General features: G+C 67.9%; 163 protein-coding genes, 8 tRNA genes and 1 pseudogene. 81 read left to right on the forward strand and 91 right to left on the reverse strand.

What is annotated here, in order from left to right:
- Nucleotides 1-128: pseudogene (locus P2T65_RS15120) on the forward strand (IS5/IS1182 family transposase); the annotation flags it as partial.
- A gap of 61 nt (nucleotides 129-189) precedes the next feature.
- Here P2T65_RS15120 and P2T65_RS15125 read toward each other — a convergent pair.
- A tRNA-Pro gene (locus P2T65_RS15125) sits at nucleotides 190-267 on the reverse strand.
- A 255-nt stretch (nucleotides 268-522) separates the two neighbouring features.
- Between P2T65_RS15125 and P2T65_RS15130 the strand changes: the two genes are divergently transcribed.
- Nucleotides 523-1,047, forward strand: coding sequence for an RcnB family protein (locus P2T65_RS15130; protein ID WP_276200098.1), 525 nt, complete (start codon nucleotides 523-525; stop codon nucleotides 1,045-1,047).
- An 80-nt stretch (nucleotides 1,048-1,127) separates the two neighbouring features.
- Here the strand turns inward: P2T65_RS15130 and P2T65_RS15135 are convergent, their stop codons facing one another.
- On the reverse strand, nucleotides 1,128-1,727 hold the full coding sequence (locus tag P2T65_RS15135; protein WP_276200099.1) for a BA14K family protein: 600 nt from the start codon (nucleotides 1,725-1,727) through the stop codon (nucleotides 1,128-1,130).
- Between the two features lie 315 nt (nucleotides 1,728-2,042).
- On the opposite strand from P2T65_RS15135, the gene P2T65_RS15140 reads away from it, so the two are divergent.
- Nucleotides 2,043-3,485, forward strand: coding sequence for a phospholipase D-like domain-containing protein (locus tag P2T65_RS15140; RefSeq protein ID WP_276200100.1), 1,443 nt, complete (start codon nucleotides 2,043-2,045; stop codon nucleotides 3,483-3,485).
- Between the two features lie 403 nt (nucleotides 3,486-3,888).
- Here P2T65_RS15140 and P2T65_RS15145 read toward each other — a convergent pair whose 3' ends face one another.
- The 4 genes from P2T65_RS15145 to P2T65_RS15160 form a co-directional block, all read right to left on the reverse strand.
- A complete protein-coding gene (locus P2T65_RS15145) occupies nucleotides 3,889-5,133 on the reverse strand; it encodes an O-antigen ligase family protein (protein WP_276200101.1) in 1,245 nt (414 codons plus the stop codon).
- On the reverse strand, nucleotides 5,130-6,677 hold the full coding sequence (locus tag P2T65_RS15150; protein ID WP_276200102.1) for an undecaprenyl-phosphate glucose phosphotransferase: 1,548 nt from the start codon (nucleotides 6,675-6,677) through the stop codon (nucleotides 5,130-5,132). The genes P2T65_RS15145 and P2T65_RS15150 overlap by 4 nt, the downstream gene beginning before the upstream one ends.
- 119 nt (nucleotides 6,678-6,796) lie before the next feature.
- Entirely contained in the window at nucleotides 6,797-7,924 is a 1,128-nt protein-coding gene (locus tag P2T65_RS15155) for a glycosyltransferase family 4 protein (RefSeq protein WP_276200103.1), read from the reverse strand.
- Nucleotides 7,925-7,950: 26 nt separating this feature from the next.
- On the reverse strand, nucleotides 7,951-8,514 hold the full coding sequence (locus P2T65_RS15160) for a polysaccharide biosynthesis/export family protein (protein WP_055461075.1): 564 nt from the start codon (nucleotides 8,512-8,514) through the stop codon (nucleotides 7,951-7,953).
- 170 nt (nucleotides 8,515-8,684) lie between these two features.
- Between P2T65_RS15160 and P2T65_RS15165 the strand changes: the two genes are divergently transcribed.
- The gene (locus tag P2T65_RS15165; protein ID WP_276200104.1) at nucleotides 8,685-10,847 is read left to right on the forward strand and encodes an exopolysaccharide transport family protein; all 2,163 of its coding nucleotides are present in this window, start codon (nucleotides 8,685-8,687) and stop codon (nucleotides 10,845-10,847) included.
- Between the two features lie 10 nt (nucleotides 10,848-10,857).
- Here the strand turns inward: P2T65_RS15165 and P2T65_RS15170 are convergent, their stop codons facing one another.
- On the reverse strand, nucleotides 10,858-12,045 hold the full coding sequence (locus tag P2T65_RS15170) for a GNAT family N-acetyltransferase (protein ID WP_276200105.1): 1,188 nt from the start codon (nucleotides 12,043-12,045) through the stop codon (nucleotides 10,858-10,860).
- A gap of 108 nt (nucleotides 12,046-12,153) precedes the next feature.
- Here P2T65_RS15170 and P2T65_RS15175 point away from each other — a divergent pair, with 108 nt between their 5' ends.
- Entirely contained in the window at nucleotides 12,154-13,209 is a 1,056-nt protein-coding gene (locus P2T65_RS15175) for a polysaccharide deacetylase family protein (RefSeq protein ID WP_276200106.1), read from the forward strand.
- 21 nt (nucleotides 13,210-13,230) lie between these two features.
- Here P2T65_RS15175 and P2T65_RS15180 read toward each other — a convergent pair whose 3' ends face one another.
- Complete coding sequence (locus tag P2T65_RS15180) at nucleotides 13,231-13,446, reverse strand: DUF2842 domain-containing protein (protein ID WP_071923691.1); 216 nt, start codon at nucleotides 13,444-13,446, stop codon at nucleotides 13,231-13,233.
- A gap of 133 nt (nucleotides 13,447-13,579) precedes the next feature.
- Here P2T65_RS15180 and P2T65_RS15185 point away from each other — a divergent pair, with 133 nt between their 5' ends.
- Nucleotides 13,580-14,674, forward strand: a complete 1,095-nt coding sequence (locus P2T65_RS15185; protein WP_276200107.1) for a COX15/CtaA family protein — start codon at nucleotides 13,580-13,582, stop codon at nucleotides 14,672-14,674.
- Nucleotides 14,675-14,903: 229 nt separating this feature from the next.
- Nucleotides 14,904-15,113, forward strand: coding sequence for a hypothetical protein (locus P2T65_RS15190; protein ID WP_141659736.1), 210 nt, complete (start codon nucleotides 14,904-14,906; stop codon nucleotides 15,111-15,113).
- Between the two features lie 13 nt (nucleotides 15,114-15,126).
- On the opposite strand, the gene P2T65_RS15195 is transcribed toward P2T65_RS15190, so the two are convergent.
- The 6 genes from P2T65_RS15195 to P2T65_RS15220 all read right to left on the reverse strand — a co-directional run bounded on the left by P2T65_RS15195 (nucleotide 15,127) and on the right by P2T65_RS15220 (nucleotide 19,351).
- Complete coding sequence (locus tag P2T65_RS15195) at nucleotides 15,127-16,419, reverse strand: aminotransferase class I/II-fold pyridoxal phosphate-dependent enzyme (RefSeq protein ID WP_071923693.1); 1,293 nt, start codon at nucleotides 16,417-16,419, stop codon at nucleotides 15,127-15,129.
- 24 nt (nucleotides 16,420-16,443) lie between these two features.
- The gene (locus tag P2T65_RS15200) at nucleotides 16,444-17,724 is read right to left on the reverse strand and encodes an O-acetylhomoserine aminocarboxypropyltransferase (RefSeq protein WP_063186052.1); all 1,281 of its coding nucleotides are present in this window, start codon (nucleotides 17,722-17,724) and stop codon (nucleotides 16,444-16,446) included.
- Between the two features lie 109 nt (nucleotides 17,725-17,833).
- A complete protein-coding gene (locus tag P2T65_RS15205; protein ID WP_063186054.1) occupies nucleotides 17,834-18,334 on the reverse strand; it encodes a DUF1801 domain-containing protein in 501 nt (166 codons plus the stop codon).
- Between the two features lie 4 nt (nucleotides 18,335-18,338).
- Entirely contained in the window at nucleotides 18,339-18,569 is a 231-nt protein-coding gene (locus P2T65_RS15210) for a hypothetical protein (protein ID WP_063186055.1), read from the reverse strand.
- Nucleotides 18,570-18,617: 48 nt separating this feature from the next.
- Entirely contained in the window at nucleotides 18,618-19,028 is a 411-nt protein-coding gene (locus tag P2T65_RS15215) for an SRPBCC domain-containing protein (protein WP_276200108.1), read from the reverse strand.
- Entirely contained in the window at nucleotides 19,025-19,351 is a 327-nt protein-coding gene (locus P2T65_RS15220) for a metalloregulator ArsR/SmtB family transcription factor (RefSeq protein WP_276200109.1), read from the reverse strand. The genes P2T65_RS15215 and P2T65_RS15220 overlap by 4 nt, the downstream gene beginning before the upstream one ends.
- A gap of 56 nt (nucleotides 19,352-19,407) precedes the next feature.
- On the opposite strand from P2T65_RS15220, the gene P2T65_RS15225 reads away from it, so the two are divergent.
- Complete coding sequence (locus tag P2T65_RS15225; RefSeq protein ID WP_157672362.1) at nucleotides 19,408-19,575, forward strand: hypothetical protein; 168 nt, start codon at nucleotides 19,408-19,410, stop codon at nucleotides 19,573-19,575.
- Here P2T65_RS15225 and P2T65_RS15230 read toward each other — a convergent pair.
- Together P2T65_RS15230 and P2T65_RS15235 are read right to left on the reverse strand one after the other, a co-directional pair.
- On the reverse strand, nucleotides 19,569-20,150 hold the full coding sequence (locus P2T65_RS15230) for a CoA-binding protein (RefSeq protein ID WP_276200110.1): 582 nt from the start codon (nucleotides 20,148-20,150) through the stop codon (nucleotides 19,569-19,571). The two genes, P2T65_RS15225 and P2T65_RS15230, sit on opposite strands and share 7 nt — an antisense overlap.
- Entirely contained in the window at nucleotides 20,147-20,962 is an 816-nt protein-coding gene (locus P2T65_RS15235; RefSeq protein WP_276200111.1) for an enoyl-CoA hydratase, read from the reverse strand. The genes P2T65_RS15230 and P2T65_RS15235 overlap by 4 nt, the downstream gene beginning before the upstream one ends.
- On the opposite strand from P2T65_RS15235, the gene P2T65_RS15240 reads away from it, so the two are divergent.
- From P2T65_RS15240 to rpsI, 4 genes are all read left to right on the forward strand, one after another.
- Nucleotides 20,937-21,119, forward strand: a complete 183-nt coding sequence (locus P2T65_RS15240) for a hypothetical protein (RefSeq protein WP_276200112.1) — start codon at nucleotides 20,937-20,939, stop codon at nucleotides 21,117-21,119. The genes P2T65_RS15235 and P2T65_RS15240 overlap by 26 nt on opposite strands.
- The gene (locus P2T65_RS15245) at nucleotides 21,089-21,532 is read left to right on the forward strand and encodes a PaaI family thioesterase (RefSeq protein ID WP_063186061.1); all 444 of its coding nucleotides are present in this window, start codon (nucleotides 21,089-21,091) and stop codon (nucleotides 21,530-21,532) included. The genes P2T65_RS15240 and P2T65_RS15245 overlap by 31 nt, the downstream gene beginning before the upstream one ends.
- A gap of 206 nt (nucleotides 21,533-21,738) precedes the next feature.
- On the forward strand, nucleotides 21,739-22,203 hold the full coding sequence (gene rplM, locus P2T65_RS15250) for a 50S ribosomal protein L13 (RefSeq protein WP_276200113.1): 465 nt from the start codon (nucleotides 21,739-21,741) through the stop codon (nucleotides 22,201-22,203).
- Between the two features lie 2 nt (nucleotides 22,204-22,205).
- Entirely contained in the window at nucleotides 22,206-22,688 is a 483-nt protein-coding gene (gene rpsI / locus P2T65_RS15255; RefSeq protein WP_055461058.1) for a 30S ribosomal protein S9, read from the forward strand.
- Between the two features lie 86 nt (nucleotides 22,689-22,774).
- Here the strand turns inward: rpsI and P2T65_RS15260 are convergent, their stop codons facing one another.
- Together P2T65_RS15260 and P2T65_RS15265 are read right to left on the reverse strand one after the other, a co-directional pair.
- Nucleotides 22,775-23,068 (reverse strand): DUF6665 family protein, encoded by a 294-nt coding sequence (locus P2T65_RS15260; RefSeq protein WP_063186063.1) that lies wholly within the window; start codon nucleotides 23,066-23,068, stop codon nucleotides 22,775-22,777.
- A gap of 85 nt (nucleotides 23,069-23,153) precedes the next feature.
- Nucleotides 23,154-23,582, reverse strand: coding sequence for a rhodanese-like domain-containing protein (locus tag P2T65_RS15265; protein ID WP_055461056.1), 429 nt, complete (start codon nucleotides 23,580-23,582; stop codon nucleotides 23,154-23,156).
- 144 nt (nucleotides 23,583-23,726) lie between these two features.
- Between P2T65_RS15265 and P2T65_RS15270 the strand changes: the two genes are divergently transcribed.
- A complete protein-coding gene (locus tag P2T65_RS15270; protein WP_276200114.1) occupies nucleotides 23,727-24,425 on the forward strand; it encodes a DUF599 family protein in 699 nt (232 codons plus the stop codon).
- 31 nt (nucleotides 24,426-24,456) lie between these two features.
- Entirely contained in the window at nucleotides 24,457-24,732 is a 276-nt protein-coding gene (locus P2T65_RS15275; protein ID WP_276200115.1) for a DUF3253 domain-containing protein, read from the forward strand.
- A gap of 6 nt (nucleotides 24,733-24,738) precedes the next feature.
- Here P2T65_RS15275 and P2T65_RS15280 read toward each other — a convergent pair whose 3' ends face one another.
- The 5 genes from P2T65_RS15280 to P2T65_RS15300 form a co-directional block, all read right to left on the reverse strand.
- Complete coding sequence (locus P2T65_RS15280; RefSeq protein ID WP_276200116.1) at nucleotides 24,739-25,530, reverse strand: YdcF family protein; 792 nt, start codon at nucleotides 25,528-25,530, stop codon at nucleotides 24,739-24,741.
- 33 nt (nucleotides 25,531-25,563) lie between these two features.
- Nucleotides 25,564-26,082 (reverse strand): lysozyme inhibitor LprI family protein, encoded by a 519-nt coding sequence (locus P2T65_RS15285; RefSeq protein WP_276200117.1) that lies wholly within the window; start codon nucleotides 26,080-26,082, stop codon nucleotides 25,564-25,566.
- Between the two features lie 128 nt (nucleotides 26,083-26,210).
- On the reverse strand, nucleotides 26,211-27,047 hold the full coding sequence (locus P2T65_RS15290) for an aldo/keto reductase (RefSeq protein ID WP_071923700.1): 837 nt from the start codon (nucleotides 27,045-27,047) through the stop codon (nucleotides 26,211-26,213).
- 54 nt (nucleotides 27,048-27,101) lie between these two features.
- Complete coding sequence (locus P2T65_RS15295) at nucleotides 27,102-27,938, reverse strand: aspartyl/asparaginyl beta-hydroxylase domain-containing protein (RefSeq protein ID WP_082831534.1); 837 nt, start codon at nucleotides 27,936-27,938, stop codon at nucleotides 27,102-27,104.
- Nucleotides 27,939-28,430: 492 nt separating this feature from the next.
- Nucleotides 28,431-29,603 carry an isovaleryl-CoA dehydrogenase gene (locus P2T65_RS15300; RefSeq protein WP_055458453.1) on the reverse strand — a complete coding sequence of 391 codons (1,173 nt, stop codon included), beginning with the start codon at nucleotides 29,601-29,603 and terminating at the stop codon, nucleotides 28,431-28,433.
- 181 nt (nucleotides 29,604-29,784) lie between these two features.
- Here P2T65_RS15300 and P2T65_RS15305 point away from each other — a divergent pair, with 181 nt between their 5' ends.
- Nucleotides 29,785-31,161 carry an oligosaccharide flippase family protein gene (locus P2T65_RS15305; protein ID WP_276200118.1) on the forward strand — a complete coding sequence of 459 codons (1,377 nt, stop codon included), beginning with the start codon at nucleotides 29,785-29,787 and terminating at the stop codon, nucleotides 31,159-31,161.
- 47 nt (nucleotides 31,162-31,208) lie between these two features.
- Nucleotides 31,209-32,390: a GNAT family N-acetyltransferase gene (locus P2T65_RS15310; protein WP_276200119.1), complete on the forward strand. Its 1,182-nt coding sequence runs from the start codon at nucleotides 31,209-31,211 to the stop codon at nucleotides 32,388-32,390.
- A gap of 52 nt (nucleotides 32,391-32,442) precedes the next feature.
- Here P2T65_RS15310 and P2T65_RS15315 read toward each other — a convergent pair whose 3' ends face one another.
- From P2T65_RS15315 to lipB, 5 genes are all read right to left on the reverse strand, one after another.
- Nucleotides 32,443-33,213 (reverse strand): GH25 family lysozyme, encoded by a 771-nt coding sequence (locus P2T65_RS15315; RefSeq protein ID WP_055458450.1) that lies wholly within the window; start codon nucleotides 33,211-33,213, stop codon nucleotides 32,443-32,445.
- Nucleotides 33,214-33,261: 48 nt separating this feature from the next.
- Entirely contained in the window at nucleotides 33,262-34,665 is a 1,404-nt protein-coding gene (gene mgtE / locus P2T65_RS15320) for a magnesium transporter (protein WP_055458449.1), read from the reverse strand.
- Between the two features lie 132 nt (nucleotides 34,666-34,797).
- The gene (locus tag P2T65_RS15325; protein ID WP_157672318.1) at nucleotides 34,798-35,292 is read right to left on the reverse strand and encodes a CAP domain-containing protein; all 495 of its coding nucleotides are present in this window, start codon (nucleotides 35,290-35,292) and stop codon (nucleotides 34,798-34,800) included.
- 175 nt (nucleotides 35,293-35,467) lie between these two features.
- Entirely contained in the window at nucleotides 35,468-37,075 is a 1,608-nt protein-coding gene (locus tag P2T65_RS15330; RefSeq protein ID WP_055458447.1) for a carboxyl transferase domain-containing protein, read from the reverse strand.
- A gap of 139 nt (nucleotides 37,076-37,214) precedes the next feature.
- Nucleotides 37,215-37,892, reverse strand: coding sequence for a lipoyl(octanoyl) transferase LipB (gene lipB / locus P2T65_RS15335; RefSeq protein WP_096335188.1), 678 nt, complete (start codon nucleotides 37,890-37,892; stop codon nucleotides 37,215-37,217).
- Nucleotides 37,893-38,211: 319 nt separating this feature from the next.
- Here lipB and P2T65_RS15340 point away from each other — a divergent pair.
- The 6 genes from P2T65_RS15340 (at nucleotide 38,212) to ade (ending at nucleotide 43,449) form a co-directional block, all read left to right on the forward strand.
- Nucleotides 38,212-38,296 (forward strand) — tRNA-Leu (locus P2T65_RS15340).
- A gap of 232 nt (nucleotides 38,297-38,528) precedes the next feature.
- On the forward strand, nucleotides 38,529-39,287 hold the full coding sequence (locus P2T65_RS15345; RefSeq protein WP_276200120.1) for an SDR family oxidoreductase: 759 nt from the start codon (nucleotides 38,529-38,531) through the stop codon (nucleotides 39,285-39,287).
- 96 nt (nucleotides 39,288-39,383) lie between these two features.
- Complete coding sequence (locus P2T65_RS15350) at nucleotides 39,384-39,734, forward strand: RidA family protein (RefSeq protein WP_055458444.1); 351 nt, start codon at nucleotides 39,384-39,386, stop codon at nucleotides 39,732-39,734.
- A gap of 115 nt (nucleotides 39,735-39,849) precedes the next feature.
- Nucleotides 39,850-40,743 (forward strand): hypothetical protein, encoded by an 894-nt coding sequence (locus tag P2T65_RS15355; RefSeq protein ID WP_055458443.1) that lies wholly within the window; start codon nucleotides 39,850-39,852, stop codon nucleotides 40,741-40,743.
- Nucleotides 40,744-40,971: 228 nt separating this feature from the next.
- Nucleotides 40,972-41,598, forward strand: coding sequence for a PRC-barrel domain-containing protein (locus P2T65_RS15360; protein ID WP_063186135.1), 627 nt, complete (start codon nucleotides 40,972-40,974; stop codon nucleotides 41,596-41,598).
- 147 nt (nucleotides 41,599-41,745) lie between these two features.
- Entirely contained in the window at nucleotides 41,746-43,449 is a 1,704-nt protein-coding gene (gene ade / locus P2T65_RS15365; RefSeq protein ID WP_276200121.1) for an adenine deaminase, read from the forward strand.
- 53 nt (nucleotides 43,450-43,502) lie between these two features.
- Here the strand turns inward: ade and P2T65_RS15370 are convergent, their stop codons facing one another.
- The 8 genes from P2T65_RS15370 to P2T65_RS15405 all read right to left on the reverse strand — a co-directional run bounded on the left by P2T65_RS15370 (nucleotide 43,503) and on the right by P2T65_RS15405 (nucleotide 55,495).
- Nucleotides 43,503-44,681, reverse strand: a complete 1,179-nt coding sequence (locus P2T65_RS15370; RefSeq protein WP_096335190.1) for an ABC transporter permease subunit — start codon at nucleotides 44,679-44,681, stop codon at nucleotides 43,503-43,505.
- Nucleotide 44,682: 1 nt separating this feature from the next.
- Nucleotides 44,683-45,699, reverse strand: a complete 1,017-nt coding sequence (locus tag P2T65_RS15375; protein WP_055458441.1) for an ABC transporter permease — start codon at nucleotides 45,697-45,699, stop codon at nucleotides 44,683-44,685.
- A complete protein-coding gene (locus P2T65_RS15380; RefSeq protein WP_276200122.1) occupies nucleotides 45,696-47,504 on the reverse strand; it encodes an ABC transporter substrate-binding protein in 1,809 nt (602 codons plus the stop codon). The genes P2T65_RS15375 and P2T65_RS15380 overlap by 4 nt, the downstream gene beginning before the upstream one ends.
- Nucleotides 47,505-47,656: 152 nt before the next feature.
- Nucleotides 47,657-49,549: an ABC transporter ATP-binding protein gene (locus P2T65_RS15385; protein ID WP_276200123.1), complete on the reverse strand. Its 1,893-nt coding sequence runs from the start codon at nucleotides 49,547-49,549 to the stop codon at nucleotides 47,657-47,659.
- Between the two features lie 149 nt (nucleotides 49,550-49,698).
- Nucleotides 49,699-51,660, reverse strand: coding sequence for a glycosyltransferase (locus P2T65_RS15390; protein ID WP_276200124.1), 1,962 nt, complete (start codon nucleotides 51,658-51,660; stop codon nucleotides 49,699-49,701).
- Nucleotides 51,657-52,898, reverse strand: a complete 1,242-nt coding sequence (locus P2T65_RS15395) for a glycosyltransferase family 4 protein (protein WP_276200125.1) — start codon at nucleotides 52,896-52,898, stop codon at nucleotides 51,657-51,659. Before P2T65_RS15395 ends, P2T65_RS15390 begins: the two co-directional genes overlap by 4 nt.
- Nucleotides 52,895-54,205 (reverse strand): glycosyltransferase family 4 protein, encoded by a 1,311-nt coding sequence (locus P2T65_RS15400; protein WP_276200126.1) that lies wholly within the window; start codon nucleotides 54,203-54,205, stop codon nucleotides 52,895-52,897. Before P2T65_RS15400 ends, P2T65_RS15395 begins: the two co-directional genes overlap by 4 nt.
- 6 nt (nucleotides 54,206-54,211) lie before the next feature.
- Entirely contained in the window at nucleotides 54,212-55,495 is a 1,284-nt protein-coding gene (locus P2T65_RS15405) for a glycosyltransferase (protein ID WP_072249433.1), read from the reverse strand.
- Nucleotides 55,496-55,672: 177 nt separating this feature from the next.
- Between P2T65_RS15405 and P2T65_RS15410 the strand changes: the two genes are divergently transcribed.
- The 4 genes from P2T65_RS15410 to P2T65_RS15425 all read left to right on the forward strand — a co-directional run bounded on the left by P2T65_RS15410 (nucleotide 55,673) and on the right by P2T65_RS15425 (nucleotide 62,050).
- Nucleotides 55,673-58,396 (forward strand): ABC transporter ATP-binding protein/permease, encoded by a 2,724-nt coding sequence (locus tag P2T65_RS15410; RefSeq protein ID WP_055458436.1) that lies wholly within the window; start codon nucleotides 55,673-55,675, stop codon nucleotides 58,394-58,396.
- Entirely contained in the window at nucleotides 58,393-58,836 is a 444-nt protein-coding gene (locus tag P2T65_RS15415) for a Crp/Fnr family transcriptional regulator (RefSeq protein ID WP_019401287.1), read from the forward strand. The genes P2T65_RS15410 and P2T65_RS15415 overlap by 4 nt, the downstream gene beginning before the upstream one ends.
- A gap of 74 nt (nucleotides 58,837-58,910) precedes the next feature.
- Nucleotides 58,911-60,311, forward strand: coding sequence for an adenylate/guanylate cyclase domain-containing protein (locus P2T65_RS15420; protein WP_055458435.1), 1,401 nt, complete (start codon nucleotides 58,911-58,913; stop codon nucleotides 60,309-60,311).
- Entirely contained in the window at nucleotides 60,308-62,050 is a 1,743-nt protein-coding gene (locus P2T65_RS15425) for an adenylate/guanylate cyclase domain-containing protein (RefSeq protein ID WP_055458434.1), read from the forward strand. Before P2T65_RS15420 ends, P2T65_RS15425 begins: the two co-directional genes overlap by 4 nt.
- Here the strand turns inward: P2T65_RS15425 and P2T65_RS15430 are convergent.
- The 6 genes from P2T65_RS15430 to P2T65_RS15455 all read right to left on the reverse strand — a co-directional run bounded on the left by P2T65_RS15430 (nucleotide 62,040) and on the right by P2T65_RS15455 (nucleotide 68,374).
- Complete coding sequence (locus P2T65_RS15430; RefSeq protein ID WP_055458433.1) at nucleotides 62,040-62,792, reverse strand: FkbM family methyltransferase; 753 nt, start codon at nucleotides 62,790-62,792, stop codon at nucleotides 62,040-62,042. The genes P2T65_RS15425 and P2T65_RS15430 overlap by 11 nt on opposite strands.
- On the reverse strand, nucleotides 62,789-63,793 hold the full coding sequence (locus P2T65_RS15435; protein ID WP_096335330.1) for an oligopeptide/dipeptide ABC transporter ATP-binding protein: 1,005 nt from the start codon (nucleotides 63,791-63,793) through the stop codon (nucleotides 62,789-62,791). The genes P2T65_RS15430 and P2T65_RS15435 overlap by 4 nt, the downstream gene beginning before the upstream one ends.
- Complete coding sequence (locus P2T65_RS15440; protein ID WP_063186155.1) at nucleotides 63,790-64,773, reverse strand: ABC transporter ATP-binding protein; 984 nt, start codon at nucleotides 64,771-64,773, stop codon at nucleotides 63,790-63,792. The genes P2T65_RS15435 and P2T65_RS15440 overlap by 4 nt, the downstream gene beginning before the upstream one ends.
- Nucleotides 64,770-65,699, reverse strand: a complete 930-nt coding sequence (locus tag P2T65_RS15445; RefSeq protein WP_055458431.1) for an ABC transporter permease — start codon at nucleotides 65,697-65,699, stop codon at nucleotides 64,770-64,772. Before P2T65_RS15445 ends, P2T65_RS15440 begins: the two co-directional genes overlap by 4 nt.
- Complete coding sequence (locus tag P2T65_RS15450) at nucleotides 65,696-66,673, reverse strand: ABC transporter permease (protein ID WP_019401280.1); 978 nt, start codon at nucleotides 66,671-66,673, stop codon at nucleotides 65,696-65,698. The genes P2T65_RS15445 and P2T65_RS15450 overlap by 4 nt, the downstream gene beginning before the upstream one ends.
- Nucleotides 66,674-66,760: 87 nt before the next feature.
- On the reverse strand, nucleotides 66,761-68,374 hold the full coding sequence (locus tag P2T65_RS15455) for an ABC transporter substrate-binding protein (protein ID WP_082831542.1): 1,614 nt from the start codon (nucleotides 68,372-68,374) through the stop codon (nucleotides 66,761-66,763).
- A 155-nt stretch (nucleotides 68,375-68,529) separates the two neighbouring features.
- Here P2T65_RS15455 and P2T65_RS15460 point away from each other — a divergent pair, with 155 nt between their 5' ends.
- Together P2T65_RS15460 and argE are read left to right on the forward strand one after the other, a co-directional pair.
- Nucleotides 68,530-69,471 carry a LysR family transcriptional regulator gene (locus P2T65_RS15460; RefSeq protein WP_276200127.1) on the forward strand — a complete coding sequence of 314 codons (942 nt, stop codon included), beginning with the start codon at nucleotides 68,530-68,532 and terminating at the stop codon, nucleotides 69,469-69,471.
- A 20-nt stretch (nucleotides 69,472-69,491) separates the two neighbouring features.
- Complete coding sequence (gene argE, locus P2T65_RS15465) at nucleotides 69,492-70,661, forward strand: acetylornithine deacetylase (protein ID WP_071923708.1); 1,170 nt, start codon at nucleotides 69,492-69,494, stop codon at nucleotides 70,659-70,661.
- Nucleotides 70,662-70,831: 170 nt separating this feature from the next.
- On the opposite strand, the gene P2T65_RS15470 is transcribed toward argE, so the two are convergent.
- Both P2T65_RS15470 and P2T65_RS15475 read right to left on the reverse strand, forming a co-directional pair.
- A complete protein-coding gene (locus tag P2T65_RS15470; protein WP_276200128.1) occupies nucleotides 70,832-71,182 on the reverse strand; it encodes a GFA family protein in 351 nt (116 codons plus the stop codon).
- An 82-nt stretch (nucleotides 71,183-71,264) separates the two neighbouring features.
- The gene (locus P2T65_RS15475) at nucleotides 71,265-72,599 is read right to left on the reverse strand and encodes a UDP-glucose/GDP-mannose dehydrogenase family protein (protein ID WP_063186161.1); all 1,335 of its coding nucleotides are present in this window, start codon (nucleotides 72,597-72,599) and stop codon (nucleotides 71,265-71,267) included.
- 130 nt (nucleotides 72,600-72,729) lie between these two features.
- On the opposite strand from P2T65_RS15475, the gene P2T65_RS15480 reads away from it, so the two are divergent.
- Nucleotides 72,730-73,740, forward strand: a complete 1,011-nt coding sequence (locus tag P2T65_RS15480; RefSeq protein WP_071924448.1) for an asparaginase — start codon at nucleotides 72,730-72,732, stop codon at nucleotides 73,738-73,740.
- Between the two features lie 4 nt (nucleotides 73,741-73,744).
- Here P2T65_RS15480 and P2T65_RS15485 read toward each other — a convergent pair whose 3' ends face one another.
- Genes P2T65_RS15485 through meaB form a run of 3 tightly spaced genes read right to left on the reverse strand, consistent with a single transcriptional unit; the run spans nucleotide 73,745 to nucleotide 76,881 of the window.
- A complete protein-coding gene (locus tag P2T65_RS15485; RefSeq protein ID WP_276200129.1) occupies nucleotides 73,745-75,112 on the reverse strand; it encodes a TIGR03808 family TAT-translocated repetitive protein in 1,368 nt (455 codons plus the stop codon).
- A 60-nt stretch (nucleotides 75,113-75,172) separates the two neighbouring features.
- Nucleotides 75,173-75,877, reverse strand: a complete 705-nt coding sequence (locus P2T65_RS15490) for a peptidase C15 (RefSeq protein ID WP_276200130.1) — start codon at nucleotides 75,875-75,877, stop codon at nucleotides 75,173-75,175.
- A 14-nt stretch (nucleotides 75,878-75,891) separates the two neighbouring features.
- Nucleotides 75,892-76,881: a methylmalonyl Co-A mutase-associated GTPase MeaB gene (meaB, locus tag P2T65_RS15495; protein WP_055458424.1), complete on the reverse strand. Its 990-nt coding sequence runs from the start codon at nucleotides 76,879-76,881 to the stop codon at nucleotides 75,892-75,894.
- Nucleotides 76,882-77,059: 178 nt separating this feature from the next.
- Here meaB and P2T65_RS15500 point away from each other — a divergent pair, with 178 nt between their 5' ends.
- Nucleotides 77,060-78,097 carry an alpha/beta fold hydrolase gene (locus P2T65_RS15500; protein WP_276200131.1) on the forward strand — a complete coding sequence of 346 codons (1,038 nt, stop codon included), beginning with the start codon at nucleotides 77,060-77,062 and terminating at the stop codon, nucleotides 78,095-78,097.
- 12 nt (nucleotides 78,098-78,109) lie between these two features.
- On the opposite strand, the gene P2T65_RS15505 is transcribed toward P2T65_RS15500, so the two are convergent.
- Nucleotides 78,110-78,850 carry a DUF3750 domain-containing protein gene (locus P2T65_RS15505; protein ID WP_276200132.1) on the reverse strand — a complete coding sequence of 247 codons (741 nt, stop codon included), beginning with the start codon at nucleotides 78,848-78,850 and terminating at the stop codon, nucleotides 78,110-78,112.
- Between the two features lie 219 nt (nucleotides 78,851-79,069).
- Between P2T65_RS15505 and P2T65_RS15510 the strand changes: the two genes are divergently transcribed.
- From P2T65_RS15510 to P2T65_RS15525, 4 genes are all read left to right on the forward strand, one after another.
- Entirely contained in the window at nucleotides 79,070-79,891 is an 822-nt protein-coding gene (locus P2T65_RS15510) for a DUF374 domain-containing protein (RefSeq protein ID WP_276200133.1), read from the forward strand.
- A 67-nt stretch (nucleotides 79,892-79,958) separates the two neighbouring features.
- The gene (locus P2T65_RS15515) at nucleotides 79,959-80,471 is read left to right on the forward strand and encodes a DUF2975 domain-containing protein (protein ID WP_186437970.1); all 513 of its coding nucleotides are present in this window, start codon (nucleotides 79,959-79,961) and stop codon (nucleotides 80,469-80,471) included.
- Between the two features lie 8 nt (nucleotides 80,472-80,479).
- The gene (locus P2T65_RS15520) at nucleotides 80,480-80,713 is read left to right on the forward strand and encodes a helix-turn-helix transcriptional regulator (RefSeq protein WP_055458419.1); all 234 of its coding nucleotides are present in this window, start codon (nucleotides 80,480-80,482) and stop codon (nucleotides 80,711-80,713) included.
- A 96-nt stretch (nucleotides 80,714-80,809) separates the two neighbouring features.
- Nucleotides 80,810-81,349: a hypothetical protein gene (locus tag P2T65_RS15525; protein ID WP_071923714.1), complete on the forward strand. Its 540-nt coding sequence runs from the start codon at nucleotides 80,810-80,812 to the stop codon at nucleotides 81,347-81,349.
- Nucleotides 81,350-81,533: 184 nt separating this feature from the next.
- On the opposite strand, the gene scpA is transcribed toward P2T65_RS15525, so the two are convergent.
- The 6 genes from scpA to P2T65_RS15555 form a co-directional block, all read right to left on the reverse strand.
- Nucleotides 81,534-83,696: a methylmalonyl-CoA mutase gene (gene scpA, locus P2T65_RS15530; protein WP_055458417.1), complete on the reverse strand. Its 2,163-nt coding sequence runs from the start codon at nucleotides 83,694-83,696 to the stop codon at nucleotides 81,534-81,536.
- Nucleotides 83,693-85,603 carry a methylmalonyl-CoA mutase subunit beta gene (locus P2T65_RS15535; protein WP_082464718.1) on the reverse strand — a complete coding sequence of 637 codons (1,911 nt, stop codon included), beginning with the start codon at nucleotides 85,601-85,603 and terminating at the stop codon, nucleotides 83,693-83,695. The genes scpA and P2T65_RS15535 overlap by 4 nt, the downstream gene beginning before the upstream one ends.
- A 131-nt stretch (nucleotides 85,604-85,734) precedes the next feature.
- Nucleotides 85,735-86,256 (reverse strand): 2-amino-4-hydroxy-6-hydroxymethyldihydropteridine diphosphokinase, encoded by a 522-nt coding sequence (gene folK, locus P2T65_RS15540; RefSeq protein ID WP_055458416.1) that lies wholly within the window; start codon nucleotides 86,254-86,256, stop codon nucleotides 85,735-85,737.
- Nucleotides 86,249-86,617 (reverse strand): dihydroneopterin aldolase, encoded by a 369-nt coding sequence (gene folB / locus P2T65_RS15545; protein WP_055458415.1) that lies wholly within the window; start codon nucleotides 86,615-86,617, stop codon nucleotides 86,249-86,251. Before folB ends, folK begins: the two co-directional genes overlap by 8 nt.
- Nucleotides 86,614-87,450, reverse strand: coding sequence for a dihydropteroate synthase (gene folP, locus P2T65_RS15550; RefSeq protein WP_276200134.1), 837 nt, complete (start codon nucleotides 87,448-87,450; stop codon nucleotides 86,614-86,616). The genes folB and folP overlap by 4 nt, the downstream gene beginning before the upstream one ends.
- A 108-nt stretch (nucleotides 87,451-87,558) precedes the next feature.
- Nucleotides 87,559-87,942, reverse strand: a complete 384-nt coding sequence (locus tag P2T65_RS15555; RefSeq protein ID WP_055458510.1) for a DUF2267 domain-containing protein — start codon at nucleotides 87,940-87,942, stop codon at nucleotides 87,559-87,561.
- 215 nt (nucleotides 87,943-88,157) lie between these two features.
- On the opposite strand from P2T65_RS15555, the gene P2T65_RS15560 reads away from it, so the two are divergent.
- The gene (locus P2T65_RS15560; protein WP_055458413.1) at nucleotides 88,158-89,699 is read left to right on the forward strand and encodes a helicase HerA-like domain-containing protein; all 1,542 of its coding nucleotides are present in this window, start codon (nucleotides 88,158-88,160) and stop codon (nucleotides 89,697-89,699) included.
- A 61-nt stretch (nucleotides 89,700-89,760) separates the two neighbouring features.
- A complete protein-coding gene (locus tag P2T65_RS15565; RefSeq protein ID WP_276200135.1) occupies nucleotides 89,761-91,143 on the forward strand; it encodes a dipeptidase in 1,383 nt (460 codons plus the stop codon).
- Nucleotides 91,144-91,466: 323 nt separating this feature from the next.
- On the opposite strand, the gene P2T65_RS15570 is transcribed toward P2T65_RS15565, so the two are convergent.
- On the reverse strand, nucleotides 91,467-92,144 hold the full coding sequence (locus tag P2T65_RS15570) for a haloacid dehalogenase type II (RefSeq protein WP_276200136.1): 678 nt from the start codon (nucleotides 92,142-92,144) through the stop codon (nucleotides 91,467-91,469).
- A 180-nt stretch (nucleotides 92,145-92,324) separates the two neighbouring features.
- Between P2T65_RS15570 and P2T65_RS15575 the strand changes: the two genes are divergently transcribed.
- Nucleotides 92,325-93,212, forward strand: a complete 888-nt coding sequence (locus P2T65_RS15575; RefSeq protein ID WP_276200137.1) for a branched-chain amino acid aminotransferase — start codon at nucleotides 92,325-92,327, stop codon at nucleotides 93,210-93,212.
- Between the two features lie 68 nt (nucleotides 93,213-93,280).
- Nucleotides 93,281-94,012 (forward strand): DUF1194 domain-containing protein, encoded by a 732-nt coding sequence (locus P2T65_RS15580; RefSeq protein WP_055458508.1) that lies wholly within the window; start codon nucleotides 93,281-93,283, stop codon nucleotides 94,010-94,012.
- A gap of 4 nt (nucleotides 94,013-94,016) precedes the next feature.
- Here the strand turns inward: P2T65_RS15580 and murJ are convergent, their stop codons facing one another.
- Complete coding sequence (gene murJ, locus P2T65_RS15585; RefSeq protein ID WP_071923721.1) at nucleotides 94,017-95,543, reverse strand: murein biosynthesis integral membrane protein MurJ; 1,527 nt, start codon at nucleotides 95,541-95,543, stop codon at nucleotides 94,017-94,019.
- A gap of 256 nt (nucleotides 95,544-95,799) precedes the next feature.
- Nucleotides 95,800-96,318: a DUF3828 domain-containing protein gene (locus P2T65_RS15590; RefSeq protein ID WP_245316173.1), complete on the reverse strand. Its 519-nt coding sequence runs from the start codon at nucleotides 96,316-96,318 to the stop codon at nucleotides 95,800-95,802.
- 177 nt (nucleotides 96,319-96,495) lie between these two features.
- On the opposite strand from P2T65_RS15590, the gene P2T65_RS15595 reads away from it, so the two are divergent.
- A complete protein-coding gene (locus tag P2T65_RS15595) occupies nucleotides 96,496-96,837 on the forward strand; it encodes a hypothetical protein (protein ID WP_071923722.1) in 342 nt (113 codons plus the stop codon).
- Between the two features lie 61 nt (nucleotides 96,838-96,898).
- Here P2T65_RS15595 and P2T65_RS15600 read toward each other — a convergent pair whose 3' ends face one another.
- Nucleotides 96,899-97,498, reverse strand: coding sequence for a superoxide dismutase (locus tag P2T65_RS15600; RefSeq protein WP_055458507.1), 600 nt, complete (start codon nucleotides 97,496-97,498; stop codon nucleotides 96,899-96,901).
- 285 nt (nucleotides 97,499-97,783) lie between these two features.
- Here P2T65_RS15600 and P2T65_RS15605 point away from each other — a divergent pair, with 285 nt between their 5' ends.
- A complete protein-coding gene (locus tag P2T65_RS15605; RefSeq protein ID WP_276200138.1) occupies nucleotides 97,784-98,986 on the forward strand; it encodes a hypothetical protein in 1,203 nt (400 codons plus the stop codon).
- Nucleotides 98,987-99,012: 26 nt separating this feature from the next.
- Here the strand turns inward: P2T65_RS15605 and sseA are convergent, their stop codons facing one another.
- Both sseA and P2T65_RS15615 read right to left on the reverse strand, forming a co-directional pair.
- On the reverse strand, nucleotides 99,013-99,873 hold the full coding sequence (gene sseA / locus P2T65_RS15610; protein ID WP_276200139.1) for a 3-mercaptopyruvate sulfurtransferase: 861 nt from the start codon (nucleotides 99,871-99,873) through the stop codon (nucleotides 99,013-99,015).
- A gap of 28 nt (nucleotides 99,874-99,901) precedes the next feature.
- Nucleotides 99,902-100,618 carry an alanyl-tRNA editing protein gene (locus tag P2T65_RS15615; RefSeq protein WP_276200140.1) on the reverse strand — a complete coding sequence of 239 codons (717 nt, stop codon included), beginning with the start codon at nucleotides 100,616-100,618 and terminating at the stop codon, nucleotides 99,902-99,904.
- A gap of 326 nt (nucleotides 100,619-100,944) precedes the next feature.
- Between P2T65_RS15615 and P2T65_RS15620 the strand changes: the two genes are divergently transcribed.
- From P2T65_RS15620 to P2T65_RS15630, 3 genes are read left to right on the forward strand one after another with little or no spacing between them, the layout of a single operon-like run.
- Nucleotides 100,945-101,988 carry an HlyD family efflux transporter periplasmic adaptor subunit gene (locus tag P2T65_RS15620; protein WP_276200141.1) on the forward strand — a complete coding sequence of 348 codons (1,044 nt, stop codon included), beginning with the start codon at nucleotides 100,945-100,947 and terminating at the stop codon, nucleotides 101,986-101,988.
- 17 nt (nucleotides 101,989-102,005) lie between these two features.
- Entirely contained in the window at nucleotides 102,006-104,774 is a 2,769-nt protein-coding gene (gene rbbA / locus P2T65_RS15625) for a ribosome-associated ATPase/putative transporter RbbA (RefSeq protein WP_276200142.1), read from the forward strand.
- A gap of 1 nt (nucleotide 104,775) precedes the next feature.
- A complete protein-coding gene (locus P2T65_RS15630; protein WP_055458403.1) occupies nucleotides 104,776-105,945 on the forward strand; it encodes an ABC transporter permease in 1,170 nt (389 codons plus the stop codon).
- Between the two features lie 54 nt (nucleotides 105,946-105,999).
- On the opposite strand, the gene P2T65_RS15635 is transcribed toward P2T65_RS15630, so the two are convergent.
- Nucleotides 106,000-107,022, reverse strand: a complete 1,023-nt coding sequence (locus P2T65_RS15635) for a zinc-dependent alcohol dehydrogenase (RefSeq protein ID WP_055458402.1) — start codon at nucleotides 107,020-107,022, stop codon at nucleotides 106,000-106,002.
- A 253-nt stretch (nucleotides 107,023-107,275) separates the two neighbouring features.
- Between P2T65_RS15635 and P2T65_RS15640 the strand changes: the two genes are divergently transcribed.
- Genes P2T65_RS15640 through P2T65_RS15650 form a run of 3 tightly spaced genes read left to right on the forward strand, consistent with a single transcriptional unit; the run spans nucleotide 107,276 to nucleotide 111,677 of the window.
- Nucleotides 107,276-109,060 carry an alpha/beta fold hydrolase gene (locus tag P2T65_RS15640; RefSeq protein WP_276200143.1) on the forward strand — a complete coding sequence of 595 codons (1,785 nt, stop codon included), beginning with the start codon at nucleotides 107,276-107,278 and terminating at the stop codon, nucleotides 109,058-109,060.
- Between the two features lie 5 nt (nucleotides 109,061-109,065).
- A complete protein-coding gene (locus P2T65_RS15645) occupies nucleotides 109,066-110,466 on the forward strand; it encodes a bifunctional enoyl-CoA hydratase/phosphate acetyltransferase (RefSeq protein WP_063186203.1) in 1,401 nt (466 codons plus the stop codon).
- Nucleotides 110,463-111,677 (forward strand): acetate/propionate family kinase, encoded by a 1,215-nt coding sequence (locus tag P2T65_RS15650; protein WP_276200144.1) that lies wholly within the window; start codon nucleotides 110,463-110,465, stop codon nucleotides 111,675-111,677. The genes P2T65_RS15645 and P2T65_RS15650 overlap by 4 nt, the downstream gene beginning before the upstream one ends.
- Before the next feature lie 255 nt (nucleotides 111,678-111,932).
- Here P2T65_RS15650 and P2T65_RS15655 read toward each other — a convergent pair.
- Nucleotides 111,933-112,008, reverse strand: a tRNA-Asn gene (locus P2T65_RS15655).
- A gap of 141 nt (nucleotides 112,009-112,149) precedes the next feature.
- Here P2T65_RS15655 and P2T65_RS15660 point away from each other — a divergent pair.
- The 7 genes from P2T65_RS15660 to P2T65_RS15690 all read left to right on the forward strand — a co-directional run bounded on the left by P2T65_RS15660 (nucleotide 112,150) and on the right by P2T65_RS15690 (nucleotide 121,099).
- Nucleotides 112,150-112,223: transfer RNA gene (locus P2T65_RS15660), tRNA-Cys, on the forward strand.
- Between the two features lie 101 nt (nucleotides 112,224-112,324).
- Nucleotides 112,325-112,990 (forward strand): protein-L-isoaspartate O-methyltransferase, encoded by a 666-nt coding sequence (locus P2T65_RS15665; protein ID WP_276200145.1) that lies wholly within the window; start codon nucleotides 112,325-112,327, stop codon nucleotides 112,988-112,990.
- 101 nt (nucleotides 112,991-113,091) lie between these two features.
- Nucleotides 113,092-114,576 (forward strand): TolC family outer membrane protein, encoded by a 1,485-nt coding sequence (locus P2T65_RS15670; protein ID WP_245316175.1) that lies wholly within the window; start codon nucleotides 113,092-113,094, stop codon nucleotides 114,574-114,576.
- 142 nt (nucleotides 114,577-114,718) lie between these two features.
- Nucleotides 114,719-115,426 carry a DUF2497 domain-containing protein gene (locus P2T65_RS15675; RefSeq protein ID WP_276200146.1) on the forward strand — a complete coding sequence of 236 codons (708 nt, stop codon included), beginning with the start codon at nucleotides 114,719-114,721 and terminating at the stop codon, nucleotides 115,424-115,426.
- 128 nt (nucleotides 115,427-115,554) lie between these two features.
- On the forward strand, nucleotides 115,555-118,260 hold the full coding sequence (locus tag P2T65_RS15680; protein WP_276200168.1) for a valine--tRNA ligase: 2,706 nt from the start codon (nucleotides 115,555-115,557) through the stop codon (nucleotides 118,258-118,260).
- A gap of 291 nt (nucleotides 118,261-118,551) precedes the next feature.
- Nucleotides 118,552-120,282, forward strand: a complete 1,731-nt coding sequence (gene ilvD / locus P2T65_RS15685) for a dihydroxy-acid dehydratase (protein ID WP_055458395.1) — start codon at nucleotides 118,552-118,554, stop codon at nucleotides 120,280-120,282.
- Nucleotides 120,269-121,099 (forward strand): tetratricopeptide repeat protein, encoded by an 831-nt coding sequence (locus tag P2T65_RS15690; protein WP_063186214.1) that lies wholly within the window; start codon nucleotides 120,269-120,271, stop codon nucleotides 121,097-121,099. Before ilvD ends, P2T65_RS15690 begins: the two co-directional genes overlap by 14 nt.
- A gap of 14 nt (nucleotides 121,100-121,113) precedes the next feature.
- On the opposite strand, the gene P2T65_RS15695 is transcribed toward P2T65_RS15690, so the two are convergent.
- On the reverse strand, nucleotides 121,114-123,261 hold the full coding sequence (locus tag P2T65_RS15695) for an adenylate/guanylate cyclase domain-containing protein (protein WP_276200147.1): 2,148 nt from the start codon (nucleotides 123,259-123,261) through the stop codon (nucleotides 121,114-121,116).
- A gap of 122 nt (nucleotides 123,262-123,383) precedes the next feature.
- Between P2T65_RS15695 and P2T65_RS15700 the strand changes: the two genes are divergently transcribed.
- Entirely contained in the window at nucleotides 123,384-124,178 is a 795-nt protein-coding gene (locus P2T65_RS15700) for a FecR domain-containing protein (RefSeq protein ID WP_276200148.1), read from the forward strand.
- A 10-nt stretch (nucleotides 124,179-124,188) separates the two neighbouring features.
- On the opposite strand, the gene xth is transcribed toward P2T65_RS15700, so the two are convergent.
- On the reverse strand, nucleotides 124,189-124,971 hold the full coding sequence (gene xth / locus P2T65_RS15705) for an exodeoxyribonuclease III (protein ID WP_055458391.1): 783 nt from the start codon (nucleotides 124,969-124,971) through the stop codon (nucleotides 124,189-124,191).
- A gap of 97 nt (nucleotides 124,972-125,068) precedes the next feature.
- On the opposite strand from xth, the gene P2T65_RS15710 reads away from it, so the two are divergent.
- Nucleotides 125,069-125,746, forward strand: a complete 678-nt coding sequence (locus P2T65_RS15710; protein WP_276200149.1) for a hypothetical protein — start codon at nucleotides 125,069-125,071, stop codon at nucleotides 125,744-125,746.
- Nucleotides 125,747-126,111: 365 nt separating this feature from the next.
- Here P2T65_RS15710 and P2T65_RS15715 read toward each other — a convergent pair whose 3' ends face one another.
- Nucleotides 126,112-126,261, reverse strand: coding sequence for a hypothetical protein (locus P2T65_RS15715; protein ID WP_276200150.1), 150 nt, complete (start codon nucleotides 126,259-126,261; stop codon nucleotides 126,112-126,114).
- Between the two features lie 70 nt (nucleotides 126,262-126,331).
- Nucleotides 126,332-126,964, reverse strand: coding sequence for a MarC family protein (locus P2T65_RS15720; RefSeq protein WP_055458389.1), 633 nt, complete (start codon nucleotides 126,962-126,964; stop codon nucleotides 126,332-126,334).
- Between the two features lie 279 nt (nucleotides 126,965-127,243).
- Here P2T65_RS15720 and gyrA point away from each other — a divergent pair, with 279 nt between their 5' ends.
- Nucleotides 127,244-129,997, forward strand: coding sequence for a DNA gyrase subunit A (gene gyrA, locus P2T65_RS15725; RefSeq protein WP_055458388.1), 2,754 nt, complete (start codon nucleotides 127,244-127,246; stop codon nucleotides 129,995-129,997).
- A 105-nt stretch (nucleotides 129,998-130,102) separates the two neighbouring features.
- On the opposite strand, the gene P2T65_RS15730 is transcribed toward gyrA, so the two are convergent.
- Nucleotides 130,103-130,987: a hypothetical protein gene (locus tag P2T65_RS15730; RefSeq protein WP_276200151.1), complete on the reverse strand. Its 885-nt coding sequence runs from the start codon at nucleotides 130,985-130,987 to the stop codon at nucleotides 130,103-130,105.
- Between the two features lie 255 nt (nucleotides 130,988-131,242).
- A complete protein-coding gene (locus P2T65_RS15735; RefSeq protein ID WP_276200152.1) occupies nucleotides 131,243-132,124 on the reverse strand; it encodes a polyphosphate kinase 2 family protein in 882 nt (293 codons plus the stop codon).
- A gap of 81 nt (nucleotides 132,125-132,205) precedes the next feature.
- On the opposite strand from P2T65_RS15735, the gene coaD reads away from it, so the two are divergent.
- The 5 genes from coaD to tgt all read left to right on the forward strand — a co-directional run bounded on the left by coaD (nucleotide 132,206) and on the right by tgt (nucleotide 136,301).
- Nucleotides 132,206-132,709, forward strand: coding sequence for a pantetheine-phosphate adenylyltransferase (coaD, locus tag P2T65_RS15740; protein WP_063186222.1), 504 nt, complete (start codon nucleotides 132,206-132,208; stop codon nucleotides 132,707-132,709).
- 24 nt (nucleotides 132,710-132,733) lie between these two features.
- Entirely contained in the window at nucleotides 132,734-133,300 is a 567-nt protein-coding gene (locus tag P2T65_RS15745; protein WP_096335193.1) for a peptidylprolyl isomerase, read from the forward strand.
- A gap of 67 nt (nucleotides 133,301-133,367) precedes the next feature.
- The gene (locus P2T65_RS15750; protein WP_055458385.1) at nucleotides 133,368-133,838 is read left to right on the forward strand and encodes a peptidylprolyl isomerase; all 471 of its coding nucleotides are present in this window, start codon (nucleotides 133,368-133,370) and stop codon (nucleotides 133,836-133,838) included.
- Nucleotides 133,839-134,067: 229 nt separating this feature from the next.
- A complete protein-coding gene (queA, locus tag P2T65_RS15755) occupies nucleotides 134,068-135,165 on the forward strand; it encodes a tRNA preQ1(34) S-adenosylmethionine ribosyltransferase-isomerase QueA (protein WP_276200153.1) in 1,098 nt (365 codons plus the stop codon).
- A complete protein-coding gene (tgt, locus tag P2T65_RS15760; protein ID WP_055458383.1) occupies nucleotides 135,162-136,301 on the forward strand; it encodes a tRNA guanosine(34) transglycosylase Tgt in 1,140 nt (379 codons plus the stop codon). Before queA ends, tgt begins: the two co-directional genes overlap by 4 nt.
- Nucleotides 136,302-136,307: 6 nt before the next feature.
- Here the strand turns inward: tgt and P2T65_RS15765 are convergent, their stop codons facing one another.
- From P2T65_RS15765 to P2T65_RS15790, 6 genes are all read right to left on the reverse strand, one after another.
- Nucleotides 136,308-137,417, reverse strand: a complete 1,110-nt coding sequence (locus P2T65_RS15765) for a hypothetical protein (RefSeq protein WP_276200154.1) — start codon at nucleotides 137,415-137,417, stop codon at nucleotides 136,308-136,310.
- Between the two features lie 32 nt (nucleotides 137,418-137,449).
- Nucleotides 137,450-137,525 (reverse strand) — tRNA-Lys (locus P2T65_RS15770).
- Nucleotides 137,526-137,564: 39 nt separating this feature from the next.
- Nucleotides 137,565-138,947, reverse strand: a complete 1,383-nt coding sequence (accC, locus tag P2T65_RS15775; RefSeq protein ID WP_055458382.1) for an acetyl-CoA carboxylase biotin carboxylase subunit — start codon at nucleotides 138,945-138,947, stop codon at nucleotides 137,565-137,567.
- A 10-nt stretch (nucleotides 138,948-138,957) separates the two neighbouring features.
- The gene (gene accB / locus P2T65_RS15780) at nucleotides 138,958-139,443 is read right to left on the reverse strand and encodes an acetyl-CoA carboxylase biotin carboxyl carrier protein (RefSeq protein WP_055458381.1); all 486 of its coding nucleotides are present in this window, start codon (nucleotides 139,441-139,443) and stop codon (nucleotides 138,958-138,960) included.
- A gap of 19 nt (nucleotides 139,444-139,462) precedes the next feature.
- Nucleotides 139,463-139,921, reverse strand: a complete 459-nt coding sequence (aroQ, locus tag P2T65_RS15785; RefSeq protein ID WP_063186229.1) for a type II 3-dehydroquinate dehydratase — start codon at nucleotides 139,919-139,921, stop codon at nucleotides 139,463-139,465.
- 136 nt (nucleotides 139,922-140,057) lie between these two features.
- Nucleotides 140,058-140,837 (reverse strand): DsbA family protein, encoded by a 780-nt coding sequence (locus P2T65_RS15790; protein WP_055458379.1) that lies wholly within the window; start codon nucleotides 140,835-140,837, stop codon nucleotides 140,058-140,060.
- 241 nt (nucleotides 140,838-141,078) lie between these two features.
- On the opposite strand from P2T65_RS15790, the gene P2T65_RS15795 reads away from it, so the two are divergent.
- Nucleotides 141,079-142,239: an aminotransferase class I/II-fold pyridoxal phosphate-dependent enzyme gene (locus P2T65_RS15795; RefSeq protein ID WP_063186231.1), complete on the forward strand. Its 1,161-nt coding sequence runs from the start codon at nucleotides 141,079-141,081 to the stop codon at nucleotides 142,237-142,239.
- Between the two features lie 31 nt (nucleotides 142,240-142,270).
- Here P2T65_RS15795 and P2T65_RS15800 read toward each other — a convergent pair whose 3' ends face one another.
- From P2T65_RS15800 to P2T65_RS15835, 8 genes are all read right to left on the reverse strand, one after another.
- Nucleotides 142,271-142,930 carry a GntR family transcriptional regulator gene (locus P2T65_RS15800; RefSeq protein WP_063186233.1) on the reverse strand — a complete coding sequence of 220 codons (660 nt, stop codon included), beginning with the start codon at nucleotides 142,928-142,930 and terminating at the stop codon, nucleotides 142,271-142,273.
- Nucleotides 142,931-143,066: 136 nt separating this feature from the next.
- A complete protein-coding gene (locus tag P2T65_RS15805; protein WP_071923739.1) occupies nucleotides 143,067-143,813 on the reverse strand; it encodes an ATP-binding cassette domain-containing protein in 747 nt (248 codons plus the stop codon).
- A 61-nt stretch (nucleotides 143,814-143,874) separates the two neighbouring features.
- Nucleotides 143,875-144,819, reverse strand: coding sequence for a substrate-binding domain-containing protein (locus tag P2T65_RS15810; RefSeq protein ID WP_063186237.1), 945 nt, complete (start codon nucleotides 144,817-144,819; stop codon nucleotides 143,875-143,877).
- Between the two features lie 56 nt (nucleotides 144,820-144,875).
- Nucleotides 144,876-145,817, reverse strand: a complete 942-nt coding sequence (locus tag P2T65_RS15815) for an ABC transporter permease (RefSeq protein ID WP_276200156.1) — start codon at nucleotides 145,815-145,817, stop codon at nucleotides 144,876-144,878.
- Between the two features lie 198 nt (nucleotides 145,818-146,015).
- The gene (locus P2T65_RS15820; RefSeq protein ID WP_276200157.1) at nucleotides 146,016-147,506 is read right to left on the reverse strand and encodes an FGGY-family carbohydrate kinase; all 1,491 of its coding nucleotides are present in this window, start codon (nucleotides 147,504-147,506) and stop codon (nucleotides 146,016-146,018) included.
- 6 nt (nucleotides 147,507-147,512) lie between these two features.
- A complete protein-coding gene (locus tag P2T65_RS15825) occupies nucleotides 147,513-148,160 on the reverse strand; it encodes a DsbA family oxidoreductase (protein WP_276200158.1) in 648 nt (215 codons plus the stop codon).
- Between the two features lie 26 nt (nucleotides 148,161-148,186).
- The gene (locus P2T65_RS15830) at nucleotides 148,187-149,449 is read right to left on the reverse strand and encodes an AMP-binding protein (protein ID WP_276200159.1); all 1,263 of its coding nucleotides are present in this window, start codon (nucleotides 149,447-149,449) and stop codon (nucleotides 148,187-148,189) included.
- A gap of 13 nt (nucleotides 149,450-149,462) precedes the next feature.
- Nucleotides 149,463-149,657: a hypothetical protein gene (locus tag P2T65_RS15835; protein WP_141659657.1), complete on the reverse strand. Its 195-nt coding sequence runs from the start codon at nucleotides 149,655-149,657 to the stop codon at nucleotides 149,463-149,465.
- Between the two features lie 135 nt (nucleotides 149,658-149,792).
- On the opposite strand from P2T65_RS15835, the gene P2T65_RS15840 reads away from it, so the two are divergent.
- A complete protein-coding gene (locus P2T65_RS15840; protein ID WP_055458370.1) occupies nucleotides 149,793-150,527 on the forward strand; it encodes an invasion associated locus B family protein in 735 nt (244 codons plus the stop codon).
- Between the two features lie 94 nt (nucleotides 150,528-150,621).
- Here the strand turns inward: P2T65_RS15840 and hspQ are convergent, their stop codons facing one another.
- Entirely contained in the window at nucleotides 150,622-150,951 is a 330-nt protein-coding gene (gene hspQ, locus P2T65_RS15845; protein WP_055458369.1) for a heat shock protein HspQ, read from the reverse strand.
- A 95-nt stretch (nucleotides 150,952-151,046) separates the two neighbouring features.
- Complete coding sequence (locus P2T65_RS15850; protein ID WP_276200160.1) at nucleotides 151,047-152,090, reverse strand: CoA ester lyase; 1,044 nt, start codon at nucleotides 152,088-152,090, stop codon at nucleotides 151,047-151,049.
- Nucleotides 152,091-152,338: 248 nt separating this feature from the next.
- Here P2T65_RS15850 and P2T65_RS15855 point away from each other — a divergent pair, with 248 nt between their 5' ends.
- Together P2T65_RS15855 and P2T65_RS15860 are read left to right on the forward strand one after the other, a co-directional pair.
- Nucleotides 152,339-153,313, forward strand: coding sequence for an AEC family transporter (locus P2T65_RS15855; RefSeq protein WP_063186250.1), 975 nt, complete (start codon nucleotides 152,339-152,341; stop codon nucleotides 153,311-153,313).
- 10 nt (nucleotides 153,314-153,323) lie between these two features.
- Nucleotides 153,324-154,433: a CoA transferase gene (locus P2T65_RS15860; protein ID WP_276200161.1), complete on the forward strand. Its 1,110-nt coding sequence runs from the start codon at nucleotides 153,324-153,326 to the stop codon at nucleotides 154,431-154,433.
- On the opposite strand, the gene P2T65_RS15865 is transcribed toward P2T65_RS15860, so the two are convergent.
- Complete coding sequence (locus tag P2T65_RS15865) at nucleotides 154,425-155,660, reverse strand: UbiH/UbiF family hydroxylase (protein ID WP_276200162.1); 1,236 nt, start codon at nucleotides 155,658-155,660, stop codon at nucleotides 154,425-154,427. The two genes, P2T65_RS15860 and P2T65_RS15865, sit on opposite strands and share 9 nt — an antisense overlap.
- A 172-nt stretch (nucleotides 155,661-155,832) precedes the next feature.
- On the opposite strand from P2T65_RS15865, the gene P2T65_RS15870 reads away from it, so the two are divergent.
- Entirely contained in the window at nucleotides 155,833-156,573 is a 741-nt protein-coding gene (locus P2T65_RS15870; protein WP_276200163.1) for a TerC family protein, read from the forward strand.
- Here the strand turns inward: P2T65_RS15870 and P2T65_RS15875 are convergent, their stop codons facing one another.
- Nucleotides 156,574-158,304, reverse strand: a complete 1,731-nt coding sequence (locus tag P2T65_RS15875; RefSeq protein ID WP_276200164.1) for a SulP family inorganic anion transporter — start codon at nucleotides 158,302-158,304, stop codon at nucleotides 156,574-156,576.
- A 116-nt stretch (nucleotides 158,305-158,420) separates the two neighbouring features.
- On the opposite strand from P2T65_RS15875, the gene P2T65_RS15880 reads away from it, so the two are divergent.
- From P2T65_RS15880 to P2T65_RS15900, 5 genes are all read left to right on the forward strand, one after another.
- Entirely contained in the window at nucleotides 158,421-159,392 is a 972-nt protein-coding gene (locus P2T65_RS15880; protein ID WP_055458502.1) for a quinone oxidoreductase, read from the forward strand.
- Between the two features lie 125 nt (nucleotides 159,393-159,517).
- On the forward strand, nucleotides 159,518-161,026 hold the full coding sequence (locus tag P2T65_RS15885) for an ABC transporter ATP-binding protein (RefSeq protein WP_276200169.1): 1,509 nt from the start codon (nucleotides 159,518-159,520) through the stop codon (nucleotides 161,024-161,026).
- The gene (locus tag P2T65_RS15890; protein ID WP_055458363.1) at nucleotides 161,016-162,110 is read left to right on the forward strand and encodes an ABC transporter permease; all 1,095 of its coding nucleotides are present in this window, start codon (nucleotides 161,016-161,018) and stop codon (nucleotides 162,108-162,110) included. Before P2T65_RS15885 ends, P2T65_RS15890 begins: the two co-directional genes overlap by 11 nt.
- The gene (locus P2T65_RS15895; protein ID WP_055458362.1) at nucleotides 162,107-163,024 is read left to right on the forward strand and encodes an ABC transporter permease; all 918 of its coding nucleotides are present in this window, start codon (nucleotides 162,107-162,109) and stop codon (nucleotides 163,022-163,024) included. Before P2T65_RS15890 ends, P2T65_RS15895 begins: the two co-directional genes overlap by 4 nt.
- Before the next feature lie 105 nt (nucleotides 163,025-163,129).
- Nucleotides 163,130-164,200 carry a BMP family ABC transporter substrate-binding protein gene (locus P2T65_RS15900; protein WP_055458361.1) on the forward strand — a complete coding sequence of 357 codons (1,071 nt, stop codon included), beginning with the start codon at nucleotides 163,130-163,132 and terminating at the stop codon, nucleotides 164,198-164,200.
- 69 nt (nucleotides 164,201-164,269) lie between these two features.
- On the opposite strand, the gene P2T65_RS15905 is transcribed toward P2T65_RS15900, so the two are convergent.
- The 3 genes from P2T65_RS15905 to P2T65_RS15915 form a co-directional block, all read right to left on the reverse strand.
- Nucleotides 164,270-166,258: a PhoX family phosphatase gene (locus tag P2T65_RS15905; RefSeq protein WP_071923747.1), complete on the reverse strand. Its 1,989-nt coding sequence runs from the start codon at nucleotides 166,256-166,258 to the stop codon at nucleotides 164,270-164,272.
- 244 nt (nucleotides 166,259-166,502) lie between these two features.
- Complete coding sequence (gene glnA / locus P2T65_RS15910) at nucleotides 166,503-167,912, reverse strand: type I glutamate--ammonia ligase (RefSeq protein WP_055458360.1); 1,410 nt, start codon at nucleotides 167,910-167,912, stop codon at nucleotides 166,503-166,505.
- A gap of 58 nt (nucleotides 167,913-167,970) precedes the next feature.
- Nucleotides 167,971-168,309, reverse strand: coding sequence for a P-II family nitrogen regulator (locus P2T65_RS15915; protein ID WP_019403288.1), 339 nt, complete (start codon nucleotides 168,307-168,309; stop codon nucleotides 167,971-167,973).
- A 205-nt stretch (nucleotides 168,310-168,514) separates the two neighbouring features.
- Between P2T65_RS15915 and P2T65_RS15920 the strand changes: the two genes are divergently transcribed.
- Nucleotides 168,515-170,002: an NAD(P)H-hydrate dehydratase gene (locus P2T65_RS15920; RefSeq protein WP_276200165.1), complete on the forward strand. Its 1,488-nt coding sequence runs from the start codon at nucleotides 168,515-168,517 to the stop codon at nucleotides 170,000-170,002.
- A gap of 43 nt (nucleotides 170,003-170,045) precedes the next feature.
- On the opposite strand, the gene P2T65_RS15925 is transcribed toward P2T65_RS15920, so the two are convergent.
- Nucleotides 170,046-171,461, reverse strand: coding sequence for a multicopper oxidase family protein (locus P2T65_RS15925; protein ID WP_276200166.1), 1,416 nt, complete (start codon nucleotides 171,459-171,461; stop codon nucleotides 170,046-170,048).
- Nucleotides 171,462-171,673: 212 nt separating this feature from the next.
- On the opposite strand from P2T65_RS15925, the gene P2T65_RS15930 reads away from it, so the two are divergent.
- The 8 genes from P2T65_RS15930 (at nucleotide 171,674) to P2T65_RS15965 (ending at nucleotide 179,807) form a co-directional block, all read left to right on the forward strand.
- Nucleotides 171,674-171,759 (forward strand) — tRNA-Leu (locus P2T65_RS15930).
- 74 nt (nucleotides 171,760-171,833) lie between these two features.
- Nucleotides 171,834-173,237 (forward strand): trigger factor, encoded by a 1,404-nt coding sequence (gene tig / locus P2T65_RS15935; RefSeq protein ID WP_276200167.1) that lies wholly within the window; start codon nucleotides 171,834-171,836, stop codon nucleotides 173,235-173,237.
- 85 nt (nucleotides 173,238-173,322) lie between these two features.
- On the forward strand, nucleotides 173,323-173,946 hold the full coding sequence (locus P2T65_RS15940; RefSeq protein WP_019403284.1) for an ATP-dependent Clp protease proteolytic subunit: 624 nt from the start codon (nucleotides 173,323-173,325) through the stop codon (nucleotides 173,944-173,946).
- A gap of 236 nt (nucleotides 173,947-174,182) precedes the next feature.
- Entirely contained in the window at nucleotides 174,183-175,448 is a 1,266-nt protein-coding gene (clpX, locus tag P2T65_RS15945) for an ATP-dependent Clp protease ATP-binding subunit ClpX (RefSeq protein WP_055458356.1), read from the forward strand.
- A 248-nt stretch (nucleotides 175,449-175,696) separates the two neighbouring features.
- The gene (gene lon / locus P2T65_RS15950) at nucleotides 175,697-178,126 is read left to right on the forward strand and encodes an endopeptidase La (RefSeq protein ID WP_055458355.1); all 2,430 of its coding nucleotides are present in this window, start codon (nucleotides 175,697-175,699) and stop codon (nucleotides 178,124-178,126) included.
- 302 nt (nucleotides 178,127-178,428) lie between these two features.
- The gene (locus P2T65_RS15955) at nucleotides 178,429-178,707 is read left to right on the forward strand and encodes an HU family DNA-binding protein (protein ID WP_019403281.1); all 279 of its coding nucleotides are present in this window, start codon (nucleotides 178,429-178,431) and stop codon (nucleotides 178,705-178,707) included.
- Between the two features lie 108 nt (nucleotides 178,708-178,815).
- Nucleotides 178,816-178,891, forward strand: a tRNA-Val gene (locus tag P2T65_RS15960).
- Between the two features lie 839 nt (nucleotides 178,892-179,730).
- Nucleotides 179,731-179,807, forward strand: a tRNA-Asp gene (locus tag P2T65_RS15965).
- Between the two features lie 226 nt (nucleotides 179,808-180,033).
- Here P2T65_RS15965 and P2T65_RS15970 read toward each other — a convergent pair.
- On the reverse strand, nucleotides 180,034-180,276 hold the full coding sequence (locus P2T65_RS15970) for a hypothetical protein (RefSeq protein ID WP_063186269.1): 243 nt from the start codon (nucleotides 180,274-180,276) through the stop codon (nucleotides 180,034-180,036).
- Between the two features lie 296 nt (nucleotides 180,277-180,572).
- Here P2T65_RS15970 and P2T65_RS15975 point away from each other — a divergent pair.
- On the forward strand, nucleotides 180,573-180,828 hold a 256-nt coding region (locus tag P2T65_RS15975), incomplete at its 3' end, for a transposase (RefSeq protein WP_276198947.1).

Genomic DNA, 180,828 nt, shown 5'->3' on the forward strand with positions numbered 1-180,828 from the left:
TCTTCAACAAGATCAAACACTTCCGCCGTATCGCCACCCGCTTCGACAAGACGGCGGAAAACTTCCTCGCCGCCGTGAAGCTCGCGTCCATCCGCATCTGGCTACGCGGTTATGAGTCTACGGCCTAGCTGCTCTTCGCGCTTGATCTCTAGCGAAAGCCTGAAACCTAAAGAACAAAACGGGTTTGAATGGTCGGAGCGGCGGGATTTGAACCCACGACCCCTAGTCCCCCAGACTAGTGCGCTAACCGGGCTGCGCTACGCTCCGACACCCGAAGGGCGTTGTTTCTCTAGGTGTTTCGCCGCGGGAATGCAAGCCCGGAGTTCTGGCGGCGCGCGGCTCGAACGATGCATCGGGGACACAAAGCCCCGTAAAGTGCGGGCCTCATCCGCTTCGGTTACTGTGGATATCTTGGGGGATGCGAGCGCTCGTCCCCGACGGGCAACTCGTCCCCCGCCGGCACGCGGGAGGCCTCGGTGCCAGGTTGCCGACATGCGAGGGCAGCCCGTACGGCTACGGCGAATGGCAACCGGACAAATATTACCAAAAAGTAATTCCATCGTTCAGGAGCCATTCAGGGCAATCCTCATAAGACGGAGGGCAGAAGAGGAGATGTTCATGAAAAAGATGGCCCTGTTTGTTGCATCGATCGCCATAGTCGTTTCAGGCGCGGCCGTCGCCCAGCCCCATCCATTGCACCGCGGCCCCGATGCCCATATCGAACACCGGGACGTGCGGAGCCAACGCCCGGGCGCGCACAACAGGTATCGCGATGTCCGGACCGAGCATCGTGACGTGCGCATCGAGCACCACGACCGGCATCCGCGGCATGTCGAGCCGCAGCACCGCCGCGGCCGGCCGCATTGGGCGAAGGGGCAGCGCTTCGAGTGGAAGAAGTATCGCCACCGCGAAATTCACGCCCGCGACTACCGCCGTTATCGCCTTCAGGAGCCGCCGCGCGGCCATCGCTGGGTCGAGGTCGACGGTCGCTTCCTGATGGTCAATGTCGCAACCGGCATCATCGCGTCGATCTTCATGATGCACTGAAGCGGACGCGCAGAAGCCCTGCAGCGCATGCAGGAGCCGCGCATGGGCGGCTCTTCCTCAAGGGCTTTGTCCTCGGCCTGCTATCGGCAGACGTGTCGGCGCCCATCATAGCCAAGATAGGTGCCGGTGCGCGGGTTGAAGGACTTGTACTTGCGCGAGCAATAGGCCACCCACCCGGCATCGTAACGGCGCGGCGGCGCGGCGATGGCGCTGCTGGCAATCGCGCCGGCGGCGAGGCCGAAGATGCCCGCCGCAATCGCGGCGCCGGGATCGTAGCCGTAGCCGTAATACGGCCTGTAGTAGCCGCCGTAATAGTATGGCCGATAGTAGTCGCCATAATAAGGGCGGGCGTAGTAGGGGCGGGCGTAGTAGGGGCGGGCGTAGTAGGGGCGCGGATAATAGGGGCGGCCATAATAGCCGTATCGCCGCAGGCCGTAATAGCCGCCGTACACGGGCCGCACTGGAGCGACCGGCCGCACCCGGACAGGCCCGCCCCAACTGCGCGTCCACGTGCCCGGCCCCCCGACGTACCTGTGACCGGGACGACCCCACTGGGCACTGTCGATAAGCGTCGCGGAGGGCGCAGTATCCATGCGGACGATCTGCGCTCCCGCTGGCACCGCAGGGACCGCGAGCAGCGCTGCAACGGCCGTGACGGCGAGTGTCTTGCAGACGGGCATGGCGCGTTCCTCCTCGCGGCAACTGAGGCTTCCGACGCCGCGGACAAGCCGCAGGCGGGCGGACGACCCCGAGCGCCGATCATCTCGGCCGCGTGCGGACGGCGCTTTTTTCCATGATAGAACAAACTGTGGCGGCAGGGCGAGCGAGGGGATCACGTATACGCGACCCTCGCGCGCCCGGGGCGGGCGCGCGACCTGTTGCGTGAAGCACGCGGCTCCGGCATCGGGTCTCCGGCTCGCACGGGGGCAGCCTTTCACCGCGCCTGCAGGGTTCTGACCTTTCCGGCGCGAGGCGGAATCCTCTAGAAATGATTCATGCAGGCGTTTCTGACGGATTATTGGCCGCATCTCTTCTTCGTCCTGAGTACGATGGCCGGTCTGGCTGCGGCCGTGCACGCGGCGATGACGAAGGACGAGGTGCGGGCGGCCATCGGCTGGGCGGGCGTCGCGATGCTGTCCCCAGTCTTCGGCGCGGCGCTCTATCTCGTTGTCGGCATCAACCGCGTGCGCCGATCGTCCGTCATGCGCAAGCGGGCGCGCACGCGCCGGGGGCGGGCGGCCGAGAACGAGGACAGCGACAGCGCCGCGCTATCGCGCCTGCCGCTCGCGTCGCTGGCCCGGCTCGGCGACAATGTCTCCCAGTTCCCGCTGACGCTCGGCAACAAGGTCACGCCCCTTGTCGGCGGCGATGCCGCCTATCCGGCGATGATCGAGGCGATCAGGAGTGCCAGAAAGTCGATCGCGCTCGCGACCTATATCTTCGACCACGACGCGGCGGGGCTCGCCTTCGTCGAGGCGCTCGTGGCGGCGAAGGAGCGCGGCGTCGCAGTGCGCGTGCTGATCGATGCAGTGGGGGCACGTTATTCGAAGCCGCCGCTGCCGCTCCTCCTGCGCCAGAGCGGCGTCACCTCGGCGCTCTTCATGGGCAACATCATCGGCCTTAAGCTGCCCTATGCCAATCTGCGCAGCCACCGCAAGATCCTCGTCGTCGATGGCAAGGTCGGCTTCACCGGCGGCATGAATATCCGCGCCCATTTCCTCACCTCGGCCATGGGTGATCACACGGCGCGCGACACGCATTTCCGCTTCGAGGGGCCGGTGGTCGAGCAGTTGCTCACCGTCTTCGCCGAGGACTGGCATTTCGTAACGCGGGAACTCCTCGACGGGGCGGTGTGGTTCGGACGCGCGGCGCGGCCGGCCGTCGGCTCGGAGGTGGCGGCGCGGGCGATTCCGTCGGGGCCGGACCACACGCTCGAATCGAACCACGCCATGATCATGGGTGCACTTGCGGCCGCCGAGCGCCGGGTCATGATCGCGTCGCCCTATTTCCTGCCAGATCAGCAACTCGTCGGGGCCTTCGGCGTCGCAGCGCGCCGCGGCATCGAGGTCGACATCGTCATTCCCGACAGCAACAACCTGCGCCTCGTGGACTACGCCATGACGGCCCAGCTCGATCAGGTGCTGCGACGGGGCTGCCGCGTCTGGCGCGCGCGCGGCGTCTTCGACCATTCCAAGCTCATGACGGTCGATGGGGTCTGGAGCTACATCGGCTCATCCAACCTCGATCCGCGCAGCCTTCGGCTCAATTTCGAGCTCGACGTAGAGGTGCACTGTCCTGAGCTGGCCGGCTGGATCGAGGGCTACATCGGCGAGCGCATGGCCGATGCGGTCCCTGAAACCCTGCAGAGCCTCGCGGCTCGCCCGCTCGTCGAGCGGCTGCGCAACCGGGTGGTGTGGCTGGCCTCGCCTTACCTCTGACGGCACGCCGGCGCACATCGTCCCGGGTCGGACCGGCGCATGGTTCTTCTGCAGTCGGGCCCAAGCCGGCGGAAAGGGACGAGAAACCATGATGATGTCCGGAGGCGCCCGGAGCGCCCTGGAAGAGCTGCGAAACGGATGATGTCGCCTGTACGGATGTGGCCGTCCGGCATCGCCACGTGATGACCGAGGCCCTGCACCTTGCCGCCCAGCGGCCTTGCGAGGCGCGCCTGGTCGGTATCATCCAGGAGATCGACGAGGAAATCGGCTTTCCCACCGCCAAGGCCATCGCCTGCCCCCCTCGTGCGGGCGTTCCAGGGCAGGTGCGAGGGGGAACATCCGTTCAGGCGGATGTGAACGGGAAAACGGTCGCAATGCCGGGGCGTTAGCCGCAGAAGCGGAATCAGGATGCGAGCGCGCGGGGCCCTGTTTCCCGCCGTGGCGTTGCGGCCGCCATGCCCCAGACGAGCCCGAGAAGCAGATAAAAGTGGCGCCAGTGGTCGCTGTCGATCTGGATGCCCTGCAGCGCGGTGACGAAGAACACGCTCCAGATCGGCAGGAAATGGCGCTGCAAGGGCCCGCGCCGCAGCACCGTGCGCCAGCCGACGAAGAAGGTCGTCACGATCAGTACGAGATAGGCGATGCCGCCGAGCCAGCCATAGGAAGCGAAGGCGTTGAGGAACACGTTGTGCGGCGCGGCGCCATACATCTCGGAGGAAAAGCGCAGGGGGCCGAAGCCGTTCGGCAGGTCGAGCAAGAGCGGGAGGCTGCGGATCTGCCCGCCGAAGCGGCCGGTCGGGCCCATGTCGTAGGATTGCAGGCCCGCTCGCTGGGCGACGAGTTCCCCGATCTCGCCGCTGGAGAGGGCAGCGAGCAGCACGATGATCACGCCCGCCGAGAGCGCTGCGACCTGGCCGACGAGCCGCGAGCGCTGGCCGTTGCTGCGGCTCGTGAGATAGATGAGCAGAACGAGCAGGCCGACGCTGCCGACGGCGTTGATCCATGCACCGCGCGACAGCGTCAGCAGCAGCGCGAGCATCGGCACCGACAGCTTGGCGAGGCTCATGACGAGCCGGCCGCGGCCCGTCATGATGTCCTGCACCATGAAGGCGACGGCGAGCGTCAGATAGGGCCCGAGAACGTTGGGGTCCTTGAAGGTGCCGGAGGCGCGGCCGTAGAGGGAGAAGATCGAGCCGAGACCGGCGATGTCGAGATACCCGGCGATGCCGGCAATCGCCGCCACCCAGGCGGAAGCGACGAAGCCGCTGCGGATCGCCTTCAGCCGCTCCTCGCCGTCCTGCGAGAGGATCGTGGCGAAGAAGATCGCGGTCACCATCAGATAGATCGAGATGGCTACGAAGGTGACCGACTTGCGCTGGTCGAGATAGGGAATGAGCGAAAAGACGCCGCCGAGGTTGAAGGCGAGCAGCAGCAGGATGAGCGGCACGACGAGGCGCGGCAGCCGGATGCCGCCCGTGATCATGAAGCCGAAGAGGGCGACGAGGAACATCGCCTCATAGGGCGACGGCTCGATGATCGCGAGCGAGCCCGAGAAGGCGAGCAGCCCCAGGAGCGCATGTTGCAGCCGGCGCGTCGGGATGCGAAGGCCGCTCGCGACGGTGTCGGCGATGTCGCCTGCGGCCGTCAATAGGCGTTCTCCGACTTGAGAAGCGCCAGCGGCGTCTTCAGGAGGATCACGAGGTCGAAGAGCACCGACCAGTTCTCGATATAGAACAGGTCATGCTCGACACGGCGCTGGATCTTCTCCTCGGTATCGGTCTCGCCCCGCCAGCCGTTGATCTGCGCCCAGCCGGTGATGCCGGGCTTGACCTTGTGGCGGGCGAAGTAGCCGTCGACGACCTTGTCGTAGAGCCTGTTCTCGGCCTTGGCATGCAGCGCGTGCGGACGCGGCCCGACGAGGGATAAGTTGCCCTTGAGGACCACGTTGAAGAGCTGTGGCAGTTCGTCGAGCGAGGTCTTGCGGATGATGCGGCCGACGCGCGTCACGCGCGGATCTCCCTTGGTCACGAGACGCGCCGCCGTTGCGTCGCTCTGGTCAACGTACATGGAGCGAAACTTGAAGACCTCGATGAGCTCGTTGTTGAAGCCGTACCGCTTCTGGCGGAAGAGCACCGGCCCTGGGGAGTCGAGCTTAACCGCGAGGGCCGTGAGGAGGAGCAACGGCGACAGCAGCACCAAGAGGATTGTGCCGACCAGCTTGTCGAAGAGCCACTTGAGCACCAGGTCCCAGTCGGCAATCGGCTTGTCGAAGACGTCGAGTACCGGCACCGAGCCGATGTAGGAATAGGCCCGCGGACGCAACCTCAGCTGGCTCATGTGAGCGGCAAGACGGATATCGGTCGGCAGCACCCACAACTTGCGCAGCATCTGCAGGATACGCGCCTCGGCCGTGATCGGCAGCGTGAAGATGATGAGGTCGACCTGCGTGCGCCGCGCGAAGGTGACGAGATCGTCGACTGTGCCGAGCTTGGGATAGCCGGCCAATACGTTGGGTGAGCGGTCGTCGCTGCGATCGTCGAAGAAGCCGCAGATTCGCACGCCCGTATCGCGCTGTGCCGCCAGAGCCTCGATGAGCCGTTCCGCCGCTTCGCCGCCGCCGACGATCACGGTGCGCCGGTCGAGCCGGCCGGCGCGCGTCAGGCGCGTCACGGCGAGGCCAAGAGCGAGCCGGACCAGGAAGAGCCCAGCAAGTCCCGAAACGTACCAGCCGAGCAGCCAGACCCGGGAGTACTCCTCGCTCGTCTTGGTGAAGAAGAGCGCGGCGAGGGCGAGGAGAAAGATGACGCTCCAGCTTGCGAGAACCCGGAAGGCCTGCGTGAGGACGGAGCGCATCGCGCCGATATGATACAAGCCCGCCGCCTGCAGCGCCGCGACCGTCGCCAGGGCGAAGACTGGCAGGAGGCCGAGGTAGGAGAGGGGATAGCCGTGGTTCGGCGCGATATAGATCGCGAGCGCGGCGTAGCCCGTGGCGAGAACCACCGCGATGTCGGCGAGGCGGGCCGCCCCCGTGATGATCACGGGCGAATAGGTGGGCCGCATGGGCAGCGCCGCCATGCGCTCGGCGAGCGGCGATAGGCGCGGTCCTTTCTCGTCCGCGGAAGCAGGCGCAGGCTGGGCGGGTTCGGCCGCGGCGGCCTGGTCGAGCAGATCGCGAATGTCAAAATTGGACATGTTCGAACTTCGGCGGGACAAAAAGGAAGTCTCGCCAAGGCAATCGCAAGGCCCATGCCATGGCGCAGGCGGGTCCCGTTCCCGCTGCAATGGCCTAGCACGGCCGTCTGGCGAATGTCTTAACGCAGTGCTGCGTGATAGGCGCCGAGCACCGAGGCGACCATCTGTGGCAGCGAGAAACGCTGGCGCACGAAGGCGCGCAGTGTGGCGTCCTCGGCGCGGGCCTCCGCCTCCGGCAGGTCGAGGCGGCGGCGCAGCGCGCCGGCGAGGGCCTCTGGTGCATTGGGAGGTATCAGGCGGCACGCCTGCGGCCCGAAAATCTCGGGGATACCGCCGACGGAGGTCGCGACGAGCGGCATCGCGGCAGCCGCAGCTTCCAGCACGACATAGGGGAGGGACTCGGCCCGCGACGGTACCACCATCACCCGCGCCAGCGCGAGCGCCTTCCGGATCGGCATGGGTCGCTGGAAGGTCACGGCCGCTTCAAGACCCCGGCGCGCCGCATGGGCTCGGATGGTCTCCTCGTCCGGGCCGGCACCGACGAAGACGGCAGTGAGTTCGCGGCCTTCGGCGCGCAGCAGCGCCAACGCGTCGATCAGCGTGTCGATACCCTTGAGGTGGCGCAACTCGCCGATATAGAGCACGTCCTGCGGGCCGGACCGCGGCACCTCATCGAACTCGGCTTCGTGCAGACCGTTGTAGACGACCGCGGAGCGCGCCGCGAGGGGGCCGAGCGCCCCCGCGGCGAGCCGGGCGATATAGGCGCTCTCGAACAGGAAGAAGTCGGTCCTCCGGGCCAGGACGCGCTCGGTAGCCATGTAGAGCCGGTGCTGCGCCGTGCCCGGCGGGTAGTGGAAGCTGCCGCCGTGCGGCGTGTAGATGCGGGCGGGACGACGCCCGTTCGTCCGCGCGGCCAGCCGGGCGTAGAGGCCACCCTTGGCGCCGTGGCCGTGCACCACGTCGGGTCCGAGATGGGACACCAGCGCACGCACGCGCAGGGCACTCGCAAGATCGCCAAGCCCCGGCAGGCGCGCCATGGGCAGGCGCGTAACGCCAAGCGAGAGATCCCCACCGAGCGCGGCGAGGGTTGCTTCCGCCCGCTCGCCGCCGGTCGTGGCGTCGCAGACGATGCCCACCCGGTGGCCGAGCTGCGCCTGTCCGCGCGCAAGGTCGACGACATGGCGGAACAGGCCGCCGACGGGTGCGCGCAGCACGTGCAGGATGCGCAGGGACTCGGGATGGGGCATGACGTGTCGTCCGGGCCGACGGTGGCTCAGAACCACCGCTCCTTGATGACGATGGTGTCGCCCGGCTTGATCGGATAGGTCGCCGGCAGCGGCCCGGTGACGGCCTTGCCCGGCGCCTGACGGGTGACGAGCGCTTCGCTCTCCACGGCGCGGGGGGTGAAGCCGCCGGCGATGGCGGCGGCGGTCTGCACCGTCATGCCGGCGACAAAGGGATATTGGCCGGGATTGCGCACCTCGCCGAGGATGAAGAACGGCCGATAGGCCTCGACGTCCACGCTCACCGACGGTTCGCGCACGTAGCCGGCGGCGAGCTTGCGCTCGATGGCCTTGGCGAGCTGCTGCGTCGTCAGCCCGCGCGCCGGGATGGCGCCGACGAGCGGCATCGCGATCTTGCCCGAGGCATCCACGGTATAGATATTGGACAGGCTGTCCTGCCCGAAGACGATGATGCGGAGGCGGTCGCCGCTGTCGAGCGTGTAGACCTGCGGGCGGGGCACCGCCTCCACCGTCATCGGTGCACGCGACGTCTGGGTGCAGGCGCCGAGCGCGGCGTAGAGAAGGGCGAGGGCGATGGCCGGAAAGCGCGACATGTGACCGTCATCGGAAACTGCAGGACGAGACGCATCTAACGCCGTTATGGTTAACAAAGGTTGATTTTTGCGTATGCCGACGGCCCTTGCCGTCCATCAAGCTGATTTAACCTGCCGGCAACGCCTTGTGTGCAAAGTTGAGGCGTTGTTTTTCGTATTTTGAGGCGCCGATGTCGAAGGAAGTCGCGGCCGGGGGGGCTCCGGCCGCCGGGGACGATCTCGATCTGGGGGTGATCTGGCGCGCGCTGGTGCGGCGCCGGATGTGGATCGCCTTGCCGACCCTTCTCGCCTTCGTCGGGGCGTTCCTGATCGTCAATCTCATCACGCCGCGATACAAGGCCGAGACCAGCGTTCTTCTCGTCAGCGGCGACACTTTCTACACGCGCCCCGAAGGCGGGGCAGGCGCCGGTTCCCAGTTCGACGAGGAAGCGGTGCAGAGCGAGGTGCAGGTCATCATGTCGCGCGATCTGGCGCGCGACGTCATCGGCAAGCTCGGCCTCGTCGGCAATCCTGAGTTCGATCCGGATGCGCGGGTGCTCGGCCTTAGCCAGCGTGTCATGCAGTGGATCGGCCTTAGCGGTTCCGGCAAGGCGCGCCCGCCTGAGGAGCGTGTGCTCGCCACCTATTACCAGCGCCTCAACGTCTTTCCGCTGCCGCGCTCGCGCGTCGTGGCCATCGAGTTCTCGTCGGCCGACCCCGACCTCGCGGCTCGCGCCGCCAACACGATCGCCGAATCCTATCTCGATTTCCAGCGCGCCGTGAAGCAGAGCGCGACGCAGGCCGCATCCCAATGGCTCGCCGAAACCATCGAGCCGCTGCGCAAGCAGGTCGCCGAGGCCGAGGCGAAGGTGGAGGATTTTCGCGCCCGCCACGGCCTCATGAGCGGCAATGCCGGCGAGGTGACGCTGCCGGCGCAGCAGCTCGCCGAGCTCTCGGCGCAGCTGTCCGCTGCCCGCTCGGCCCAGGCCGAGGCCGAGGCGAAGGCGCGTCTGATCCGCGACATGATCGCCTCCGGCCGCGTTTTCGACATTCCCGATGTCGCCAACAACGAATTCATCCGTCGCCTCCTGGAACAGCGCATCGCGCTGCGGGCGCAACTTGCCCTCGAGGAGAGGACGCTTCTGCCAGCCCATCCGCGCATCAAGCAGCTCAACGCCCAGATCGCGGACCTGGAAAACCAGCTCCGGCAGGAGGCGCAGCGCACCGTGCGTTCGCTGGAGAACGAGGCGAGCCTCGCCGCTGCGCGGGTCGAAAGCGTGCAGAAGGCCGTCGATGCCCAGAGCGCTGTGGCCGCGAAAGCCAAGGAATCGGAGGTGGAGCTGCGTGCGCTCGAGCGCGAGGCACGCACCCAGCGCGAGCAGCTCGAGACCTACCTGACCCGCTATCGCGAGGCGCAGGCGCGCGAAGTGGAGAACGCGAGTCCGGCCGATGCGCGCATCGTCTCGCGCGCCGTGGTGCCGGGCACGCCGAACTTCCCCAAGAAGGTGCCGATCATCGCCATCGTCACTCTGGTGGCCTTCTCGCTGGCGGGGACGCTCGTCATCGCGCTGGAACTCCTGTCCGGACGGGCCTTCGTTCCGGCGGCCGCGCCGCCGGCCCACCTGCCGCCGGCGCAGGCCGTCTCCGAGCCGTCGCGCGTCGAGTCCGCTCCTCCCCCGTCGCCCGTTACAGACGCGCCGGTCTCGGCAGTGGTCGAAGCGCAGGCGCCGGCTCAGCCCCGCGACGAACGAGAGGCTGTGCCGGCGGCGACGACGGCTGCCGATGCGCTGGCGCCGCTGATGGCGCGGCTCGGCGATCGTCCCGCGGAGGGACGAGGCCGGCGCTTGCTGGTGACGGAGGCCGCGGCCGGTGCCGGCGCCGTTCCGCTGGCGCGCGCCCTGGCCGATGACCGCGTCAGGACCGAACGCACGATTCTGCTCGACCTGACGGCAGGCGAAGCGATGCGCGGCGCCCGACGTCCGGGCCTCGCCGAGCTTGCCTTGGGCAGCGCCTCCTTCTCCGACGTCATCGGGCGTGATGCCGGCACGCGGCTGCACCGTGTCTCGGCGGGCACGAATCTCGCCGACGCACTCGCCCAAAAGTCCGGCGCGCTCGAATTGCCGCTGCTCGCCCTCGATCAGACCTATGAGTGGGTGATCCTCGTCGTCGATGCCGCAGGTCTCGAGGCGCTCGCCCCGCATGTCCTGCCACACGTCGACCACGTGGTACTCGTGTCGGAAGAGGCCGAGCAGGCCGAGGCCACACGCGCGGCTTACGCCCGCCTTGCGGAGGCGAAGGCGCGCGACATCATCGTCGTGGTGCCGCAGGCGGACGGCGCGCGCGCCGCGGCCTGAGCCGCCTCCGTCAGGCCGCGGGGGCGGGCTTCAGCCGCTGATAGAGCGCCGACAGCCTTTCCGACTGCTTGACGCGACGCTTGGCCCAGACCGCGGCCTTGAGCGGCGGGGCAAGGAGCCGTCCCTTCGCCGAGACGGGGACGATGCCGTCGCGCAGCTCCATGACCTCCTTGCAGAAGACGCGCTTGTACGGCAGGTCGCCGACGCCGAGATCGAAATGGGTGAAGCCTTCCGCGGTCAGTGCCTCGATCATGTGGATGAACAGGACCTCCGCCGGGCTCGAGCGCGAGATCTCCGGCCGCTGGTCGAAGGAGTGGAACATGACGCTCATGTGCGTGCCCCAGACGGTGCCCGCCCGCGTTGCGACGATCTCGTTGCCGACCAGAAGGGCGTAGAGCCTGAGCGGCGGCGGGCTACCGTCGGGCTGCGGCAGGCAGGCGGCCAGCAGAAAGGCCTGGATGCCCGGATCGGCGAAGGGATTGGCGATCTTCTGCGCGGCGAAGCGCTCGGCCTTCTGGGCGAGGAAGGCGGCAAGCGCGCGCCGCACGTCCTCCTTGCTCTCCATCAGGCGGGCAACGAACGTCCCCCGCTCCGACAGGGCCCGTTCCTTCGACTTGAAGACGCGACGGCGCTTGGGACTGAGGATGTGCGTGCGCGCCTCGGCGGCCGGGAAGTCGACCGTGAGCTGATAGCCGTTGCTCGGGCTCGGCTGCGACATGACGGCGGCGAGCGCATTCTCCTCTCCGTGCCAGGCCTGCGGCTGATGGCGGAAGATGAAGAGGTCGATGCCGGCAGCCCGGCCGGCCCGCTGCAGCGCCTCTGCCCATTCGTCCGCGGAGGGCGCGCCCCCATGGGCCAGGAGCGGCATGTGGAAATTGGCATGGCCGGCGCCTGGCATGGTCGCCACCGTCAGCCCCCGCCGGGAGAAGACGTCGAGCGGCAGCAGCGCCCGCACCGCACCGGCTTCGTTGCGCACCCGCAGCAGCATCCGCTTCGGCCGTCCTCTGTCCTGCCAGCAATGGTCGTAGGCGCTGACCCAGGCATGGGACTGGTAGGGCGACATGAGCGCCTTGCGCTCGAAGTCGCGCCAGCAGGAGGCGATGGCCGCCGGATCGTCGAGGATGTCGCCCACAAGGCCGACGCTTGCGTCCTGCACGGCCACCGGGGCATCGTCGAAGACGTCGAGATTGGTCGTCATCGCTCCCATTCCTGCAAAGACCTGTTTCAAAATGACGCAGCGTTTCGCGTCCGCGCCGTTGCACGGGCGGTTCTGATCCTCTCCTAGCAAGGAAACGGCCAAGGAAGCATGAATCTACGCAGCACGATCATCCGCTTCGGTATGCAGGCGATCAGCCTGACTGGGGCGGACCGCTGGCTGGCCAGCGCGGCGCGGGGCAGGGGAGCGATCCTGATGCTGCACCATGTGCGCCCGGATGCCGGCCGCGGCTTTGCGCCCAATGCCCTCCTGGAGGTGACGCCCCGCTTCCTCGACGAGGTGCTGACGCTTGCGAAGGCGGAGGGCTTCGCCTTCGTGCCGCTCGACGAGGTGCCGGAGCGGCTCGCCGATCCGCGCCCGGGCGCGGCGCCCTTCCTGGCGCTGACCTTCGACGACGGCTACCGCGACAATGTCGTCCATGCGCAGCCCGTCCTCGAACGGCACGGAGCCCCCTGGACGGTCTTCGTCACTACCGGTTTCGCCGACCGCACGGCGCGCCTGTGGTGGCTGGAGCTGGAGGAGGCCGTGCGTCGGCTCGACCATGTGGCGGTCGACGACGGCGACCTCGCCATCGCCCATCCGGCCCGGACCGATGCCGAGAAGAGCGCGGCCTTCGAACAGCTTTACTGGGCGCTGCGGCGCGGGCCGGAAGAGCGGCTGCTCGCCGTCATCGCGGGTCTTGCCGAGCGGGCGGGCGTCGATGGCCGTGCACTCGTCGAGGAACTGTGCCTCGACTGGGCGGAGATCGCGGCGCTGGCGCGCGTGCCGGGCGTCACCATCGGCGCCCATACGCTGACCCATCCGATGCTGGCGAAGCACGATGCGGCGCGGGCGCGCGAGGAGATCGAGCGCTCCCGGGCCATCATCGCCGAGCGTGTCGGGCAGCCGGTGCGGCACTTCGCCTATCCCGTCGGCGATCCGACGTCGGCGGGACCGCGGGAATTCGCCATCACCCGAGAGGCCGGCTTCGCGACCGCCGTGACGACGCGCCCGGGCCAACTCTTCGTGGAGCACGCGCAGCATCTGACCGCGCTGCCGCGCGTGTCCCTCAATGGCCTCTATCAGACGAGGGCGGCGGCGCGGGCGCTCTTGTCGGGCGTGCCCTTCCTCTTGTGGAACCGAGGGCGCAAGCTCGACGTCGCTTGAACAGGCCTGCGTAAGGGATTCTCAAGTCTCGCCTTTGTCCTTGCGCTCCATCCACCGCACCAGCGGCAGCAGCGGGATGATCCAGCCGATGCCGACAATGGCGTAGAAGAGGAGTTCGACGCCCTTCGCCATCTCGGGCAGTCGGCTCTGCGCGAGTGCCATGACGACGAGCGCATAGACGCAGACGAAGATCAGCATTGCGATGGTGCCGACGAGCTTGCGTGTGCGCCGTTGCATGGGGGCTCCTCATCAGGTTCCGGGGTGCGGCGGTGCGGCTCGTTGTGCCGCCGCCTGCAAAGGCCTATGTCTCGCGGGACGAACGGGCCCGCAAGGGCCTTGCTGCCGCAGGAAGTAGACAGTTTCGCGCGCCATGAACAGTGCCGTTTCCATTTCCGCTCCGCAGGTCGACCGGGAGGCCTCGCGCCGCATGGCGCCGGTCCGGGCATGGCTCTGGCTGCTCGCCGGCCTCGTGCTCGTCATGATCCTCGTTGGCGGCGCGACGCGCCTCACGGATTCCGGCCTGTCGATCACCGAATGGAAGCCGGTCACCGGCGCCCTCCTGCCGATGAGCGAGGAAGCCTGGCAGCGCGAGTTCGACCTCTACCGCCAGATCCCGCAATACGAGCTCGTCAACAAGGGCATGACCCTCGCCGAGTTCAAGTCGATCTACCTGTGGGAGTGGGGGCATCGCCAGCTTGGCCGCTTCATCGGGCTCGCCTTCTTCCTGCCGCTCGCGTTCTTCGCCTGGCGCGGGCAGGTGCGCGGGCGCCTGCTGCTGACCATCGCCGCCATCGGCGCCATGGGCGGGCTGCAGGCCACCGTCGGCTGGATCATGGTCGCCTCCGGCCTGAAGCCGGGCATGACGGCGGTCGCGCCGGTCAAGCTCATGCTGCACATGCTCATCGCCTGCGGCATTCTCGGCGCCCTCGTCTGGGTCGCGACTGGCCTCGGCCGCTTTGCGCCGGAGCATGCGCCGGCGCGCCTCAGGCGCACCGCCTCCCTGCTGATCGGCCTCACCGTGCTACAGATCGCGCTGGGCGCCATCGTCGCCGGGCTCGACGCGGGCCTCTCCTACAACACCTGGCCGCTGATGGACGGGCGTCTCGTGCCTTCTGCCGCAACGCTCTTTCCCATCACGCCCTGGGCGGAGAACTTCGTCGAGAGCATCGCCCTCGTGCAGTTCAACCACCGCCTGGGCGCCTATCTGCTGCTCGCTCTCGCCCTGTGGCACGCGGTGGACGCGTTGCGCAGCGCGCCGGGGAGCGCGCCGGCGCGCCGGGCCACGCTGCTCGCGGCGCTTGTCGTCGTCCAGGCGCTCGTCGGCATCACCACCCTGCTTCTCGTCGTGCCTTTATGGGCCGCGCTGCTGCACCAGGGCCTCGCAGTTCTGCTGCTCGGCGCCTGCGTCCACCACCGGCGCCGGCTGGCCGAGCCGGCGCCGCTCGCGGTACCGGCTCGGGCCTGAGGCCGCTGGCCTTTTCCTCGGTACGCCCCGGCACCGGCAGGCCGGCGCAAGCCTTGTCCCGTTAATCCTCGGGCCGCGTCCCACCGGATGTCGACGCTTTAGTCCGAATGGGTGAGTCGTGCGTTCGCGCACCTCGACGGGCGCCGGTCGCGCTCAGCATAAAGCTGCGTTAAGGTTCGCGTCAGGCGGACGACGGCTGGCGCTGATGGAGGGCACGTCGATGGCGGGCATGGTGACGATCTTCCACGCGGGTTTGTGGCCGGGGATCGCTGCATCCTGCATCTGCATGGCCGAGCTCGCGGACGGCGCGACGCGTCGGCGCGCGCGCCGCACGCATTCAGCTGCACGCGAACTCTTCCAACTGCGGCCGGTTGTCGCCACGGTGTCCGAGGCGGGCCGCCGCGTTCGGCCGCCCGCGGATTCGAGCTATCACTGCTGAGGGGAGCGGCGGCTCAGGAGGCCGCCGCCAGCGCCTGATCGAGGTCGGCGATGATGTCCGCCGCATCCTCCAGCCCGATCGACAGGCGCACCACATTGCCGGCAACACCTGCCTTCGCCCGTTCCTGCGGCGGCATGTTGCGGTGCGTGGTCGTCGCCGGATGGATCGCGAGCGAGCGTGTCTCGCCGATATTGGCGATGTGCGAGAAGAGCTTGAGCGCCGCGATGAAGCGCGTCGCAGCCTGGTCCCCGCCCTTGAGCGCCACGGTGAAGACGGAGCCTGCCCCCTCCGGGCTGTAGCGGTCGGCGAGTGCCTTGCCGGGATGGCCCTCGATGGAGGGATAGCTCACCGCCGCCACGGCCGGATGACCGGCAAGGTGCTGCGCCACGGCCTTGGCATTGGCGCAGTGGCGCGCCATGCGCAGCGGAAGCGTCTCGATGCCGGTCAGCGTCAGGAAGGCGGTGGCCGGCGAGATGCCCGGGCCGAGGTCGCGCAGGCCATAGAGCCGGGCCGCGACGGCGAAGGCGTTCTTCGGGAAGGCCTCGGCGAGCACGATGCCTTCGTAGTCGCCCCACGGCGCCGAGATGAGCGGGTAACGCGCGTCGCCCGCCCAGTCGAAGCTGCCGCCGTCGGTGATGATGCCGCCGATGACCTGTCCGTGGCCGCCGAGGAACTTCGACGTCGAATGGAAGACGATATCGGCCCCGTGCTCGAACGGCCGGATAAGATAGGGGCTCGCCAGCGTGTTGTCGACGATGAGCGGCACCTTGTGGCGCCTGGCGATGGCCGAGATCGCCTGAAGATCGACCACGCTGCCGCAGGGATTGACGATGGATTCGACGACGATCGCCTTCGTCTTCTCCGTCACGGCGGCCGCGACGCTGGCCGGATCGGTCGGGTCGGCGAAATGGACCTTCAGGCCATGGCGCTGCTCGAGACGGCGCATGAGGCCGAGCGAGCCGCCGAAGAGGCGGCTGGCAGCGACATATTCGTCGCCGCTTTCCATGAGCGTGAGCAGGATGACGAGAAGGGCCGCCTGGCCGGAGCCGATGGCGACCGACATGGTGCCGCCCTCGAGATCCGTGACGCGGCGCTCCAGCGCCGCCGTCGTCGGGTTGCTGCCGCGCGAATAGGAGAAGCCGATCTTGCGCAGGGCGAAGATGTCGGCCGCCTCTTCGGGATCGTCGAAGACGAAGCCGTTCGTCAGATAGATCGGCGTGGTGCGAGCCCCCGTCGCCGGGTCGGGCGCCGCCCCCGCGTGCACCGCCCGCGTGGCAAAGCCCGTCTTGTTACAATGATCGCTCATGGGTCAGGCTCCGCAACGGCAGGCTCAGGCCGACAGGGCCTGGTCGAGATCGGCGATGAGATCGGCCGGGTCTTCGAGGCCGATGGACAGGCGCACCACGTCCGGCCCGGCGCCGGCGGCCACCTTCTGCTCGTCGCTGAGCTGGCGGTGGGTGGTCGAGGCCGGGTGGATGACGAGCGAGCGCGTGTCGCCGATGTTGGCGAGGTGCGAGAAGAGCTGCAGCTTCGAGACGAGGCTGACGCCCGCCTCGTAACCACCCTTGAGGCCGAAGGTGAAGACGGCGCCGGCGCCCTTCGGGCAGTAACGCCTGGCGAGCGTGTAATAGCGGTCGCCCTCGAGGCCGGGGTAGCTCACCCAGGCGACGGCCGGATGGCTGGCGAGGTGCTTTGCCACCGTGAGCGTCGAATCCGAGACGCGCTGCATGCGCAGCGGCAGGGTTTCGATGCCGTTGAGGATGAGGAAGGCGTTGAAGGGCGACAAAGCCGGGCCGAGGTCGCGCAGGCCGAGCACCCGCGTCGCGATGGCGAAGGCGAAGTTGCCGAAGGTCTCACCGAGCACCATGCCGCCGTATTCCGGCCGCGGCTTCGACAGCATCGGATAGCGCTCGTCGCCGACCCAGTTGAAGGTGCCGCCGTCGACGATGAGGCCGGCGATGGAATTGCCGTGCCCGCCGAGGAACTTGGTGGCCGAATGGACGACGATGTCGGCCCCGTGCTCGAAGGGGCGCCACAGGTAGGGCGTCGCCATCGTGTTGTCGACGATGAGCGGGATGTTGGCGCGCTTGGCGATGGCGGAGATGGCGGCGATGTCGACGATGACGCCGCCCGGATTGGCGATCGACTCGACGAAGATCGCCTTGGTCTTGGGCGTCAGGGCCCGCTCGAAGGTGGACAGGTCGTCAGGGTCGGCCCAGACGACGTTCCAGCCGAAGCTCTTGTAGGAATGGTTGAACTGGTTGATCGAGCCGCCGTAGAGCTTCTTCGACGCGATGAACTCGTCGCCCGGCTGCAGCAGGGCGTGGAAGGTGAGGAACTCCGCCGCATGGCCGGAGGCGACGGCGAGCGCCGCCGTGCCGCCCTCGAGCGCCGCCACGCGCTCCTCCAGCACCGCGCAGGTCGGGTTGCCGATGCGCGTGTAGATGTTGCCGAAGGCCTGCAGGCCGAAGAGCGAGGCCGCGTGGTCGACGTCGTCGAAGACGAAGGAAGTCGTCTGGTAGATGGGCGTGGCGCGCGCGCCGGTCGCCGGATCGGGCTGGGCACCGGCATGGATGGCAAGCGTATTGAACCCGGGCACACGGTCGGCCATGGAACATCTCCTCCGGCATTCGCTTTAAAAGGCGTTCGTTCGTAATAAAGAACGACGCGTTTGCCGTCAACGAGGAGGAGGGAGGAAGGGACCTGCGTGTGCCGGCTGCTCAGATCTTTTCGCCGGGCAAGCGGCTGGCCTGCTTCACCCAGTCCGCGAACTGCCCTTCGTCAAGACCGCCCTCGTGGATGTCGAGATAGCGGACGTCCTTGTGCTTGGACGCGCCGGGCGGAACGGGATCGAGCGAGGTGCCGCGGAAGAATGTCACCTTCACGTATTTCGTGAAGCAATGAAAGCTCAGGAACCATCCCTGGCCCTCCACGCCGTAGAAGGGCGAGTTCCATTTGACGGCCTTCATCACGCCCGGAACCGTCCGCACGATCAGCATGTCGAGGCGGCGGCCGAGCTCGCTCTTCCAGCCCGGCATGGCCGCGATATAGGCCTCTACGGGGGCATCGCCGTATCCCTTGGGGATCTGGGGATTGCCCCCGGAGAGAAGAACGGCTCCGCCCGGCTGCGCCGCTTCCGTTGCAGCCCCGGTGGCGGCCTTCGTCCTTGTCGTTTTCGCAGGCTTGACCGCTTTCGCAGGTTTGGCGGGCAGCTTCGTCATCCGTTCAGTGCTCCTGCGGGATGTGGCGCATGGTACGCCACCGCGCGGCATGAGGCTGCGCGAACATGTAGAGGCCCGTGGGAATCAGCAGGAAGAGCGGGACGAGCGCCAGGAGATGGACCCAGAAGCGCGGCTCCGCGCCGCCCCACGTGGCGACGACGTTGGCGATGAAGCCCACGGTGAAAGCAACCGACAGCCACCGGTGGAAACGGCGGATCGACGCGCTCCAATTCATCGGGAGGTCCTTTTCTTCCTTCCGGAATGGCTTCGACGACCGGCGGCCTCAATCGATCCGCGACAGAACATCGTCCAGCGCCGAGAGGAACCGCGACCAGCCCGCCATGGCGCCCCGGTAATAGGACTGCTGATCCGGCCGGAAACCCGTCTGCTCCATGCGCAGGTGGGTGCCGGTCTCCGTTGGCGTCAGTGTCCACGTGACGACGCTTTCGAGGTCCTTGGTATCCCACCGATAGGACAGCCGCTTGTCGGGCTCGACGATCTCGACCCGGCAGTCGACCGCGCCCCAGTCGGCGGTAAGGGTGAAGCGGTGGTTCACCACAGGCTTGAAGTCGTTCTTCATGAGCCATTCCTCAATGAGGTGCGGCTGGGTGAGGGCGCGCCAAAGCTTTTCCGGCGGGTAGGGGAATTCCCGTTCGACGACGACGAAGAGGCGTTCGGTGGCTGTGTCGCTCATTGGTCCATTCTCTTGAGCAGGTCTTCGAGGTCATCGAACCTGGCCTGCCAGAAGCCCGACATCTGCCTGGTCCAGTCGATCAGCGGGGCGAGGGCGGCACGTTGTGCGCTGTAATGCGTCTGGCGGCCCTCGTGACGGTCGCGCACCAGCCCCGCCCGCTTCAGGATCCCGAGATGCTTCGAAACCGCCGGCTGGGAGACCCCCGCCTTGGCCGTCAGCGCGGCGACCGTCTGGTCGCCGTCGCGGCACAGCCGCTCGAAAATGGCGCGCCGCGTCGGATCGGCGAGCGTCCTGAAGAGGAGGTCATGGGCTGGCGATGTCACGATCGATAACTTTCCAGCTATGAATAATCCATAACTGGCGGGCTATGGGTGAGTCAATGGGCTTCCTGCCGGCGATGCTGCGCGTGCTCGATGGAAATAGCGAAGGCAAGCGCCGTCGGTCCGCTGGCAACGGTCCGGGCGGGTCGTCGATGATCAGAAAGGCAGGAGAGAAGAAAGGTTCTGCGGAAGTGTTCCGCCGTTCGCTCGAACGAACGGCTTACTGATCGCCCGGCTTGAAGATGGTGCGCTTCTGGAAGCCCTTGTCGGCCATGGCCGGCTTCTTGGCCGAGATGATACGCGAATTGATGCCCTGCCAGCCGATCTCGCCGGAGAGGCGCCCGTATTCGATCTTGGGGCATCGGTTCATGACGACCTTGAGCCCGCGCGCCTCGGCCCGCTCGGCGGCCGCGTCGTTGCGCACCGACAGCTGCATCCAGATGACCCGGGGCCGCGGCGAGAGCGCCAGCGCCTCGTCCGTCACCGGGCCCGCGGCCTCGGAGTTGCGGAAGATCTCCACCATGTCGACCGGGTGGGGAATGTCTGCGAGCCGGCCGTAGACCGTCTTGCCGAGCAGGGTCTTGCCGGCGAGGCCCGGGTTGATCGGGATGACGTCGTAGCCTCGTTCGATCAGGTATTTCATGACGATATAGCTCGGCCGGGCCGGATTGGCCGAGGCGCCGACGAGCGCGATCGTCTTCACGCTCTTCAGGATGTCGCGGATATAGGCATCGGGATAATTGTCATGCTCCACGGCGCCGGGCGCCGCGGTCCGGGTGGAGGAGGGGGCGTTCGGGATCATCGGCCCTGCCAGTTCGGTTCGCGTTTCTCGATGAAGGCGCCGATGCCTTCTTCGGCATCGCGCGCCAGCATGTTCTCCACCATCACGGCGCTGGCGTGCCGGTAGGCGTCGCTCAGGCCCATCTCGAGCTGTTCGTAGAAGGCGCGCTTGCCGATCTTCAGCGTCAGCGGCGACTTGGCGGCGATGGTGCGCGCCATGGCGAGCGCCGCCGCGAGCGCCTCGCCTTCGGCGACGACGCGGTTGACGAGGCCGAAGCGCGCCGCGTCCTGCGCGTCGACCATCTCGCCCGTCAGCAGCATTTCCATGGCGTGCTTGCGTGAGATGTTGCGCGACAGCGCGACCATCGGCGTCGAGCAGAAGAGGCCGATGTGGACGCCCGGCGTGCAGAATCGCGCCGCCGCTCCCGCGACGGCGAGGTCGCAGCTCGCCACCAGCTGGCAGCCGGCAGCGGTGGCGACGCCCTCGACGGCGGCGATCACCGGCTGCGGCAGGCGCACGATACGCTGCATCATGGCCGAGCAGGTGCCGAGCACGTCGCTGAAATAAGCGCGTCCGCGGTCCGGGTCCGCGCGGTGGGCGGTCATCTCCTTGAGGTCATGCCCGGCGGAGAAGACCGGGCCCGCGGCCGCAAGGACGACGACGCGCACGTCCTGCCGACTAGCAATTGCGTCAAGCTCCTCGCTGACGGCGGCCATCAGCGCCTCGCTCAGGCTGTTGCGGGCCTTCGGCCGGTTGAGCGTGAGGAGTGCGATGCCCTCCTCGGGCTCCTCCACGAGGAGCACGGGCGTGTCGATCGTCGTCTCGGTATTCATGCATTCCTCGCCGGGCGCGGGCGCCGAAGGCCGGTTTGCCCATCTGCCTATTGTCGGCGGCATCACCGCATGCTGCAACCAAGGCAATATGGTCGAGATCCATGAAACGGGAAGGGGGATGCGCGCATGGCGGCATGGGCAGAGTTGCAGCCGGTGATGAGCGTGGCCGAGCTCGAGGCGTTCCTGGACAGGGAATTCCCCCAGATTCACGCCGGCGGGCGCATCTATGGCGTCGAGGCGGTGGGGCCGATGTCGGCGCGCCTGCGCTGCGCCTACGACGAGCGCCACGTCCGCCCGGGCGGCACGATTTCGGGACCGACCATCATGGCGCTCGCCGATCTTGCGCTCTATGTCGCCATCCTCGGCGCCATCGGCCCGGTCGGCCTCGCCGTCACCACCAACCTGTCCTTCAACTTCCTGCGCAAGCCCGGCCGGCGCGACCTTCTCGCCGACTGCCGCCTGCTCAAGCTCGGCAAGCGCCTCGCCGTCGGCGAGGTCACCATCTTCTCGGACGGGGAGGAGGAGCCCGTCGCCCATGCGACAGGGACCTATTCCATCCCGCCGCGGTGAAGAAAATTGCGGTATTATAATACCTTTATAGGTAAGTAATTGATATTTAACGGGTTGTCCGCGTCGGCGCCTCGCCGCCGCGCTTGACGCGGGCGCCGGCCTCATGTAGAGCACGCCCACCTTGAACGGCGCTGCCCTGTGCGGCGCCGTTGCAGTGTTCCCGCGGGGGCCTCGCGAAGGTCTCTGCATCATCTCGGAAGAGACCCATGAAGACCTATTCGGCAAAGCCGGCCGACGTCGAGAAGAAGTGGGTGCTCATCGATGCGAGGGGCCTTGTCGTCGGCCGCCTCGCTTCGATCGTAGCCATGCGCCTGCGTGGCAAGCACAAGCCCTCCTTCACGCCTCACGTCGACTGCGGCGACAACGTCATCGTCATCAATGCGGACAAGGTGGTGTTCACCGGCCGCAAGCGTGAGCAGAAGGTGTACTACCACCACACCGGCTATCCGGGTGGCATCAAGGAGCGCACCGCCAAGTTCATCCTCGAGGGCCGCTTTCCCGAGCGCGTCGTCGAGAAGGCGGTGGAGCGCATGCTCCCGCGCGGCCCGCTCGGCCGCAAGCAGCTCGGCAACCTGCGCGTCTACGGCGGTTCGCAGCATCCGCACGAGGCTCAGCAGCCCGAGGCGCTGGACGTCGCCGCGCTCAATTCGAAGAACGTGAGGAGCGCCTGATCATGGCCGAGACCCTCCAGAGCCTTTCCGATCTCGGGCAGGCCGTCGCCCCGCAGGCCGCGCCCGAGGCGCCCGTGCACGAGCAGAAGCTCGACAAGCTCGGCCGCGCCTATGCCACCGGCAAGCGCAAGGACGCCATCGCGCGCGTCTGGATCAAGCCCGGCGCCGGCAAGATCGTCGTCAACGACCGCGAACTCGACGTCTATTTCGCGCGTCCGGTACTGCGCATGATCCTGCAGCAGCCGCTCGTGCTGACCGAGCGCGTCGGCCAGTACGACGTGATGGTCAACGTCACCGGCGGCGGCCTCTCCGGCCAGGCCGGTGCCGTACGCCACGGCCTCGCCAAGGCGCTGACCTACTATGAGCCTGAGCTGCGCTCCGTCCTCAAGAAGCAGGGCTTCCTGACGCGCGACAGCCGCGTCGTCGAGCGCAAGAAGTACGGCCGCGCCAAGGCCCGCCGTTCCTTCCAGTTCTCGAAGCGTTGATCGCCTCGCGTTTCACGCTTTCCACGCGAAAGGGCGGCCTCGGGCCGCCCTTTTGTTTTCGGCTCTCGCCTGGGCGCACCGGGCCACTATCGCCTATCCGCCGGCGGCCCGATGCCCATGGCGTTGATCACCTCCTGCGGCACCCGGTAGTCGCGGTAGAGCTGGGCGCTCGAGCGCAGGCCGCAGGCCTCGCGCTGGACGACGAGGTGCCACAGCGCGGTGCCCGCCTGCCGCACCAGCCGTTTCCGGTCGGCGTCGGTGCCTCTGCCGGCATCGCAGGCCTCGATGGCGGCGAGCGCGGCTTCGAGCGCCCGCCCCAGACGCCCGAGGGCGGAGGCGCTTTCTTGCAGCATCTCCTGCTGCAGGGCGTCATTGGCCATGCCGGTTGCATCGGCGCGGGAGGTGAGGCGAGGGGGACGCAGGCTCATCGGCTGCCCGGCTCACATTGCCTTTATCGCTGCCGCATCACTTCGCGGCCACCGGCCGTTGCTCCCGCAGTTCGAAGCGCCCGGTCGGCCCGCCGGCCTCGCGCCAGGCGGCGAAGCCGCCGCCGAGATGGGCGACGGGCTTGAGCCCCATCCGCGCGGCCGTCGCCGCGCCGAGCGCCGAGCGCCAGCCGCCGGCACAGAAGAAGATGAAGCGCTTGTCCTGCGAGAAGATGCATTTGTGGTAGGGGCTCTCCGGGTCGATCCAGAACTCCAGCATGCCGCGCGGGCAATGGAAAGCGCCGGGGATGGTGCCTTCGCGCTCCAGCTCGCGCGGGTCGCGCAAGTCCACAAAAACGACATCGTCGCGGCCATGCAGGGCGATGGCTGCCGCCGCGTCGATGGTCTCGATGGCGCGCTCGGCCTCGGCGAGCATCGTTTTGAATCCCAGGGTGATGGTCTGCGGCATCGTCTTGATCCTCCCGCTGCCCGCGGCTGGCAGGCCATGCTAGCGCGACCGCCTCTTCCTTGGGGAGATCGCGGCGTGCCGATTGTTCCCGCACCGGCCATCGGGCACGATATTCGTGATTGGACATCTATATGGGGATGGCACGTGGAGGTTTTCAGCCCGGCGGATTATGTCGCCCTCGGCTTTTTCGTCGCTGCCTGGATCGGCTACAAGATCGTCGTCGAGCACTCGCGCTGGGCCGAGCAGAGCCTCAACGTGATGATGAACAATTATCGCCACGTCTGGATGGCGCGGATGCTCGAGCGCGAGTTGCGCATCGTCGATACGACCATCATGGCGACGCTGCAGAACGGCACCGCCTTCTTCGCCTCCACGTCGCTCATCGTCATCGGTGGCGCGCTTGCCTTGCTGCGGTCCACTGACGAGGTGCTCAATCTCGTTGCCGATCTGCCCTTTGGCCTGCAGACCACTCGCCTTGCCTGGGAGTTGAAGGTGATCGGCATCGTCATCATCTTCGGCTACGCCTTCTTCAAGTTTTCCTGGTCGTACCGTCTGTTCAACTATGCCGCGATCCTCATCGGCGCGACGCCGGCGGCGGAGAAGGGCCGCGCGCCGGACGTCCCGGCGCGGGCGGCCGCCGCGCGAGCGGGGCAGATGGCAGTCGTCGCGGGGCGCCACTTCAACCGCGGCCAGCGCGCTTTCTTCTTCGCGCTCGCCTATCTCGGCTGGTTCCTAAGCCCCTATCTCTTCTTTTTCTCGACGGCCGCGGTGCTCGTCGTCATGGCGCGGCGCCAGTTCTCGTCGGAGGCGCGGGCCGCCCTCGACGTGCGCGAACGCGATTGACGCGGCGACCCCGGACAGGCAGGCAGGAGCGATGACAGCCGATGCGACTCGCGACGCCGAAATCGCCACCCTCATGCTTACGCTCGCCGCTGCATGCGGACGGGGCAAGACGCTGGATCCGACCGTGGTCGCCCGTGCCTACGCAGGCCCGCATCCGGATGGCTGGGGCCCGCTGATGCAGCCCGTCCGGCGCGTCGCCGTGGCCCTCGCGCACGAGGGACGCCTCGTCATCTACCGCAAGGGCAAGCCGGTCGACCCCGATGACTTCCGCGGCATCTACCGCATCGGCCTGCCGCATGTGGAATGAAGCCGCTCACCGGCCCGGCAGCAGCGTCGGCGTGTAGCCCATCAGGCGGTAGGCCACGAGGCCGACCCATTCCTTGGTGGAGAGGTCCGCGAGGCGCAGCCCCTCCGAGAAGGTGCGGAAGGGGCGGTAGAAGTCGTCCGGCTTGCCGTCGGCATGAAAGTCGACCGGATAAGGCACCACATCGAAGCCGACGGCCTTGAAGCAGCCGATGGCGCGTGGCATGTGATAGGCTGAGGTGACGAGCAGCCAGCGCTCGCCCGGCTGCGGCTGCACCAGGTCGCGGGTGAAGAGCGCATTCTCCCGCGTGTTGCGGGAGCGGTCCTCGTAGAGGACATGCTCCGTCCGCATGCCGACCGCGGTGAACAGCGCCCGCGCCGCATCGGCCTCCGTATATTCCTCTTCCGTCAGCAGGCTGGCCGAGCCGCCGGTGAAGACGATGCGGGCCTCGGGAAGGCGACGCGCAAGCTCGATCGTCGCTGTCATGCGCGCGGCGGCGTCGGTGAACTTGATCTGATGGCGGTTCATGCCGATGGCGCCGCCGAGCACGATGACGCCGGCGACGGGCTCGCCATCGAGGCGCGGCACGGCCGCGAAGCGGTCCTCCAGAACCCGCATCGAGATGCGGGCGAGCGGCGAGGCCCCGACGATCAGAAAGCCGACGATGCCGATGGCCACGAGGCCGTGGCCGAGGCGCCGGTAGCGCGAGAAGAGCAGCAAGAGCCCGACAAGCGCGATGACGGTCAGCACGTTGCTCGGCGTGACGAAGAACCAGAAGATCTTCGAGAGATAGAAAAACATGGCTGCCCCGTATTGCCCGCCTGGTGCCCCCGATCAGCGGGCCTCGCTCAGCCGCCGCAGCAGTCGCTCGACATGGATGGTGCGCTCGGCCACCTCCCTGAGCTCGCAGCCCGCCTCGAACACCGCCGCGCGCGGCGAGGCGGGGAAGGCCTGCGAGATGAAGCTGCAGTTGAGGTCCGCATAGCTCTCCCAGGCCTGCTGCACGGCCGTGAAGTGGGTGCGTGCCGCCCCGTCGAGCTTGCCGTCGAGGGCGGCGATCGCGCTCGTCATGCGCTCGCGCCAGACGGCGACCTCACGGCGTGAGCAGGCGATCTCCGCCGCACGACGGTCACCGCCGTCGCGCCGGGCGCAGACGAGCGCGATGGAACCGATGCAGGCGGACGGGGCGCGGCCGCTCTCGCCGAGGCATTGGGCCATCGCGTCGCGGTCGGAGGCGATGGTGCCGCCGGTGCCTTCCGGCTTCGCCGCCGAGGAGAGGGTGGCGAGTCCCGCGACGGCGATCGCGAGAAGGCCCGTCGCCACCGCAGCGGCACGGCGACCGGATCTCGGCATGGGAGGCTGCTGCATCGAATCGCGTTCCTGCTTGGTGGAACCATCGCGTCAGACCGCAGCCTGCCGTCGGGCGGCGGTGTCTGCCACGGCCCGGCGGAGGAAGGCTAGGGCAACCGCCGCTCGCGACCTCATGCAGCCTTGTCCCAGGCAGGCGCCCAGGAGGGATCGATCATGCGCCCGTCGGGCCGGGCGAGCCCGCTGATCCGCGCCACCTCGTCCTCGTCGAGCGCGAAGTCGAAGATGTCGATGTTCTGCGCGATGCGCTCGCGATTGGCGGATTTCGGGATGGCGACGACCCCCGGCTGCTGGACGTGCCAGCGCAGCACGACCTGGGCCGGCGTCCTGCCGTGCCGCTCGGCGACCTCGACCACCGCGCGCTCGTCAAGCAACTGGCCCCGTCCGAGCGGGCAATAGGCCGTGAAGGCAAGGCCGTGACGGCGGCAGGCATCGAGAACCTTCGACTGGTCGAGGTAGGGGTGATACTCGCACTGGTTGGCGACCAGGGGCTCGTCCGAGCGCGCCACCGCCTCGTCGAGCAGCGCGACGGGGAAGTTGGAGACACCGATGTGGCGCGTGAGCCCGTCGCGCCTCGCCCGGCCGAGCGCCTTGATCGTCTCCTTGAGCGGGATGCTGGCATTCGGCCAGTGGATGAGCAGCAGGTCGACCGCATCGAGGCCGAGGCGTCTGAGGCTGGCCTCGGCCGAGCGCATCAGATTGCTCTCGGACAGGTCCTCGTACCAGACCTTCGTCGTCACGAACAGCTTGTCGCGGGAGATGCCGGAGGCGCGGATGCCTTGTCCCACCGCCTCCTCGTTGCCGTAGCGGGCGGCGGTGTCGATGTGGCGGTAGCCCGCCTCGATCGCCCACTGCACGGCGGCGATGCAGGCGTCATTCGTTGCTTCCCAGGTGCCGAGCCCGAGAGCGGGAATGGCGGCGCCATTGGCTTCGACGAGCGGAGCTGTCATGCGGATTACCTCGTTCGTTGGGACGTCGGTTGCCGGGCCAGCCGCGGACGCAACTCAGCCGGCGGCCTTGCTGTTGCGCAGCGCCTCGGCCTGGGCATAGAAGCGCTTTTCCCACTCTTTGTGATTGTCGAGCCCCTCGCGGATGAAAGGCGTGAAGACCGCGATGTTGAGCAGCAGCCAGTTGACGAGGTTCGCCGGGAAGCGCAGCGGCTTGACGAAATCGACGAAGAGCACGACGCGCGTCTTGTCCGTGTGGTTCCAGGCCTCGTGGTTGTAGGCGTCGTCGAAGACGAGCGCCTTGCCCTCTTCCCAGTGGCAGATCTGCTTGTCGACGCGGATGGCGAGCTTGTCGCGCGGCTCGGGCACGATGAGGCCAAGGTGCAGGCGCAGCACGCCGTTGTAGGGCCCGCGATGCGCCGGCAGGTGCTTGCCGGGCTCGAAGATGGAGAACATCGCCGTCTTGAGGCCCGGGATCTTCTGCACGATGCGCCAGGTCTCGGGGCACTGCCTGATGTTCTGCTCCGACGTGAGGCCGTAGCCGGCGAGGAAGAAGGTCTTCCACCCCGTGTCCGTGCTGATGGTCTTCACGTCCGTGGAGATGTCCTGGAAGGAGGGCAGGTCCGCCTGGCGCACCAGGACCTTCTCCAGCTCGGCGCGGATGAGGGGCCACTCGCGCTCGATCTCGGCCACCCAGGGAAAGGTGGCGTTGTCGTAGACGGGCGGGTTGCCGACCTTGGAATATTTGAGGTTGAGCTTCTCGGCCCAGGCGACGATGCCCATGAGCACGCGCGTGACGAGGCTCGGCCGGTCCATCGGAGCGATGCCCTCGGTGCCGAAGGTTTGTGTCGCGCCGCCGGCCGTGGCCGTGGGATTGTGGGCTTCCTGCTTCAAAGTTCCTGCTCCCGCTCCTGGGTGCTCCGCGCATATGGTCTTGCGGTTTCAACCGCGCTCAACCGTAGTTAGCTAATGATAGCCGCCGACGGCCGCAACGGTTCTGGATGCGATCCTATCGCCCACTCCATGCAAGAGAAGCGGGGTCGACAGCAGATTGGAGCCGTTCGAAACAGCAGCGAGCGCGCGCGCCCGTCACTGCGGCCGCGGGCAGTTCGATTGTCGGCGATGGCGATTTTATGGCGGGAGAGCTGCGCGCTGATGCAGGCTGAAGATCAACCAATACTTTTGAAAGCGCCATCACTAGTTCGAAAGCGCTCGTGGTCCACTCTGCAAGGTCATGGCTGGGCTCGTCCCGGCCATCCACGTCTTTGACGTTGTTCTTTTTCTTAAAAGCGTGAATGCCCGTGACAAGCGCGGGCATGACACGGGGAGCCGTCGCACGTCATGGCCGATTGCAGCGCCGCGGTTATGATTCGCGCCCGCCGGCGGTTACTTCGTCTTCTCGAACAGCTCGCGGCCGATGAGCATGCGGCGGATCTCGCTGGTGCCAGCGCCGATCTCGTAGAGCTTGGCGTCGCGCAGCAGGCGGCCCGTCGCGTAGTCGTTGATGTAGCCGTTGCCGCCGAGAAGCTGGATGGCATCGAGGGCGCATTGCGTCGCCTTCTCGGCAGCATAGAGAATGGCGCCGGCCGCGTCCTCGCGCGTCGTCTCGCCCCTGTCGCATGCCCTGGCCACGGCATAGACGTAGGCCTTGCAGGCGTTCATCGTCACGTACATGTCGGCAAGCTTGCCCTGAACGAGCTGAAACGAGCCGATCGGCTGACCGAACTGCTTGCGCTCGTGGACATAGGGCATGACGACGTCGAGGCAGGCCTGCATGATGCCGAGCGGCCCGGCCGCCAGCACCACGCGCTCGTAGTCGAGGCCGGACATGAGCACGTTGACGCCCTTGCCGACCGTGCCGAGCACGTTTTCCTCCGGCACCTCGCAATCCTCGAACACGAGCTCGCAGGTGTCGGAGCCGCGCATGCCGAGCTTGTCGAGCTTCTGGGCAGTGGAGAAGCCTTTCATGCCCTTCTCGACGAGGAAGGCTGTGATGCCGCGCGGCCCGGCCTCGGGGTCCGTCTTGGCATAGACGACGAGCGTCTCTGCGACGGGCCCATTGGTGATCCACATCTTGTTGCCGTTGAGGACGTAGCGGTCGCCGCGCTTTTCCGCTCGCGTCTTCATCGAGACGACGTCGGAGCCAGCGCCGGGCTCGGACATCGCCAGCGCGCCGACATGCTCGCCCGAGATGAGCTTGGGCAGGTAGCGACGCTTCTGCTCGGCCGTGCCGTTGCGGCGGATCTGGTTGACGCAGAGGTTGGAATGGGCGCCGTAGCTGAGGCCGACGGAGGCAGAGGCGCGCGAGACTTCCTCCATGGCCACGCAATGCTCCAGATAACCGAGGCCGGCGCCGCCGAATTCCTCCTCCACGGTGATGCCGTGCAGGCCGAGCGCGCCCATCTCGGGCCACAGGTCGCGCGGGAAGGTGTTGGTGCGGTCGATCTCCTCGGCGCGCGGGGCGATCTTGTCCTGCGCGAAGGCGTGTACCGTCTCGCGGATGGCGTCGGCCGTCTCGCCGAGGTCGAAGTTGAAGTCCTGCGGACGGTTGCTGAGCATGGCGGCTTCCTCCTCTCGTCTTAAATCCCTTATACGCGTTTGGGAGGAACCCTGTCAGCGCATGCTGCCGTGCGTCGATGCCAAGCCGGTGCCTCGGCCCCGCGCACACCCATTAGCCCGTCGTTAAGCGAGAGCGGCTAGCCTCGAGGCCATCCTTGTGCCGAAAGCCCCCGGAGCGCCCTTGCAACCGTCCCCGCAGCATCTCGAGCCGAAGGCTCCCGCGGGATGGCGCCGCGCGGCGCAAAGGCTGGCCTCGCGTCAGGTGCTATCGGCGGCGACCACGCTCGCCATTCGCGTCGCCTCGGCGGGGATCGGGTACGTGGTGCAATTCGCGCTGGCACGGGCCCTCGGCGCGTCCGAGTACGGCATCTTCGCCTTGGCGTGGCTTTGGGTGACGATCGGCGGTTTCGCCGGCTGCTTCGGCTTCAGTCAGACGGTGGTGCGCTTCCTGCCGCGCTACCGGCAGAAGGGCGACATGGCCCTGCACGACGCCTTCCTCACCGTCGGGCGGCGGGTCGTCGCCCTCGTCTCCGGCGTTCTCGCCCTTGTCGGCGCCGCCGTGACGTTTCTTGCCGGCGGCTGGGCCGGCGGGGTTGCGCCCTTCCTCATCGCCGCCGCCTGCGTGCCCGTCTTCGCCTATGCCGACCTGCTCGAGGGCACGGCACGCTCGCGCGGCTGGCTCGGCCTCGCCTTCATCCCGCCCTACATCCTGCGGCAGCTTCTCGTGCTCGGCCTGGTCGCTGGCGTCCATGGCCTCGGCTGGCCGGGCACGGCCGTTACGGCGATGGCGGCCACCTTCGTCGCCCTCGTCATCGCGGCTGCCGTCCAGCACGTCCTTCTCATGCGCCGGCTGCCTCGGGCGGATGGGCCGAAGAAGAACCTGCGCCGTGTGCTGCCGCTGTGGCTGCGTTCGGGCGGCCTCCTCTTTCTCGCTGACGGCGCGCGGCTTCTGCGTACCTATGGCGACACCATCGTGCTCGGCGCTTTTCTGCCGCCGGCGGCCGTCGGCATCTATTTTGCCGCGACCCGTGTCGCCTCGGTGCTGGGCTTCGTCGAATATTCGGTCAGTGCCGCAATGGGCTATCGCTTCGCCACCATGGCAGCGAGCGGCGACCGGCATGCGCTCGCGCGCCGCGCGGTCCATGCGGCCATCGTCACGCTGGTGCCGGTGCTCGTCGGCGGCCTCGTGCTGTGGCTCATCGGCGGTTTCGTCCTCGGCCTTTTCGGCGCGGCCTTCGTCGCCGGCACGGCGGTGCTGCCGCTGCTCATCGCCGCGCAGGTGCTCCGCGCCGCGGTCGGGCCGGCCGACGACCTGCTCAACGTGCTCGGGCGCGAGCGCTGGACCTTCGTCGGCCAGCTCGCCGGGCTCGTCGTCAATGTCGCGACGGGGCTCGCCCTGGTGCCGATCCTCGGCATCGTGGGGGCGGGGCTCGCTTCCCTTGCCGCCATGGCGACGACGACGGCGATCCTCGGCATCGGTGCGTGGCTCCTCCTTGGCGGTCACCTGCGCGCGGCGACGGCCTCGGGCGATGGCGTCGGAACGAGAGGCCAATCGTGATCGGGGAGCAGATCTCAAAAGCATACCAGGTTCGGGGGAAGGGAACGATGAGGATCGCAATTCACGGGAGCGTGCATCCACCCAATGCCACTTATCGCTGCGTCATGACCACGGTGGCGGACCTGCTGCCGCATCGCGAGGCCTGGGAGCGGCTGGCGAAGTCGGCGATCGAGCCCAATCCGTTCTACGAGCCGGACGCCTTGCTGGCGGCCGCCCGCCATCTCGAGGGGGGCACGCTCTGGGTCGTCGCCATCTGGCGCGACGGGAGGGAAGGGGGCGAGCTCGCCGGGCTGTTCCCGTTGCAGTTCGGCGCGCTCAGGCAGGGCGTCCTCTGGCCGTTGCCGAGCCTCTACGTCAACCATATGTTCTCCGCCACCAGCGCGCCCCTGATCTGCGAAAGCGATCCGGAAGGCGTGTGGGAGGCTTTCCTCGGCGATCTCGGCAACCTCTGCCGGGGCGGCGCGGTCCTCAAGTGCCCCCGCCTGCCGCGTGGGCGCGGCGTGTCGATCGCACTTGAGAACGTCATGGCCAGGCAGGGCCTCAGTCACGCATGGCTGTACGGATACGCGCGGCCGGCCGTCGAGAGCGACCTTTCCTACGATGCCTATGTTGCTCGCTACTCGTCCAAGAGACGGCGCAACCTGCGCCGCGCCGAGCAGCTTCTGGCATCCCACGGCGATGTGACCTTCCACAGTGTTCCGGGGCCGGGCCCCGAGGCGGCGCGCGCCTATGCGGATTTCCTCGCCCTCGAGGTGGCCGGCTGGAAGGGAGCCGCGGGCACCGCCCTTGCCAAGAGCGAAGCCACTCAAGGGTTCGGCGAGCGCCTGTTCGGGCCGCAGCGCGTCGCCGATGGCGTCGCCTTCGATGTTCTGGCCATCGCCGGCCGGGCCGTGGCGATCAACGTCAATCTGGTGCGTAGCGGCGTCGTCTATGCCGCCAAGAGCGCCTATGACGAGAGCTTCTCGCAGGCGAGCCCGGGCACGCTGCTCGATCTTCACCTCCTGCGCCGCACGCTGGACGAGAAGGCTTATACGCGGCTCGATTCCTGCGCCCAGCCCAACCATCCGCTCGCCGCCTACTGGCTGGAGGAGCAGGAGATTGGCGCCGTGTTCCTCGCCACGACGGCGAGCACGCCGCGCTGGTACTTCGACATGATGCTCCTCACCGTGCGCCAGACACGGCGTCTGCGCGAGCAGGCGAGGGAGCTGATCGAGCGCTTCTGGCAGTAGGCGACGGAAGACGGGCCGGTGCCCCGGCCCGCGAGCGCCCGCCGGCCGGTCCTCAGAGCTCGCCCTTCTTGAACTTCTCCCACATGTCGGCCGTGCCGTAGAAGGCGTTGCGATCGACGTCGCCCGTCACGCCCGGCACGCGGCCCGTGGTGGTGAACTGCCAGAAGCTCCAGCGCCGATTGTTGTAGCGTTCCTCCGGCTCGGCGGCGACGGAGCGCAGCCAGAAGTGATAGCCGGGCAGCTCGTTCTCCAGCACCTCCTGGTGGAAGGTGATGTCGGTGTAGATGATGGGCCGCTTGCCGGTATGCGCCTCGAGCTCGGCCAGCATCAGCCGGATCTTTTCGAGCGCGACCTCGCGCGGCACCTTCTGCGGGCAGGTCTTGGAATGGCCGTTCCACTCGACGTCGAGGACGGGCGGCAGCGCGTCCGGGTCGTTCGGTATGTGCTGGCGGAACCACTGTGCCTGCTCGTGTGCCGGACGGCACCAGTAGACGAAGTGATAGGCGCCGCGCGGGATACCGGCCGCACGCGCTCCCGCCCAGTTCTTGTAGAAGCTCGGGTCGATGTGGTCGCCACCCTCGGTCGCCTTGATGAAGACGAACTGCGTGCCGGCGCGCCGCACGGCCGCCCAGTCGATATCGCCCTGCCAGCGGGAGACGTCGATCCCCTGGATCGGGTAGCGATGCGCCTTGGCGACGCCTGGATGCGGCTTGCGGTCACCCTTGTCGGGATAGAACGTGTCGATCGAGGAGCAGGCGACGAGGGCGAGGGCGACGAGGGAGGTGACGGCGAGACGGCGGAGCATCGGGCGGCGGGCGCTCATTGGAAGGGACATGCCGCGACGATTCGTTTCAATAGATTGACGAACCCTTTACGAAAGCCCGAACCACAGGGTGGCGATCCCCAAAAAGGCGAAGAACCCGATCACGTCCGTCGTCGTCGTCACGAAGGGGCCTGACGATACGGCGGGGTCGACCCCGAGCCGATTCAGGGTCAGCGGGATGAGGATGCCGCCCAGCGCCGCCACCGACAAGACGGTGAGGATGGCGAGGCCGATGACGAAGCCGAGGTCGCGGATGCCGAACCACACCACGGCCACCGTGCCGAGGATGATGGCAAAGCCCACGCCGTTGCAGATGCCGACCGCGACCTCGCGGCGGATGATGCGCCAGGTGTTGGAGCGGCGCAGCTCTTGTGTGGCAAGCGCGCGCACCGTCACCGTCATCGTCTGGGTGCCGGCATTGCCGCCGATGGAGGCGACGATCGGCATCAGGACGGCAAGCACAACCATCTGCTGGATCGAGCCCTCGAACAGGTGGATGACGTTGGCGGCCACGATGGCCGTGACGAGATTGGCAAAGAGCCAGGGAAAACGGCTGCGCACCGTGTACCAGATGGTGTCCGACAGCTCCTCGTCGCCCTTGACGCCGCCGAGTGCCTTCAAATCCTCGTCCGCCTCCTCCTCGATGACGTCAACGATGTCATCGACCATCATCACACCGACGAGGCGCTTGGCCTCGTCGACGACGGCGCAGGAGACGAGGTTGTAGCGCTGGAACAGCCGTGCCGCCTTCTCCTGGTCGTCGGTCGCCTCGATGAGATGCTGGTCCTCGTTCATGATGTCGCTGATCTTCACCGGGCGCTTGGTGCGCAGGAGACGGTCGAGCGGCACCGTGCCGATCAGCTGGTAGGCGGGGTCGACGACGAAAATTTCATAGAAGGTGTCGGGCAGGTCCTCGGTCTCGCGCATGTAGTCGATGGTCTGCCCCACCGTCCAAAAGGGCGGCACGGCGATGAATTCCGTCTGCATGCGCCGCCCGGCCGAATCCTCCGGATAGTCCAGCGAGCGCTGCAGCGCCACGCGCTCGGGCGGCGGCAACTGCTCGAGAACCTCGGCCTTGTCGGCCTCGTCGAGATCCTCGAGGATGTAGACGGCATCATCGACGTCGAGCTCGCGCACCCCCTCGGCGATATTGGCGTTGGGGATGCTCTCGAGCAGTTCTTCGCGGATCGCATCGTCGACTTCGGTGAGGGCTGCGAAGTCGAAATCGCTGCCGAGCAGCGCGACGAGCCGCGGGCGGTCGTCATAGTCGAGCGCCTCGATGAGGGCGCCCAGATCGGCCTCGTGGAGCGGGGCGGCGAGGCGGCGCAGATTCTCGGCATTGCCGTCGGCAATGGCCTCGGAGACGCTCGCCAGGAAGGTCGGATTGACGTTGCCTTCCTCGTCCCGGAACGCGAGCGCCTCGGGCGCCGTCTCGTGCTCGACGTTCACCATGCTGATCCGCCCGCTGTGTGAGGTTCGACGCCCTTCTAGGTGCCGTCCTTGCGGAAGACAACCGCCCACGCGCGGCTTTGTTGCACGATGCCGACGCTGTGGCCCGATCGCCTCAGGGGCGAAGACGAAGTCTCACAGGCCGAGCTGCGGCCCGCGCGGCGCCGTGCCGCCGACGACGAGCACCCAATAGTCGCGCCCGCCCGCCCGGGCGTGGGCAAAGCCGATGTGGGAGGCGGGGTTCTGTAGCATGTTGCGGCGGTGCTCCGCCGAACGGCGCCAGTCGTCCATCACCTCGTCGAGCGAGCGCTGCCCCATCGCGATGTTCTCCGCCCCGTGCGTAAAGCGTTGCCCGGTGCCGTTCATGCGGCTCCAGAACGAGCCGGCGGCATCATGCGAGAGCACGTCCTTCTCTGCCATGGCGCGGGCCTGCTGCCGCGCCGCCGCATTGAGCGTCTCGTCGGGCATCACCGGCCCCAGGCCACTTGCGGCCCGGAAGCGCGAAACGGCCCCGGCCGCGGCCGGGGCAGCTTCGGAAGAGATCAAATCGACACTCTGGCGCCTGGCGCCCGCCAGAGTGCAGGCACCGAGCGCCAGGGCGAGCGAAACGAGGAGGACAGGGGTTTTCATGAAGGTTTTCGGCAGGTGGGACAGCGCCTTGTCCGCCCCGCTCCCGGCGGAAATATGGCGCGAGACGCCCATGATGCCGCGGCCGCGGCCATTTTCCGTTCAAAGAGGGCCGGAAAACTCCGGCTCTTCCGGCGCTGCTGCTTGCCCGTCTGGCTGCGGGACGTTTCGCTGGTCCTCACATGCGGAAGACGCCGAAGCGCGTTTCCTCCACCGGGGCATTGAGGCAGGCCGAGAAGGCGAGACCCAAGACGCGGCGTGTCTCGGAAGGCAGGATGATACCGTCATCCCACAGGCGGGCGGTGGCGTAGTAGGGGCTGCCTTCCTCCTCGTAGCGTTCGCGGACGGGCGCCTTGAAGGCCTCCTCGTCCTCGGCGCTCCACGATTTGCCCTCGGCCTCGATGTTGTCGCGCCGGACGGTGGCGAGCACGCTCGCCGCCTGCTCGCCGCCCATCACCGAGATGCGGCTGTTGGGCCAGGTGAAGAGGAAGCGCGGCGAATAGGCCCGCCCGCACATGCCGTAGTTGCCGGCGCCGAAGGAGCCGCCGACGAGCACCGTGATCTTCGGCACGCGGGCGCAGGCCACCGCCGTGACGAGCTTCGCCCCATCCTTGGCAATGCCGCCGGCCTCGTACTGGCGTCCCACCATGAAGCCGGAGATGTTCTGCAGGAAGAGGAGCGGAATGCGCCGCTGACAGCACAATTCGATGAAATGGGCGCCCTTGAGCGCCGATTCGGAAAAGAGAATGCCGTTGTTGGCGATGATGCCGACGGGAATGCCCCAGATACGGGCGAAGCCGGTTACCAGCGTCGTGCCGTAGAGGCGTTTGAATTCGTCGAACTCGGAACCGTCGACGAGCCGGGCGATGACCTCGCGGATGTCATACTGCTTCTTGAGGTCGGTGGGCACGAGACCCTCGAGCTCGGCCGGGTCGTAGACGGGCTCGGCCGGCGTCGTCAGGGCGATGTCGCTCCTCTTCACCGTATTGAGGTTGGCGACGATGCGGCGGGCGAGCGCCAGGGCATGCACGTCGTCCAACGCATAGTGGTCGGCGACGCCGGACTGGCGGGCGTGCACGTCGGCCCCGCCGAGCTCCTCGGCCGAGACGACCTCGCCGGTCGCAGCCTTCACCAGCGGCGGGCCGCCGAGGAAGATGGTGCCCTGCCGGCGCACAATGATGGTCTCGTCGGACATGGCGGGCACATAGGCGCCGCCGGCCGTGCACGAGCCCATGACGACGGCGATCTGCGGGATGCCAAGCGAGGACAGCGTCGCCTGATTGTAGAAGATGCGGCCGAAATGCTCCCGGTCGGGGAATACCTCGGTTTGGTGCGGAAGGTTGGCGCCGCCTGAGTCGACCAGGTAGATGCAGGGCAGTCTGTTCTCGCGCGCAATCTCCTGCGCGCGCAGGTGCTTCTTCACCGTCATCGGATAGTAGGTTCCGCCCTTGATGGTCGAATCGTTGCAGACGATCATGACCTCGCGGCCCTCGACCCGGCCGATGCCGGCGATCAGTCCGGCCCCGTGGATGGCATCGCCATACATGCCGAAGGCCGCGAGCGGCGCGATTTCAAGGAAGGGCGAACCGGCATCGATGAGACGCATGACGCGCTCGCGCGGCAGGAGCTTGCCGCGCGCCAGATGCCGCTCGCGTGCCTTCGCCGGCCCGCCGGCCGCTACGGCGGCTCGCCGGGCGTCGAGTTCCGCCCGGAGCTCGGCCCAGGCAGCGGCATTGGCGCGAAAATCGGCGGATGTCGAATCGATCGCGCTCTCGATGGCCGGCACGCGTCCCTCCCCAACAGCTATTCGCCCGCGTTGCGGGCCGTTGCGCGGACTATGGCGCTGTGCCCGCCATCCGGCAACGTGCGCCGATACCAAGGCGCATTTGGAGAGGGTGTTTCCGGGATTGACGGGCGGGCCGGCTTCAGGCCGGAACGGGAATGGCCGGTCCGAAGATGTCTTCGAAGCTCGCCCTGAGCGCGGCATCCACCTCCGGCATGGTGACGGGAATGCCGAGATCGACGAGGCTCGTGACGCCGTGCTGGCGCACGCCGCAGGGCACGATGCCGGAGAAATGCGAAAGGTCCGGCTCGACGTTGAGGCTGATGCCGTGAAAGGTGACCCAGCGGCGCACGCGGATGCCGATGGCGGCGATCTTGTCCTCGACGGCCGGCCCCCTCTCAGGGCGACGCACCCAGACGCCGACACGGTCCTCGCGCCGCTCGCCGCGCACGTTGAAGCCGTCGAGCGTGGCGATCAGCCAGGCCTCCAGGGCCGCGACGAAGGCCCGAAGATCGGGCGTGCGCCGCGAGAGGTCGAGCATGACATAGGCGACGCGCTGGCCGGGCCCGTGATAGGTGAACTGGCCGCCGCGGCCGGAGCGGAAGACGGGGAAACGCCCCGGCTCGACGAGATCGGCGTCGTTGGCCGAGGTCCCAGCGGTATAGAGCGGCGGATGCTCCAGGAGCCAGACGCATTCGGGTGCTTCGCCTGCCGCGATCGCCGCGACGCGGGTCTCCATGGCCGCCACGGCCTCCTCGTAGCCGACACGGCCGTCGCTGATGCGCCACTCCACGGGCGGCGCGCCCGCCTGCGGCAGCATCAGTCCGCCCAACTCGTCTCTCGCCTTCAGCAACGAAGTCGTCCCCATCCCGTGGCAAGCCGACGCGACCGCGCGGCTCCGCCGCAGAAAGTGGGGCGGGATTTGGCGTTCGACAAGTTCGAAAGTGGCGGCACCGCCCCGTAACCCCGACGGAGTGCCCGAAGAGCCAGGGAAACGACGGAGCAGGCGTCGGCCGGGACGGGGCCTCTGCGGTGCTGCGAAGCGTTTTGCACAGGCCGCAATGGGGTACTTGTGGAGCCGACACCGATCTGTTACATCCCAGCCCGCTTCCGGAGACGGGCGTCTCCATGAAGCGGTTGCGGTCGTGGCGGAACTGGTAGACGCGCTACCTTGAGGTGGTAGTTCCGAGAGGAGTGGAGGTTCGAGTCCTCTCGACCGCACCATGATTTCGAGCCGGTGGCTCCAAAACGGCGATCCCCTGCGGGATCGCCGTTTTGCTTTGTGACTCGGCATGTCCATGCCAGTTCGAGGCAGCCTCGTAGCATTCCCTCTCCACATTGCCGGCATGCCGCCCGTCGGCCTCCACATTGCCGCAGGCACGGGCTAGTCTTTCCCCATTAAACCGGTTCAGATCGGACCAGCGCCGCGGGGCGGCCGGGGACAGGGAGACGTCGCATGGCATCGAAGGGCAAGGTGGCACTCATCACGGGGGCGGGCTCCGGCGTCGGGCGGGGGGTGGCGCTCGCCTTCCTGAAGGACGGCTACAGCGTCGTCCTCGCCGGCCGCCGCAAGAAGGCGCTGGAAGAGACGATCCGCCTCGCGGGCGCCCCCGCCGAGCAGGCGCTGGCCGTTTCGACGGATGTGACCGATCCGGCGTCCGTCAAGGCTCTCTTCGCCGCCTGCAAGGAGCGTTTCGGGCGGCTCGATGTGCTGTTCAACAATGCCGGCGTCTCGGCGCCCGGCCTGCCGCTCGAGGATCTCACCTTCGAGCAGTGGAAGGCTGTGGTGGATACGAATCTCACCGGGCCTTTCCTGTGCACGCAGGAGGCCTTCAGGATCATGAAGGATCAGAACCCGCGTGGCGGACGTATCATCAACAACGGTTCCATCTCGGCCTATGCGCCGCGACCCAATTCCGCGCCCTATACGGCGACGAAGCACGCGATCTCCGGTCTCACGCGCTCGACCTCGCTCGACGGGCGCAAATACGACATCGCCTGCGGGCAGATCGACATCGGCAATGCGGCGACCGACATGGCCGCCAAGATGGCCGAAGGCGTGCCACAGGCGGACGGCTCCATCAGGAAGGAGCCGCTGATGGACGTGGCCCACGTGGCCAATGCGGTACTGCACATGGCGAGCCTGCCGCTCGAGGCCAATGTCCTCTTCATGACCGTGATGGCGACGAAGATGCCTTTCGTCGGCCGCGGCTGAGGCGGCACGGGGCCCGTTGTACCCACCGGGGGCTTCCCGCGGCGGGCGGGGCAGGGTAAGCGGAGGCGTCCGTTTGTCTGACCCTCAGGAGTGAACATGTCTTCGATCGAACGCATCGGCGTCGGCCCACGCATGAGCGAGGCGGTGGCCTACGGTAATCTCGTCTTTCTCTCGGGTGAGGTCGCCGACGACACCTCGCAGGACACGGCCGGCCAGACCCGCCAGATCCTCGCCCAGATCGACGAGACGCTGAAGAAGGCTGGTACCGACAAGACCAAGATCCTCAAGGCCAACATCTGGCTGGCCGACATGGCCGATTTCGCCAAGATGAACGAGGTGTGGGACGCCTGGGTGCCGCAGGGCAATACGCCGGCCCGCGCCACCGTTGAGGCCAAGCTCGCGACGCCGGCCTACAGGGTCGAGATCATGGTGGTCGCGGCGCGCTGAGCCCGGGCAGCGGCTGAGAGCGAAAGGCGCGGCATCCGGGTGCCGCGCCTTTTCTTCGTGGCGGATCGCCCTTGCCACGGCGGGCAGCTTCATCAGACTGTCAGAATGTCGGGCTATGAGCAGCGCCTCGCCCGGCCCCTCATGGCAGAAGATGCCGCAACCGACCGGAGGCAAGGTGCAGGCCGACGTCGTCCGTCTGAGGCACCGCTACGCCCGGCAGGTCACGATGCGCCTCGTCGTGAGTGACCCGCGGCTTCGCGACGCCTTCGCGGCGGTTCCTCGCGAGCGTTTCCTGGGGCCTGGCCCCTGGCGCCTCGTGACGCCGTTCGGCAGCGAGATGACGCCTGATTCCGATCTGCGGCACGTTTATTCCGACATCGCGATCGAGTGCCAGCCGGTGCGCGGAAGGGATGATGGCGAACCCTCGCGGCACGCCCTTGGCATTGCAGCGCTCGGCCTTCGCGCTGGCCAGACGGTCGCCCACATGGGCTGCGGCACCGGCTATTACAGCGCCGTCATGGCGGAACTCGTGGGCGGAACGGGTCGTGTGGACGCTCATGAGGGCGATCGCGTGCTTGCCGAGCGGGCAAGATCTGCTCTCGCGCCGTGGCCGCAGGCGAGCGTGACGGAAAAGCCATCCGGGCCGTTGCGTGTCTGTGACGCGGTCTATTGCGAGGCGGCCCGAACCGGCCCCGACGAGGCGTGGCTTGCGGCGGTGAAGGACGGTGGGCGGATCGTCTTTCCGCTGACCGATGCCTTCGGGCGCGGCGCGCTCGTCTGCCTGTCGCGACGGGGCGATGTCTTCGCCGTCGCGCCGCTTGCCCGCGTCACCGTCGCGCCACCGGCCTTGCCGGTCAGTGCCGGCGTCGATGGGAGGCTCGCCGAGGCTTCGGCAGCCGGCAGGCTCATGTCCGTCCGGGCTCTGCACCGGGGGGTGCCGTCCGGCTCCGATCCGGCGGTCGTTCTGGGAGACGGCTGGTGGCTGTCTTCGCGCCCGCTTGATCTCTAGCGCAGCCGCCCGGCGCCATACCGACAACTTTTCGTCGATCCGCCGGAACCAACGGCGCCGTTCGGATGTTGATCTGGCGAACGTGGATAGCGAGGCGTGAACATGCATCCACGGTTCGAAAACGGAAAGCACGCGAACCAGGCCGACCTGAGCGCGTACGCCCATGGCGGCGTTGCGTGCAGGGACCGTGCGTCCTGACGATGGTCGGCAGAAAAGAGGATCTCCGTCATGCGAACCAAGTTCGGTATCACTGTTGCAACCGCAGCCCTGCTGCTGGCCGTGCCGGCGGTCGCGCAGACCACGGCTCCGGCGACGCCCGAGCCGACTCCGCCGGTAACTCAGCCGCAAGCGCCTGGCGCTGCGCCTGAGAGCGCGCCGAGCACGGCGCCGAACATGCAGGGCGGCACGGAAATGAAGGCGCCGGATACATCGGCCGCAGCCCCCGCCATTGGCGCCCCAGCCGGCTTTGTGACTGCCCAGGGCGAGGCCCAGTGGATGGTCTCGAACCTGATGGGCAAGTCGGTGGTCGGCACGGACGACAAGACGATCGGTGAGATCAACGACGTCGTGCTCGATCAGGAAGGCAAGGCCGACGCGGCCGTGATCGGTGTCGGCGGCTTCCTCGGCATTGGCCAGAAGAATGTCGCCATCCCGTTCTCGGAACTGCAGGTGTCGAAGAACGCCGAAGGCGAGGTCGAGAAGATCATGCTGTCGGCCACCCGTGAGCAGCTTGAGCAGGCTCCGGCCTTCAAGACCCTCGCGGACATTCGCTCCGAGCAGGACCGCATGAGCACGGGCTCGACCCGCCCAGCCGATCCGACCGCTCCGCCGGCCACGACGGCGCCCAAGCAGTGAGCGCCGCGTAGCTGAGGGCGCGTGCGGCCGCACGCGTCGGACAAGGCGGCCCGCATATGCGGGCCGCCTTTTTGCGTCCGGCGGGCGTTGCGCCGGTCGGGAGCGCGTCTAGGATGGTCAGAACGGTTGCGGCGAGCGGGGGGAGCGATGTTGCGGGCTGGCTTGAGCGAGCGGGTGACGCAGGGCAGGGGCGCCACGGCGGCGGATGTCGTGGTGCGCGACGTCAGGATGCTCGATCTCGTGACGGGTGATTTCGTCCCGACGGATATCGCGCTCTGCGGCGATACGATCGTCGGGACCTACGATCGTTACGACGGACGCGAGATCATCGAGGGCGGCGGGCGTATTGCCGTTCCCGGCTTCATCGACACCCACTGCCACGTGGAATCCTCGCTCGTGATGCCGCAGGAGTTCGAGCGTTGCGTGCTGCCGCACGGGGTGACGACCGCGATCTGCGATCCCCACGAGATGGCGAACGTGCTCGGTGCCCCGGCCTTCGATTTCTTCCTCGCCTCGGCCGAGCGCATGGCGATGGACCTCTTCGTGCAACTGTCGAGTTGCGTGCCGGCGACGGCACTGGAGACGTCGGGGGCGCGGCTCGACGCCGACGACCTCGTGCCCTACTGGGCCCATCCGAAGGTGATCGGGCTCGCCGAGTTCATGAACTTTCCCGGCGTCCTCGCCCTCGATCCGGCTTGCACGGCCAAGCTGCAGGCCTTCGCCAACGGCCATATCGACGGCCATGCGCCCCTGCTCAGCGCCAAGGATCTCAACGGCTATTGCGCCGCGGGCATCCGCACCGAGCACGAGGCGACGAGCGCGGAAGAGGCACTCGAGAAGATCCGCAAGGGCATGACCGTGCTCATCCGCGAGGGCTCGGTGTCGAAGGACCTACATGCGCTCGCTCCGCTGCTCACCCTTGCAACGTCGCCGTTTCTCGCCTTCTGCACTGACGACCGCAATCCGCTGGACATCGCGGAGGAGGGGCATATCGACTTCCTCATCCGCAGCGCGATCGCCCTCGGTGTGCCGCCGCTCGCCGCCTATCGCTCCGCCTCGCTGACGGCGGCGGCCGCGTTCGGACTCGTCGACCGTGGCATGATCGCGCCCGGCAGACGGGCGGACATCGTCCTTCTCGACCATCTCGAGGAATGCCGCGTGTCGGACGTCATCGTCGGTGGGCGGCTCGTGCGGCCGGAGCTATTTGCGGAACGTGAGCCGGTGGCGCCGATCGGCCTTGCCAGCATGAAGGCGCGCGAGGTCGCCTCTGCGGACTTCTCCATCGCCGGCACAGCGGGCGAGCGTCCGGTCATCGGCGTCGTCCCCGGCAAGATCATCACGGAGCGGCTGAGCCGGACCATGCCCGAGCGCGACGGCGCCTTGGTTGCCGATCCGTCCGCGGACATCGCCAAGGTCGCGGTCGTCGCCCGCCACGGTCGCAACGACAACATCGGCCTCGGCTTCGTCTCGGGCTTCGGCATGCAGCGCGGGGCCATCGCCTCATCGGTCGGCCACGACAGCCACAACATCTGCGTCGTCGGCGTCGACGACGCCGACATGGCGCTCGCCGTCAACCGGCTCGGCGCCATCCGCGGCGGTTTCGTCGTCGTCGAGGGCGGGGCGGTGCGCGCGGAACTGCCCTTGCCGGTTGCCGGCCTGATGAGCGACCGGCCGTACGAGGAGGTGCATGCCGGCCTCGGTCCCCTGCGCGCAGCGGCCAAGGCGCTCGGCGTGACGCTGCCGGAGCCGTTCCTGCAGGTCGCCTTCCTGCCCCTGCCGGTGATCCCGCATCTCAAGATCAGCGACTTCGGCCTGGTGGACGTGGATAGGATGGAACTGGTGCGGCCGTAGGCAATCGGCTGTCCGTCGAAGCGACTGCCTGATGCCGACCGCCGACTGCCGCCTTAATGATATGGATCGGCCGCGTCGCGCAGCCCGTCGCCCATGAAGTTGAAGGCGAGGACGACGATGATGACGGGGGCGATCGGCCACAGCAGCCATGGGTAGAGGTTCACCGCCGCGAGGTTCTGGGCCTCGTTGAGCAGCACGCCCCAGCTCGTGATCGGTGGCCTGAGGCCGAGGCCGAGGAAGGACAGGGCCGTCTCGCCCAGGATCATCGAGGGGATCGATAGCGTCGCCGAGGCGATGAGGTGGCTCATGAAGTTGGGGATGAGGTGGCGTCCGATGATGCGGGCCCGCGACGCCCCCATGAGCTCCGCCGCCTTGACAAAATCCTCCTCGCGCAGGGCGAGCAGCTTCGAGCGCACCGCGCGGGCAAGGCCCGGCCAGTCGAGCAGGCCGAGGATGATGGTGATGCCGAAGAAGACGAGCAGCGGGCTCCAGTTCGGCGGCAGGGCGGCCGACAGCGCGAGCCACAGGGGCAGCTCCGGCAGCGAGCGCAGGATCTCGATGAGGCGCTGGATGGCGTTATCCACCCAGCCGCCCAGATAGCCGGCGATGCCGCCGAAGAACAGGCCGAGCGCGAACGACACCGCGATGCCGACGATGCCGATGGTGAGCGAGATGCGCGCCCCGTAGACGATGCGCGAGAACACGTCGCGTCCCAGCCTGTCGGTGCCGAGCAGGAAGAAGGTGCCGTCCTCCGGCGGACAGACGAGATGAAAGCGCGCATCGAACAGCCCCCAGAAGCGGTAGGGCTCGCCGGAGCAGAAGAAGCGCAGCCGCTGCGGGCGGCTCGTGTCGATGTCGTAGTCGCGGGTGAAGGTCTCGAGGTTGAACCTGAAGCTGTAGGGATAGACGAAGGGGCCGACGAGCGAGCCCTCGTGAAAGAGATGCACCCGCTGCGGCGGCGCATAGAGGAAGTCGCCGTTGCGCTGCGCCTGCCCGTAGGGCGCGATCACCTCGACGAAGGGAATGGCCGCATAGAGGGCGATGAGGACGAAGGCCGAGATGACGGCCAGCCTGTGCCGGCGGAACTTCCACCAGATGAGGGTCAGCGAGGAGGCGCGGAAGAAGCGCTCGTCCTCGCGGCCACCGGGCTCGCTCGCGCCGGGATCGAAGGGTGCGTCGTCGACGAAATGCGCACTGCGGCGGCGGGAGGGCATTTCGCTCACATTCGTCATCTCAGCGCTGTCCGAGGCGGATGCGCGGATCGAGCCACGCGAGCAGGAGGTCGGAGATCAGCATGCCCACGACGGTGAGCACCGCGACGAACATGAGGATGAAGCCGGCGAGGAACTGGTCCTGCGACTTGAGGGCCGCCAGCAGGATCGGGCCGACGGTCGGCAGGCTGAGCACCAGCGACACCAGCACCGAGCCGGAGACAAGGTTGGGCAGGAGGTTGCCGATGTCGGCGATGAAGGGGTTGAGGGCCATGCGGAAGGGATATTTCAGCAGCGCCCGCGTCTGCGGCAGGCCCTTGGCCGTGGCGGTGACGTAATATTGCTTCGACAATTCGTCGAGGAGGTTGGCGCGCATGCGCCGGATCATCGCCGCCGTGCCGGACAGGCCGATGACGATGGTCGGCACGATGAGGTGCTGCAGTAGCGAGCCCACCTTGGCGAGGCTCCACGGCTCGTTGGCGTAATGTGCGTCGAACAGGCCGCCGATGGAAATGCCGAACCAGCGGTTCATGTAGTAGAGCAGCACGAGCGCCAGCAGGAAGTTCGGCGTGGCAAGGCCGATATAGCCGACGAAGGTGGCGAGATAGTCGCCGAACGAATATTGCCGCGTCGCCGAATAGATGGCGATGGGGATGGCCACCACATGCACGAAGATCACGGTGGTGAAATTGACGAGCAGCGTCAGCCAGAGCGCATCGCCGACGACCTGGTTGACTGGCCGATCATACTCGAAGGACCAGCCCCAGTCGCCTTGCAGCAGGCCGGAGAAGCCGTTGGGGCCCGGCCAGACGCCAATCCAGACGAGGTATTGCTCGAAGACGGGCCTGTCGAGGCCGTATTGCCTGATCAGGAACTCAGCCTTGGCCATGGCCGCCGCCTCGCCCTGGGCGCGCAACTCGGCGATCTGGTTGGTCAGGAAGTCACCCGGCGGCAGCTTGATGATGAGGAAGACGAGGAGGCTGATGACGAGCAGGGTCAGCACCATCGTGACCAGCCGGCGGGCGATGAAGCCGATCATTGTGCGGACGCCACGCGCCGGTCGGCGCGGTCCCAGAATATCTCGTCGACACGGTAGATGCCCACGAGCGAGGTCGGCTCCCAGCTGTAGAGCGCCTTGTCCGGAAAGTTGGCGAGGCCGTTGCGCAGCACGATGGGCTGGATCGCGCCCGCCACCGTGCCGATCGTCCACTGGTTCTCCGCGTGCAGCGCGAGCATCTCGCGCCAGATGCGGGCCTGCTCGGCAGAATCGGTCGTGTGCAGCCACGCCTTGTAGAGGGCGAGCAGCTCCTTCGGCTCGTCCATGTCGCAGGCTTCGCCGACCTTGCCGTGCGTCTCCACATATTGGCCCCACTTGGGCCAGGACAGGTGATACTGGCTGATGGGGGCCAGTTCTCCCGGTGGCATCGCAGGGGTGGGAATGGCGTTGTCGAGGCCCGGAGCGGCGGTCATTACCGGCAGGCCGGAATAGGCGCGGTTGCGCAGCACGGTCCGGTCCTGCGGCTTGATGAAGAGCTTGACCCCGATCTCGCGCCAGAACTCGCCGATGAGCTGCAGGGTGTCGACGAGCATGGTCATGTCGCCCTCGACCTCGACGACGATCTCGAGCAGGCGCCCGTCCGGCAGGAGGCGCAGGCCCGAGCCGTCGCGCTGGTCGAGGCCGATCTCATCGAGCAGGCGGTTGGCCTCGTCCGGGTCGTAAGTGCCGTAGAGCTTGCGGAACGATTCCTCGAACAGGCGCGAGCCTTCGCGTACGGTGTTGTTGCCCTCCATGCCGAGCCCGAAGAACAGGGCATTGTTGACGGTGCGCCGGTCGATGCCGAGCGAGAGCGCGCGGCGAAAGCGCACGTCGCGGTTGAGGTCCCGCCAGACCGGATCGGTCGCATTGAGGTTGGGGTAGAGCACCACTTCCGAGCCGCGGGCGATGGGCCACAGCAGTGTGCGATAGCCCTTGGCCTTCTCCCCCTGCTTGAGCACCGGAATGTCGGCCATGGTCAGGCCCCGTGCGAGCACGTCGACCTCGCCGGCATTGGCCTTGGCGGCGAGTAGCCCGCTTGAGGCGATGTCGACATAGACCCTGTCGATGTAGGGCAACTGCTGCCCGGCCGCGTCGATGCGGTGGTAATAGGGGTTGCGCGAGAAGACGAAGCGGCTCGTCGGTCCCGCGTTGTCGACCTTCCACGGGTCGAGGGTGGGCAACTCGGGGTCGGAGAAGTCCGACATGGAATCGACGCGGTTGTGCAGCGCGGCCCAGGACTTGAGCTTCTGCCGAGAAGCCGCCTGCGCCAAGGTCTCCGGGTCGGTATAGCGCGCGTGGAAGCGCTTCAGGTAATGGGCCGGCCGGTAGATATGCGGGTCGAGCGGCTTGGCGAGGGTCGGCAGGAAGCGGGGATTGGGCTTCGACCATGTGTAGCGCACGGTGGTCTCGTCCAGCACCTCGAAGGTCGGCTGCTCGTCGTCGACGAGCATGAAATCGGGCGGGCCCGCCGGCATCAGGTAGCGGTTCAGCGCCACATCCTCCCACCAGTAGCGGAAATCCTCGGCGGTGAAAGGGTGCCCATCGGACCAGCGGTGCCCCTTGCGCAGGTGGAGGGTGAAGCGACGCCCGTCCTCCACCTCGTAGGAGGCGAGGATGTCCGGCACGAGATTGAGATGTTCATCATAGCCGACGAGCCGTGCATAGGCGATGACCGAAAGATAGCGGATGTCGCGCGCCTTGGCGGCGAGCGTCGTGATGGCGCCGCCCGGCCGGCCCGTGACGCGACCGCGCGCCTCGAGGTCGACCACGAGCGGCTCCAGCGGCACCCGTTCCGCAACGGGAGGCATTTGGCCATTGTCCACCGCCTCTTCGAAGAACGGCGTTTCCTTCAAAGCCGGGGCCGATTGGCCCGCGCCCGCGCCGGCGGCAATCATGGCGAGGCATAAGGCGAGGCCTGCCATCGTGCGACACAGGGGGGCGGACATGAGCCCGAGCGCCGTCATGCCGCAATCCTCGCGCCGGCGTCGGTCACGCGCACGAGGTGGCCGGGCTCGACCTCCACCATCTCGCCGGGGCCGTCCGCCGTCAGCCGGTAGGGCTCCGGCCACTCGGAGGGATGCGAGAACCGGTCGCCGCGCAGCTTGGCAAAATCGAGCGGATGGTTCAGGTCCGGGCTCGGCACGGCGGCCAAGAGCGCCTGCGTGTAGGGATGCAGCGGACGCCTGAAGAGCGATTGCTTCGGCGCCTGCTCCACGATGCGGCCGCGGCACATCACGGCGATGTCGTCGGCGATGTAGTCGACGACCGCGAGATTGTGCGAGACGAAGAGATAGGACAGGCCGAGTGCTGCCTGCAGGTCCTTGAGCAGGTTAAGGATCTGCGCCTGCACCGAGACATCGAGCGCCGACACCGGCTCGTCGCACAGCAGCACCCGTGGCGACAGCGCAAGCGCGCGCGCGATGCCGAGGCGCTGGCGCTGTCCGCCCGAGAAGGAATGCGGATAGCGGCGCAGGTGCTGCTTCTCGAGGCCGACGAGCGAGATCAGCATCTTCGCCTTGGCGAAATGCTCCTGCGGCGAGCCGATGCCGTGGATGACGAGCGGCTCCGTCAGGATTTCGTAGACCGTCATGCGCGGGTTGAGCGACGAGAACGGGTCCTGGAAAACGAACTGCACGGCGCGGCGATAGGCGAAGAGATCGTCGCCCGCGAGCGCATGCACGTCGCGCGGGCCATTGCCGTCGTCGAAGAAGACATGTCCCTCGTCGGGTGCGATGGCGCGCATGATCATCTTCGACAGGGTGGTCTTGCCGCAGCCGGATTCTCCGACGAGGCCGAGCGTCGTGCCAGGCGTCAGCGTGAGGCTGACGTGATTGACGGCGTGGACCTTGCGCGTGGCGCCCGAGAACCAGCCGCTGCGCAGGGTGAAGGTCTTCGACACCTCGTCAACGGCGAGCACCGGCCCGCGCGGCGCCGGGCGCTCTATGCGGGGGGCGGAGGCGATGATGTCGCCGCTCGCCACCTCGCGCAGCGGCGTCAGCCGCTCGCCGGGAGCCATGTCGAAGCGCGGCACCGCCCGCATGAGCGCCTTGAGATAGGGGTGCTGCGGGTTGCGGAAGAGTTCGTCGCGCGGGCCGGATTCGACGATGCGGCCGCGATACATCACGACCACCTCGTCGGCGACATTGGCGACGACGCCGAGATCATGGGTGATCATCAGCACCGCCATGCCGGTCTCGGCCTGCAATTCCCGGATGAGATCGAGGATCTGCGCCTGCGTCGTCACGTCGAGCGCCGTCGTCGGCTCGTCGGCGATGAGGAGCGCAGGCTTGCAGATGAGCGCCATAGCGATCATCGCCCGCTGGCGCATGCCGCCCGACAGCTCGAACGGATAGGTGACGAAGGTGCGCTTCGGATCGGGAAAGCCGACGCGGGTGAAGACCTGCTCGGCCTCGGCACGAGCCTCTTGCACCGTGACGTTGCGGTGCAGCAGCAGCGCCTCGCTCACCTGGTCCCCTACGGTATGCAGGGGAGACAGGGACGTCATCGGCTCCTGGAAGATCATGGCGATGCGCCCGCCGCGCAGGTCGCGCATCGTGTCGCCCCGAGGATCGAGCTGCGCGATATCGACGGGGGCGCCGCGCTGCGCTTCGCCGAAGAGGATGCTGCCCGTTGCGATGCGCCCCTTCCTGGGCAGGATGCGCATGATCGCCTGGGCCGTCACCGACTTGCCGGAGCCGGATTCACCAACGAGCGCGACGGTGCTGCCGGCCGGGATGTCGAAGGAGATGCCGTCGAGCGCGCGAAAGCGTCCGCCGCCGTCACCCGCGAAATCCACGGCGAGACCGCGGACACTGAGCAGTATGCGGTTCCCGTGCTCCCGTCCCGGCGTCACGCAGCTCCTCCCGATGCCCCCTCCCAGCATGGGAGGTTTCAACACTAAAGCGCCACGCGCAAAAGTGAAAACGTCTTTCTTGCGTGAGGCCGGCTGCGCCACGGAAATATACCCGCTGCGGGCAAGGTCCCTCAGGCCTGCGGCACCGTTCAGCGTCGCGGCGTGTGGCCGAAGAGGGCAAGCGCTGAAACGGGTTCGACGGCACTGCTGTTCCGCAAGTTGGTCAGAAGCCGCTCGCAGAACGCCCAGACGGCCTCGTCGTGCACCAGGTGATGGGTGAGGAGACCGATGGGCTCATCCGCATCGGCAATGCCGCCGGCACGCCGCCGGATAGCCTCAGCGAGACCGGCAAGCAGGCGCGCCGGCTCGGCGAGGCTGCGCGAACCGTGCCAGTCGATGGGGTCGAGATGAGTGTTGACGAGCGGCAGGCCGGCCATGTCCGGTGCCGTCCGATCGCCGAAGAGGGACAGGCCCGCATAGCCCGTGTGGGCGAGGGTGGGGGCGAGTGCCGGGACGCAGCGGTTCCAGGGCGGCACGAAGACCGGCACCAGCTTCTCGCCGAAGACGGCCCGCGCCATGGCGAGGCTGCTGCGCAATTCGCGCTCCATCTCAGCCCGGTCGCGGTGCGGCCCGAATTCCGCTTTCTTCTCGCCCGCCGGGGCATGGTTGGCATGGGCAAAACCGTGCACGAGCACGCTTGCCTGGGGGGCCGCCGCGAGGCGCACGGCAAGGTCGTGCCCCGCCTGCGACGGGATCGCGGCGATCGCCACCGGCACGCCCGTTCGCGCGGAGAGAACGAGCAGCCTGTCGAGGGCCTGTGAGGGTTGGACCACGTCATCGTCGCGCCACCACAGCCCGACGCGCCGCCCGGTGCGCGCGAGGACATCGAGCGCCTCGTCGAGTTCGGCCCAAGCACGGTTCTCGTCACGGCTGACGATGGCGGGCGCAGCGGCCCGACTTCTGCCTGCGCAGAGCCTTTCGATGATCGTCGTCGTTCGTTCGACCCCGTCGAGCGCGACGGCGAGCGCCTGGGGCCGTGGCCGCGAGAGCGCTCGGGCGATGGCCTCCGCCAGTCGCTCGCCGCTGAGCGCCGCTTGCGGCACCAGCTCGGCGATGCCCGAGGCGGCGAGGTGCTCGGCCCGCTGACGCTGTTCGGTTTCGTTGCCTTCCTCGAAGGGGACGAGCACGGCCCGCGCCCGCGTGCGGATGAGATCCGTCACCGTGTTGTAGCCGGCAAGGCTCACCGAGGCGGCGCAGCGCGCGAGCAGGGTCCTGAAATCGGGGCGGGCGCGCTCAATGGTACAATTGGCCGGGGCGGCCATTGCAAGCTCGTCGAACAGCGCCGGGGCCACACTCTGGCCGATGAGCAGGCGGAAGGGGTGCTCGGGCAGGAGGCCGGCCGCCGCGATCGTCGCGCGGTAGAGCGGCATGGCCGCGGCGCTGGCGCCGCCGGAGACGAGGATGAAATCGCCTTCCGGCAAGGCACCCGTCGCGGGCGCCTGCGGGCGGTCGGCGCCCTCGTCGACATAGCCGGTGTAATGGAGGAGTGGTCGCAGATTGTGGCTCACCGGCCAGGATGCCGAGAGCGGCAGGACGGCCTCATCGCCATGCACGAGCACGCCGTTATAGGCCGCGAGAAGCCGCGCCTCGGCCTCTGCGATGCGCTCGGCGCGCGCCGGCGCCACCAGCACGTCGCGCACCGAGGCGAGCAGAAGCGGCGCCGGCTTGAGGGCGCGCGCCGCTTGAATCAATCTGATGAATTCCGCCGCCAACATCCTGCGGCCGAAGGGAAAAAGCTCGGTAATGACGACGTCCGGTTGCCCCTCCGTCACGGCCTTTGCCAGAAGCTCGGCCCGCTCCTGCATCAGGGCCGGCGAAGCCTTGTTGCCGTTGGCGTCGAGCAAGGTGCGGAAATCAACGCCGTGCGAGCGCAGCGGCGGCAGTTGCAGCAGCGTCACGCCATCGAGCCGGACGAGCGGCGCCGGCATGCCGCCGGAGGCGAGCGTGACGCGGTGGCCGGCCCGGGCGAGGCCGCGGGCGAGCGCGGCCATGCGCGTGAGGTGCCCGGCGCCGAGGAGATGGGTGACGGCCATGAGGACGTGGCGCTTCAAGGCCGTACTCCGATGAAGGACAGGGCATCCGCAATGATCACGGCGGCATGGCCGAGGGAGCGCTCGCCATGCACGAAACGGCGCGCCGCCGCGGCCATCTGCCTGCGCCGCGCGTGGTCGTCGATGAGGCTGGCGATCGCGGCCGCGAAGGCATCCGCATCGCGCGCCGGGGTGAGAAGGCCCGTCTCGCCGTGGCGGACGACGCTTGCGACGCCGCCCTCGTCACCCGCGACGACCGGACAGCCCTCGGCCTGCGCCTCGAGGAGCACCATGCCGTAGGCCTCGTTGACGGCCGGCCAGACGAAGAGGTCGGCACCGGCATAGAGGCGGGCGAGGGTGCCCGCATCGTCCACGCGCCCGGCAAGGCGCACCCGCTCGCCGAAGGGCGTGAAGAGCGCTTCGACCATGGCTCGCTCGGGGCCGTCGCCGACGATTGTGAGCTGCCACGGCCGCTCGCCGAGCCTGCCGAGCGCTTCCGCGAGAAGGCGATAGCTCGCCAGCTTGTCGCCGGGCCGCATCATCGCCACGGTGAGCAGGCGGGCAGGCCTGGCTGATCCCTCCCCTCGAGGGGAGGGTGTCTCGCCCCATTGGGGCGAGACGGGTGGGGTTCGGCCTGCGCGAGGCGCCCCCCCCGTCGGCTTCGCCGCCACCTCCCCCTCGCGGGAGAGGATCGGGTGACTGTGCGCATCGGCGCTTGGCCCCGCAGCGACATCGACGAACGGCGGCAGGTTGACCAACTCCTGTCCGGCAGGACGCAGGGCCTCCAGCGACGGCCGGTCGTTCTCCGTCATGACGAAGATGAGGCGCGCGGCGTCGAGGGCACGCTCGGCCCCCTCGTGCCCCAGCGCCCACGGCCCGCCGGCGCGCTTGGCCGCTCGTGAGCCTTCCGCGACGACATAGGGGATGCCGAGTGCCGCGGCCACGCGCGGCCCGGTCCAGTCAGGCGCCTTGTAATAGACGTGGTAGGTGAACCAGACGCGTGGCCGCTCAGCCGGTGGGAGCACTCGATAGTCCGCGACGAGCCGCTCCGCCTCGCGCTCGCCCTCGGCCCGCAGCCGCTCTTGAATCTTCTTGTCACCCGCCCCGTCGAAGGTTCTGAGGCGACAGGCAATTTCCGGCCCGTAGCCGGCCCGTTCCAGCGCTGCGAGAAGGAGCTGCGCCATGCGGCGGTCGCCGGACGGCGTCGCATCGTCCGGCGCCTTGAGCGGAGCGTAGAAGGCCACGGGCCCGCCGCTCACGGCCGCGCCTCCTCCTCGGCGACGGGGACCTCGGCAGGCCTCTCGCCGAGGCTCCTGCGCAGCAGCGCCGCGACCTGGTCGATGCCGCCATCGGCCGAGAAGTCGTCGCGCAGGCGGTTGAAGGCGGCCGTCCCCAGCCGATGGCGCGCCTCAGGGTCGCGCGCGAGCAGGTTGAGGGCGTTGGCGAGCGACTCCCAGTTGCCCGGCGGCGTCAGCCAGCCTTCCCGGTCGTGGCGGATGAATTCGGGAATGCCGGAAAAATCGGTGGCGATGACGGCAAGGCCCTGGCTCGCCGCTTCCATGACCACGTTGGGCAGCCCGTCGCGGTCGCCGCTTTTCGCCTCCTTGGCCGGCAGCACGAAGATGTCGGCCTCGCGCATGAGATTGATCACATCGGGCTGCGCCTTGGCACCGAGGAAGATGACCTTGTCGGCGATGCCCCTGGCCGCCGCCTGCCGCTTGAGGCTCGCGAGCATGTCGCCGCTGCCGACATGGGCGAAGCGCCAGTGGAGCCCCTCCGGCAGCGCGGCGAGAGCGGAAAGGAGGTCGTCATAGCCCTTCTTCGCCACCGCCCGCCCGACGGAGATGATCCGCACAGGGTCGGCTGCATCGCTGCCGTCGCGTGCCGGGCGTTCGGCCGGCGGGACGGGAAAGCGCGATAGGTCGAGCCCATGATAGACAAGGTGGACACGCCCGTCGTCCGGCGCGAGCGCGGCGAGGTGGCTGTGCCCCGTCTCTGTGCAGGTGACGCCCCAAGTGCTGTCGGCGATCTTCTCGCGCTTTTCCCAGTCCGGCGTCGTCCAGATGTCCTTGGCATGGGCCGAGAAGCTGAAGGACAGGCCGCGGAGCAGGCTCGCATAGCGCACGACCGAGGCGGGCGTGTGCAGGTAGTGGACATGCAGGTGGCGGATGTCGGCCGGCAGTTCGCGGGCCATGACGAGTGCCTGCCCGAGGCGTCGGCCGCGGCTGGGCGTGAAGTCGCGCTTCAGGTCGCGCCAGAAGGCGACGATCAGCTTCCCGAGCCGGGGATTGGCGAGAGCGGTGAGGGCGCCGCGCAGGACCCTGAGCGGCTCCTGGTAGAGATATTCGGGCAGGTAGGTGACAGGCGCCGCGATCTGCCGGTGCATCGGATGGCTGATGCGCTCGGTCGGATGGCGCAGCGACCAGATGGCGAGGGCAAGGCCGCGCTGCTCGAGCCCCAGGATTTCCTGGGCGATGAAGGTCTCGGACAGGCGGGGATAGCCCTTCACCACGATGGCGATGCGCGCCGGCGGCGAGACGCCGCGAGAAGAACCGGACATCGTCATGCGGGGCTATTCGGCGGCCTGGGTCATGGCCCGCGCGGCGCGCCGTTCCAACCAGGAGGAGAAGCGCTGCTGGATGACGTCGAGCCCGTCGAGAAGGCCGGGCACAGTCACCTCGGACGGCCGCTTCTGGTCGGCGAGCCGGTCGATGGCGCGCGCCATGCGGTCCGGGTCGCGATGGCCATTCTCATGGACGAGCATGTTGACGAGGCCGAGCCGCTCGGCCTCGACGGCGCGGATATATTGCTCGAGCCGCGGGCTGGTGCGCGGCACGATCAGGGTCGGCTTGTCGAGCGATAACACCTCGCAGAACGTGTTGTAGCCCCCCATGGCGACGACGGCCGTGGCGCGGCTCATCAGCACCTCGAGCTTGGTGTCGAAGGCGATGGCGTCGAGTTTGGGGTTGCGCGCGATGCGCTCCATGAAGCCGCGCCGGGTGTCGCGGTTGATGAAGGGGCCGAAGACGACAACCGCCGGGATTTCCGGTGGCGTCGAGCTCTCATAGGCGGAGATCGCCCAGTCGATGAGGTCGTCCCCGTCGCCGCCACCGCCCGTCGTGACGAGCACGAAAGGGCCTTTCGTCATCTTGGGATAGCGCGTCAGGCCGGGCTCCTGCGGCACGCTGCGGCGCAGGTAGCCGGTATAGGTGATGCGCTCGGCGATATCGTTGGCGAGCGGCAGGGCTGCAAGCGGCTCGTAGATCTCGCGCAGGCCGTAGACCCACACCTCGTCGTAATAGCGCTCCAGCACCTCGGCGGCGCCCTTGCGCTCCCACTCCGGCACGAGGAGGGCGGGCTCGTCCATCACGTCGCGCACGCCGAGCACGATACGCGCACCAGTGCCCTGCAGCCGCTCCAGCGCCGGCACGATCTCGCCGCGGAATCCCGTCGGCTCCTTGTCCACGATGACGAGGTCCGGCCTGAAGGTGCGCGCCGTCTGCTCGATGATGGCGCTGCGCAGGCCGATGGCATCCTCGAGATGCACATGCAGATTGAGGCTGCGGTAGTCCCCGTCCGGCTGCTTCACGACGCCGGGCACGCGCACGTAGTCGACGCCGGAGCCGAACTCGAAATTGCCGATGACGGGCGAGCCCGAGATGATGACCACGGACACGCCCGGCCGCTCGGCGACGAGCGCATTGGCGATGGCGCGCGAGCGCCTCAGGTGCCCGAGGCCGAACGTGTCATGGCTGTAGATGAGGACACGCGCGTGCTGGCCGTCTTGATCGGCATGCGGGCTGTACCCATCTTGCCCGGAGTTCAGCGACAAGGTGCCCGTCTCTGCTGCCCGCATCGGCAGCCTCCTGATCAGTCTCGATTAATGTGGCCATGGGGGATAAGGGCCGTTTGCGCCCTTATCTCTTTCTTCTAGCATGCAGCCGGGCGCGCGTCCCCGTCCTCGACAGATGCCCACCATGGGCCCGTGTCGCGGACAGTGGCAACGCCCGCGCCTTGAATCAAGGAGAAAGGCTTGGACAAGAGCCTGTTTCGCTACATTTGGCGATTTTCCAAGCGTGAACAGCTCGCGATCTTCGCGGTCGTCATCGCCTCCTTGCCGTTCTATTTCTGGTCGCTGGAACTGCCGAAGCGCATCGTCAACGAGGCCATTCAGGGCGGTGCCTTCACGGAAGGCAGGACCGAAGCCCGCTTCTTCATCATCTCCTTCGACCTGCCGCCCCTCATGGGAGGGGGCACGATCGAGCTGTTCGAGGGCTTCTCGGTCGATCAACTCGGCCTGCTCTTCGGGCTGTCGACGCTGTTCCTCACCCTCGTCCTCATCAACGGCGCCTTCAAATACGTCATCAACGTCGCCAAGGGGGCACTCGGCGAGCGGATGCTGCGCCGGTTGCGATTCGATCTCTTCGCGACGACGCTGCGCTTCACGCCCTCGACCCTGCGCACGGTGAAATCATCCGAGACGGCGACCATCATCAAGGACGAGGTCGAGCCTATCGGCGGCTTCATCGGCGATGCCTTCGTCCAGCCGCTGTTTCTTGGCACCCAGGCCGCGACGGCGATGGCCTTCATCCTCATCCAGAACGTCTGGCTCGGCCTGCTCGCAGCGGCCGTGGTGGGGGTGCAATTCGTTATCATACCGCGCATGCGGCGGGTCCAGCTGCGCCTCGGCAAGGAGCGCCAGATCGCCTCGCGCAAGCTCGCCGGGCGCATCGCCGAGATCGTCGATGGCATGGAAGCCGTGCACGTTCACGACGCCACCGCCTGGGAGAAGGCGGAGATTGGCGACCGGCTTCATCATCTCTTCGACCTGCGCTTCCGCATCTACAAGTGGAAGTTCATGGTCAAGTTCATCAACAATCTTCTCGCGCAGATCACGCCTTTCCTCTTCTATGCCATCGGCGGCTATCTCGCGCTCAAGGGCCAGCTGGACATCGGCCAGTTGGTCGCCGTCATCGGCGCCTACCGCGACCTGCCGCCGCCACTCAAGGAGCTGATCGACTGGGACCAGCAGCGCCTCGACGTGCAGATCAAGTACGACCAGATCATCCAGCAGTTCCTGCCCGACAAGCTCGTGCCGCTCGACGTCTTCGTGGCGCAGGAGAAGGAGGACGGGCCGCTCGCGGGACCGATCGCCGCGGAGCGGCTGCGCATCGCCGACCCCCACGGCTCGCCGATCGTCGAGGAATTCTCCTTCACACTGCCTTTCCCGGTGCGGCTCGCCATCATTGGTGACGGCGGCCCGGGGCCGAGCACACTCGCGCGGGTGCTCGCCCGCCGGCACGACGAATATGCCGGGCGTGTCACGATCGGCGGGCGCGACCTCGGCCGCATTTCCGAGGGCCAACTCGGCCGGCACCTCGCCTATGCGGGGCCGGAACCGGCCCTCTTCCCCGGCTCGCTGCGGGAAAACCTCATCTATGGCCTGCGCAACCGGCCTATCAGGCGCCTGACCGACGACGGACCGCAGGCGCGCCGGCGGCGCATGGAGGCCGAGCGCACGGGCAATCCCATCGACCGGCTTGAGGACGAATGGATCGACTACGAGCGGCTGGGCGTCGAGGATGCCGATGGTCTCGACGGGTTGCTGCTCGGGGCGCTCGGCCGGATCGGCATGCGCGAGGACGTCTATCGCTTCGGCCTACTCGGCCGCGTATCCAGCCAGCGTATGCCCGATCTTGCAGAGAAGGTGGTCGAGGCCCGCCGCCGCCTGCGCAGCATGCTTGCCGAGCAGGGCCTCGAGAACCTGGTCGAGCCGTTCGATCCCGGCCGCTACAATGCTCAGGCCAGCATCGGCGAGAACCTCCTGTTCGGCGTCGCCGTGGGGCCGGCCTTCACGGGGCGGGGGCGGGCGGTCAATCCGGTGGTGCGCAAGGCGCTTGACCGGGGTGCGCTGATGGACGATCTCGTCGCCATCGGCGCACGCATCACCGAGACGATGACCGAGATCTTCCGCGACCTGCCGCCCGGTCATCCCCTCTTCGAGCAGTTCTCCTTCATCGATGCCGACGAGTTGCCGGAGTTCGAGGACATTCTGCGGCGTGTCGCGGCCAAGGGGCTGAAGGCTCTCAACAGCGAGGACCGCGCACGGCTCCTCGCGCTCGCGCTTGACTATATCGAGCCGCGCCACCGCCTCGGCCTTCTCGACGATCGTCTCAGGCAGGCCATTGTCGCGGCGCGCGTCATCTTCCGCACGGCGCTGGACGGCTCCGTCTGGGCGCGCCAGCTCGATCTCTACGATCCCGAGTCGGTATGCGATGCCGCGCCCCTGCGGGAGAACCTGCTCTTCGGCCGCATCGCGCACGGCATCGCCGACGCCCAGTCGCGCGTCATGCGCGTGGTCAGCGCCGTCGTCGACGAACTGGGCCTGCGCGAGGAGGTGGAGAAGGTAGGACTCGGCTTCCAGGTGGGGCCCGGCGGGCGGCTTCTCGCACCGCATCAGCGGGCCGGCGTCAATCTGGTGCGCTGTCTCGTCAAGAAACCCGACATATTCATTCTCGATGGCGGGCTTGCGGCCTATGGTGAGGAGCAGGCGCGGCATATCCGCGAAGGGTTGCTCGCCACCTTCGAGAACCGCTGCTTCGTCGCGGTGTTGCGGGACGAAGAACAGGCCGAGGGGTTCGATGCGCTCATCGTCTTCGATGGGGCGAGGGCGGAACTCCGCCGCAGCCCGGCAGCCGGACGGGAGGGACGGGAGGCCGATGCCGCCGCGGCCAATGTTGCAGGGGGACATGGATGACACTGGATTCGGAAGTTCAATCGCTGCGGCAGGTGCCGATGTTCCGGGACATCGATCCCGCGCGGCTCAAGCTCCTCGCCTTCACCGGCGAGCGGGTGCATTTTTCCGCCGGCCAGCCGTTCTTCCGGCAGGGGGATGCGGCCGATGCCGCCTATGTCATCCTCGACGGCCAGGCGGACGTGACGCTCGACACGCCGTCGGGGCCGCTGAAGGTCGCGGAGCTCGCCCGCAACGACATCGTCGGCGAGATGGGCATCCTGTCCGACACGCCGCGCTCGGCGACCGTGACGGCGGCGGTGCCCATCGTCGCCCTGCGCATCGACAAGAGGGTTTTTCTCGAATTGCTCAACCAGTTCCCGCAGATGTCCATCGCCGTCATGCGGGAGCTCGCCAAGCGGCTGGAGCGCACCAACGCGCGCCTCGCGCAGAGCAATTCCTGAAGGCGCCGGCCGTTCGCCTCGGCATCCGCTGGCGCTAACATGGAACCGGCGAGGGCAACGGGCGGAACGAACGCATGGCCGTCGGTGATCTTGGCACAGCCAGCACGCGTTCCGCCGGGCGACGGCTCGGCGCGCTCGGTGCTTTCGGGCGCCTGCCGGAGCGCGCGCAGCGCATCGTCGACGGCGAAACGCGCGAGGCCGAGGTGCTCTCGGCCTGGCTCGTCGTGGCCATCGCCGTCTTCTTCAACGTGCTCTACGCTGTCTCGCCCAAGGCGCTCGACGCCATCGGCGCCTTCCGGCCCGTGCCTGTCGTCGGCGGCATCTTTCTCGTTCTGGGCCTCATCCGTGTCGCGCTCGCCCGTCGCGGGCGGATGCACGGCTGGCTGGTGCCGGCTTTTACCGTCATCGACTTCACGCTGCTCTACGGCCTCATCTGGTCCTTCCACCTGCAGTACCAGCAGCCGGCGGCCTTCTATCTCAAGGCGCCGACCTTCCTCCTGGTCTTCCTCTTCATCGCCATCAGGGCGCTGCGCTTCGAGCCACGCCTCGTCATCTTCGCCGGCGTCGTCGCCGCTGTCGGCTGGGCGGGGATGACGGCCTATGCCTTCGATGCGGCCGGCGCGGATGTGGACGCGCCGGTAACGCGCGACTTCGTTGCCTATATGACCTCGAACAGCATCCTCGTCGGCGCCGAGGTGGAGAAGATCGTCACCATCCTCCTCTTCACCGGCGTCCTCGCCATCGCCATTGCGCGCGGTCGCCGCCAGTTGCTGACGGCGGCGCTCGGCCTCTCCGCCACGGCGGAGCTGTCTCGTTTCTTCGACCCCACGGTTGCCCGGCGCATCACGAGCGGCGACGGGCTCGCCCCCGGGCGCGGCGAGATGGTCGAGGCGGCGGTGCTCGTCTCCGACATCCGCGGCTTCACCCGTTTCGTCGCCGATCATCCGCCGGACGAGGTGATGCGCCTGCTCATCGCCTACCAGCAGCGCATGGGCGCGATCATCGCCTCGCATGGCGGGGCGATCGACAAGTTCCTCGGCGACGGCATCCTGGCCACCTTCGGCTGCACGGGTGTCTCGCCGACCCCGACGGCCGATGCGCTGCGGGCGGTCCTCGCCCTGGCCGACGAGGCGGCGCGCTTCAGCCATGCCTTCGCCGCGGCCGGCGGGCGCAAGGTCGACGTCGGCTTTGCGGTGGTCTCCGGCCGCGTCCTGTTCGGTACCGTCGGCAACGATGGCCGGCTGGAGTACACCGTGATCGGCGAGCCCGTGAACCTGGCCGCCAAGCTCGAGAAGCACAACAAGATCGGCTGCACGTGCGCGGTCACGGATGCGGCGACGCTCGCCAGGGCCGAGGCCGAGGGCTTCGCGGCGGCGGCTGCCTTCCGGCTGGTACCGGGCGTTGCGGTCGAGGGCGTGGCGGGGCCGGTCGATCTCGCCGTCATGGATCGCGCCGCTGCGGAGGGAAACGCGTGACCGCGACCGAGGTTGCAAGGGGCGATAGCTCCGGCAAGGGTGTGGAGCGGGGCACGGGGAGGGGCCGGGGAGGCGGGTGGCGCCTGCTGCCGTCGCTCGCGCGTCTGCGCCTGGCCTCCGGGCTCGTCCTCTTCGCCTTCGTCCTCCTGCACTTCCTCAACCACGCCCTCGGGCTCGTCAGCATCGCGGTGATGGACGTCGTGCAGACGTGGCGCTGGGCGCTCTGGCGATCACCACCGGGCACCATCCTGCTCTACGGCGCCTTTGCCGTACATATCGCCCTCGGCGTCAGGGCGCTCTTCCGTCGGCGCACCTGGCGCATGCCGGTGAACGACGCCCTGCAGATCGGCCTCGGCTTCGCCATCCCGGTGCTGCTCGTGGGGCACATCCTCGGTACCCGTGGCATGCATGTTGCCGCCGGCGTGGACGACTTCTACGAGCCGGTGCTGCGGCGGCTGTGGCCGGAGGCGGCCGTCAGCCAGTCGCTGCTCGTCGTCATCGTCTGGGGCCATGCCTCGATCGGCCTCTACCACTGGCTGCGGCCGAAGGCGTGGTTCCCGGCGGCGGCGCCGTGGCTCCTTTCCATCGCCACGGCGTTGCCCCTGCTCGCGCTCGCCGGCTGGATCGAGGCCGCCCGCCGGCTGGAGCTGCTCGATCACGGCAGAGAGGTGCCACGCTGGCCGAATGGGGAGACCGCCGCCTTGGCGGGCTGGCTGGCAGAGGCCGGGAACCACCTGGTCTTCGCCTTCCTGGGTGCCGTGGGGCTCGGCCTCATCGCCGTGCGCGTGGCGACGCGCCTCAGGGCCAAGGTCAGGATCAGCTACGGCGGCGGGCGGCTGGTGCGGGCAAGGCCCGGCCCAACCTTGCTTGAGATCAGCCGAATGAACGGCGTGCCGCATGTCTCGATCTGCGGCGGGCGCGGGCGCTGCACCACCTGCCGTGTCCTCGTCACCGCCGGCGGCGAGACGCTGCCGCCGCGCGGCGCGCTGGAGGAGACGGTGCTGGCCCGCATCGACGCGCCGCCCGACGTGCGCCTCGCCTGCCAGCTCAGGCCCACGGCCGATCTCGGCGTCCACCTGCTGGTGCCGGCCGAGGGCGCTGATGTCGGCCAGCGCGATCCCTATCGCTGGGGCGTCGAGCGGCGCATCACAGTGCTCTTCGCCGACCTGCGCGGCTTCACCTCGCTCGCGGAGGAGATGTATCCCTACGACACCGTCTTCCTGCTCAATTCCTACTTCGAGGCGATGACCGCGGTCATCGAGCGGCACGGCGGCACCGTCGACAAGTTCCTCGGCGACGGCATCATGGCCCTCTTCGGCACCCGGCCGGAGCGCGACGCCGGCGCCCGCGCCGCGCTTGCCTCGGCCGGCGAGATGCTGGCAGCGCTGGAAGATCTCAATGCCGAATTCGCCGGCCTCGTGCCGACGCCGCTGCGCATGGGGCTCGGCATCCACACCGGCCCGGCCGTGCTCGGCCGCGTCGGCGGCATGCGCCGCGGCGGCGAGCGCGAGCTGACAGCTTTGGGCGATACCGTCAACACGGCGAGCCGGCTTGAGGAGATGACGAAGGAGTTCCGTTGCCTGCTCGTCACGTCGGAGGACACGCTGAAGGCCGCCGGCATCGAATGCCCGGGCGGCGACTTCCGTCATGTCGCGGTGCGCGGCCGCAGCGAGACCATCGCCGTCTGGATCGCCGACCGCCGCGAGACGATCGGCGATATCCTCACCGTCACGATCTGACGAAGAGCCACTCGTCATGCGCCACGGCGTCGATGCCGGCGGCATCCTGCGCCTCGGTCGCGGCGCCGGCTTCCGTCACCCTGTGGGCGCGCCAGCCGGCGAAGGCGGCGAGCGCCCGGCGCGTCGCGCCGGCAACCTCGGTTTCGCCGCTCTCCGCGAGCACGCGCGGGTGGAAGGAGGCGATGACGGCGACGTTCGCGTGCGCCACGAGGGGGGCGATGGCCGGCAGGAGCGCGTACTCGGCCCCTTCGAGGTCGATCTTGATGACGCGGCGGGGGGAGGCCGGCAGCCGCTCCGCGAGCGCGGCAGGTGTCAGGGCCTCGGCCTGCCAGGTGGTATCGGCGCCGGCGAGCAGCAGGCTCGACATGGAATCGCCGGGCTTGCGCCGGGCACCGAAGGTGACGGTGCCACCGTCCGGATGGATCGCCTTCGGCACCACCGTGACTCGCGCGGCCAGCCCGGGATTGGCGGCGAGGTTGCGGCCGAGCTGGTCGAGCGCGGCGGGATCGGCCTCGACCGCCACCACGCGCGCGCCGCGCGCCGCCGCCTGCAGCGTCGTCGGCCCGACCCAGGCGCCGAGGTCGACGAAGAGCGTCGAGGCGTCGACGAGCGTGTCGATGAGGCGGCGGGTGCCGGGCTCCCAGCTGTCGGCGGCAACGCGCTCCCAGAAGGTGGGCTGGTCATCGGCGAGCGCGATGCGCCGGTCGCCGAGCACGACGCTGCGCCCTGTCGTCACCTTCACGCCGCCTTGTCGTTGAGATGGCAGGCGGACACGCGCCCCGGCCCGATGGCCTTGAGCGCCGGCCGCTCCGTGCGGCAGCGGTCGAAGGCATAGGGGCAGCGCGGGTGGAAATGGCAGCCGCTTGGCGGCGAAAGCGGCGAGGGCAGCTCGCCCTTCAGCGCCGAGAAGGTCTTCTTCTTCGGCTCGAGCCGCGGCACCTCCTCGAGCAGCGCCCGCGTATAGGGGTGGTTCGGCGCGCGGAACAGCTCCTCCGCCGGCGCGAGCTCGACGATGCGGCCGAGATACATCACCGCGACCCGGTCGGCGATGTGCTCGACCACGCCGAGGTCGTGGCTCACGAAGAGATAGGTGAGGGAGAGTTCCTCCCTGAGCTTCATGAAGAGGTTGAGCACCTGCGCCTGGATCGACACGTCGAGCGCCGCGGTCGATTCATCGCAGACGATGACCTTGGGCTTCACCGCGAGCGCACGGGCGATGCCGATACGCGCTCGCTGGCCGCCCGAGAACTGGTGCGGATAGCGCCGGCGCGTGGCGGGGTCGAGGCCGACGCGGGTCATCACGTCGCAGACGTAGTCCTCGACCTCGGCGCGCGAGACGAGGCCGTGCACCACCGGTGCCTCGCCGATGATGTCGATGACGCGCAGGCGCGGGTTGAGCGATGCCATCGGGTCCTGGAAGACCATCTGAACCGCGAGGTCCACCTTGCGCCGCGCCGCGCCCGTGAGCTTCGCCACGTCCTGCCCCTCGTAGGAGACGCTGCCGGCGCTCGGCTCGAGGATGCCGGCGACGACGCGCCCGAGCGTGGACTTGCCGCAGCCGGATTCGCCGACGAGGCCGACGACCTCGCCCGGCGCGATGGTCAGGTCGATGCCGTCGACGGCATGCACCACCTGCTCATGGCGCCGCGCGCCGAAGAGGTTGGCAATCTTCTCGGCTGCGTCGAGCTTCCGGACGAAGCGCTTGGAGACGCCGTCGAGTGCGAGGATGGGGGCGGCGGTCACGCGGCGGCCTCCACGGGAATGAGGGGATGGAAGCAGCGGAAGGCGCGGGCGCCGCCGGCATGCGTCACACCGGGCGGGGCCTTGCAGAGGGCGTCCGCCCGCGGGCAGCGCGGCGCGAAGGCGCATCCCGGCGGCAGGCTGGCGAGGGAGGGCGTCATGCCGGGGATCTGCGCCAGCGGTTCACCGCGCCTGTTGCGGCTCGGCACGGAGCCGATAAGGCCGTTGGTATAGGGATGGGCGGGCCGCTCGAGCACGTCCGCGACGAGGCCTTCCTCGACGATGCGCCCGGCGTACATCACGGCGACACGGTCGGCGAGGCCGGCGACGACGGACAGGTCGTGCGTGATCCAGACCAGCGCCGTGCCGCTTTCGGCAGCGAGCTGCTGCACCTCGGAGAGGATCTGCGCCTGGATGGTGACGTCGAGCGCCGTCGTCGGCTCGTCGGCGACGAGGACGGCCGGGCGGTGCAGCAGCGCGATGGCGATGGCGACGCGCTGGCGCATGCCGCCGGAGAACTGGTGCGGATAGGAGACGAGCCGCTCCTCGGGTGAGGGGATGCCGACCTTGGCGAGTGCGTCGCGGGCGCGATCCCACGCGGCCCGCTCCGACACCTTCTCATGGGCGCGGATGGCCTCGATCATCTGCGTGTCGACGCGCAGGACCGGGTTCAGCGTCGTCATCGGGTCCTGGAAGATCATCGCGATGTTGCGGCCGCGCAGGCGGCGCAGCTCGGCCTCGCTCTTCTTCGTCAGGTCTTCGCCGTTGAGAAGGATGGCGCCCGAGGCGATGCGCCCCGGCGGGTCGATGAGGCCGAGCACGGCAAGGCCAGTGACCGATTTGCCGGAGCCGGATTCGCCGACGAGCCCGAGCACCTCGCCGGCATGGACGTCGAAGCTGACGCCGTTGACGGCGGTGAGCACCCCCTCGCGGGCCGTGAATTCCACGACGAGGTCGCGGACGGAAAGGACGGGTTCGCTCATCGCGACAACCTCGGGTTCAGGACATCGCGCAGCCGGTCGCCGACGAGGTTGATGGCGACGATGGCGGCAACAAGGGCGATGCCGGGGAAGGTCGAGATCCAGTACTTGCCGGACAGAAGATAGTCGTAGCCCTTGGCGATGAGCATGCCGAGCGATGGCTCCGTCACCGGCACGCCGACGCCGAGAAACGACAAGGTGGATTCGAGCGCGATCGCATGAGCCACCTGCACCGTCGCCACCACGATCAGCGGCGGCAGGCAGTTGGGCAGGAGATGGCGGAAGACGATGCGGTTCTTCGGCAGGGCGAGGCAGCGCGCCGCCTCGATATAGTCGCGCCGCCGCTCGACGAGGGCCGAGCCGCGCACCGTGCGCGCATAATAGGCCCACTGCACGATGACGAGGGCGATGATCACCTTGTCGACGCCGCGCCCGAAGACGGCGAGCAGCACGAGGGCGACGAGGATGGCCGGGAAGGAGAGCTGCAGGTCGACGACGCGCATGACGAAATTGTCGATGCGCCCGCCGGCATAGGCGGCGATGACGCCGACCGAGGCGCCGACGGCGCAGGCGATGACGACGGAAATGGCGCCGACGCCGAGCGAGATCCTGAGGCCGTAGAGGATGGCCGACAGCAGGTCGCGGCCCTGCTCGTCCGTGCCGAGCCAGTAGGTGTAGCCGGCAAGGCTCTCCGATCCCGGCGGCAGGGTGCCGTCCATGATGTCGAGCTGCGCGAGGTCGTAGGGGTTCTGCGGCGCGATGAAGGACGCCGCGAGCGCCAGGATGACCAGCACAACGAGGCCGGCAAGGCCGATGACGGCGAGCGGGCTCTCGAAGAAGGCGGCGACGTGGCGCAGCAGCAGGCTCTCGCCCTTGTCGGTCGGGCGGGCGGCGGCTGCGGGCGCGGGGGTGGCGGCCTGTTCGCTCATGCCTTGGCCTCCTCGAGGCGCACGCGCGGGTCGATGGCGGCGTAGATGAGATCGACGATGAGGTTGATGATCACGAACATCACGACGGTGAGCATGAGGTAGGCGACGATCACCGGCCGGTCGAGCCGCCCGATGGAATCGATGAGCAGCTTGCCGATGCCGGGATAGGCGAAGACCGTTTCGGTGACGACGGCGAAGGCGATCATCGAGCCGAGCTCGAGGCCGAGCACCGTGACGACCGGGATGAGGATGTTCTTCAAGACGTGCACACCGATGACGCGCGACTGGGACAGGCCCTTGGCGCGGGCGAAGCGGATGTAGTCCTGCAGCATCACCTCGCGCGTGCCGGCGCGGGTGAGGCGGATGACGAGCGCCATCTTGTAGAGGGCGAGGTTGAGCGCCGGCAGGATGAGGTGGGAAAGCCCGTCGAGGGTGAGGAAACTCACGGGCACGCCGAGGAGCTCGCGCGTCGTGCCGCGCCCGCCGGCCGGGAACCAGCCGAGCATGACGGAGAAGAGGAGCACCAGCATCAGCCCCTGCCAGAAATTCGGCAGGCTGAAGCCGAGGATCGAGCCGGCCATGATGGAATGGCCGCCGAGCGACTGCGGTTTGAGGCCGGCATAGAGGCCGAGCGGGATGCCGATGAAGACAGCGATGACAAGGGCCGTCAGCGCCAATTCCAGCGTCGCCGGCAGGCGGTTGAGGATCAGCGTCAGCGCCGGCTCGTTGTAGACGAAGGACCGGCCGAGGTCGCCGTGCAGGGCATTCCAGACGAAGAGACCGTATTGCTCGTAGAGCGGCCTGTCGAGGCCAAGGCGCTGCGTGATCGCCTCCAGCTCCTGCTGGTCCGCCTGGGGGCTCGCGAGGATCGCGACAGGGTCGCCCACCGCATAGACAGCGATGAAGACGAGCGTCGCCATGACGGCCAGCACGAGTGCCGCCTGGCCCAGGCGTCGGATGACGTAGACGAGCATTGTCGTTGACCTTGCAAAAAAGCGGTACCCGGCCGGCAAGCGATGGCTCGCCGGTCGGGTCCGGTCATCAGCCTCGTACGGCCGCTGTTACTGCGCCGGCTTAACCTCGGTCACCAGCGTATACTGGTCGACGCGCGGCGTGTAGCTCAGCGTCTTCTTGAACGCCCAGGGCGTCACCTCGAAGTGCAGCGGCAGGAGGGCGTAGTCGTCCATGGCGATCTTGGACGCCTTCTGCAGCAGCTCCTCGCGCTTGGCGTCGTCGATGGTGCGCTGCGCCTCCATCACAAGGTCGTCGACCTCCTTGTTGGAATAGCGGCCGCGGTTGGTGTGACCGCCGCCGGTCTCCTTGTTCGGCGTCACGACGAGGGCGTTGAGGGAGTTGGACATCTCGCCCGAATCCGCGCCCCAGCCGGCGAGATAGGCCGAGAACTCGTGCTTGTTGCGGCGCGAGAAGAAGGTCGAGGCCGTCATGGCGTCGATATTGGTCTTGATGCCGACGCGCGTGAACATCTGCGCCACGGCTTGGGCCACCTTCTCGTCGTTGATGTAGCGGTCGTTCGGCGTGCCGATGGTCAGTTCGAAGCCGTTCGGGTAGCCGGCCTCGGCGAGCAGCTTCTTCGACGCCTCGGGATCGTAGGCGACGGGCTTTGCATCCTTCGTCGTGCCGAAGAGCGGGTAGGGCAGCAGTTCACCGGCGGGTTTGGCGACGCCGCCCATGATGCGCTCGACGATGGCCTCGCGGTTGATGGCCTTCGACAGGGCCTCGCGCACGCGCTTGTCCTTGAAGGGGTTCTTGTCCGTGCCCTTCACGCCCGGCGTCTTGTCCTCGAACTGGTCGAGATGGATATAGATGATCCGGTTCGACAGGCCCTCGACGAGGGTGAAACCGGCACCCTTGATCTTGTCGAAGTCCTGGATCGGCGGGTTCTCGATCATGTCGACGTCGCCGGCGAGCAGGGCCGCGACGCGCGGGCCGGCACTGGTGATCGGCCGCATGACGACGCGCTGCCATACGGGCTTCTCGCCCCAGTAGCCCTCGTTGGCCTCGAGGATGATATGCGTGCCGCGCGTATATTCCTTCAGCTTGTAGGGGCCGGTGCCGATGGCCTTCGCCGGGTCGTTGAAGTCCGACGACTTCGGCGGCGTGCCCATGTTCTCGCAGCCGTCCTTGCCGTACTTGACGTCGCCCGCCCCGAAGACGGCGGCGGAGAGGATGCCGAGCGTGGTCATGTTGTTGGGGAAGAGCGGCTGCGGTGTCGTCGTCTTGACGCGGATGGTCAGCGGATCCGGCGTCTCGATCGATTCGATGCCGCGTGTGAACACCGTGAACGACGAGGGCGAGTTCTCGACCAGCGGCACCCGGCACATGGTGTAGACATAGTCCCGTGCCGTGAAGGCCTCACCGTTCGAGAACTTGACATTCGGGCGCAGCTTGATTTCCCACGTCGTGTCGTCGACTGCCTTCCATTCCTCGGCGAGCGCCGGCAGCAGCTTCTGGTTGGCGTCGGTGGTGATCAGGGATTCGAAGATGTGGCGGCGCAGGGCATTGTTCTGGCCGACGTTGTGGAAGTGCGGGTCGATGGAGGTCGCCTCGGAGGCAACGCCGACCTTCAGCTCTTTCGTGTCCTGCGCGGCAGCCGGCTGCGCCATGGCGACGGCAAGCGGCAGCAGGGCATAGGCTGCGGGTTTCAGTTTTTTCATTCCCATTCTCCTCTGGGTGGATGCGCACCACGATAACGAAAATGCGCGGGGAGCGGCAGCACCCCGCCGACGTGGCTTGCTCATCTGGGGCCCGATGCTATTATTCATTCTTGGCATTGTCACCGCCAAAAAGAATAACGAGATTGCATAGAACTATGCCGTCCGAGGATAGCGAAAGCCGATCATCGCGACCGAGCCTGCGCGAGCTCGAAGTGCTTCACGCGCTGATCGCCACCGGCAAGACGACCGCGGCCGGCCAGCGCCTCGGCATTTCCCAGCCTGCCGTCTCGCGCGCCGTGGCCGCGCTCGAGGAACGGGTCGGGCGGGTGCTGTTCTCGCGCGACGGCGGTCGCCTCGTGCCGACGGCCGATGCGCTCGCCTTGGAGGCGGAGGCGGCGCCGATCCTCGCCGGCCTCGCCCGGCTCGAGAACTGGCCGCGGGCGCCGCGGGCGCAGAGCCTCCTGCGCATCTCCGCTGCGCCGACCGTGGCGCATCATTTCCTGGCGCCGCTTCTCGCCCGTTTCGTGGCCGCGGAGCCCGAGACGCGCGTCGTCGTCGAGATCGGCCGTGGCGGCGACGTCCTTGCGGCGGTGGCGGCCGGCAGCGTCGATGTGGGGATCGGCATGCTGGAGACGCCGGTGGCCCATCTCGGGGTCCGGGCTGAGCCGTTCCGCCGCTCTAAGGCCAAGTGCATCATGTGGCCGGATCACCACCTCGCGCGGCTTCCCGTCGTGCGTCCAATCGACATCGGCAGCGAACCGCTCATCGTCGTCACCCGGCGTTTCGCGGCGCGGGCGCTGTTCGACAGGGCTTTTGCCGATGTCGGCATCGAGCCGAACATCGTCGCGGAGGCGACGACCTCGACCTTCGTGATGGAGATGGTGCGCAGCAGGGCGGGCATCTCGGTGCTCAATCCCTTCCCCATGTCCCTGACAGACGACCCGAGCTTCGTCTACAGGCCGTTCCTGCCGGAAATCACCTACGAGATGGCCTTCCTCCTGCCCGCGACGGGCGCCGCTCCGTCGGCCGCCCGCCGCTTCGTCGATCTCGTCCGCGCCGAGCAGCCGGACGATCCCTTCACGGTCGCCCTGCGCTGAGGCGGCCCCCGTCGGAGTTCATGATGTCCAGTCCCGCGATCACCGAGATCCTCGCCAGCCTCGTCGCCTTCGACACGACGAGCCGCAACTCCAACCTCGACCTCATCGCCTGGGTCGAGAACTATCTCGCCTCCCACGGCATCGCGAGCGAGCGCATCTACGACGCGACGCGCGCCAAGGCCAACCTCTGGGCCACCATCGGGCCGGCGGACCGGGCGGGCTACATCCTCTCGGGACATACCGACGTCGTGCCCGTGGACGGACAGGAGTGGACGGATGATCCCTTCAACCTGGTCCTGCGCGATGGACGGGCCTATGGCCGCGGCGCCTGCGACATGAAGGGCTTTCTTGCCGCCTGCCTGTCGCGCGTGCCTGCCATGAAGGCGGCCGCGCTTGCCCGGCCCATCCATCTCGCCTTCTCCTACGACGAGGAGGTGGGCTGCGTCGGCGTGCGCGGCATCGTCGAGAAGCTGGCGAAGGCGGAGGTCAAGCCGCTGGGCTGCTTCGTCGGCGAGCCGACCGCGATGAACGTGGTCATCGGCCACAAGGGCAAGCGCAGTCTCAAGGTGCGCGTGCGCGGCAAGGGTTGCCATTCTTCGCTCGCGCCACAGGGCGTCAATGCGGTGGAGTGGGGCGCCCGGCTCGTCGCCCACATCCGCACCATCGCCGACCGCTTCGCGACCAGCGGCGCCCGCGACGCGCTCTACGACGTGCCCTACACGACCGCCCATGTCGGCATTTTCACGGGCGGGACGGCACTCAACATCGTCCCTGACGAGAGCCAGATCGTCTTCGAGATCCGCGCCATCGGTGCCGACGATCCCGATACCGTCGTTGCGGAGATCGAGGCCTATGCGCGGCGCGAGCTGGAGCCGGCCATGCAGGCCGTCGACCCGCAAAGCGGCTTCGATTTCGACGTCTTCGCCGGCTTTCCGGGGCTCGACACGGCGCCGGGCGACGCGGTCGTGACGCTCGCCAAGCGCCTCGCGGGGCGCAACGAGCACGGCAAGGTGGCCTACGGCACGGAAGCCGGCCTCTTCCAGGCGGTCGCCGGGGTGCCCTCCGTGGTCATCGGGCCCGGCTCCATCGGCGAGGCGCACAAACCCGACGAGTACATCGAGGTTGCCCAGCTCGAAGCCTGCGGCGCCTTCATCGACCGGCTCATCGCCCATTGCGCCGAGGCGCATTGAGGGCGAGCCCCGCTTTCATAACGGTCATGCCCGCGTCTGTCGCGGGCATCCATGTCCGGAAAGCTGAGCAGCATCAAATGCGTGGATGGCCGGAACGAGCCCAGCCATGGCGAGGTCGCCCCTCGTCTGAGACCCCCGATCCCCAGCAGCTCGCGGGCCTTTGCGGAGGTTCAGGCATCCCGCCCGTTGAACGGCGTCAGCTTCAGGCCGTCGATATCGATCCCGTCGAGGCAGCGCGCGTTGACGGCGATCATTTCGCTGCCGTCGGGAGCCTTGCCGCGCGCGAAGGATTCGATGCCGCAGTGGCGGCAGCGCAGGTGGTGGATGACCTTGCGGTTGAACTGGTAGTCCTCGAGCGCATCCTCGCCGGACAGGAGCCTGAAGCGGTCCGGCGTGACGAAGGTCGGCAACAGGCCGCGCTTGCTGCAATGCGAGCAGTTGCAGGAGATGACGGTCTCGAGATCCGTGGTCGCCTCGTAGCGCACCGTGCCGCAATGGCATCCGCCTTGATAGGTCTGCATTCTCGCTCCTGCCAGCTGTTCGATCGTCAGGGCGCGACTATGCCACCCATGGCGAAGATCGCAAGGCGTGAGGATGCCGCCGTCACATCAGCCCGTCGGCATCCGCAGCTCCGTCGGGTCGTCCGACGCTGACGTACAGGAAGCCGCGGCGGGCCATCTCGTCGGCGCGGTAGATGTTGCGCAGGTCGACGACGATCGGCGCCTTCATCTGCCCCTTGACCCGGTCGAGATCGAGGGCGCGGAAGGCGTTCCATTCAGTGACGATGACGAGCGCATCCGCGCCTTCGACGCAGTCGTAGGCATTGTCACAATAGGTGACGTGCTCGAGCAGGCTCTGGGCCTGCTCCATACCCTCCGGATCATAGGCGCGGATCCTCGCCCCGCCATCCTGCAGCGCGGTGATGATCGACAAGGCCGGCGCCTCGCGCATGTCGTCCGTGTTGGGTTTGAAGGTGAGGCCGAGGACAGCCACCGTCTTGCCGCGCACCGATCCGCCGCAGGCTGCGATCACCTTGCGCGCCATGGCGCGCTTGCGCTGGTCGTTGACGGCGGCGACCGTCTCGACGATTCGCATGGGCGAACCCGCGTCCTGAGCCGTCTTGATGAGGGCGAGCGTATCCTTTGGGAAGCAAGAGCCGCCATAACCCGGCCCGGCATGCAGGAACTTGCCGCCGATGCGGTTGTCGAGGCCGATGCCGCGCGCCACTTCCTGCACGTTGGCGCCCACCTTCTCGCACAGATCCGCGATCTCGTTGATGAATGTGATCTTGGTGGCGAGGAAGGCGTTGGCGGCGTACTTCGTCAGTTCCGCCGTGCGCCGGCCGGTGTAGAGGATCGGCGCCTGGTTGAGGTAGAGCGGGCGGTAGACCTCGGCCATCACCCTGCGGGCGCGCTCGTCGTCGGTGCCGATGACGATGCGGTCGGGCCGCTTGAAATCGGCGATGGCCGCGCCCTCGCGCAGGAATTCCGGATTGGAGACCACGGCGAAATCGGCGTCCGGCCGCGTCTCGCGCACGATGCGCTCCACCTCGTCGCCCGTGCCGACAGGCACGGTCGATTTGGTGACGATCACGGTATAGCCGTCCATGACCTTCGCGATATCGCGCGCCGCCTGGTAGACGTAGGAGAGGTCGGCGTGGCCGTCGCCCCGCCGCGAGGGCGTGCCGACCGCGATGAAGACGGCGTCGGCCGAGCGCACGGCTTCCGTCAGATCGGTGGCGAAAGACAGGCGCCCTTCCTTGACATTGGTGGCGACGAGATCGTCGAGCCCCGGCTCGAAGATCGGGATGTCGCCCCGAGTCAGGGCCTCGATCTTGGCCGGATCCTTGTCAACGCAGGTCACGACATGGCCGAAATCGGCGAAACAGGCACCGGAGACGAGGCCGACATAGCCGGAACCGATCATTGCGACGCGCATCGAGACACCCTGATGGTGGAGCGGAGGATCGCCGAGGGCTTTAAAGCGTCGGCGGGCGAGGGGCAAGGAACCCCGCAGTTTGACAGGGGCCCGGTCGCTGCGCAAAAGAGCGCCAAACGGAGAAGGCATGATGACGGATCCTGTCCTGGTCGAGGTCACGCGTGGCGATGTCGTGGAATCGGTTCACCACGGCGCGCTCGCCGTGGTCGATGCCGACGGAGCGGAGGTGCTCGTACTCGGCGATGTGGACCGGCCGGTCTTTCCGCGCTCTGCGGTCAAGGTCATCCAGGCGCTGCCGCTCATCGAGAGCGGCGCGGCCGACCGCTATGGCCTGACGGACGACGAACTGTCGCTCGCCTGCGCCTCTCATTCCGGGGAGCCGCGGCATGCCGAGACGGCGGCGCGCATGCTCGCCCGCGCGGGGCGCGAGCCAGCCTGCCTTGAATGCGGCGCCCACTGGCCCATGGGGCAGGAAGCGGCGCGCGCGCTCGCCCGCACCGGGGCCGAGCCGACGGTCCTGCACAACAACTGTTCCGGCAAGCATGCCGGCTTCATCTGTGCCGCCTGCGCCATGGATGTCGATCCCGCTGGCTACATCGAGCCCGGCCACGCGCTGCAGCGGGAGGTCAAGGCGGCGATGGAGGCGCTGACAGGCTTTGCGCACAGGGACGAACTGCGCGGCACGGACGGCTGCTCCATTCCGACCTATGCCGTGCCGCTGCGGGCGCTCGCCCGGGCCTTTGCCCGCATCGGCACCGGGACCGGCCTCACGCGGGAGCGGGCCGCCGCCTTCGCCCGCCTCAGGGCGGCTGTCGCGGCCCACCCCTTCATGGTGGCCGGCACCGGCCGCTTCGACACCATCCTCATGGAGGCGCTCGGCGCGCGGGCCTTCGTGAAGGTCGGGGCGGAAGGCGTCTATTGCGCCACCTTTCCGGAGCTCGGCCTCGGCATCGCTCTCAAGTGCGACGATGGGGCAGCGCGGGCGGCCGAGGTGGCCATGGCGGCCCTCGTCGAGCGCTTCCTGCCGCTGTCCGCGCAGGAGGCGGAGGCCGTTGCCGCGCTGTCGCGCCCGCAGATGCGCAACTGGAACGGCCGCCTCGTCGGCACCATGCGGCCGGCGGCGGCGCTCGCCAGCGGCTGACGCGTCAGGCGACGGCATTTCCGGTCACCACGATGCCGGTTGCCCGCGCATCCGGGCGGGCCGTCAGATCACCCGTGACGGCCTTGTCGTATTCGTAGCCGACAACGGCACCCTCGCGGGCGCCGGAGATGACGTTGCCCGAGATCACGGCGCTGCGCTCCTTCGGCACGAGGCTGACGCGGATGCCGGTCCGCGCGTTGCGTATGACATTGCCGGTCACGGCGATGTTGCGCATCGCCCAGGACCAGCCGACGCTGATGCCCTTGTCCTCCGCATCCTCGATGACATTGCCGGTGACGCTCGCCTCGGCCTCGACGTGAATGCCGGTGCCGCCGGCGAGCACGCCATCATAGGAGCGGGGGCGGTGGCGCAGGCCGCGCAGCAGGTTGCCGCTGCACACCGAAAGACGGCCGCCGTGGTCGAGGTTGGTCATGGAGATGCCGCTCATCGCCTCCTCGACCACGTTGTTGGCGATGATCGTACCTTCGAAGGCGAATTCGGCCCACAGCGCCGTCTCGCCGAGACGCGCGCAGTTGTTGCCGATGATCTGGCAGGCGGAGCCCGAATTGTTGCGGATCGCGGACAGGGCGCAGTCGCGCACGGTGTTGCCGCTCACGAGGACGCCGCCAGCCCGGAAGATGCTGATGCCGTTGCCGTATTCGCCCGTGCCGCCGGCATCGGCTGCGATGTGCGAGATCCGGTTGCCGGCAACGACAGTGCCGTCGTCTCCCTTCTCCGAACGCCAGACCTGGATGCCGTTGCTGCCGCAGCGGGTGACCGTGTTGGCGGTGATCGAGAGACCGGTCGCATCAAGGGAGAACAGGGCCGAATGGCTTGCCTCCGAAAACGCAGACCCCGTGACGCGGCCGCCGCAACCCGCCAGATGAAGCGCGATGCCACCGGCCTTCTCGAAGCGGCAGCCGTCGATCTCGACCTCGCGCACGCCCGCGAGCGTCACGAGGCCGGCGCGATCGGGCAGCGGGCGGGACAGCCCGTCGAGGCGCAGTCCGTAAAGGGCGATGGACTGGGCGTTCCGCGCCGTGAGCATCGGCCCGCTGCCGGCATGGACGAAGGTGGTGAGGCCGGGCGCGCCGACGAGCCGCGCCCCGTCGGGCAGCGCCACCGCGGCGATGCGGTAGCGCCCCGGAGGGACGAGGAGCGGCGCGCTCCGCCGGGCCGCCTCCGCAAGCGCCGCAGCGAGCCGGGCGGACTGGTCCTCTTCCGTATTGGGCCGCAGGCCGAACGGGAGCGCCGAAATGCCGAGGGCAGCGGCCATGCCGTCAGCCTCGCGGCCGATCGCGGAGCCCGCCGCGAGCGGCGCGGCGCCGGCGAGGGCGGCGGTCACCAGGATGAGGCGGCGGCTTTCGTCCATGGGCAGTGTCCTTTTAGAAGGCCATGGACACAAGATCCGTGCCGGCTGCCTTGTCCCGGATCAGGACATTTGCCGGCGGGCGCTTTCCCGGACGAGAACGATGGCGGCTGTCTCGAGGGCGCGGGCCATGGCGGCGAGGGTGGGGCGCCGGACCTTTGCCGGTGCGCCTGTCTGCGGCGAATCCTTGCGCGTCGGGCGAGGCGTCGGGCTGCTCGCCCAGGCACTCGGCATCGGCACGTGGATGAAGACGACCGGGATCGACGGGCGCTTATCTTCAAGCTGGCCGAGCGCGGTGAAATAGCTGGCGTTGCACAGATAGCGGCCGGCGTCGATGGAGCGGCGGACCGGCATGCCCGTGCCCGCCATCGCCACCTTCAGGCGTGCGAGCGGGGCCGGCGAGCGGCGCACCAACGGAGCGCCCTTCGCAAGCGCCGCCCCGCGATGGGTCTTGCCCGAGGCGTCGGGGGCCGTCCTGTTGGCCTTGTTGACCGCGCGCGTTTCCACCCGCACGTGGCGGGCACGGGTGGCGACGCCGAGCATCAGGACCGCCCGCGGCCGCGCGGCGGTCAGCCGGGTCGGCAAAGCCTTGTCCAGGATGGCGTAGCGCGTTCGGAAGACGTGGTGCTCCGCCCTGATGCCGAGCCGGGCGAGGCGCCGGCTGCCGCCGACGCGCTCGGCGAGCACCGCCGTGGGATTGACCGGCACACGCGGGAAGGGCCCGAAGCCGGTGATGAGAATGTCGCAGCGCTTGTTCCGTTTAACCATCTGGTGTTGGCCCGTCACAGCCCTAGCAAGGACGCGATCTCGTCGGCCGCCACTGTCGCCGCGAGCTTTCCCGCCGCGACCTCAGCCTCGAGCGCCGGCACGCGCTTGCGCACCTGCGGATCGGCCCGCAACCGCGCATGCAGCCGATCCTCCACCATGGCCCACATCCACTTCACCTCCTGCGCGCGTCGCTTCTGCTGCAGTTCGCCCGTCGCCGTCATGCGCTCCCGGTGGTCGACGACCTTCTCCCAGAGGACGTCGAGGCCGACGTTGGCAAGGCCGGAGATGGTGATGACGGGCGGCGACCAGGTCGGGCTCGCGGGCGCGAGAATGTGCAGGGCGGCGCGATAGTCGGCCGCCGCGGCCTTGGCGCGAGTCGCACCCTCGCCATCGGCCTTGTTGACGGCAATCATGTCCGCCATCTCGACGATACCCTTCTTGATGCCCTGCAGTTCGTCGCCCGCGCCCGGCAGCATCAGCACGAGGAAGAAATCCGTGAGGTCGGCCACCGCCGTTTCCGACTGGCCGACGCCCACCGTCTCGACGAGAATGACGTCGAAGCCCGCCGCTTCGCACAGGAGCATCGTCTCGCGCGTCTTCGCCGCGACCCCGCCGAGCGTGCCGGAGGAGGGCGATGGGCGGATGAAGGCGTTCTCGTCAATGGCGAGCCGCGCCATGCGCGTCTTGTCGCCGAGGATCGAACCGCCGCTGCGCTGCGAGGAAGGGTCCACCGCGAGCACCGCCACCTTGTGGCCCGCCGCCGTCAGATTGGAGCCGAGGGTGTCGATGGTGGTCGACTTGCCGACGCCCGGCACGCCCGTGATGCCGACGCGCACGGCCCCGCCGGTGCGCGGCAGTACCGTCTGGATGAGCTCGCGCGCCAGCGCCTGGTGGTCGCCCCGGCGTGATTCGACGAGCGTGATGGCGCGCGCCAGCGCCGCGCGCTCGCCCCTGGCGAGGCGTGCGGCAAGATCGGGCAGGGCGGAGCGGTCGAGGCGTGTCATGTTACGCTATAGTTGCCACAGATTCGCGCATCGAGGTGGGATGAATTCCGCATACGGAGCGCTGCGGGCCGGGCGTACCGTCGCAGGCCGGCCTTTGCCACCTTTTGCCCTATCTTCGCCCACAATCGAACGCCAAAAGGGACCCGTCCCAGAAGCCCCGGCAAACCGAAGCCCGTTCATGCCCCATCGTTTGTCCCGCCGCGTCCTGCTGCGCCTCGCGCTCGTCAATGCCGGCGCCGCCACGCTCGCCGGCTGTTCCAGCGCCATCGGCGCTTTTGACGGTGACAGCGCGCCGGCGTCCGCCCTCGGATCGTCGCCGATCGGCGCGCGCGGCGGCCCTGTCGTCTATGCTGTGACGACACGCGCGCCGGTGAACGGGGCGAGCGAGCGGCCTTGGTTCGGTTCCGCCCGAGCCGGCGGCACGCGCGCCGTCGCCGTGCGGTTCGATCCGCCGCCAGAGACATTCTTCGGCCGCATCGGCTCGACGCTTTCGGGCGACTGGCGCATCAACGCCGTCGAGGCCCTGGGCAACAATGATCCCGTCGCCGCGCTGACGCTGGAGGCGGGTGGACGCGACGTGCTGGTCTATGTTCACGGCTACAACCAGAGCTTCGAGCGTGCCGCGATCGACGCGGCGGAACTGACGCGCGCCATCGGCTTTTCCGGGGCGACGGTCAGCTTCTCCTGGCCGTCGAAGGAGGGGCTGCTCGACTACGGCTACGACCGCGAGAGCGCGTTGTGGTCGCGCGACGCCTTCCAGGATCTGCTCGAGGCACTGGTGCGCAACGCCATGGTGGGCCGCGTCCACATCGTCGCGCACAGCATGGGCACGCTCCTGACGCTGGAGACACTCCGCCAGCTCTGGGCAGTGAGCGGCAGCGCGGACGTTGCCGCGCGCTTTGGCGCGATCGTCTTGGCTTCGCCCGACATCGACGTCGATCTCTTTGCAACCGGCGTGCAGCGCATCGGCCCGCTGGCGAAGCACATCACGGTGATTTCCAGCGTCAACGACCGGGCGCTCGCCGTCTCGAGCCGTCTTGCCGGCGGGGTCTCGCGCGTCGGCGCCGCCGACCGGGCCGTGCTGGAGCCGCTCGGCGTCAAGATTGCCGATGCCTCGGACTATGGCTGGGGCATCATCAGGCACGATCTGTTCCTGACGAACAAGGACGTGCGCGGCGTGATCAAGCGGGCCGTGGAGCGCCGGACCTGGGATTGATCGTGAAGTCGCTCAGACGAGCGCCAGCCGGCCGAAGCCGGGCAGTTTCAGCGCGGGCTGGCGCAGGTCGAGCCCGGCGACAAGTCCGAAAAGGTTGATTTCAAGTCCCTCGACCCAAGCGACCGTTATGCCGAAGAGTCCGCCGAGCGCGACCTGGAAACCGGTGCCGCTCGGCGCGAGGCCGGCATAGATCATCTCGACATGGTAGTCCTTTCCGAGTGCCGTCGGCGGCAGCGCGACGCCGAGCTGCGGCACGCGGGCCACGACATGGGCGACAAAGCTGTTCGAATTCGGCCCCGGCCAGACGCGGTAGCTACCTCGCTCGCGGAAGGGATAATCCGCGATCGCCGCCCGCACGGTGGGTAGCAGAGCTTCCGCCGCCTCGCCTTCGATGGCGGCGACGAGCTCGGGCATGTTCCCATACCAGCGCCCGTCGGGCGCCCAGCCGTCGCGTCGCACAGGCGTGCCCCAGCCCACCTTGTCGTAGCGCTCGTAGGGGACGGCGCCCGCCTCCTTGACGACGAGCCAGGTGTGATGCGCCACGGCGCCTTTCCAGCGCCCGGTGCGGGCCGCGTAGATGTGGATGACGGCCGGGCTGTCGGCGACCGGCGCCGGCAGGAGGCCGCTGCTCGTCCAGTCGGCGCCGCTCCAGGAGCGGGGATGGCCGTGGCCCATCCACATGAGCGCATGGGCGCCGAGCGGCAGGAGGAAGACGAGCACGAAGGCCGCGAGGGCAAGGCGCATGAGACGCATGAACAACCGGATGCCGACTGCCGCGGGAGCTGTCAATTCACGGGACGGCGAGGGGACGCACCGTCGTTCCGCGAGCGTGAGGCGAAAAAGGGCCACGCTGCCCGGCGTCCGGCGGAGCTCCCCGCGCGTCAGGTCGCCGTAATGCATCTGCCGCAGACAGCGGTGCGCCTGGGTCCGGGTAGACAGGGCCCGGGCCGGTGCAACCGACAGGGTGTTTTCATGATGTCCGGTGCCTCTCCGCATCGCGCCGCCGACGGCGCGCCTTCCGCCTGCGAGACGCCTTCTGAAGATCGCTTCAACCCGCCACTCGCCATCCGGGCGGGCAGCTTCGCCCTTGCGGGCTATCTGCGCCTCGTGGCGCGCACGACCCGTTTCGGTGTGCGACTGGGCCGGCAACCAGACGGCGCTGCCATCTTCGCCATGTGGCATGGCCAGCAGCTGCTCTCATTCGCTGCCCGCATGGACGAGCGGCCGGTGGCGGCACTCGTCTCCACCCATCGGGACGGGGCTCTTATCGGCGCTGTCTGCGCGCGCCTCGGCCTCACCGTCATCCACGGATCTGGGGCGGAAGACCCGCGGCAGGCGCGGCGTAAGCGTGGCGCGTTTGCGTTCCGCGCCATGCTGCGGGCGCTGGCCAAGGGCACCAGTGTCGCCCTCACCGCGGACGTGCCGAAGCGCGCCCGCATCTGCGGGCCCGGCATCATCCGTCTCGCCCTTCATTCCGGCCGGCCGATCTACCCGCTTGTGGCGGTGACCAGCCGGCGCATCGACCTCGCCAACTGGGATCGGGCGAGCATCCCGCTCCCCTTCGGTCGCGGTGCCATCGTCATCGGCGAGCCGGTGCTGGTTCCGTCCGACGCGACGGCCGGCCATTGCGAGGATCTGCGCGGCCGGCTCGAAGCCGCGCTTGATGACGCCATCGCGGCGGCTTACGGCGCGATCGGCCATCGTGATCCGGGCGCCGGTCTCATTCAGGGCACGGCGGGGGAACAGGAGGCTGCAACCGGACTATCACGGCGCGCGTTTCATGTTTATCGATAAATCTGATTGCTGCCGAAGCCCGTCCGGACTAGCGTCTGCAGACATTGTCACCGGGTGGGAATGGGCGATGCCTACGGTTCAAATCTACAGCCGGCGCCTGTCGCTGGTCACCGCAGTCCTGCAATGGCTCGTGCCTCTCGCATGGATCGCCATTGCGACGGTGGCGACCATGCATGGCGATCCTGAATTGCCGGGTGGTCCGGCGGATGCGAGCCAGTTGCAGCTTTCCAGCAAGATCGCCTTTGTCTTGCTGACCAGCATTGCGCCGCTGCTCCTCGGCTTGATGCTGCGGGAACTGCACCAGCTGCTGCTGCTCTATGCAGGCGGAGAGGTGTTCACGGCGCCGGCGGTAGTGCGCATCCACCGCATGGGTGTCCTCCTCGTCGCCTATTCCCTGGCCGACCAGGTCGCATTCCTGGCGGCGGGCCTCGTCCTCTATTTCACCGAGCGGCTCACCGAGGTGCCGCTCGTCTACCAACTTCATCTCGGCGAACTGTTCATCGGGCTCGTCGTCATCCTGCTCGGCCGCATCATGGGCATGGCCTGCCGCATGCAGGACGAACTGAGCCTGACGGTGTGAGCCGGGCAATGGCGATCATTGTCAACCTCGATGTCATGCTCGCAAAGCGCAAGATGCGCCTCGGCGATCTGGCGGCTGCCGTCGGCATCTCGATCCAGAACCTCTCCGTGCTCAAGACCGGCAAGGCCCGCGCCATCCGCTTCTCGACGCTCGACGCGCTCTGCCGGCATCTCGACTGCCAGCCGGGCGACATTCTCGCATTCGTGGATGACGGCTGTCCTCAGCCAATCGACGATGATTGATTTCATGTTTATCGAGAAAAATTAATTGACAAAAATGTTATTCGCCCTAGGTTGACGGGAGCGTTTCTGCGATCCCGACTTGGGGAGGTGCATGCCATGATCCGTGAGAGGCGAGCGGCCGATGCCACCGGGCGTGCCGTCCGGCGAGGCAGGCTCGGTGCCCTTGGCTGGCCGGCTGCGGTATTGAGCCTGGTCGCCCTCGGCGCATTTGCTATCGCCATGGAGCGGTCGGCGCCGCAGGATGAGGCGCTGGTCGCCGCCGCAGTTCGCGCGGCCTTGGCACGCGATATGGAAGGGCGCCTCGCGCTCTCTCCTTCACCGGCCTTCGCCGCCCTGGAGGCGCGGCACCCGGGCCTCTGGTTCCGCGCCTGCGACGGCAACGGCGAATGCCTGTCCTACGGCCCGGTGCCGGACACGCTGGGTCCGCCTGAAGCCGGCGGAGGCAAGACGGGGCAGCCCCATGTCGGCGGCGTGACCATCGCCGCCGGCGTCGCACGGCAAACCGGGTTGCGAGGGCTCGGTCTCGCCACCCTGCGCGTCATGCTCGAGGCCCTCACGACCGTCGGCGGCATGGGCACAGGCGAGCATGCGAAATACCGGCTCTACTCTTATGCGCATCACCCGGCGGGAATGTAGGGGCGGCACAGCCAGCCGGGCCACGTCGAGTCTTCCCGACCGCTCCCAGCTCCAGGATACATTGATGGCGTCTGGCGATGTCGTCCGGCAAGAGGGCCGGCCACTGCGAGGACCTGAGCCGCTAGCTTGAAGCTGCACCCGATGACGCCATTGCCGCGATCGCCGGCCCGGTGGATCGTGCCCGCTACTCTGCGGCCTGCTTCGGCTCGTAGCCGAGGCGGCGGTTGAGCTCCCTGATGAGCTTCTCGGCCGCTTCGGCGATCACCGTGCCCGGCGGGAAGATGGCCGAGGCGCCGGCCTTGGTCACGGCCTCGTAGTCCTGCGGCGGCACGACGCCGCCGACGACGATCATGATGTCCGGCCGGCCCTGCTTCTCGAGTTCCGCCTTCAGCTCCGGCACCAGCGTCAGGTGCCCGGCGGCGAGGGAGGAGACGCCGACGATGTGCACGTCGTTCTCCACAGCCTGGCGGGCAGCCTCCGCCGGGGTCGCGAACAGGGGGCCGATATCGACGTCGAAGCCGAGGTCGGCGAAGGCCGAGGCGATCACCTTCTGGCCGCGGTCGTGCCCGTCCTGGCCCATCTTGGCGACGAGGATGCGGGGCCGGCGGCCGTCGTCATGCTCGAAAGCTTCCACGAGGGCGAGAACACGCTCGACGGCATCGCTCATCGCGCCGACCTCCCGTTTGTAGACGCCGGAGATGGCCTTGATCTCCGCCCGGTGGCGGCCCCAGACCTTCTCCAGTGCCGCGGAAATCTCGCCGACCGTCGCCTTGGCCCGGGCGGCATCGACGGCAAGGGCGAGCAGGTTGCCCTCGCCGGTGTCGGCGGCCTTCGTCAGGGCCGCGAGCGCCGCCTCCACCGCCGGGGCGTCGCGCTCGGCCCGCAGGCGCTTGAGCTTGTCGATCTGCGCCGCGCGCACGGCCGAATTGTCGACTTTCAGCACCTCGATCGGCGGCTCGTCGTCCGGGCGGAAGCGGTTGACGCCGATGACGGCCTGCTGGCCGGAATCGATGCGTGCCTGCGTCCGCGCCGCCGCCTCCTCGATGCGCAGCTTGGGGATGCCGGCCTCGATGGCCTTCGCCATGCCGCCGAGCTCCTCCACCTCGCGGATGTGGGCCCAGGCCCGCGCGGCGAGCTCGCCCGTCAGCCGCTCCACGTAGTAGGAGCCGCCCCACGGGTCGATGATCCGCGTCGTGCCGCTCTCCTGCTGCAGGAAGAGCTGGGTGTTGCGCGCGATGCGGGCGGAAAAGTCCGTCGGCAGCGCGAGCGCCTCGTCGAGGGCGTTGGTGTGCAGCGACTGGGTGTGCCCCTGCGTCGCCGCCATGGCCTCGATAGCCGTGCGCGTGACGTTGTTGAACACGTCCTGCGCCGTCAGCGACCAGCCGGAGGTCTGGCAATGGGTCCTGAGTGCCAGCGACTTGTCGTTCTTTGGCGAGAAGCCCTTGACGAGCTTCGCCCACAGGAGGCGCGCGGCCCGCAGCTTCGCCACCTCCATGAAGAAGTTCATGCCGATGGCCCAGAAGAAGCTGAGCCGCGGCCCGAACTGGTCGATGGTGAGCCCGGCCGCGAGGCCGGCGCGGATATATTCGACGCCGTCGGCGAGCGTATAGGCGAGCTCGAGGTCCTGCGTCGCCCCCGCCTCCTGCATGTGGTAGCCGGAGATGGAGATGGAGTTGAACTTCGGCATATGCGCCGAGGTGAAGGCGAAGATGTCCGAGATGATGCGCATCGACCCCCTGGGCGGGTAGATGTAGGTGTTGCGCACCATGAATTCCTTGAGGATGTCGTTCTGGATGGTGCCCGCGAGCTTCTCGGGCGGCACCCCTTGTTCCTCTGCCGCGACGATGTAGAGCGCCAGCACCGGCAGCACGGCGCCGTTCATGGTCATAGACACGCTCATCTCGTCGAGCGGGATGCCCGCGAACAGCGTGCGCATGTCGTAGATGGAATCGATGGCGACCCCGGCCATGCCGACGTCGCCGGCGACGCGCGGATGGTCGCTGTCATAGCCGCGGTGGGTGGCGAGGTCGAAGGCCACGGACAGGCCCTTCTGCCCGGCGGCGAGGTTGCGCCGGTAGAAGGCGTTGGAGTCCTCGGCCGTGGAGAAGCCGGCATACTGGCGCACGGTCCACGGCTGGTTGACGTACATGGTAGGATAGGGGCCGCGCAAATAGGGTGGCAGCCCGGGGAAGGTGTCGAGGAAGTCCAGTCCCTTGCGGTCTGGCTCGCCGTAGTGCGGCTTGACCAGGATGCCCTCGGGTGTCAGCCACGGCTCTCCCGCGGCACCGGCCGTACCGGGCGGCATGGCGGCGAAGGGAACGTTCGCAAAGTCCGGGATCCGCGTCATGACATCCCTTTCCGAGCCGGCGTGGCCGCTGCCTGTGCCTTGGTAAGCAGGGCGAGCGCATCGCAGCCCATGAAAATATAGTCCTCGACGCCGGCGCCGGCCAATCGCGCGGCGAGCGGCTCGGCCGGACGGCCGGCGAGCCAGATGGCTGTGGCACCGGCCCCCTTGAGGGCGGCAGCCGCCGCTTCCCCCTCCGTCTCGTAGGCCTCGTCCGTGCCGCACAGGCAGGCGATGGCGGCGCCAGATCCGGCGAAGGCGGCGGCGAGGGCTGCGATGTCGGTCGTGCCCCGCGATCCGGCAAAGCCGTCGTTCGTCAGCGCCGCGATGCCGCCGGCCTCGAAGAAGTTGCGGGCGAAGGTCGACCGCGCGGTGAAGGCGGCAAGCGGTCCCAGATTGGCGAGGAAGATGGACGGGCGATGGCCGCAGCGGACAAGCGTATCATCGCTCGCGTCGCGCAGCGCCTCGAACGGTTCCGCGTCCCGCATCGACGGCAGCGGCTCGGCCAACAGGGCCGCGTCTGCGGACAGGGCAGGACCGACCTCGTCCGGCGCCGGCATGAGGACGGCGACCGGCGCCTCGCCGAGATGCGGGAATTCGCTCGTGCCGGTGATCGGCGCCTTGCGCGTGGCGATGTCGCGTCTGGCCTTTTCGCGTGTTTCGGCGATGCGCGCCTGCTCGTGGCCGGCGGAGAGGCTAGCGAGAATGCCGCCCTCACGCTCGATGGTCTGGAACAGGCCCCAGGCCCTTTCGCACAGCGCCTCGGTCAGCGCCTCGAAGGCGCCGGATCCGGCGGCGGGGTCGGTGACGCGCCACAGGTTCGATTCCTCGGCGAGGATGAGTTGGGTGTTGCGGGCCATGCGCCGGGCGAAGCCATCGGGCAGGCCGAGCGCGGCCGTGAAGGGCAGCACCGTGATGCCGTCCGCACCGCCGAGAGCGCCGGAGAAGGTGGCGACCGTCGCCCGCAGCATGTTGACCCAGGGATCGCGCTTCGTCGCCATGCGCCAGGCGGTCTCGGCATCGAGGCGGATCGGCCGCGACGCGAGGCCGCAGACGTTCTCGATCCGCGCCCACAGGCGCCGCAAGGCGCGGAACTTGGCGAGGGTGAAGAAGGCGTCCGCATCCGCCGGCATGAGGAAGGAGAGGAGCGGGGCTGCCTCTTCCGGGGCGATGCCGGCCTCTTCCAGCACGCGCAGATAGAGGACGCCGGTCGCGAGCGCGGCCGCGAGCTCCTGCGCCGGCCCGGCGCCGGCCTCGTGCCAGGCGCGCGTATCGACACGCAGGAGGCCGCGGGCAAAGCCCTTGGTGCTGAGGTCCGCGACCGTGCCGGTCAGCCGTTTCGCGAGTTCCGGCCAGGGGAGCGGCAGGCGGCCGGTACGCGCGAAGTCGCCGACTGGGTCGAGGCCGAAGTCGATATCGAGGCCGGAGGCCGGCAGGCCGCGCCGCGCCGCGTGTTCGGCGACGATGGTGGCGACGCGGCGGCCGTCGAATGGCGCCGTCTCGAGCCGGATGCGCACAAGTTCGAGCAGGACGCCCGATAGCGCGGCGGCCAGAGAATCGGCATCCGCCAGCGTCAAGCCGAAGCCGCGTGCCGTTGCCGAGCCGGCGAGAGCGAGCACGAGCCCGCTCGCCCCTCCTTCGAGATCGGCGAGCGCCAGCCGGTTGGCCTCGGTGGGGTCGGGATGCTCGATGCGCTGCAAGACCTGCCATGGTTCGGCCTCGGCCCGCCCGAGGGGCGGTGGCGCAGCTTCGGCCTTTCCATAGAGAGGCTGGACGACGATGCCTTCGCGGCTGCGGAAAACGAGCTTCTTCTCGAAATCCGCTCCCTTCAGGGCGCGTTCGACCTGGGCGAGCCAGTCGTCGCGGGTGGCCTGGGGAAATGCAGCAGCGAGCTCAAGGTCTTCGATCACGCGTTGCGGCCTCGTGCGAAGCGATGGAACGGCGCCGAGATTGCCACGGGCGATGCCGCCTCACCACCCTTCCTTGGTCGCATCGATGCCCATACCGCCTGGGCAGATGCGGAACGGCCGAGCGATCGCCCTCAGAGATGGACTTCCCAGTCCAGCCGCTCGATGCCGGTCATGTCGATGGCCGCTGCCGCCTCGCGCACGCTGCGGCTCCCGATCATCCGCTCGGGCGCGATGTCGACGAGGGGGGCGAGAACGAAGGCCCGCTCGCCGATATAGGGGTGCGGAACGTGCAGATGCGGCTCGTCGATCACCTCGTCGCCATAAAACAGGATGTCGATGTCGATGATACGCGGCCCCCAGCGCTCGCGCCGCACGCGGCCGGCCTCCTGCTCGATCCGGAGGGCCGTTTCGAGAAGGGTGCGCGGCTCGAGCGTGGTCTCAATGGCGATGCAGATGTTGAGGAATGACGGCTGGTTCGTCTCGCCCCACGGGGCCGTGCGATAATAGGCGGAATGGCGGATCACGCGCACGCCGGGCGTCGCATGCAGGGCGGCCACCGCGCAGTCGATCTGCACGCGCAGGTCGCCGATATTCGAGCCGAGCCCGAGGATGGCCTCGACCGGGGTCGCGCGCTGGGGGACGGCGCTAGTCATGGCGCGTGCGCCCGATGGTGACGGCGACGGTCTCGAAGATGGCATCGATCGGCGCATGTGGCTTCTCGATGGTGACCTCGAGCCGCTCAATGCGCGGGAACCGCGCCATGATGGCATCGGCGACAGCGCCGGCGGCGGCTTCGATCAGGTCGAAATGCCGGCTGGAGAAAGCCGCGCGGGCCACCTCGACCATCTCGGCATAATTGAGCGTGTCCTCGAGCCTGTCGGAGCGCTGCGCCGCGGCGAGCGGCAGCTCGGCCGTCAGGTGCAGGATGAAGGGCTGCCCCAGCACCCGTTCCTCGGGCATGACGCCGTGGGTGCCACGCAGGGCGAGGCCGCGGACGGTGATGCGATCACTCATGATGACTGGGCCTTGGCTATGGCATCGGCGACGCTCAGCGCCTGCACATGGGCGACGACGTCGTGCACCCGCACGATCTCGCAGCCCGCAGCCGCTGCGATGACATGGGCGGCCAGTGTGCCGGGCAGGCGCTCGTCCGGTACCGTGCTCACGATATGGCCGATGAAGGATTTGCGCGAGGCTCCGACGAGCATCGGCAGGCCGAAATGGTCGCGCAGCTCGGCAAGGTGGCGCAGCACGACAAGGTTCTGTTGCGGTGTCTTGCCGAAGCCGATGCCGGGGTCGAGCACGATGTCGGTGCGTGCGATGCCGGCCCGGGCGGCGATGTCGAGCGTGCGCGCGAAGAAGTCCCGCATGTCGGCGAGGATGTCGATCTCCGCATCGGCCCCAGGCCGATTGTGCATGGCTATGACGGGCACGCCGTGCTCGGCCGCAACGCGGGCCATGTCCGGGTCGCCTTGCAGGCCCCAGATGTCGTTGATGATGCGCGCGCCGGCGGCGATGGCCGCGGCCGCGACCGCTGCCTTTGTCGTGTCCACGGAGACGGGCGTTGCGTTCTCGGCGACGAAGCGCCGGAGTACCGGCATCAGCCGCGCCAGCTCTTCCGTCGCGCTGATGGGAGTGTGGCCCGGCCGGCTCGATTCGGCACCGATGTCGATGAAGTCCGCCCCCTCCTCGGCGAGCGCGCGGCAATGCATGAGCGCCGCATCCACCGTCGGCAGGCGCCCGCCGTCATAGAAGGAATCGGGCGTGACGTTGACGATGCCCATGATACGCGGGCGACCGACGAGGGGAACGCCGGCGAGCTGCCGGCGGCTGAGCGCTTCTGTCATGCCCGCTGCGTGACGCCGTGGCGGCCGCCTGTCAAGCCGTCTGCAGCTGTTGCGATGGTTTTGCGCGCGCCGCCGACGCAACCCGCGCCGGGGCGCGCGCTCGAAGCGTCACACGAATTGTGACAGGCCGGGCACGGCGCCGACGATGGGCCCCATAACGTCCTCGCCCGCCTTCTCGCGGCCATAGGCGAAGAGCTCGCGGCCGAGGGCCTGCATCTGCCCCATGGACAGACCCGCCGATGTCAGCTGGCCGCCGAGTGCCATGATGCCGCCGCCCATCAGGCCGCCGACCATGCCGGCAAGGCCGCCCTTGCCGTTGCCGCTGGCTTCGGCCATCGCGGCCTCGGCGCCGGGCAGGGCGGCGATGAGCTGGCGCACCTCCGTCTCCGGGCCTTCCTTGAGCAGGAAGTTGAGGACGATTGCGATGGCCTTGCGCGCCGTTGCCGCGTCGAGACCAACCTTTTCAGCTATGCGTGCGACGAGTTCGTCCATCATGGGCTCCTGTGTCGGAAGGTGGGGCATCTTTTGCGCCGCTGTCGCGAAAAGCAAGCAGATAGTTCATATCGAAACCATTCCGGAGCGCGCGGTCAGGGCGCATTTCGCCGTGCGGTCGGCGCTCCCGTTGTGGAAAGGCGGCGCCCGATCTCCTATAAGCTGAATCGGCGTCGCAGGCGCCGATGGACGAGACGCGAGGGATGGCACGATCCATGGCGGAAGAAGGCACCATTCTCATCGGCAAGGCCACCGGCGATGCTCACAAGGACACTCCCAGATACGAGGAGCTGCTGCTGCGACTCGCCAATCGCCACGGCCTCGTGACCGGCGCGACCGGCACCGGCAAGACGGTGACGCTGCAGGTGCTCGCCGAGGGCTTCTCCAATGCCGGCGTGCCGGTCTTCGCCGCCGACATCAAGGGCGACCTGTCCGGTGTCGCCGCCATGGGCGAGGGCAAGGAGCCCTTTGTCAAGCGCGCCGCCGACATCGGCGTCACCTATGCCGCGGACAGCTTCCCCGTCACCTTCTGGGACCTCTTCGGCGAGAGCGGCCATCCGGTCCGGGCCACGGTCTCGGAGATGGGGCCGCTGCTGCTCGCCCGGCTGCTCGACCTCAACGACACGCAGGAGGGCGTGCTCAACATCGCTTTCCGCGTCGCGGACGAGCAGGGCCTGCTGCTGCTTGACCTGAAGGACCTGCGCGCCATCCTCGCCCATGTGGCGGAAAACGCGAGCGCGCTGTCGGCGCAATACGGCAATGTCTCGACCCAGTCCGTTGGCGCCATCCAGCGCCAGCTCCTCGTGCTGGAGAACCAGAAGGGAGACTTCTTCTTCGGTGAGCCGGCGCTCGCCATCTCCGACCTGATGCGGATCGACCGGGACGGGCGCGGCGTCATCAACATCCTGGCCGCCGAAAAGTTGATGAACAACCCACGGCTCTACGCCACCTTCCTTTTGTGGCTGCTGTCGGAGCTGTTCGAGCAACTGCCGGAGGTGGGGGACCTCGACAAGCCCAAGCTCGTCTTCTTCTTCGACGAGGCTCACATGCTGTTCTCCGACGCGCCGAAGGCGCTGGTGGAGGCGGTGGAGCGGGTGGTGCGACTCATCCGCTCGAAGGGCGTCGGCGTCTATTTCGTCACGCAGAACCCGCTCGACGTGCCGGAGACGGTGCTCGCCCAGCTCGGCAACCGCATCCAGCACGCCCTGCGCGCCTTCACCCCGCGCGATCAGCGCGCCGTGCGCGCTGCAGCCGGCACCTTCCGCCAGAACCCCGCCTTCGACACGGAGAAGGCCATCATCGAGCTCGGCGTCGGTGAGGCGCTGGTGTCGGTGCTCGAAGGCAAGGGCGCCCCCTCCGTGGTGGAGCGCACTCTGATTGCGCCGCCCTCGGCCCGCGTCGGCCCGTTGACGCAGCAGGAACGCGAGCGACTGATCGCGGCAAGCCCGCTCAAGGGCCGCTACGATAACGCGGTTGATCGGGAATCGGCCTATGAGATCCTGGCGCAGCGTGCCGCCGAGGCCGCCGCCACCAAGCAGGCGCCGCAGCAGGCCGGCGCCGGCAGCGAGGGCGGTGTGCTCGACACGCTCGGCGGCATTCTCGGCGGTGGCCAGCCAGCCGGCAGGGGCGGGCGCCGGACCGTCACCGTCACGGAGCGGGTGATCACGAACGTGGCCTCCTCGGCCGCGCGCACCATCGGCACCCAGCTTGGCCGCGCCATCCTGCGCGGCATCCTTGGCTCCATGACCAAGCGCTGAGCACCTTTCGTTCCATCATTCCAGGCGGCCCATCGGGCCGCCTTCGCCGTGGAGGGCATCGATGTCGCATCTCGACCAGGTACTCGCAAGGATCGACGAGGATCTCGGCGCCTCACTCAACCGCCTCTTCGGCCTCCTGCGCATTCCCTCCATCTCGACCGACCCGGCCTACAAGGAGGAGTGCCGCAAGGCGGCCGAATGGCTCGCTGCCGACCTCGAGGGTCTCGGCTTCGCGGCGGGCTTGCGCGAAACGCCGGGCCACCCGGTGGTGCTCGCCCACCAGCGACGCGAGGGCGCGCCGCATGTCCTGTTCTACGGCCACTACGACGTGCAGCCGGTCGATCCGCTCGACCTCTGGGAGACGCCGCCCTTCGAGCCGCGCCTCGCCGAACTGCCGGGCGGGCGCAAGATCATCGTGGCGCGCGGCGCCTGCGACGACAAGGGCCAGGTGATGACCTTCATCGAGGCCTGCCGGGCGTGGAAGGCGGTCACCGGCTCGCTGCCGGTCGGCATCACCGTTCTGCTCGAAGGCGAGGAGGAGGACGGCTCCCGCAACCTGCCGGCCTTTGTCGAGGCGACGAAGGAGGAGCTTGCCTGCGACGTCGCCCTCGTCTGCGACACGGGCATGTGGGACCGCGAGACGCCGGCGATCACCGCCTCGCTGCGCGGCATGCTCTATGAAGAGCTGACCGTGCGCGCGGCCGACCGTGACCTCCATTCGGGCCTCTTCGGTGGCGCGGCGCAGAACCCGATCCGCGTGCTCGCCCGCATCATCGCCTCGCTGCACGATGCGGACGGCCGGGTCACCGTGCCGGGCTTCTACGAGGGCGTCGCCGAGACGCCGCCGGAGGTGATTGAGCAGTGGAAGGCGCTGAACCTCACGGCCGAGGAATTTCTTGGCGGTGTCGGCCTCAAATATCCGGCGGGCGAGAAGGGGCGGCTCCTCATCGAGCAGATCCAGTCCCGCCCCACCTGCGACGTCAACGGCATCATCGGCGGCTATACGGGCGAGGGCACCAAGACCGTCATCGCCGCCGAGGCGCGGGCCAAGATCTCCTTCCGCCTCGTCGGCGACCAGAACCCCGACGCGATCCGCGATTCCTTCCGCGATTTCGTGCGCCGGCAGCTGCCCGAGGATTGCTCGGTGGAGTTCATCGCCCACAAGGGCTCGCGCGCCGTCGCGCTGCCCTATGACGGTCCGGTGCTCAACAAGGCGCGCAAGGCGCTCGCCGCGGAATGGGGCAGGGAGCCCGTCACCATCGGCTCGGGCGGCTCGATCCCCGTCGTCGGCGACTTCAAGCGCACGCTCGGCGTCGATTCGCTCCTCGTCGGCTTCGGCCTCGACGACGACCGCGTGCATTCGCCCAACGAGAAATACGACATGACGAGCTTCCACAAGGGCATCCGCTCCTGGGCGCGCATCCTCGCCGAACTGGCGCAATAGGGCAGCTGGCGCGACAGGGAAGGGGCACCGCCGCTTCCACCGTCATGCCCGTGCCTGTCCCGCAGCTGTCGGAGCGGCGCGCGGGACCGTTGGAAGAACGGCCCCCGCCCGTCCTGGTCGCGCCTGTCGCGGCCATCCACGCCTTTCGGTCTCGCGCAGGCTTTGCGGCGTGGATGCCCGCGACAAGCGCGGGCACGACGGTGGAAATGGTCGGAAGGTCATTTAAACGTCGTGTGTCCCGCCGGCACCTTGGAACTGGTGCGTGTTCAATGGCGTCGATGGCCGGCAGACGGGCCGGAGAGACGGTGCTTCACGACCCCACGCTACACCAGCCCGTTCAAATCGCGGACGATCGCGACGGGGCGCTGGTCGGCATATTCGTCCGGCGCGCCGGCGCGGTTGACCCAGACGGCTCGGAAGCCGAAGCGCGCGGCGCCCGCCACGTCCCAGCGGTTGCTCGAGACGAAGACGGCCTGCGCCGGCTCGATGCCGAACCGGCGCGTCACGAGCGCATAGGCTGCGGGGCTCGTCTTGAACACGCGCACCTCGTCGACGGACAGGACCGCATCGAGGTGTCCGCCGATGCCGGCCGAGGCGACGGCATCGGCGAGCATCGACCTTTCGCCGTTCGAGAGGATCGCCGTCGCAAGCCCTCTGGCCTTGAGGGCGGCGAGCACGGCCGGCGCTTCCTGATAGGCGTCGAGCACCCGATAGGCGCCGAGGAGCTTGTCGGCGATGGCGGGCTCGACGGACGGGAAGCGCGCGAGCGCATGGTCGAGCGCCTCGCGCGTGAGCTGCCAGAAATCCCGGAAGCCGCCGTAGAGCGACAGCACCCAGGAATATTCGAGCTGCTTGGCGCGCCAGACATCCGACAGCGCCTGCGCGTCCGGGCCGATCGCCCCGGCATGCCGCGCCACGGCGGCATGCACGTCGAACAGCGTGCCGTAGGCGTCGAAGACGACGACGCTCGCGCCCGGCGCAGCCTCATCGAGAAGAGCCATGCGCGTTCCCCCTGCGCTTTCATGGGTGACAGGCCGGCAGGATGGCGCCCCGCGGCCACATCACGCAAGCGTGGTGGACGCTTCAGCGATATTCATTGGACGATGAGCCCGCGCACCATTGACGGCGCGCCGGACGGGGCGTTCGATGGGACAAGAACACTGACGTATTGGAGCATGATGATGTCCGGGCAATCTCGGCCTTGGTATAGCGAGACATGGACCTGGTTCGATGGCGGCTGGCATGAGGGCAACCCGCCGCTCATGGGGCCGCGCAGCCACGCCTTCTGGCAGGGCACCTCCGTTTTCGACGGCGCTCGGGTCTTCGAGGGCGTGATGCCGGACATCGACAGCCATGCCGCGCGCGTCAACCGCTCGGCCAAGACGCTCGGGCTGAAACCGACCATGGAACCCGAGGCGATTGTCGAGCTCGCGCGGGAGGGCGCGCGCAAGTTCGGGGCGGGCGCCGAGCTCTACGTCAAGCCCATGTACTGGGCCGAGGCGGACGGGCCGGCGGTGATCGCGCCCGATCCTGAGTCGACCCGTTTCTGCCTCTGCCTCTTCGTGGCGCCCATGCCCAAGCCCGGCGGCATCACGCTGACCAAGGCGAGCTACCGCCGCCCGACGCTGGAGACGATGCCGACCGACGCCAAGGCCGGCTGCCTCTATCCCAACAACGCCCGCGCCGTCCTCGAGGCGAAGCGCAAGGGCTTCGACAACGCCCTCGTGCTCGACATGCTCGGCAATGTCGCCGAGACCGCCACCACGAACGTCTTCATGGCGCGCGACGGCGAGGTGCTGACGCCGGCGCCCAACGGCACCTTCCTCAACGGCATCACGCGGCAGCGCGTCATCAGGCTGCTGCGCGAGGCGGGCGTGACGGTGCACGAGACGACGCTGCGCTACGACGATTTCGTGGATGCGGACGAGATCTTCCTCTCGGGCAACTATTCCAAGGTCATGCCCGTGCTCAGGATCGACGAGCGCGAACTGCAGCCCGGCCCCTTCTACCGCCAGGCGCGCGAGCTCTACTGGGCCTTCGCCCATGCCGGCGAGAAGGTCGGCGGATAACGTCATCCTGAAGTGACGCATTCCCTCCGCATCCCTAGGCTTCCGCGCCGGGGATGCCGGAGGTGGACATGCGGATCTTGGCGGGCCTGTCGTTTCTTCTCATCGCGCTCGTTTCCGTCCCGGCGCGAGCCGAGGAGGTCGATCTCGAGCTGGTGCTGGCGGCCGACGGCTCGGGCTCCATCGACGACGACGAACTCACCCTGCAGCGCGAGGGCTGGGCGAGCGCGCTGACGAGCAACGACGTCCTTGCCGCCATCGGCAGCGGCCTCATCGGCGCCATCGCCGTCGCCTATGTGGAATGGGGTGGCCCGCAATCGCAGGTGACCGTCGTCGACTGGCAGGTCATCCGCGATCCGGCGACCGCCGAGGCCTTCGCGCACAAGCTGCGCACGCGCCCGCGCGGCGCCTATGGCTACAACTCGATCTCCAACGCCATCGACTATTCCGTGCGCCTCGTCGAGGAGAGCGGCTTTTCGGGCATGCGCAAGGTCATCGACGTCTCGGGCGACGGCCCCAACATCGGCGGCCGGCCGCTGGCCGAGGCCCGGGCGGAGGCCCTGGCGAAGGGCTTCACCATCAATGCCCTCGCCATCCGCCGGCCGGGCGGGCGCCCAGGTGGGCCGGGCGGCATGTCGCTGGAAACCTATTACGGTGAGCAGCTGATCGGTGGGCCCGGCGCCTTTGTCGAGATCGCCGACGAAACGCGCCCCTTCGCCGTCGCGGCCCGGCGCAAGCTCGTCGCCGAGATCGCCGACAGTGGCGGCGCGACGCGCCACGCCACCCTACAGGCGGTGCCGTGAGATTCTAGACGCGCCGCAGCGGCACGCGCATCAGCCTGATCCCGGCCAGCAGCGTCGCGCCATAGGCGAGCGCGCCGGCTGTCGCGACGAGGAAGATCAGCACCTGAGGTCGCCAGGGCAGGGTGGCAGGCAAGAGGCCATCGCCCCAGCGCTCGGCCGCGAGCGCCGCAAGGCCGAGCACGGCGCAGGCGATGGTGATGGCGACAATGGCGCAGCCCAGCTCGCGGCTCGGCGCCGCCCATTCGCGGCGCTTCGCCAGCACGAAGAGCAGGAGCACGTTGACCCAGGCGCCGACCGCGGTGGCAAGGGCGAGGCCTGGCGCCGCCATCGAGCCAACGAGGAGAAATTTCAGCGCCACGTTGACGGCGACGGCCGACAAGGACGCGATGACCGGCGTCGTCGTATCGGCGCGGGAATAGAAGCTTGCCACCGCGGAGCGGATGAGGACCACAGCCGGCAGGCCGGTGGCATAGGCGGCGAGCACGGCGCCCGCCGCCGCGGCATCCTCGGCGGTGAAGGCGCCGCGGCCGAACAGCGCCTGCATGATGAGGTCGGGCACCGCGAGGAAGGCGACGGCGCAGGGGGCGGCGAGCACGAGGGTAAAGATGGCGGCCCGGTTCTGCGCGCCGTGCGCGCCCGCGACGTCCCCCGCGGCGATGCGCCGGCTCATCTCCGGCAGCAGGACGGTGCCGGCGGCGATGCCGACGACGCCGACTGGCAGCTGGTAGAGGCGGTCGGCATAATAGAGCGAGGAGATCGCGCCGGTCGGCAGCATGGCGGCGATGATGGTGTCGGCGAACATGGCGATCTGCACGCCGGCCGAGCCGATGACGGCCGGCCCGAGCACCTTGAAGAAGGCGACCATGTCGGCATCGAAGCGTGGCACGGCAAAGCGCGGCGCGAGGCCGGCGCGCCTTGCGTCCCAGCAGACGAGCGCAAGCTCCAGCACGCCCGCGGCCGCAACGCCCCAGGCGGCGGCATGGCCGGCCGTCGGGAAGAGGAAGGCGAGGCCCATCGCCACGATGAGCGACAGGTTGAGGAGGATGGGCGCCCCGGCCGCGGCGGCGAAGCGGTCGGCGGCGTTGAGCACGCCCGAGACGAGCGTCACCAGCGTGATGAAGAGGAGGTAGGGAAAGGTGATGCGCGTCAGCGTCACCGTCAGCTCAAACTTCGCCGGCTCGTCCCGGAAGCCCGGCGCCATCAGGTCGATGAACTGCGGCATGAGGGCGAGCGCCGCGGCGAGCAGCGCGAGCTGCACGAGCGTGAGCAGCGAGAATACCCGGTCGGCGAAGCGGCGGGCGGCCTCCGCACCGTCCGTGGTCAGAATGCGCGCATAGGCGGGAATGAAGGCGGCGTTGAAGGCCCCCTCGCCGAAGATGGCGCGGAAGTGGTTCGGCAGCCGGAGCGCCACGAAGAAGGCATCGGCGACGAGGCCGGCACCCATCACCGCGGCGAAAACGACGTCGCGGGCAAAGCCGGTGAGGCGCGAGAGCAGCGTGAAGCCGCCGACGGACAGGAGCTTCTTCAGCATCCGCGCCGCTCGTCGCGCAGGACGGCCGCCGCGCCCGGCCGATACTCCGCCCCGGCGGGCGTGGTGCCGACATGTTCCCCGAAGAGGCCGAGCGACATCAGCTGAATTCCGGAAAGGGACGCGAGGGAAACGGTCGACAGGCACCTGCCGGCGTGGCCTGGCGCACCCGTCGGACGAGCGGTGCGGCCAGGGCCGCTCTTATCGGTTTCGATCGTGGCAGAAAAGCGGGAAAGATTCACTCTCCAGGGGCGGGCGGCTACTCGCCTGTCCTCTGCTTCAGGATCGCCCTGAGGGACCATGCCTCGCCGTCGACGCTGCCGCGCAGGTCGTCGATCCTCCAGCTGCCGTCCTCCAGGATAAGGACATAGCGCACCACCGCATCGGCCGCCTGCGCGCGCTCCGTGAAGCGGCCCGTGAGCGTCACCGCGAGGAGGGCGGTGGCATCCGTCCGCGCCTCGCTCGCCACGGTGAAGGACTTCACGTCCGGGTCCTGCGAATTGGTGACGGGATCGAAGTCGAGCACCGGCTCGTCGTTCGCTTCGGCAATCGCTTCGGCCTTGCGCCACAAGGCGTCGAGCGCGCTCGAGAAGTTCCTGCGCCGCACGGCTTCGTCGAAGAGGAACATGCCGCCCTCGTCGCCCTGGCCCTGGGCGGCGCGGTCGTAGATCGCCCTGACGACGGTGTCCGGCTCACCGGCTGCGGCCATGGCTGGGGCGGAGGAGACGAGGGCCACCGCCGCGAGGAAGGTGCGCCGGCTGAGACCGACCATATTCATGCTGGATATCCGTTCGGGGTGAGAATGCGCCGCGATCATGCCGCAACGGCCGCGCGCTGCAACGGCATTCTTTCCTTTCGGCCTTGAAGCCGGGCGGCCATGCGCCTAGCCATGACGGGAGCGCGGCTGCTTTTCGATGAATGCCGGTCCGCGAAAAAACTCAACGGGACTCACCCCATGGCGAGAACACGAATCAGGTTGGCCGCCTGCGCGGCGCTCCTCATCTTCGCATCCCCGACGGTGGCCGAGGAGCCGGCCTGTGCCACCGCTGCCGCCGGGCAGGCGCTGAAACTGCTGAAGTTCCATACCGAAGGTGACGATCGCGCCGCGGTCTTCGCCGACCGCGTGAAGTCGCTCGGCACGATCAAGGCGCTGCGGGGCAAGGGCCGTTTCGACGTCGTCGAAGTGCCCGGCGCGGTCTACAAGGCCGATTACCGCATGCGCCTCATCTATGCGCAGATCCCCGGCGAATGCGTCCTGATGGGCCAGGAGATCATCGAGGCGAGCGATCCCTATTAAGTTCCCCATAAGGAAAACGGGGCCCGACGGGCCCCGTTCGCGATGCGAATCGGCGCATCCCTCAGCGGGTGGCTGCCTCGTACATCTCGGTCACGTATTCCCAGTTCACGAGATTCTCGATGAACGCCTTGAGATAGTCGGGGCGACGGTTGCGATAGTCGATGTAATAGGAATGTTCCCACACGTCGCAGCCGAGAATCGGCTTGGCGCCGTGCACCAGCGGGTTTTCGCCGTTCGGCGTCTTCATGACGATGATCTTGCCGTCCTTGACGGCGAGCCAGCACCAGCCGGAGCCGAACTGCGTGGCGCCCGCCTGGGCAAAATCTTCCTTCATCTTCTCGACGGAGCCGAGATCCTCGATGATCTTCTTCTCGAGGTTGCCGGGGATGGCGCCGCCGCCGTTCGGCTTCATCCACTTCCAGAAGTGGATGTGGTTGTAGTGCTGGCCGGCATTGTTGAAGAGGCCCTGATTCTTGCCGAAAGAGCCGACGACGACTTCCTCCACCGATTTGCCGGCGAGGTCCGTGCCCTCGAGCAGCTTGTTGCCGTTGTCGACATAGGCCTTGTGGTGCTTGTCGTGGTGATACTCCAGCGTCTCCTTGGACATGTACGGCTGGAGGGCGTCGTAGGCATAGGGAAGATCGGGGAGGGTGAAGGACATCGTTATCTCCTTTGCTTCCGCATCGAGGAATCCGGGACGCGTGCCGGTGGACGCGCCGCAGGCCAGGACCACAGCCGTCGACGAATTGCCTCAGCGGTCGACGGTCATGCTGGCCTCCCGTGGGGTGCGGGTAGCCGTGGAAGAGCCCACCCGGTCTACTTAGGGACGGTCGGCGCACGGGGCAAGCGCGCGCTGCGCAGAGCGCCACGAGTTGGCAGCATGAGCGCAAGGCTTTACTGTGCGCCGAAGAAGTATGGCGTAGACTGAAATGAAAGTTGTCGTGTGATGGTTGCCGTAATCCTCGTCGTTGCAGGTGTTCTCGTCGCCGGCGGTTTCTACGCGGTGATGGCCGGTGCCGAAGTCATCGTGCTCGAGCGCGGATGGTCGATGGTGATCGCCGGCAGTGTCTTCGCCGCCGCCGGCTTCGTTCTGGCGGCCATTGCGCTTCTGATGCGCGACCTGCGCCGCCTCGCTGGGGGCCTCGAGTTCCTTCCGGCCCGCGAGTCGTCGCTGGGCCGGGCGGCCGAGCAGCCATTCGACGACGGGGCGGATTTTCGTCCTGTCGTCGTCCCCGGCGTGCCGATAGCACCCTCCGCCGCCGCCGGTACGGCCGCGCCGACCCTCGGGGGAAAGGCATGGGCGGAGGAGGAGACGCGGGAGAGGGAGGCGGCCGAGGAGCCGGGCTTCGAGACGATGCGACCGTTCCCCTCGCGCCGATTCGAGGATCGTCCGGCAGCTGAGGAAGAACGGGAAGAGCCGGAAGAGCGGGAGGAGCCGGTCTCCGCCCCAGCCCCGGACCAGCCTGCATCGGCAGAGGAGGTGTCGGCCCAGCCCCCGCGCAGCGGCAAGCTGGATGATCCGTTCGCCCGCTTCGACTTCTCGCGGGATTTCTTTGTCACGGAGCCTCGGACGGCCGGGACCGAATCGCAGGAGGCTGGCGAACAGCAGAAGGAAGAGCCCCGCCTGTCGACCTTCGGCACGGCGCCCCAGGTGTCGGAGGAACCCGAAGCGGAGGCCGAGCCGGAGCCCGCCCCGAAGGGTGAGGAAACACTGCCCCAACTCCCGTCCTGGCTGCGTCGCACGGAGGACCGGGGCGACGCGAAGGGCTTCGAGGCGCCTGCAGCCCCCTGGCAACAACAGGGACGTGAACCTTCTTCTGCACTGGCCGCTGACGGGGCAACGCCGGAACCGTCTGAAGACGGGCCCGCAACGGACCGCGCCGAGGAGGCCCCGGCGGAGCATGACGAAGCCGGGGAGCCCGCGCCTGCGGAGCAGGAGGCCGACGCCGCCCCGGCGGCGCCGACCGTCGTCGGCACCTACAGCGCCGGCGGCAATCTTTATGTGATGTACTCCGACGGTTCCATCGAGGCCGAGACGGGCCGCGGCGTCTTCAAGTTCGCCTCGCTCGACGAATTGAAGACCTATATCGCCACCGGAGAGGGTGGGCAGTTGCAGTCGTCGGGCCGGTCGGCACCCAAGGACGATTGACGGGCCATCGTTCCCTTCGGGGCCGCTCAGTCGGCCGGCCCGGTCACGACCGGGCAATCGGCCCGGCTGCCCCATTCCGCCCATGAGCCGTCGTAGAGCGCGGCGGGCGGCCTGCCCAGGGCGTCGAGCGCGAGCCACAGGATCGCCGCCGAAACACCCGAGCCGCAGCTGGTGATGACCGGCCGGTCGAGGCTGACGCCGGCGGCCTCGAACACGGGCCGGATATCTTCCGGCGCCTTCAGCCTTCCCTGCTCGACGAGGCGGGCATGCGGCACGTTGAAACTGCCGGGCATGCGGCCCGGGCGCACGCCCGGGCGAGGCTCCGGCGCCTCGCCGCGGAAGCGTTCCGGCGAACGGGCGTCGACGATCTGGGCCGAGCGCTCGTGAAGGGCGGCACGCACGTCCTCGATATGGGCGACACCCTGCGGCGCCCGCGCGTTGAACGTCTGCCGCGGTGGCTGCACAGGCTCCGCGTCGACGGGGCGACGCTCGGCCAGCCACTTCGGGAAGCCGCCGTCGAGGATCTTCACGTCCTGCGCGCCGAAGGCCCGGAACATCCACCACACACGCGCCGCGGCGAGCAGCCCCGCGCCGTCGTAGACCACGATCCGCATGCCGTCGCCGATGCCGAGCGCGCCGACGGCGTCCGCGAACCGTTCCGCCGTCGGCATCATGTGCGGCAGGTCGGTGCTCTCGTCGCGGATCGCCTCGATGTCGAAATGGACCGCGCCGGGGATGTGCGCGGCGCGATATTCGGCGGCGCCGTCGCGGTTGTCCGTCGGCAGATACCAGGAGGCATCGACGATGGCGATGTCCGGCGCGCCGAGATGCTCGGCGAGCCAAGCGGTAGAAACGAAATGAGGCGAAGGCAGCTTGGTCTCGCTCATGGCCTGGTCCTCTGCGTTACGGCCGTGATCAGGCGAGCGTGATGCGCACGCGCCGGTTCTGCCGGCCCTTCTTCTCGATGGCGGTGACGGCGACCGCGCCGATCTCGCCGGTGCTCTTCACGTGCGTGCCGCCGCAGGGCTGCAGATCGAGCCCCGCGATCTCGACGAGCCGCACGGTGCCCGAGCCCATCGGCGGCTTGACGGACATGGTCTTGACGAGGCCGGGATTGGCGAGGAGCTCCTCGTCCGTGATCCAGCGCTCGCTCACCGCCGCATCCTGCGCGATCATCTCGTTGAGCCTGACGCCGATTTCGTCCTTGTCGAGGCCGGCATCGGGGATATCGAAGTCGAGCCGGCCCTCGCCGTCGCCGATGGCGCCGCCGGTGACGGGAAAGGGCAGGGCGACCGAGAGCAGGTGCAGGGCGGTGTGCACGCGCATGCGCGCATGGCGGACGTCCCAGTCGAGGCGCAGGCCGACGGTGTCGCCGATGGCGGGGAGACGCCCCTCGGCCGCCGGCACATGCGCGATCGTCGACCGGTCGGGGCCGTAGACGGCATTGGCGATGGCGATCTCCTGGCCGCCGGGCAGCATCATCCAGCCGATGTCGCCGGGCTGGCCGCCGCCCTGTGCATAGAAGATGGTGCGGTCGAGGATGATGCCGCCATCGTCGGAGAGGCCGACGACGGTCGCCTCGGCCGTTTTGGCATAGGGATCGTCCCGGAACAGAAGGGTCGTCTTGCTCATCGCGCGCCTCCGCAGAACAGGTTGCGCGACCGTAGGCGGGGGCCCTGGCCGCTGCAAGCCCGTCGGGGGCAGTGCTGCGCCTCCGAGCCATGCAAGGCTGGGGGCGAAGCGCTCGCGGCCCGCTGCAGGCCGGACATGTGGGCTGCGGCAGGAATGAAGGAACATTGATTGGCATGCCGTCGCCGGGCCATGATCTGCATCAAGGCCGCAGCGAGTGCCGGAGCCTAGGACGACACTCGGCCGGTGACGCCGGCTGGAATCGCGGCCTTTGGCAGCAGAAGCTGCCGAGGCGAGTTCACCGACAGTGGGCCTTCAGGAGGTTTCGGATGAGCCTGCCCCGTCCCTGTTGTCTTGCGCTGCTCGTGGTGTTTCTGGCGACGCCCGGCTGGCTGCCGCCCGGCGAAGCGGTCTTCGGTGCCGGGGTTGTGCAGGCGCAGGGAACCCTCGAGACGCTGTTCAACCGCCTGCGCCGCAACAGCCTGCCGGAGGGCATCGCCAGAGCCAACGGCCGTATCGAGGCCGAGCAGGTCGACGTCTCGGCCAAATATGCCGGCCGCCTCGCCGAGGTTCTCGTCGAGGAGGGCGACATGGTCGATGCCGGCACCGTCATCGCCCGCATGGATGATTCCGAATACCGGGCCCAGTTGCGCGGCGCCGAGGCGCAGGTGCTGCGGGCCGTCAAGGCGAAGGCCGAGGCCGAGGCCTTGATCGCCCAGCGCGAGAGCGACCGTCTGCTCGCGAAGGCCGAGCTCGACAGGGCCGAGGAGCTCTTCACCAAGGGCCATTTCTCGCAGGAGCGGCTCGACCAGCGGCGCAGCCAGATGAAGGCGGCCGATGCCGCGCTCAACGCCGCCCAGGCCTCGCGCGACCAGGCCGCCGCCGCCATCGAGGCGGCGAAGGCGGATGTGGCTCGGCTCGAGACGGTTGTCGCCGACATGGTGCTGAAGGCGCCCCGGCGCGGGCGCGTGCAATACAAGCTGGCGCGCGGCGGCGAGGTGGTGGCCGCCGGCGCGCGCATCGTCACGCTGCTCGACCTTGCGGACGTCTATATGACCATCTTCCTGCCTGCGCGCGACGCCGGCAGGGTCGTTCTCGGTGACGAGGCGCGCATCATCCTCGATCCCATCCCGCATTATGTGGTGCCGGCGCGGGTCTCCTTCGTCGCGGCCGATGCGCAATTCACGCCCAAGGCCGTCGAGACGGCAGACGAACGCGAGAAGCTGATGTTCCGCGTCAAGATCCGCATCGATCCCAACCTGCTCAGGCAATACGAGCCGCAGGTGAAGACGGGCGTGCGCGGCATCGGCTTCGTCCGCACCGTCAAGGATGCCGGCTGGCCGACGGACCTCGCCATCCGGCTGCCGGACTGAGCCCAGCGGTAGCCTTCATGGATATCGCCTGCCTTTCTGCAGCCCCGGCCGTCACCGGCGCGGATGCCGTCGTCACCCTGCGCGGCGTCACCCATCGCTATGGCAAGGTGCACGCCCTCGACGGCGTCTCGCTGTCCGTTCCCGCCGGCTGCATGGCCGGGCTGATCGGCCCCGACGGGGTCGGCAAGTCGACGCTGCTCGCGCTCGCTGCCGGGGTGCGCAGGATTCAGGAGGGGGAGGTGAGGGTGCTCGGCGGCGACATGGCCGATGCCGGGCACCGCAGGGCGAGCGGCGCGCGTATCGCCTACATGCCCCAGGGGCTCGGCCGCAATCTCTATCCGACCCTTTCGGTCTACGAGAATCTCGACTTCTTCGGCCGCCTCTTCGGGCAGGGCGCCGGCGAGCGCGAGACGCGCATCGCCGAGCTCCTGAAAGCGACCGGGCTCGACCCGTTTCCCGACCGGCCGGCCGGCAAGCTGTCGGGCGGCATGAAGCAGAAGCTCAGCCTGTGCTGTGCGCTCATCCACGATCCCGACCTCATCATCCTCGACGAGCCGACGACCGGCGTCGATCCGCTGTCGCGGCGCCAGTTCTGGGACCTTATCGAGCGCATCAGGCAACGGCGGCCGGGCATGAGCGTCATCGTTGCCACCGCCTATATGGAGGAGGCGGAGCGCTTCGACTGGCTCGCCGCCATCGACGACGGCAAGGTGATCGCCACCGGCTCGCCGGACGAGGTGCGCGCGCGGGCGGGGACGGACACGCTCGAAGCCGCCTTCATCGCCCTCCTGCCCGAGGAGAAGCGCCAGCACGAGCCGGTCGCCGTGCGCCCGCGCGTCGCCAGCGACGGCCCGCCGGCCATCGAGGCGGAGGGCCTGACCTGCCGCTTCGGCGACTTCACGGCCGTCGACAATGTCAGCTTCCGCATCGCGCGCGGGGAGATCTTCGGCTTCCTCGGCTCCAATGGCTGCGGCAAGTCGACGACGATGAAGATGCTGACCGGCCTGCTGCCGGCGAGCGAGGGCTGGGCCAGGCTGTTCGGCGAAACGCTTGATGCACGCGATCTCGAGACGCGCCGGCGCGTCGGCTACATGTCCCAGTCCTTCTCGCTCTACGGCGAATTGAGCGTGCGGCAGAACCTCGAGCTGCACGCCCATCTCTTCCACCTCCCGGCCGACAGGGTCGCGCCGCGGGTCGACGAGATGCTGCAGCGTTTCGATCTTGCCGATGTCGCGGACGAGCGCCCCGAAAGCCTGCCGCTCGGCATCCGCCAGCGCCTGCAGCTCGCCGTCGCGGTGATCCACGGGCCGGAGATGCTGATCCTCGACGAGCCGACGTCGGGCGTCGACCCGGTGGCGCGCGACGCCTTCTGGCGCTTCCTCGTCGGCTTGTCTCGTGACGAGGGCGTGACGATCTTCATCTCTACCCATTTCATGAACGAGGCTGAGCGCTGCGACCGCATCTCGCTGATGCATGCGGGCAAGGTGCTCGACGTGGGCACGCCGCGGGAACTGGCAGCGCGGCACGGCGGCGGCGACATCGAAGAGGCCTTTGTCGCCTGCCTTGCCGAGGCGGCGGGCATCGACCTGTCGGCCGAGGATGCGCAGGAGGCGCCGGTCGCGCTGCCGACGGCCATGGGACAGGCGCAGGCCGCGCGCTCCTTCGACCTGCGCCGGCTTTGGGCCTATGCGCGGCGCGAGACGATGGAACTGATGCGCGACCCCATTCGCCTCGCCTTCGCACTGCTCGGCCCGATCATCCTCATGATCACCTTCGGCTACGGCATCTCCTTCGACGTCGAGAAGCTCACCTTCGCGGCCCTCGACCAGGACCGGTCGCTGGAAAGCCGGCAACTGCTCGAAAGCTTCTCCGGCTCCCGCTATTTCGACGAGCGGGCGCCGATCGCCAATGCCGCCGAGGTGGTGGACCGCCTGAAGAGCGGCGAGCTCAAGCTCGCCATCGAGATCCCCGCCGGCTTCGGGCGCGACCTCGTTGCCGGCCGCCAGCCGGAGGTCGGCGTGTGGCTCGACGGCGCCATGCCCTTCCGGGCCGAGACGACGCGCGGCTACGTCAGCGGGCTGGCGCTGCAATATCTCCAGACGCAGTCGCACGAGCGCGGCCGCGGTTCCGTCAGCGTCCTGCCGGCCGATATCGAGACGCGCTTCCGCTACAACCAGGCCTTCAGGAGCATCTATGCCATCGTGCCGAGCGTCATCATGCTGATGCTCGTGCTGATTCCGGCGATCATGACGGCGGTCGGCGTGGTGCGCGAGAAGGAGACCGGCTCCATCGCCAATTTCCGCGCAACGCCGGTCACCAGGTTCGAGTTTCTCGTCGGCAAGCAGCTGCCCTATGTCGTCATCGCGGCCGTGAGCTTCGTCTCGCTGCTTGCGCTCGCGTTGCTGCTGTTCGGGGTGCCGGTGAAGGGCTCGTTGCCGGCGCTGTTTTTCGCGACCCTGCTCTATATCCTCGCGACGACCGGCTTCGGCCTCTTCGTCTCGTGCTTCACGCGCACGCAGGTGGCGGCGGTCTTCGCCACCTCGATCATCGCCATCATCCCTGCGGTCAACTTCTCCGGCCTTCTCGTGCCGGTTTCCTCGCTGTCGGGTAGCGCCCGCTTCATCGGACTCGCCTTTCCGGCGGCGTGGTACCAGCCGGTGAGCGTCGGCACCTTCACCAAGAGCCTCGGCTTCGCCGACCTGTGGCCCAACCTCGTCATGCTGGCGCTGTTCGGCATCGGCTTCATCGTCGCGTCGCAGGTCGCGCTCGCCAAGCAGGAGCCGTGAGATGAGCGGGCAATCGAAACGGCATCGCCTGTCGGCGCGCGGCATCGGCGGCCATGTCGCCAATGTCCTGCGCCTGGCGGTGAAGGAATTGCGCAGCATCCGGGCCGACCCGGTCCTCGTCGCGCTCATCCTCTACACCTTCACCTTCGCCATCTACTCGGTGGCGACGGGCGCGAAGACGGAGGCGGAGAACATGGCCATCGCGGTCGTCGACGAGGACCGCTCGTCCTTGTCGCGCCGACTGCAGGATGCCTTCCTGCCGCCCCTGTTCAAGACGCCGGTCGAAATCGGCGCCGGCGACATCGACGCGGCCATGGATGCGGGGCGCTTCGTCTTCGTGCTCGTCATTCCGCCGCGCTTCGAGGCGGATCTCCTCGCCGGGCGCCATCCCGAGCTGCAGGTCAATGTCGATGCGACGGCCATGACCCAGGCGGGCAACGGCGCCGTCTACGTGCAGAACATCCTGACGAACGAGATCATCGCCTTCCTGCAGCGGCGGGAGGGCAGCGCCATCCTGCCGGTCAACGTCGTCGTGCGGGCGATGTTCAATCCAAACCTGACCTCGTCCTGGTTCACCTCGGTGATGCAGGTGATCAACAACATCACCATGCTGTCCGTCATCCTGACCGGGGCCGCGCTGATCCGCGAGCGCGAGCACGGTACCGTCGAGCACCTGCTCGTCATGCCGGTGACGCCTGTCGAGATCATGCTCGCCAAGATCCTGGCGAATGGCCTCGTCATCGTGGCGGCGGCCTTCGTCTCGCTCGTCGTCGTGGTTGAGTGGCTGCTCGCCGTGCCCATCGCCGGATCGATCCTGCTCTTTCTTTCAGGGGCGGTGCTCTACCAGTTCTCGGTCGCGGCGCTCGGCATCCTGATCGCCACCTTCTCAACCTCAATGGCCCAGTTCGGACTGCTCGCCATCCCGGTGCTCATCGTGCTCAACCTCCTGTCGGGCTCGACGACCCCGATGGAGAGCATGCCGGAGTGGCTGCAGCATGTGATGCAGATTTCACCGGCGACGCATTTCGTCGCCTTTTCGCAGGCCGTGCTCTATCGCGGGGCGGGGCTCAAAATCGTGTTGCCGCAGATGCTGGCGCTCGCCGCCATCGGTGTCGCCTATTTCGCCGTCTCGCTCGGCCGCTTCCGCAAGGTTATCTTCAACGCCGGTTGAATGGCGGCCTAGGCGGATGAGGGGCGGCGACGGAGACCATCGCCGCCGAAGGGCTCAGGCGAGGTCGAGGACGACCCGGCCGTCGATGGCGCCGGCTTCCATGCGCTCGAAGACGTCGTTGATGTTGTCGAGCCGGTCCCAGGAAAAATGGGCCGCGACGGCGCCGTCGCCGGCGAAGGCGAGCGCCTCCTCGAGGTCCTGGCGCGTGCCGACGATGGAGCCGCGTACCGTGATGCGCTTCAGCACCGTGTCGAAGATCGGCATCGCGAAACGGCCCGGCGGCAGGCCGACGAGGGCCATCGTGCCGTGCGGACGCAGCACGCCGAAAGCCTGCTCGAAGGCAGCGGGCGACACCGCCGTCACGAGGACACCGTGCACGCCGCCGATGCGCTGCTGCAGCTCCGAAACAGGGTCGCGCTCGCGGGCGTCGATGGCAATCTCCGCGCCCAGCGACCTGGCGAGTTCCAGCTTGTCGGGATGCACGTCGATGGCGGCGACATGCATGCCCATGGCGCGCGCATATTGCACGGCCATGTGGCCGAGCCCGCCGATGCCGGAGATCGCCACCCATTCGCCGGGCTTCACCTCCGTCTCCTTGAGGCCCTTGTAGACGGTAACCCCGGCGCAGAGCACCGGCGCGGCCGGTCCCCAGGCGAGGTTTTCAGGCAGCCGGCCGACGTAGTTCGGGTCAGCGAGGGCATATTCGGCGAAGCTGCCGTTGACGGAATAGCCGGTGTTCTGCTGGCTGCCGCATAGCGTCTCCCAGCCGGTGCGGCAATGGGGACAGTAGCCGCAGGCCGTGTGCAGCCAGGGCACGCCGACGCGATCGCCCTCCTTCACGCGCTTCACGTCGCGCCCCACAGCGGCAACCGTGCCCACGCCCTCGTGGCCAGGAATGAACGGAAGCGTCGGCTTGACCGGCCAGTCGCCCTTCACCGCGTGCAGGTCGGTGTGGCAGACGCCCGTCGCCGCGATCTTGACGAGGATCTGGTCCGGCCGCGGCTCCGGCACCGTCCATTCCTCGATGGCGAGAGGCTCGCCGAACACCCGCGCTATGGCGGCTTTCATCTTGGGCATGGCACACTCCTTCGGTTGAACCCTGCGGGTGAGAGGCGGGCGAGGCCGCGGCCTCGAGAACGATCGCGGCGGCTTCCGGGTTGTCGTCACATTGAAGCGGATCATGTCTGAGAGCCGCGATCATGCGTCGGCACGGCCGGGGTCTGCTTTGTGCGAGATCAAACGGTGGGGTTGCCCGGCGTGCCATTGTGCGACGCAGCGCGGACATGCCCGACGTGAAGGCCTGCGGTCGGGCTGGACAGAGGAACGCGAGATGAACGATCCCCGTCACCCCCGGATCTCGACGGCACACACGTGTCGCGACGAAAGCCTGGGACTGGAGGGCTACCGCGCCCTGGACCGCATGCGCGAGGCGCTGACAGGAGCGATAACCGGCGGAATCTCGCCGACCTCGCTGGCGCTTGCCCTGTTCGACTGGTCGATCCATCTCGCCGCGGCGCCGGGCAAGCGGCTGGAGCTCATCGACAAGGCGGTGCGCAAGACCGGGCGCATCGCCGCCCATATTGCCGCCGCGGCAGCCCGGCCCGACACGCCGCCCTGCATCGAGCCGCTGCCCGGCGATCATCGCTTCCGCGCCGAGGGCTGGCGCAAGCCGCCGTTCAGCCTATGGGCCCAGGCCTTCCTGCTGCAGCAGCAATGGTGGCACAACGTCACCCGCGAGGTGCCCGGCGTGAGCCCGCACCACGAGGAGGTCGTCTCCTTCGCCGTGCGGCAACTCCTCGACGTGTTCTCGCCATCGAACTTCCCGCTGCTGAACCCGGAGGTGCTGGAGAAGACGATCGAGACCGCCGGCGCCAATTATCTCGAAGGCTTCTCGAACTTTCTTGAGGATGTCACCCGGCAGGCGACCGGACAGCTTCCCGTGGGCGCGGACGCCTTCCAGCCGGGCCGCGACGTCGCGGTCACGCCGGGCAAGGTGGTCTTCCGCAACCATCTGATCGAGCTCATCCAGTATGCGCCGGCGACAAAGGCGGTGCTGGCCGAGCCGGTGCTGATCGTACCGGCGTGGATCATGAAGTACTACATCCTTGACCTTTCGCCGCAGAACTCGCTCGTCCGCTATCTCGTCGGGCAGGGGCATACAGTCTTCTGCATCTCCTGGCGCAATCCCGACGCCACGGACCGCGATCTGTCGATGGACGACTACCGGCGGATGGGGGTGATGGCGGCGCTCGACGCCATCAATGCCATCCTGCCGGATGTGAAGGTCAACGCGGTCGGCTATTGCCTCGGCGGCACGCTCCTGGCGATCGCGGCGGCGGCCATGGCCCATGCTGGCGACGATCGCCTCGCCTCGATGACGCTTCTTGCCGCGCAGACGGATTTCACCGAGCCGGGCGAACTGGCGCTCTTCATCGACCACAGCCAGATGCACTTCCTCGAGAGCATGATGTGGAACAGGGGCTATCTCTCCGCCGACCAGATGGCGGGCGCCTTCCAGCTGCTGCGCACCAACGACCTCGTCTGGTCGCGGCATATTCGCGAATATCTGATGGGCGAGCGGGCGCCGATGTTCGACATCATGGCCTGGAACGCCGACACGACCCGCATGCCCTATCGCATGCACGCCGAATATCTGCAGCGCCTCTACATCGACAACGAACTGGCGAGCGGCCGCTTCATGGTCGAGGGGCGCCCGGCGGCCCTGCAGAACATCCGCGTGCCGATGTTCGTCGTCGGCACGGAGCGCGACCACGTGGCGCCGTGGCGCTCCGTCTACAAGGTGCACCAGCTCTGCGACACCGACATCACCTTCGTCCTGACGAGCGGCGGCCACAATGCGGGGATCGTCAGCGAGCCGGGGCATGCCGGCCGCACCTTCCGCACCGGCCTCAAGGAGGCCTCCGCGCTCTACCTCGGCCCGGACGAGTGGCTGGCGGCGGCGACGGTGAAGGAGGGCTCCTGGTGGACGGACTGGGCGGCCTGGCTCGCGGAGCGGTCGGTGGGCGAGCGGGTCGCGCCGCCGGCGATGGGGGCACCGCGCAAGGGCTATCCGCCCCTCGCCGATGCCCCGGGCACCTACATCTTCCAGAGGTGAGCGGCATGAGCGATTTCCTGCGCAACCGCACTTTCGAGGAGCTGCGCCCCGGCGACGGCGCCTCGCTGGTGCGTGTCGTCGGCCGTGACGACATCGACCTGTTCGCGGCCGTCTCGGGCGACGTCAACCCGGCCCATCTCGATGCCGCCTTCGCAGCGACCGACAGGTTCGGCCACGTCGTCGCGCACGGCATGTGGACGGCGGCGCTGGTCTCGGCCGTGCTCGGCACGGAACTTCCCGGCCCGGGCACGATCTATCTCGGGCAGGAGCTGAAGTTCCTGAAGCCGGTCACCCCAGGCGACACCATCACCGCACGGGCGAGCGTGCGGGAGAAGCGCCCCGAGAAGCGCATCGTCCTTCTCGACACCGTCTGTACCAACCAGCGGGGTGAGGAGGTCCTGAGCGGCGTCGCGACGGTGATCGCGCCGGAGCGGCGCATCGAATGGCCGCGCAAACGCCTGCCCGACGTCTCGCTGCGACGGCATGACCGCTACGAAGAGTTTGTGGCAAAGGCCCGCAAGGCGCCGCAGGTCCGCGCGGCCATCGTGCATCCCTGCTCCGTCGCCGCCATGCAGGCGGCGGTCGAGGTGCGGGACGAGGGCCTGTTGGAGCCGCTCCTGATCGGGCCGGAAGCGAAGATCCGTGCCACGGCCGACGCGGCGCAGGTATCGCTCGACGGCATCACGATCGAAACCGTCCCCCACAGCCACGCGGCTGCGGAGCGCGCGGTGGAGCTCGCCGTCGCCGGCGCGGTGTCCGTTCTCGTCAAGGGCAGCCTGCATACGGACGAGTTGCTCGGCGCGGTCGTGGCACCGTCTTCCGGCCTCAGGACCGAGCGCCGTATCAGCCACGTCTATGCCATGGACGTGCCGGCCTACGACAAGCCGCTCATCGTCACCGACGCGGCCGTCAACATCCAGCCGACGCTCGACCACAAGCGGGACATCTGTCAGAACGCGGTCGATCTTCTGCGCATCCTTGGCATGGAGGAGCCGCTTGTCGCCGTGCTCGCCGCCGTCGAGACGGTCAACCCCAGGATGCCGTCGACGCTCGACGCAGCAGCCCTGACCGTGATGGCGGCCCGCGGCCAGATCACCGGCGCGCGCGTCGACGGGCCGCTTGCCTTCGATAATGCCATCAGCCCCGATGCCGCACGCACGAAGGGCATCGTCTCGCCCGTCGCCGGCCGGGCCGACATCCTGCTGGTGCCGGACCTCGAGGCCGGCAACATGCTGGCCAAGCAGCTCATCTACTTTGCCGGCGCGACGGCCGCCGGGCTCGTCCTCGGCGCCCGCGTGCCGATCGTCCTCACCAGCCGGGCCGATCCTCTCTCGGCGCGGATCGCCTCGGCAGCACTGGCAAGACTCGCTGCGGCGCCCCGTCGCCCGCCGGGGGTGGGTGCATGACGGGCGATCTTCTCGTCACCTTCAACGCCGGCTCGTCCACGATCAAGATCGGCCTGTTCGAGGCCGGCGCGGGGAGGGCGCGGCGCATCGCCCGGGGCGTCATCGACCTGCGCCGCGCGCCGCCGATGTTCCGGCTCGACGAGGGGCCGCAGCCCTTCGAAACGGCACTCGCGGCGCCGGCCGAGGACGTGCGGGGTCTTCTGGCCGAGACCTTCGGTCTCGTCGGCCAGCACGTCGACCTCGGCCGGGTGAGGGCGGCGGGCATCCGGGTGGTGCACGGCGGCACCTTCACCGGGCCGGTCCTCATCGACGACGATGTCGTCGGCAAGCTCGACGAATTGACGGTTCTGGCGCCGCTGCACCAGCCGCAGAGCCTGCGCATCATCCGCGGCATCCGGCACCTGCGGCCCACGCTGCCGCTGTGTGCCAGTTTCGACACCGCCTTTCACCAGAGCCAGGACGATATCGTGCGCCGTTTCGCCCTGCCGCGCGCGCTGCACGACGAGGGAATCAGGCGCTATGGCTTCCATGGCTTGTCCTACCAGTTCATTGCCGGCGAACTCGCCCGCCGTGCGCCTGAGACGGCGGCCGGCAAGGTCGTTGTCGCCCATCTCGGCAGCGGCGCCAGCCTGTGTGCGCTCGAGGGCGGCGTGAGCCGGGACACGAGCATGGGCTTCTCGACGCTCGACGGGATTCCCATGGCGACGCGCTGCGGCGCGCTCGACCCCGGCGTTCTCCTTCACCTCATGGGGCAGAAGGCCATGCCGCTCGCCGCCGTCGAGGACCTTCTGTACCATCGCTCGGGTCTTCTCGGCGTCTCCGGCATCAGCCCCGACAGCCGCGTTCTCCTCGATAGCCGGGATGTGCGGGCCGAGGAGGCGATCACGCTCTTCTGCTTCCGCATCGCGGGCGAGATCGCGCGCCTCGCCGTGACGCTCGGCGGCCTCGACGGTGTCGTCTTCACCGCGGGCATCGGCGAGAATCAGCCGCGCATCCGTGCCGAGGTCTGCGCGCGGCTGGGCTGGCTCGGCCTCACGCTCGATGCGGGCGCCAATGCCGCCAACGCCCCGCGCATCAGCACGGAAGACAGCCGCATCGCCGCCTACGTCATCCCGACCGACGAGGAGCAGGTGATTGCGGATGAGACGCTGGCTGTGGTCGGCGATGCCGACCGTGGAGGACCGGCAGGCCACGGTCTGCTTCGAGTCTGAGGTCCGGAGCGCTCCTGCCCGTCGGAGGGTCGGCCCAACCGGCCGTTCCGGAGGTCACTGTTTGGGACGGCCAGGAAGCTGGCAGACGGCAAGATCCTTGATGAAAGCCGCCAACTGGCGGCAGCGCTTCACCAAGGTCCGCAGCGTTCTCGTTCGATCTTGCGTGGATTGGCACCTCATTGGCGCTTGCGGCGCCAATGTCCGAGCGCGGACGGGGCAATCTGAAGCGTAACAACGATTTTGGGAGGAAGAAGGTGGCTCCCCGAGCAGGACTCGAACCTGCGACCATTCGATTAACAGTCGAACGCTCTACCGACTGAGCTATCGGGGATCACGGCCGGTTGACTATATCATGACAGACGCTCCTGCAACCCCTTTTCGTGCCCGTCACCAGGCTGTGGATCGAGGGGGAGGGGCACCCCAAAACGGATGTTGCGGAAGGGCCCGCGCCTTTGGTATGAACCCGCGGCGAGGCCTCGTGGCGGAGTGGTTACGCAGAGGACTGCAAATCCTTGCACCCCGGTTCGATTCCGGGCGAGGCCTCCATATCCGGCGATACCGCTTTCGGGATCGAACCCGCCGGCCCGATGCCAGCGGGAACGCTGCCCGGGGTGTCCTGCCGGCAGCGATCCTGAAAGGTCCCCCCGATGCTCGATTTCGCCCAAGCCCGCCGCACCATGGTGGACTGCCAGGTCAGAACCTTCGACGTGGTGGACCATGCCTTGCTGAGCGTCCTTGAGGAGGTGCCGCGCGAGCGTTTTGTGCCGGCCGCCGCGGAAGCTACCGCCTATTCCGACCGAGCCATCACGCTGGCGCGATTCGCCGACGGGACGGCGCGTGTCATGCTGCCGCCCATGGTGCTCGCCCGGATGATCCAGGCTCTCGACATCGTGCCGGGCAGCCGCATCCTCGATGTGGCCGGCGGCACGGGCTACGCGAGCGCTGTCATGGAGCGTCTGGGGGGCGATGTTGTCATGCTCGAGGCGGATCCGGCTCTGGCAGAGCGTGCGAAGGCCATCCTGTCCGATCTCGGCTGCGACGTCGCGGTCCAGGTCGGACCGGTCGCCGAGGGTTATGCAGCGGGCGCGCCCTATGACCTGATTCTCGTGAACGGGGCCTATGAGACCGTTCCCGACGAATTGCTCGCCCAGCTCGCCGACGGCGGAAGGCTCGCCGCGGTCGATGCCTCGGAAGGGGCTGGCCGGGTCGTGCTCTTCCAGCGTGCTGGCGAGGCGGTGGGTAGCCGTCGGCTGTTCGATGCCGCAGCGCCGGTGATCGAGGGGTTGCGGCGCGCGCCGTCCTTCCAGTTTTGATTGTCTTCAAGGTTATACGCTGTGTCGCATTTTTGCGGCACAACCAGAAAAGTTGGCGCGATCGTTCGCGTCAGCGGTTCTCGCTGCCGGATCCGGGCTGTATGCTCGCCGCCGAGCGTTCGCAGGGGCTGGCACGTTCGAAGAAGGATTCTGAGGTGCTTTTTAGGCCTCGACATGACGGGAAGGTGGCCGTGATTCGACATTCGAAGACCACCGGGGCGAAGTGGCTGAAGCTTGCGGCACTGTCCGGCACCATCCTCGCGTCCTGCGCTGCTGCGCAGGCCGAGACGATGGCTGGCGCGCTCGCGAAGGCATACGAGAACAACCCGTCTCTGAACGTCCAGCGTGCGCAGGTGCGCATCACCGACGAGAACGTGCCCCGCGCCAAGGGCGGCTGGCGCCCCACCATCACCGCGCAGGGCACCATTGGCGCCGTGGCGTTAAATTCGCGCACACCCAACGTCGGCGGGTCCAATGACGATCTGTTCCGCCGCACCATCGGTATCGAGGTGCAGCAGATGATCTTCGACAGCGGCCGCACGCTCAACACGGTGCGCGCGTCCGAATCGCAGGTCTTCGGTGCGCGCGAGACGCTTCGCAACACCGAGCAGAGCGTGCTCCTCGAAGGCGTCATCGCCTATATGAACGTGCTGCGCGACACCGCCGTCTACAACCTGCAGACCAACAACGTCGAGGTGCTGCAGGAGCAACTGCGCCAGACGAAGGACCGCTTTGACGTGGGCGAGGTGACGCGCACGGACGTCGCCCAGGCCGAGGCGGCGCTCGCTGCCGGGCGCGCCCAGCAGAGCGTGGCCCAGGCCAATCTCAGGTCCAGCATCGCGACTTACCGGCAGGTGATCGGCGTTGAGCCCAAGCAGCTCGGGCCGGGCATTTCGGCCGAGAAGTACCTGCCCAAGACGGTGGATCAGGCGGTCGCGCTCGGGTTGCAGCGCCACCCGGCGATCGCCGCCGCGCAACACAGCGTCGATACGGCCGAGTTGCAGGTAAAGGCGACGGAAGCGCAACTGCTGCCCGATTTCCGGGTTTCGGCGGGCGTGTCGCAGAGCTGGGACCAGACCATTTCTGGCGACCGGCGCACGAGCGCCTCCATCATCGGCACGCTCAACGTTCCCATCTATGAGGGTGGCGTCGTCTATGCGCAGACCCGGCAGGCCAAGGAGACCGCCGGTCAGGCGCGCATCCAGGTCGATCTGATCCGCGACCAGGTGCGCCAGCAGGTCATCGCCACCTGGTCACAGCTGGAGGCTGCCAAGCAGCAGATCACGGCGGCGCAGGCGCAGGTGGAAGCCAACCAAGTCGCGCTTGAGGGCGTCCGCGAGGAGGCCAAGGTCGGCCAGCGCACGACGCTCGACGTGCTCAACGCCCAGCAGGCATTGCTCAATTCTCGCGTCGAGCTGGTCACGGCCCAGCGAGACCGCATCGTTGCGTCCTATGGCGTGCTCTCGGCCGTCGGTCGCCTGGCGGCGCCCACGCTGGGCCTCAGGGTCGCGACCTATGATCCGAAGATCCACTTCGAGCAGGTCAAGGACAAGTGGATCGGTCTCGACACGCCGAGTGGCAAGTAGCAGAGGTGGTATTTTGCGGCCGGAATGCCGCTAAATCCTGTGGTCTTTCGGGCGGGGCGCTTGCCTCGCCCTTTCTGCGTGAAATACTCGGCTGAGGCGGACGGACGTGATTCCCGCGTCCGACAATTGATCGGTGCGACGCATGAATTCGGCGAGCCCCAAGCTGCAGGACCCTGCGAAGACGCCCGAGCCGACGATGGACGAGATTCTCGCGTCCATCCGGCGCATCATCACGGAGGACCAGTCCGCGGCGGCGCCGGCTCCCCGGCTGCCGGTGGCGGAAGAACGCATCCCCCGTCAGGATGCCGGCCGTCCCGACGGCGCCCGTGCCGATAGCTTGCGCCGTGAGGCCGCCGCTCATGAGCGGATGCACCGGGGTGAACCCTTCCTGCCGGAGACGCCGCGCAGGCCTGTTGCCGCCGAAGAGTCTGGCGCCGCGGTGCGCCCGCCGGCTCCCGGGCCCGCACCGAATGCGACGCCCCTGAACGCGCCGGCCGGCCGCGAAGGCTTCTCCCGCGCCGCCATCGAGCGCAGCGTTGCCGAGGAGGCTATGCCGTCGCTGGTCGCGTCGCTTTCAGCGGCGCTGCCGCCGCGACAGCCGGAGCCCGCATCTGCCCAGCGCGAGGCGAGGGACGAGTTGCTCTCGCCACAGACCGGCGCCCGCGTCGCCTCCTCGTTCGAGGCTCTGACGTCCAACGTTTCCGGTCAGGGTGCGCGCACGCTGGAGGACCTTGTGCGCGATATGCTGCGTCCCATGCTCAAGGCTTGGCTCGACGACAATCTTCCGGCCATCGTCGAGCGCCTCGTGCGGCAGGAGATCGAGCGCGTGGCACGCGGCGGCCGCCGCTGAGTCTTGTTGCGACACGCGCAGTCTGATCGCCGGATCAACCTGGTCCGCGATTGACTTATGCCTGTCGCTTCGCTTTCTACCAGTCGGTTCCCCGCGCCGGCCCCTGCCGGCGTGCGCAAATGGTTTGGGTGATGGACAAGACTTTCGAGCCGGGCGCCGTCGAGGCGCGGATTTCCGCCTTGTGGGAGAAGGAAGGGGCGTTTCGCGCCGGGCGTGCGGATCGCGCCGGCGCGCCGCCCTATTGCATCGTCATTCCTCCGCCGAACGTCACCGGCTCGCTGCACATGGGGCATGCGCTCAACAACACGCTGCAGGATGTGCTCTGCCGCTTCGAGCGCATGCGTGGCAAGGACGTGCTGTGGCAGCCGGGCATGGATCATGCCGGCATTGCTACGCAGATGGTGGTCGAGCGCCAGCTCATGGAGCGGCAGGAGCCGTCTCGCCGGGACCTGGGGCGGGAGCGCTTCATTGAGCGCGTCTGGGCGTGGAAGGAACAGTCCGGCGGCGCCATCATCAACCAGCTGAAGCGCCTCGGGGCCTCGTGCGACTGGTCGCGCGAGCGTTTCACGATGGACGAGGGGCTGTCGCAGGCCGTCGTAAAGGTCTTCGTCACCCTCCATTCCGAGGGCCTGATTTACAAGGACAAGCGCCTCGTCAACTGGGATCCGCGCTTCCTTACCGCCATCTCGGATCTCGAGGTGCAGCAGGTCGAGGTCAAGGGTCATCTCTGGCACATCCGCTATCCGGTCGAGGGCGAGGCGGGACGCTTCATCACCGTCGCCACAACCCGGCCGGAGACCATGCTCGGCGACACCGCGGTCGCGGTCCATCCCGAGGACGAGCGCTATCGCGATCTCATCGGCCGGAATGTCGTGCTGCCGCTCGTCGGCCGGCGCATCCCGATCGTCACCGATGCCTATTCCGATCCGGATAAGGGCACCGGTGCAGTCAAGATCACGCCGGCGCACGATTTCAACGACTTCGATGTCGGCAAGCGCCATGGCCTCCGGCTCGTCAACGTGCTTGGCCCGGAGGCCGAAATCACGGTGCGCGATAACGAAGCTTTCCTTGAGGGCGCCGTGGCCGGCGCCGATCTCGACGCGGTGCTCGCACTCCATGGGCTCGACCGTTTCGAGGCGCGCAAGCGCATCGTCGCCATGCTGGAGGAGCGGGAGCTTCTCGCGGCGATCGAGCCGCACACCCACATGGTGCCACACGGCGACCGCTCCGGCGTCGTCATCGAGCCTTGGCTGACGGACCAGTGGTATCTCGATGTCAAGCCGCTCGCCGATAAGGCGCTCGCCGCGGTGCGCGCCGGCAAGACGCGTTTCGTGCCCGAGACATGGGAGAAGACCTACTTCCAGTGGCTCGAGAACATCGAGCCGTGGTGCATCTCGCGTCAGCTCTGGTGGGGGCACCAGATCCCGGCGTGGTACGGGCCGGATGGCCATGTCTTCGTCGCCGCGGGTGAGGACGAGGCAAGGTCCGCCGCGGCCCGCCATTACGGCAGCGAAGTGTCGCTCACCCGGGACGAGGATGTGCTCGACACCTGGTTCTCCTCCGCGCTGTGGCCGTTCTCGACGCTCGGCTGGCCGGAAAAGACGCCGGAGCTCGCCCGCTATTATCCGACCAGCACGCTCGTCACCGGCTTCGACATCATCTTCTTCTGGGTCGCCCGGATGATGATGATGGGCATCCATTTCATGGACGACGTGCCCTTCCGCGACGTCTACATCCACGCCCTCGTCCGCGACGAGAAGGGCGCGAAGATGTCGAAGTCGAAGGGCAACGTCATCGACCCGCTCGACCTCGTCGAGAAATACGGCGCCGATGCCTTGCGCTTCACGCTCGCCGCCATGGCCGCGCAGGGGCGCGACATCAAGCTTTCGACGCAACGGGTTGAAGGATATCGCAATTTCGCGACCAAGATCTGGAATGCGGCGCGCTTTGCCGAGATGAACGGCTGCGTGCGCGTGGCGGATTTCGCGCCGGACAAGGCGACGCTGACGCTCAACCGCTGGATCGTCGGCGAGTGCGGGGCGGCTGCAGGCGCGGTCACGGCGGCGCTCGAGGCGTTCAAGTTCAACGAGGCGGCCGGCGCGGCCTACCGCTTCGTCTGGAATCTCTTCTGCGACTGGTATCTCGAGCTCGCCAAGCCTGTGCTGCAGGGCGAGGACGGCCCCGCCAAGGACGAGACGCGGGCGACGATCGCTTTCGTCCTCGACGAGATCTGCAAGCTGCTGCACCCCTTCATGCCCTTCCTCACCGAGGAGCTGTGGGCCATCAAGGGCGAAGAGGGGCCCGCGCGGGAGACGATTCTGGCGCTCGCGCCGTGGCCTGCGACCAGGGTGGCGGGCGATGCCGAGGCGGAGGCCGAGATCGGCTGGATCATCGACCTCGTGTCCGACATCCGCTCCGCCCGGGCAGAGACGAACGTGCCGGCCGGGGCGCAGGTGCCACTCGTCTTCGTTGGTGCCTCCGCCGAGACCCGGGCGCGCGTCGCACGCTGGGAAGATGTGCTGCGCCGTCTCGCCCGGCTGGGCGACATCAGCTATGCCGAAGCTGTGCCCGGGGGCAGCATCCAGCTCATCGTCCGCGGCGAAGTGGCCGCCCTGCCGCTCGCCGGCCTCGTCGATCTCGCTGCCGAGCGTATTCGCCTCGAGAAGGAACTCGGCAAGCTCGATGCGGACATTGCCCGCATCGACGCCAAGCTCGCCAATGCGGACTTCGTCGCCCGCGCCCCGGAAGAGGTCGTGGAGGAGCAGAAGGAGCGCCGGGAGGGCGCTCTCCTGCGCCAGGGCAAGATCCGCGAAGCGCTCGCACGCCTCGCATAGCGATTAAGGTTAATTTCCTCTCAATTTTATGTGACTTCAGCGCAACAGGCCGTGACGATCGACGATCGGCACGGCCCTGGCGCTCCGGCTGCCGCGAAGCCGCCATAAACGAGTCGCACCTCTTTACGCACAGCAAATCCTTGAAAGCGCTGCGGTTTGGCTGCGGGGTCCAAGGTTCCGGCAAGCAATTGCCGGGAGGATTGGGCTCGTGGGTGCCTCTTGGCATCGCCGCAGGCTTCTGGGAAAGAATTGCCTCGCAAGGGGCAGGGCGAACAGGGAGTGCGTTGCCATATGGACGCGCGCGTCTTCAACAAGGCGAAGCTGCCCAGCCGTCACGTGACGGAGGGGCCCGCGCGTGCGCCCCATCGCTCCTATTATTATGCGATGGGCCTGACAGAGCGGCAGATCCACCAGCCCTTCGTCGGCGTCGCCAGCTGCTGGAACGAGGCGGCTCCCTGCAACATCGCCCTGATGCGTCAGGCCCAGGCGGTGAAGAAGGGCGTCGCCGCCGCCGGCGGAACGCCGCGCGAGTTCTGCACGATTACCGTGACCGACGGCATCGCCATGGGCCACCAGGGGATGAAGTCCTCGCTCGTCTCGCGCGAGGTCATCGCCGATTCGGTCGAGCTCACCATGCGCGGCCACTGCTATGACGCGCTCGTCGGCCTCGCCGGCTGCGACAAGTCGTTGCCCGGCATGATGATGGCCATGGTGCGCCTCAACGTTCCCTCGATCTTTATCTACGGCGGCTCCATCCTGCCCGGCCACTTTCGGGGAAAACCCGTCACCGTGCAGGATGTCTTCGAAGCCGTGGGCCGCCATTCCGTCGGCGGCATCTCGGACGACGACCTTGCCGAGCTGGAGCAGGTGGCCTGTCCTTCGGCCGGAGCCTGCGGCGCGCAGTTCACCGCCAACACCATGGCAACCGTCTCGGAGGCCATCGGCCTCGCGCTGCCTTATTCGGCGGGTGCACCGGCGCCCTACGAGATCCGCGACCGCTTCTGCATGACGGCGGGCGAGATGGTCATGGAACTCGTCGCCCGGCAGATCCGCCCGCGCGATATCGTCACACGGAAGGCGCTGGAGAATGCAGCGACCGTGGTGGCCGCCTCGGGCGGCTCAACCAATGCGGCACTGCATCTGCCGGCTATCGCCCATGAGGCGGGCATCGGGTTCGACCTCTTCGACGTTGCCGAGATCTTCCGCCGCACGCCCTATATCGCCGATCTCAAGCCCGGCGGGCGTTATGTCGCCAAGGACATGTTTGAGATCGGCGGCATTCCGCTCCTGATGAAGACGCTGCTCGACCACGGTTTCCTTCATGGCGACTGCATGACCGTCACGGGTCGCACGATCGCGGAAAACCTCGCTTCCGTGCGCTGGAACGATGAGCAGGACGTGGTGCGTCCCGCCGACAAGCCGCTGTCGCCGACGGGCGGCGTGGTCTGCCTTCGCGGCAATCTCGCGCCGGATGGCGCCATCGTGAAGGTGGCGGGCATGGACGAGGACAGCCTCGAATTTGCCGGACCCGCCCGATGTTTCGACAGCGAGGAGGCCTGCTTCGAAGCGGTGACGAACCGCGCCTACGAAGAAGGGGACGTGCTCGTCATCCGCTACGAAGGGCCGCGCGGCGGCCCCGGCATGCGTGAGATGCTGGCCACGACGGCGGCCCTCTACGGGCAGGGCATGGGCGACAAGGTGGCGCTTATCACGGACGGACGTTTCTCCGGCGCGACGCGAGGCCTGTGCATCGGCCATGTCGGGCCGGAGGCGGCCGTCGGCGGACCGATCGCCTTGCTGCGCGACGGCGACATCATCGAGATCGATGCCGTGGCCGGCAGGCTGGATGTGCGGCTGTCCGAGGCTGAGATGGCGCGTCGGCGCGCCGTCTGGACCCCGCGCGAGACGGATTATGGCTCGGGGGCACTCTGGAAATATGCGCAGACGGTCGGGCCGGCGCGCGGCGGCGCCGTGACCCATCCCGGCGCCTTCGAAGAAAAGCACTGCTATGCTGACCAGTAGAGTACTCGCCTGCGGGCTCGGCGCCCTCGTCTTTGCCGCCACGCCGGCGGCCCTGGCGCTCGACGGCCCGCGCTCCGCCGCCGCCCCGGTGATCGGCGCCTCGCCCACCGATGCCTTCAAGTCGGTGCGCGACGCCTTCAAGATCGGCATCCGCGACTACAACGCCGGCGACAAGGTGGGCGCCGTGCGCGCGCTCGAATATGCGGCAACCCAGGGCCATACCATGGCGCTGTGGAAGCTCGGCCGCATGTATGCCGAGGGTGACGGCGTCGGCCACGACGATCTCAAGGCCTTCGAGTATTTCTCGAAGATCGCCGACCAGTATGCGGACGAGAGCCCGGCTTCGGCCAATGCGCGCTTCGTCTCCAGCGCCTTCGTCGCGCTCGGCGGCTATTTTCTTGAAGGCATATCCGGCAGCTACGTCAAACGCGACGTCAGCCGCGCGGTGGACATGTTCTACTATGCTGCCTCCTACTACGGCGATCCGGATGCGCAGTACGGCCTTGCACGCCTCTATCTCGAGGGGCTCGGCGTCGAGAAGGACAGCCGCCAGGCAGCGCGCTGGCTGCACCTGTCCGCGGAGAAGGGTCACCACGCCGCCCAGGCGCTACTCGGCAACCTGCTCATCCTCGGCGACGGCGTGCCGCGGCAAGGTGCACGCGGCCTGATGTGGCTGACGATGGCCCGCGAGGCGGCCGATCCGCAAAAGGACAGCTGGATCATCGATCTGCATGACAAGGCCTTCTCTTCCGCGAGCGAAAGCGACCGGCAGGCGGCGCTCGCCTACATGCAGCAGTATCTCAGCAAAAACCGCTAAAAACCTCAGATGATTCAGCCTTTCGACACCGACTCGTTCTCCGCGAGTCGCGCCCGATGGAAGGCGTACAGCGGCGCCCGGTCAGCCCCGCGGGAGTTTCGCGATACCTCGTCCAGAAGCTCTCGTGCTGATGGCCGCCTCCCGATTGCGGCCTCGATGGCACAGTCGTGTTGCCGGCGGAAATCGTCGAATCCGGCGTCCCGCTGGTCGGGCCCGCACACGAGCGTATAAAGCCGCGTCGCCTCGCCGCGGCCGCGCAGGCGCACCTCGTCGACGAGGAGGAAGCCGAAGGCGGGCGCCGCGGCGACGACCGCTCCCGAGGCGAGGATTGGCTCCCCGTAGATTTTGCTCGCCTGCTCGATGCGCGCGGCAGCATTTACCGTATCGCCCACGGCGGAATAGTCGAAGCGATGCAGCGAGCCGAGGTTGCCGACGCAGGCCGGACCGGTGTGGATGCCGATGCCCACGGCAAGTGGCGGCAAACCCTCCTGCGCCAGGGCTGGGGCAAGCCGGCCAATGGCCGCTTGCATGGCGAGGGCGGCCGCGAGCGCCTTCGCCACGTGGTCGGGCACGTCGAGCGGTGCGTTCCAGAAGGCCATGAGGCCGTCGCCGAGGAACTTGTCGATGGTGCCGCCGTGGCGCATCACCTCGTCGGTCAGCGGCGTGTGCACGGTATTGAGGAAGGCGACGACGTCCCGCGCGTCGAGCCGCTCGGCACGACTGGTGAAGCCGCGAATGTCGGCGAAGAGAACGGTTATCGGCCGGGTTTCGCCGCCGAGCGCCAGGCGCCCTGGTTCGCGCGACAGCACCGCCACGACCTCCGGTGACAGATAGCGCGCGAAGGCTTGGCGGATCCACCGCCGCTCCGCCTCAGTGCGACGCAGGGCGATGGCGATGGCACTGGCGAAAGACGCCGCCGTGCCGGCCAGCGGCCAGACTGGATCGATGAGCATCGCCGCGCGCGAGAAGGCAAGCCAGCTTGCCGCGCCCACGGCCGCCGCGAGGCCAAGGAAGGCGGGGGCGCTGACAAGGGGCCGCACCCGCAGGGCAAGTGCCACGGCAAGGGCGCTGAGGGCAAGAAGCCCGGCCACCTCGACGCCCGGCGCATAATCCGGCCGCATCAGGCGGGCATCCGACAGCACGTGCTCGAGGAATTCCGCGTGGATATCGACGCCGGGCACCGCCGCCTCGAGCGGCGTCGCGCGCACGTCGGCAAGGGCGGCGGCGCTCGTGCCGACGAGGACGATGGCGCCGGAAAGCGCGGCCGTATCGGCGGAGCCGTCCAGCAGGCGCCAGGCCGGGAGGCGACGCTCGTCTCGCGTGCCGGCATAGTGGATGCGCAGCGCCCCGTCCGCCTCTGTGGCGATCGTGACCTCGCCGATGCGCAGAGCCGCGATCCCCGTCGGACGTCCGAAAGCGGTTTCGCCGCTCGCATTCGAGGCGCGCACGAGGATGGTCGATGCCCCTTGCGCGACACGCAGCGCCTCGCTTGCCAGGCCCGGCACCAGCGCATCGCCGAGCGCCATGAGCATCGGCACGCGCCGCACGACGAGGTCGCGATCCGGCACCCAGTTGAGCGCCCCGAGGCCGGCTGCCGGTTCGGTGAAGAGCGGCAGAGAGGGAATGACGCCCGAGAAGCGCGGCACGAATTTCAGGGGATCGTCGCCTGCCGTGGCAAAGCCCGCTTTCGGCGCGAGGGGCGTCTCACCAGGGGCGTTCGTCAGGGAGAGGCTCATGATGACAGGGGCTGAGGCGACGGCCTCGGCCAGCCGCTCGTCGCCGTCCGGCCCGTTGGTTCGCTCCGGCTCCGACAAGAGGATGTCGAAGGCGACGGCGGCGGCACCGGCCGCCCGCAGCCGGTCGACGATCGCGGCGAGGCGCGCCCGCGGCCAGGGCCACTGGCCCAGTCGGGCAAGGCTCTCGTCGTCGATATCGACGATGCGAACGGGCAGGGTGGGGTCGTAGGGACGCGGCGACAGGCGCTGGTAGCTGTCGAATGTGATGTCGCGCACGGCGCGCACCGGCATGGGCGCCCAGAGGATGAGCGCGGCAGTGACGGCAACCGGAACGAGCACGGCGATCCAGCCGCCGGGCTGCAGGTGGCGGCGTGCCCATCGGCGTCGGTCCGTCGGTGTCGTCGGCGTCGGGCCGCTGTCCTGCATGGGTCGTCTCCGTCTGCAGGAGAGACTGTCGCAATCGCCGGTGCGCAAGGCAAATCGCGCCCCTTCCTCGTGCACTGGCTGCGTTGCAAGTTATACTCTCGTCAAGCAAAGAGGGGCGCGCGATGGCAAGGTGCACGATTGCCACGGTGGCGGCACTGGCTGCCGGCTTCCTGACGGCGCTCTGCGGGCCCGCAGCGGCCGAGACGGACATCGGCGCGGCCGTGATCGCCGAGCGCCAGGTGTCGGGCAGCCTCAACGGGCGGGTGCGGACCGTCACCGTCGGTTCGGACGTCTTCGCCGACGAGATCATCCGCACCGGCCGGGACAGCGCGGCTCGCCTCGTCTTCCGCGACGAGACGCACTTGATGATGACGGCCAATGCCGTCGTCACGCTCGACCGCTTCGTCTTCAATCCCGACCGGACGGCAACTGAAGCCGTGGTGCGCGCCACCCGCGGCGCCTTCCGCTGGGTGAGCGGCGCCTCGCCCTCCGGCGCGTACGAGATCCGCACGCCGATCGCGACCATCGGCGTACGTGGCACAGTCTTCGATCTCCTCGTCGAGGCCGCCCGCGTCACGGTGGTGCTGCAGGCGGGAGCGGTCGAGGTTTGCACGCTCGCGGGCCGCTGTGTCGACATGGTGCGTCCCGCAGACGTCGTCGTCGTCACGCGGACCGGCCTCGCCGGGCCGGTGCCCGGCACGGCGAATACCTTCGACTTCTTCGAGGCCTGCCTGCGGAGCAGCAACCGGGCCCTCTGCCGGCAGGTGGAAGAGGTGCCGTCAAGGCAGCCGGTCGAATGGCTCGACCGCAACGGCCCCGCCTCGCCGGGTGATGGAGGCTCCTCACAGGGCGGCAACCGCGGCGGCCAGGGCAGTGGCAATCAAGGAGGCGGCGTACCGGGAAACAACGGGCCGTGAGCCATGGCGTTCACAGATCGAATTCGGCCATGACGGGCACGTGGTCGGACGGCTTGTCCCAGGCGCGCGTGCGCTTGACGATCGTGACGCTCCGGAGCCGGTCGGCCGCCTGCGGCGACAGGAGCAGGTGGTCGATGCGGATGCCATTGTTCTTCTGCCACGCCCCCGCCTGGTAGTCCCAAAAGGTATAGAGGCCCGTGGCATCGGTGGTGGAGCGCAGGGCGTCGTAGAGACCGAGGTTGAGGAGGCCGCGGAACTTCTCCCGCGTTTGCGGCAGGAACAGCGCGTCGTTCACCCACAGCTCCGGCCGGGCTGCATCCTTCGGCTCGGGGATGACGTTGAAGTCGCCCGCGATTACGAAGGGCTCCTCTTCGGCGAGCCGGGTCCGGGCGTGGGCATGGAGCCGGTCCATCCAGGCGAGCTTGTAGCTGTATTTCTCGGACGGCGCGGGATTGCCGTTCGGCAGGTAGATCGCGGCGATGCGCGCCGCGCCCTTCTTGCCCGGCACGAGCGCCTCGACGAAGCGCGCCTGACCGTCATCGTCGTCACCAGGCAGGCGCAGGCGGATGTCCTCCAGCGGCCGCTTGGAGAGGATGGCGACGCCGTTGAAGCTCTTCTGCCCGCACAGCGCGATGTTATAGCCGGTGCCGTCGAGCTCGAGCCGCGGGAAGGCGTCCTCCTGGCACTTCAGCTCCTGCAGGCAGACGACGTCCGGCGCCTCCTCCTTCAGGAAACGCAGCAGATGCTCCAGCCGCTGCTTGACGGAATTGACGTTCCAGGTGGCGATCCGCATGGCGTGTCGGCTCCGGCGAAGGGGTGTTGCCTCATCGTCATGGAGATGTGACACGGGAGGGACGGCACCGCAATCACGCGAAGGCGAGGGGTGGGGGATGGATCGGTCGTCCTGGCATCAACCGATCGATGCCTATTGCGAGCGCATCGATCCGAGCTTCTGGTCCGAACCCGTCAATGCGCTGACGAACGGCGCCTTCATCCTCGCGGCCATCGCGGCGGGCCTGATCTGGCTGCGGGCGCCGCGGCGGGACTGGCTGGTGGCGGTCCTGATCGTGCTGGCCTTTGCCGTAGGCGTCGGCTCCTTCCTCTTCCACACGGTCGCGACGCGCTGGGCGGCACTCGCCGATGTCGTGCCCATCGCACTGTTCATCATCGTCTATTTCTTCCTCGCCATGCGGCGCTACCTTCAGCTGCCGCTGTGGGCGGCGCTCGCCGTCACGGCGCTGTTTCAGGGATTGTCGATGATGGTGCCAGGATTGTGGCTCGATTTCGCCCGCGCGCAGTTCGGCTACGATCCGCTCAACGGATCGGCCGGCTATCTGCCGGCCGCCGCCGCGATGATCGTCGTCGGGGCCCTCGTATGGCGCTGCAAGCCGGCCGTCGGACGTGCGCTCGTCGGCATCGGCGGCCTCTTCGTCGTCTCGCTGACCTTCCGCAGCATCGATACGCTCGTTTGTGGCGCGTTGCCCCTCGGCACCCATTTCGTGTGGCACCTCGCCAACGGGCTCGTTTTGTTCCTGCTGCTGCGGGTGGCGCTGCCGAGGCCGGCCTGAGCGCTACCAGCGCCTCGTGCAGACGCGCACGCGGCGCGGCCCCCACGGTGTGTCGCGCCAGCGCCAGCGGCAGACCACACGGCCGCGCGGCGGTGGGCCCGGCCGCCAGAAGCAGTCACCCCAGCGGTTGCACACCCAGCGGACGGAGGTAACGGGCCCTTCCGTCCGTTGGGCTGCTCTCGCGCCGTCAGCGGATGGCGCGAGGGGCATGGCCCCGGCCGACGCGCCCAAGCCCAGACCGAGACCCATGCCGAGACAAAGGATTGCTGCCTTGACGCTGTCTCTCATGTGCCGTCTCCCACTCGAGCCTTCCACTTTGCCCCCACGTCGACGGGGCGAGCGGCGCAGCGGGCTGTCCGCCCCATTCAGTTCTTCTCGATCGACACACCGTGCTGACTGATGCTGATCTCCACCCCGTCGGGCTTGCGCTCTTCCTCGTAGAGGCGATAGCCGAGAACGATGACGACGACGCCCAGCGCGCCGACGAGAAGATAAAGCAGGCTTCGTGATGGCATGATACACCCCCGTCCCTTGCATGTCCGGGACGACAACGGGGCCTCAGCCGCATTTGTTCCGCCTGGGTCGTCAGCCGGTCGCAGCGACCGCCTTGATGCCGTCGATGACGAACTGGACCGCGAGGGCGGCAAGGATAACGCCGAGCAGGCGCGTGAGCACGATGTTGCCCGTCGTGCCGAGCAGCCGCGCTATGCTCTTGGCGAGATGGAAGACGACGAGGCAGAGCGCCAGTACCGCGGCAATCATGGCGAGCAGCAGAACGAGCCGCACCGGCTCGCCGCCCGCCTGGCCGGCGATGAGAATCGTGGCGGTGATGGCGCCCGGGCCGGCGAGCAGGGGTATGGCGAGCGGGAAGGCCGCCACGTTACGGATATGGTCCTCGGTGATCGCCGTCTCGGCCGTCGCCGCCTTGCGCGCCGTCCTCAGCTCGAAAACCATCTCGAAGGCGATCCAGAACAGCAGCAGTCCCCCGGCGATGCGGAAGGCCGGCAGGCCGATGCCGAGCGCCTGCAGGAGGAAATCGCCGCCGAGGCCGAAGAAGGCCATGATGCCGAAGGCGATGATGCAGGCGCGCACGGCGACGCGCCGGCTCTCCGCCGCCGTCATGCCACGCGTGAGGCTGAGGAAGATCGGTGCAAGACCCGGCGGATCGAGCGTGACGAGCAGCGTGACGAGTGCCGATGAGATGAATTCCTGCACGATGCCCCCGCATTCTGCCGCTTTTCACGCGCGATTGTGCCGTCGCCGCCGAGGCTTGCGCAAGGCAGTTGGCGCTCCTGCGCCACCGTGCTTCGAGACTTGCGCCGGCCGGCGTCGCAGAAACATCCAAAACCACAACTAAGTGGCTGATTCTGATCGTGGATCAGTTACGGGGCGCGGCGCTTTCGCCTATGGCATTTTGGGGCCGTATGGGCTAGACCCAATGAGACTCATTCCGCCGCGACATCCCCGCCGGCGGAGCATTCACTGCGGACGTGCACCTTGGCGGATCAAGACGACATCGAGAACGGCGGCAGCGACCGCGAGCCGCCCGGCGGCGATATCAAGCCGGTCTCCATCATCGATGAAATGAAGCGCAGCTACCTCGATTACGCCATGAGCGTGATCGTGAGCCGTGCCCTGCCGGATGTGCGCGACGGCCTCAAGCCCGTGCACCGGCGCATCCTCTTCTCGATGCACGAGAACGGCTACACGCCGGACAAGCCCTACCGAAAATCGGCCCGCATCGTCGGTGACGTGATCGGTAAGTATCACCCGCACGGCGACCAGTCGATCTACGACGCCCTCGTGCGCATGGCGCAGGATTTCTCCATGCGCCTGCCGCTCGTCGACGGGCAGGGCAACTTCGGCTCGGTGGACGGCGACCCGCCGGCGGCTATGCGCTATACCGAATCGCGGCTTGCCAGGGCGGCAATGTCCCTGATCGAGGATATCGACAAGGACACGGTCGATTTCAACGACAACTACGACAATACGGAGCAGGAGCCGTCGGTTCTGCCGGCGCGTTTCCCGAACCTGCTCGTCAACGGCGCCGGCGGCATCGCCGTCGGCATGGCCACCAACATCCCGCCGCATAATCTCGGCGAGGTGGTCGATGCCTGTGTCGCCTATATCGACCGGCCCGAGATCACCGACGAGGATCTGATCGAGATCGTGCCCGGCCCGGACTTCCCGACCGCGGCGACGATCCTCGGCCGCTCGGGCATCCGAGCGGCCTACACGACCGGGCGCGGCTCCATCATCATGCGTGCCCGGAGCGTGGTAGAGGAGGTGCGCAAGGACCGCGAGGCAATCGTCGTCACGGAAATTCCGTACCAGGTGAACAAGGCGGCGCTGATCGAGAAGATCGCCGATCTGGTACGCGAGAAGCGCATCGAAGGCATTTCGGACCTGCGCGACGAATCCGACCGCGACGGCATGCGCATCGTCATCGAACTGAAGCGCGATGCGGTGGCGGACGTCGTCCTCAACCAGCTCTACCGCTACACGCCCATGCAGACGAGCTTCGGCGCCAACATGGTGGCGTTGAACGGCGGCCGGCCGGAGGTGATGACGCTGCGCGACATGATCGTCGCCTTTGTCGATTTCCGTGAGGAGGTGGTCTCCCGCCGCACAAAGTTCCTGCTCAACAAGGCGCGCGATCGCGCCCACGTGTTGGCGGGTCTTGCCATTGCCGTCGCCAATATCGACGAGGTCATCCACCTCATCCGCACGGCGCCGGACCCGAACTCGGCGCGCGAGGCGCTGATGGCGCGCGACTGGCCGGCCGGCGACGTCGCGCCGCTCATCGCCCTTATCGACGATCCGCGCCACCGGGTGAGCGAGAACGGCACCTATCGCCTGTCGGAGACGCAGGCGCGTGCCATCCTCGACCTGCGCCTGCAGCGCCTGACGGCCCTCGGCCGCGACGAGATCGCCGACGAGCTCAACAAGCTCGCCGAGGAGATCAGCGACTATCTCGACATCCTGCGCTCGCGCGCGCGCATCATGGGCATCGTGAAGGACGAACTCGCCGCCGTGCGCGATGCCTTCGCCACCCCGCGCAAGACCGAGATCCTCGACTGGGCGGCGGATGTAGAGGACGAGGATCTCATCCAGCGCGAGGACATGGTCGTCACCGTCAGCCATGCCGGCTACATCAAGCGCGTGCCGCTGACGACCTACCGGGCCCAGCGGCGCGGCGGCAAGGGCCGCAGCGGCATGCAGACACGCGACGAGGATTTCGTCTCGCGCCTTTTTGTCGCCAGCACGCACACGCCAGTGCTCTTCTTCTCCTCGCATGGCCAGGTGTACAAGGAGAAGGTGTGGCGCCTGCCGCTTGCGGCGCCGAACGCCCGCGGCAAGGCGCTCATCAACATGCTGCCGCTCGACGAGGGCGAGCGCATCACCACCATCATGCCCCTGCCGGAGGACGAGGCGAACTGGGCGTCGCTCGACGTGATGTTCGCCACGGCGCGCGGCAACGTCAGGCGCAACAAGCTGTCCGACTTCGTGCAGGTGAACCGCGCCGGCAAGATCGCCATGAAGCTTGACGAGGGGGATTCCATCGTCGATGTGCAAATCTGCACCGAGCATGACGACGTGCTCCTGACGACGGCGCTCGGCCAGTGCATTCGCTTCCCGGTGCCGGAGGTGCGCGTCTTCAAGGGCCGCGATTCGACCGGCGTGCGCGGTATCTCGCTCGGCGATGGGGACAAGGTCATCTCGCTCGCCATCCTGCGCCATATGGATGCGACGGCGGACGAGCGCGCGGCCTATCTCAAGCTCGCCAATGCCGCGCGCCGCGCGGCCAACGGTGACGGCGCGGAGGAAGAGCTGGATGTGGAGGAGGGCTCGGCCGACAGCGCCTTGTCGCAGGAGCGCTATGCGCTCATGGGCGCGGCCGAGCAGTTCATTCTCACGATCTCGGAGAACGGCTACGGCAAGCGTTCATCGGCCTACGAGTACCGGGTCACCGGCCGCGGCGGCAAGGGCATCGTGGCGATGGCCGTCAACGGTCGCAACGGATCGCTGGTGGCGTCCTTCCCCGTCGAGGCGAGCGACCAGATCATGCTGGTGACCGACGGCGGCCAGCTCATCCGCTGCCCGGTCGACGGCATTCGCATCGTCGGCCGCTCCAGCCAGGGCGTCATCGTCTTCAACACGGCCGAGGACGAGCGCGTTGTCTCCGTTGAAGGCATCAGCGACGAGAGCGAGGATGGGGGCGATGGCGGGGAGGCCTCGACCGAGGCGTGATATGCGTCAATGCCTGCAGCGGGGGCGAGGGCTCGACGCTGCAGGCAGGGACAGGCATGCAACGGAATGTGTGCAAGGGAAAGGGGTGTGCCGCCCCCTGCCTGCCTAGACCTCGAACAGCCGTCCCAGTTCTCCGATGTCCTCCAGATCCTGGAGCAGTGCCGGAGCGTCTGCTGCGTCTTCGGCCAGTTCTGCCGAAGCATTTGTTTCGTCCGCTATGGCCCGGCCGTCCGAAGCGACGGAATCGGCTTTCGTCCGCGGAGTATAGCCTGCAATCTCGATGCCATTCTGGACCGATTCCTCCCTGAGAATGCTCAGGAAGTCAGCGGCGTCCAGCTTTCCGGTGCCGAGTTCTCCGAGCGTGTATGAGCCATCCGGCGAAACAGTTATTTCGTTTGTGCTGACGATATCCGTCGTGACCTTCGGATTGAGCATGAGCTCTGCAAGCGGATATCCTTTTCCGTTGCGTCCTTCCTGCCCCAGTGCGGTCAGGATGCTCGTATTGCGATTGTCGGGACCGGAAGCCCAGATGATCTTTCCCCCACCAGCCTCGTTGACCTGCCTGGCGAGATCGTCCACCAGCTTGTAGCCGTCGACGCCTCCGTTCAGGCGATTGTTCAAGCTGCTGCCGTTCAAATGGACCATCGTGCGGTTCGCGTAGATGCCGTCGGGCTGCCGGTCCGTGAGGACCAGCAGGGCGGAACAGGACGTCAACCGATTGGTTTCCAATGCCGTGCTGGCATCATGCGCGGCCGCCCAGTAATTTATCGGGACGTAGGCCGCAGCGTCCCCGTCGCCATTGCGCTTGGCTCTGCCCGGCGCGGCCACGGCGCTGGTGAACAGGTCATTCTGAGTTCGGCCATTCGCTGCCGACATCGCCGGGGATGAAGCCGCTTGGCTTGTTTCCGACCATGCTTTTGCTTCTTCTGAGAGTGTTCCTGGTGTGATGTGTCTGTAATGGTTTGAATATTGAAAATTGTTATGTATCATATCACTTCTCACATAATCTCATTTGTTAATTGATGCGGGGAATTTGATATTGAATAATGCGCGGTCCCGGCTTGAATGGTAGCCGAGCGGGAGCGATCAGGAACCATTCGACAGTGTGAAAACTGAATGCGCGATGCCGCGCCTTGTTTGAGCTTCCATCTGGTCGCTGTGCCGGGCAGGCGTCCGCCTGTGCGGCGCTGGCATTGCCAGCCGATGGATTGGTCCCTTTCCGTCGGAGCCGAAGGCGGGGGAGTCTCAATCGTTCTCGAGGGCCTTGCGGATGCCGGCGAGCTTCTCGCGGGTTGCCGCCGAGACCAGCGGGAAGGCGAGGTCGAGCTTGCGCATTTCGCTGATGATGGCGGCCATGACGGTGACGCGGGTGAACCACTTGTCGTCGGCCGGCACCACGTACCATGGCGCCTGCTCGGTCGCCGTGGCGCGGATGGCGGCCTCGTAGGCCTGCATGTAGGCGTCCCAGTGTTGGCGCTCGTCGACATCCTTCACGTCGAATTTCCAGTTCTTGGACGGGTCGTCGATGCGGGCGATGAGTCGCTTCTTCTGCTCTTCCTTGGAGACGTTGAGGAAGAACTTCAGAACCTTCGTGCCGTTGCGCGACAGGTAGTCCTCGAACAGGCAAATGTCCTTCAGCCGCTCATCCCAGATGGACCCGGTGACGAGGCGCATCGGCAGTCGCTGCCGCGCGAGGATCTCCGGGTGAACGCGCACCACCAGCACCTCTTCGTAGTACGAGCGGTTGAAGATGCCGATGCGGCCGCGCTCCGGCAGCCGGCAGGTGGTGCGCCACAGGAAATCATGGTCGAGTTCCTCGTCGGAGGGAGCCTTGAACGGATGCACCTGGCAACCCTGCGGGTTGATGCCGGACATCACATGCTTGATCGCTCCGTCCTTGCCGGCGGCGTCCATCGCCTGAAAGATGAGCAGGATTGACCATTCGTTCTGGGCGAAGAGCTTTTCCTGCATCTCGCGCATGTGGGAGATGCCCTCGTCGAGCTTCGCCTTGGCTGCGGCCTTGCTGATGTCGAAGCCGTTGGTGTCGCGCGGGTCGTGTTTCGACAGTCGGAACTTGCTTCCGTCGGTGATGCGGAAGGGGGCAAGGAAGGCGTCGATGTCCGGCATGGGCGACTCCCGCAGCAGGAAAGGACTAGGATAACGGGCCCGGCCGGTTTATCCAGCGCAGGGCGCCGCCAGGGAGATTCCATGTCCGTACGCACCGCTCTCTATGCCGGCTCGTTCGATCCCGTCACCAACGGGCATCTCGATGTCGTGCGCAATGCCTGCCGCCTCGTCGACAGGCTGGTCATTGCCATCGGCGTCCATCCGGGCAAGACGCCGCTCTTCCGCGCCGAGGAACGGGCTGAGATGCTGGAGGAAGAGTGCGGGCCGCTGGCGCAGGAACAGGGAGCCGAACTCGCCGTCGTCACCTTCTCCGATCTCGTGGTGGAGGCAGCGCGCCGCAACGGCGCCAGCCTGCTCATCCGCGGGCTGCGCGACGGCACCGATCTCGATTACGAGATGCAGATGGCGGGCATGAACGAGGTCCTGGCGCCAGACGTGCAGACCGTTTTCCTGCCGGCGTCTCCCATCGTGCGCCCCATCACCGCCACGCTCGTGCGGCAGATCGCGGCGATGGGCGGCGATGTCTCGCGTTTCGTGCCTCACCGGGTGGCCGCCCGCCTTCAAAGACGTTTCGCCGGCGGCTGAGCCGGCCCGGATCAGGAGAGCCTCATGCCGCGTTTGCTGCTCGCGCTTGCCGCCTTCATGTCCCTCATCGTCGCGCCCGCGCTCGTCACGCCGGCCATGGCGCAGGCGAAACTCGACCCCGAGAACACGATCTATCTCGACACCAAGGACGGGCGCGTCACCATCCGCCTCAGGCCAGATCTCGCGCCGATGCACGTTGAGCAGATCAAGAAGCTGACGCGGGCCGGCTTCTATGACGGCATCGTCTTCCACCGCGTCATTGACGGCTTCATGGCTCAGACCGGCGACCCGACGGGCACCGGCACCGGCGGCTCGCAGTTGCCGGACCTGCCGGCCGAGTTCTCCAACGCCCCCTTCAAGCGCGGCACGCTCGGCATGGCGCGGGCGCAGGATCCAAACTCTGCCAACTCGCAGTTCTTCATCTGCTTCGACGATGCGTCCTTCCTCAACGGCCAGTACACCGTCTTCGGCGAGGTTGTCTCGGGCATGGATGTGGTCGACAAGATCAAGAAGGGCAGCAAGGCCCGCAACGGCGCGGTCGACAACCCGGACAAGATCGTCCGCATGCAGGTCGCCGCAGACGCCAAGTGAAAGGCGCCCTGCAGACCCGGATGCCGGACCGGGGCGATTCACGGCTCGTTCAACCAGGAGACAAGAGATGACGACCGATCCCGAAAACACCATCGTCATGGAGACCACAAAGGGCCGCGTCGTCATCGCGCTGCGGCCGGATCTCGCGCCGAACCACGTGGCACGTATCAAGGAGTTGGCGCGGGCCGGCTTCTATGACGGCATCGTCTTCCACCGCGTCATCGACGGCTTCATGGCCCAGGTCGGTTGCCCGCACGGCACCGGCACCGGCGGCTCGGACCTGCCGGACCTGAAGGCCGAGTTCAACGCGGAGCCGCACGTGCGCGGCACCTGCTCGATGGCCCGTACCCAGAATCCCAACTCCGCCAACTCGCAGTTCTTCATCTGCTTCGACGACGCGCGCTTCCTCGACCGGCAGTACACCGTCTGGGGCAAGGTCGTCGAAGGCATGGAGAACGTCGACCAGCTGAAGCGCGGCGAGCCCGTGCGTGACCCCGACAGCATCGTCTCGATGCGTGTCGTGGCCGACGCAGCGTGACGTCCTGAAGCCTGGAGCCAAGGGGCGAGCCATTTGGCTCCAGGCAAGAGCCGCGTCGTAGCCGGGCTTCGACGCGTGGATGTCCGCGACAGCCGCAAGCATGATGCGGCCTTCATGCCAGGCTCCGCGAGTAGGACCGCCGCCGAATGTCAAACGATGCACTGGCAAGCCTGCCCCTCACCGCTTAAGTCCTGCCGCGAAGAACCTTCGTTTCACCCAGGAAGAACCGTTGCGCGTCGATCTGTTCGACTTCGAACTGCCCGATGAGAGCATCGCCCTGCGGCCGGCGAGCCCGCGCGACAGCGCGCGCATGCTCGTGGTGCGTCCCGATGGAGAAAGGCTGCTCGCGGATCGGATCGTACGCGAACTGCCGGATTTGCTGGCGCCGGGCGATGTGCTCGTCCTCAACGACACTCGCGTCATCCCGGCGCGTCTTGCCGGCATCCGCGTGCGCGGCGAGGCCGTGTCCCACGTCGAGGTGACGCTTCACAAGCGCGAGGGCGCCGATCTCTGGCGCGCCTTTGCCCGCCCCGGCAAGCGCCTCAAGGTAGGCGACCGCATCCGCTTCGGCGAGGAGGGCGAGAACATGGCCTGCCTGCTCGCCGCCCTCGATGCGGAGGTAGAAGAGAAGAGCGACGGTGGCGAGGTGCTGCTGCGCTTTGCCTTCTCGGGGCCGGCGCTCGACGAGGCGATTGCCCGCCTCGGCCATGTGCCGCTGCCGCCCTACATCGCCTCGAAGCGGCCTGACGATGCCGCAGACCTCAGGGATTACCAGACCATCTACGCTCGCCACGACGGCGCCGTCGCTGCGCCGACCGCGGGCCTCCACTTCACGGACGAGCTTTTCTGCGCGCTCGATACGCGCGGCATCGCGCGGCGCTTCGTGACGTTGCACGTCGGCGCCGGTACCTTCCTGCCGGTCAAGGCTGAAGATACGCGCGATCATCGCATGCACGCCGAATGGGGCACCATCGACGACACGACGGCTGCCGCGCTGAATGCCGCGCGCGCCGAGGGGCGGCGTATCGTTGCCGTCGGCACGACGGCCCTGCGCCTGCTCGAAAGCGCCGTGCGCCCGGACGGTACCTTCGAGGCATGGCGCGGGGACACGTCGATCTTCATCACGCCGGGCTATCGCTTTCGCGCCGTCGATGTGCTGATGACCAACTTCCACCTGCCGCGCTCGACGCTCTTCATGCTGGTCTGTGCCTTCGCCGGCATGGAGACGATGAAGGCGGCTTATGCCCACGCCATCGCGGCGGGCTATCGCTTCTATTCCTATGGCGATGCCAGTCTGCTCTTCCGCGCGCCGGAGCCGCCAGCATGACCGTTTCCTTCACCTTCACCCCCGGCAAGACGAGCGGCTCCGCCCGAACAGGCGAGATCCGCATGCCGCGGGGTGTCATCCGCACACCGGCCTTCATGCCCGTGGGCACGGCAGCCACCGTCAAGGCCATGTATCCCGACCAGGTGAAGGCGCTGGGGGCGGACGTCGTCCTCGGCAACACCTATCACCTCATGCTCCGTCCGGGGGCCGAGCGGGTGGCCGCGCTCGGCGGCCTGCACAAGTTCATGAACTGGCCCTATCCGATCCTGACGGATTCCGGTGGTTTCCAGGTCATGTCGCTGGCACAGCTGCGCAAGATCGATGAGAACGGCGTCACCTTCCAGTCCCATCTCGACGGGTCGACGCATGTTCTCACGCCCGAACGCTCCATCGAGATCCAGGGCCTGCTCGGCTCCGACATCCAGATGCAGCTCGACGAATGCGTGAAGCTGCCGTGCGAGGAGGCAGTGGCGGAGAAGGCGATGCGCCTCTCCCTGCGCTGGGCCGAGCGCTGCAAGGTCGCCTTCGGCACGCAGCCCGAGCGGGCGTTGTTCGGCATCGTGCAGGGCGGCGAGGTCCCGCGTCTGCGCATCGAGAGCGCGCGCGAACTCGTCGACATGGGGCTCGACGGCTATGCCATCGGCGGCCTTGCTGTGGGCGAACCGCAGCCTGTCATGCTCGCCATGATCGAGACCGTGATGCCTCATCTCCCGGCCGGCAAGCCGCGCTATCTCATGGGCGTCGGTACACCGGACGATATCGTCGAAGCCGTGCGTCGCGGCATCGACATGTTCGACTGCGTCATGCCCACGCGGGCTGGCCGGCACGGCCTCGCCTATACCCGCTTCGGCCGCATCAATCTGCGCAATGCCTGCCATGCCGAGGATTCACGGCCGCTCGACCCCGATTCCAAGTGCCCGGCCTCGAACACCTACAGCCGCGCGTATCTGCACCACCTCGTCAAGGCGGGCGAGATCCTCGGCATGATGCTGCTGACGTGGAACAATCTCGCCTATTATCAGGATCTCATGTCCGGCCTGCGCCGCGCCATTGCGGACGACCGTCTCGACGACTTCATCGCCGAGACGAAGGCAGCCTGGGCGCGCGGCGAGAAGGGCGGGGACGCCACCGCCTGAGCCGCCTCACCAGACGGGCGAGCCGGGGGTAACGAAGAAGCCGTCGTCAGCCTCCGTCGCCCCGCCCATGGCTGCCGCCAGCGTCTCCTCGATGCGCCGCGCGATGCCGATGCGATAGTGCATCGGATCCCAGTAGTTGCTGTCCTCACGCGTCACGGGCGACGATCGGCGGAAATCGAGGAGCAGCGCGCCGTGGCGCTGCGCAATCTCGGCGAGCATGGCCTTGCAGGCCTCCTCGTGCATGACGGCCTTGCTGCCTGGCCGCGGCTGCACGGCGACATGCACCGGCGGCAGCAGGATCATCTTGCGCGTCGTGGCCGGTGCGCGTGCGAGCATGGCATCGAGCCATGCGAGCGCCGGAAAGCGCCAGCTCTTACGCTCCGCCTCGCTCACCGTCTCGGCGGGCACGACGGATGTCACGGCCTCGGGGGCATGCCCCTGCCAGATGTGCATGCGCGCGCGGGAAAGGTCGTAGGTGTCCTCCGGCGGCACGAAGACCTCGTAGCCGTCGCCGCGGATGCGCTCGTCCATGAGGCCGAGCCGATAGGCTGCCACCCGCAGGGCGATCTCGAGATTCTTGGAATTGAAGAGATGGGCCCAGTCGTTGAGCCGGTCGTCGTCGTAGAGCCAGGGCGGGAAGGGGCGGGGCGTCAGGCGCTTGGCCTCGCTGTCGGCGTCGCGGTCGCACCAGGGCGCGTCGATGCCGAAGACGAGCGTCCCCGGCGCCGGCGTATGGCGCAGGAACAGGTCGGCGATCTGCATCTGTTCCCATGGCGTGGCGGCATTCATCGCAAGATTGGCGAAGCGCCCGCCGAGGAGCTTATCGAGCCGCTGCGGATCGAGGAGACGTACGGTCGAAGTCCCGAAGACGGCGGAGGAATAACGTCCGCTGCGCACGATTTGCGGATAGACGTAGCGCTGGTTGATGTCCATGAGCGGACCCGGCTCGCCCGCGCCGCGCCTGACGCCGTAGGGATCGAAGCCGGCGATGACGCCATAGGTCAGCGCGGCGAACGCGAGCGTGGCGAGGACGAAGGTGAGGCTGAAGCGCCTCGCGACCGTCTCGTCCTTGGGGCCGCCGGGCCTGTCCGGCGGCATGCCTGCGCCTGATGTCATCTGCAATCCCTTGCCGGTCAGGGACTTGGCGGTGGTGAGCGCGCTGGGGCTCGAACCCAGGACCTACTGATTAAAAGTCAGTTGCTCTACCGGCTGAGCTACGCGCTCGCTCTGGTCCGCCTCAGATACGGGGAACGCCGGGGGCGGTCAACCACCTTGGCCCTGTGCTGCGGAGCTTTCGAGATCGAGTCCACCGCTGCGCAGGAAGCCCTCGAGCCAGTGGATGTCGTAAAGCCCGTTCTGGATGTCCTGGTTGCGCACCAGCGTGCGGAACAGCGGCAGCGTCGTGTCGATGCCGTCGACGACGAACTCGTCGAGCGCGCGGCGCAGGCGCATCAGGCACTCGTTGCGCGAGCGGCCGTGCACGATCAGCTTGCCGACGAGCGAATCGTAATGCGGCGGAATGCGGTAGCCCTGGTAGACCGCCGAATCAACGCGCACGCCGAGGCCACCGGGCGGATGATAATAGGTGATCGTGCCGGGCGAGGGACGGAAGGTCGCCGGATGTTCGGCATTGATGCGGCACTCGATGGCATGGCCCTCGATCTGCACATCCTCCTGGCGGATGGACAGGGGATGGCCGGCGGCGATGCGAATCTGCTCGATCACGAGATCGATGCCGGTGATCATCTCCGTCACCGGATGCTCCACCTGGATACGGGTGTTCATCTCGATGAAGTAGAACTCGCCGTTCTCGTAGAGAAACTCGACCGTGCCAGCCCCGAGATAGCCGAGCTTCTTCATCGCGTCGGCGACGATGGACCCGATCCGGTCGCGCTCGGCGCGGTTGAGGGCGGGCGAGGGACCTTCCTCCCACACCTTCTGGTGCCGCCGCTGCAGCGAGCAATCGCGCTCGCCGAGGTGGATGGCGCCGCCCTGGCCGTCGCCGAGCACCTGCAGCTCGATGTGTCGCGGCTTCTCGAGATATTTCTCGATATAGACGGCATCGTCGCCAAAGGCCGCCTTCGCCTCCGCGCGCGCGGTCTGCAAGGCGTGCGGCAGCTCATCGGCGTTGCGGGCCACCTTCATGCCGCGCCCGCCGCCACCGGCCGCCGCCTTGATGAGGACGGGAAAGCCGATCTCGGCCGCGACGCGCCGGGCCTCGTCGTCGTCGCTGATGCCGCCCTCCGAGCCCGGCACGCAGGGAATGCCGAGGCGCTTTGCCGTGCGCTTGGCCTCGATCTTGTCGCCCATAAGCCGGATGTGCTCGGCCTTGGGGCCGATGAAGGTGATGTTGTGGTCGCTCAGCATCTCGGCGAAGCGGGCGTTCTCGGACAGAAAGCCGTAGCCGGGATGGACCGCATCGGCGCCCGTGATCTCGCAGGCCGAGATGAGCGCCGGCATGTTGAGATAGCTGTCGCGCGCGGTGGGCGGGCCGATGCACACGCTCTCGTCGGCGAGGCGCACATGCATGGCATCGGCGTCGGCTGTCGAATGGACGGCGACAGTGGCGATGCCGAGCTCCTTGCAGGCCCGAAGGATGCGCAGGGCGATTTCGCCGCGATTGGCGATGAGGACCTTGTCGAACATGCGGAGAGCCTCACTCGATGACGAGGAGCGGCTCGCCATACTCCACCGGCTGCCCGTCCTCGACCAGGATCGCCGTGACCGTGCCGGAGCGTGGCGCCAGGATGTCGTTGAAGGTCTTCATGGCCTCGACGAGGAGCAGCTTGTCGCCGGCCTCGACGCGCGCACCCACCTCCACGAAGGGCTTCGCCTCCGGCGAGGGGCGGCGATAGGCGGTGCCGACCATCGGCGAGGTGACGGCGCCGGGGTGATCGGCGCCCGGCTTGCCGGCCGGCGGCGCCGGCGGGGCGGCGACCGGTGCCGGAGCGGGATTGTGGGCGACGGCAGCGACCGGGGCGGCAGCCACGGGAACGGACACGTTCGCCGTCAGGTGGCGTGCGACGCGGATGCGCAGATCGCCCTTTTCCACCTCAATCTCGGAGAGATCGGTGTCGGCGATCAGCTGCGCGAGCTCGCGCACGAGGCTCGGGTCGATCGGGTTCTGTTTTGCGGTGGCCATCGTCTGAATGTCCGTTCGATCAGTTGCCATCGGCACCGTGGCGCTGCCTCAGGATGCGCACGATGGCATCAAGCGCGAGCTCGTAGCTCACCGGGCCGAAGCCGCAGATGACGCCGGCGCAGACGGGCGCGATGGTGGAGTGATGTCGAAAGGCCTCTCGGGCGTGCACGTTCGACAGGTGGACCTCGATCGCCACCGCATCGACAGCCTTGATGGCATCGCGCAGGGCAATGGAGGTGTGGGTATAGGCCGCGGCATTGAGCACGATGCCGGCGCCGGCAAGGCCCGCCTCGTGGATGAATCCGACGAGTTCGCCCTCGACATTCGACTGCCGGCAGGTGACATCAGCGCCGAGGCGAGCGCCGAGTTCGACCAGGCGCTGCTCGATCGCGGCCAGCGTCAGGGAGCCGTAGGTCTGTGGCTCGCGAACGCCAAGAAGGTTGAGATTGGGACCGTTGATGATGTGAACGGCGACCATGGGCTCTCTATGCCGTGGCGGACGACGCGGCCGGGACGGCGCGCGAACCCGGCCCTCTTAGCGCGAAGCGCGTGGGAAAGGAAGACTTTGCGCGCGAAAGCCGCCTCGCGGCGCACGCTGCTTTGCGACGCCGTGCTCAGCACTCGCTCTTGCCGCACGTGCGCATGGCTGCGATGCGCTGCTTGATCGGTTCGGCGCCGACCGCGCCAGGGATGATCGCATCGCCGATGACGAAGGCGGGAGTGCCGGTCAGGGACAGCTTATCGCCAAGTTCCAGCGTCTCGGCCAGCGCCTCGCGGATCTTCGGCGACTCCATGTCCTTCTGCAGGCGCGCGAGGTCGAGGCCCATCTCTTTGGCGACGGCCATCGCCCGATCCTTGCCCACCCGGCCACGCGAGTTCATGAGACGGGTGTGGAACTCGAAGTACTTGTCGCCGTCGAGCTGCTCCCGGACGGCGAGGGCGACAACGGAAGCATCGACCGAATCGGCCCCGAGGATCGGCAGGTCGCGCAGGACGACGCGCAGCTTGGGGTCCGCCTTCGTCAGGGCCACGACATCGCCTACGGCCCGCTTGCAGTAGCCGCAGTTGTAGTCGAAGAACTCGACAAGCGTGACGTCGCCCTCGGGATTGCCGACGACGATGCCGTGCGGCGACTGCGTCAGCGCCTCGGAATGGCTGGCGAGCGCCTGCTTTTGCGCATCCTCCTGCGCCTGCTGCTGCCGGCGCTCGAGTTCGACCAACGCCTCCTGCAGGACCTCCGGGTTCTGGATGAGATACTCGCGGATGATTTTCTCGATGCCCGCCCGATCCTGAGTGGAAATGGTGTCCGACTGCGCCGAGGCTCCGAAGGCCGTGAGGCTGGTGGCGAGCCCGCAGGCGAGGAGGACGGGAGCGAACGAGCGAAGAGCGATCATGTTGGATTCCTGAACCGGGATGGAGCAGCTTTTCCGGCTCAGGGAGCACGGAAGGACGCCAAGATCAATTCACCAGCGCGTCAGTGCGCCAACACCGCGTCATTTCTGGGGCATCGGGACTGGCGGGGGGCAAACGGCCGCAGGCAGCCTCCGTCAGCGAGCGCCGCGATGCCGGCCGCGGCGTTGCCATCGGCCCGGCGGGCGGTTAATCCCGCGGGAGACCTGATCCGAGAACCTGTTCATGCCGCTCCCTCCCTTGCCCGCCCGTCTCAGTCGCGTGTCGTCGTTCCTCGCCATGGACGTACTCGCCGCCGCCAGGACGAAGGAACGCGCCGGCGGGGACGTGGTGCATATGGAGGTCGGGCAGCCGTCCGCGCCGGCGCCGCGTCGCGTGCGGGAGGCCGCGCGCGCGGCGCTCGACATCGGGCAGGTCGGCTACACGGAGGCACTCGGGCTGCCATCCCTGCGCGAGCGCATCGCCCGGCACTACCGCGACGCCTATGGCGTCGATGTGGCGCCCGAGCGCGTCGTCGCGACGACCGGCTCTTCGGCGGGCTTCGTGCTCGCCTTTCTTGCCCTGTTCGAGCCAGGCGCGCGCGTTGCCATCACGGCACCCGGCTATCCCGCCTATCGCAACATCTTCGCCGCGCTCGGCATCGAGCCGGTCGACATCGCCGTCGATGCCGCAAGCGGCTGGGTGATGACGGCCGAGGCGGTGGAGCGGGCACACCGGGAGGCGCCGCTCGCCGGTGCGCTGGTGATGAGCCCGGCCAACCCTTCGGGCACCATGATGGGGCGCGAGGCGCTCGCCCGGCTCGCCGAGACCTGCAGGCGCTCCGGCATCTGGTTCATCTCCGACGAGATCTATCACGGGCTGACCTACGACGCGCCGGCCGAAACGGCGCTTGCCGTCCAAGACGACGCCCTGATCGTCAACTCGTTCTCCAAATATTACTGCATGACGGGCTGGCGCATCGGCTGGCTCGTGGTGCCTCATGCCCTCGTGCGCCCGGTCGAGACGCTAGCGCAGAACCTCTACATCTCGCCGCCCTATCTGAGCCAGGTGGCGGCCGAGGCTGCCTTCGACGCTGTGGAGGAACTCGAGGCGATCAAGGCCGGCTATGCGGCCAATCGCGCCTTCCTGCTCCAGGAACTGGCGGCGATCGGCCTCGGCGAGGGGCCGCCCGTCGACGGGGCGTTCTACATCTATCGCGACGTTGCGCGCTTCACGAACGATTCGCTCGCCTTCTGCCGCCGGATGCTGGATGAGACGGGCGTCGCGGCGACGCCGGGGCTCGATTTCGACCCGGACAGGGGCGCGCGCTTCGTCCGTTTCTCCTTCGCCGGTTCAATGGAGGATTGCCGCCAGACGGTGGCGAGGCTGCGCGCCTGGTTGCGCTAGGGGCTTCGCCCGCCGTTGGCGCTCGTGGCGGTCAGCTCATCAGCGACAGGCCGTGCCGGTGCAGTGTCCGGATGTGCTGCTGAACCGCGCGGCGCGCGCGTTTGACATCCTCGGCTTCGAGCGCGTCGACGATGGCGAGATGGTCGCCAAAGGATTTCTCGCGCCGGCCGTTCCAGCGCATCTCGCCGAACAGGCGCGTGGCGATGCGCAGCGATCGGATCGTCTGCCGCAGGGCGCTGTTTCCGCAATGGTCCGTATAAAGGCCGTGCACGGCCTCGTCGATGTGCAGGACCGTATCCGGGGGGACCTTGCGCTCCGCCCTGGCACTCTCGATTTCCGCACGGACGCTACGCAGTGCCCCGTGATGCACGCGCCCGATCGACAGGGTGGCGGCCTCTGGCTCCAGGAACTCGAGCACCTTCAGGCTCTGGAGGTATTCGATGAGATCCACCTGGCGAACGACGAACGACCGGTTGGAGGCCTTGGCCACCAGTCCCTCGCCCTCGAGACGCTGCAATGCCTCTCTGAGCGGCGTGCGTGAAATGCCAAGCATGTCGGCGATGCGCGCCTCGACGATGATCTCGCCACCCTTCAGGCGATGTTGATAAATCATCTCCGAAACGGCGCGATGTGCGAGGCATGAAAGGCTTGAGTCGGTCTCTGCAATTGTACTTGATTCGTTGGTCTGCATATATTCACCATTCAGCCGTCGAAAAGCTGCCAATGGTTGTTCAGATAGCATTCAGGATTGGCGCGGGCGCGTCAGTCTGTGCTGGATTGCAGCCAAAAATACCTCAAAGAATGCATGATCGCGCCGGATCGATATATCAGCTTTCCTTGCCGGTCATGACCATGTGGGCGAGGCCGTCGGCGTCGAGCCCGGCGACGGGCCGGTCGATGACCTTGCGGCCGCTCTTGAGGATGGCGACGCGCGTTGCGACCGCGGTCACGTCCGCCATGTTGTGGCTGATGAGCACAACGGTGCGGCCTTCGGCATTGAGCTTGCGGATGAGGTCGAGCACCAGCGCCGTTTCCTTTACCCCGAGGGCGGCTGTCGGCTCGTCCATGATGACGACCTGTGCGTCCCAGTGCAGAGCGCGCGAGATGGCGACCGCCTGGCGCTGGCCGCCGGACAGACGCTCGACCGGCCTGTGCATGTCCTCGACCGCGACCGAAAGGCGGCCGAGATAGCCCTTGGCCAGGTCCTCCATGCGTCGCTTGTCCAGGATATGGACGAAGGGCAGCACCGGGCGCGTCAGCTCCGCCCCCATGAAGACGTTCTGGACGATCGACAGGCGCGGGGCGAGGGCGAGGTCCTGGTAGATCGTGGCGATGCCCTTCGCCAGCGCATCCTGCGGCGAGCGGAAGCTGACCGTCCTGCCGTCGAGCATCATGGCGCCGGCGGACGGTTCCTGCGCGCCGGAGATGATGCGCACCAGCGAGGACTTGCCGGCGCCGTTGTCGCCGCAGATGGCGAGCACTTCGCCCCGTCCGATGTCGAGGTCGATGCCCTTGAGCGCGGCGACCGCGCCGTAGGACTTCTCGATGCCGCGCAGGGAAAGGACGGGCGCCATGGTTCTCGCCGTTTGGGTGGGGCGCGGCCGGCGTCGCGGCCGCGCGGGTCATCTTGCGGACCTACTTGATGAATTCCTTGACGTTCGTGGCGTCCACGAGCGTTGCGTCGGTGAAGAGATAGGGGCCCGCCGTCACCGTGTCCTTCGGCTGCTTCTTGACGACGATGGTGTCGATCGCCTCGACGGCGGAGCGGCCCATGCCCTCGAAAGGAATGGCAACGGTCGCCATCAGCATGCTTTCCGGATCGGCGATGCGGCGGTAGGTCTCGGGCCCGCCATCGATGGAGACGAGCACAATGTCGCCCTTCTTGAGGCCCTGGGCCTGCATCAGGTCGTCAATGATGTAGGCCTGCCCGTCGAAGGAGGCCCAGATGCCGTTGATCTGGCCCTGGTTCTTGAGGAGCAGCGCCTGCATGCCGTTGCGTACGTCGTCGCGCCAGCTCTGCGTGCGGGCCATGCTGTGCTTGCCGATTTCCTTGACCGCCGTGTTCTCGGACAGGACGACGTCGAGCACCTTGCCGCGGATGCGCGTGCCGACATTGCCCTCGAACCGCTGGGTGAGAATGTTGCCGCGGTAGCCGATCTGGCCGAGCAGGTAGAGCGCCGCGTCGGCACCGACCTTGTATTCGTTCACCTGCACGTCCATCAGCGTGTGCGGGCTCGTGCCGGCCATGACGGTGATGACGGGCACGCCCGCCTTGCTGGCGGCTTCGAGCTGCGCGTCCGCCTCCACGGGCTTGCCCATGGCGATGACGATGGCGTCCACCTTCCGCGCGATCAGCGCATCGAGCTGCTCGGCATGTTTCGGCAGCGCGCCTTCGGAATTGAGCAGGGTGACGTTCCAGCCCTTCGCCTTGGCGGCCTCCGCCGCGGCGTTGGCGACGCGCGCATGCGTCTCCGACGACATCTGGAAGGCGACGATGCCGAGCTCGAAAGCCATGGCGGCATTGGCGGACAATGCCAGCAGCGCCCCGGCTGCGGCGGCGATGAGCGACGTCTTCTTCATGGTTCCTCTCCCCAGCCCCGATCGATCTGCGATCAGTTGATCTTGGCGCAAAGATCCTACAGCTTAAACGCAGCTTTCTTCAGCGCCGTGGCAGACAATGCAACGGAAACGATGATGATGAGCCCGAGCACGATATCCTGGACGTAATAGGCGGCGCCCATCAGCACGAGCCCGTTGCCCAGAACCTTGAGCGTAAGCGCGGCCACGAGCGTGCCCGGCACGTTGGCCCGGCCCGGCTCGAACATGGTCATGCCGAGGAGCACCGCGGCGATGGCATAGAGGAAATAGTCCCCCGCCATGTTCGGCGCGGCCGAGGACAGGCTCGCCGTGAGCAACACGGCGGTGACGCCGGCGAGAAGGCCCGAGAGGGCAAGACCGAGGCGTTTCATGCGCCCGGTCGCGATGCCGGCGAGCCGGGCCGCCTCGTCCGCTTCGCCCGTCGCCGTCATGTGCACGCCCGTGCGCGTGCATTTGACGAGGAACAGTGCCCCGCCGGCGACGAAGGCGAGCCAGATCACGAGGTTGGGGACGCCGAGCATGCTGCCGCGCGCGATGCCCGTGAACTCCGCCGGCCAGCGCCCGACGAAGGCGACGCCTTGGGTGATCATGAAAGCGAAGCCCTTGGCGATCGCCGCGGTGCCGAGCGTGGCGATGAGCGAGGGCACCTTGAGCCGCGTGACGGCGATGCCGTTGAAGAGACCGGCGCCGAAGGCGACCGCGAGGCCGGCCGCGACGGCGAGGAGCGGTGACTGGCCAGCCTGGATCAATGCGCCCGTCACCACCGCGGCGAGGCTCGCCACCTCCGCCACCGACAGGTCGAGCTCCGACGTGATCAGCGCCAGCGTGAAGCCGATGGCGAGGATCGCGAGGAAGCTCGTCTCCTTGAGCACGTTGAGAAGGTTGATCGGCGCCGCGAAACTTGGCGCAAAGGCGACGAAGAACAGCGTGAGCGTGAGGCCGGCGAAAGCGGTGCCGTAGGTTTCGAGGAAGGAGCGCATCAGCGGTCGATCGCGCTGGCGATGCCGGCAAGGCGGCGGCGGGGAAGGGGCGCGAAGGCGGGAGACATTCGGCGGACGGCGGCTCGGCGGGCGCTGAGGCTGGCGGAGCGGGCATCGTTAGCAGACTGGGGATGCCCCGCAAGCAGAAAGGGCACGAATTGTGTGCGCCGCGCGCATGAATTGTGTGGCCAGCCGGCGTTACGTCGGCGTTTCGAGATGCGCGAGGTCCGCCGTCAGCGGCGCCAGCATCGGCACGGCGCGCCGGAACTGCGCATGGAGCGCGTCATAGAACGGGCGCCGGTCGCCGCGCGGCACGTGGCGACGGGCGGGCCGGGCCATGCCCGCCTGCGCCGCGGCAAGATCGGGATAGGTGCCCGCGGCGACCTGGGCGAGGGCGGCGGCGCCGACGAGGCCGGGCTCGCCTGCCGCGCCGACGACCACGGGCCGGTTGCAGACGTCCGCCTTCACCTGCGCCCACAGCCGGTTGGCCGCTGCGCCGCCGCCGAAGCGGATCTCGCTGCAGGTGATGCCGGCCGCCGCCTCCGCACGGGCCAGGACCTCGCGGTTGAGCAAGGCGATGCCCTCGATCAGCGCCCAGGCGAGGTCGCCCGCCCCGTGGCGGCGGTTGAGGCCGAGGAAGGCGCCGCGCATGGCCGGGTTCCAGTAGGGCGTTCGCTCGCCCTGCAGGAAGGGCAGGAAAAGCACCGGCGCCCGATCCCGCGGCCGGGCAAGCAGCGTCTCGAACACCGCGGGCACATCGGCGTCCTCGCCGCGCCAGCCGGCCAGCAGCTCCGCCAGCCAGCGTGCCGTGTCGGCACCATTCTGGCCGGGGCCGCCGATCTGGTTGAGGCCGTCGCCCCAGTCGATCGTCAGGAGCCCCTCGGCCGTCCGGTCCGCCGGGCTCATCAGGCCGAGCACCTCGGTGGTGCCGGAGATGTTGTAGGCGAAGCCCGGCCGCATGGCGCCGAGGCCGACGACCGCCGCCCACGTATCGTGCGAGCCGCAGACGACAGGCCGTCCCGCGAGCCGGGCGAGCGCCCCGCTGGCATCCTCGCGGATCGTGCCGACCGTCGCACCCGGCGGCAGGAGCGGCGGCAGGACCGCATCGCTGATGCCGGCGCCCGCGAACAGGCTCGCCGTGCCCGCATTTGCGGCACAGGCAGTGAGGCGCGCGGCGGAAATGGCATCGCTCGCCACGATGCCGGCCAGGCGGGCATTGATGAAATCCTTTGGGTCGACGACGTGCGCCAGGCGGCCGTAGGCCGACGGCGCATAACGCTGCAGCCAGGCGAGTCGGGCGAGCGGGTGGAAGGCGTTGACGTGCGTCGTCTCGGGATGGCTGGCATCGAGGCGCGCGCGCAGCTCCTCCGCGAGCTCGGCCGCGCGCGCATCCCGCCACGTGATGGCGGCGTGGACGGGCGCCCCGGCCGCATCGAGGAAGACCTGCGTGCGCGTGATGCCGCACACGGCGACGGCCGCCGCGCCGGCGAAGGCTTCCGGCGCCTTGCGCGCAAGCTGCTCGGCCGCCGCGGCGAAAAGGTCCCACCAGGCCTCAGGCGCAATGCCACCGCCGTCCTCGTGCTCGCCCGGCGAGGCGAGGGTGACGTCCTGCCGGATGGCGCCGGCTTCGTCGACGAGGGCGAGACGGAAATGCGAGCCGCCGATGTCGCAGGCGAGGACGAGGGGCATCGCGGCTCAGCCCGCGAGGGTTTTGTCGATGACCTCGACGAGCGTTTCCGGAGCCTGGGCGCCGGAGACCCCGTAGCGCCCGTCGAAGATGAAGAACGGCACGCCGGAGATGCCGAGCCGCGCGGCGGTCGCGATCTCCTCCCGCACCGCGTCCTTGTCCTCCTCCGTCGCGAGCCTTGCGGTGAATTCCGCCGGATCGAGGCCGCCGCTCGCCGCGGCCTCCGTGAGGACGGCGTGGTCGCCGATGTCGCGGCCGGCGAGGAAATAGTCCGAGAACAGGCGTTCGACGACCGCGTCCTGGTGGCCGAGCGGCTGGGCCCAGCGGATCAGTCGGTGCGCGTCGAGCGTGTTGGGCGAACGCGCGATCGCCTCGAAACGGAAGGTGATGTCCGTGTCCGCGGCGGCGGCGCGAACGTTGTCATGCAGGGCGGCGATGCGTTCGTCGTCGCCGAACTTCCGCCTGAGATAATCCTTCCGGTCGATGCCGCCTGAGGGGATTGTCGGGTCGAGCTGGAACGGGCGCCAGTTGACGGTCACGGCGATATCCGGGCGCTGCGCCAGCGCCGCCGCGAGCCGCCGCTTGCCGATAAAGCACCATGGGCAGACCACGTCGGAGACGACGTCGATGACGAGGCTGGCGGAGGGCGCGGCCATGGCTTGTCCTTTCCGGCGATGGCCGCTCAGGCGGCCGGCGGCTCCGCTGCTTCGGAGATGGCGAGAATGCGCGCGTCGAGGCTGTCGACCCGGTAGGGCAGGCGCCGCCAGCCGTCGGCGAGGGGCGCACCGCCCGGCCACTCGAACCGCCCGACGGGCGCAATTTCGGTCGCGCCGCCGCGCACCTCGAGGTGGCCGCCGATGCCGCGTCGGGTATCGAGCAGCGGCTGGCCGTTCATCATGGGGCCCGGCTGCGGGCCGAGCATGAGGGTCGGCTGGCCATTGCCGCCGCGCACGGCGCACAGAAGTGCGAACTCGCCGATGTCGAGGACATCGACGATGTGGGCTTCGCCGGCGGCATCGGACGGCTCGGCACGGAACGGCACCTGATGGACGAAGGCGACCCGCCGGCGCCGGTCGCGCAAGAGGCCGCTTGCGGCCAAGGGCTGCTCGAGCCAAGCAGGCGCGACGAGGAGCGCCTGCGGATCGGCGACCAGCCGGTCCGCGAGCGGGCGGCTGTCGAACAGCGCCTGCATGATCAGCGGCGCGCCGCTGATGAGCGCAGCGGCGAGGCCGCAGCTGAGGCCGGCGAGATCGTCCGGCGCCAGCAGTGAGATGATCTGCTGGCCCGCACCCAGCTTCGCCGCGAGGACGAAAGGCAAGGCGCTCGCGATCAGCGAGGCCTCGCTACGCAACAGGGGCGTTGGCCGATCGGGACGGTTGAAGGTGATGACGCCGGGTGAAGCCGCAGCCGGGGCAGGCACCGGGTCCTCCGTCTCCGCCAGCACCGTGTCGAGGGCGACGACGCCATCCGGCACCTTGTCGCCGAAGGCTGCGATGAAGCGCAGGCCGAAATAGCGCGCCGCAATGTGCCGCGCCATGTCAGCCGGCCGCATGCCGGCGAGCCTGCCGATGGTGAGCAGCGCCTGGACGCCGGCGGCCTCGCAGGCCTGGGCGAGGGGCGGCGCATCCCAGCCGAGCGGCAGCAGCGTGGGGCAGAAACCCGCGCGCATCGTGGCGAGAATGGCGATACATGCCTCCGGCCCGGACGGCATCAGAATGCCGACGGCGGCCTTTGGATCGAGCCGCACGTTGCCGAGAACGGTGGCGAGCCGTGCCGACATCGTGTCAGCTTGCGCGAGGCGCATCTCCGCGCCGAGCAGGCTCGCGACCGGCTCCGCCGAGGGCAGGGAGGCGAACGCCGGCCGCTCCGGCGAGCGGCGGGCCGAGCCGGTGAGGAGACGGGTCAGGCTGAGGCGCGCCCAGATCTCGTCATCGAGGGCAGCCACTCGCTCCTGCGCTTCACTGCGTGTTGCCGTCACCCAGCCTTGTTTCCCTTCTACGAATCGCGCGCTCCATCATGCGCATCTTGGCCGGTTGTTGCCAACGAAAGGTCACCGGCCGGTGTCCTGTCTCGCGTTCAGGTCCGTAGAGCGCCTTCCAGCCTGCTGGCGCCCGGCGGCGGAACACGATAAAGGAGTGCGCGAGTCGTGTCATTCAATCGCCTCATTCGGCGCGGAATGCAGCGTCTCCTCGCGTGATGGTCGTTTCGCCGGCCGCAGCGGAGATCGTTCCGCCACCGAGCCAGTCCAACGGGCGCCGCGCCCGTCGAACCGTGAAAGAGGAATTCTAATGGGCCTCATGACGAACACCGCGGCGAAGCGCACGCCGCTCGCGATGGTTGCGGTCGTCGCAGCCGCAGCGACTGGCCTTCTGCCGGGTCTTGCCCATGCACAGCAACAGCCGGCGCCGCAGCAGCCCCAGCAACAGCAGCAGGGGCCGACGATCGTGCAGGTCAAGCCAGAGCCGTCCCAGACCGACTGGACGAAGGTCTGCGGCCGGGACCAAGCAGCCAACAAGGAAGTCTGCTACACGACACGCGACTTCGTGTCCGACCAGGGCCAGCCGGTCCTGGCCGTGGCGGTTTATGAGGTCAAGGGCGACCCGACGCGCATCGTGCGCTTCCTGATGCCGCTCGGCCTGCTTTTGCGCCCGGGTGTGCGCTTTACTGTCGACCAGAACCAGGCGACCCCCGGCCAGTACGCCATCTGCTTCCCCAACGGCTGCTTCGCCGAAGCGCAGGTGAAGGACGACTTCATCGGCCAGATGAAGAAGGGCAACACGCTCAACGTCAGCGTGCAGAATCAGATGGCGAACGAGGTGACCTTCGCCATTCCGCTCGCGGGCTTCACCAAGGCCTATGACGGCGCGCCGATCGACCCGAAGGTGCTCGAAGAGCAGCAGCGCAAGCTGCAGGAAGAGCTCCAGAAGCGCTCCGAGGAACTGCGCAAGCGTCTCGAGCAGCAGCAGGGTGCGGCCGGCGCCAGCGGCGCCGCCCCGGCCAACGGGCAGAAGCCGGCTCAGTAAGGCCTCGCTCGGATCGCACAAGACAAAGGCGCCGGTCTCCCGGCGCCTTTTCATTTGGCCTATGTCTGGACTTTGAGGGCGGAAACGCGTCGGCCTAATTGTCGAAACCGTGCCGCACCCGGTAATTGCCTTCGGCCGTGCGCTCGAAGATCTCATCGACCTGCGGATGGCGTATCGGCTCCTGCGAGTGGTCGGGCTCCAGGTTCTGCTCCGAAACGTAGGCGATGTATTCCGTCTCGTCGTTCTCGGCGAACAGGTGATAGAAGGGCTGGTCCTTGGCCGGACGCTGCCCCTCGGGAATGGCGAGCCACCATTCCTCGGTATTGTCGAAGGTCGGGTCGACATCGAAGACCACGCCTCGGAAGGGATAGATCCGGTGCCGCACGACCTGGCCGATGCCGAACTTTGCTGAACGCGTCTTCATGGTGCTTTCTGTCCCGTCTGCTAGGACATATAGAGGGGGGCAGGCGCCGTCAACGCGGTGCAACAATAGCTAACTTTCGGCAGCATTGCGGTTTTTCACAAATTGTAGAGCGCACGCCGGTCCGGGTCCTTGTCGGCGACCGCACGCGCGAGATCGACGATCACCTTGGCCTGCTTCCAGGTGGCGTCGTCCTGCATCTTGCCGTCGATCATCACGGCGCCGGTGCCGTCCGGCATCGCCTCGAGGATGCGCTGCGCGAAGGCGACTTCTTTCGCATCGGGGCTGAACACCCGCTTGGCGATGGCGATCTGCGACGGGTGCAGCGACCATGCCCCCGCGCAGCCGAGCAGGAAGGCGTTGCGGAACTGGCTCTCGCAGGCCGCCTCGTCTGAAAAGTCGCCGAAGGGGCCGTAGAAGGCCTTGAGCCCGTTGGCCTGGCAGGCATCGACCATGCGGGCGATGGTGTAGTGCCAGGGGTCCTGCTGGGCGCTGGCCCGCTCGGCGCCTTCTTCCCCGCGGTCGGCGAGCACCCGGTAGTCCGGATGGCCGCCGCCGACGCGCGTGGTCTTCATGCCGCGGGAGGCGGCAAGGTCCGCCGGGCCGAGGCTCATGCCGTGGAGGCGCGGGGAGGCGGCGGCGATGTCGTCGACGTTCTTGACGCCTTCCGCCGTCTCCAGGATGGCGTGGATCAGGATGGGCCGGCCGATGCCGTGCCGCGCCTCGAGCTGGGCGAGCAGCTGGTCGAGGTAGTGGATGTCCCACGGGCCTTCCACCTTCGGCAGCATCACGACGTCGAGCTTCTGCCCCACGGCCGCGACGATGGCCATGACGTCGTCGAGCATCCAGGGGCTGTTGAGGGCGTTGATGCGCACCCACAGGCCCGTCGTCCCGAAGTCGCAGCGCTCGGCCAGCTCGATGAAGCCGGTGCGTGCGGCCTCCTTGGCATCGGCCGGGATGGCGTCCTCGAGATTGCCGAGCAGCACGTCCACTTCGCCGACGATCTCCGGCACCTTGGTGCGCACCTTCTCGATGTGCGGCGGGATGAAATGGATCATCCGCTCGAGCCGCGTCGGCAGCTCCCGGAAGGGCTGCGGCGCGCCGAGCGCCAGCGGGCGATAGAAGTTGCGCGGCAGTTTCATGTCGTCTCCACCCTCGGATCGCCGGTTCCCGGCACTCATGCTGCAGTGCAATAGATACCAGTTGCACCGCGTCGTCCATTGGCCGGAGGGCGAATGGACGACACGAAACCAGGCGCTCCACGCGCCCGGGCGTGCTCTTGCGCGGGGCTTCCCGTGCATGGGCCCCCTGCGCCTGCGGCGGTTGTGCTGCCGGCCCCGCACGTTATGCCTTGAGCCGCGGGCGCCACGCCGCCCGCCGGGAGCCCTCGATGACGGACCTTGCCGCGCTGATCAGCCTCGTTGCGCCCTTCTTCGGGCTCATCGCGCTCGGCTTCTACTGCGGCAAGCGGGTGCATATTCCCGAGGGCGGGCTCGCGTGGATGCAGTTCTTCCTCATCTACGTCGCGCTGCCGCCGCTGTTCTACCGGCTCATCGTCAACACGCCGATCGAGGAACTCGCCAACTGGCCCTTCATCGCGGCGACGACCCTGTGCACCTTCAGCGCCTTTGCGATCTCGTTCTCGACGGGAATGGCGACGTCGCGCGGCGACATCTCGCAGGCGACCCTGCGCGGGCTCGCGGGCGCCTATTCCAACATTGGCTACATGGGGCCGCCGCTCGTACTCGCCGCCCTCGGCAGCGGGGCCAGCGCGCCGGTGGCGCTGATCTTCGTCTTCGACAACATCCTGCTCTTCACGCTCGTGCCGTTCCTGATGACCATCGGCGGCGCCGACAAGCGCAGCTTCGCCGAGACGACGCGGGCCGTGGTCTGGCGGGTGGTGACGCACCCGTTCAACCTCGCCACCGCCGCCGGCGTCGCGGCGAGCTATTTCAGGCTCACGCTGCCCGACTTTGCCGATAAGATGGTGACCTGGCTCGCCGGGGCGGCCGCGCCGTGCGCGCTCTTCATCCTCGGGGTGACGGTGGCGCTGCGGCCGCTGGGGCGCCTGCCGCTCGAGGTGCCGGCCCATGTCTTCGTCAAGCTCATCATCCATCCGCTGCTGGTCTGGGTGGTTCTATCGGCCTTCGGCGATTTCGATCCCGTCTGGGTCTACGCGGCGGTGCTGATGGCGGCGCTGCCGCCGGCCCTCAATATCTTCGTGTTGTCGACGCAGTATCGCATCGGCCTGGAACGCGCCTCGGCGGCCATCCTCGTCGGCACCGTCGCCTCCATGGTGACGCTGACGGGCTTTCTCTGGCTCATCAAGACGGGCAGGATGCCTCACGATCTGTTTCCGTCGTGAGGGGTAATTCATGGCGCATCTGCCGCTCGAGGGCCTCGTCGTCCTCGATTTCTCGACCCTGCTGCCGGGGCCGCTGGCGACCCTGATGCTCGCCGAGGCCGGGGCCGAGGTCATCAAGGTGGAAAAGCCGCAGGGCGACGACATGCGGCACTTCCCGCCGCGGCTCGGCGAGACTTCGGCGCCCTTCGCCGTCCTCAACGCCGGCAAGCGCAGCATCGCCCTCGACCTGAAGAACCCGGACCAGCGGGCGGCGCTGCGCCCCCTCGTCGAGCGGGCGGATATCCTCGTCGAGCAGTTCCGCCCGGGCGTCATGGCGAAGCTCGGCCTCGGCTACGAGGCGCTGAAGGTCATCAACCCGCGCCTCGTCTATTGCTCCATCACCGGCTTCGGGCAGGAGGGGCCGCGGGCGCAGGAGGCGGGCCACGACCTCAACTATGCCGCCGTGGCGGGGCTCCTGTCGCTCAATCCCGGCACGACGCGCAGCCCGACGGTGCCGCCGATGCTGGCGGCCGATATCGGCGGCGGCTCGCTGCCGGCGGTGCTCAACATCCTGCTCGCCCTGCGCCAGCGCGATTTCACCGGCGAGGGCATGCACCTCGACATCGCCATGAGCGACGCGATGTTCACCTTCGCCTGGTATGGCCTCGCCCAGGGCCACGCCACCGGCCGTTTCCCGGGAGCGGGGGAGAATGTCCTTGCCGGCGGCTCGCCGCGCTACGGCCTCTATGCCACCCGCGACGGGCGCTTCCTCGCCGTGGGGGCGCTGGAGCAGAAGTTTTGGGACACCTTCTGCGGTGCGCTCGACCTGCCGGAGGCCCTCCGGGACGACCGGCGCGATCCGGCGGCGACGCGTGCGGCGATCACTGAACGTATCGCTGCGCAGGACGCGGACGAGTGGCGCCGGCGCCTCACCCCACTCGACTGCTGCTGCACGGTGGTGGCCAGTCTCGACGAAGCGGTGCGCGACCCGCATTTCACGGCTCGCGGGCTCATGAGAGCGACCGCGGCGACGCCCGACGGCAGCCGCATTCCGCTCGCCGCCGTGCCGATCGACCCGCAGCTGCGGCGCGCCCGCGACGAGCCGCGCTCAGTGCCGGCGCTCAAGCCCGCGTCACAATAGCGGGTCGGCAGCCCCGGCGCGGGACATCAGCCGCGGCAGGCGCGCGTGCGGGGCGAGCCCCTCGCGCATGACGAAGCGGCGCAGCGGCCCGATGAGATCGAGCGCGATGAGGCCGGCGCCGCGCAGGAGGTCGGCCGGGAGGAAATGGGCGAGCAGTGTCCGGTTCAGCGCGTCGACGCCCGTCGTCCTGAGGCGCACGTCGAGCCGCCGGCCGCGTTCGTAGGCTCCGAGGGCTTCCGGGCTGCCGATGTCGAGGCCGCGCGTGCGCGCATCGACCACGGCATCGCGCAGGTTGGCGACGTCCCGCATGCCGAGGTTGAGGCCCTGCGCGCCGATGGGCGGAAAGACGTGGGCCGCCTCGCCGGCGACGGCGATGCGATCGGCGGTGAAACGCGCGACCGAAAGGCCGCTCATCGGCACGCGCCCGCGTCCGCCCTCGACGCGCATACGCCCGAGCATGGACCGCGCCTGCCGCTCGACGGCAAGCGCGAAGCTTTCGTCGTCACGCGCCGCGAGCGTCTCCGCCTGCTCGGGGCTGCACACCCACACGAGGCTGGAGCGCAGCCCCGGCAGCGGCACCAGCGTGAAGGGCCCCGAGCGGGTGTGGAACTCCGTCGACGTGTCGCGGTGGTCGCGGCTGTGCGCGAGGATCGCTGTCAGCGCCGTCTGCGGATAGGACCATTCGCGGATGTCGATGCCCGCGTCGGCCCGCATGCGCGAGTTGCGCCCGTCTGCCGCCACGACGAGGGGCGCCCTAAGGATGCGGCCGTCGTCCAGGCTCACTTCGGCGAGGTCGGCGCCGTCCGTGAAGGCGGTGGCGGATGCGGCCACGCGCGCGAGCCCACGGGTGTTGTCGGCGAGGGTAGCAAGGCCCGCGACCAATGTCGCGTTCTCGATGTTGTAGCCGAAGGCGTCGAGGCCGATCTCGCCGGCGTTGAAGGTCACCGGCGGCGGGCGGAAGAGGTTGTCCGTCGCATCGATGAGGCGCATGTGCGCCATGGGGGCCGCCTGCATCTGCAGGCCGTGCCAGGCGCCGATGGCATCGAGCAGGCGGATGGAGGCATCGAGCAGCGCCACCGTGCGCCCGTCGCGCGCCGTGCGCACCTCCCCGACAAGCGTGGTGCGGAGGCCTTCCTGAGCCAGTGCGATGGCGAGGGCGAGGCCGGCTGGGCCGGGCCCGACGACGATGACATCGGCGTCCGCCGCCGGGACTTTTCGCTTCGCCATCGCATGTCCTCCAACTCGGCCGCGCCTTGCGCCGCACGTCGACCTCTGAGCTACCGCAAGCTGGGCGCGGATGCCAGAGGCCGGCTACCGCACGCCACAATGGCCGGATTGTCGCGGCTTCCGGGCCATGCTTTCCTGCCGGACCGAGCGATTCGAGACGGAGCTTTCCTGCATGTTCGAATGGGTGGCCAATCCCGCCGGCTGGGCCGCGCTCGTCACGCTCTCGGCCATGGAGATCGTGCTCGGCATCGATAATGTCGTGTTCATCTCCGTGCTGGTATCGAAGCTGCCGCGCGACCAGGCGGAGCGGGCCCGCCGCATCGGCCTCCTGCTCGCGCTCGTCTTTCGTGTTTTGCTGCTTTTTGCGCTCACGGCCATCATGCGCCTGACGGAGCCGGTCTTCACCATTTTCGGCAATGGCTTCTCTTGGCGCGACATCATCCTCATCGTCGGCGGGGCGTTCCTGATCGCCAAGGCGACACACGAAATTCACGCCGAGATGGAGGGGCCGGGCGAGAGCGAGCGGCGCGGTGCGGCACCGGGCGCCTTCACGGCGGCCGTCGCGCAGATCACGGTCATCGATCTCGTCTTCTCGGTCGATTCCATCGTCACGGCCATCGGCATGGCCCAAGACGTATCGATCATGATCATCGCCGTCGTCATCGCCATGGCGGTAATGTATGCGGCCTCCGGGCCCGTCAGCCGCTTCATCGCCCACCACCCCACCACGAAGATGCTGGCACTGGCCTTCCTCATCCTCATCGGCGTGTCGCTGGTGGCTGAAGGCGGCGAGATCCATATCCCTCGCGGCTACATCTATTCGGCCATGGCCTTCGCGGCAGCCGTCGAGGCGATCAACGTCATGGCTGGTCGCAAGCGGCGCAGGCATGCCGGGGGGAGCGGAGAGGCCTGATCAGAGCGTGGCGAGCGCCCGGCCTGCCGCGTCGCGGGCCGCCGCGACGGTGGCGGCATAGCGCACGAGCGGCACCTTCAGCCCCTCGTGCGCCAGAACCCGCCTGACAGAGGGGCTTGCGCCCGCGATGTAGAGCCGGGCCCCGCGCCGCGTTGTCTCCCGGGCGATCGACAGGAGCGCGCGGGCCGCTGTCGAATCGGCGAAAGGCACCTGCGACAGATCGAGCACCAGCGTCTTGGGACGGCTGCCGATGCGCTCCAGGATGGCGCCGACGTTGCCGGCGGCGGCGAAGAAGAGCGGGCCGGCGATGCTGTAGACGATGACGTCCGGATCGGCGACGCGGCCACTGTCGTAAGCTTCCCGCGCGCCGGCCGGCGCATCCGCCTCGTCGTCCATGCCGAGCGAGGCGTGCCGCTCCACGGCGACGAGCTCGCCCATGCGGTGCATGAAGAGGAAGCTGCCGAGCACGACGCCGACGGCGATGCCTTCTGTCAGATCGCGGAAGACGGTGAGGAGGAAGGTGGCGAGCAGCACCACGGCCTCGCCGCGCGAGCGCGTGAGGATCGACGCGAAGGCGTGCCGCTCGGCCATGTTCCAGGCGACCACGGCGAGCACAGCCCCGAGCGCGGCCAGCGGCACATAGGCCGCGAGTGGCGCCGCCACCAGCATGAAGACGAGCAGGAAGAGCGCGTGTAGCATGCCGGAAACGGGCCCGATGGCGCCGGCGCGGACGTTCGTTGCCGTGCGGGCGATGGTGCCCGTCGCAGTCAGGCCGCCGAAAAGCGGAGACGCGATATTGGCGAGCCCCTGCGCGACGAGCTCGCAGTTCGAGCGGTGGCGCCGCCCCGTCATGCCGTCGGCGACCACCGCCGACAGGAGCGATTCGATGCCGCCGAGCAGCGCGAGCGCCAGCGCATCCGGCAGGACGGTGAGCACCTTGTCGAGCGACAGGGCCGGCATGCTCGGTGCCGGCAGGCCGCGCGGCACCTCGCCGAAGCGCGAGCCGATGGTCTCGACCGGCAGGCCGAAGGCCCAGGAGGCGAGGGTGGCCGCAAGCACCACGATGAGGAAGGCCGGCAGCCGCGCATCGATGCGGCGCACGAGGATGATGAGGCCGATCGAGGCGACGGCGAGGGCGATGGTCGCCCCGTTCGCCGTCTCGCGCACCTGCCACAGCGCCTCGACCTTCGGCAGGAGGGCCGCAGGCTCGGGCCCGGCCAGCGTCAGGCCGAGGAGCTCCTTGAACTGGCTCGCCAGGATGATGACGGCGATGCCGGCGCTGAAACCGACCGTCACCGGATGCGGGATGTACTTGATGTAGGTCCCGAGCCGAAGAAAGCCGATGAGGACGAGTACGAAGCCGGCGATCATCGTGGCGAGCAGGAAGCCGTCATAGCCGTGGCGCTCGATGGTGGCGGCCACGAGCACGATGAAGGCGCCGGCCGGGCCGCCGATCTGAAAGCGGCTGCCACCGAAGGCGGAGATGAGAAAGCCGCCGATGATGGCGGTGGCGAGGCCCTTGTCCGGGCTCACCCCGCAGGCGATGGCAATCGCCATCGACAGGGGTAGGGCGACGATGGCGACGGTCAGGCCCGCCAGCGCGTCGGCGCGCAGCTGCGGCAGGCCATAGCCCTCGCGCAGGACGGTGACGAGCTTGGGCGTGAACAGGTCCCGCAGGCTGGGAGACGGCTTCGGCGAAGGTCTCGGTGACGTCTTTGCCTGCTGAAGCATGGGGTTTGATCCTGACGCAAATTACAAAATGTATTTGTAGTATATAAGCCCGGAGCCGCATTGCCTACGACGGCATTGCATATCTAACATGCAATGCAACACGAGGGATGGAAGCCGTGAAAGCAATCCGCATTCACCGCCACGGCGGGCCAGAGGTGCTGGTCTATGAGGATGTCGACATCGGCCAGCCGGGTCCCGGCGAGGTCCGCGTCCGCAACATGGCAGTCGGCCTCAATTTTATCGATGTCTATTTCCGCACCGGCGCCTACAAGCCGCCGGGCCTGCCGTTCACGCCCGGCAACGAAGGAGCCGGCGAGGTTGTGGCGGTGGGCGAGGGCGTCGGCGATTTCGCTCCCGGCGACCGGGTGGCCTACGCTGCTACGCTCGGCTCCTATGCCGAAGAGCGGATCGTGCCGGCCCAATTCCTGGTACACCTGCCCGGCGCCATCGACTTCGAGACGGGCGCGGCCATGATGCTGAAGGGCCTGACGGCGCAATATCTGCTGCGCCGCACCTTCCGCGTCGAGGCTGGCCACACCATCCTCGTCCACGCAGCCGCGGGCGGCGTCGGCCTCATCCTGACCCAATGGGCGAAGCATCTTGGCGCCACCGTCATCGGCACCGTCGGCTCGCCGGACAAGGCCGAGCTCGCACGGCACAACGGCTGCGACCACGTCATCGACTACCGCAGGGAAGACTTCGTCGCCCGCGTGAAGGAGATCACGGGCGGCGAGGGGTGCCACGTCGTCTATGACGGCGTCGGCAAGGCCACCTTCCCGGGTTCGCTCGACTGTCTTCGCCGCTTCGGCTATTTTGTCAGCTTCGGCTCCGCCTCGGGACCCGTCGAGGCCTTCGACATTCTGCTCCTGGCGCAGAAGGGCTCGCTCTTCGCAACCCGGCCGACGCTGTTCACGCATCTGGCCACGCACGAGGACGTGGTCGAGATGAGCAACGATCTCTTCCATGTGGTCGAGAGCGGTGTCGTCAAGATCCCGATCCACGCCCGCATGCCGCTCGCCGAGGCAGCCGAGGCGCACCGCCGCCTCGAGGCGCGGCAGACGACCGGGTCGACGGTGCTGCTGCCCTGAGCAACCTTTCATTGGCACGGATCCTGCCTCGGCGGGCGGGGCGAGACACGGGGCGGGGCGGCGTGACGGAGTTGGACGCAGCAGCGGGCGCGGGCGCGGATGAGACGGGGCCGCCGCTCATCGCCATGCACGGCATCACCAAGATCTTCGGCTCGCTCGTCGCCAACGATCATATCGATCTCGCCATCCGGGCGGGCGAGATTCATGCCCTGCTCGGCGAGAACGGTGCGGGCAAGTCGACGCTCGTCAAGATCCTCTACGGACTGCTTGAGCCGACGCAGGGCGAGATCCGCTGGCGGGGCGAGCCGGTGCGCCTTGCCGGGCCGCAGGAGGCTCGCGCGCTCGGCATCGGCATGGTCTTCCAGCATTTCTCGCTGTTCGAGAACCTGACGGTGGCGGAGAACATCGCCGCCGCCATGCCGCCCGACCTGTCGCTCGCCGAGGTTGCCGCGAAGGCGCGGAACGTGTCGGGCCAGTACGGCCTGTCCGTCGACCTCGACCGGCCGGTGTGGACGCTCTCGGCAGGCGAGCGCCAGCGTATCGAGATCATCCGCTGCCTGCTGCAGGACCCGCGGCTGATCGTGCTCGACGAGCCGACCTCCGTGTTGACGCCGCAGGAGGCAGACCGGCTTTTCGTGACGCTCGAACGCCTGGCCGCGAGCGGCTGCGCTATCCTTTATATCTCGCATCGCCTCGAGGAGGTGCGACGGCTGTGCTCTTCGGCCACGATCCTGCGTGCCGGCCGCGTCGTCGCTACCATCGACCCGCGCGCCGTCAGCGCCCGTGAGATTGCGGGCCTGATGGTGGGCGCGGCGCTGCACGACGTGGTCGCCGGCCGTGCCGCCGCCGACGGCGCCCCGCGGCTCGTCGTGCGCGGCCTCTCGCTCGCGCCTGAGAAGGCGCATGGCCAGGCGCTGCGGGACATCGATCTCGTCGTGCGGGCGGGCGAGGTCCTCGGCATCGCTGGGGTTGCCGGCAACGGCCAGGGGGAGCTTTTCGCCGCACTCTCCGGCGAACGTCTCGCCGCTGCACCGGACGTTGTCACCATCGATGGTAAGCCCGTCGGGCATCTCGGCGTAACCGAGCGGCGGCGGCTGGGCGCCGCCTTCGTGCCGGAGGAGCGGCTCGGCCACGGTGCGGTGCCGGACCACCGCCTCGCGGAGAACACCTTGCTTTCACGCCACGGCACCGGCGGCCTCGTCTCGCGCGGCTTCGTGCTCGCCGACGCGACGCGGGCACTGGCGACGCGCATCATCGAGACCTTCGACGTGCGCAAGGAGGGTGCGGACCCGCGCGCTCGTACCCTTTCCGGCGGCAATCTGCAAAAATTCGTCGTCGGCCGCGAGATCTTGCGCGAGCCGGGCGTGCTCGTCGTCAATCAGCCCACGTGGGGCGTGGATGCTGGCGCCGCCGCGCTCATCCGCCAAGCGTTGGTCGATCTTGCCCGCAGCGGCAGCGCCGTCCTCGTCATCAGCCAGGACCTCGACGAATTGTTCGAGATCGCCGACCGCATCGCCGTCATCCACGCCGGTGAACTGAGCGCGCCGGAGGCGACGGGCGACCTCACCCGCGAGACGGTCGGCCTGCTGATGGCGGGCGCTGCGGCACCGAAGGGGACCGTCCATGCGCATTGAGCTGCAACAACGCACGGCGCCCTCGGCCATCGCGCGGCTCCTTGCGCCCGTGCTTGCGCTGGCTGCCGCCTTTCTCCTCGGCGGTATCGTCATTGCGGCCATGGGCCGCTCGCCGCTCGCCGCGCTCGACGTTTATGTGCTGCAGCCCTTGTCCGACCCATGGGCGCTGCAGGAGATGGTCGTGAAGGCGACACCGCTCGTGCTCATCGCCATCGGCCTGTCCTTCTGCTTCCGGGCCAACCTGTGGAACATCGGCGCCGAGGGACAGTTCGTGGTCGGCGCCATTTGCGGCAGCACCGTCGCGCTCGCCACGCACGGAACAGCCGCGGGCGCCTGGGTGCTGCCGGCCATGCTGCTGCTCGGCACGCTCGGCGGCATGGCCTGGGCGGGCGTGCCCGCCTTCCTGCGCGCCCGCTTCGGCGTCAGCGAGATTCTGACCAGCCTGATGCTCGTCTACGTGGCCGAGTTGATCCTCGATTATCTGGTGCGCGGGCCCTGGCGCGATCCCAAGGGCTTCAACTTCCCCCAATCCGTCACCTTCGACGAGGCGGCGACGCTGCCCTTCCTCACGGACGGCGGGCGTCTGCATGTCGGCATCCTCATGGCGCTCGTCGCCGTCATCGTCGCCTTTGTCGTGATGGGGCACACCATCTTCGGCTATCGCCTCAGGGTCACGGGCGAAGCGCCTCGCGCCGCACGCTTTTCCGGCTTCAGCGAGCCGCGCACGACCTTCATCGTCTTCGCCATTTCCGGCGGCCTCGCCGGGCTCGCCGGCATCGTCGAGGTCGCGGGCCAGATCGGTCAGCTGAAGCCCTCGATCTCGCCGGGCTACGGCTTCACGGCGATCATCGTCGCCTTCCTCGGGCGCCTCAATCCCTTCGGCATCCTGCTCGCCGGCCTCGTCATGGCGCTGACCTTCATCGGCGGCGAGGCGGCGCAGATCACGCTGCGCCTGCCATTCGACCTGACGCGCACCTTCCAGGGCATCCTGCTGTTCTGTGTCCTGGGGGCTGACGCGCTCGTCACCTATCGTGTGCGGCTCGTGCGCGGCACGCCGGCACAGGCGGCAGGGAGAGCGGCATGAGCATTGTCGAAGCCATTCTGCTCACCATCGTCACGGCATCGACGCCGCTCCTCATCGCCGCCCTCGGGGAGCTGGTCACCGAGCGGGCCGGCGTTCTCAACCTGGGTGTCGAGGGTATGATGGCGATGGGCGCCGCCTGCGGCTTTGCTGGCGCCATCCTGTTCGATTCGACCCTTCTTGGCGTCCTCTGTGGCATTCTTGCCGGGGGGCTGACGGCGGCGCTCTTCGCCTTCGCCGTGCTCGGCCTCGCCGCCAATCAGGTCGCCTCGGGCCTGGCGCTGACCATCTTTGGCCTCGGCCTGTCCGGGCTCATCGGTGCGCCCTTCATCGGCGCCCGGCGCGATCCCATCACGCATCTCCACATCCCGGGGCTCTCGGACCTGCCTCTCGTTGGGCGTCTGTTCTTCGGCCAGGATGCCTTCGTCTACGCCTCGCTCCTGCTTTGTCTCGGCGTCGGCTGGTTCCTGTTCCACACCCGCAAGGGCCTGTTGCTGCGGGCGGTGGGCGAGAACCAGACCTCGGCCCATTCTCTCGGCCTGCCGGTGCTGCGCGTGCGCTTCGTCGCCATCCTCTTCGGCGGCGCCTGCGCGGGCCTCGCGGGGGCCTATCTCTCGCTCGTCTATACGCGCTTCTGGTCGCCGGGCATGACCTCCGGGCGCGGCTGGATCGCGGTCGCGCTCGTCGTCTTTGCGGCTTGGCGGCCCGGCTGGACCTTCTTCGGCGCCTATCTCTTCGGGGCGGCGACGGTGCTGCAGCTCCATGCGCAGGCGGCGGCGATCGGCATCCCGTCCCAGGCGCTGTCAGCCTTGCCTTATCTTGCGACGATCGTCGCGCTCGTCGTCCTCTCGCTCGGTCGGCGGCGCGACACCGGTGCCCCGGGTTCGCTCGGCGCACCTTTCGTGCCGGACCGGTAGCTTGCTAAGTTCGTCCGTCCCGCCGTGCCGGAGAGGGGACGTCGCAGGGGGCGGCGTCCTGCGGGCGGACAAGACCAGCCCCCATTCGAGTGACAGGGACCCACGATGAAGCGTCTATTCACCCATCTTCTGGCGACGGCGGCCATGGCGCTCGTTGCCGGCGCTGCCAGCGCGCAGGACAAGCTCAAGGTCGGCTTCATCTATGTGGGGCCGGTCGGTGACCACGGCTGGAGCTACCAGCACGATGTCGGCCGCAAGGCCATCGAGAAGGCGCTCGGCGACAAGGTCGAGACGAGCTACGTCGAGAGCGTGCCGGAGGCCGATTCAGAGCGCGCCATCGAGCAGCTCGCCCGCACCGGCCACAAGCTCATCTTCACCACCTCCTTCGGCTACATGGAGCCGACGCTCAAGGTGGCGAAGAAATATCCGGGCGTGAAGTTCGAGCACGCCACCGGCATCAAGCGCGCCGACAATGTGTCCACCTATGCGGCGAAGTTCCATGAGGGCCGCTATGTCATCGGCCAGATCGCGGCCAGGATGTCGAAGACGGGCGTCATCGGCTATGTCGGCGCCTATCCGATCCCCGAGGTCGTCGCCGGCATCAACGCCTATTTCCTCGGCGCCCAGTCGGTGCGGCCGGACATCAAGATCAAGGTGGTCTGGGCCAATTCCTGGTATGATCCGGGCAAGGAGGCGGACGCCGCCAAGGCGCTGCTCGACCAGGGCGTCGACGTGATGGCCCAGCACACCGACAGCCCGGCGCCCCTGCAGGCGGCCGAGGCGCGCGGCCATTTCGGCTTCGGCCAGGCGTCGGACATGATTCGCTTCGCGCCCAAGACGCAGCTGACCGCGATCGTCGACAACTGGAACGACTATTACGTCGCCCGCACCAAGGCCGTGCTCGACGGCACCTGGAAGTCCGAGGACACCTGGGGTGGCCTCGACAGCGGCATGGTGAAGATGGCGCCCTACACCAACATGCCGGATGATGTGAAGAAGATGGCCGAGGAGACGGAGGAGGCGATCCGTTCCGGCAAGCTCAATCCTTTCAAGTGCCCCGTATTCAGGCAGGACGGCAGCGAGGTGGAGTGCAAGGGTGGCGCGGCTCTATCAGACGAGCAGGTGCTCGGCATGAATTTCTATGTGAAGGGTATCGAGGACAAGCTGCCGCAGTAGACGGCGGCAGGGACTGCAGGCGGAACGGCCGGCGCAAAGGCGCCGGCCGTTTGCGTCTTAACGGAGCACTCAGCCGGCGATCTTGCCGCCGCCCCGCTTCGTGATGGCGACAATCGACGGGCGAGGCGGCATGCCGTCCTGGAAATCCGGCCACCGCGTCGCCGGATCGTCGAAGGTCGAGATGCGGCCGAAGGCCGACCAGTCCTTGCCATCGTCGCCGGGGTGCTGCACGGCGACAAAGAAGGTGGTGAGGTCCGGCGTCGGCATGGGGCCGCAGAGCTCCGCACCCGCCGGGCAACGGAAGAACAGCTTGGAGGTGCCGCGCGCCGCGCCTTCCGTGTCGAGAGCGAAAAGCCCGTCGGTGCGGCCTGTGCTCTTTTCGGACATGCCGTCCGTCGACACCCACAGGCGCCCCTCGCTGTCGATGGCGCAGTTGTCCGGCATGCCGAACCAGCCGTCCTTGCTCGTCGCCGAGGAGAATGTGGCGCCGACGTCGGCGATCGAGGGGTCGCCACATTTGACGAGGATTTCCCAGGTGAACTTGCGCGCCGCATGATCGCCGCCCTCCGGCAGCATCTCGATGATGTGGCCGAACTCGTTGTTGGCGCGCGGATTGGCGGCGTCGACCTGTTCGGCCTTGCGGCGCGCGTTGTTGGTCAGCATCACATAGACCTTGTCGGTCTGCGGATTGGCCTCGACGTCCTCCGGCCGGTCCATCTTGGTGGCGCCGAGGAGATCGGCGGCGCGGCGCGCCTCGATGACGACATCGGCCTGGCTGGCAAAGCCGTTTGCCGCCGTCAGCGGCCCCTCGCCGAAGACGAGCGGCAGCCATTCGCCAGTGCCGTCGGCGTCATAGCGGGCGACATGCAGCGTGCCCCTGTCGAGCAGGTCCATGTTGGCGGCGCGGTCGGCCGGATCGACCCGGCCTTCGGTGACGAACTTGTAGACGTAGTCGAAGCGCTCGTCGTCGCCCTGGTAGACGACGAAGCGTCGGTCCTTGTTGACGATGTTCGCCGCGCCCTCGTGCTTGAAGCGGCCCATGGCCGTGCGCTTCTTCGGCACCGAGGTGGGGTCGAGCGGGTCGATCTCCACCACCCAGCCGAAGCGGTTCGATTCGTTCGGCTCCTTGGCGAGGTCGAAGCGGTCGTAGTGCTGGCCCCAGTTGTAGGAATTGCCGGGCACGCCGTAGCGCTTCAGCGCCGCCTCCTCGGGGTGGCCGTCGGCCTTGCCCCAGAAGTAGCCGTTGAAGTTCTCCTCGCACGTCAGCCACGTGCCCCAGGGCGTGATGCCGCCGGCGCAGTTGTTGAGCATGCCGCGCACCTTGCGCCCCTCGGCATCGTAGGAGGTCTTCATGCGCTCGGCGCCGGCGGCCGGGCCGGTGATCTCCATTTCCGTCTCGGCGGTAATGCGGCGCGCATATTTCGAATCCGGCACCACCTGCCACTTGCCGTTCACCTTGCGGACTTCGATGACCGAGCCGCCGTGCGCCATCATCTCGATGTCGACGAGCGCCTTCGTCATGTCCTTGAAACGGACGTCCTTGGTGTGCTGGGGCGGGATGCCCGGAAACATCAGCTCCTCGTTGGTGTATTCGTGGTTCACGACGAGGAGGCCGTGCGCCGACGGGTCGGCGGCGCCGGGCAGGGGGATGTAGCCGAGGAAGTCGTTATTGTAGCCGAACTGCCCGGCCTGCGCCTCGGCGCTCTGGCTCTTCGGATCGAACGCCGGCGCGCCGGGCAGCACGGGGTCGCCCCAGCGGATGAGAATGTCGGCGTCATGGCCCTCGGCGACATGATGCCGCTCGTCGACACCCGCCGCCGGCTCCTTGAAGCGGAAGGCCGATGCGTCGGTCTCGGCGCGCGCCTTTTCGGCCGTGGCGAGCGCCAGCGGCGAGACGGTGGCCGAAATGGCGGTGACGGCCAGCGCCCCGCGCATCAGGTCGCGGCGGCTGAAGCGCCGGGCGATGATCTCGCCCATGCTGGGATTGTCGCTCGTGTTGCGGCCGAGGTTCTCTGATTCCTCGTAAGCCTGGGAGCGAGTCAGCTCAGCGTCGGTCATCCTGGGATCCCCCGATGGAAAATCAGCCGCTCACAGTTAGGGCCGGGGCATGTCCGATGGATGACACTACGTCCCGCGATCGACTGTAACCGATGACGCCCGCAGACGACGTTTCTCCATCGGCCATGGCGCCTGCGAGACCCAGGCCACGGTGGAGAAGGACCCTGAAACGAAACAGCCGGGGCCCGAAGACCCCGGCTGCCATATTCCGGTGCGGGCGGCCGGAAGGGCCCCCCGCGCTGCATCAGACCGAGTAGTACATGTCGAACTCGACCGGGTGCGGCGTGTGCTCGAAGCGGATGACGTCCTGCATCTTGAGTTCGATATAGGCGTCGATGAAGTCGTCGCTGAACACGCCGCCGGCCTTGAGGAAGGCGCGGTCCTTGTCGAGGGACTGCAGCGCCTCGCGCAGGCTGGCGCAGACGGTCGGGATCTTCTTCAGCTCGCGCGGCGGCAGGTCGTAGAGATCCTTGTCCATCGCCGAGCCGGGGTCGATCTTGTTCAGGATGCCGTCGAGGCCGGCCATGAGCAGGGCCGCGAAACCGAGGTAGGGGTTCGCCGTCGGGTCGGGGAAACGCACCTCGACGCGCTTGGCCTTCGGCGAGTTCGTCCACGGAATGCGGCAGGAGGCCGAGCGGTTGCGCGAGGAGTAGGCGAGCAGCACCGGCGCCTCGAAGCCCGGGACCAGACGCTTGTAGGAGTTGGTCGACGGGTTGGTGAAGGCGTTGATGGCCTTGGCGTGCTTGATGATGCCGCCGATGTACCACAGGCATTCCTGGCTGAGGTCGGCATACTTGTTGCCGGCGAACAGCGGCTTGCCGCCCTTCCAGATCGACTGGTGCACGTGCATGCCCGAGCCGTTGTCGCCATAGACCGGCTTCGGCATGAAAGTGGCCGACTTGCCGTAGCTCTGGGCCACGTTGTGGATGCAGTACTTGTAGACCTGCATCTGGTCGGCCATCAGCGTCAGCGTGTCGAACTTCATGCCGAGCTCGTGCTGGGCCGAGGCGACCTCATGGTGGTGCTTCTCGACCTTGACGCCCATGGCAGCCATGGCCGCGAGCATCTCGCCACGCATGTCCTGTCCGGAATCGAGCGGCGGCACGGGGAAGTAGCCGCCCTTCGTCGGGATGCGGTGGCCGAGGTTGCCGCCCTCATAGTCCGTGTCGCCGTTGATCGGCAGCTCCGCCGCATCGAGCTTGAAGCCCGTGTTATAAGGGGTGGCCGTGAACTTGACGTCGTCGAAGACGAAGAACTCCGCCTCGGGGCCGACATAGATCGTGTCGCCGATGCCGGTCGACTGCAGGAAGGCCTCGGCCTTCTTGGCGATGCCGCGCGGGTCGCGGTTGTAGGCCTCGCCCGTGGTCGGCTCGAGAACGTCGCAGACGATGGAGAGCGTCGCGGCCGAGAAGAATGGATCGACGGTGGCGGTGGCCGGGTCCGGCATGAGGAGCATGTCGGATTCGTTGATGGCCTTCCAGCCGGCGATCGAAGAGCCGTCGAACATCGTGCCTTCGGCGAAGATGTCTTCGTCGATCATCGACACATCGAAGGTGACGTGCTGCCACTTGCCACGCGGATCGGTAAAGCGGAAGTCGACATACTTGATGTCTTCGTCCTTGATCAGCTTGAGCACGTCCTTAGCGCTCTTCATCATTATCATCCTCTAGTGGAACTGGCCGTCTGCGGCCCGTGGGGTGGCGTAGGTCGGATCAAATCGCGTCCGTGCCGGTCTCGCCGGTGCGGATGCGGATGACCTCCTCGACCGTGGATACAAAAATCTTGCCATCTCCGATCCGGCCCGTCTGGGCCGCCTTGCGGATGGCCTCGACCGCCCGGTCGACCATCTCGTCGGCAAGAACGATCTCGATCTTCACCTTGGGCAGAAAGTCGACGACGTATTCCGCCCCGCGGTAGAGCTCGGTATGGCCCTTCTGGCGGCCGAAACCCTTGGCTTCGATGACGGTGATACCCTGCAGGCCGACGTCCTGAAGCGCCTCCTTCACCTCGTCGAGCTTGAAGGGTTTGATGATCGCTTCGATCTTCTTCATGCCGTGCAGCCTCCGCAGGATCAGTCAGTGCAAACAGCTCGTGTGGCTCTTACCATCAAAGCCGATCGGCCTGCCACGGGGAATTGGCCGCTCCCTGCCACGCAATGTTGCAGCCAGACGACATTTGGAGGCTAAAAATTGTGCAGATGCTACTTTTTTCATCGACCCCGGCGAGGGGGCTGCCATCGCAGCGGCAGAATGCCCGATGCTTGAGCTCATGACCTGCGCCGAGATGGCTGCGGCGGATGGGCGCACCATAGCCGGTGGCACGCCGGGCATCGTGCTGATGGAACGGGCGGGGCAGGCGGTGGCCGAGCGGGTGCTCGCCGGGGTGGCAGGACCCCAGCGCATCGCCGTTCTCTGCGGGCCCGGCAACAATGGCGGCGACGGCTTCGTCGTCGCGCGCCTGCTCGCGGCGGCGGGCCACGATGTGGCCGTCCACGCCCTCGTGCCGCCGGACCGGCTGACGGGTGACGCCGCCGAGGCGGCCCGCGGCTGGCAAGGCGAGGTCCTGCCGCTCGCGGGCTGGCGTGCCGACGGTGTCGATATCATCGTCGACGCCATCTTCGGCGCCGGGCTCGCGCGCGATATCGCCGCGCCGCTCGATGCGGTGATCGCGGCAGTGAATGCCGCCAGCGCCCAGGTCGTCGCGGTCGACGTGCCCTCCGGCATCGACGGCGACACCGGCACCGTGCGGGGCTGCGCCGTCAGGGCTGACGAGACGGTGACTTTCGCCCGGCGCAAGCCCGGCCATCTGCTGCTGCCGGGACGCGAACATTGTGGCCGCGTGCATGTTGCGGACATCGGCATCGCCGACGCGACGGTGGCCGCGCTCGATGTGCGGACGGCCGCGAACGCTCCCGGCCTCTGGCGGGACAAGCTGCCGCGCCCGGATGCGGCGGGTCATAAATACAAGCGCGGCCATCTCGTCGTCGCCTCCGGCGGGCCGGCGCGGACGGGCGCGGCGCGCCTTGCCGCGCGAGCCGGCCTGAGGGCCGGGGCCGGGCTCGTGACCGTCGCCTCGCCGCCGGCGGCCGTCGCCATCAATGCGGGGCATCTGACCGCCATCATGGTGCGCGCCGTCGATGGTGCCGAACAGCTCGCCGACCTGCTGACAGATGCGCGCTTCTCGGCGCTCGTTCTCGGTCCGGCGCTGGGCATTGGCGAGGAGACGCGCCGTATGGTCGAGGTGGCCGCCGCCGCGCGCCGGCACCTCGTGCTCGATGCGGATGCGCTGACGAGCTTTTCGAACAATCTCGCCGGCCTGTGGCAGGTGGTGACCTCCGCTGCGCCGGCTGGCGTCGTGCTGACGCCGCACGAGGGCGAGTTCGCAAGGCTGTTCGGGGAGCCCGGGGGCGTCGCGCAGGCGCGATCCAAGCTGGAGCGGGCCCGGGCCGCCGCCGCGGCGAGCGGGGCCGTTGTCGTGCTCAAGGGCCCCGACACGGTCATCGCCGCGCCGGACGGACGCGCCGCCATCAACGAAAACGCACCGCCTTGGCTCGCGACGGCCGGGACGGGCGACGTGCTCGCCGGCATCATCGGCGGCCTCATGGCCCAGGAGATGCCGACCTTCGTGGCCGCCTGCGCCGGCGTGTGGATGCACGGAGCGGCGGCCGCTGCCTTCGGGCCGGGCCTCATCGCCGAGGACCTGCCGGAGATGCTGCCGCAGGTGTGGCGGACGTTGCTGGATTAGCCTTCGTTTTCAGCGGGAAGGGATGGCTTCTTGAATCACCGCCTCACGTCACCTCGTACCAGGTGGCGAGGCCGGCCGGCAGCCGGTCGAGGATGGCCGAGCCGATCAGCCAGCGGCCCGGATTGTCGGCGACGAAGGCGATCCGCACCGTGCGCCCGGGCGGCACGGCGAACGTGTCGAGCCAGTAGGGCTCCCAGCCGTCGTCGAGCGGATGCAGCAGCCGCACATGGTGCCCGTGGATGTGCAGGGCCTGCACGAAGGCGGTCTGGTTGGTGAAGGCCAGCACGGCTGGCTTGCCGCGCGGCACGCGCAGCAGCGGCTCGCGCTGGTCTGTAAAGGCGGCACCGTTGACCTGCCAGAGGCGCGTGACATCGGCATCGGTCGCCGGCCGGTTCGGGTCGAGGCCGCCGCCGATTACCGCCTCCGCGCGCAGGGCGGCGGCAAGGTCGATGGCGGCCGGCAGATCCGGTGCCGCCAATGCCGGCCGCGGTTCATCGGCATGCGGCGACGGGGCACCGGTCGCCGCGAACGTGACGAGCGGCACCGTCGACGTGCCGAACAGGCCGCTGACGGTCGCGCCTTCGCCCGGCGTGACGACGACGTCGAGGCGCCCGCCGGGCAGCAGCGTCAGCATCGCGCGGGCCGGAGCGAAGGGCTCGACGGCAATGCTGTCGACGGCGATGACCTCCGCCTCCATGGCGTCGAAGCGCAGCGTGAAGATGCGCGCGTTCGCGGCATTGACGAGGCGCAGCCGCGCACGGCCGCGCTGCGGCAGCCTTACCGCCTGCGGCGGCGTCACGCCGTTCACCGTCAGCCAGTTGCCGAGCCGGCCGGCGAGCCCCGCGTCCTCCGCGGTGCCGAAGCTCGCCCGCAGGGCGCCGCTCTTCTCGAGCGCCCAGTCGGACAGGACGACGATCACGTCCTCGTCCACCGCGATCGATTCCGGCTCGGGGACGATGAGCGTGCCATAGAGCCCGCGGGCAGATTGCTCGGCGGCATGGGCGAGGACGGCCGGGCGGAGAAGGAACGTACCCGGCCGGACCGGCGTGAGGGTAAGCGAGCGCTCCCCGCCGGGCGGCACGGCATCCCCCGCAAGTGGCGCCGCTCCGTCAAGCGCATTCTCGGTCCGCAGGCCGAGGACATGCATGGAGACGGGCTGCGGCAGCTCGTTGGTGAGGTGCAGCGCGAGGGCTTCGCCAAGTGGCGCGCGCAGCCGTGCCCCCGCGGCATCGCCTGTGAAGCTCCATAGGTCCGCGGGGCCTGCGGCGGACGGATTGAGCGGTACCCTCGCGGGCGCCGCGACAAGGCGGGCGCCGCCTCCGGCAGCCGGCTGAGCGCAGGCTCTGCGCGTTGTGCCCGTGAACAGCGCAAGCCCGCCGAGTGCCTTCACGAATGTGCGACGGGCCATGGCGGTGGTATGGGAGCGAGAGGAAATCGTCGTTGCCTCGAATGGCGCCATGGAGACCATCGCTTTGTCGGAAGGCCCAGATCTAACGCGAAGCGCCGTCCGGCACGAGGGCGCGGCAGCATTTTTCCGCCCTCGCCATGCTGCTGCGCCGGGGCGCCGGGCACAAAAGGCGGCGCGCGTCATTTTTTTGCTGCATCACCCTTCTGTCATGATATAGAGCCCCGTCCCGGAAGGGGTCTTGGCCGCAGGGCGAGACTCCGGTTGCGGGCGTGGCGGAATTGGTAGACGCGCTGGATTTAGGTTCCAGTGACGACAAGTCGTGGGGGTTCGAGGCCCTCCGCCCGCACCATGCGCCTTGGTGAGGTTCGGCGCGGCCGACCCTTGTGAATGATCATTCAGAGCGAACGGAATAGAGCTGTAAAGATGCAGGCGACGCAAACCCTGTCCGAGGGGCTCAAACGCGAGTTCAAGGTGGTCGTGCCGGCCGCCGATCTGGAAACGAAGCTCACGGGCGAGCTGGCCGGACTGAAAGATCGTGTCCGCATCAACGGCTTCCGCCCGGGCAAGGTGCCGCTGACGCACCTGCGCCGGCTCTATGGCCGCGCCGTGATGGCGGACGTGGTGCAGAACGCCGTCAACGACGCCAACCGCCAGATCGTCGCGGAGCATTCGCTCAAGCTCGCCCAGGAGCCTCAGGTCACATTCCCCGAGAACAAGGACGAGATCGAGGCCGTGATGGAGGCGAAGGCGGATCTTGCCTTCACCGTCGCGCTCGAGGTGCTGCCGCAGATCGAGATCAAGGACTTCTCCGGCATCGAGCTGACCAAGGAGGTCGCCGAGATCGGTGACGCTGAGGTCGACGAGGCGCTGGAGCGCATGGCCAAGCAGAACCGCAGCTTCTCGCCAAAGGACGATGCGGCCGAAAACGGCGACCGCCTGACGGTCGACTTCGTCGGCACCATCGACGGCGAGGCCTTCGAAGGCGGCTCGGCCGAGGACATCAAGGTCGAGATCGGCTCGAACTCCTTCATCCCCGGCTTTGAGGAGCAACTGGTCGGCGCCAGGGCTGGCGAAGACCGCACGGTCAACGTCTCCTTCCCGGAGAATTACCTGGCGCCAAACCTCGCCGGCAAGGCTGCGACCTTTGCCGTGAAGGTCAAGGCGGTCGAGGCCCCGGACGCGCTCAAGATCGACGACGAGCTCGCCAAGGGCTTCGGCATGGAGTCGCTCGACAAGCTCAAGGACGCCGTGCGCGAGGCGATCGGGCGCGACTTCGCCGCCCAATCCCGCCGCAAGCTCAAGCGCATCCTGCTCGACGCCCTCGACGAGCAGTATACCTTCGACCTGCCGCCGAGCCTCGTCGAGCAGGAATTCGCCGGCGTGTGGAACCAGGTCGAAGCCGAGATGAAGCAGTCCGGCAAGACCTTCGCCGACGAGGACACGACGGAGGAAGAGGCGCGCGCCGAATACCGCCGCATCGCCGAGCGGCGCGTGCGACTGGGGCTGGTCCTTGCGGAAATCGGCGAGAAGGCCGATGTAAAGATCACGGACGACGAGGTGACGCAGGCCGTCATCGAGCGCGCCCGCCAGTTCCCCGGCCAGGAGAAGGCCGTGTGGGACTATTATCGCAAGAACCCGCAGGCGCTTGCCGAGATCCGCGCCCCGATCTTCGAGGAGAAGGTGGTCGACCACGTCCTCGGCCAGGTCAAGGTGACGGAAAAGACAGTGTCGCGCGAGGCTCTGTTCTCGGACGACGAGGACGGCGAGGCTGGCGCGGACGAGGGCAAGAAGGCCAAGAAGGCCTCCAAGTCCAAGAAGAAGGCGTAACAGGCTATCCTGCGGGCGATTCGCTGCAGGATCGCCCGCAGGGTCGGTTCACGGCCGCGGGCATTCGGAACCGACGAGGAAGACGATGAGGGATCCGTTAGAGGTCTATAACAACACGCTCGTGCCGATGGTGGTGGAGCAGTCCAACCGCGGCGAGCGTGCGTTCGATATCTATTCCCGCCTGCTGCGCGAGCGAATCATCTTCCTCACCGGCCCGGTGGAGGATTATTCGGCCTCGCTCATCGTGGCGCAGCTGCTGTTCCTCGAGGCCGAGAACCCGAAGAAGGAAATCTCCTTCTACATCAATTCCCCCGGTGGTGTGGTGACGTCGGGGCTGTCCATCTACGACACGATGCAGTTCATCCGCTGTCCCGTTTCGACGCTGTGCATCGGCCAGGCGGCCTCCATGGGCTCGCTGCTTCTTGCCGCGGGCGAGGCCGGACAGCGTTTCGCGCTGCCGAATGCGCGCATCATGGTGCATCAGCCTTCGGGCGGCTTCCAGGGCCAGGCGACGGACATTCTCATCCACGCGCGCGAAATCGAGGCGCTGAAGCGCCGCCTCAACGAGATCTACGTGAAACACACGGGCAAGGATCTCGTCTCCATCGAGCAGGCTCTGGAGCGCGATTTCTTCATGACCGCGGATGCGGCTCGCGACTTCGGCCTCATCGACCAGGTCCTGGCGACGCGCCCGGAGGTGGCGGCCTGATCGCGGTTGTCCCCAAGGACGGGTCAGGGGACGGGCGCCGGCTCCGGCGTGCCGTCCCATTTCTGTTGATCGGCATGCGGCACCATGTTTGCATGGTAGCCGTCATCGAATGAATCGGCGCGCTGGCGCCGGGCGAAGATCGCGGAATTACCCTTTCTTAGATCGACGCCTATATGAAGATGTGATGACGCTCGTACCGCGTGGTGCGGCACGGGCGGATCGAGCGGAGACGGACCATGAGCAAGACCAGCGGTGGCGACGCCAAGAGCACGCTCTACTGCTCATTTTGCGGCAAGAGCCAGCACGAGGTCCGCAAGCTCATCGCTGGACCGACCGTGTTCATCTGCGACGAGTGTGTGGAACTGTGCATGGACATCATCCGCGAGGAATCCAAGTCCTCGCTGGTGAAATCCCGCGATGGCGTGCCGACGCCGAAGGAGATCAGCAAGGTTCTCGACGATTACGTGATCGGCCAGGACCATGCCAAGAAGGTGCTCTCCGTCGCGGTGCACAACCACTACAAGCGCCTCGCGCATGCGACGAAGCACAATGACGTCGAACTTGCGAAGTCGAACATCCTGCTCGTCGGCCCGACGGGTTCGGGCAAGACGCTGCTCGCCCAGACGCTGGCGCGTATCCTCGATGTGCCGTTCACGATGGCGGATGCCACCACCCTGACGGAGGCCGGCTATGTCGGCGAGGATGTCGAGAACATCATCCTCAAGCTCCTGCAGGCCTCCGACTACAACGTCGAGCGGGCCCAGCGCGGCATCGTCTACATCGACGAGATCGACAAGATCTCGCGCAAGTCCGACAATCCTTCGATCACCCGCGACGTGTCGGGCGAGGGCGTGCAGCAGGCGCTCCTGAAGATCATGGAGGGCACGGTGGCTTCGGTGCCGCCGCAGGGCGGGCGCAAGCACCCGCAGCAGGAGTTCCTGCAGGTCGACACCACCAATATCCTGTTCATCTGCGGCGGTGCCTTCGCCGGGCTCGAGCGCATCATCAGTGCACGCGGCAAGGGCACTTCGATCGGCTTCGGTGCCAATGTGCAGGCTCCGGATGACCGGCGCACGGGCGAAATCTTCCGCGAGGTCGAGCCGGAGGATCTCTTGAAGTTCGGCCTCATCCCCGAATTCGTCGGCCGCCTGCCGGTCATCGCGACGCTCGAGGATCTCGACGAGGACGCTTTGACGAAGATTCTCAGGGAGCCGAAGAACGCGCTGGTCAAGCAGTACCAGCGGCTCTTCGACATGGAGAACGTCGAACTCACCTTTTCTGACGAGGCGCTTCTGCTCATTGCCCGCAAGGCGATCGAGCGCAAGACGGGTGCTCGCGGCCTCAGGTCCATCATGGAGGGCATCCTGCTCGACACGATGTACGACCTGCCGGGTCTCGAGGGTGTGGAGCAGATCGTCATCAGCCCCGAGGTGGTCGAGGGCAAGGCCAAGCCCTTGTTCATCTATGCGGATCGACAGGCGGAAACGAGCGCCAGCGCCTGACGGGCGCTCGCTCGCCGGTTGCACGGAGCAGGGCCGATCACCGTTTTGCGAGCTGGCCCTGCGTCCTTTCTTGAAACATACGGCACGGGACGCCACCTAACGCCCAACACCCGGTGCCGGCATGCTCTTAGAAGAGGTGCCGGCAAGGTGTGTCGGGGCAGCCGCAGCCGCGGTGAGCGCGCCCGACAATCCGTCCGTTGTCGGCCCATCGGGGCGGGGGCGGGCGCAAAGGAAAGGAACTGAGGGCTATGACCAATTCCAAGCCCCGCCAGCCGGCCATCCCGGGCACTGTTGCCGTCTATCCGGTCTTGCCCCTGCGCGATATCGTCGTATTCCCGCACATGATCGTGCCGCTCTTTGTCGGCCGCGAGAAGTCGATCCGCGCGCTCGAGGAAGTGGTCAAGAGCGACGGGCACATTCTGCTCGCGACGCAAATCAACGCCTCTGACGATGATCCGGCGACGGACGCGATCTACCAGGTCGGCACCGTGGCGAGCGTGCTGCAGCTCCTCAAGCTGCCCGACGGCACCGTGAAGGTCCTTGTCGAGGGTGCCGGCCGCGCCAAGGTGCGCCAGTACACCCGCAGCGACGACTATTACGAGGCCGAGGCCGAGGTGCTCGCCGAATCGGCCGGCAATGCGGTGGAGACGGAGGCGCTCGCTCGCTCCGTGGTCTCGGAATTCGAGAACTACGTCAAGCTGAACAAGAAGGTTTCACCCGAGGTCGTCTCCGCGGTGACGCAGATCGACGATCCCTCGAAGCTCGCTGACACGGTCGCCTCGCATCTCGCCGTCAAGATCGCCGACAAGCAGGCGATCCTCGAGACGACGTCGGTCGCAGAGCGGCTCGAGAAGGCTCTCGGCCTGATGGAAAGCGAGATCTCCGTCCTGCAGGTGGAGAAGCGCATCCGCACGCGCGTCAAGCGCCAGATGGAGAAGACCCAGCGCGAGTACTACCTCAACGAGCAGATGAAGGCGATCCAGAAGGAGCTTGGCGACGAGGACGGTCGCGATGAGCTCGCCGAGCTGGAAGAGCGCATCGAGAAGACCAAGCTGACCAAGGAGGCGCGCGAGAAGGCGCAGGGCGAGCTGAAGAAGCTGCGCCAGATGTCTCCCATGTCGGCCGAGGCGACGGTGGTGCGCAACTATCTCGACTGGCTGCTCGGTATCCCGTGGGGCAAGCGCTCGCGCGTCAAGAAGGACCTGAACCTCGCCCAGGAGGTGCTGGACACCGACCACTTCGGCCTCGACAAGGTCAAGGAGCGCATCGTCGAATATCTTGCCGTGCAGCAGCGCGCCAACAAGCTGACGGGCCCGATCCTGTGCCTCGTCGGACCTCCGGGCGTCGGCAAGACCTCGCTCGGCAAGTCCATCGCCAAGGCGACGGGGCGCGAGTTCGTGCGCATGTCGCTCGGCGGCGTGCGGGACGAGGCCGAGATCCGCGGCCACCGGCGCACCTATATCGGCTCGCTGCCCGGCAAGATCATCCAGTCGATGCGCAAGGCCAAGACGTCCAATCCGCTCATCCTGCTCGACGAGATCGACAAGCTGGGCATGGACTTCCGCGGCGATCCGGCCTCGGCCCTGCTCGAGGTGCTGGATCCTGAGCAGAACTCGTCGTTCAACGACCATTATCTCGAGGTCGACTACGACCTGTCGAACGTGATGTTCGTGACGACGGCGAACACGCTCAACATCCCGCCGGCCCTGCTTGACCGCATGGAAGTGATCCGTATCGCCGGCTACACGGAAGAGGAGAAGGCCGAGATTGCCCGGCGGCATCTCATTCCCAACGCGCTGGCCAAGCACGGCCTGCAGCCGAAGGAATGGGAGATCGACGATGCCGGACTGCTCATCCTCATCCGCCGCTACACGCGAGAGGCGGGCGTGCGCAATCTCGAGCGCGAGATTGCCAATCTCATCCGCAAGGCGGTGAAGGAGATCATCCTCACCAAGAAGAAGAGGATCAGCGTTACGGCTGACAACATCTCCGACTATCTCGGCGCGCCGAAGTTCCGCTATGGCGAGATCGAGGCTGAGGATCAGGTGGGCACCGTCACCGGTCTCGCCTGGACCGAGGTCGGCGGCGAGCTCCTGACGATCGAAGGCATCATGATGCCCGGCAAGGGCAAGATGACCGTCACCGGCAACCTGCGGGACGTGATGAAGGAATCGATCTCTGCAGCGGCGTCCTATGTCCGCTCGCGCGCGGTCGACTTCGGCATCGAGCCCCCGCTGTTCGAGCGGCGTGACATCCACGTGCACGTTCCGGAAGGCGCGACCCCGAAGGACGGCCCGTCGGCCGGCATTGCCATGGCGACTGCCATCGTCTCGACGCTCACGGGCATTCCGGTGCGCCGCGACGTCGCGATGACCGGCGAGGTCACGCTGCGCGGACGGGTTCTGCCGATCGGCGGCCTCAAGGAAAAGCTCCTCGCCGCTTTGCGCGGTGGCATCAAGAAGGTGCTGATCCCCGAGGACAACGCCAAGGATCTGGCGGACATCCCGGCTTCGGTGAAGAACGGCCTCGAGATCGTCCCCGTGTCGCGCATGGAGCAGGTGCTTGCCCATGCTCTGGTGCGTCAGCCCGAGGCGATCGTCTGGGACGAGGAGGCGGCCTCCCGGAAGGGCGCGGTCGCATCCAGCGATGAGGATGGCACGGGTCTCGTCGCTCACTGAGCCGGGATGCTAGGACGGAATCGCAGGAGGCGGGATCCACGGACCCCGCCTCCTTCGCTGAAGAGCCGCGATTCGCTTGTCAGCCAAGGACAAGCCGGCATCGCACCTTCGGGGCCGAATTTGGGCGTCGTTAGTGCGCGACACGGGTGCTTTTTTGTGGTTTTGCAGCCTGTAACCGTTGCATTTCTTGGGATTCTGCGGCATCGGGGTTGAGCGTGCCGCCGCTGTTGCGGGCGGACGTGTCCGCGCCATGTGGCGCATTCGGTTCGCAGCTGTGACGGCGCGAATGCAAGGAGGACAACATGAACAAAGGTGAACTCGTCTCGGCCGTCGCCGAGAAGGCGGGCCTCACGAAGACCCAGGCCACCGAGGCGATCGACGCGGCGATTGACGCGATCACGGGCGCTCTGAAGAAGGGTGACGAAGTGAAGCTGGTCGGGTTCGGCACCTTTGCGGTCGCCGACCGAGCGGCCGGTACGGCGCGCAATCCGCGTACGGGCGAGACGATCCCCGTGCCGGCGTCCAAGGCGCCCAAGTTCAAGGCGGGTGCCGCTCTCAAGGACGCCGTCAACGGCAAGTGACGTTACAGGGGCGAGCCGATCGCATGAGGCTATTCGGCCGTTCGCTCACGCGGGATGCGGCCAGAGCCCTTGCGGAGGGCCCGGCTCGCCCCTAAACACTGGGACAATGGGCGGTTAGCTCAGTCGGTAGAGCATCTCGTTTACACCGAGAGGGTCGGCGGTTCGAGTCCGTCACCGCCCACCACCTGAAGTCCTTGAAATATCAGCCTTGAACGTTTGTTCCGCGATCTTGCAGTGGCGGGGGATAGCGCCGGACATGGCGTGCGCAGGCCAGTCCTGAGATGAGGCGCCGGCCTGTCTTTGGGCTCCTTCCGCGCCGCCCGCCGGTCGGTCCCGTGCAGCGGGGGACGGGCGGCCGCTTGCCGAACCCGGCAGAACATGTGCCGATTTTCCGCCGGCACGGCCCCGTCCCGGCCGCGGCACGGGCATCGATTGCGATTTCTCCTGGCGATCTGGGACGTTGAATATGGGGCGGTGAACCCCATATTCTCCAAGCGGTGTTCTGTGACCTCCGCGGCGAGCCCTGATCGCATCCATGCCCCCCAAGGAATGCGGTCGGGGCTTCGCTATGTCGGCGTGGCGCGCAAGCCCGCCGTGGGCTGGTTCGGTCATATGCTTGTCTCTCGAAGTCAGATCCGGTTGCTGTCCGCGGGGGCCGATGTCCTGCGTCATCCGGCCGTGGCTGCCATCGATGCGCGGCCGCGATGAAGCGGGGAGGGGCCGGTCCGCCTTGGTGAGGCGGTGGCCTTGTCTCGTTGCGCGGGCCCATTGGGGCAGCGGATTCGGAGGAGCGGAAAGAGGCAACGCTTCGCCCCGCGAGACGTGCCCTGCAGGTCGTCCAGGGTGAATCGGATGCTCGCGCTCGGCCTTGCGAAGAACGGCCATTGCGAGCGGCGGCAGCCGCTGTCCACAGGCGGGAAGGGGTGTTCGGAAGGGTTTTCACAGGGATGCAGTCAAGGTGCTTGACAGGGCCGGAGACGGGTCTTAAGTCAGCGCCACCACAGCGAACGAGACGTTCGCCGCGGGGGTGTAGCTCAGTTGGTTAGAGCGCCGGCCTGTCACGCCGGAGGCCGCGGGTTCGAGCCCCGTCACTCCCGCCACTTTCTCCCTCGAAAATCAGAGCCTCGAAGTTCCAGACTCGATCCTGCGGCGACGGGAACGTGACGTCGACTGTCCGGACCGTGGTCTATGTCCGAGCCGGTTGCCCGAGGAGCTTTCCTGCAACCTCTGCCAATCTCGGATGGCAGGATACCCAATCCGTCCCGTTTCCATGTCGTTGACCGCCCGGCTTCGGCGCCGGGCGGCTGCGCTTTCGTCGACGGCCCCTCAGGGGGTCGTGATCAGCTTGTAGCCGCGGCCGTTCATGCAGCTGTGCATCGTCTTGCCGGCATCGCTGCTCGCCAAGGCCCGCTGCCGGCATTCTGTCAGGACCCTGTTGGCGCGCCGTTCGTCCGCACTTCCAGGCTGGATGACGCGCCCGTCGCTGCGAACCCAGACTTGCCGCTGGGCAGCTGTCGTATTGCATGCGCCAAGCGCAATGACGCCGAGCAGGATGAAAATGCGAAACATAAAAACCTCCCCAGCTGTAATCAGACTCCGCCTCAGTCGCCCAAGGGCTCTTGCGACATAAGCAGGAGGTATTTTCTATAATGTTCTGGTATGATATTCTTGTCTACGTTTCCGATGACGTAAAATGACAATCGATTAATATCGTCGATTGTCATAATAATTGAATACAATTTTAAATGTCACGGAAGCGAGAGGGAAGACAGCAGCTTCGGCTGCCTAGGCCGTAAACCCATAAACGGCTCTGGGTTCCCTGACGGTGGCGATTGTGATTCAAGCTCCTTTTCGGGAGCTTTGCGATGGGCCGCTACGATCTGACGGATTTCGAATGGGAGGCGATCCGGCCTCACCTTCCCAACAAGTCGCGGGGCGTGCCTCGCGTGGATGACCGGCGGGTTCTCAATGGCATCTTCTGGTGCCTGCGCTCGGGCGCGCCGTGGGCGGACATGCCGGCGCGCTACGGGCCGCCGACCACGATCTACAACCGCTTCAACCGATGGCGGAAGGCGGGCGTCTGGGATCGGCTCATGGACGCGATCACAAGGGCTTACGATG

The sequence above is a fragment of the Chelatococcus sp. XZ-Ab1 genome (assembly GCF_029309855.1).
GTDB classification, from domain to species: Bacteria; Pseudomonadota; Alphaproteobacteria; order Rhizobiales; family Beijerinckiaceae; genus Chelatococcus_A; species Chelatococcus_A sambhunathii.

What these genes read in the sequence shown, in the direction of transcription:
- P2T65_RS15130 (WP_276200098.1), top strand. Translation starts at nt 523, where the DNA reads ATGGCAACCGGACAAATATTACCAAAAAGTAATTCCATCGTTCAGGAG.
- P2T65_RS15135 (WP_276200099.1), bottom strand. Translation starts at nt 1,727, where the DNA reads ATGCCCGTCTGCAAGACACTCGCCGTCACGGCCGTTGCAGCGCTGCTC.
- P2T65_RS15140 (WP_276200100.1), top strand. Translation starts at nt 2,043, where the DNA reads ATGCAGGCGTTTCTGACGGATTATTGGCCGCATCTCTTCTTCGTCCTG.
- P2T65_RS15150 (WP_276200102.1), bottom strand. Translation starts at nt 6,677, where the DNA reads ATGTCCAATTTTGACATTCGCGATCTGCTCGACCAGGCCGCCGCGGCC.
- P2T65_RS15155 (WP_276200103.1), bottom strand. Translation starts at nt 7,924, where the DNA reads ATGCCCCATCCCGAGTCCCTGCGCATCCTGCACGTGCTGCGCGCACCC.
- P2T65_RS15160 (WP_055461075.1), bottom strand. Translation starts at nt 8,514, where the DNA reads ATGTCGCGCTTTCCGGCCATCGCCCTCGCCCTTCTCTACGCCGCGCTC.
- P2T65_RS15165 (WP_276200104.1), top strand. Translation starts at nt 8,685, where the DNA reads ATGTCGAAGGAAGTCGCGGCCGGGGGGGCTCCGGCCGCCGGGGACGAT.
- P2T65_RS15170 (WP_276200105.1), bottom strand. Translation starts at nt 12,045, where the DNA reads ATGACGACCAATCTCGACGTCTTCGACGATGCCCCGGTGGCCGTGCAG.
- P2T65_RS15175 (WP_276200106.1), top strand. Translation starts at nt 12,154, where the DNA reads ATGAATCTACGCAGCACGATCATCCGCTTCGGTATGCAGGCGATCAGC.
- P2T65_RS15180 (WP_071923691.1), bottom strand. Translation starts at nt 13,446, where the DNA reads ATGCAACGGCGCACACGCAAGCTCGTCGGCACCATCGCAATGCTGATC.
- P2T65_RS15185 (WP_276200107.1), top strand. Translation starts at nt 13,580, where the DNA reads ATGAACAGTGCCGTTTCCATTTCCGCTCCGCAGGTCGACCGGGAGGCC.
- P2T65_RS15190 (WP_141659736.1), top strand. Translation starts at nt 14,904, where the DNA reads ATGGTGACGATCTTCCACGCGGGTTTGTGGCCGGGGATCGCTGCATCC.
- P2T65_RS15195 (WP_071923693.1), bottom strand. Translation starts at nt 16,419, where the DNA reads ATGAGCGATCATTGTAACAAGACGGGCTTTGCCACGCGGGCGGTGCAC.
- P2T65_RS15200 (WP_063186052.1), bottom strand. Translation starts at nt 17,724, where the DNA reads ATGGCCGACCGTGTGCCCGGGTTCAATACGCTTGCCATCCATGCCGGT.
- P2T65_RS15205 (WP_063186054.1), bottom strand. Translation starts at nt 18,334, where the DNA reads ATGACGAAGCTGCCCGCCAAACCTGCGAAAGCGGTCAAGCCTGCGAAA.
- P2T65_RS15210 (WP_063186055.1), bottom strand. Translation starts at nt 18,569, where the DNA reads ATGAATTGGAGCGCGTCGATCCGCCGTTTCCACCGGTGGCTGTCGGTT.
- P2T65_RS15215 (WP_276200108.1), bottom strand. Translation starts at nt 19,028, where the DNA reads ATGAGCGACACAGCCACCGAACGCCTCTTCGTCGTCGTCGAACGGGAA.
- P2T65_RS15225 (WP_157672362.1), top strand. Translation starts at nt 19,408, where the DNA reads ATGGGCTTCCTGCCGGCGATGCTGCGCGTGCTCGATGGAAATAGCGAA.
- P2T65_RS15230 (WP_276200110.1), bottom strand. Translation starts at nt 20,150, where the DNA reads ATGATCCCGAACGCCCCCTCCTCCACCCGGACCGCGGCGCCCGGCGCC.
- P2T65_RS15235 (WP_276200111.1), bottom strand. Translation starts at nt 20,962, where the DNA reads ATGAATACCGAGACGACGATCGACACGCCCGTGCTCCTCGTGGAGGAG.
- P2T65_RS15245 (WP_063186061.1), top strand. Translation starts at nt 21,089, where the DNA reads ATGGCGGCATGGGCAGAGTTGCAGCCGGTGATGAGCGTGGCCGAGCTC.
- rplM (WP_276200113.1), top strand. Translation starts at nt 21,739, where the DNA reads ATGAAGACCTATTCGGCAAAGCCGGCCGACGTCGAGAAGAAGTGGGTG.
- rpsI (WP_055461058.1), top strand. Translation starts at nt 22,206, where the DNA reads ATGGCCGAGACCCTCCAGAGCCTTTCCGATCTCGGGCAGGCCGTCGCC.
- P2T65_RS15260 (WP_063186063.1), bottom strand. Translation starts at nt 23,068, where the DNA reads ATGGCCAATGACGCCCTGCAGCAGGAGATGCTGCAAGAAAGCGCCTCC.
- P2T65_RS15265 (WP_055461056.1), bottom strand. Translation starts at nt 23,582, where the DNA reads ATGCCGCAGACCATCACCCTGGGATTCAAAACGATGCTCGCCGAGGCC.
- P2T65_RS15275 (WP_276200115.1), top strand. Translation starts at nt 24,457, where the DNA reads ATGACAGCCGATGCGACTCGCGACGCCGAAATCGCCACCCTCATGCTT.
- P2T65_RS15280 (WP_276200116.1), bottom strand. Translation starts at nt 25,530, where the DNA reads ATGTTTTTCTATCTCTCGAAGATCTTCTGGTTCTTCGTCACGCCGAGC.
- P2T65_RS15285 (WP_276200117.1), bottom strand. Translation starts at nt 26,082, where the DNA reads ATGCCGAGATCCGGTCGCCGTGCCGCTGCGGTGGCGACGGGCCTTCTC.
- P2T65_RS15290 (WP_071923700.1), bottom strand. Translation starts at nt 27,047, where the DNA reads ATGACAGCTCCGCTCGTCGAAGCCAATGGCGCCGCCATTCCCGCTCTC.
- P2T65_RS15300 (WP_055458453.1), bottom strand. Translation starts at nt 29,603, where the DNA reads ATGCTCAGCAACCGTCCGCAGGACTTCAACTTCGACCTCGGCGAGACG.
- P2T65_RS15310 (WP_276200119.1), top strand. Translation starts at nt 31,209, where the DNA reads ATGAGGATCGCAATTCACGGGAGCGTGCATCCACCCAATGCCACTTAT.
- P2T65_RS15315 (WP_055458450.1), bottom strand. Translation starts at nt 33,213, where the DNA reads ATGAGCGCCCGCCGCCCGATGCTCCGCCGTCTCGCCGTCACCTCCCTC.
- mgtE (WP_055458449.1), bottom strand. Translation starts at nt 34,665, where the DNA reads ATGGTGAACGTCGAGCACGAGACGGCGCCCGAGGCGCTCGCGTTCCGG.
- P2T65_RS15325 (WP_157672318.1), bottom strand. Translation starts at nt 35,292, where the DNA reads ATGAAAACCCCTGTCCTCCTCGTTTCGCTCGCCCTGGCGCTCGGTGCC.
- lipB (WP_096335188.1), bottom strand. Translation starts at nt 37,892, where the DNA reads ATGCTGCCGCAGGCGGGCGCGCCGCCCGTGGAGTGGCGCATCAGCGAC.
- P2T65_RS15345 (WP_276200120.1), top strand. Translation starts at nt 38,529, where the DNA reads ATGGCATCGAAGGGCAAGGTGGCACTCATCACGGGGGCGGGCTCCGGC.
- P2T65_RS15350 (WP_055458444.1), top strand. Translation starts at nt 39,384, where the DNA reads ATGTCTTCGATCGAACGCATCGGCGTCGGCCCACGCATGAGCGAGGCG.
- P2T65_RS15355 (WP_055458443.1), top strand. Translation starts at nt 39,850, where the DNA reads ATGAGCAGCGCCTCGCCCGGCCCCTCATGGCAGAAGATGCCGCAACCG.
- P2T65_RS15360 (WP_063186135.1), top strand. Translation starts at nt 40,972, where the DNA reads ATGCGAACCAAGTTCGGTATCACTGTTGCAACCGCAGCCCTGCTGCTG.
- ade (WP_276200121.1), top strand. Translation starts at nt 41,746, where the DNA reads ATGTTGCGGGCTGGCTTGAGCGAGCGGGTGACGCAGGGCAGGGGCGCC.
- P2T65_RS15370 (WP_096335190.1), bottom strand. Translation starts at nt 44,681, where the DNA reads ATGACGAATGTGAGCGAAATGCCCTCCCGCCGCCGCAGTGCGCATTTC.
- P2T65_RS15375 (WP_055458441.1), bottom strand. Translation starts at nt 45,699, where the DNA reads ATGATCGGCTTCATCGCCCGCCGGCTGGTCACGATGGTGCTGACCCTG.
- P2T65_RS15380 (WP_276200122.1), bottom strand. Translation starts at nt 47,504, where the DNA reads ATGCCTCCCGTTGCGGAACGGGTGCCGCTGGAGCCGCTCGTGGTCGAC.
- P2T65_RS15400 (WP_276200126.1), bottom strand. Translation starts at nt 54,205, where the DNA reads ATGACGATGTCCGGTTCTTCTCGCGGCGTCTCGCCGCCGGCGCGCATC.
- P2T65_RS15405 (WP_072249433.1), bottom strand. Translation starts at nt 55,495, where the DNA reads ATGCGGGCAGCAGAGACGGGCACCTTGTCGCTGAACTCCGGGCAAGAT.
- P2T65_RS15415 (WP_019401287.1), top strand. Translation starts at nt 58,393, where the DNA reads ATGACACTGGATTCGGAAGTTCAATCGCTGCGGCAGGTGCCGATGTTC.
- P2T65_RS15420 (WP_055458435.1), top strand. Translation starts at nt 58,911, where the DNA reads ATGGCCGTCGGTGATCTTGGCACAGCCAGCACGCGTTCCGCCGGGCGA.
- P2T65_RS15440 (WP_063186155.1), bottom strand. Translation starts at nt 64,773, where the DNA reads ATGAGCGAACCCGTCCTTTCCGTCCGCGACCTCGTCGTGGAATTCACG.
- P2T65_RS15445 (WP_055458431.1), bottom strand. Translation starts at nt 65,699, where the DNA reads ATGAGCGAACAGGCCGCCACCCCCGCGCCCGCAGCCGCCGCCCGCCCG.
- P2T65_RS15450 (WP_019401280.1), bottom strand. Translation starts at nt 66,673, where the DNA reads ATGCTCGTCTACGTCATCCGACGCCTGGGCCAGGCGGCACTCGTGCTG.
- P2T65_RS15455 (WP_082831542.1), bottom strand. Translation starts at nt 68,374, where the DNA reads ATGAAAAAACTGAAACCCGCAGCCTATGCCCTGCTGCCGCTTGCCGTC.
- P2T65_RS15460 (WP_276200127.1), top strand. Translation starts at nt 68,530, where the DNA reads ATGCCGTCCGAGGATAGCGAAAGCCGATCATCGCGACCGAGCCTGCGC.
- argE (WP_071923708.1), top strand. Translation starts at nt 69,492, where the DNA reads ATGATGTCCAGTCCCGCGATCACCGAGATCCTCGCCAGCCTCGTCGCC.
- P2T65_RS15470 (WP_276200128.1), bottom strand. Translation starts at nt 71,182, where the DNA reads ATGCAGACCTATCAAGGCGGATGCCATTGCGGCACGGTGCGCTACGAG.
- P2T65_RS15475 (WP_063186161.1), bottom strand. Translation starts at nt 72,599, where the DNA reads ATGCGCGTCGCAATGATCGGTTCCGGCTATGTCGGCCTCGTCTCCGGT.
- P2T65_RS15480 (WP_071924448.1), top strand. Translation starts at nt 72,730, where the DNA reads ATGACGGATCCTGTCCTGGTCGAGGTCACGCGTGGCGATGTCGTGGAA.
- P2T65_RS15485 (WP_276200129.1), bottom strand. Translation starts at nt 75,112, where the DNA reads ATGGACGAAAGCCGCCGCCTCATCCTGGTGACCGCCGCCCTCGCCGGC.
- P2T65_RS15490 (WP_276200130.1), bottom strand. Translation starts at nt 75,877, where the DNA reads ATGGTTAAACGGAACAAGCGCTGCGACATTCTCATCACCGGCTTCGGG.
- meaB (WP_055458424.1), bottom strand. Translation starts at nt 76,881, where the DNA reads ATGACACGCCTCGACCGCTCCGCCCTGCCCGATCTTGCCGCACGCCTC.
- P2T65_RS15500 (WP_276200131.1), top strand. Translation starts at nt 77,060, where the DNA reads ATGCCCCATCGTTTGTCCCGCCGCGTCCTGCTGCGCCTCGCGCTCGTC.
- P2T65_RS15505 (WP_276200132.1), bottom strand. Translation starts at nt 78,850, where the DNA reads ATGCGTCTCATGCGCCTTGCCCTCGCGGCCTTCGTGCTCGTCTTCCTC.
- P2T65_RS15510 (WP_276200133.1), top strand. Translation starts at nt 79,070, where the DNA reads ATGATGTCCGGTGCCTCTCCGCATCGCGCCGCCGACGGCGCGCCTTCC.
- P2T65_RS15515 (WP_186437970.1), top strand. Translation starts at nt 79,959, where the DNA reads ATGCCTACGGTTCAAATCTACAGCCGGCGCCTGTCGCTGGTCACCGCA.
- P2T65_RS15520 (WP_055458419.1), top strand. Translation starts at nt 80,480, where the DNA reads ATGGCGATCATTGTCAACCTCGATGTCATGCTCGCAAAGCGCAAGATG.
- P2T65_RS15525 (WP_071923714.1), top strand. Translation starts at nt 80,810, where the DNA reads ATGATCCGTGAGAGGCGAGCGGCCGATGCCACCGGGCGTGCCGTCCGG.
- scpA (WP_055458417.1), bottom strand. Translation starts at nt 83,696, where the DNA reads ATGACGCGGATCCCGGACTTTGCGAACGTTCCCTTCGCCGCCATGCCG.
- folK (WP_055458416.1), bottom strand. Translation starts at nt 86,256, where the DNA reads ATGACTAGCGCCGTCCCCCAGCGCGCGACCCCGGTCGAGGCCATCCTC.
- folB (WP_055458415.1), bottom strand. Translation starts at nt 86,617, where the DNA reads ATGAGTGATCGCATCACCGTCCGCGGCCTCGCCCTGCGTGGCACCCAC.
- folP (WP_276200134.1), bottom strand. Translation starts at nt 87,450, where the DNA reads ATGACAGAAGCGCTCAGCCGCCGGCAGCTCGCCGGCGTTCCCCTCGTC.
- P2T65_RS15555 (WP_055458510.1), bottom strand. Translation starts at nt 87,942, where the DNA reads ATGGACGAACTCGTCGCACGCATAGCTGAAAAGGTTGGTCTCGACGCG.
- P2T65_RS15560 (WP_055458413.1), top strand. Translation starts at nt 88,158, where the DNA reads ATGGCGGAAGAAGGCACCATTCTCATCGGCAAGGCCACCGGCGATGCT.
- P2T65_RS15565 (WP_276200135.1), top strand. Translation starts at nt 89,761, where the DNA reads ATGTCGCATCTCGACCAGGTACTCGCAAGGATCGACGAGGATCTCGGC.
- P2T65_RS15570 (WP_276200136.1), bottom strand. Translation starts at nt 92,144, where the DNA reads ATGGCTCTTCTCGATGAGGCTGCGCCGGGCGCGAGCGTCGTCGTCTTC.
- P2T65_RS15575 (WP_276200137.1), top strand. Translation starts at nt 92,325, where the DNA reads ATGTCCGGGCAATCTCGGCCTTGGTATAGCGAGACATGGACCTGGTTC.
- P2T65_RS15580 (WP_055458508.1), top strand. Translation starts at nt 93,281, where the DNA reads ATGCGGATCTTGGCGGGCCTGTCGTTTCTTCTCATCGCGCTCGTTTCC.
- murJ (WP_071923721.1), bottom strand. Translation starts at nt 95,543, where the DNA reads ATGCTGAAGAAGCTCCTGTCCGTCGGCGGCTTCACGCTGCTCTCGCGC.
- P2T65_RS15590 (WP_245316173.1), bottom strand. Translation starts at nt 96,318, where the DNA reads ATGAATATGGTCGGTCTCAGCCGGCGCACCTTCCTCGCGGCGGTGGCC.
- P2T65_RS15595 (WP_071923722.1), top strand. Translation starts at nt 96,496, where the DNA reads ATGGCGAGAACACGAATCAGGTTGGCCGCCTGCGCGGCGCTCCTCATC.
- P2T65_RS15600 (WP_055458507.1), bottom strand. Translation starts at nt 97,498, where the DNA reads ATGTCCTTCACCCTCCCCGATCTTCCCTATGCCTACGACGCCCTCCAG.
- P2T65_RS15605 (WP_276200138.1), top strand. Translation starts at nt 97,784, where the DNA reads ATGGTTGCCGTAATCCTCGTCGTTGCAGGTGTTCTCGTCGCCGGCGGT.
- sseA (WP_276200139.1), bottom strand. Translation starts at nt 99,873, where the DNA reads ATGAGCGAGACCAAGCTGCCTTCGCCTCATTTCGTTTCTACCGCTTGG.
- P2T65_RS15615 (WP_276200140.1), bottom strand. Translation starts at nt 100,618, where the DNA reads ATGAGCAAGACGACCCTTCTGTTCCGGGACGATCCCTATGCCAAAACG.
- P2T65_RS15620 (WP_276200141.1), top strand. Translation starts at nt 100,945, where the DNA reads ATGAGCCTGCCCCGTCCCTGTTGTCTTGCGCTGCTCGTGGTGTTTCTG.
- rbbA (WP_276200142.1), top strand. Translation starts at nt 102,006, where the DNA reads ATGGATATCGCCTGCCTTTCTGCAGCCCCGGCCGTCACCGGCGCGGAT.
- P2T65_RS15630 (WP_055458403.1), top strand. Translation starts at nt 104,776, where the DNA reads ATGAGCGGGCAATCGAAACGGCATCGCCTGTCGGCGCGCGGCATCGGC.
- P2T65_RS15635 (WP_055458402.1), bottom strand. Translation starts at nt 107,022, where the DNA reads ATGCCCAAGATGAAAGCCGCCATAGCGCGGGTGTTCGGCGAGCCTCTC.
- P2T65_RS15640 (WP_276200143.1), top strand. Translation starts at nt 107,276, where the DNA reads ATGAACGATCCCCGTCACCCCCGGATCTCGACGGCACACACGTGTCGC.
- P2T65_RS15645 (WP_063186203.1), top strand. Translation starts at nt 109,066, where the DNA reads ATGAGCGATTTCCTGCGCAACCGCACTTTCGAGGAGCTGCGCCCCGGC.
- P2T65_RS15650 (WP_276200144.1), top strand. Translation starts at nt 110,463, where the DNA reads ATGACGGGCGATCTTCTCGTCACCTTCAACGCCGGCTCGTCCACGATC.
- P2T65_RS15665 (WP_276200145.1), top strand. Translation starts at nt 112,325, where the DNA reads ATGCTCGATTTCGCCCAAGCCCGCCGCACCATGGTGGACTGCCAGGTC.
- P2T65_RS15670 (WP_245316175.1), top strand. Translation starts at nt 113,092, where the DNA reads ATGCTCGCCGCCGAGCGTTCGCAGGGGCTGGCACGTTCGAAGAAGGAT.
- P2T65_RS15675 (WP_276200146.1), top strand. Translation starts at nt 114,719, where the DNA reads ATGAATTCGGCGAGCCCCAAGCTGCAGGACCCTGCGAAGACGCCCGAG.
- ilvD (WP_055458395.1), top strand. Translation starts at nt 118,552, where the DNA reads ATGGACGCGCGCGTCTTCAACAAGGCGAAGCTGCCCAGCCGTCACGTG.
- P2T65_RS15690 (WP_063186214.1), top strand. Translation starts at nt 120,269, where the DNA reads ATGCTGACCAGTAGAGTACTCGCCTGCGGGCTCGGCGCCCTCGTCTTT.
- P2T65_RS15695 (WP_276200147.1), bottom strand. Translation starts at nt 123,261, where the DNA reads ATGCAGGACAGCGGCCCGACGCCGACGACACCGACGGACCGACGCCGA.
- P2T65_RS15700 (WP_276200148.1), top strand. Translation starts at nt 123,384, where the DNA reads ATGGCAAGGTGCACGATTGCCACGGTGGCGGCACTGGCTGCCGGCTTC.
- xth (WP_055458391.1), bottom strand. Translation starts at nt 124,971, where the DNA reads ATGCGGATCGCCACCTGGAACGTCAATTCCGTCAAGCAGCGGCTGGAG.
- P2T65_RS15710 (WP_276200149.1), top strand. Translation starts at nt 125,069, where the DNA reads ATGGATCGGTCGTCCTGGCATCAACCGATCGATGCCTATTGCGAGCGC.
- P2T65_RS15715 (WP_276200150.1), bottom strand. Translation starts at nt 126,261, where the DNA reads ATGCCATCACGAAGCCTGCTTTATCTTCTCGTCGGCGCGCTGGGCGTC.
- P2T65_RS15730 (WP_276200151.1), bottom strand. Translation starts at nt 130,987, where the DNA reads ATGATACATAACAATTTTCAATATTCAAACCATTACAGACACATCACA.
- P2T65_RS15735 (WP_276200152.1), bottom strand. Translation starts at nt 132,124, where the DNA reads ATGCCGGACATCGACGCCTTCCTTGCCCCCTTCCGCATCACCGACGGA.
- coaD (WP_063186222.1), top strand. Translation starts at nt 132,206, where the DNA reads ATGTCCGTACGCACCGCTCTCTATGCCGGCTCGTTCGATCCCGTCACC.
- P2T65_RS15745 (WP_096335193.1), top strand. Translation starts at nt 132,734, where the DNA reads ATGCCGCGTTTGCTGCTCGCGCTTGCCGCCTTCATGTCCCTCATCGTC.
- P2T65_RS15750 (WP_055458385.1), top strand. Translation starts at nt 133,368, where the DNA reads ATGACGACCGATCCCGAAAACACCATCGTCATGGAGACCACAAAGGGC.
- tgt (WP_055458383.1), top strand. Translation starts at nt 135,162, where the DNA reads ATGACCGTTTCCTTCACCTTCACCCCCGGCAAGACGAGCGGCTCCGCC.
- P2T65_RS15765 (WP_276200154.1), bottom strand. Translation starts at nt 137,417, where the DNA reads ATGACATCAGGCGCAGGCATGCCGCCGGACAGGCCCGGCGGCCCCAAG.
- accC (WP_055458382.1), bottom strand. Translation starts at nt 138,947, where the DNA reads ATGTTCGACAAGGTCCTCATCGCCAATCGCGGCGAAATCGCCCTGCGC.
- accB (WP_055458381.1), bottom strand. Translation starts at nt 139,443, where the DNA reads ATGGCCACCGCAAAACAGAACCCGATCGACCCGAGCCTCGTGCGCGAG.
- aroQ (WP_063186229.1), bottom strand. Translation starts at nt 139,921, where the DNA reads ATGGTCGCCGTTCACATCATCAACGGTCCCAATCTCAACCTTCTTGGC.
- P2T65_RS15790 (WP_055458379.1), bottom strand. Translation starts at nt 140,837, where the DNA reads ATGATCGCTCTTCGCTCGTTCGCTCCCGTCCTCCTCGCCTGCGGGCTC.
- P2T65_RS15795 (WP_063186231.1), top strand. Translation starts at nt 141,079, where the DNA reads ATGCCGCTCCCTCCCTTGCCCGCCCGTCTCAGTCGCGTGTCGTCGTTC.
- P2T65_RS15800 (WP_063186233.1), bottom strand. Translation starts at nt 142,930, where the DNA reads ATGCAGACCAACGAATCAAGTACAATTGCAGAGACCGACTCAAGCCTT.
- P2T65_RS15805 (WP_071923739.1), bottom strand. Translation starts at nt 143,813, where the DNA reads ATGGCGCCCGTCCTTTCCCTGCGCGGCATCGAGAAGTCCTACGGCGCG.
- P2T65_RS15810 (WP_063186237.1), bottom strand. Translation starts at nt 144,819, where the DNA reads ATGAAGAAGACGTCGCTCATCGCCGCCGCAGCCGGGGCGCTGCTGGCA.
- P2T65_RS15815 (WP_276200156.1), bottom strand. Translation starts at nt 145,817, where the DNA reads ATGCGCTCCTTCCTCGAAACCTACGGCACCGCTTTCGCCGGCCTCACG.
- P2T65_RS15820 (WP_276200157.1), bottom strand. Translation starts at nt 147,506, where the DNA reads ATGCCCCTCGTCCTCGCCTGCGACATCGGCGGCTCGCATTTCCGTCTC.
- P2T65_RS15825 (WP_276200158.1), bottom strand. Translation starts at nt 148,160, where the DNA reads ATGGCCGCGCCCTCCGCCAGCCTCGTCATCGACGTCGTCTCCGACGTG.
- P2T65_RS15835 (WP_141659657.1), bottom strand. Translation starts at nt 149,657, where the DNA reads ATGACACGACTCGCGCACTCCTTTATCGTGTTCCGCCGCCGGGCGCCA.
- P2T65_RS15840 (WP_055458370.1), top strand. Translation starts at nt 149,793, where the DNA reads ATGGGCCTCATGACGAACACCGCGGCGAAGCGCACGCCGCTCGCGATG.
- hspQ (WP_055458369.1), bottom strand. Translation starts at nt 150,951, where the DNA reads ATGAAGACGCGTTCAGCAAAGTTCGGCATCGGCCAGGTCGTGCGGCAC.
- P2T65_RS15850 (WP_276200160.1), bottom strand. Translation starts at nt 152,090, where the DNA reads ATGAAACTGCCGCGCAACTTCTATCGCCCGCTGGCGCTCGGCGCGCCG.
- P2T65_RS15855 (WP_063186250.1), top strand. Translation starts at nt 152,339, where the DNA reads ATGACGGACCTTGCCGCGCTGATCAGCCTCGTTGCGCCCTTCTTCGGG.
- P2T65_RS15860 (WP_276200161.1), top strand. Translation starts at nt 153,324, where the DNA reads ATGGCGCATCTGCCGCTCGAGGGCCTCGTCGTCCTCGATTTCTCGACC.
- P2T65_RS15865 (WP_276200162.1), bottom strand. Translation starts at nt 155,660, where the DNA reads ATGGCGAAGCGAAAAGTCCCGGCGGCGGACGCCGATGTCATCGTCGTC.
- P2T65_RS15870 (WP_276200163.1), top strand. Translation starts at nt 155,833, where the DNA reads ATGTTCGAATGGGTGGCCAATCCCGCCGGCTGGGCCGCGCTCGTCACG.
- P2T65_RS15875 (WP_276200164.1), bottom strand. Translation starts at nt 158,304, where the DNA reads ATGCTTCAGCAGGCAAAGACGTCACCGAGACCTTCGCCGAAGCCGTCT.
- P2T65_RS15885 (WP_276200169.1), top strand. Translation starts at nt 159,518, where the DNA reads ATGCACGGCATCACCAAGATCTTCGGCTCGCTCGTCGCCAACGATCAT.
- P2T65_RS15890 (WP_055458363.1), top strand. Translation starts at nt 161,016, where the DNA reads ATGCGCATTGAGCTGCAACAACGCACGGCGCCCTCGGCCATCGCGCGG.
- P2T65_RS15895 (WP_055458362.1), top strand. Translation starts at nt 162,107, where the DNA reads ATGAGCATTGTCGAAGCCATTCTGCTCACCATCGTCACGGCATCGACG.
- P2T65_RS15900 (WP_055458361.1), top strand. Translation starts at nt 163,130, where the DNA reads ATGAAGCGTCTATTCACCCATCTTCTGGCGACGGCGGCCATGGCGCTC.
- P2T65_RS15905 (WP_071923747.1), bottom strand. Translation starts at nt 166,258, where the DNA reads ATGACCGACGCTGAGCTGACTCGCTCCCAGGCTTACGAGGAATCAGAG.
- glnA (WP_055458360.1), bottom strand. Translation starts at nt 167,912, where the DNA reads ATGAAGAGCGCTAAGGACGTGCTCAAGCTGATCAAGGACGAAGACATC.
- P2T65_RS15915 (WP_019403288.1), bottom strand. Translation starts at nt 168,309, where the DNA reads ATGAAGAAGATCGAAGCGATCATCAAACCCTTCAAGCTCGACGAGGTG.
- P2T65_RS15920 (WP_276200165.1), top strand. Translation starts at nt 168,515, where the DNA reads ATGCTTGAGCTCATGACCTGCGCCGAGATGGCTGCGGCGGATGGGCGC.
- P2T65_RS15925 (WP_276200166.1), bottom strand. Translation starts at nt 171,461, where the DNA reads ATGGCGCCATTCGAGGCAACGACGATTTCCTCTCGCTCCCATACCACC.
- tig (WP_276200167.1), top strand. Translation starts at nt 171,834, where the DNA reads ATGCAGGCGACGCAAACCCTGTCCGAGGGGCTCAAACGCGAGTTCAAG.
- P2T65_RS15940 (WP_019403284.1), top strand. Translation starts at nt 173,323, where the DNA reads ATGAGGGATCCGTTAGAGGTCTATAACAACACGCTCGTGCCGATGGTG.
- clpX (WP_055458356.1), top strand. Translation starts at nt 174,183, where the DNA reads ATGAGCAAGACCAGCGGTGGCGACGCCAAGAGCACGCTCTACTGCTCA.
- lon (WP_055458355.1), top strand. Translation starts at nt 175,697, where the DNA reads ATGACCAATTCCAAGCCCCGCCAGCCGGCCATCCCGGGCACTGTTGCC.
- P2T65_RS15955 (WP_019403281.1), top strand. Translation starts at nt 178,429, where the DNA reads ATGAACAAAGGTGAACTCGTCTCGGCCGTCGCCGAGAAGGCGGGCCTC.
- P2T65_RS15970 (WP_063186269.1), bottom strand. Translation starts at nt 180,276, where the DNA reads ATGTTTCGCATTTTCATCCTGCTCGGCGTCATTGCGCTTGGCGCATGC.